Origin of the sequence: Pseudomonas sp. UV AK001 (assembly GCF_046097675.1) — a bacterium.
GTDB lineage: Bacteria > Pseudomonadota > Gammaproteobacteria > Pseudomonadales > Pseudomonadaceae > Aquipseudomonas > Aquipseudomonas kribbensis.
Genome location: NZ_JBJUVZ010000001.1, coordinates 563775 through 790140, shown reverse-complemented (window position 1 = coordinate 790140; position 226366 = coordinate 563775). Strand labels below are relative to the sequence as shown.

At 59.8% G+C, this 226366-nt stretch carries 214 protein-coding genes and 2 pseudogenes (1 of these 216 running past the window's edge); 104 read left to right on the top strand and 112 right to left on the bottom strand.

What is annotated here, in order from left to right:
• The 5 genes in view from gspD to gspG are tightly spaced (at most 8 nt apart) and all read right to left on the bottom strand, a layout consistent with a single transcriptional unit that may run on beyond the window.
• Positions 1 to 123: the beginning of a type II secretion system secretin GspD gene (gspD, locus tag ACKLNA_RS03730; protein ID WP_408984897.1), read on the bottom strand. The gene continues 2250 nt to the left of window position 1, outside the view; the window shows 123 of its 2373 coding nt (coding positions 1-123); its start codon is at positions 121 to 123; the stop codon falls past the left edge of the window.
• Positions 120 to 665 carry a type II secretion system protein GspM gene (gene gspM / locus ACKLNA_RS03725; RefSeq protein WP_408984896.1) on the bottom strand — a complete coding sequence of 182 codons (546 nt, stop codon included), beginning with the start codon at positions 663 to 665 and terminating at the stop codon, positions 120 to 122. Before gspM ends, gspD begins: the two co-directional genes overlap by 4 nt.
• Complete coding sequence (gspL, locus tag ACKLNA_RS03720) at positions 658 to 1803, bottom strand: type II secretion system protein GspL (RefSeq protein ID WP_408984895.1); 1146 nt, start codon at positions 1801 to 1803, stop codon at positions 658 to 660. Before gspL ends, gspM begins: the two co-directional genes overlap by 8 nt.
• Positions 1800 to 2753 carry a type II secretion system minor pseudopilin GspK gene (gene gspK / locus ACKLNA_RS03715; RefSeq protein ID WP_408984894.1) on the bottom strand — a complete coding sequence of 318 codons (954 nt, stop codon included), beginning with the start codon at positions 2751 to 2753 and terminating at the stop codon, positions 1800 to 1802. Before gspK ends, gspL begins: the two co-directional genes overlap by 4 nt.
• A gap of 8 nt (positions 2754 to 2761) precedes the next feature.
• Complete coding sequence (gene gspG / locus ACKLNA_RS03710; RefSeq protein ID WP_408984893.1) at positions 2762 to 3220, bottom strand: type II secretion system major pseudopilin GspG; 459 nt, start codon at positions 3218 to 3220, stop codon at positions 2762 to 2764.
• A gap of 146 nt (positions 3221 to 3366) precedes the next feature.
• On the opposite strand from gspG, the gene gspI reads away from it, so the two are divergent.
• From gspI to ACKLNA_RS03675, 7 genes are all read left to right on the top strand, one after another.
• Positions 3367 to 3747, top strand: coding sequence for a type II secretion system minor pseudopilin GspI (gspI, locus tag ACKLNA_RS03705; RefSeq protein WP_408984892.1), 381 nt, complete (start codon positions 3367 to 3369; stop codon positions 3745 to 3747).
• A gap of 577 nt (positions 3748 to 4324) precedes the next feature.
• Entirely contained in the window at positions 4325 to 4687 is a 363-nt protein-coding gene (locus ACKLNA_RS03700) for a DUF6124 family protein (RefSeq protein WP_408984891.1), read from the top strand.
• A 377-nt stretch (positions 4688 to 5064) separates the two neighbouring features.
• Positions 5065 to 5562, top strand: a complete 498-nt coding sequence (locus ACKLNA_RS03695; RefSeq protein WP_260519765.1) for a PAAR domain-containing protein — start codon at positions 5065 to 5067, stop codon at positions 5560 to 5562.
• A 36-nt stretch (positions 5563 to 5598) separates the two neighbouring features.
• The gene (locus ACKLNA_RS03690) at positions 5599 to 6222 is read left to right on the top strand and encodes a glycoside hydrolase family 104 protein (protein WP_166223016.1); all 624 of its coding nucleotides are present in this window, start codon (positions 5599 to 5601) and stop codon (positions 6220 to 6222) included.
• Complete coding sequence (locus ACKLNA_RS03685) at positions 6219 to 6560, top strand: hypothetical protein (protein ID WP_408984890.1); 342 nt, start codon at positions 6219 to 6221, stop codon at positions 6558 to 6560. Before ACKLNA_RS03690 ends, ACKLNA_RS03685 begins: the two co-directional genes overlap by 4 nt.
• Before the next feature lie 51 nt (positions 6561 to 6611).
• Complete coding sequence (locus ACKLNA_RS03680; protein WP_408984889.1) at positions 6612 to 7025, top strand: hypothetical protein; 414 nt, start codon at positions 6612 to 6614, stop codon at positions 7023 to 7025.
• 184 nt (positions 7026 to 7209) lie between these two features.
• Complete coding sequence (locus ACKLNA_RS03675) at positions 7210 to 7875, top strand: hypothetical protein (RefSeq protein WP_408984888.1); 666 nt, start codon at positions 7210 to 7212, stop codon at positions 7873 to 7875.
• A 219-nt stretch (positions 7876 to 8094) separates the two neighbouring features.
• Here ACKLNA_RS03675 and ACKLNA_RS03670 read toward each other — a convergent pair whose 3' ends face one another.
• From ACKLNA_RS03670 to ACKLNA_RS03650, 5 genes are all read right to left on the bottom strand, one after another.
• Entirely contained in the window at positions 8095 to 8967 is an 873-nt protein-coding gene (locus tag ACKLNA_RS03670; RefSeq protein ID WP_408984887.1) for a hypothetical protein, read from the bottom strand.
• Positions 8968 to 9168: 201 nt separating this feature from the next.
• Positions 9169 to 9582 carry a hypothetical protein gene (locus ACKLNA_RS03665; RefSeq protein WP_408984886.1) on the bottom strand — a complete coding sequence of 138 codons (414 nt, stop codon included), beginning with the start codon at positions 9580 to 9582 and terminating at the stop codon, positions 9169 to 9171.
• A gap of 227 nt (positions 9583 to 9809) precedes the next feature.
• Positions 9810 to 10643, bottom strand: a complete 834-nt coding sequence (locus ACKLNA_RS03660) for a TIR domain-containing protein (protein ID WP_408984885.1) — start codon at positions 10641 to 10643, stop codon at positions 9810 to 9812.
• Between the two features lie 123 nt (positions 10644 to 10766).
• On the bottom strand, positions 10767 to 11759 hold the full coding sequence (locus tag ACKLNA_RS03655) for an SIR2 family protein (protein WP_408984884.1): 993 nt from the start codon (positions 11757 to 11759) through the stop codon (positions 10767 to 10769).
• Positions 11760 to 11959: 200 nt separating this feature from the next.
• Positions 11960 to 12391: a type II secretion system protein N gene (locus tag ACKLNA_RS03650; RefSeq protein ID WP_408984883.1), complete on the bottom strand. Its 432-nt coding sequence runs from the start codon at positions 12389 to 12391 to the stop codon at positions 11960 to 11962.
• Positions 12392 to 12524: 133 nt separating this feature from the next.
• Here ACKLNA_RS03650 and gspH point away from each other — a divergent pair, with 133 nt between their 5' ends.
• Together gspH and ACKLNA_RS03640 are read left to right on the top strand one after the other, a co-directional pair.
• Positions 12525 to 12977: a type II secretion system minor pseudopilin GspH gene (gspH, locus tag ACKLNA_RS03645; RefSeq protein WP_011334577.1), complete on the top strand. Its 453-nt coding sequence runs from the start codon at positions 12525 to 12527 to the stop codon at positions 12975 to 12977.
• Positions 12974 to 13582 (top strand): prepilin-type N-terminal cleavage/methylation domain-containing protein, encoded by a 609-nt coding sequence (locus tag ACKLNA_RS03640; RefSeq protein WP_248740685.1) that lies wholly within the window; start codon positions 12974 to 12976, stop codon positions 13580 to 13582. The genes gspH and ACKLNA_RS03640 overlap by 4 nt, the downstream gene beginning before the upstream one ends.
• Here the strand turns inward: ACKLNA_RS03640 and ACKLNA_RS03635 are convergent, their stop codons facing one another.
• From ACKLNA_RS03635 to ACKLNA_RS03625, 3 genes are read right to left on the bottom strand one after another with little or no spacing between them, the layout of a single operon-like run.
• Positions 13583 to 14521 (bottom strand): FecR family protein, encoded by a 939-nt coding sequence (locus tag ACKLNA_RS03635; RefSeq protein ID WP_408985548.1) that lies wholly within the window; start codon positions 14519 to 14521, stop codon positions 13583 to 13585.
• A gap of 45 nt (positions 14522 to 14566) precedes the next feature.
• Positions 14567 to 15118, bottom strand: a complete 552-nt coding sequence (locus ACKLNA_RS03630; RefSeq protein WP_011334580.1) for an RNA polymerase sigma factor — start codon at positions 15116 to 15118, stop codon at positions 14567 to 14569.
• Complete coding sequence (locus tag ACKLNA_RS03625; RefSeq protein ID WP_408984882.1) at positions 15115 to 15789, bottom strand: STN domain-containing protein; 675 nt, start codon at positions 15787 to 15789, stop codon at positions 15115 to 15117. The genes ACKLNA_RS03630 and ACKLNA_RS03625 overlap by 4 nt, the downstream gene beginning before the upstream one ends.
• Before the next feature lie 195 nt (positions 15790 to 15984).
• On the opposite strand from ACKLNA_RS03625, the gene ACKLNA_RS03620 reads away from it, so the two are divergent.
• Positions 15985 to 16299, top strand: a complete 315-nt coding sequence (locus ACKLNA_RS03620) for a hypothetical protein (RefSeq protein WP_408984881.1) — start codon at positions 15985 to 15987, stop codon at positions 16297 to 16299.
• A 46-nt stretch (positions 16300 to 16345) separates the two neighbouring features.
• On the opposite strand, the gene ACKLNA_RS03615 is transcribed toward ACKLNA_RS03620, so the two are convergent.
• Positions 16346 to 16789 (bottom strand): carboxymuconolactone decarboxylase family protein, encoded by a 444-nt coding sequence (locus ACKLNA_RS03615; protein WP_248741893.1) that lies wholly within the window; start codon positions 16787 to 16789, stop codon positions 16346 to 16348.
• Between the two features lie 318 nt (positions 16790 to 17107).
• Between ACKLNA_RS03615 and ACKLNA_RS03610 the strand changes: the two genes are divergently transcribed.
• The 4 genes from ACKLNA_RS03610 to ACKLNA_RS03595 all read left to right on the top strand — a co-directional run bounded on the left by ACKLNA_RS03610 (position 17108) and on the right by ACKLNA_RS03595 (position 20500).
• Positions 17108 to 18544, top strand: a complete 1437-nt coding sequence (locus ACKLNA_RS03610; RefSeq protein WP_408984880.1) for a PLP-dependent aminotransferase family protein — start codon at positions 17108 to 17110, stop codon at positions 18542 to 18544.
• A gap of 120 nt (positions 18545 to 18664) precedes the next feature.
• Positions 18665 to 18958 (top strand): putative quinol monooxygenase, encoded by a 294-nt coding sequence (locus ACKLNA_RS03605; RefSeq protein WP_085711307.1) that lies wholly within the window; start codon positions 18665 to 18667, stop codon positions 18956 to 18958.
• Positions 18959 to 19143: 185 nt separating this feature from the next.
• The gene (locus tag ACKLNA_RS03600) at positions 19144 to 19545 is read left to right on the top strand and encodes a cupin domain-containing protein (RefSeq protein WP_408984879.1); all 402 of its coding nucleotides are present in this window, start codon (positions 19144 to 19146) and stop codon (positions 19543 to 19545) included.
• Between the two features lie 241 nt (positions 19546 to 19786).
• Positions 19787 to 20500, top strand: a complete 714-nt coding sequence (locus tag ACKLNA_RS03595; RefSeq protein ID WP_408984878.1) for an ATPase — start codon at positions 19787 to 19789, stop codon at positions 20498 to 20500.
• Between the two features lie 164 nt (positions 20501 to 20664).
• Here the strand turns inward: ACKLNA_RS03595 and ACKLNA_RS03590 are convergent, their stop codons facing one another.
• Positions 20665 to 25551, bottom strand: a complete 4887-nt coding sequence (locus ACKLNA_RS03590) for an NAD-glutamate dehydrogenase (protein WP_408984877.1) — start codon at positions 25549 to 25551, stop codon at positions 20665 to 20667.
• 504 nt (positions 25552 to 26055) lie between these two features.
• Here ACKLNA_RS03590 and ACKLNA_RS03585 point away from each other — a divergent pair.
• The 7 genes from ACKLNA_RS03585 (at position 26056) to ACKLNA_RS03555 (ending at position 33466) form a co-directional block, all read left to right on the top strand.
• Positions 26056 to 26409, top strand: a complete 354-nt coding sequence (locus tag ACKLNA_RS03585; protein ID WP_085711311.1) for a hypothetical protein — start codon at positions 26056 to 26058, stop codon at positions 26407 to 26409.
• Positions 26410 to 26620: 211 nt separating this feature from the next.
• Positions 26621 to 27580 (top strand): MoxR family ATPase, encoded by a 960-nt coding sequence (locus ACKLNA_RS03580; RefSeq protein ID WP_007913915.1) that lies wholly within the window; start codon positions 26621 to 26623, stop codon positions 27578 to 27580.
• A 5-nt stretch (positions 27581 to 27585) separates the two neighbouring features.
• A complete protein-coding gene (locus ACKLNA_RS03575) occupies positions 27586 to 28530 on the top strand; it encodes a DUF58 domain-containing protein (protein WP_085711312.1) in 945 nt (314 codons plus the stop codon).
• Positions 28527 to 29024: a DUF4381 domain-containing protein gene (locus ACKLNA_RS03570; protein WP_085711313.1), complete on the top strand. Its 498-nt coding sequence runs from the start codon at positions 28527 to 28529 to the stop codon at positions 29022 to 29024. The genes ACKLNA_RS03575 and ACKLNA_RS03570 overlap by 4 nt, the downstream gene beginning before the upstream one ends.
• The gene (locus tag ACKLNA_RS03565) at positions 29017 to 30096 is read left to right on the top strand and encodes a VWA domain-containing protein (RefSeq protein WP_114883579.1); all 1080 of its coding nucleotides are present in this window, start codon (positions 29017 to 29019) and stop codon (positions 30094 to 30096) included. The genes ACKLNA_RS03570 and ACKLNA_RS03565 overlap by 8 nt, the downstream gene beginning before the upstream one ends.
• Positions 30093 to 31829, top strand: a complete 1737-nt coding sequence (locus ACKLNA_RS03560; RefSeq protein ID WP_408984876.1) for a tetratricopeptide repeat protein — start codon at positions 30093 to 30095, stop codon at positions 31827 to 31829. Before ACKLNA_RS03565 ends, ACKLNA_RS03560 begins: the two co-directional genes overlap by 4 nt.
• A complete protein-coding gene (locus ACKLNA_RS03555) occupies positions 31826 to 33466 on the top strand; it encodes a BatD family protein (RefSeq protein ID WP_305832709.1) in 1641 nt (546 codons plus the stop codon). Before ACKLNA_RS03560 ends, ACKLNA_RS03555 begins: the two co-directional genes overlap by 4 nt.
• Before the next feature lie 114 nt (positions 33467 to 33580).
• On the opposite strand, the pseudogene ACKLNA_RS03550 reads toward ACKLNA_RS03555, so the two are convergent.
• The 6 genes and pseudogenes from ACKLNA_RS03550 to ACKLNA_RS03525 all read right to left on the bottom strand — a co-directional run.
• A pseudogene (locus ACKLNA_RS03550) lies at positions 33581 to 34350 on the bottom strand (IS3 family transposase); the annotation flags it as partial.
• A 145-nt stretch (positions 34351 to 34495) separates the two neighbouring features.
• Entirely contained in the window at positions 34496 to 34858 is a 363-nt protein-coding gene (gene cdiI, locus ACKLNA_RS03545) for a ribonuclease toxin immunity protein CdiI (RefSeq protein ID WP_408984875.1), read from the bottom strand.
• A 737-nt stretch (positions 34859 to 35595) separates the two neighbouring features.
• Positions 35596 to 36039: a hypothetical protein gene (locus tag ACKLNA_RS03540; protein WP_408984874.1), complete on the bottom strand. Its 444-nt coding sequence runs from the start codon at positions 36037 to 36039 to the stop codon at positions 35596 to 35598.
• A gap of 46 nt (positions 36040 to 36085) precedes the next feature.
• Positions 36086 to 36442, bottom strand: coding sequence for a hypothetical protein (locus ACKLNA_RS03535; RefSeq protein ID WP_408984873.1), 357 nt, complete (start codon positions 36440 to 36442; stop codon positions 36086 to 36088).
• 130 nt (positions 36443 to 36572) lie between these two features.
• Positions 36573 to 36917: a hypothetical protein gene (locus tag ACKLNA_RS03530; protein ID WP_408984872.1), complete on the bottom strand. Its 345-nt coding sequence runs from the start codon at positions 36915 to 36917 to the stop codon at positions 36573 to 36575.
• Positions 36918 to 36927: 10 nt separating this feature from the next.
• Positions 36928 to 47739 carry a hemagglutinin repeat-containing protein gene (locus ACKLNA_RS03525; protein WP_408984871.1) on the bottom strand — a complete coding sequence of 3604 codons (10812 nt, stop codon included), beginning with the start codon at positions 47737 to 47739 and terminating at the stop codon, positions 36928 to 36930.
• Between the two features lie 438 nt (positions 47740 to 48177).
• Between ACKLNA_RS03525 and ACKLNA_RS03520 the strand changes: the two genes are divergently transcribed.
• From ACKLNA_RS03520 to ACKLNA_RS03510, 3 genes are read left to right on the top strand one after another with little or no spacing between them, the layout of a single operon-like run.
• Positions 48178 to 49422, top strand: a complete 1245-nt coding sequence (locus ACKLNA_RS03520; protein WP_408984870.1) for an exonuclease SbcCD subunit D C-terminal domain-containing protein — start codon at positions 48178 to 48180, stop codon at positions 49420 to 49422.
• The gene (locus tag ACKLNA_RS03515) at positions 49419 to 53060 is read left to right on the top strand and encodes an AAA family ATPase (protein ID WP_408984869.1); all 3642 of its coding nucleotides are present in this window, start codon (positions 49419 to 49421) and stop codon (positions 53058 to 53060) included. The genes ACKLNA_RS03520 and ACKLNA_RS03515 overlap by 4 nt, the downstream gene beginning before the upstream one ends.
• A complete protein-coding gene (locus ACKLNA_RS03510; protein WP_408984868.1) occupies positions 53057 to 53641 on the top strand; it encodes a glutathione S-transferase in 585 nt (194 codons plus the stop codon). Before ACKLNA_RS03515 ends, ACKLNA_RS03510 begins: the two co-directional genes overlap by 4 nt.
• Positions 53642 to 53646: 5 nt before the next feature.
• On the opposite strand, the gene ACKLNA_RS03505 is transcribed toward ACKLNA_RS03510, so the two are convergent.
• The 8 genes from ACKLNA_RS03505 to ACKLNA_RS03470 form a co-directional block, all read right to left on the bottom strand.
• Positions 53647 to 53904 carry a hypothetical protein gene (locus ACKLNA_RS03505; protein ID WP_085731879.1) on the bottom strand — a complete coding sequence of 86 codons (258 nt, stop codon included), beginning with the start codon at positions 53902 to 53904 and terminating at the stop codon, positions 53647 to 53649.
• Positions 53901 to 54113 (bottom strand): hypothetical protein, encoded by a 213-nt coding sequence (locus ACKLNA_RS03500; protein WP_248740700.1) that lies wholly within the window; start codon positions 54111 to 54113, stop codon positions 53901 to 53903. The genes ACKLNA_RS03505 and ACKLNA_RS03500 overlap by 4 nt, the downstream gene beginning before the upstream one ends.
• 254 nt (positions 54114 to 54367) lie before the next feature.
• Positions 54368 to 54547 carry a hypothetical protein gene (locus tag ACKLNA_RS03495; RefSeq protein ID WP_007941320.1) on the bottom strand — a complete coding sequence of 60 codons (180 nt, stop codon included), beginning with the start codon at positions 54545 to 54547 and terminating at the stop codon, positions 54368 to 54370.
• A 156-nt stretch (positions 54548 to 54703) separates the two neighbouring features.
• The gene (locus ACKLNA_RS03490) at positions 54704 to 55879 is read right to left on the bottom strand and encodes a lactonase family protein (RefSeq protein WP_408984867.1); all 1176 of its coding nucleotides are present in this window, start codon (positions 55877 to 55879) and stop codon (positions 54704 to 54706) included.
• Positions 55876 to 56184, bottom strand: coding sequence for a DUF5629 family protein (locus ACKLNA_RS03485; RefSeq protein ID WP_119426295.1), 309 nt, complete (start codon positions 56182 to 56184; stop codon positions 55876 to 55878). The genes ACKLNA_RS03490 and ACKLNA_RS03485 overlap by 4 nt, the downstream gene beginning before the upstream one ends.
• A 96-nt stretch (positions 56185 to 56280) precedes the next feature.
• Entirely contained in the window at positions 56281 to 57861 is a 1581-nt protein-coding gene (locus ACKLNA_RS03480; RefSeq protein WP_408984866.1) for an aldehyde dehydrogenase (NADP(+)), read from the bottom strand.
• 9 nt (positions 57862 to 57870) lie between these two features.
• Positions 57871 to 58863: an AraD1 family protein gene (gene araD1, locus ACKLNA_RS03475; protein ID WP_408984865.1), complete on the bottom strand. Its 993-nt coding sequence runs from the start codon at positions 58861 to 58863 to the stop codon at positions 57871 to 57873.
• 22 nt (positions 58864 to 58885) lie between these two features.
• Positions 58886 to 60208 carry an MFS transporter gene (locus tag ACKLNA_RS03470; protein WP_408984864.1) on the bottom strand — a complete coding sequence of 441 codons (1323 nt, stop codon included), beginning with the start codon at positions 60206 to 60208 and terminating at the stop codon, positions 58886 to 58888.
• Positions 60209 to 60401: 193 nt separating this feature from the next.
• Between ACKLNA_RS03470 and ACKLNA_RS03465 the strand changes: the two genes are divergently transcribed.
• Both ACKLNA_RS03465 and ACKLNA_RS03460 read left to right on the top strand, forming a co-directional pair.
• Positions 60402 to 62138: an IlvD/Edd family dehydratase gene (locus ACKLNA_RS03465; protein ID WP_408984863.1), complete on the top strand. Its 1737-nt coding sequence runs from the start codon at positions 60402 to 60404 to the stop codon at positions 62136 to 62138.
• Positions 62139 to 62325: 187 nt separating this feature from the next.
• Positions 62326 to 63045 (top strand): FadR/GntR family transcriptional regulator, encoded by a 720-nt coding sequence (locus ACKLNA_RS03460; RefSeq protein WP_085711331.1) that lies wholly within the window; start codon positions 62326 to 62328, stop codon positions 63043 to 63045.
• A 56-nt stretch (positions 63046 to 63101) separates the two neighbouring features.
• Here the strand turns inward: ACKLNA_RS03460 and ACKLNA_RS03455 are convergent, their stop codons facing one another.
• The 3 genes from ACKLNA_RS03455 to ACKLNA_RS03445 all read right to left on the bottom strand — a co-directional run bounded on the left by ACKLNA_RS03455 (position 63102) and on the right by ACKLNA_RS03445 (position 67780).
• On the bottom strand, positions 63102 to 65486 hold the full coding sequence (locus ACKLNA_RS03455; protein WP_408984862.1) for an efflux RND transporter permease subunit: 2385 nt from the start codon (positions 65484 to 65486) through the stop codon (positions 63102 to 63104).
• 28 nt (positions 65487 to 65514) lie between these two features.
• On the bottom strand, positions 65515 to 66543 hold the full coding sequence (locus tag ACKLNA_RS03450; RefSeq protein ID WP_085711333.1) for a YCF48-related protein: 1029 nt from the start codon (positions 66541 to 66543) through the stop codon (positions 65515 to 65517).
• Between the two features lie 268 nt (positions 66544 to 66811).
• A complete protein-coding gene (locus ACKLNA_RS03445; RefSeq protein ID WP_408984861.1) occupies positions 66812 to 67780 on the bottom strand; it encodes a hypothetical protein in 969 nt (322 codons plus the stop codon).
• 223 nt (positions 67781 to 68003) lie between these two features.
• Between ACKLNA_RS03445 and ACKLNA_RS03440 the strand changes: the two genes are divergently transcribed.
• The 7 genes from ACKLNA_RS03440 to ACKLNA_RS03410 are packed head-to-tail and all read left to right on the top strand — an operon-like array spanning position 68004 to position 73218.
• Complete coding sequence (locus ACKLNA_RS03440; protein WP_007957412.1) at positions 68004 to 68594, top strand: amino acid synthesis family protein; 591 nt, start codon at positions 68004 to 68006, stop codon at positions 68592 to 68594.
• Positions 68595 to 68625: 31 nt separating this feature from the next.
• On the top strand, positions 68626 to 69459 hold the full coding sequence (locus tag ACKLNA_RS03435) for an alpha/beta fold hydrolase (RefSeq protein WP_408984860.1): 834 nt from the start codon (positions 68626 to 68628) through the stop codon (positions 69457 to 69459).
• Complete coding sequence (locus ACKLNA_RS03430; protein ID WP_408984859.1) at positions 69456 to 70937, top strand: aldehyde dehydrogenase; 1482 nt, start codon at positions 69456 to 69458, stop codon at positions 70935 to 70937. Before ACKLNA_RS03435 ends, ACKLNA_RS03430 begins: the two co-directional genes overlap by 4 nt.
• A gap of 12 nt (positions 70938 to 70949) precedes the next feature.
• Entirely contained in the window at positions 70950 to 71435 is a 486-nt protein-coding gene (locus ACKLNA_RS03425; RefSeq protein WP_408984858.1) for a flavin reductase family protein, read from the top strand.
• Positions 71436 to 71446: 11 nt separating this feature from the next.
• Entirely contained in the window at positions 71447 to 71842 is a 396-nt protein-coding gene (locus tag ACKLNA_RS03420) for a carboxymuconolactone decarboxylase family protein (RefSeq protein WP_408984857.1), read from the top strand.
• 58 nt (positions 71843 to 71900) lie between these two features.
• A complete protein-coding gene (locus tag ACKLNA_RS03415; RefSeq protein WP_074688591.1) occupies positions 71901 to 72653 on the top strand; it encodes a GntR family transcriptional regulator in 753 nt (250 codons plus the stop codon).
• Between the two features lies 1 nt (position 72654).
• Positions 72655 to 73218 (top strand): NUDIX hydrolase, encoded by a 564-nt coding sequence (locus tag ACKLNA_RS03410; protein ID WP_408984856.1) that lies wholly within the window; start codon positions 72655 to 72657, stop codon positions 73216 to 73218.
• 57 nt (positions 73219 to 73275) lie between these two features.
• Here ACKLNA_RS03410 and ACKLNA_RS03405 read toward each other — a convergent pair whose 3' ends face one another.
• Both ACKLNA_RS03405 and ACKLNA_RS03400 read right to left on the bottom strand, forming a co-directional pair.
• Positions 73276 to 73758, bottom strand: coding sequence for a hypothetical protein (locus ACKLNA_RS03405; protein WP_408984855.1), 483 nt, complete (start codon positions 73756 to 73758; stop codon positions 73276 to 73278).
• A gap of 139 nt (positions 73759 to 73897) precedes the next feature.
• Positions 73898 to 74191 (bottom strand): DUF1330 domain-containing protein, encoded by a 294-nt coding sequence (locus ACKLNA_RS03400; protein WP_408984854.1) that lies wholly within the window; start codon positions 74189 to 74191, stop codon positions 73898 to 73900.
• A gap of 65 nt (positions 74192 to 74256) precedes the next feature.
• Here ACKLNA_RS03400 and ribBA point away from each other — a divergent pair, with 65 nt between their 5' ends.
• The 5 genes from ribBA (at position 74257) to ACKLNA_RS03375 (ending at position 79489) form a co-directional block, all read left to right on the top strand.
• Positions 74257 to 75366, top strand: a complete 1110-nt coding sequence (gene ribBA, locus ACKLNA_RS03395) for a bifunctional 3,4-dihydroxy-2-butanone-4-phosphate synthase/GTP cyclohydrolase II (RefSeq protein WP_064380429.1) — start codon at positions 74257 to 74259, stop codon at positions 75364 to 75366.
• Positions 75367 to 75532: 166 nt separating this feature from the next.
• Positions 75533 to 76558, top strand: a complete 1026-nt coding sequence (locus ACKLNA_RS03390) for an ABC transporter substrate-binding protein (protein ID WP_119426278.1) — start codon at positions 75533 to 75535, stop codon at positions 76556 to 76558.
• Complete coding sequence (locus ACKLNA_RS03385) at positions 76555 to 77502, top strand: ABC transporter permease (RefSeq protein WP_408985547.1); 948 nt, start codon at positions 76555 to 76557, stop codon at positions 77500 to 77502. Before ACKLNA_RS03390 ends, ACKLNA_RS03385 begins: the two co-directional genes overlap by 4 nt.
• Positions 77503 to 77508: 6 nt before the next feature.
• Positions 77509 to 78318: an ABC transporter permease gene (locus ACKLNA_RS03380; RefSeq protein WP_085711341.1), complete on the top strand. Its 810-nt coding sequence runs from the start codon at positions 77509 to 77511 to the stop codon at positions 78316 to 78318.
• A gap of 16 nt (positions 78319 to 78334) precedes the next feature.
• The gene (locus ACKLNA_RS03375) at positions 78335 to 79489 is read left to right on the top strand and encodes an ABC transporter ATP-binding protein (protein ID WP_408984853.1); all 1155 of its coding nucleotides are present in this window, start codon (positions 78335 to 78337) and stop codon (positions 79487 to 79489) included.
• A gap of 62 nt (positions 79490 to 79551) precedes the next feature.
• Here ACKLNA_RS03375 and map read toward each other — a convergent pair whose 3' ends face one another.
• On the bottom strand, positions 79552 to 80343 hold the full coding sequence (gene map / locus ACKLNA_RS03370) for a type I methionyl aminopeptidase (RefSeq protein ID WP_408984852.1): 792 nt from the start codon (positions 80341 to 80343) through the stop codon (positions 79552 to 79554).
• Entirely contained in the window at positions 80340 to 80600 is a 261-nt protein-coding gene (locus tag ACKLNA_RS03365) for a ParD-like family protein (RefSeq protein WP_085711344.1), read from the bottom strand. Before ACKLNA_RS03365 ends, map begins: the two co-directional genes overlap by 4 nt.
• A gap of 296 nt (positions 80601 to 80896) precedes the next feature.
• On the opposite strand from ACKLNA_RS03365, the gene ACKLNA_RS03360 reads away from it, so the two are divergent.
• The 3 genes from ACKLNA_RS03360 (at position 80897) to ACKLNA_RS03350 (ending at position 84643) form a co-directional block, all read left to right on the top strand.
• A complete protein-coding gene (locus tag ACKLNA_RS03360) occupies positions 80897 to 81832 on the top strand; it encodes a Ppx/GppA family phosphatase (protein ID WP_408984851.1) in 936 nt (311 codons plus the stop codon).
• A 259-nt stretch (positions 81833 to 82091) separates the two neighbouring features.
• On the top strand, positions 82092 to 83468 hold the full coding sequence (locus ACKLNA_RS03355) for a pyridoxal-phosphate dependent enzyme (protein WP_085711346.1): 1377 nt from the start codon (positions 82092 to 82094) through the stop codon (positions 83466 to 83468).
• Complete coding sequence (locus tag ACKLNA_RS03350) at positions 83465 to 84643, top strand: cystathionine gamma-synthase (protein WP_085711347.1); 1179 nt, start codon at positions 83465 to 83467, stop codon at positions 84641 to 84643. The genes ACKLNA_RS03355 and ACKLNA_RS03350 overlap by 4 nt, the downstream gene beginning before the upstream one ends.
• A 562-nt stretch (positions 84644 to 85205) precedes the next feature.
• Here the strand turns inward: ACKLNA_RS03350 and ACKLNA_RS03345 are convergent.
• Entirely contained in the window at positions 85206 to 85652 is a 447-nt protein-coding gene (locus ACKLNA_RS03345) for a hypothetical protein (protein WP_408984850.1), read from the bottom strand.
• Positions 85653 to 85979: 327 nt separating this feature from the next.
• On the opposite strand from ACKLNA_RS03345, the gene ACKLNA_RS03340 reads away from it, so the two are divergent.
• Both ACKLNA_RS03340 and yecR read left to right on the top strand, forming a co-directional pair.
• On the top strand, positions 85980 to 86294 hold the full coding sequence (locus ACKLNA_RS03340; RefSeq protein WP_085711348.1) for a hypothetical protein: 315 nt from the start codon (positions 85980 to 85982) through the stop codon (positions 86292 to 86294).
• Between the two features lie 44 nt (positions 86295 to 86338).
• Positions 86339 to 86647, top strand: a complete 309-nt coding sequence (yecR, locus tag ACKLNA_RS03335; RefSeq protein ID WP_007950440.1) for a YecR family lipoprotein — start codon at positions 86339 to 86341, stop codon at positions 86645 to 86647.
• On the opposite strand, the gene ACKLNA_RS03330 is transcribed toward yecR, so the two are convergent.
• On the bottom strand, positions 86619 to 88256 hold the full coding sequence (locus tag ACKLNA_RS03330) for a hybrid sensor histidine kinase/response regulator (RefSeq protein ID WP_408984849.1): 1638 nt from the start codon (positions 88254 to 88256) through the stop codon (positions 86619 to 86621). The two genes, yecR and ACKLNA_RS03330, sit on opposite strands and share 29 nt — an antisense overlap.
• Positions 88257 to 88369: 113 nt before the next feature.
• Here ACKLNA_RS03330 and ACKLNA_RS03325 point away from each other — a divergent pair, with 113 nt between their 5' ends.
• Positions 88370 to 88975: a LuxR C-terminal-related transcriptional regulator gene (locus ACKLNA_RS03325; protein WP_408984848.1), complete on the top strand. Its 606-nt coding sequence runs from the start codon at positions 88370 to 88372 to the stop codon at positions 88973 to 88975.
• Positions 88976 to 88990: 15 nt separating this feature from the next.
• On the opposite strand, the gene ACKLNA_RS03320 is transcribed toward ACKLNA_RS03325, so the two are convergent.
• Positions 88991 to 89989 carry a bile acid:sodium symporter family protein gene (locus tag ACKLNA_RS03320; protein ID WP_114883627.1) on the bottom strand — a complete coding sequence of 333 codons (999 nt, stop codon included), beginning with the start codon at positions 89987 to 89989 and terminating at the stop codon, positions 88991 to 88993.
• 84 nt (positions 89990 to 90073) lie between these two features.
• Here ACKLNA_RS03320 and ACKLNA_RS03315 point away from each other — a divergent pair, with 84 nt between their 5' ends.
• Both ACKLNA_RS03315 and ACKLNA_RS03310 read left to right on the top strand, forming a co-directional pair.
• Complete coding sequence (locus tag ACKLNA_RS03315) at positions 90074 to 90862, top strand: helix-turn-helix domain-containing protein (RefSeq protein WP_085711354.1); 789 nt, start codon at positions 90074 to 90076, stop codon at positions 90860 to 90862.
• 138 nt (positions 90863 to 91000) lie between these two features.
• The gene (locus ACKLNA_RS03310) at positions 91001 to 92713 is read left to right on the top strand and encodes an amidase (RefSeq protein WP_408984847.1); all 1713 of its coding nucleotides are present in this window, start codon (positions 91001 to 91003) and stop codon (positions 92711 to 92713) included.
• 38 nt (positions 92714 to 92751) lie between these two features.
• Here ACKLNA_RS03310 and ACKLNA_RS03305 read toward each other — a convergent pair whose 3' ends face one another.
• On the bottom strand, positions 92752 to 93705 hold the full coding sequence (locus ACKLNA_RS03305) for a Dyp-type peroxidase (protein WP_408984846.1): 954 nt from the start codon (positions 93703 to 93705) through the stop codon (positions 92752 to 92754).
• 188 nt (positions 93706 to 93893) lie between these two features.
• Between ACKLNA_RS03305 and ACKLNA_RS03300 the strand changes: the two genes are divergently transcribed.
• Positions 93894 to 94871 carry a TerC family protein gene (locus tag ACKLNA_RS03300; protein WP_408984845.1) on the top strand — a complete coding sequence of 326 codons (978 nt, stop codon included), beginning with the start codon at positions 93894 to 93896 and terminating at the stop codon, positions 94869 to 94871.
• A gap of 42 nt (positions 94872 to 94913) precedes the next feature.
• Here ACKLNA_RS03300 and ACKLNA_RS03295 read toward each other — a convergent pair whose 3' ends face one another.
• Positions 94914 to 96014 carry a polyamine ABC transporter substrate-binding protein gene (locus ACKLNA_RS03295; RefSeq protein ID WP_248741933.1) on the bottom strand — a complete coding sequence of 367 codons (1101 nt, stop codon included), beginning with the start codon at positions 96012 to 96014 and terminating at the stop codon, positions 94914 to 94916.
• A 253-nt stretch (positions 96015 to 96267) separates the two neighbouring features.
• Positions 96268 to 97674 carry a purine-cytosine permease family protein gene (locus ACKLNA_RS03290; protein WP_408984844.1) on the bottom strand — a complete coding sequence of 469 codons (1407 nt, stop codon included), beginning with the start codon at positions 97672 to 97674 and terminating at the stop codon, positions 96268 to 96270.
• Positions 97675 to 97996: 322 nt separating this feature from the next.
• Here ACKLNA_RS03290 and ACKLNA_RS03285 point away from each other — a divergent pair, with 322 nt between their 5' ends.
• Positions 97997 to 98482 carry a flavin reductase family protein gene (locus tag ACKLNA_RS03285; RefSeq protein WP_408984843.1) on the top strand — a complete coding sequence of 162 codons (486 nt, stop codon included), beginning with the start codon at positions 97997 to 97999 and terminating at the stop codon, positions 98480 to 98482.
• A gap of 67 nt (positions 98483 to 98549) precedes the next feature.
• Positions 98550 to 99593 carry an LLM class flavin-dependent oxidoreductase gene (locus tag ACKLNA_RS03280; RefSeq protein WP_408984842.1) on the top strand — a complete coding sequence of 348 codons (1044 nt, stop codon included), beginning with the start codon at positions 98550 to 98552 and terminating at the stop codon, positions 99591 to 99593.
• Positions 99594 to 99661: 68 nt separating this feature from the next.
• On the opposite strand, the gene ACKLNA_RS03275 is transcribed toward ACKLNA_RS03280, so the two are convergent.
• From ACKLNA_RS03275 to ACKLNA_RS03230, 10 genes are all read right to left on the bottom strand, one after another.
• Positions 99662 to 99970 carry a hypothetical protein gene (locus tag ACKLNA_RS03275; protein ID WP_408984841.1) on the bottom strand — a complete coding sequence of 103 codons (309 nt, stop codon included), beginning with the start codon at positions 99968 to 99970 and terminating at the stop codon, positions 99662 to 99664.
• Between the two features lie 369 nt (positions 99971 to 100339).
• Positions 100340 to 100630 (bottom strand): hypothetical protein, encoded by a 291-nt coding sequence (locus ACKLNA_RS03270; RefSeq protein ID WP_408984840.1) that lies wholly within the window; start codon positions 100628 to 100630, stop codon positions 100340 to 100342.
• A 402-nt stretch (positions 100631 to 101032) separates the two neighbouring features.
• A complete protein-coding gene (locus ACKLNA_RS03265) occupies positions 101033 to 101323 on the bottom strand; it encodes a hypothetical protein (RefSeq protein ID WP_408984839.1) in 291 nt (96 codons plus the stop codon).
• A gap of 133 nt (positions 101324 to 101456) precedes the next feature.
• Positions 101457 to 101852, bottom strand: a complete 396-nt coding sequence (locus ACKLNA_RS03260; RefSeq protein WP_408984838.1) for a DUF6911 family protein — start codon at positions 101850 to 101852, stop codon at positions 101457 to 101459.
• 39 nt (positions 101853 to 101891) lie between these two features.
• Positions 101892 to 102161: a hypothetical protein gene (locus ACKLNA_RS03255; protein ID WP_408984837.1), complete on the bottom strand. Its 270-nt coding sequence runs from the start codon at positions 102159 to 102161 to the stop codon at positions 101892 to 101894.
• Between the two features lie 230 nt (positions 102162 to 102391).
• Complete coding sequence (locus ACKLNA_RS03250) at positions 102392 to 102646, bottom strand: hypothetical protein (RefSeq protein ID WP_408984836.1); 255 nt, start codon at positions 102644 to 102646, stop codon at positions 102392 to 102394.
• A 345-nt stretch (positions 102647 to 102991) separates the two neighbouring features.
• On the bottom strand, positions 102992 to 103639 hold the full coding sequence (locus tag ACKLNA_RS03245; protein WP_408984835.1) for a hypothetical protein: 648 nt from the start codon (positions 103637 to 103639) through the stop codon (positions 102992 to 102994).
• A complete protein-coding gene (locus tag ACKLNA_RS03240; protein WP_408984834.1) occupies positions 103629 to 111845 on the bottom strand; it encodes a DUF637 domain-containing protein in 8217 nt (2738 codons plus the stop codon). The genes ACKLNA_RS03245 and ACKLNA_RS03240 overlap by 11 nt, the downstream gene beginning before the upstream one ends.
• A gap of 24 nt (positions 111846 to 111869) precedes the next feature.
• The gene (locus ACKLNA_RS03235) at positions 111870 to 113576 is read right to left on the bottom strand and encodes a ShlB/FhaC/HecB family hemolysin secretion/activation protein (RefSeq protein WP_408984833.1); all 1707 of its coding nucleotides are present in this window, start codon (positions 113574 to 113576) and stop codon (positions 111870 to 111872) included.
• Positions 113577 to 113813: 237 nt separating this feature from the next.
• Positions 113814 to 114263 (bottom strand): helix-turn-helix domain-containing protein, encoded by a 450-nt coding sequence (locus ACKLNA_RS03230; protein ID WP_085711606.1) that lies wholly within the window; start codon positions 114261 to 114263, stop codon positions 113814 to 113816.
• A gap of 181 nt (positions 114264 to 114444) precedes the next feature.
• Here ACKLNA_RS03230 and ACKLNA_RS03225 point away from each other — a divergent pair, with 181 nt between their 5' ends.
• From ACKLNA_RS03225 to ACKLNA_RS03200, 6 genes are all read left to right on the top strand, one after another.
• A complete protein-coding gene (locus ACKLNA_RS03225; protein WP_408984832.1) occupies positions 114445 to 115263 on the top strand; it encodes an alpha/beta fold hydrolase in 819 nt (272 codons plus the stop codon).
• A gap of 260 nt (positions 115264 to 115523) precedes the next feature.
• Positions 115524 to 116831, top strand: a complete 1308-nt coding sequence (locus tag ACKLNA_RS03220; RefSeq protein ID WP_408984831.1) for a flavin-containing monooxygenase — start codon at positions 115524 to 115526, stop codon at positions 116829 to 116831.
• A gap of 58 nt (positions 116832 to 116889) precedes the next feature.
• Positions 116890 to 117306: a RidA family protein gene (locus tag ACKLNA_RS03215; RefSeq protein WP_007950460.1), complete on the top strand. Its 417-nt coding sequence runs from the start codon at positions 116890 to 116892 to the stop codon at positions 117304 to 117306.
• Between the two features lie 27 nt (positions 117307 to 117333).
• Positions 117334 to 118011, top strand: coding sequence for a DUF1028 domain-containing protein (locus tag ACKLNA_RS03210; protein WP_085711368.1), 678 nt, complete (start codon positions 117334 to 117336; stop codon positions 118009 to 118011).
• The gene (gene argE, locus ACKLNA_RS03205) at positions 118008 to 119156 is read left to right on the top strand and encodes an acetylornithine deacetylase (RefSeq protein ID WP_408984830.1); all 1149 of its coding nucleotides are present in this window, start codon (positions 118008 to 118010) and stop codon (positions 119154 to 119156) included. The genes ACKLNA_RS03210 and argE overlap by 4 nt, the downstream gene beginning before the upstream one ends.
• A gap of 289 nt (positions 119157 to 119445) precedes the next feature.
• Positions 119446 to 120861, top strand: coding sequence for a cytosine permease (locus tag ACKLNA_RS03200; protein WP_085711370.1), 1416 nt, complete (start codon positions 119446 to 119448; stop codon positions 120859 to 120861).
• 66 nt (positions 120862 to 120927) lie between these two features.
• Here the strand turns inward: ACKLNA_RS03200 and ACKLNA_RS03195 are convergent, their stop codons facing one another.
• The 3 genes from ACKLNA_RS03195 to ptrR all read right to left on the bottom strand — a co-directional run bounded on the left by ACKLNA_RS03195 (position 120928) and on the right by ptrR (position 123120).
• Positions 120928 to 121356, bottom strand: a complete 429-nt coding sequence (locus ACKLNA_RS03195; RefSeq protein ID WP_007950468.1) for a molybdopterin-binding protein — start codon at positions 121354 to 121356, stop codon at positions 120928 to 120930.
• A gap of 131 nt (positions 121357 to 121487) precedes the next feature.
• Positions 121488 to 122150, bottom strand: coding sequence for a M24 family metallopeptidase (locus tag ACKLNA_RS03190; RefSeq protein WP_408984829.1), 663 nt, complete (start codon positions 122148 to 122150; stop codon positions 121488 to 121490).
• 88 nt (positions 122151 to 122238) lie between these two features.
• The gene (ptrR, locus tag ACKLNA_RS03185; RefSeq protein ID WP_085711607.1) at positions 122239 to 123120 is read right to left on the bottom strand and encodes a putrescine utilization regulator PtrR; all 882 of its coding nucleotides are present in this window, start codon (positions 123118 to 123120) and stop codon (positions 122239 to 122241) included.
• Positions 123121 to 123223: 103 nt separating this feature from the next.
• Here ptrR and ACKLNA_RS03180 point away from each other — a divergent pair, with 103 nt between their 5' ends.
• Positions 123224 to 124615 carry an aldehyde dehydrogenase family protein gene (locus ACKLNA_RS03180; protein ID WP_408984828.1) on the top strand — a complete coding sequence of 464 codons (1392 nt, stop codon included), beginning with the start codon at positions 123224 to 123226 and terminating at the stop codon, positions 124613 to 124615.
• 50 nt (positions 124616 to 124665) lie between these two features.
• Here the strand turns inward: ACKLNA_RS03180 and ACKLNA_RS03175 are convergent, their stop codons facing one another.
• Both ACKLNA_RS03175 and ACKLNA_RS03170 read right to left on the bottom strand, forming a co-directional pair.
• A complete protein-coding gene (locus ACKLNA_RS03175; protein ID WP_408984827.1) occupies positions 124666 to 126198 on the bottom strand; it encodes an MFS transporter in 1533 nt (510 codons plus the stop codon).
• A gap of 73 nt (positions 126199 to 126271) precedes the next feature.
• On the bottom strand, positions 126272 to 127102 hold the full coding sequence (locus ACKLNA_RS03170; RefSeq protein WP_408984826.1) for an oxidoreductase: 831 nt from the start codon (positions 127100 to 127102) through the stop codon (positions 126272 to 126274).
• A gap of 130 nt (positions 127103 to 127232) precedes the next feature.
• On the opposite strand from ACKLNA_RS03170, the gene ACKLNA_RS03165 reads away from it, so the two are divergent.
• Positions 127233 to 128138, top strand: a complete 906-nt coding sequence (locus ACKLNA_RS03165; protein ID WP_408984825.1) for a LysR family transcriptional regulator — start codon at positions 127233 to 127235, stop codon at positions 128136 to 128138.
• Here ACKLNA_RS03165 and ACKLNA_RS03160 read toward each other — a convergent pair whose 3' ends face one another.
• On the bottom strand, positions 128139 to 129308 hold the full coding sequence (locus ACKLNA_RS03160; protein ID WP_408984824.1) for a DUF1624 domain-containing protein: 1170 nt from the start codon (positions 129306 to 129308) through the stop codon (positions 128139 to 128141).
• 105 nt (positions 129309 to 129413) lie between these two features.
• On the bottom strand, positions 129414 to 132443 hold the full coding sequence (locus ACKLNA_RS03155) for an FAD-binding and (Fe-S)-binding domain-containing protein (RefSeq protein WP_408985546.1): 3030 nt from the start codon (positions 132441 to 132443) through the stop codon (positions 129414 to 129416).
• A gap of 159 nt (positions 132444 to 132602) precedes the next feature.
• Between ACKLNA_RS03155 and ACKLNA_RS03150 the strand changes: the two genes are divergently transcribed.
• On the top strand, positions 132603 to 133487 hold the full coding sequence (locus ACKLNA_RS03150; RefSeq protein WP_408984823.1) for a LysR substrate-binding domain-containing protein: 885 nt from the start codon (positions 132603 to 132605) through the stop codon (positions 133485 to 133487).
• A 188-nt stretch (positions 133488 to 133675) separates the two neighbouring features.
• Here the strand turns inward: ACKLNA_RS03150 and ACKLNA_RS03145 are convergent, their stop codons facing one another.
• The 6 genes from ACKLNA_RS03145 to ACKLNA_RS03120 all read right to left on the bottom strand — a co-directional run bounded on the left by ACKLNA_RS03145 (position 133676) and on the right by ACKLNA_RS03120 (position 141163).
• Entirely contained in the window at positions 133676 to 134281 is a 606-nt protein-coding gene (locus tag ACKLNA_RS03145; RefSeq protein WP_408984822.1) for a DUF6338 family protein, read from the bottom strand.
• A 123-nt stretch (positions 134282 to 134404) separates the two neighbouring features.
• Positions 134405 to 136018 carry a GMC family oxidoreductase gene (locus tag ACKLNA_RS03140; protein ID WP_408984821.1) on the bottom strand — a complete coding sequence of 538 codons (1614 nt, stop codon included), beginning with the start codon at positions 136016 to 136018 and terminating at the stop codon, positions 134405 to 134407.
• Positions 136019 to 136077: 59 nt separating this feature from the next.
• On the bottom strand, positions 136078 to 137295 hold the full coding sequence (locus tag ACKLNA_RS03135) for a mandelate racemase/muconate lactonizing enzyme family protein (protein WP_085731929.1): 1218 nt from the start codon (positions 137293 to 137295) through the stop codon (positions 136078 to 136080).
• A 1-nt stretch (position 137296) separates the two neighbouring features.
• A complete protein-coding gene (locus ACKLNA_RS03130) occupies positions 137297 to 138616 on the bottom strand; it encodes an MFS transporter (protein WP_408984820.1) in 1320 nt (439 codons plus the stop codon).
• A gap of 82 nt (positions 138617 to 138698) precedes the next feature.
• Entirely contained in the window at positions 138699 to 140123 is a 1425-nt protein-coding gene (aldA, locus tag ACKLNA_RS03125; protein ID WP_408985545.1) for an aldehyde dehydrogenase, read from the bottom strand.
• 107 nt (positions 140124 to 140230) lie between these two features.
• Positions 140231 to 141163, bottom strand: a complete 933-nt coding sequence (locus ACKLNA_RS03120; protein WP_096820112.1) for a LysR substrate-binding domain-containing protein — start codon at positions 141161 to 141163, stop codon at positions 140231 to 140233.
• 185 nt (positions 141164 to 141348) lie between these two features.
• On the opposite strand from ACKLNA_RS03120, the gene ACKLNA_RS03115 reads away from it, so the two are divergent.
• Together ACKLNA_RS03115 and ACKLNA_RS03110 are read left to right on the top strand one after the other, a co-directional pair.
• A complete protein-coding gene (locus ACKLNA_RS03115) occupies positions 141349 to 142527 on the top strand; it encodes a hypothetical protein (RefSeq protein ID WP_408984819.1) in 1179 nt (392 codons plus the stop codon).
• Between the two features lie 140 nt (positions 142528 to 142667).
• Positions 142668 to 143543, top strand: coding sequence for a LysR substrate-binding domain-containing protein (locus ACKLNA_RS03110; RefSeq protein ID WP_114883683.1), 876 nt, complete (start codon positions 142668 to 142670; stop codon positions 143541 to 143543).
• A 10-nt stretch (positions 143544 to 143553) separates the two neighbouring features.
• Here the strand turns inward: ACKLNA_RS03110 and ACKLNA_RS03105 are convergent, their stop codons facing one another.
• From ACKLNA_RS03105 to ACKLNA_RS03085, 5 genes are all read right to left on the bottom strand, one after another.
• On the bottom strand, positions 143554 to 144918 hold the full coding sequence (locus ACKLNA_RS03105) for an MFS transporter (RefSeq protein WP_408984818.1): 1365 nt from the start codon (positions 144916 to 144918) through the stop codon (positions 143554 to 143556).
• 88 nt (positions 144919 to 145006) lie between these two features.
• A complete protein-coding gene (locus ACKLNA_RS03100) occupies positions 145007 to 146440 on the bottom strand; it encodes an NAD-dependent succinate-semialdehyde dehydrogenase (protein WP_408984817.1) in 1434 nt (477 codons plus the stop codon).
• The gene (locus ACKLNA_RS03095; RefSeq protein WP_085602959.1) at positions 146437 to 147471 is read right to left on the bottom strand and encodes an aldo/keto reductase; all 1035 of its coding nucleotides are present in this window, start codon (positions 147469 to 147471) and stop codon (positions 146437 to 146439) included. The genes ACKLNA_RS03100 and ACKLNA_RS03095 overlap by 4 nt, the downstream gene beginning before the upstream one ends.
• A 10-nt stretch (positions 147472 to 147481) precedes the next feature.
• Positions 147482 to 147994, bottom strand: a complete 513-nt coding sequence (gene fae, locus ACKLNA_RS03090; protein WP_007950493.1) for a formaldehyde-activating enzyme — start codon at positions 147992 to 147994, stop codon at positions 147482 to 147484.
• 306 nt (positions 147995 to 148300) lie between these two features.
• A complete protein-coding gene (locus ACKLNA_RS03085; protein ID WP_408984816.1) occupies positions 148301 to 149506 on the bottom strand; it encodes an NAD(P)/FAD-dependent oxidoreductase in 1206 nt (401 codons plus the stop codon).
• A 337-nt stretch (positions 149507 to 149843) separates the two neighbouring features.
• On the opposite strand from ACKLNA_RS03085, the gene ACKLNA_RS03080 reads away from it, so the two are divergent.
• Positions 149844 to 150392, top strand: a complete 549-nt coding sequence (locus ACKLNA_RS03080; protein ID WP_114883691.1) for an Rrf2 family transcriptional regulator — start codon at positions 149844 to 149846, stop codon at positions 150390 to 150392.
• A 62-nt stretch (positions 150393 to 150454) separates the two neighbouring features.
• On the opposite strand, the gene ACKLNA_RS03075 is transcribed toward ACKLNA_RS03080, so the two are convergent.
• Positions 150455 to 150790, bottom strand: a complete 336-nt coding sequence (locus ACKLNA_RS03075) for a hypothetical protein (protein WP_065259781.1) — start codon at positions 150788 to 150790, stop codon at positions 150455 to 150457.
• A gap of 228 nt (positions 150791 to 151018) precedes the next feature.
• Between ACKLNA_RS03075 and ACKLNA_RS03070 the strand changes: the two genes are divergently transcribed.
• Positions 151019 to 151258: a hypothetical protein gene (locus ACKLNA_RS03070; RefSeq protein ID WP_085711391.1), complete on the top strand. Its 240-nt coding sequence runs from the start codon at positions 151019 to 151021 to the stop codon at positions 151256 to 151258.
• 56 nt (positions 151259 to 151314) lie between these two features.
• Here ACKLNA_RS03070 and ACKLNA_RS03065 read toward each other — a convergent pair whose 3' ends face one another.
• Complete coding sequence (locus tag ACKLNA_RS03065; protein ID WP_114883693.1) at positions 151315 to 151503, bottom strand: DUF2188 domain-containing protein; 189 nt, start codon at positions 151501 to 151503, stop codon at positions 151315 to 151317.
• Positions 151504 to 151719: 216 nt separating this feature from the next.
• On the opposite strand from ACKLNA_RS03065, the gene ACKLNA_RS03060 reads away from it, so the two are divergent.
• Positions 151720 to 152082 (top strand): NUDIX hydrolase, encoded by a 363-nt coding sequence (locus tag ACKLNA_RS03060; protein WP_085711393.1) that lies wholly within the window; start codon positions 151720 to 151722, stop codon positions 152080 to 152082.
• Between the two features lies 1 nt (position 152083).
• Here ACKLNA_RS03060 and ACKLNA_RS03055 read toward each other — a convergent pair whose 3' ends face one another.
• The 3 genes from ACKLNA_RS03055 to ACKLNA_RS03045 form a co-directional block, all read right to left on the bottom strand.
• On the bottom strand, positions 152084 to 152326 hold the full coding sequence (locus ACKLNA_RS03055) for a DUF1652 domain-containing protein (RefSeq protein WP_085731940.1): 243 nt from the start codon (positions 152324 to 152326) through the stop codon (positions 152084 to 152086).
• A gap of 122 nt (positions 152327 to 152448) precedes the next feature.
• Positions 152449 to 153348 (bottom strand): polysaccharide deacetylase family protein, encoded by a 900-nt coding sequence (locus ACKLNA_RS03050; RefSeq protein WP_408984815.1) that lies wholly within the window; start codon positions 153346 to 153348, stop codon positions 152449 to 152451.
• A 133-nt stretch (positions 153349 to 153481) separates the two neighbouring features.
• Positions 153482 to 154429 (bottom strand): ABC transporter substrate-binding protein, encoded by a 948-nt coding sequence (locus ACKLNA_RS03045; RefSeq protein WP_408984814.1) that lies wholly within the window; start codon positions 154427 to 154429, stop codon positions 153482 to 153484.
• 294 nt (positions 154430 to 154723) lie between these two features.
• Here ACKLNA_RS03045 and ACKLNA_RS03040 point away from each other — a divergent pair, with 294 nt between their 5' ends.
• The 4 genes from ACKLNA_RS03040 to ACKLNA_RS03025 all read left to right on the top strand — a co-directional run bounded on the left by ACKLNA_RS03040 (position 154724) and on the right by ACKLNA_RS03025 (position 157903).
• Positions 154724 to 155707, top strand: coding sequence for an aliphatic sulfonate ABC transporter substrate-binding protein (locus tag ACKLNA_RS03040; RefSeq protein ID WP_408984813.1), 984 nt, complete (start codon positions 154724 to 154726; stop codon positions 155705 to 155707).
• 61 nt (positions 155708 to 155768) lie between these two features.
• On the top strand, positions 155769 to 156608 hold the full coding sequence (locus tag ACKLNA_RS03035) for an ABC transporter permease (protein WP_408984812.1): 840 nt from the start codon (positions 155769 to 155771) through the stop codon (positions 156606 to 156608).
• A gap of 51 nt (positions 156609 to 156659) precedes the next feature.
• Entirely contained in the window at positions 156660 to 157340 is a 681-nt protein-coding gene (locus ACKLNA_RS03030; RefSeq protein WP_408984811.1) for an SOS response-associated peptidase family protein, read from the top strand.
• A 290-nt stretch (positions 157341 to 157630) separates the two neighbouring features.
• The gene (locus tag ACKLNA_RS03025; protein WP_085711400.1) at positions 157631 to 157903 is read left to right on the top strand and encodes a hypothetical protein; all 273 of its coding nucleotides are present in this window, start codon (positions 157631 to 157633) and stop codon (positions 157901 to 157903) included.
• Positions 157904 to 157949: 46 nt separating this feature from the next.
• Here ACKLNA_RS03025 and ACKLNA_RS03020 read toward each other — a convergent pair whose 3' ends face one another.
• The 3 genes from ACKLNA_RS03020 to ACKLNA_RS03010 are packed head-to-tail and all read right to left on the bottom strand — an operon-like array spanning position 157950 to position 159170.
• A complete protein-coding gene (locus tag ACKLNA_RS03020; RefSeq protein WP_167748741.1) occupies positions 157950 to 158120 on the bottom strand; it encodes a hypothetical protein in 171 nt (56 codons plus the stop codon).
• Between the two features lie 40 nt (positions 158121 to 158160).
• Positions 158161 to 158472, bottom strand: a complete 312-nt coding sequence (locus tag ACKLNA_RS03015) for an AzlD domain-containing protein (protein WP_167443797.1) — start codon at positions 158470 to 158472, stop codon at positions 158161 to 158163.
• A complete protein-coding gene (locus tag ACKLNA_RS03010) occupies positions 158472 to 159170 on the bottom strand; it encodes an AzlC family ABC transporter permease (RefSeq protein WP_085711402.1) in 699 nt (232 codons plus the stop codon). The genes ACKLNA_RS03015 and ACKLNA_RS03010 overlap by 1 nt, the downstream gene beginning before the upstream one ends.
• Positions 159171 to 159324: 154 nt before the next feature.
• On the opposite strand from ACKLNA_RS03010, the gene ACKLNA_RS03005 reads away from it, so the two are divergent.
• Positions 159325 to 159711: a DUF2784 domain-containing protein gene (locus ACKLNA_RS03005; protein ID WP_408984810.1), complete on the top strand. Its 387-nt coding sequence runs from the start codon at positions 159325 to 159327 to the stop codon at positions 159709 to 159711.
• Here ACKLNA_RS03005 and ACKLNA_RS03000 read toward each other — a convergent pair.
• Positions 159708 to 160229 (bottom strand): DUF3087 domain-containing protein, encoded by a 522-nt coding sequence (locus ACKLNA_RS03000; RefSeq protein ID WP_408984809.1) that lies wholly within the window; start codon positions 160227 to 160229, stop codon positions 159708 to 159710. The two genes, ACKLNA_RS03005 and ACKLNA_RS03000, sit on opposite strands and share 4 nt — an antisense overlap.
• 212 nt (positions 160230 to 160441) lie before the next feature.
• On the opposite strand from ACKLNA_RS03000, the gene ppnN reads away from it, so the two are divergent.
• The 3 genes from ppnN (at position 160442) to ACKLNA_RS02985 (ending at position 163031) form a co-directional block, all read left to right on the top strand.
• Positions 160442 to 161815: a nucleotide 5'-monophosphate nucleosidase PpnN gene (gene ppnN, locus ACKLNA_RS02995; RefSeq protein WP_085711405.1), complete on the top strand. Its 1374-nt coding sequence runs from the start codon at positions 160442 to 160444 to the stop codon at positions 161813 to 161815.
• 163 nt (positions 161816 to 161978) lie between these two features.
• Positions 161979 to 162713, top strand: a complete 735-nt coding sequence (locus tag ACKLNA_RS02990; protein ID WP_192551922.1) for an ABC transporter substrate-binding protein — start codon at positions 161979 to 161981, stop codon at positions 162711 to 162713.
• A gap of 108 nt (positions 162714 to 162821) precedes the next feature.
• Positions 162822 to 163031, top strand: coding sequence for a hypothetical protein (locus ACKLNA_RS02985; protein WP_408984808.1), 210 nt, complete (start codon positions 162822 to 162824; stop codon positions 163029 to 163031).
• Here ACKLNA_RS02985 and ACKLNA_RS02980 read toward each other — a convergent pair.
• The 4 genes from ACKLNA_RS02980 to ACKLNA_RS02965 all read right to left on the bottom strand — a co-directional run bounded on the left by ACKLNA_RS02980 (position 163025) and on the right by ACKLNA_RS02965 (position 167330).
• Entirely contained in the window at positions 163025 to 164455 is a 1431-nt protein-coding gene (locus tag ACKLNA_RS02980; RefSeq protein ID WP_408984807.1) for an FAD/NAD(P)-binding protein, read from the bottom strand. The genes ACKLNA_RS02985 and ACKLNA_RS02980 overlap by 7 nt on opposite strands.
• A 184-nt stretch (positions 164456 to 164639) precedes the next feature.
• Positions 164640 to 165011 (bottom strand): hypothetical protein, encoded by a 372-nt coding sequence (locus ACKLNA_RS02975; RefSeq protein WP_408984806.1) that lies wholly within the window; start codon positions 165009 to 165011, stop codon positions 164640 to 164642.
• A gap of 136 nt (positions 165012 to 165147) precedes the next feature.
• Positions 165148 to 166551, bottom strand: coding sequence for an LLM class flavin-dependent oxidoreductase (locus ACKLNA_RS02970; protein WP_408984805.1), 1404 nt, complete (start codon positions 166549 to 166551; stop codon positions 165148 to 165150).
• Positions 166552 to 166766: 215 nt separating this feature from the next.
• Positions 166767 to 167330 carry a helix-turn-helix domain-containing protein gene (locus ACKLNA_RS02965; RefSeq protein ID WP_408984804.1) on the bottom strand — a complete coding sequence of 188 codons (564 nt, stop codon included), beginning with the start codon at positions 167328 to 167330 and terminating at the stop codon, positions 166767 to 166769.
• Positions 167331 to 167415: 85 nt separating this feature from the next.
• Here ACKLNA_RS02965 and ACKLNA_RS02960 point away from each other — a divergent pair, with 85 nt between their 5' ends.
• The 7 genes from ACKLNA_RS02960 (at position 167416) to ACKLNA_RS02930 (ending at position 174500) form a co-directional block, all read left to right on the top strand.
• Complete coding sequence (locus ACKLNA_RS02960) at positions 167416 to 168354, top strand: DMT family transporter (RefSeq protein ID WP_408984803.1); 939 nt, start codon at positions 167416 to 167418, stop codon at positions 168352 to 168354.
• Between the two features lie 106 nt (positions 168355 to 168460).
• On the top strand, positions 168461 to 171361 hold the full coding sequence (locus tag ACKLNA_RS02955; protein ID WP_248740875.1) for a monovalent cation/H+ antiporter subunit A: 2901 nt from the start codon (positions 168461 to 168463) through the stop codon (positions 171359 to 171361).
• Positions 171361 to 171705 (top strand): Na+/H+ antiporter subunit C, encoded by a 345-nt coding sequence (locus ACKLNA_RS02950; protein WP_003192163.1) that lies wholly within the window; start codon positions 171361 to 171363, stop codon positions 171703 to 171705. The genes ACKLNA_RS02955 and ACKLNA_RS02950 overlap by 1 nt, the downstream gene beginning before the upstream one ends.
• Positions 171702 to 173381 (top strand): monovalent cation/H+ antiporter subunit D, encoded by a 1680-nt coding sequence (locus ACKLNA_RS02945; protein WP_085731959.1) that lies wholly within the window; start codon positions 171702 to 171704, stop codon positions 173379 to 173381. The genes ACKLNA_RS02950 and ACKLNA_RS02945 overlap by 4 nt, the downstream gene beginning before the upstream one ends.
• Positions 173378 to 173866, top strand: a complete 489-nt coding sequence (locus ACKLNA_RS02940; RefSeq protein WP_408984802.1) for a Na+/H+ antiporter subunit E — start codon at positions 173378 to 173380, stop codon at positions 173864 to 173866. The genes ACKLNA_RS02945 and ACKLNA_RS02940 overlap by 4 nt, the downstream gene beginning before the upstream one ends.
• Positions 173863 to 174141, top strand: a complete 279-nt coding sequence (locus ACKLNA_RS02935; protein WP_408984801.1) for a K+/H+ antiporter subunit F — start codon at positions 173863 to 173865, stop codon at positions 174139 to 174141. Before ACKLNA_RS02940 ends, ACKLNA_RS02935 begins: the two co-directional genes overlap by 4 nt.
• The gene (locus ACKLNA_RS02930; protein WP_085711416.1) at positions 174138 to 174500 is read left to right on the top strand and encodes a Na+/H+ antiporter subunit G; all 363 of its coding nucleotides are present in this window, start codon (positions 174138 to 174140) and stop codon (positions 174498 to 174500) included. The genes ACKLNA_RS02935 and ACKLNA_RS02930 overlap by 4 nt, the downstream gene beginning before the upstream one ends.
• On the opposite strand, the gene ACKLNA_RS02925 is transcribed toward ACKLNA_RS02930, so the two are convergent.
• Complete coding sequence (locus ACKLNA_RS02925) at positions 174497 to 174937, bottom strand: DUF3995 domain-containing protein (protein WP_408984800.1); 441 nt, start codon at positions 174935 to 174937, stop codon at positions 174497 to 174499. The two genes, ACKLNA_RS02930 and ACKLNA_RS02925, sit on opposite strands and share 4 nt — an antisense overlap.
• A gap of 94 nt (positions 174938 to 175031) precedes the next feature.
• On the opposite strand from ACKLNA_RS02925, the gene ACKLNA_RS02920 reads away from it, so the two are divergent.
• Entirely contained in the window at positions 175032 to 175418 is a 387-nt protein-coding gene (locus tag ACKLNA_RS02920; protein ID WP_096820149.1) for a DUF2946 domain-containing protein, read from the top strand.
• A gap of 93 nt (positions 175419 to 175511) precedes the next feature.
• Positions 175512 to 177644, top strand: coding sequence for a TonB-dependent receptor (locus ACKLNA_RS02915; protein ID WP_408984799.1), 2133 nt, complete (start codon positions 175512 to 175514; stop codon positions 177642 to 177644).
• A gap of 37 nt (positions 177645 to 177681) precedes the next feature.
• Here ACKLNA_RS02915 and ACKLNA_RS02910 read toward each other — a convergent pair whose 3' ends face one another.
• The 3 genes from ACKLNA_RS02910 to ACKLNA_RS02900 all read right to left on the bottom strand — a co-directional run bounded on the left by ACKLNA_RS02910 (position 177682) and on the right by ACKLNA_RS02900 (position 179496).
• The gene (locus ACKLNA_RS02910; RefSeq protein WP_408984798.1) at positions 177682 to 178695 is read right to left on the bottom strand and encodes an ABC transporter substrate-binding protein; all 1014 of its coding nucleotides are present in this window, start codon (positions 178693 to 178695) and stop codon (positions 177682 to 177684) included.
• A 127-nt stretch (positions 178696 to 178822) separates the two neighbouring features.
• Positions 178823 to 179020: a hypothetical protein gene (locus ACKLNA_RS02905; RefSeq protein ID WP_119427404.1), complete on the bottom strand. Its 198-nt coding sequence runs from the start codon at positions 179018 to 179020 to the stop codon at positions 178823 to 178825.
• A gap of 5 nt (positions 179021 to 179025) precedes the next feature.
• Entirely contained in the window at positions 179026 to 179496 is a 471-nt protein-coding gene (locus ACKLNA_RS02900; protein ID WP_085711422.1) for a hypothetical protein, read from the bottom strand.
• Positions 179497 to 179902: 406 nt separating this feature from the next.
• Here ACKLNA_RS02900 and ACKLNA_RS02895 point away from each other — a divergent pair, with 406 nt between their 5' ends.
• Positions 179903 to 180151, top strand: coding sequence for a hypothetical protein (locus ACKLNA_RS02895; RefSeq protein ID WP_408984797.1), 249 nt, complete (start codon positions 179903 to 179905; stop codon positions 180149 to 180151).
• Positions 180152 to 180157: 6 nt separating this feature from the next.
• On the opposite strand, the gene ACKLNA_RS02890 is transcribed toward ACKLNA_RS02895, so the two are convergent.
• The 4 genes from ACKLNA_RS02890 to ACKLNA_RS02875 form a co-directional block, all read right to left on the bottom strand.
• Complete coding sequence (locus tag ACKLNA_RS02890; protein WP_085711424.1) at positions 180158 to 180361, bottom strand: hypothetical protein; 204 nt, start codon at positions 180359 to 180361, stop codon at positions 180158 to 180160.
• Positions 180362 to 180474: 113 nt separating this feature from the next.
• Positions 180475 to 182079, bottom strand: coding sequence for a methyl-accepting chemotaxis protein (locus ACKLNA_RS02885; RefSeq protein WP_408984796.1), 1605 nt, complete (start codon positions 182077 to 182079; stop codon positions 180475 to 180477).
• A 228-nt stretch (positions 182080 to 182307) separates the two neighbouring features.
• A complete protein-coding gene (locus ACKLNA_RS02880) occupies positions 182308 to 182712 on the bottom strand; it encodes a TraR/DksA C4-type zinc finger protein (protein WP_007935965.1) in 405 nt (134 codons plus the stop codon).
• A gap of 554 nt (positions 182713 to 183266) precedes the next feature.
• Entirely contained in the window at positions 183267 to 184373 is a 1107-nt protein-coding gene (locus ACKLNA_RS02875) for a hypothetical protein (RefSeq protein WP_408984795.1), read from the bottom strand.
• A gap of 165 nt (positions 184374 to 184538) precedes the next feature.
• Here ACKLNA_RS02875 and ACKLNA_RS02870 point away from each other — a divergent pair, with 165 nt between their 5' ends.
• Together ACKLNA_RS02870 and ACKLNA_RS02865 are read left to right on the top strand one after the other, a co-directional pair.
• Positions 184539 to 185144, top strand: a complete 606-nt coding sequence (locus tag ACKLNA_RS02870; RefSeq protein WP_408984794.1) for a glutathione S-transferase — start codon at positions 184539 to 184541, stop codon at positions 185142 to 185144.
• A 2-nt stretch (positions 185145 to 185146) separates the two neighbouring features.
• On the top strand, positions 185147 to 186253 hold the full coding sequence (locus ACKLNA_RS02865; protein ID WP_408984793.1) for a DNA alkylation repair protein: 1107 nt from the start codon (positions 185147 to 185149) through the stop codon (positions 186251 to 186253).
• Positions 186254 to 186385: 132 nt separating this feature from the next.
• On the opposite strand, the gene ACKLNA_RS02860 is transcribed toward ACKLNA_RS02865, so the two are convergent.
• Positions 186386 to 186655, bottom strand: a complete 270-nt coding sequence (locus ACKLNA_RS02860; protein ID WP_085610622.1) for a hypothetical protein — start codon at positions 186653 to 186655, stop codon at positions 186386 to 186388.
• A gap of 289 nt (positions 186656 to 186944) precedes the next feature.
• Between ACKLNA_RS02860 and ACKLNA_RS02855 the strand changes: the two genes are divergently transcribed.
• Positions 186945 to 187304 carry a hypothetical protein gene (locus ACKLNA_RS02855; protein WP_408984792.1) on the top strand — a complete coding sequence of 120 codons (360 nt, stop codon included), beginning with the start codon at positions 186945 to 186947 and terminating at the stop codon, positions 187302 to 187304.
• 66 nt (positions 187305 to 187370) lie between these two features.
• Here the strand turns inward: ACKLNA_RS02855 and ACKLNA_RS02850 are convergent.
• A pseudogene (locus ACKLNA_RS02850) lies at positions 187371 to 187520 on the bottom strand (DUF6124 family protein); the annotation flags it as partial.
• Positions 187521 to 187608: 88 nt separating this feature from the next.
• Between ACKLNA_RS02850 and ACKLNA_RS02845 the strand changes: the two are divergent.
• Complete coding sequence (locus ACKLNA_RS02845; RefSeq protein ID WP_134826368.1) at positions 187609 to 188187, top strand: DUF4337 domain-containing protein; 579 nt, start codon at positions 187609 to 187611, stop codon at positions 188185 to 188187.
• Between the two features lie 66 nt (positions 188188 to 188253).
• Here the strand turns inward: ACKLNA_RS02845 and ACKLNA_RS02840 are convergent, their stop codons facing one another.
• The 6 genes from ACKLNA_RS02840 to ACKLNA_RS02815 form a co-directional block, all read right to left on the bottom strand.
• Complete coding sequence (locus ACKLNA_RS02840; protein ID WP_408984791.1) at positions 188254 to 189492, bottom strand: DUF2599 domain-containing protein; 1239 nt, start codon at positions 189490 to 189492, stop codon at positions 188254 to 188256.
• A 50-nt stretch (positions 189493 to 189542) separates the two neighbouring features.
• Positions 189543 to 191231, bottom strand: a complete 1689-nt coding sequence (locus ACKLNA_RS02835; protein ID WP_408984790.1) for a DUF2599 domain-containing protein — start codon at positions 191229 to 191231, stop codon at positions 189543 to 189545.
• An 85-nt stretch (positions 191232 to 191316) separates the two neighbouring features.
• Positions 191317 to 191802 carry a GNAT family N-acetyltransferase gene (locus ACKLNA_RS02830; RefSeq protein WP_408984789.1) on the bottom strand — a complete coding sequence of 162 codons (486 nt, stop codon included), beginning with the start codon at positions 191800 to 191802 and terminating at the stop codon, positions 191317 to 191319.
• 13 nt (positions 191803 to 191815) lie between these two features.
• Positions 191816 to 192031 carry a DUF4287 domain-containing protein gene (locus ACKLNA_RS02825; protein WP_408984788.1) on the bottom strand — a complete coding sequence of 72 codons (216 nt, stop codon included), beginning with the start codon at positions 192029 to 192031 and terminating at the stop codon, positions 191816 to 191818.
• A gap of 85 nt (positions 192032 to 192116) precedes the next feature.
• Complete coding sequence (locus tag ACKLNA_RS02820; protein WP_408984787.1) at positions 192117 to 193379, bottom strand: MFS transporter; 1263 nt, start codon at positions 193377 to 193379, stop codon at positions 192117 to 192119.
• Positions 193380 to 193478: 99 nt separating this feature from the next.
• Positions 193479 to 194366: a LysR family transcriptional regulator gene (locus tag ACKLNA_RS02815; RefSeq protein WP_408984786.1), complete on the bottom strand. Its 888-nt coding sequence runs from the start codon at positions 194364 to 194366 to the stop codon at positions 193479 to 193481.
• 133 nt (positions 194367 to 194499) lie between these two features.
• Between ACKLNA_RS02815 and ACKLNA_RS02810 the strand changes: the two genes are divergently transcribed.
• The 4 genes from ACKLNA_RS02810 to ACKLNA_RS02795 all read left to right on the top strand — a co-directional run bounded on the left by ACKLNA_RS02810 (position 194500) and on the right by ACKLNA_RS02795 (position 199470).
• Positions 194500 to 196146, top strand: a complete 1647-nt coding sequence (locus ACKLNA_RS02810; protein ID WP_408984785.1) for a GMC family oxidoreductase — start codon at positions 194500 to 194502, stop codon at positions 196144 to 196146.
• Between the two features lie 70 nt (positions 196147 to 196216).
• Complete coding sequence (locus ACKLNA_RS02805) at positions 196217 to 197839, top strand: MFS transporter (protein ID WP_114883765.1); 1623 nt, start codon at positions 196217 to 196219, stop codon at positions 197837 to 197839.
• A 121-nt stretch (positions 197840 to 197960) separates the two neighbouring features.
• A complete protein-coding gene (locus tag ACKLNA_RS02800; protein ID WP_408984784.1) occupies positions 197961 to 198809 on the top strand; it encodes a hypothetical protein in 849 nt (282 codons plus the stop codon).
• A 34-nt stretch (positions 198810 to 198843) separates the two neighbouring features.
• A complete protein-coding gene (locus ACKLNA_RS02795; protein ID WP_408984783.1) occupies positions 198844 to 199470 on the top strand; it encodes a hypothetical protein in 627 nt (208 codons plus the stop codon).
• Positions 199471 to 199533: 63 nt separating this feature from the next.
• Here the strand turns inward: ACKLNA_RS02795 and ACKLNA_RS02790 are convergent, their stop codons facing one another.
• Together ACKLNA_RS02790 and ACKLNA_RS02785 are read right to left on the bottom strand one after the other, a co-directional pair.
• Positions 199534 to 199902 carry a DUF427 domain-containing protein gene (locus ACKLNA_RS02790; RefSeq protein ID WP_408984782.1) on the bottom strand — a complete coding sequence of 123 codons (369 nt, stop codon included), beginning with the start codon at positions 199900 to 199902 and terminating at the stop codon, positions 199534 to 199536.
• A gap of 137 nt (positions 199903 to 200039) precedes the next feature.
• Positions 200040 to 201446 carry a serralysin family metalloprotease gene (locus ACKLNA_RS02785; protein WP_408984781.1) on the bottom strand — a complete coding sequence of 469 codons (1407 nt, stop codon included), beginning with the start codon at positions 201444 to 201446 and terminating at the stop codon, positions 200040 to 200042.
• A gap of 279 nt (positions 201447 to 201725) precedes the next feature.
• Here ACKLNA_RS02785 and ACKLNA_RS02780 point away from each other — a divergent pair, with 279 nt between their 5' ends.
• Positions 201726 to 203669: a DNA topoisomerase III gene (locus ACKLNA_RS02780; RefSeq protein WP_408984780.1), complete on the top strand. Its 1944-nt coding sequence runs from the start codon at positions 201726 to 201728 to the stop codon at positions 203667 to 203669.
• 47 nt (positions 203670 to 203716) lie between these two features.
• Complete coding sequence (locus ACKLNA_RS02775; RefSeq protein WP_114883773.1) at positions 203717 to 204220, top strand: GNAT family N-acetyltransferase; 504 nt, start codon at positions 203717 to 203719, stop codon at positions 204218 to 204220.
• An 11-nt stretch (positions 204221 to 204231) separates the two neighbouring features.
• Here the strand turns inward: ACKLNA_RS02775 and ACKLNA_RS02770 are convergent, their stop codons facing one another.
• Positions 204232 to 204603 carry a hypothetical protein gene (locus ACKLNA_RS02770; RefSeq protein WP_085654241.1) on the bottom strand — a complete coding sequence of 124 codons (372 nt, stop codon included), beginning with the start codon at positions 204601 to 204603 and terminating at the stop codon, positions 204232 to 204234.
• Positions 204604 to 204730: 127 nt separating this feature from the next.
• Between ACKLNA_RS02770 and ACKLNA_RS02765 the strand changes: the two genes are divergently transcribed.
• The gene (locus ACKLNA_RS02765; RefSeq protein WP_047293552.1) at positions 204731 to 205060 is read left to right on the top strand and encodes a hypothetical protein; all 330 of its coding nucleotides are present in this window, start codon (positions 204731 to 204733) and stop codon (positions 205058 to 205060) included.
• A gap of 74 nt (positions 205061 to 205134) precedes the next feature.
• Here ACKLNA_RS02765 and cynR read toward each other — a convergent pair whose 3' ends face one another.
• On the bottom strand, positions 205135 to 206013 hold the full coding sequence (gene cynR, locus ACKLNA_RS02760; protein ID WP_408984779.1) for a transcriptional regulator CynR: 879 nt from the start codon (positions 206011 to 206013) through the stop codon (positions 205135 to 205137).
• A 120-nt stretch (positions 206014 to 206133) separates the two neighbouring features.
• Here cynR and cynS point away from each other — a divergent pair, with 120 nt between their 5' ends.
• From cynS to ACKLNA_RS02740, 4 genes are all read left to right on the top strand, one after another.
• Positions 206134 to 206598 carry a cyanase gene (gene cynS, locus ACKLNA_RS02755; protein ID WP_248740851.1) on the top strand — a complete coding sequence of 155 codons (465 nt, stop codon included), beginning with the start codon at positions 206134 to 206136 and terminating at the stop codon, positions 206596 to 206598.
• Between the two features lie 83 nt (positions 206599 to 206681).
• On the top strand, positions 206682 to 206918 hold the full coding sequence (locus ACKLNA_RS02750) for a DUF2790 domain-containing protein (protein ID WP_408984778.1): 237 nt from the start codon (positions 206682 to 206684) through the stop codon (positions 206916 to 206918).
• 12 nt (positions 206919 to 206930) lie between these two features.
• Entirely contained in the window at positions 206931 to 207590 is a 660-nt protein-coding gene (locus ACKLNA_RS02745; protein WP_119427328.1) for a carbonic anhydrase, read from the top strand.
• A gap of 171 nt (positions 207591 to 207761) precedes the next feature.
• Positions 207762 to 208535, top strand: coding sequence for an alpha/beta fold hydrolase (locus ACKLNA_RS02740; RefSeq protein WP_408984777.1), 774 nt, complete (start codon positions 207762 to 207764; stop codon positions 208533 to 208535).
• 47 nt (positions 208536 to 208582) lie between these two features.
• On the opposite strand, the gene ACKLNA_RS02735 is transcribed toward ACKLNA_RS02740, so the two are convergent.
• Both ACKLNA_RS02735 and glsB read right to left on the bottom strand, forming a co-directional pair.
• The gene (locus ACKLNA_RS02735; protein WP_408984776.1) at positions 208583 to 210085 is read right to left on the bottom strand and encodes an aldehyde dehydrogenase family protein; all 1503 of its coding nucleotides are present in this window, start codon (positions 210083 to 210085) and stop codon (positions 208583 to 208585) included.
• A gap of 69 nt (positions 210086 to 210154) precedes the next feature.
• Positions 210155 to 211063 carry a glutaminase B gene (glsB, locus tag ACKLNA_RS02730; protein WP_085711458.1) on the bottom strand — a complete coding sequence of 303 codons (909 nt, stop codon included), beginning with the start codon at positions 211061 to 211063 and terminating at the stop codon, positions 210155 to 210157.
• A 241-nt stretch (positions 211064 to 211304) separates the two neighbouring features.
• Here glsB and ACKLNA_RS02725 point away from each other — a divergent pair, with 241 nt between their 5' ends.
• Positions 211305 to 211508 carry a hypothetical protein gene (locus ACKLNA_RS02725; protein ID WP_408984775.1) on the top strand — a complete coding sequence of 68 codons (204 nt, stop codon included), beginning with the start codon at positions 211305 to 211307 and terminating at the stop codon, positions 211506 to 211508.
• Between the two features lie 58 nt (positions 211509 to 211566).
• Positions 211567 to 212082, top strand: coding sequence for a DoxX family protein (locus ACKLNA_RS02720; RefSeq protein ID WP_408984774.1), 516 nt, complete (start codon positions 211567 to 211569; stop codon positions 212080 to 212082).
• A gap of 3 nt (positions 212083 to 212085) precedes the next feature.
• Here the strand turns inward: ACKLNA_RS02720 and ACKLNA_RS02715 are convergent, their stop codons facing one another.
• The gene (locus ACKLNA_RS02715; RefSeq protein WP_408984773.1) at positions 212086 to 213690 is read right to left on the bottom strand and encodes a murein L,D-transpeptidase; all 1605 of its coding nucleotides are present in this window, start codon (positions 213688 to 213690) and stop codon (positions 212086 to 212088) included.
• Positions 213691 to 213842: 152 nt separating this feature from the next.
• Between ACKLNA_RS02715 and ACKLNA_RS02710 the strand changes: the two genes are divergently transcribed.
• The 4 genes from ACKLNA_RS02710 to ACKLNA_RS02695 all read left to right on the top strand — a co-directional run bounded on the left by ACKLNA_RS02710 (position 213843) and on the right by ACKLNA_RS02695 (position 217078).
• Positions 213843 to 214556 (top strand): murein L,D-transpeptidase catalytic domain family protein, encoded by a 714-nt coding sequence (locus ACKLNA_RS02710; protein ID WP_085711462.1) that lies wholly within the window; start codon positions 213843 to 213845, stop codon positions 214554 to 214556.
• Positions 214557 to 214723: 167 nt separating this feature from the next.
• Positions 214724 to 214975, top strand: coding sequence for a DUF2790 domain-containing protein (locus ACKLNA_RS02705; RefSeq protein WP_085711463.1), 252 nt, complete (start codon positions 214724 to 214726; stop codon positions 214973 to 214975).
• 19 nt (positions 214976 to 214994) lie between these two features.
• Positions 214995 to 215666 (top strand): heavy metal response regulator transcription factor, encoded by a 672-nt coding sequence (locus ACKLNA_RS02700; protein ID WP_119427321.1) that lies wholly within the window; start codon positions 214995 to 214997, stop codon positions 215664 to 215666.
• A complete protein-coding gene (locus ACKLNA_RS02695; protein WP_408984772.1) occupies positions 215663 to 217078 on the top strand; it encodes a heavy metal sensor histidine kinase in 1416 nt (471 codons plus the stop codon). Before ACKLNA_RS02700 ends, ACKLNA_RS02695 begins: the two co-directional genes overlap by 4 nt.
• Here ACKLNA_RS02695 and ACKLNA_RS02690 read toward each other — a convergent pair.
• On the bottom strand, positions 217023 to 218423 hold the full coding sequence (locus tag ACKLNA_RS02690) for an MFS transporter (RefSeq protein WP_408984771.1): 1401 nt from the start codon (positions 218421 to 218423) through the stop codon (positions 217023 to 217025). The two genes, ACKLNA_RS02695 and ACKLNA_RS02690, sit on opposite strands and share 56 nt — an antisense overlap.
• A 103-nt stretch (positions 218424 to 218526) precedes the next feature.
• Between ACKLNA_RS02690 and ACKLNA_RS02685 the strand changes: the two genes are divergently transcribed.
• Entirely contained in the window at positions 218527 to 219414 is an 888-nt protein-coding gene (locus ACKLNA_RS02685) for a LysR family transcriptional regulator (RefSeq protein WP_114883793.1), read from the top strand.
• Here ACKLNA_RS02685 and ACKLNA_RS02680 read toward each other — a convergent pair.
• Positions 219411 to 220031 (bottom strand): cell wall hydrolase, encoded by a 621-nt coding sequence (locus ACKLNA_RS02680; RefSeq protein ID WP_265814081.1) that lies wholly within the window; start codon positions 220029 to 220031, stop codon positions 219411 to 219413. The two genes, ACKLNA_RS02685 and ACKLNA_RS02680, sit on opposite strands and share 4 nt — an antisense overlap.
• A 201-nt stretch (positions 220032 to 220232) precedes the next feature.
• Here ACKLNA_RS02680 and ACKLNA_RS02675 point away from each other — a divergent pair, with 201 nt between their 5' ends.
• Positions 220233 to 221084 (top strand): CAP domain-containing protein, encoded by an 852-nt coding sequence (locus ACKLNA_RS02675; RefSeq protein WP_119427316.1) that lies wholly within the window; start codon positions 220233 to 220235, stop codon positions 221082 to 221084.
• 117 nt (positions 221085 to 221201) lie between these two features.
• Here the strand turns inward: ACKLNA_RS02675 and ACKLNA_RS02670 are convergent, their stop codons facing one another.
• From ACKLNA_RS02670 to ACKLNA_RS02655, 4 genes are all read right to left on the bottom strand, one after another.
• A complete protein-coding gene (locus ACKLNA_RS02670; protein WP_074688757.1) occupies positions 221202 to 221354 on the bottom strand; it encodes a DUF2474 domain-containing protein in 153 nt (50 codons plus the stop codon).
• Positions 221341 to 222357: a cytochrome d ubiquinol oxidase subunit II gene (gene cydB, locus ACKLNA_RS02665; RefSeq protein WP_408984770.1), complete on the bottom strand. Its 1017-nt coding sequence runs from the start codon at positions 222355 to 222357 to the stop codon at positions 221341 to 221343. The genes ACKLNA_RS02670 and cydB overlap by 14 nt, the downstream gene beginning before the upstream one ends.
• Before the next feature lie 17 nt (positions 222358 to 222374).
• Positions 222375 to 223790: a cytochrome ubiquinol oxidase subunit I gene (locus ACKLNA_RS02660; RefSeq protein ID WP_408984769.1), complete on the bottom strand. Its 1416-nt coding sequence runs from the start codon at positions 223788 to 223790 to the stop codon at positions 222375 to 222377.
• A 109-nt stretch (positions 223791 to 223899) separates the two neighbouring features.
• Complete coding sequence (locus tag ACKLNA_RS02655; RefSeq protein ID WP_408984768.1) at positions 223900 to 226224, bottom strand: FdhF/YdeP family oxidoreductase; 2325 nt, start codon at positions 226222 to 226224, stop codon at positions 223900 to 223902.
• Positions 226225 to 226366: the final 142 nt, after the last annotated feature.

Sequence of the window (226366 nt, the reverse complement as noted above, 5' to 3'; positions counted from 1 at the left end):
CGGCCGGCCGAGTTCGCTGTCCACCAGCAGCGGCGGTTGATTCGGTGGTGTGGTGTTGCTGCACGCGCTCAATGCCATCAACAACATCGGCAACGCCATGCGTTTGGACCCTGACCCCTTCATGAAGCTTCCTTAGCGCCCAGCGCCTGATCCATGCGTACGGTGCCCGACAGAGTGCCGGCCGTGTCATCGGTCGCGGCGTCGTCTGCGCGTTGCAGACGGGCCTCGACCACTTGCAGTGAAAAATTCCGGGGTTGGCTCAGCAGCCAGTCGAGCACGGCGTCGGCGGGTGCGGCGTCGAAGGTCAACTGCCAGCCGGCGGACGCGGCCGCCAATTGGTAATGGCCACCCAGTCCGCTGGCCTGCAAGGTTTGCTGCATCGACTGCTCCAGGTTCTGCCCGTCCGGGCGCACGCTGACGTCGCGCAACAGCACTTCCAGCGCTTCGGCCTGGGCGCGCAGTTTCGGGGTTTCGACTTGCGAGGCGGCGATCTTCTTCAGCGGCGGTTGAACCAACGCCACCCACACAAACAGCCCCAACAGCAGCGCCGCCATACCGCCGACCATGCGTTTTTCCCGCACGGCCAACGGCTGCCAACGGGCCTGCAACTGAGCATTGAAGCGCTGCCAGCCGGCGCGGTATTTCGCAAGCGATGGGCTATTCATCTTCGGCTCCGCTGCTGTCGTCGTTGTCGGTGGCGGCGGTCGCCTCGCCGGCCGGGCGCAGGACCCAGCCGTCGTCATTCGGGCTGATGCTGATGCCGGCCTGGGCCAGCGTGCCTTGCCAGTCCTTGTCGTTGCCCGAACGCCGGGCCTCGGGCAGCAGACTCAGTTGCAACGCACCGTCGACAAACTCCAGACGCTGCACCGTGCCCGCCATGGACGGCATGCCGCTGCCGGCCTGCAACACCAGCCGCGTGAAGTCCTGCCCCGGCGCATCCACCGCGCCTTGCTGGCGCGCCGCGATTTGCTGACGGGCCTGTTGCAGCGGATTGAGGATCACCGGCAACTCGGGAAACGCCTGCTTCACCCGCTGCGCCATCTGCGCCTTGAGCTGCTGGCCCTGCCCGGCCTCGCGGGCGGCGTACAGGTTCAAACCGATCACCCACACCGCCAGTGCCAGCGCACAGCAACCGAGCGCCCTGCCCCAACCGCGATGTTCGGTGCCCGGTTGCTGAAGGCCGCCGTGCAGGCCCCAATTCGGCAACGGGCCGGCGCAACGTTGCGTGTCGGCCAATGTCGATTGCACCGCTTCTGGCGCGCCGTCACCGATCCAGTGCGCCGGCAGACCGGTTTCGAGCAGCCATGCTTCGTCGATCATCGGCTGCACCTGCGCCGCATTCGGGCCGTGGCGCAGCAACAGATGATCGTCTTGCAGGCAGCCGACGCCGCCCGCCATCACCGGTAAGCTATAAGCCGCCGGGTACAGGCCTTTGAGGTTCAGGCCGAATTGCCCGAGGAGCTGCAAATCCTTGCGTGAAACCCAGGCAATCTGCACCTGGCCGCTTTCATTGCGAGTGCTGTGGGCGATGTGCATCTCGGCACTGTCACCGAGCATCAAGGCCTGCGCCGCACATTGCACCGCCGCAGCAGTTTTGTTCGCGGGCAGCGGCGGCAAATCGATGCTCGCCAGCAGGCTGTCCGACGGGTGCAGAAAGCACACCAGCGGTTGCTTCGGCAGCGCGCCAAGTCGCACGCGTTCCTGGCGGGTGACCTGCCCCTGACGATCCAGCCACGCACAATCCACTTCACTGTCGAGACTAAGCTCCGCCAGCGGCGGCAAACTCACGCGCAACTGGCTCATACGCCCACCCGCGACCAGATCACTTGTGGCAAACGATCCTGGCTGCGATGCAGCAACGCATCGAGGCTCACCCGCCGCTGATCGCGCCGCGCCTGCCCGCGCAGTCGGAACCAGTCGCTGGTGATGCCGACCTTGACGCTGGTGATCTCCAGTTGCGGCAGTCGCAGGCGATTGACGAAATCCCCGCGATTGATAAACCAGCGCCCGGCGTCACGCTCATTGATCAACGCCTGCGCCCGCTCCAGCGACAGCCCCGGCACATACGCCGCCAGCACCGGCGCCGTGGCCGTGTTGCCATTGAGCCAGGTGGTCGCCGGAATCACCGTCAGGTACGGCGCCAGTTTCGCCAACAGCGCATCGTTGACCCCGTCGACACTGCGCAAATCGTCAAGCGTGCGCAGCATCGGCAGAGTCGGCGATTGCGGTTTGCGCGAAGCGGACGGCGACGTGGCGCGCCCGCTGTCGAAAGTGTTTTTCGCCACAGGCTTGTCCACCACTTGGGCATTCAACAGGTGCGGATAAGAGCCGATCACCCGCTGACTGATGCGCCGGCTCAAACCGCTGCTGACACCAATCAACTCGCACAAACGCTCGAAAGCCTGCACCTGCGCATCATCGATTCGCTCGTTGGCCACCAGATTGCGCAGGTTGAACTTGCCCTGCTCGTCCTCCAGCCGCCCCTCGAAACCCTCGGTGTTCAACCGCTGCGCCCATGGCTGATCGAGCCGAGTCAGCGGATCGCGCTGCCGCGCATCCCACAACAATTGCCGGCTGATCTCCAACCCGCCGTGCAACACCCAACGGCCCTGCACGCGCAGTTGCTCGGCTTCCAGCGCCCGGGTCGAAACGCTCTGGCGGGTCAGCATGCCGGCAGCGATCACCGCGACCACCGCCGCAATCAGCAGCGCACTGATGATCGCCATCCCCTGCTGGTTCGATTGGCTGTTCATGACCGGCCTTACAACTGCCAGGAACCGATGTCGGCATTCACGCCTTCGCCGTCAGGCTGGCCGTCGGCGCCGAGGGAAAAGATGTCGATCTCGCCGTTGGCACCGGGATTGAGGTACTGATAAGGACGACCCCACGGGTCATTCGGCAGGCGCTCCAGGTACGAGCGCCAGTTGGTGTTCTTCGCATCGGCCGGCCGCTCCACCAGCACCTTCAGGCCCTGGCTCTGACTCGGGTAAGTGCCGTGATCGAGGCGATACAGCTTCAGCGCCTGCATCAACCCGCCAATGTCCTGCTTCGCCGCCGTGGCCCGCGCCTGATCCGGCCGGTCGAGCACCTTGGGCACCACCATCGCCGCCAGAATCCCGAGAATCACCACCACCACCATGATCTCGATCAGCGTGAAACCCTGCTGCCCACGGGGCATCCGGCTCGGTCGACTGGGCTGTTTGAACTGCGCGATATCCATCTCGTCATTCCCTGGCTTGATTCGATTCGACGCGCAGTGTTGCAAGAAGATATGTCAGGGATGTTGAAAATCCTCGGGTGTTTTCGTCGTCAAGCCGTCAAGCACGGGCGTTAGCGTCAAGGGCTGCCCGACTGCCCGAGCCCCCGATGCGCACCCCCTCCCCTCAAGCCGGATTCACCCTGATTGAAGTCCTCGTCGCACTGGCGATCATCGCCGTCGCCATGTCCGCCGCCGTGCGCGTGGCGGGGTTGATGACGCAGAGCAGCGGGGTTTTGCGGGATCGGTCAATTGCGATGATTGCGGCGCAGAGTCGGATGGCGGAATTGAGGTTGGAAGGCAAGTTGCCGATGGGGGTCAAGGCGATGGAGTGTGATCAAGGGAGGTTGTTGTTGCGGTGTGAGCAGGTGATTGGGGGGGCGGAGAATGGGCGGTTGCTCAAGGTTGGGGTGCAGGTTTTTGATCGCAGCCAGGAGCGGCCCCCGCTGGCTAAGATTGAAACGTTGCTTAGCCGCCCCGAGAATCCCTAGCCCGAGCCCGCCTTAAATGTCGGCCCCCTCGATGGCAAATGAATCAGCGTGGGACATTTCCGACACCCACCTAAAGATCTAAACCAACCTGCACATACCGCGTTGAATCCATAATCAACTCGGTCTCTCAGGTCGATGTAAAGCGCAAGACACCTCGGTCGGCCCCCTCTCCCTCCGGGAGAGGGCTGGGGTGAGGGCCGCTCTTCAACCCACTTGTTTACTCCCTCCCAAAACCCCGTTTAAAAGACACCAACCGTAACGTCCCCAAGGCTACACAACCTTGCGTCATTACCTACGACTACGCCAGAATCCGCCGGCTTGTGCGTCTAATACGCGGGTCTTATCGTTCCATGGTCACTGAAAACCAGTGATCGGGTTTGGTAGCCCGCAGCGCTGACGCATTGCGTCACCTCATGCAGTTGCATTCATGCGACTGGATTTATGGTGGCCATGCTCAGGGCTTCTTCGGAAGCGCCGGTTCCAGTGCTCCGGTCTACCAACCTGCGTATGGTCGCCACCCCCTCGTTTGGTAGCGAGAGTGGTCGACTCCAATTTAATCAGTACTGGAGTTACATCAATGATCAAACCAACACCCAACCCACCAGAAACCGATCCGGTTTCACCCTACAAATTCCCCGACTCCCGAACCCTCAACGAAGCCGCCGAACGCGCCCTCGACCACTACCTCACCCCACAACAACGCATCATGGGCAGCCACACCAAACACGACCCCATGTTCCTGGCCAACCCCGCCTACAACAGCGAATCCCTCCTGGCCAACGCCAGCGAATCCCTCGATTCCGCCAGCGAAATGCTCAGCAACTTCGCCGCCATTTTGGAACCCAGCCACCGAAAAACGGCGCTGGGCATCGCGCAAGTGGTGATGGTCGCGGGGCTGGCAGTGAATCAGGCGTTGGATCATGTTGAGGTGAAGACGTAAGCAGCTGAGCGCTGTAGATCAATAGCCGGAAAGAAAATGGCCGAGGTTGTCAGGTGTGAGACTGACAACCTCGGCCAAATGCGTTTTTCTCTGTATCAAAAGCTTCAACCGACCCGAACGCGAAGGTGTTACGGGCTGCTTGCTTTAAGGTCATTCACAAGCCGTCAACCAAAGAATTGTAAGAAATGTTGAGCGCAACATTTGCCTCAGGCATCCTGTGCGGCGCAAACGTACATGGGTGGCGGAAGTTTGATGCTTTCCTCCACCAGAGCACTCTTCCTGCTCTGCCGAACGTTTGATGTAAGCGCTATCTCAGTGGCCGGAATTTCTAATTCAATCAGGCCAAGGACATCTGAATCTTTGAAAAGGAACTTCCCGTGAGCGGCAAACCTGCAGCCCGAGTCACAGATCCCACCAGTTGCCCGCTCCCGGGGCACGGCACAAATCCAATTGTCAGCGGCTCTCCCAATGTCAATTTCGACGGCCTTCCTGCCGCTCGGATGACCGATAAATCCGCGTGCGGTAGCCCGATCACCGGAGCGGTCAGCTCGACGGTTTTTATCAATGGACTGAATGCCGCGACTCAAGGCAGTACCGGTGGCCACGGCAACGTGGTTGTGGGTGGCTCCGGCACGGTCATTATTGGCGACACCGTTGTATCAGCCCCCTTCAGCGGCCTGACGTCGATGCCAGTGCATTTCAGCGACAAGTTCAGGCTTATTGACGACGAGTCAGGGGAGCCCCTGGCTAATCTTGATTACGCCATTCAGCGAGCTGACGGCAGCATTGAGCACGGAGTCAGCGATTCAATGGGGTATACGCACGTAGTCAGCTCGCACCTCGCCGAAACGATCCAACTGTTTTTGGAGGATTGAACATGGATGTCAAAGCAAATAACGGAAGTTTTCCTCATGGCTGAAGTCATTAGCAAAAACGGCCGAAAAATGTCACCTGTAGCCACCAGAACGGTGACACCTGTCAAAGACTCCAGCCCTAAAGCTGTATCCGTAGACGCCAAGCAACAAAAGAGGCGTGCCGAGAATGCGGAGTTCTTAAAGAATCAAAATGTGAAGGCCTTTCTGGATACGTTGGCAAAAGTCGAGGGTGGCGATTATCACGCGAAATTCGGGTATGGCTGGGCAGCCGGCTGGAAATCCGGGAAGTGGACATTCAGTGATGAGTCTACTCACCCAGGACCAGGTCATGGCGGTTCAACCACAGCTTCTGGCAGGTATCAGATCACGAAAGCCACATGGTCGGAACTCTCCATCAAAGCAATGGGGCTAACTGACTTCAGCCCCGGAACCCAGGATCTGATTGCCGTTGAGCTCCTGCGCAACGTGAGTGCCATCGAACCGCTGATCGGCGGCGACTTAAAAACGGCAGTTGGAAAAGCATCAAAAAAATGGGAAGCGTTGCCTATGGGACCGGGGTTGGCAAACCGACCGATCAACGGAAAGCCTTCCGGCCAACCTTATACCGAGTACGACGAAGTAGAAAAAATATATAAAGGCTTTGGCGGTACCGTTAAATGAAACTAAAAATATTAGCCATCAGCCTTTTAGGTTGCGTCAGTTTATTTTCCAGCGCAGCAGACCTTCCTATCAAAGAGGGAATGTCATTTTCGAAAGCCCGCAAAGCTTTGATCAAAAATGGCTGGAAGCCGAATCCGACCTACTCCGGTGAGTTCGGGGTTGAAAGCGTCATCCAAAGAAAAGGCTTCAGTGAAATCGAGTCTTGCACCGAAGGCGTCCGTTACTGCAGCTTCAACTACATCAAGGGCGGAGATTGTTTAGGTGTAGGAACTGTCGGCGAAGAAGTCAAAGACATGAAGATTTATTCCTGGAACTTCAAATGCCCTGAAAAGGATTGAAGCCAGAAATCAAAAGGGACAGGAGTCTGTTCCTTTTTGTGGAACGATCAAATGAAGACCCCGACTATCCTGCTCCTCGCAATGTATTGCACGGGTATAAGCTTTGCGTTTGCCGGCGGCTCGCAAGCGACAAACGTCAAGCACGGCCCAGCAGGCATCGCCGTCGATGAGCCCTTGGTGTCGGCCAGATCCAAGTTGATCGAACAAGGATGGAAGCCAACCCGGATGCACACCCGCGATGGCTATGAATACAGTGGTGTCGAGCGCAAGCTGGCTGCACGCAATTTCCTGGAACTCGATACCTGCTCTTTTGATAGCTCGCGCTGCATCCTGTTCTATTCAAAGAAAGGCGCCTGCTTGCGCGTCGATACCATAGGTGAGCAGCTTAAAGACATGACGGTTACGGAATGGACCGATGAATGTCCGAACGCATCTCCAGAACCAAATAAGGAGGACGCGAGTTAGGCAAACAAAGAGGCTGACTTATTGCCGCCCCCTCCTTCGAAGACTTTTATGAGATCCGAGCAAATGAAAAGACCAGAAATTTAACCATGCCCAATACAACTGAGCGCAAACATTAAATAACACTTGCACTCTCTCGACGAAGGCGCTTGCGATTGTGCATTCAACTTAGGCAAAAGGGGGCAAATTGGAAAACCTTGAAAAATACATGGAGCAGTTTGATTCGAACTATCCAAAATATTCAGACGCACGCTATTCAGAAATTCTAGCATTGGTAGCCAGATATGATTTAAATACGGCATCCAAGGTATTAACCAGTGACTCATTCAAGCAAGCTCTGGAAATAATCTCACCTTTAATTGCAATTAAAAATTACAAATCTCAAATTCCGTTTCCAGAAGATGTAATTTCCGCGATAGAGGCTATCCTTAACATCAAAAAGGTCTCTATAGACGCATCTGATCGATTCAAGAATTTAGAACCATTTTTCAATACTCTCGTAGCTACTCAAGGCCTTCAGTTACCGACAATTTCAGCAGTATTTCATTTTTGCCACCCAGATCACTTTCCGATTGTAGATAGAAACATCCAAGCAGCTTGCAAAGCGCTGATCGATCAAAGTCCAGCGTTATCTGGATATGAATATCCAGAGCTTCCTGCACCGGGAACCTCCGCAGCAAACAAATTAAAAAAATATAGGCAATTCATTAAGGTAATTGACAGGCTACTGGAATCGAACCTAGAAAAGCAGAAAATTAATGACTATAGAAGCTTGGATAAAGCACTCATGATTTTGGGGGCTATAGAACTGAAGAACGAAACAAAGAGGACGAAAACAGAACAAAGGGACTGATCTATTTTCTGGAAAATAAATCAGTCCCATTTTTCTTTTGCATTTTTCTTTTGGCCCCCTTTTTCTTTTGAAAATAAATCAGCCCCCTTTTTCTTTTTTTTGGTACTTTCCTTCAATAGAAAAGAACACGTAAAACAAGGGGACTGATCTATTTTCTGAAAAATAAATCAGTCCCCTTTTTCTTTTTTCGCAAATACAAAGACTTCACTTACGAAGATATCAGCAAGCTGTGGGACTGGTAACTTGAACCCAAAATGGTCTGTTTTTACTGGCTAACTCTATTCGGGTTTCATCCCAATCAAGGAATACTGGTGTTGAGAGGAAGAGCCCACCCTCGACCTCTTTAAACAGTGCCAATCCGATAGCGCTTCTACCATCAGGCTGAGCATTCAAATACTCATCAATAGCACACTCAAATGTATCCCGCCCCCGATTTACAGAATCTCTCAATGTGTGACGGACACCTGCATGCAGGCTGCTAAGAGACTCCATAAACTGCCGGAAGGCGACTTTGAGATCAACTTGATCTCCTATTTCGTCAAGGACTTCTTTTTTGAAGTCTTTATCTTGCGCGAGAATCTCTTTTTTACAGAAAAACTCACCTTGATCAATCCAAGGCTTTCGCAGATCCGTGCCCGTAATGAGGTGAATAGGAGGGGCGGCATGTTGAACGTGATTCCGTATACTGGAAATGAACCTGTAAGCAATGCATTCACTGAATGTTTTTCGTGTCGCCTTAGTAAAAACATCTTTGAAATCAATTGACAAGTGCTTAAAACTTCTGGGCGACTGATCCAAGTAGGACTTAAACGTTGTGAGTAGATTCATCACAAGCCGATTTGCTTCCATAAAAATCGCTGAAGCACTGTGGTAAGAATATACTGTATGAATACGACTCGTGAGAGCGTAATCAGCGAAAAATCTTTCGAGAGCCACATAGTTTCCTATGATCATTTCATATCGCTCTTCAAAATTCTTGGCATCAATCAACGTTTGGCGCGCACAGAGTATATCTTCATGTCTTGCGGCATCAATTTCGACGACCACCTGAGGCCCCATAGTTTGGCTGCGCAGAAGAAATTTTACTGACATACTAGAACTCAAAATAATTACTTATTAAACCATGCAGCCAAACCATCCATAGATGAAGACGTACAGGTCATTCAAAATTGAAAAAAGGGGGACTGATCTATTTTCTGAAAAAATCAGTCCCCTTTTTAGCTCGATCTCATAACCTAATCTTGGACATGAGAAGCGACTCGCTTGCTGGACAACCAGTTTTCGATGGAAGGGTCAGGAGTACTTCGCCGCCGTCTTCAGAAACTTGCCAAACGCAAAGAGAGCCTTGTCAACTTTCCTCTTCTCACCACCACCAAAGGATTTGAAGAAAGGGATGTACTCTTTTTGGTATACCTCATACTTTTTCTTGTTTGTTCCTGGAATTTCTTCAATTTTTCCGGTCTTCATATAGCGCATGGCTCTGAAGACATGCTGATCGAAAATTGGCCACTCGCGTGGCGATAAGCAATGGAGGTAGAAAATATTCCAGATCGCGCTGCCGCTCTGCTTGTGATCAAGGTAGCGCGTCGCCAGATCGTCTTTGAACGAGGTGGTGTAGTTCTCTGCAATGCTTTGAGCTTTCGGTCCGGCGATTTTTTCGATCCCGTTTTTCCATTCGAAAAGTTGCCGCAGTGATTTCTCGGTCAATGGATTTCCAATGTTGTCCGTGTACTTTTCTTCGTTCTTAAATTTGTACTTTGACGACCAGTGATCCAAGAAGCGAGGTAGGTCTTGAAACTTGATCTGAAAGGAAAGATGCACTTCTGTCACCTAAACAACGCCTAACGATTAATCTGACAGACAGACAAAAAAATAAATCCGTCCCATTTTTTCGTTACTCCAGGAGCAGCAATAGCGAATTTTAGCTTTAAAAACTAGAACGGAATATCTTTATCAAAACCATCTACATCTACCTTTTTATTCGCCTTGTGAAGTAAATCCTCATTTTCTAGCAGATAATCTATTCCATCGGCGGTTATTGAGAACGCATAATATTCAGAACCATTATAATCGTGATCTATAGCGATACTCTTATCTAGAAATCCAACCCTTTCTAGCTTAATTGCCGCCAAACTAAGTATTCCTTGCTCAACCCCTTTCAGATCGTTGAATGTACTCCATACAGATACACCATTTGGTGAGCTCGCGTAGCCTTCAAGAACCTTTGCCAATAGACGATGCTCTACGTCGCCAAGTTTGTAGTTATACCCAGCCTTTCTGCGTGGCTTTGTCTGAATATTAAGATCTTGTGAAAGCAAGCCTAAATTTGCCACTTCCTTCTTGATTAGCACACATGGGTGATTTACAGCGGCCTCTAAATTCCCATCAGACCTTCCACCATTGTAGTCTGCAGGTGTAAGACCCAAAAGATCAGTTGGAAAATGCAACTCGGTGTCTCGGGGTTTAACGATGAAGCATCGCTCTTTACCCAAAGTACCGACAAACAGGCCAAGTTCAAAAAGCACATTATCTCGAACAATGTGCTTTTGTTGGTCTCTGATTTCTGCAATATCATCTGGTGTAAAAACAAAAATGGCGAAATCGACGGATTCGGCCATTTTCACCAGAGAGTCAATCGTGTTCTGAGAGAGGTTAAATCCATGCTTCCAAACCGTTACCTCAGCCTGATGATCTAGATTTACGTTGAATGCATCAGCCACATCCAAGCTCTCTACCGCTGAAGCTATAAATATTCTAGGTTTTCTCATATGACTTCCTTAAAAACTCGAATCAGTCTGACCGCAAACCTGAACCTAACCAGCGGACAAAGATAACAAAGGGACTAATTTATTTATAGAAATAAATCTGGAAATAAACCAGTCCCTTTTTTTTCAATAATTACGACTCCAATCTTGAAAATCCAAAATATTCGACAAGTAGAAGTGATGAAAATTTCTAGTCTTTAATTTACTTGACCAGTAGTCCAATCTCTGCCCCTGAGTTTGACCAATACCGGCCCACTCTACAACCACAATGTGTTTTGACTGCGCATGAGCCGCAATAACATCATTTAGGTGATTGTCATCTCCAGAGTACCCAAAAACTATAATCTCTTGCGATTCGCCCAAACTAATATTCAAATAGTTCCAATAGGTCGATAGAACCATTGAAGCCCCAATCGCAGAGCGTTTATGCCGCACATGCGTCAAGACGATGTGATCCGACCCTTCGGGAGAAAATGAGTTTAGTTCATGTCTATCGCGCTTTCGAGCGACCCCATGATGATCAAAAAAAAGTGGGGAACCATGCAAATGCAAATAATACCCGAAATTATTATTATACAATCTGACTAATGCTTCAGAACTGAACCCAGAACCCACCATCCCATCTACCAATGTAGTATTGGAGTAACTTCCCATTAGTCCCGCATCCAAAAAAGCCCCATACAACAACTTGTCATAATTCAGCGTTGCTATATGCGACTTAGTTCCGCGAACAAATCGAATGAGTGGTTCTAGAAAGCTTTGCGGTAATCCTCCACCATACAAATGTAGCCTAGTCGCTACTTTATGTATGTAATTTGCAACCGCCACAGGAAACTGCTGTCCTTCTTGCGAAAGCCAGTGCACATTCATTCTTTGTGACATATTTATGCTATTAAGTGTCTTGCATGCGGATATTACCAAATGCAGAGGATCAAGTTGATCCTCACGTTGAGGTATTGCGCCGTTGCCACCGATGCACTGACTGATTAGATCCTTATGTACATCGGACACTGCGATTGGATCATTCCAAACGTCGGCCATTGCATTTGTCAGTGAAAAATGCCGAGGATCAAGTGCCATCCCTAGCCCATTACCAAAAATTAAAGTTTTTCTTGGCATCCATGCTCTCCTGATCTATAGAACATATCGAAGTAAAGGCATAGTGCCAGCCTGAAAGTCCGTTGTGAAGTGTGCTTGTGGTTGCATCGGGCCAGCACCCACCTCTCAAAAATAGTCTGATTGACCGAAAGCGGGCATGCCTGACATGCCTACTCTGGCTAGTCAAAAGCAATCATTGTAGTGGTCTACTCCCCCGCAACTCACGGCCTAACCAACCTAGGCATCTCCACCCCCTCCCCCAACCTCTCCACCTCCAACCTCACCCTCTCCCCCCCCTGCTCAATCACCACCCCATCCCCCTCCACCGCCACCAATTTCACCCCTGGACTCACCCTCTCCCCCTGCAAAAAACTCCTCGGCGGCCCGTCGTTCAAACTCAAAATCGCCACCGCCCCGCGACTCCCCGCCATCACGCCGCTGACCTTGATCTCCACCGGCGCCGTGCGGTTGGAGAACCACTGCAACGCGGGGTTATCGCTACGCGCCGCGAGCAGTTGCGGGGTGGCCGCCGGGGTGTGGGATTCGGCGGTGGTCAGGAGCAGGGATGACCAGGTGGCGATGCCGACCAGGGCGGCCAGCAGTGCGGCGGCCTGGATGATTTGGGGGGGTGAAAAGCGTGCGGTGTATCTCATGGGCTGAATCTCCTTTTAGTCCCGGTAACCAGACTACGCGGCAATTCTCACGGTTTTATTTCACACGCCTTACATGTTGGCCGTGCAGGATGGTTTTTTGGGACGGGGCTGGACGCAAGGGAGTGCGCATTCGATGAATCGGTGCAGGCAGCAGGGTTTTACGCTGATCGAGTTGATGGTGGTGCTGGTGATCATCGGCATCGCCAGTGCGGCGATCAGTCTGAGTATCAAGCCCGATCCGTTGCAGTTGCTGCGCAAGGATGCCGAGCGCGTGGCGCAGTTGCTGCAGATTGCCCAGGCCGAGGCCCGCGCCGATGGCCGGCCGATTGCTTGGTTGAGCGATGGCAAGGGGTTTCGGTTCAGTCGGCGCAGTGACAGTGGCAAGGGCTTTGATCATTTCGATCGGGACCCGCAGTTGCGGCCGCGTCCCTGGCAGAGTCCGAAGCTGGAGGTGCGGGTGGAGCCGAAGCAGAAAGTGGTGCTCAACGCGGAGTGGATCAATCCGCCGCTGCAGTTGACGCTGTCTGACGGGCTCAATCGGTTGAGTGTGCTGCGCGATGCTTCGGGCCGGATTAGCGTGCAATGAACAGACAACAAGGTTTTACGCTGATCGAGGTGATGGTCGCGATTCTGTTGATGGCGGTGGTCAGTCTGATTGCCTGGAAGGGGCTGGACAGTGTCACCCGCGCCGACAGCCATTTGCAGGCCAGCGGTGAGCAGAGTGACAGCCTGTTGCGGGCGTTGAATCAGATGCAGCGGGATGTGGAAATGCGCGCCGGGATCGAGTTGACGGAGCCGAAGAAGGTCGGCACCGAGGATGAACCGGCGACCGCGCCGCCTGCCGTTACGGTGCGCAGCAGTGACAGCAAGGGGTTTCGGCTGGACATCATTCGTAGCGCGGCGGATCAGCCGGGGGCTTTGCAGCGGGTGCGGTGGTGGCTCAAGGGGGACACGTTGTATCGCGCGGTGGCGCCGGCGCGTAGTCGGTATCCGTTGCCGGCGCCTACGGCTGGGGTGGCGGTGTTGGGTGAGGTGAGTGATCTGCAGGTGCGGGTTTGGGAGATGGATAAGGGGTGGCGGCAGTTGAGCGGGAATCGGCGGGAGGATCCGTTGGGGTTGGAGGTGCGGTTGACCCGGCAAACACCGCAAGGGCCGGAGAAGTACCGGCAGGTTATGGGACCCTTGCAGTGATCAGCTGAGGACGACTACGCCGCCCGGCAACTCGGTGCATTTGACGCCGTAGGCATCGCGGATCAGTGCGCCTACGCCGGCCAGTTGATCGAGGCTGAAACGCGCCTGCACCCGGCGCTGGCCGAGTTCGCGGTTGAGCAGCAGCAACATGCCCGGACGATAGCGGTTGATCTCATCAATCATCTGGCTCAGCGTCGCACCGTTGAACACCAGCACCTGCTGACGCCAGTTCATCACCGCCGCCGTGTCGACGCTTTGCACAGTGCCAACCTGTTGCGCGTCGTAGGTCAGTTGCTGGCCTGGTTCCAGGCGCAGGCTGCGGCCTTCGACTTCCACGTCCACCGCGCCATCGAGGCACGTCACGCACACCTGTTGATCGAGGTTACGCAGGTTGAACCGCGCCCTGCTCGCCCGCAACCAACCACCACCGGCCTGCATCGCCATCGGCAACCGCGCGGTCTGCACTTCGACTTCGCCGCTGACCAGTTCAAAGCCTTGCACGCCCTCATCCACCGAACGCTGGTTGATGCGGGTCTGGGTGTTCAACTCAAGGCTCAGGCCGTCGGCCGGTTCGACCCGGCGTTGCTGGCCGACTTCGGTGATGTAATCGGCGCCAAGCCCGGAGAACCCGCCCGGGATCGTGCCACGCACTAACAGGAACGCCGCCGACGCGGCAATCGCGCCGCCGAGAAAGGCCCGGCGTCCAAACCGTCGTGGAGCCCGCAACTCTTCCGCCGCCGGTTGCAGCAGATGCCACAGCGCCTTGCACTCTTCAAATGCGCGGGCGTGTTCGGGGCTTTGGGCGCACCACTGGCGCAGCGCTCGGGCGTCGGCGACCGTGGCGCGGCCGGAGGTCAGCAGGATCAGCCAGTCGCGGGCTTCGCTTTGCAGACGCTCGGCAGGCGTGGGCTCGGCAGGTGTCAGACGGAAGATGTTCAAACGCACAGGTACTCGACGGGTTGATCGGGACACTAAATCGGAGCTTCATTCACTAGACGGTTTTCCGGCCCCGCGACCGAACCGCTGAAACACTTTTCTTTCCAGTTTGGCCGCGCAGTGTCCGAGGGCAGCCTTGATTTCCTTTTCGACCATGCGCGTGGAGATGCCGAAACGCTGGGAGATTTCCAGGTGCGGCGCTTCTTCCAGCCGTGCGGCGATGAAGATCCGGCGGCGCCGGGCCGGCAGTTCGTAGAGGGCGCTGAGCAGGGACTGGATTTCCTTCTGGCCGCCGACCACGCGCATCGGGTCCAGCGCTTCGTCGCTGACTTGCAGCAGTTCTTCGACTTCGCTGCCGGTAAGCAATCGCGCATCGGCCTGGCGGCGGTCGGCGGCGATGTTCAGGGCCATGCGATAGAGGTAGGCGTTGGGCCGCAGCAGGTTCGGCGGCGCTTCCATGCGGTCGACCCGCAGGTAGGTTTCGTGCAGCACGTCGTTGGCCAGGTCCTCCGAGCCGAGACGGCGTCGCAGGCGCACCCGAAAGTCCTCGTAGGACGTCAGGAACAGCTGGACCATCGAACTTTGTCCGGCGTCTTTCATCCCCCGGAAACTCCTTCCCATTGTGTGCATTCCATGCGCTTTCCTGACGATTCGGGTAACAACAGCAACGTGACTGGCTGGCGCAATGCGCCGGGTGTGGGCCGGTCGATCTTGAGCGTGTGAAAACTGTCTACCAGCGCTGCATCGCGCCGAACATCGCCGGTGGTGGTGACCAACCGGTTGTGCTGCACCACGCCGTCGCGGCCGATCCACAGCTGCAACACCGCGCGAAAACTGCCGGGCCGGGTCAGCGGCGAACGGCACAGGTTGCGCTCGATGGCCGCCTGCACCGCCGTGGCGTAACTGCGGTTGACCGCGACGCTGGCGGGGGTCGGTTTCTCCGCCGGCAACGGCACGTCCTCGACTTGCGCGACCTGCAAGGTGAACGCGTCGTCGCGGCTGTACTTGGCCATCAACCCGCTGCCGCCGAGCATCCGGCGCAACGCTTCGGCGGCGGTGAATTCACCGTCCACCGCCAACGAGCGTCGGCCACGACTCAACTGACTGTCGACCAGCACCGCCATGCCGGTGGCGCGGCTGAACTGATCGAGGGCGCGGGCCAGTTCCTGGGCCGGGATGTGCAAGGTCAAGCGCATCGTCGCCGGCACCGGGTCGGCGCTGGCGCGGCTCAGAAACAAGCCAAGCAGCAGCCCCAGACAGAGCTGGCGCATGAGCGCTGAGCGCGCAAATTCGTCCCTGGCACGGCCTCGCTGCACGGCTGATGCACCCCTGAAAACCGTCATCCTGAGGGCTGTTTATGAATCTGGTGTGACGGCCACTGCAAAAAAACCATCACGGGATCGGCGCGCCCGTTGCACTAGACTCTTGAACTAGAGCGGCCCCTTCGGGCCGGCCAGGAGGCCAGCATGAAATCACTGTGGACATTGGCGCTGAGCGGGTTGGTTTTGACGCTGTCGGGCGGCGTACAGGCCGAGCAGGCAGTGGGTTGCGTCGAGGTGACTGTGGGCGGTTACAAGGCACCGAATTACGACTGCCTGAGCCAGCAGATGGGCAATAACCCCGACGGCGCGGCGGCTGCGCAGAAGAATCAGGAAGCGATGAATGTGCCGGTCAACAAGCGCCCGCCGAATCAGGTGGGGCTGGCGACGCCGGCGGCGACCAGTACGCGGATGGGCAATACGTTTGGCACGTCGGTGAAACCGCAGCGGCCGCCGAACTAGTTTTTACCTGTTCCTTCCCACGCTCCCGCGTGGGAACGATCATCAACTAGTGATCGCTGGGGACCTGGCGAAAACTCACCGCCAGGCGATTCCAGCTGCTGATGGTGCTGACAGCCATGGTCAGGTCCACCAGTTCGCCTTCGTTGAACTGTGTCCGCGCCTGCTCATAGACGTCATCCGGCACATGACTTTCCGCCAACAGCGTCACCGCGTCGGTCCAGGCCAGTGCGGCCCGCTCGCGCAGGTTGAAGAAGCCGCTGTCACGCCAGACCGCGATGGCGTACAGCCGCCGGTCCGTCTCCCCTGCCCGCCGCGCTTCCACCGAATGCATGTCAGTGCAGAATGCGCAGCCGTTGAGTTGCGAGGCGCGGATCTTGATCAGGTGCAGCAACGGCGCCTCGATGCTCAGGCTGCTGGTCAGCGCTTCCAGGGCAATCATTGCTTTCATGGCTTTGGGTGAAGCGCTGTAGTAATCCAGACGCGGGGACATGGGCGGGTCTCGGGCAGCAGAAGAGTGATTTCACGGTAAGCGCTGACAGGCCAGGGTTACAGCCCCAATTGCACGGAAAACCGGCAGACCACTGATCCCAGCCAAACACAGTACTTGTGGGAGCTGGCTTGCCAGCGATGGCGGTACATCTGCTGGCATCTATGTTGAATGTGATGCCCCCATCGCTGGCAAGCCAGCTCCCACAGGGTTCTGCGCCAATTTTCGGTATTTGCACTACGCAACTTCTGCCCCGCGTGCATTCGGGAGTAATCTGGCGGGCGCACAATCCGCCTCATTCGCCCCAGGAGCCCCGTCGGTATGGAACTTCATGTCGTGATCAACGGCCGCAAGGATCTGGCCGGTCAGTTGTATCAGCAACTGCGCGGCGCCATTGAATCCGGGCGTCTGGCCGCCGGCACACAACTGCCGCCGAGCCGCTTGCTCGCCGAGCAACTGGGGATTTCGCGCAAGACCATTTCCGACACCTACGCGCAGCTGACTTACGAAAACTTCCTCACCGGCGTCATCGGCAAAGGCACGTACGTCAACGCCCGCTCGACGCCGGTGCAGCGCAAGCAAAGTCATTCCGAACTGGCCAGTTCCGAGGTGATCGAGAGCTGGTGCAACCTGCCGGTATTTCTGCGCCATCCGACGCTGGAAGGCTCGCTGCGTTACGACTTCATCGGCGGCGCCACCAGCAAGGGGCAATTCCCCCACGATGACTGGCGCCGCTGCGTCTCCCACGCCATGCGGCAAATGGCGGGTTCCAAAGGCTTTTACAGCGTGGCGGAGGGCTTGCCGGCGCTGCGCAATGCGATTGCCCGGCACATTGCGTTCTCCCGTGGCGTGAACTGTCAGGACGAAGACATCGTGGTGTGCAACGGCGCGCAGCAGGCGCTGGACCTGATCGCCCGAGTGCTGCTGCGCCCCGGCAGTCTGGTGGCGATGGAAGATCCGGGTTATCCGCCGGCGCGGCTGCTGTTCGGCACTCATGGCGCCACCGTGATCGGAGTGCCGGTGGATGCGGAAGGAATTCAGGTAGAGCACATTCCCGACGGCACCCGGTTGATCTACGTGACGCCGTCGCACCAGTTCCCGCTGGGGATGCCGATGAGCCATGCGCGGCGCGAGGCGTTGCTGGCCCGGGCTTACGAGCTGGGCGCGATCATCATCGAGGACGACTATGACAGCGAATTCCGCTACGAGGGCCGGCCGACGGATTCACTGCACAATCTCGATCAGCGCGGCATCGTCGCCTACGTCGGCACCTTCTCGAAAACCCTGCTGCCGGAGCTGAGATTGGGTTACGCGATCCTGCCGCCGGCGATTCTCGAAGCGGTGATCCGCGCCAAGCAGCTCACCGATTTGCACGCCTCCACCCTGCCGCAATGGGCGCTGGCCAAGTTCATCGCCGAGGGCTGCCTGCTCAAGCACATACGCCGCTGCCACACCGTTTACGCCCAGCGCCGCGAGCGAATCCTGGCGCGCATGGCCACCGACCTCGCGCCGTGGCTGGAGGCCGTGCCGGCGAGCGCGGGCTTTCATATGGCGGTGTTCTGCCGGGTGCCGATCGACTTGCCGCTGGTGATCGAACTGGCGAAAAAGGTCGAAGTCGGGCTGTACGCCATCGACGGCTTCTATTACCAGCAGCCGGCCAGAAGCGGGATGTACTTCGGTTTTGGCGCCATCGAGACGCTGGATATCGATATCGCGCTGAATCGCCTGCGCGACATTCTGCAACAGGTCGCCGGGTAGATTGGTCTAACGGATTACCCGCCGATTGGTTATTGGTGATCCGGGGGTGCAGGCCTATTCTGCACAGGCGTTATCCCTCAATGAGCAGGATTCGTCCGACCTGATTCAGGAGTGTGAGCAATGTCCAACGAAGTGATCAACACCGTACAGGTGCAGGCTGCGGCCGGCCGCTCCGAGGAGCTGGGCAGGCAGTTGCAGAAGATCGTCGAAACCCTTCGCGAAACGCCGGGCTGTGATTCCTATCTGGTCGACCGTTGCCCTGACGACAGCCACCGCTGGACGGTCAGCGCTCGCTGGCAGTCGGAGGCGGCGATGCAGGCGCACTTCAACCGGCCTGAGGCGCAGGGGTTTATTGATTTGATCGACAGTCGGCTGGCCAATAGCGTGGATTTCAACTCGTTTCCTATCGTTTGAAACTCAAGAAAATTGCAGCCTTCGGCAGCCTCGGGGAAACCTGTTTGGCTGTCGAAGGCTGTGGTTTTTCTGGTTAACGGGTAATCCGGATTGGTCACCCGATCTTCCCGAATATTGGCCGTTTGAATGCATCACTTCGCGGACTACTGTGAAAGCCGACTCCCCCACTTCACAGGTGACCCGCCATGAAACTCCTGCACATTTTCGCCGCCGCTCTCGCCCTGTCTGTTTCTGCCGCCGCCATGGCCCACGATGCCTCCGAGAAGGTATCGGTCCTGCAGGACCAGATGCTGAAAAACGTCCCCGGCAAAAAAGCCATGATGATTGAAGTCGACTACAAACCCGGCCAGTCCTCCATCGCCCACAAACACGACGGCACGGCCATGGCTTATGTGCTCGAGGGCGAAGTGACTTCCCAGGTCAAGGGTGAACAAGCGATCACCTACAAGAAAGGGCAGTTCTGGTACGAACCCGCCGGTTCCGAACATCTGGTGTCGAAAAACGCAAGCCAAACCAAACCTGCCAAGTTGCTGGTGTTCATGGTGCTGTCGCCGGACGAGCAAGTGTTGATCCCATTGAAAAACTGATGGTTGTTTAACCAGCCATAAATAAAAGGCGCAAATTGTTGATTTGCGCCTTTTTTATTTCTCGCGGCAATTAGTCAAAAACGCTTACAGCCAATAAAACTATTGCATGACAGTCATTCAGCAAATTGTCAGGTTGTTTTCAGTTTGGCGGGAGTAGTCTGAGGCAACTGTCGCCGATTCTATTTAATGAACCCCGACATTCCTGACTTTCCGACTGAAGTTGCTTCACGGGAGACTCACCATGAAACTTGCCTTTGCCAGTACCTTGGCGATATCGGTTTTAGCGTTGTCCGCCTGTTCAGTTCCTACCGCCCCCAAAGCGGTTTCCTCTCTCGACACACTGTTCACCCAACCCGTCGGGCGCAGCAGTGCCGCTCAGGTAAAAAGCGGTCCCGGTGTCTCATTGGGCGTCGTCTACAGCCCGAGTACCCAGACCAACCGCGAATACCTGCGCGAGTATCAGGCCAACGCCGGCACCGGTTTCGGCCAGAGTTTGCTGGTGCAGCCGATCCATGACGCCTACGTCGCCACTTCGAAACCGGACATGGCCGTGGACTGGGTGAAAGCCTCGCTGCAACGCCAGTTCGGCTCGGTGACGGTATACCCGGACATGCAGAGCTTGCGTGCGGCGAATCCGGATGTGGTGGCGATCGTCGACACTCACAGCCAGTTGATTACTTCGCGCAGTTCCGACATCAAGGCCGATGTGAGTGCGGACTTCTATGACGGCAAATTCAACTATATCGGAACGGCCAAAGGGTCCGAGGCGAAAGAGTTGACGCCGGTGTGGGCGGACTTCAAGCGTTCGGAGGAGATTGTTGCGGATATTAATCAGCAGCAGGAAGTTCAGGTTCGGGCACTGCAGAAGTTTGACCAGTCGCTCAGTAATTTGTTGACCAGACCGGCAGATAAAGTGTCGATGCTTGATAACAAACAAGGACATAACTTGCAGTAACTGTAATACCGCTATCGCGAGCAGGCTCGCTCCCACACTTGGAACGCATTTCCCTGTGGGAGCGAGCCTGCTCGCGAAAGGGCCGGAACAAACAACACGAATCCAACAGCCATAAAAAAGCCCCCACATCTCACAATGCAGGGGCTTTTTCATTCAGCAGCTACTCAAGCAAGCTCAAGCTCCGCAGTCGCCGCAGCAGGCACGACCGCCTGACCGCTCAACGCCACGTCGTTCAGCTCACGGTTGGCCACCGCGTACATGGCGTAGTCGGTGCCGCTGGCGGCACGGATTTCCACCAGCATGGCGCGCCAGCGCTGGATCATCGCGTCGTGTTGCGCCATCCACAGCCCCAGACGCTCTTCCACGTCCAGGTTGCCGCCGCCCGCTTGCAGAACGGCGATGGTGATCGCGCGTTGCTGCCAGTCAACGTCGTCGCGGAACGCTTCACGGGCCAGGGCCTGCCAGTTGTTTTCAACCGGCAAGGCGCTGATCTGCGAGATGTACCAGGTGATGTCCAGCGCGCTGCCCACGGCGAAGTACGCCTTGGCCACTTCGGCCGGATCCTGGCCAGTCACGTCGGCCGCTTCGATGATCGGCAACAGCGTGTAGAGGTGGGTCGTACCCGCCACCATACGCGCCAGCAATTCCGGTACACCGGCCGCCACGTAAGCCTGATAACGCTCCTGCCAGTTTTCACGGATTTCGCCGCTCAGCAGCTCGTCCAGTTTCAGGCCCAGCTCCTTCAGGTGCGGACCGAAATGCGCGACGTCACGGGCAGCGTTCTGCTCGTTGCGACGGGCACGCAGGAACCAGCGCGTGGCGCGACGGCCCAGACGCATCAGCTCGTCCATCAGCTCCAGTTGCACGTCAGCGGAGACCTGGTAGTCCAGCGCTTCAATCTGACGGAACCAGTGCGGGAGGTGGAAGATGTCACGCACGATCACGTAGGCGCCCGCCACGTTCGCCGGGGTCATGCCGGTGGACTCTTTGAGTCGCTGAACGAAGGTGATGCCCATGTGGTTGACCAGATCGTTGGCGATCTGGGTGCTGACGATCTCGCGCTTCAGACGGTGACGACGCATGGCATCGGCGAACTTGCTGACCAGGCTCGACGGGAACGCGGTTTCCATGTCGCGGGTCAGGTAGTCGTCGTCCGGCACCAGCGAGTCCAGCAGCTGCTGCTTGAGGTCGATCTTGCTGTACGAGATCAGCACCGACAGTTCCGGACGCGTCAGGCCCTTGCCGATCGCGGCGCGCTCGGTGAGCTGCTCCTCGGTCGGCAGGTACTCGATGGCGCGGTCCAGCTTGCCACGACCTTCCAGGTCGCTCATCAGGCGTTTGTACTCGGCGGCACGCTCGTAGGCACGGCGGGCAGCCAGGGACAGGGCCTGAGTCTGCTTGTAGTTGTTGCCCAGCACCAGACCACCGACTTCGTCGGTCATGCTCGCCAGCAACTGATCGCGTTGCTTGCCCGTCATGTCGCCGGCCTGAACCACTTCGTTCAGCAGGATCTTGATGTTCACTTCGTGGTCGGAGCAGTCCACGCCACCGGCGTTGTCGATGAAGTCGGTGTTGGAACCGCCGCCATTGAGACCGAACTCCACACGACCCAGTTGGGTCATGCCGAGGTTACCGCCCTCGCCCACCACTTTGCAGCGCAGCTCGTTGCCGTTCACGCGCAGCGCATCGTTGGCCTTGTCGCCCACGTCGGCGTGACTTTCGCTGCTGGCCTTGACGTAAGTACCGATACCGCCGTTCCACAGCAGATCCACCGGCGCCTTGAGCAAGGCGTTCAGCAGCTCGGTCGGGGTCAGCTTGTCGGCCTGGATGTCGAAGCGCTCTTTCATCTGTGGCGAGATGGCAATGCTCTTCGCGCTGCGCGAGAAGATACCGCCGCCTTCGGACATGATGCTGGTGTCGTAGTCGGACCATGCCGAACGCGGCAGGTCGAACATGCGCTGACGCTCGACGAAGCTGGTGGCCGGGTTCGGGTTCGGGTCGATGAAGATGTGCATGTGGTTGAACGCGGCAACCAGTTGCAGCTTGTCGGACATCAACAGGCCGTTACCGAATACGTCGCCGGCCATGTCGCCGATGCCGACCACGGTCACGCTGTCTTCCTGGACATTGATGCCGCGCTCGCGGAAGTGACGCTGTACGCCGACCCACGCGCCCTTGGCGGTGATGCCCATTTTCTTGTGGTCGTAACCGGCCGAACCACCGGACGCGAACGCGTCACCCAGCCAGAAGCCGTAGTCGATGGCGATGCCGTTGGCGATGTCGGAGAAGGTTGCAGTGCCCTTGTCCGCCGCGACCACCAGGTACGGGTCATCATCGTCATGACGCACGACGTTGACCGGCGGTACCAGTTTGCCGTCCTTCAGGTTGTCGGTGATGTCCAGCAGGCCCGAGATGAAGATGCGGTAGCAGGCGATGCCCTCGGCCGCGATCTCGTCACGGCTGCCGCCCAGTGGCAGGCGACGCGGCAGGAAGCCGCCCTTCGCACCCACCGGCACGATGACCGAGTTCTTCACTTGCTGGGCTTTTACCAGGCCCAGGACTTCGGTACGGAAGTCTTCTTCACGGTCGGACCAGCGCAGACCACCACGAGCAACGTTGCCGAAGCGCAGGTGCACGCCTTCGACGCGTGGCGAGTAAACGAAGATTTCGAACTTCGGAACCGGTTTCGGCAGCTCAGGGATCAAGTGCGGGTTGAACTTGAAGCTGAAGTACGACTTGTTCTGGCCGTTGGCGTCGGTCTGGTAGAAGTTGGTACGCAGGGTCGCTTTGATCAGGTCCAGGTAACGACGCAGGATGCGGTCTTCGTTGAGGACTTGAACGTCATCCAGCGCGGTCAGGATTGCCTGTTCCAGACGCAGTTGCTTGTCGTCCAGATCATCGCTGCCCAGCTTGCGTGCCAGGTAGAAGCGGGTCTTGAACAACCGGGTCAGCTCGCGAGCGATGTCGGTGTGGTTGTTCAGGGTGCTGGCGATGTAGCCGAGGTCGAAGCCCAGACGGATCTGCTTCAGGTAGCGAGCGTAGGCACGCAGCAGCGCGACGTCGCGCCATGGCAGGCCGGCGGTCAGCACCAGACGGTTGAACGCATCGTTTTCGGCGTCGCCGCGCACGATGTGGACGAACGCGTCCTGCAGGGTGTCATTGAGCTGCTGGATGTCCAGGTCCATGCCTTCGGCGGCAGTGAACGCGAAGTCGTGGATCCAGAACTCGCGACCGTTGTTGTGACGCAGGCGATACGGGAACTCGCCCAGCACGCGCAGGCCGAGGTTTTCCAGGATCGGCAGCACGTCGGACAGGGCCAGCGGGGTATCGGCGTGATACAGCTTGCAGTGCAGCTCGCGCGGGCCGGAAGCCAGCGGCTGGTAGAAGCTCATGGCCAGCGGCTTCTTCTCGCTCAGGTTGAGCAGATGCTGCATGTCGACCACGGCCGAGTGCGCAGCGAAACGCTCGCGGTAACCGGCCGGGAAGCCTTTAGGGAAGTCGGCCAGCACGTTGGTGCCGTTGGCTTCGCCGAAGGTTTCGACGGTCAGTGCGGCGTAGTCGTCCTGCCAACTGCGGCAGGCCTGGATGACTTCGTTTTCCAGTTGCAGCGGATCGATGTCGATGCGGTTTTTCGGGTCGACGCGCAGGATCAGTTGCACGCGGGCCAGCACGGACTCGGAGAAGAAGGTCCAGAACTCGCAGTCGGTCGCCTTCAGGCGCTCCATCAGCACTTGCTGGATCTTCTGGCGGACTTCGGTGGAGTAGATGTCGCGCGGCACGTAGGCCAGGCAGTAGCAGAAACGACCGTACGGGTCTTTGCGCAGGAACACGCGGATCTTGTTGCGCTCCTGGATCTGCACGATCGACATCACGGTGCTGAACAGTTCGTCGACCGGGGTCTGGAACAGGTCGTCACGCGGCAGCACTTCCAGAACCTGGGCCAGTTCCTTGCCCAGGTGAGCCTTGGCCTGGAAGCCGGAGCGACGCTCGATTTCCTCGACCTTGCGGCGGATGAACGGGATGACACGCACGCTTTCGCCATACACCGACGAGGTGTACAGACCCATGAAGCGGTGTTCCTTGATGACCTTGCCGTCGGCGTCGATTTCACGGATCGACACGTAATCCGGGTAGGCCGGACGATGGACGCGGCTCGGGTGTGCAGCCTTGGCGAACGACAGCAGCGTCGGTTCGCGCAGGTAGTTCACGGCGTAGTCTTCGATGTGGCGGTCTTCGTTGGTCAGACCGGTGCGCAGCATCTTGGTCAGGCCGAGGAACGAATTCTGGTCGTATTCGATGTGGCCGCCGTCGGCCTGATCGACCACGGTGAATTCTTCGTAGCCGAGGAAGGTGAAGTGGTTGCCCACCAGCCATTCCAGGAAGCTCTTGATTTCGTTCTTCTCGCCGGCATCGACGGCGAATGCGCTGTTGTCGAGCTTGGTGAGGATTTCCTGCACCTTGGCCTTCATCGGCTCGAAATCGGCGACCGCGACGCGGACTTCACCCAGAACCTGTTCCAGTTCCTTGCTCAGCACATTCAGTTCGGCCGCGTTGGCGCAGCGGTCGATTTCCAGGTACATCAGCGACTCGTGCAGGATGCCTTCGCCGGTGGTGCCCTTCGGCAGGATTTCCAGCAGTTCGCCCTTGCTGCCACGACGCACGCTGAGCACGGTGGTCTGCAGGGTGTGGATGCTGTAGCCGCGGCGGTTCAGCTCGGTACGCACCGAGTCCACCAGGAATGGCAGGTCGTGGTGCAGCACTTCGACCGCGGTGTGGGTCGACTGCCAGCCGTGACGTTCGTAATCGGGGTTGTAGACGCGCACTTGCGGTTGCGCGTGATCGAAGCGCTCAAGCAGGCGCCACGCAGAGAGAGTACAGCCAGCGAGGTCGGAGAGGCGACGTTGGGTCAGCTCGTCCAGGGAAATGATGCCGAAGAATTGTTCAGCGAACAGCGCCACTTGTGGCAGTGCCTGTTCACTGATGTGCTGCGCCAGTGCCGCTTGCAGTTGGTGCTGGAAGTCGGCTTTGCTGGCTGCGGTGAAGAACGCCATCTGTGGTACTCCGCTTGGGCTTGTTATTGATGGAAAGCGTCGCGTACAAAACCCCTTTCGGGGCGTTCCGTCGCCCTGTTCCTGAATCTCGGGCAGAGGAAACAGGGTGACAGGTGGGTGAAGCTGGACGAGACACTCAGGTCACATTCACCTTCCATGAATGGGCATCTGCAAAAACGACTGTCCGGCATGCCGACAATGCCTTTACGGGTGCTCATCCGTTGCGCAGCTTAATGGGTGCGACAATGTGTCTGCTTGCGGTGCTGCGACATATTCGGTCATTGGCACGTAAACCCGGGCAGGCGCATCGGTAAACACTAGCATTCATGGGGCGCAACGCCGGTCTGAATCCCCGGTTTTACGGTACAGGCGTGCCAGAAATGACCATTGACCGGTGTCGCGTTCACGACACATCCTCTGACACTCTCACATGCAGAAATTCCCGGGGGCTGGCAGAATCGCGCCCAATTGCGACCAACAAGCCCGCCGAGGCAGGAATTCCCCATGCAAATGACCACCGCCCTTTTGATCGTCAACCCGTGCGACGACGAAGAAGACAACATGGCCATGCTCTGCTGCCACAGCGACAAGGGCGAAATGTTTCTGATGAGCCGCTATCCGGACGAGGATGAGCTGGAGATCACCCTGGATGGCGAACCGTCCACTCTCGACGGCGTGAAAGTCACCTTGACCAAGACCCTGCTGAAAATCGAAATCGCGGCGGCGGATGCAGATGCGCTGAATGGCGATGATGTGCTGGAAATCACCTACAACCCGGACATGGTGGATCTGGCCGAGGTTGAAGAAACCCTGAAGAACATTCTTGATGGTACTGGCACCTTTATCAGCCAGATTTGAGGGTCTCTGGGCCGGCCCTTTCGCGTACGAAAGGGCCCGAAAGAACACCGCACCTCCCCCGCCCTACAAATTTCCAACAATTGCCCCGGTCATTTCCCGCACTTTGCGCAAAATGCCGTTAGTCGCCACCCCCTGCGATGGATTAAAGTAACGCCCCCAGCCCCGGCGTTATCCGAACGCCTGTGGCCACCCTTTCCAGGAACAGTCATCGATGGAACATCGTGAAGCGCTGCTGGCGCTGCGAACCTTTCTTTCAACGCAGATTCTCGGCCAGGAAAAACTCATCGAGCGCTTGCTCATCGCCCTGCTCGCCGACGGCCACATGCTGGTCGAGGGCGCCCCGGGTCTGGCCAAGACCAAAGCGATCAAAGAACTCGCCGAGGGCATCGAAGCCCAGTTCCATCGCATCCAGTTCACCCCGGACCTGCTGCCTGCCGACATCACCGGCACCGAGATCTATCGCCCGGAAACCGGCAGTTTCGTGTTCCAGCAAGGCCCGATCTTCCACAACCTGGTGCTGGCGGACGAAATCAACCGTGCCCCGGCCAAAGTGCAATCGGCCTTGCTTGAAGCGATGGCCGAGCGTCAGGTCAGTGTCGGGCGCAGCACTTACGAGCTGTCGCCGCTGTTTCTGGTGATGGCCACGCAGAACCCGATCGAGCAGGAAGGCACCTATCCGCTGCCCGAAGCGCAGCTCGACCGCTTCCTGATGCACGTGAAAATCGGTTTCCCGGACGCCGCTGTCGAACGCCGGATCCTGCAACAGGCCCGGGGCGAAGCCCTGAATGGCGAAACCAAACCCGAACGGCGGGTCAGCCAGCAAGCGATTTTCGCCGCACGCAAGGAAATCCTCGGTCTGTACATGGCGGACGCCGTGGAGGAATACCTGGTGCAATTGGTCATGGCCACGCGCAACCCGGCCAAGTTCGACCCGGAAATGGCCGAGTGGATTGCCTACGGCGCCAGCCCCCGCGGCTCCATCGCCCTCGACCGCTGCGCCCGCGCCCACGCCTGGCTGGCCGGTCGCGACTTCGTCAGCCCGGAAGACATCCAGGCTGTGCTGTTCGACGTATTGCGTCACCGCATCATTCTGTCGTTCGAGGCCGAGGCCGCCGGCATCGATCAGGATCGGGTGGTGCAACGGATTCTCGACGTCGTAGCCGTCGCTTGACCCCCATGAACGCCTCCCTGCCGTCCGAACCCGGTATCCGCATCTCCCTCGCCGAATTGATCGAGATGCGCCACCGCGTGCGCGAAGTGCAGCTGTTTTCCACGCCGAGCCAGCGCAGCCCGCTGATTGGCCTGCATCACTCGAAATTCCGTGGCCGTGGCGTCGACTTCGATCAGGTGCGGGTCTATCAGGCCGGCGACGACGTGCGCACCATCGACTGGCGTGTGACCGCACGTACTCAGGAGCCACACACCAAGCTCTTCCATGAAGAACGCGAGCGGCCGATTTTCATCATGGTCGAGCAAAGCACGCGGCTGTTCTTCGGTTCCGGGCTGATGTTCAAATCGGTGCTCGCGGCGCAAGCGGCGGCGCTGATCGGTTGGGCCGCGCTGGGCCACAACGACCGGGTCGGCGGACTGGTGTTCGGCGACAACGAGCATTACGAGATCAAGCCGCGCCGCAGCAAGCAAAGCCTGCTGCAACTGCTCAACCGCTTGGTGAAGGTCAATCAATCGCTGCACAGCGAGCGGGAACCGGATCGCGATGCGTTTGGTGTTGCATTGCGCCGGGCCCGCGAAGTATTGCGTCCGGGCAGTCTGGTGATTGTGATCTGTGACGAACGCGCCCTGAGCGACAGCGCCGAGCAGCAACTGAGCCTGCTGTCACGCCATTGCGATCTGCTGATGCTGCCGCTGTCCGACCCGCTGGACCACGCCCTGCCCGCCGCCGGTCTGCTGCGATTCGCCGAGCGCGGTGCGCAACTGGAACTCGACACTCTGAATTTCGACCTGCGCCAGACCTATCGCGCCCAGGCCGAAGCACGCATCGCTCGCTGGGAATTGCTCGCGCAGAAACTGCGGGTGTTGCTGATGCCATTGAGCACCCAAAGCGAAATGGTCGAGCAGATGCGCGAGTTCCTCAACCCGCAGCGCCCGGGGAACGTTCGATGAACGGCCTCGAACAACTGCAACCGCTGATTTCCCCGCCACCGATTGCCTTCTGGCCGCCGGCGCCGGGCTGGTGGTTGCTGCTTTTGCTGCTGCCGCTGATCGGCTACGCGTTGTGGCGTCTGCGCCGTTTCATTCCGATCAAGAAGAAACCCGTCGTGCGCGCCGAGATTCCACTCGATCCGGTGCGCGTTGCCGCGCTGGCCGAACTGGCACAAATGGTCAAACCCTACGACGGCGCACCGGCGGGCGCCTGGCTGCAGCAGCTCAACGGCCTGCTCAAACGTCTGTGCCGCAACCATTACCCCTACAGCCAGAGCCACACCCTCAACGGGCGCAAGTGGCTGGCGTTCCTCGACAACCGTTGCCCTGCCGCCGGCCTGACTCGCTGGATGGTGCTGGTGGAAGGCGCCTACAAGCCCGAATGCAAACTCGACGACAAGGCCATCGCCGGCCTGACGCAAGCCGTCGATACGTGGATCCGCAAGCATGTTTGAGTTCGCCTGGCCGTGGATCTTTGTGCTGTTGCCGCTACCGTGGCTGATGCGCCTCGTGCTGCCGGTGGCCGACAGTGGCGAGCCGGCGTTGAAAGTGAGCTTCCTCGGTGACCTGGAAGGCCTCGCCCGCCGCCGCGCCCGGGCCAATCTGCCGGCATGGCGTCAGCAGGCGCCGTTCATGCTGCTGTGGTTGTTGCTGCTGATCGCTGCCGCCCGCCCGCAATGGCTCGGTGAGCCGTTGCCGATTGCTGCGAGCGGTCGCGATCTGCTGGTGGCGGTGGACGTGTCCGGCTCGATGGACTTCCCCGACATGCAATGGAACGACGAAGACGTCAGTCGCCTGTCGCTGGTCCAGCATCTGCTCGGCGATTTTCTCGAAAGCCGCGATGGCGACCGGGTCGGCCTGATCCTGTTCGGCAGCCAGGCCTACCTGCAAGCACCCCTGACGTTTGATCGGCGCACCGTTCGGGTCTGGCTTGATGAAGCGCGGATCGGCATCGCTGGCAAGAACACCGCCATCGGCGACGCGATCGGTCTGGCCCTGAAGCGCCTGCGCATGCGCCCGGCGCAGAGCCGCGTGCTGATTCTGGTCACCGACGGCGCCAACAACGGCGGGGAGATCGAGCCGCTGACCGCCGCAAAACTGGCGGCCAACGAAGGTGTGAAAATCTATCCGATCGGCATCGGTGCCGACCCCGAAGAAAGCGGCGCCACCGCACTGCTCGGCGGCAATCCGACCCTCGACCTCGACGAGCCGGCACTCAAGGCAATTGCCGACGCTACCGGTGGCCGTTATTTCCGTGCCCGCGACGGCAAGGAACTGCAAGCGATCAAGGACACCCTCGACCAACTGGAGCCGGTGGCCCAGCAACCGACTCAGGCGCGCCCGGCCCAAGCGCTATATCAATGGCCGCTGGCATTGGCGTTGCTGTTGAGCATGTTGCTGGTCGCCCGCGAACTGTGGCCGGACAACCCGCTGCAACGCCTGTTCACCAAGGAGCTGTATCTGCAAAGCCCCCTGCCTGACTGGCGCGAGCGCCTCAAGCGCCTGCGTCTGCGGAGGCGCCGATGATCGCGCTCTGGCCGCACTGGTTCCGTCCGTGGTGGTTGCTGCTGTTGCCGCTGCTCGGCTGGCTGATCTGGCAGCTCTGGCACCGGCAGAAACGCGCCGGACGCTGGCAGATGATTCTGCCACCGGCGTTCCATGCCGCATTGCTCAGTGGCGGCAGCGGTCGCGACAGCAAGTTGCCGTGGGTTGCGCTGGGCGTCGCGTGGTTGCTGACCATTCTGGCGCTGCTCGGGCCGAGCTGGGAGCGGGTTGAACAGACCAGCCAGAAACCGGCGGATCCGCTGGTGGTGGTGCTGGAACTGACCCCGGAAATGCTCGCCACCGACTCGCCGCCAACCCGTCTGGAGCAAGCCCGACGCAAACTGTTCGATCTGCTCAAAGCACGCAGCGACGCACAGACCGCCATCGTCGTTTACGCGGGGAGCGCCCACACGCTGGTGCCGCTGTCGGATGATCTGGCGACCAGTCGCAATCTGCTCGATGCCCTCAAGCCGTCGCTGATGCCGGAGAGCGGCCATCGCGCCGATCTTGCAGTGAGCAAGGCGCTGACCTTGCTGGAACAAGGGGCGCTGGGTCAGGGACGCATTCTGCTGATCGGCTCTTCGCTTTCGGAAGAAGAACGACAGGGCATTCGCCGCGCACTGAGCGGGCAATCGGCGCAGTTGCTGATGCTCGGCATCGGTACCGCGGAGGGCGCGCCGATTGCTCAGGAGGACGGCAGTTTCCTCAAGGACGCACAGGGTGCGATCCGCGTGCCGCAACTCGACAGTCCCGGCCTCGGTGCCTTCCTCAATTCGGTGGGCGGCGAGTACCACAGCGCACGGCTGGATGAATCGGATCTGCGCAGCCTCGGCCTGCTCGATGGTCCGCGCAGCCTGCGCAACGACGGCCAGACCCTGCGCCTCGATACCTGGGCCGATCAGGGTTACTGGCTGCTGTTGCCGCTGTTGCTGCTCGCCGCCTGTGCCGGGCGCCGTGGCTGGTTGTTCTGTCTGCCGTTGCTGTTTTGCCTGCCGCAACCGAGCTACGCTTTCAGTTTCGAAGACCTGTGGCTGCGCCCCGACCAACAGGGTTTGCATCTGTTGAAACAGAAGCGTCCGGCCGAGGCCGCGCAACACTTCGAAGACCACCAATGGCAAGGGCTGGCGTTGTACGAGGCCGGCGATTACAGTGGCGCCGCCGAGCGTTTCGCCGAGGGCAGCGATGCCCGCGCCCACTACAATCGTGGCAACGCACTGGCGAAAAGCGGTGAGCTGGAAGCAGCGATCGACGCCTATGAACAGGCCCTGGAATTGCAGCCTGACTTGCGTCCGGCACTGACCAACAAGGCGCTGGTGGAAAACCTGCTCAAGCAGAAAAACACCCCGCCGCCCGCCGAGCCCGAGAAGCAACCGACGCAGCAAAACGTGCCGGGCGACGAACCACCGCCCGCCACCGCGCCGCCACCGGCGATCAAGAATGACACGCAAAGTGAGGCCCAGCCTGCGGAGTCGGCCAACGAACCGCCGCCGACCACGCCGCCACAGCCAGGCCCCAACGAATTGCCGGACAGCGCACCGGACGCGGAACAGAATACGGCCCCGACGCTAAGCCCCGGAGAGGACGACCTCAAAGGCGAGCAACGTCAGGCACTGGAACAATGGCTGGGCAAGATCCCGGACGATCCGGGCGAACTGCTGCGACGCAAATTCTGGTACGAACAGCAACAACATCAGGATCAGGAAAACACTCGATGACCCGTTTCACCGCACTCTTGCTACCCCTGCTGATCTGCACGGCCACCGCTCAGGCGGCCGAGCTGACGGCCAGTGTGGATCGCAGTCGCCTGAACTCCGGCGAAACGGTGGAACTCACCCTCGAATCCAACGACGTCACTCAGTTCGGCAAGCCGGATCTGACCCCGCTGGAACCACTGTTCGAAGTGCGCGGCACGCGTCAGGTCAACCAGTTGAACACCCTCAACAACGAGAACCGCGCCACCACCCGCTGGATCATCACCCTGTTGCCGAAACAGAACGGCAGCGTGGAAATTCCGTCATTGAAACTGGGCGAAACCCAGAGCCAGCCGATCACCGTGCAGGTGGTGGAAAGCGACGTAACCGAAGAAAAGAATGTGCTCGACCCGGTGTTCATCGAGTCCAGTCTCGACCAGAGCAGCGTCTATGTGCAGGCCCAGGCCGTCCTGACCCTGCGCATCTACCATTCGGTGTCGCTGTACGACGACAGCAGCGTCACGCCGTTGCAGATCACCGATGCACGGGTTGAACAGCTGGGCGATACACGCACCTACGAAAAAGACATCAACGGCGTGCGGCATGGCGTGATCGAAATGCGCTATGCGATCTTCCCGCAACACAGCGGTTTGCTGACCATCACCCCGCAAACCTTCAGCGCCACACGGGTGGACACCCAGCCTGCCAAGGATGCCAACGCACAGGGTCCGAAACCGGGCAAAGTGTTGCGAGTGACCTCTACGGAAATCCCGCTGACGGTCAAACCCAAACCCATCACTTATCCGGCCGATGCGCCGTGGCTGCCGGCCCGCAGCCTGAGCCTCAGCGAAAGCTGGAACCCGGAACCGGATCACACCCAGGTCGGTGACTCCCTGACCCGCAGCCTGACCCTCAAGGTCGAAGGCCTGGCCAGTTCGCAACTGCCCGCCCTGCCGGCCACCGAGGCCAACGGCCTGCGTCGCTACCCGGATCAACCGGTGCTCAACAACCAGAGCAGCGAGCGTGGCCTGATCGGCAGCCGTGAAGAACGCGAAGCCCTGGTGCCGAGCCGCAGCGGTTCAATCGAACTGCCGACCGTGGACGTGGTGTGGTGGAACACCTTCGAAGATCACCTGGAACACACCAGCCTGCCGGCCCGCACCCTGCAAGTGGTGAACAACCCGAGCCTGCAGGTCGACACCCCGGCCGGCAGCGCGCAATCCTTCAACACCGCCGACAGCGAAGCGCTGTGGTGGTGGAAACTCAGCACACTGATCCTCGCCTGCACCACCCTCCTCGGCTTCGGCCTCTGGTGGCGCGCCCGCTGGCAACCGGCAATCCTGCGCGCCGCACAAACCGGCCCGAGCCCGCGCACCCTGCTCGACGACATCAAACGCGCCAGCCAGGCCAACGACCCGCAAGCCACCCGCCAGGCCCTCGACGCCTGGGCCCGTCAACAGCCGGAGACGCTGGCAGACATGGCGGCGCGTTTTGTGCCGCTGTCGGATGCGCTTGATGGCCTGAACGGCGCGCTGTACAGCGAGACCGGGCAGCATTGGCAGGGTGAGGATTTGTGGCGAGCGATTCGCACGATTCCGACGGCGGAGCGGGTGCAGGATCCGGTGGGCGATAGCGGGTTGCCACCGCTTTATCCGAAGTAGGGTCGTCCCCGGCATCGCTCAGTCGACGCCGGTCAAGTCCATATAAACAGGCTTGGCGATGGCGTCCTCCTGAAAATAGATCAGAAGGTGTAAACCTTATTCAGGACAGCACACAGCCACCCAGACTTGCTCTGGGCCGCTTGGAACAACTTGGTCTGGGCCAGCCTTGAGTAAGTTTGGATGACGATGAAAGCGATGATGGCTGTCAGTCGTCTTGTGGTAGGCGCGTTTTCGGGCCACCAGCAAACGCCTTTCGCGCAGAATTGAAAACAGCCGATCTCGACCCACTTGCAGCTCAAGTCGAGGCTGGCAATGCAGCAAGTAATGCAGCTTTCGGGTTCCCAGGCGTGGTTGTCGCTGACGCTTTTGCTGAACGAAATCGGCAACTTGCTGATCCAGAACGAACCGAGCAGCATCGGCACGATTGCGCTTGTAGTAAGCCTGTCGGCTTATCCCCATGAACTGGCAAGCCCTGCTGATGCTCAGGTTTTTGATTCGTTTTTGCGCGAGGACTTGCCGGGACGCTTTTTTATGACAGAGAGACCGTAGTCATTTTTCAGCACGTCCACGACAGCCTCGAAAAACTGGGCTTTCTGATTGGACAGAGCCAACTGCTCTTCAAGCTCTTTGATACGTTGCTCTGGCGTCAGTGGTCGGTTTTTGTCGGGCATAGACCCCATCCTCGGCGAGCCAATGTATGCGCCCGGGCTCCAATCCTGCCGACCATGCTTGCGTAACCACGTCAGAACGGTCGTTTTGCCTTGAATCCCGTAGCGCTCCTGAGCCTCTTTATAACTCAGCTCGCCTCTTTCGACCTGATCCACGACCGACAATTTAAAAGTCAGCGTGTAGTCTCGCTGACTACGCCTTTTAGCCGTTTCCATTACGCCCTCCTGAAAATAGATCAGAAGGTGTAAACCTTATTCAGGACGGGACATCATAATTAAATAAATCTGTCCCCTTTTTCGTCTGTCCCCTTTTTCGTCTCTTTTTCGTCACAAACAAATCTGCCCCCTTTCTTTCTTCAATTCAAAAAGAGATAACCCGCAAGAGCTCTTCTATTTTCGCCTTATCTTCAGGATGACGCTGAAGGTACTTCTCACAAGCTAGCCGAAGATACTCAGTACAAACCGATTCGCTGACGACGATGGTGTCCTCATCACTCGGGGGATAGCCATAGGAAAATTCCACCCCTTCGAAGTGTTCTTCGTCGAGCGGGCTGCTTTCATCAGGAAAGTTACAGTATGCCCCATCCACACTGAACCCCCATCTTTTCACAAGATAGCCAACCGCCTCGATAAAACGGCCGTCATCATACATCCTGTCAAAATACCCTTTAACAATCCAATTAGGGTCTGACTGGCTATATGGCTGACCGAACAACTCTCTCATATGCACCTCACATTTTTAGTTCGGGTGGAGATTATTCACCCTACCTGTGACCTTATCTAAATACACCCTTTTTGGAAATAATCGAACATCCATACGGAGATATTGGAAACCCTACCATTCAAAAAACCAACCACAAGTGCCCTAGTCTCGGATAACACTTTGCCTGAACCAGGAAACTGCAAACTGTAAACTGTAAACTCCAGCCCGTAAGACTCAAATCAAAAATATCAAACCAAAAAATACCTTACCTGAATTTCCTGTAACATCCATAACCAACAATGGAGTATCAGAAAACTTATACACCCTCGCTTTCGATTCTACACAACATTCAAGGAGCATGGACTCAAACTCCTCACATGTTGCCCCCAACTCAATACCAGCAAGTTCTACACCCGACGAGGGCAAACCAGTTCACTTTAATCATTTCAAGACCCGAATGTCATTCTTATAATCCAACTCTTGACCAGATAAATTATAAAACGCTGTCTTTTTTTCAAGAACCGCCTGCCCCCTCAGAGTTGAGTTTATATTTAACCTTATAGATAGCATGATCAACAACCTTAACCTTGGCCTCATCCACTAAAGCAAACTTATAGTAATGACCACCATGTATCGACTCAGAACTAACAGGACTTAACCACACTTCCTTTATTAACAAAAAATTGGACAAACTTATTAAATTAAGAAATGGGGGCAGATTTATTAAATCAATTACCCCCCCGTTTTCTTGATTTTTATTAAGACAGTTCAAACGCCGAACGAACATATTCAGTGAGCGCAACCAAATCTTCGTACGCTGCTGGACCTAGTGACGGTTCGTGAATGGACAGATAGGCAGCAGCAGTCATATTTGACTTCAACGCGCGCTCACTTACCTCCCATAGCCTGGAGGGGGCTATCATCCAATTAGTTCCGGGAAGACCTTCGCGCTGCCTTCCCACCATCAACCATGGCAATGCACCCTTATAATTTTCAACAACACGTTTTAGCTTTTCAACATCGATTTCTCTAATATTCTTGAACCTGAAAGCGATGAATGGGAGAAGTGCAGAACGATCTTGACGCTGCATCTTTTTCCCGACCATGACCTCAGGAAAACGTTGCTGATACTTTCGCCACTCCAAGACACCGATCTCGGCAATAACATTCAAAAGACGACCTTCGTCATTTTCAATTTTCATGACTTAAAGACCTTTCAATTCATCAGAAATCCTAACACCGTCTGGGTTAAGCCCCTTGATGTGTTGTTCCCAATCGTGTTTTGGAATCGGACTCGCGCGAACAAAAGGGGACAGATTTATTAAATAAAATAAATCCACCCCCTTTTTTAATCAAATAAATCTGTCCCCTTTTTCTTGGCGGCGTTGCCTCAGTTTTCGGAGGCTCAGGATCCGGTTTCGGTGACGCATCTGGTTTCGGTGGGACATCCGGCTTCGGTGGCACCACCGGCTTCTGCGGATCCAACACCGGCACATCCGTATCCGGCAGCTTCTCCGAAAACTTCGTGATCTGCGTCTTGAGATTGTCAATCTTGACCGTTGATCCGACCTCTTTGATGGTCTTGACCGAGACGTCGATCCCCATACACAAAAAACTGGGACAGACTCATTTAAATTCAGAAATGGGGGGTAGATTTATTAAATTAAATAAATCTGTCCCATTTTCAAAATTAAGTAAATCTGTCCCATTTTCACATTTTTTCTATTTTTTAGTCCTAAGTTAACGCTCTAAATCGAGAGTCATGCCGCATCAAGTTCAAAACTTCGCCCCAATTCCAGAGAATGCCTTCCACGTGATCACTTGGAATTTCTTGAGCAGCATCGCTATGTGGAAATTCCAACATCGCTTTTTCGCAACAAAAGTAAAATTTATTAAAGCACTCTTCCTCGACATCCCTGAGCACTATAAAACTTTGAGCTTGCTCATCCAACGGTTCATATATCCTTCCAAGACAAGCCTTATCTACGCTTTCAAGATAAATTCTCGTCCCCTCAACGATACAATCAAAAACACCTCTGGAGGTGGCCCAGCCAACCCCATCAGCAATAGCGATATACATACCCACAATATCACCTCAAGATCAGGATTTTATCTTTCGACGCAGCCGGCAAATTATCGATCCAGGTTTTCACAAGGCTCTGGTTCTCCACAGTTAAGTTCCTGAAATCAAGCGGAACAATATCTGCCTTGTCGATGTGCTTTATAAGCTGTTCATAGTTCGCTTTCGAATTATTCACAAAAAACTTATTAAGCGGCCCAGTCCGACTTGTGTCTGTCCACATAAAATCTACTGTTTTCCCTGCGTAAGGCCCATCTATGAATACAAAATCTGGATTCGGTTTTCCGAGTGTCGGCTTTACGCGCTCCAGCGTACTGCCAAACGTATTTTCAAGCTGCACAGCTGCTTGCCCTTCGTGCAAGGAAACCTGTTTTGTATCAAGATCCTTGGCGAGTTCCTCAATCCTTCGAGTGTTAGTAGACACGTTAGGGTTGATCGCATTCAAACCCGTTTCGGGATCTCTGTAAACGGGGGTCATCCCGCCATTCGAAGGTATCGGGAATTGCGCATCCTTATCAAAAGCGGGCTCTACCTTTGGAGCGGTAGTTGGCTCGTGAGCATCAGGATTCGGCATATCCGGCTTTGGCGGTTCAGTCTTCGGTAGATCCGGCTTTTGCAGATCATGCTTCGGCACCACCGGCTTCTGCGGATCCAACACCGGCACATCCGTATCCGGCAGCTTCTCCGAAAACTTCGTGATCTGCGTCTTGAGATGGTCAATCTTGACCGTTGATCCGACCTCTTTGATGGTCTTGACCGAGACGTCGATCCCCATACGCGACAGCTGCAGCGACGCATTTGCGGAGCTGGTGCCGCCACCCGCCATGAGCTGGACGATAAGCGCTACGGCCTGCCCCATTTGCCGGCCAACGTTCTCCGCATTCTCGTCGCCACCCACGGTGGCAGCTTCAAGGATTTGCGAAAGTTGCGATTTAAAAGCATCCGCAACGCTTTTACCGAGGATGTTCACCGCCTCATCAGAGGCAAGGAACTCGTTCATGGCGTGGAAACTTTCCACCGGATCACGCAACAGATTCACAGCACTGTCCAGTGCGCCCAGGCCCGCACCCGCCATGCCGTCGGTGAAGCCTTTCATGACTCCGGAAGCTGTCAGCAGGTCCTGCCGGGCCGAGATGTACCCCCACTTCGCGATGATCGCCAGCTTTTTGGCCAGATTGGGCTCTGCATCAATTTCCTTCATGGCCTGGACGTACTGCTGTGTCGCAAGCCAGTTGTTATCGACGTTCGCGGTGGCCGCGTTGTTTGCGGTCGCCGCGCCGTTCGGATTGCTCATGGCCGCAATCCCGGTCACGAGGCTGGTGATGATGTTACGTTTGGCTTCGCGTTCTATCGCGGTTTCATTCGGGTCGGAATCTGCAAACAGGCCGGCCAGTACACTGGCGGCCGAACCACCCAAGGCTCCCGCCGAACAGCTTTGGTTACTGGCGGCAGCGCCTGCGCAACCAAGAATCGCATGCAGGGCCGCGTGTTCCGGACTGCCCTCTTTCAGGCCTTTTTTCACCAGTTCGCCGATATATGACGAGCCTTGCTGCTGAACGTAGTTGACGACCATGTTTTGCGCGAATTGCGCGCTGCTGCCCGTCACGCCACCGCTGATGCCGGCAACCAGAGCTGTTGCGATTTGTCGGTATGTCCCGCCTGCACCCCAGTTATCGCCAACCTCTTTTATCTGCTGTTGAAGTTGCAGATAGTTTTCGTGGTGTGCCAGCCGATCCTTTTCAGACAGGTTTGGATTACTCGCTGCCGCGTACTCAAGATCAGCCTGTTTCTTCTTGTCATCAATTTCACGCGCGCGGCTCTCGATGAACTGCGAAACGTTCTGCACGAATTTGCCGACAATCTCGAAATCAACACCAATTTCCTTGGCATCGAAAATCGGTTTTAGCTTGTTGCTGCCGTCTCGGTCGCTGGAAACATCGGTGTTGATCGCAGCGATGGCCTGTTCGGCCGTTTGCCCGGTCAGCTCCTGTTGCTTAGTGCTGTTAGTGATGGTGACGGCGGCGCCGCTGATACCACTGTAAGTAGTGCTGCTGGAGTTGCCGCTGGCAAAAAGGGCAATCGGAGTCGTTGCGCTGACGCCATCCTTGCTCGCGACGACGGGCCCGCCTCTGTTGGCCGTCGCACTGGCATTGCCATTGGCGTCACGCCCCATGTCGCTGCCATATCCACCGCTGAGGTTAATGCTGCTGGCATCGTACTCAGCCTTGTTCTTGACGTCCGACGTGGTCAGCGTGCCGGTGCTCAGAGTGTTTTTGCCATCAGCCACCGCTTTGTCGGTACTGCCAATGATCGCCCCGACGAGGTCCGTGTTGCCCTTGACCTCGACCTGGAAGCCGCCATTGCCCGCCTTGATGCCCGACTGCTCGGAGACGCTGGCGTACTCGCTATGCATGTGTTGCTGGGAAACGCCGCCGCTGACGCTGCTGTTGCCGACACAGAACGGAGGCACGCAGACACTCAGGCCGACGTTGGCGCTTGACTGCTTGGAGGTGTAGGTACTGGTGTCTTGCAGGCTCTCGATATTGAGATCGCCGCCCACGTTGACCTTGACCGTTTCGCCGCTGGCGGTGGCGCCCTTGATGTTGGTGTCGCCACCACTTTTCAGGTTCAGCGTGCCGCCGGACTTGACTGAGGTGTTGGTGTGCGTGACGTCGTCACCATCACTGCTGCCACGGCCCTTGTTGGCGGCCAGTTCAAAGGTAATGCCGTTTTGCTCGCCGAAGCCGAAACCGATACCGGCGCTCCAGCCGCTGTTGCTGTTGGTGCTTTCCTGATGAGCAGTGTTCTGTGCGGACAAAAGATTGATCGCACCATCGGCGTTCAGCGAAACATCGCCACCGCCCTCGATGCGACTACCGACCACATTGATGTTGCTGTCGGCACCGGCACCCTTGGCGACGATGTTGATGTTGCCACCCGCAATCACGCCGCTGCCGACGACATTGCTGCCGCTCTGGCTGCTGTTCATCTTGCTTTGGCTATTGCTCAGGTTGACGCTGACCTTCACTCCGACCCGAGGGTCTTCCTTCAACGCCTTGGCCGCGTCTACCGCTTGATCGGCACTCATGGCCGCATTCACGGCAGCGAGTGCAAGCATTCGTCCGTCGGTGGTTTTCCCGGCGGCTTCGCCCATTTGCTGAATGCCACGCAGCGCATCAACCAGCGGAATGCTCACCGTACCACCGACGGCGGTGCGATTGGTGCTGGCGGTTTTGGTGGAGCTCAGTGTGTCGTAGCCCTCACCGATATCCACGTGCTTGGCCGTGATCCCGATGTCACCCACCGGCGCGACCAGTTGACTGGCCGTCTGGGTGTAATGATCCCCGGCAGTCAGCAGGATGTTGCCGCCAAGCGAAGCAATCTGGCTGCCCGACTGGCGAGTCGTGGTGCTCTGATCCGACTCTTTGGTCTTGACGATCCCGGTCGCGCCTTGCCACCAGGAACCGATCTCGCCCACCTTCTTGCTGCCTGAAGAGGAACTGGCGGTCGTGGTGTTTTCAGCGCTGATGACTTCCAGGTTGCGCCCGGCGTTGATACCGATGTTCTTGTCGGCCACCAGCGTGCTGCCTTCAACCACCGTGTCCCGGCCGCTCTTGATCTGCAGGCTGCCAGCGCTGATATCGCTGCCGATGCTTTCGGTGGACGACTGTTGCCCCTGTTGCGACTTCTGCGTGTTGGACAGCAGCCCGGTAATCGTCGCCCCTGTCTTGCTGGAGCTCTGCGACTGGCTGGAGGTTTGTGTTTCCTGAGCGGCGCCGATGAACACATCATTGGCGGCTGTCAGCGTGATGTCATCCGTTGCACGCAACGAAGCAGCTTTCAACGCAATGTCATTGTCGGCCTTGAGCTCCATGCTCTTGGCAACCCACTCGGTGCTGTTCAAGCGGGTTTGAGTGGCCTCGCCACTATTGGATTTGCTGGATTTCCAGTTCTTCTTCGAAGAGGCACTGGCCTGGCTGGCATAGTCTTCGGCCGCGTCGAGGTTGATGTCATGGCCGGCAGTCGCCAGCAACGATCCATCGAATTTGACTTTTGCCCCTTGTGCATTGATGTCCTGACCTGCCGACATCACCAGCTTGCTTCCCGACTCGATACTCGAGCTGACCGACGCGATACGTTCGCTTTCGGTCATCACGGATTTTTTCTTGCCGAAGCTGCCCTTCGTTGTCTTGGTGTAAAACGAGTGATCGAGGTTATCAGCGGTCAGCAGGTTCAGGTCGCCGCCGGCATAGACAAAGGCCTCGCCACCCGACTTGACATGACTGGCGATCAGGTTGAGATCCTTGTCGGCATTGAGCGTCAGGCTTCCACCAGCCTTGATCACGCTCGATTGCTGGGCGACGTGATCCTCCTCCGCACGGAACTTCTTGTTCCAGCCGGTGGCATGGGATTCGTCAGCCGCAGAGCTGATCGTCAGGTCACCTTTGGCATTGATGTCAACGTTGCCTTTGGCCTCGACATTACTCGCCACTACGCTGACGTCACGCTGAGCCGTAACCTTGAGCGTGCCGCCGACGTTGACGTCCGAGCCATGTTGCTTGACCGTCGAATACTGATAGTTGGTATTGCTGCGGTCAGTCGTCTGTTCGGTCGAGTCGATGTGCACATCGCGCCCGGCCGTCAGCGTGGTATCGCCACCGCTTTTCAGCACGCTGCCGCTGTTGTTGATATCGCGACCGGCGCCGATAACCAGTGCATTCGCCGCTTCGATACGAGCCGCGTTGTCGACGAAGTCGGTGTCTTCGCTGAGGCGGCCGTCACTGCTGCGATGGGTGGTCACGGTACGCTCGTTGATCACGTCGCCGTGTTCGGCGGTGAGCGTGACGTCGCGACCGGAAATGATCCCGCCTGCCTTGTTCGTCAGGTTGTCGGTCGCCGTCAACTTCAGGAGATTGCCGGCCTCGACCAGTCCGCTGCTCACCAGATCCTTCTTGGCTGTTGCATCGAGATTTTGACTGGCGCGCAACGTGCCGGAGTTCTCCAGGTTTTCGCCGGCTATCAGCGTGACGTCCTTGCCCTGAATCAACGCGCCCGTGGACGCGAGGCGGTTGTTGGCATTGGCCAGGTACAGCACCGGCACCAAGACCTTTTCGCCGTTCACTTCACGTTCTTCGAGCCAGACGATGTCGTGGGTCAGCGCCGCGACCTGCTGTGCACTGAGGGTGACGCCTACACTCAGATTCAACGCGTTCTTGCTGGCGATGGCGTTGTCCATCAGATACTTGTAGACCGCCTCGTCGGAGGTCTGCCCATCGATGAAACGCTGCCCCGTGCGAGCCACGACGGCCTGCTGAACCAGTTTCTGTTCGAACAGACCGTCGCCCAGCCGCTTGGCGCTCTGGTCGGCGTCGTAGCCCAGCCCTTTGAGCAAATAATCCGAGCTCATGAACTGCTTGAGGTCGGTGAGTACCGGGTTGGTTTCGATCAGGTATTTGTGTGGCTGGGACTTGCCGGCGTTGCTCGGCAGGCCTTGTACCCGGTTGATGGTTATCGGGGTTGCCGATGGATCAGCGGTGACTTTGCCACCGCTTAGCGTCCAGCTTTGCGGGCCAGTGGCGGTCGGATTGCTGCTGCCTTCGGAGCTCAGGCGGAACAGGCCGTTCTGGCCCGTCGGCAAGCTGAAACCTGGCAGGTCGATCGGGCTGACCTGCTGCTGGGCCAGATCCGGCGGCAGTTGCGGGTTGATTTTGACCACCGTGGAGTAGCCACTGCCGACGCCCGTATCGGTGTTGGTTTTGCCCGCCGCGACGTAACTGTAGTAAGGCCGCACGACGCTGTTGTCGATGGTCTGGGTCGCGTTCAGTTCGATGTTGCCACCGGCCTGGATCACGGCGTCATAGGAATTGCTGGAACCCGCGACAGTGGTCGTGCTTTCCGTGAGCTTGCCACCACCCAACATGCTGATGAAGCTGCTCAAGTCCGATTCGACGGTCGCGGATGGCGCCGGACTGTTTTTCTTGTTGAAAGCAGCTGCTGCCGGCTCTGTCGCAAAGATCTGGTCGACGTAGTTCCAGTAGGTACGCTTGGTGATGATTTCCTGTTCTTGCACGCCCTTGTTGGTGATGGTGCCGGCGTGGACAGCGATATCACCGGTGGCGGCAATGGTACTGCTGCTGTTGATCAAGGCCTGGACGTTGAGCGACATGTCGCCGCCGCTCGTCAGGCTTGCGGCTGCGCTGCTGTTGCCGACTTTCAGGCGATCGGTCTCGGCGATCTCCCAATGTCCGTTGCGTCGACCGCCACTACGAAAATCACATCCGGCAATCGGAATCAGGTTGCAGTCCAGTTGCGTGATCACTACCGAGCTTTTTTCATGCGCGGTGTATTCAAGAATGTCCCTGACGTTATTCACCGTCAGCGCATTGATGGTCAGGTCCTGTGCGCTGTAGATCTCGCCGGAACGGTTGTCCAGCAAATCAGCCTTGCCGCTGTCACGATCCCGGCCGATGTGTACGTTGTTCAGCCCATACACATTGCCGTAGGCGTTGGTGAAACTGGCCAACAACAGGCGCATGTCGCCGCCGCTGGTAATCAGGCCCCTGTCATTGAGGAGTGCACCGGTGGTCAAGGTCAGGTCTTTGCCGGAGCCGAGGGTGCCGTAGTTGTTGACGTTGGCGGCTGTGAGGGTCATGTCGCCGCTGGAGGTCAGTCGCCCTTGATTGGTCAACAGACCATTTACATTGATGGTGGTGTTGCCGCCGCCGGCAATGCTGGTTGCAGCGTTGAGGGTCAGTTGATTGGCCTTGAGCGTCAAATCGCCAAGACTGCTGGTACGACCGTTGCCGGAATAATCGCCCCACAAAGTCATGTCGAGCGAGCCGTCGCTGGCGATCAGCCCGTCGTTGTTCCAGTTGCCACCGTTACCGATCAGTTTGCTGGCGGCCAGCAACTGCCCGCTCGCCGTCTGGTTGAGGTTGTTGATATTGACGGTCAGGCGGTCCGCCTGGATCAGGCTACTGTTGGTCCAGCCATCCGCAGTCAGCGTCAGTCCACCGCGTGTGACGAAGCTACCGCCGGCGCTGCCGAGCTGTCCGGTGGCGATGTCGAAAATCCCGGTGCCGACGTGCAACACATTACCGCCACCGTTCAACAATCCACCTGCGCCGAGGCTGAGGTCATTGTTGGCGCTTTCCACTGTGCCGTTGCGGTTATCGAACAGGCCTGCGAGGCTGAATGTGGTCTTTCCGGAGCTGCCAAGTGCGCGCAACTGGCCGGTCTGGTTGTCGATGCTGGCAGCACCAATGCTCAAAATGCTGGCGCTTTCGATAATGCCTTTGCGGTTGTTCAGGGCGCCGCGCAGGCTTAGGTCGATTTGTTGCCCGGCGATCTGCCCGCCGCTGTCGCCGGCGTTGTCAAAATCCTTGCCGGTGACACTGACGCGTTGCTTGGCAACCAGTGCGCCGTTGCGGTTACTGAAATTGCCGCTGCCGCCCAGATCGATGATCGCATCACCGCTTTGCGCCGTGATCCGGCCACCCTCGTTCTCTAGACCTGCCAAGGCCTTGAGTGTCAGATACTGCGCCTGAATCACGCCGCCCTGGCCATTGCGCAACACGCCCGTAACCTGAGCAGTGAACGCACTTTTGAGGCTGGAGAGCACACCGCCACGGCTGTCGAGGCTGGCAGCGGTGATGTTGAGAACGCCGGTTTTGGCAACGAAACGACCGCTTTGGTTATCGATGGCGCCGCCGACGTTGGCGGTGAGCGCGCCTTCGCTTTGCAGGGTTCCCTTGACGTTATCGAGGCTGGCAGCGGCCAGTTGCAGATCAGCGGTGTCGCTGTAGATCAGGCCGCCACTGTTTTGCACTACGCCGCTGGCGGCGATCGTCAGGGTGTCGTTGGCAGCGACGGTGCCGCCATTGCGGTTGTCGAGGCCGCCGGTCGACAGGCTGAGCAATTTCTGGCTGACCAGTTTGCCACCCTGGTTATTGATTTGCGTGGCCCGGGCAATCACTAGCGGGCCAACACCGACCAATTGGCCCTTGGTATTGGTCAGCGTACCGAGCAGGTCCAGATTGAAAGCCGCTTCACTGGCCAGAACCCCCTCAGTGTTATCCAGGTCTGTGCCGGTGAAACGGATGTCCTGCTTGGCGTTGATGGTTGCATGGGTGTTGTCGAGACGTTTGGCGGTGATATCCAGAACCGCGCCACTGTCGATCTGGCCACCCTGTCCGTTGTTCAACGTACCGGTGACGGTCAGGGTCTGCGCGCCCTCACTCGAGAGCGCACCTTTGTCCGAGTTATCGATGTTGGCCGCAGTGATCTTCAAGATGCCTTTGCTGGCCAGCGCGCCGGTATTGCTGTTGCGGATATCACCAGTGAGATCGACCAATAGATCGCCATCACGACTGGACAACGTACCGTGATTGCGATTGTCGAGACTGCCACCGAGCAGGCTCAGGTTTTGCCAGCCGGAAATCAGGCCATTCAGATTGCGCGTGTTGTCAGCACTCAGATCCAGCCGCTGACGACTGAAAAGCTTGCCGACACTGTTGTCCAGATTTCGCGCGACAAGGGTGTAACTCAGGTCGCTGGAGAGTTCACCGCCCTGGTTGTCCAGATCCCGCAGATGATTGATGCTCAACTGGCCCTTGGTTGTAATCAGGCCTTTGCTGTTATTGAGGTCGCCCATCGAACCGCTGAAATCAATGGCAATAGCGCTGCCGAGCAGCGAACCGCCATTCTGATTGTTGATGTTGGCAGCGCTGATGGCGAGAGTTTGTGTGGCGTTGATCAGTCCTTTGTCCTGATTCTCGAGCTGACCGTCAACGCGCAGATCCAGGCCGGTACGACTGGTGAGGGTAGCGCCATTGTTGTTCAGGCTACCTGCATGGGCATCGATGCTGGCTGCAGCGATAAGTCCCTTGATATTGGTCAATGCCTGCTGCACGCGCAGGGTCAGGGTTTGATTGCTCAGCAGTTTGCCATTGCTGTTATCCAGGCTGTTGGCAGCAAACGTAAACGCCTGGGCGCTGGAGATTTCACCGCTACGGTTATCGACCTGTTGCAGGTTTTTCAGCACCAATAACGGTGCGTTGATCAGCCCCTTCTGATTGTTCAAGGCGCCATTGTTGAGATCCAGTGTCAACGACGTATCGCTGGTGAGTTGTCCGCCGTCGTGTTGATCCAGGCTTGCAGCATTGATCGACAAGGCTCCGTTGCCGGCGATCCGGCCCTTGTCGCTGTTGTCGATGTGGCCAGCCTTGATTGTGAGGCTCTCGAGCGTGGTCAGTTTGCCGTTCTGGTTATTGATCGACCCGGTGGTGGTGATGCTCAAGGCTTTGCCGGCATTCACCAGGCCCGCCACGTTGTCCAGCGTTGCCATGCGCAGTGTCACATCCTGCAGGCTCGACAGTTCGCCGCCGCGGTTTTTCAACTGGCCGATGCTGGCATCGAGATGCCCGACACCATTGATCAGACCGTTGGTGTTGAGTACCTGACTCGCATCGAGACTGAGGGAGTCCGTGCTCAGCACACGCCCTTTGCTCTGGTTATCAAGGGTGTTGGCCGTGACCCGCGTGTTCTGCGAACTCAACGTGCCGCCCTGGTTGCTCACGGTCTGTGTTGCGTTGACCGTCAGGTTGCGACTGGCAATCACGCTTTTGCCGGTGTTGTCGATGTTGTGCGCACGGATAGCGACGTTGCCTGCCGCATTGCGGCTGTTGTCCGCGTTGACCCCGGCTTCGATGATGCCGCTGTTGGTCAACTGGCCGCCGGCGGTCAGGCTGATGTTGTCCCGCGCGGCGAGGGTCTGGCGGTTGGTCAGGTTGCCCTGGGTCTGCACATTGACGTTCACACCGGCATACACCGGCCCTTGAGCGTCGAGGCTGGCCGCCGTGATGTTCACGTTGTTCGCGGCGGAGGTCTGCGCCAGGGTCAGTTGGCCGTTGGCATCGATCTGGATATCACCACCGCTGGCCGCCACATTACCCGCCAGTTTCACCCCGACACCGGCCTCGGTCCCGACCAGCTTGATCGCCCCGGCGTACATCCCGCCGAGCGCCGAACTATCGATCGCCAGTTGCGGCTTGGCGCTGCCGTCATCGGCCCGGGCCGTGGCATTCAGGGTTTGCGCGTTGACGTCATTGCGACCGGCAACGATGGTCAGGTTCTGCGCCTGGATCTCGGCGTTGATTTTGGCGCTACGGGTGATGATCTCGAAACGGTCGACGTTGTTGGCATTCAGCCCCGCGCCTTCGATCGCGACGCTACCCTGATCGACCTGAAAACGATCCAGTCGGCCCGCGCCATCCAGCACCGGTTTACCGGTGGTCAAGGTCACACGCGGCGAGTTGATGAAACCGCACCCGTTGCAGGTGATGCCGTACGGGTTGGCGACGATCACTCGCGCCGACTGCCCCGCCACCTCGGTGTAGCCACGTAGCTGGCTCGGGTTGCCGCTGATGACTTCATTGAGGATCGCCTGGGCTGCGGCCCGGTTGCTCAGGTTGGGGTTGCCGACGATGATCCCGCCCAGTTGCGTCTGCCCGGTCTGCGCCGCCACGTTGTTGAGGATGACGCCCTGCGCTCCGACGTTGTAATCGTGGAACTGGTTGTGCGACAGCCCCGCGCCGTTGGGCGTGGCGATATTGATGACCGGCACGCCGTTGCCCGCCTGGCCCAGGCTCGTGCCCGGATTTGCCACCACAATGCCGTCCGCCTGCGCCCACATCGGCTGCCAGAACATGACGTTGGCCAGTAGGAACGCCAGACCGCGTTTGGGCATGCCCAAAAAGGTTTCGCGATTTTTTACGGCCGCAGAAGGCTGGCCAGCCATGAAGGTCAGGAGGCGAATATCCATTTCAGAATCTCGGGAGCAGGCATGAACCGGAAGTACATTCCGGGCGTCAACAGGACCAGGTATTGCACCGGGTAAACACACCCGATCACTCGACCAGAAAAGTGACATCAAAATAGTGGCGCGATATTAGATAGCCATCATTTTGGCGTCAATTAATGGTTTCACCGAAACAGTGTTATCGATCAACGGCATCCGGGAAATCGTCCGACTCCGGCAGACGCGCAGGATATTTCGCAGATCAAGTAGCGAAATCCGAAAAACACGCCGTCGACGCTTCCGAAAGAGAAATGACTGACAGGTAACTGCGCAGGAACTTTCAGCCAACAGGAATCCGCCCCATCCGCATAAGCCCGCCTGTCCCAATAATCTGTAAACTCCCCCTCTTTCGCCGCCCTCTTATCCACGCGGCCATCACCTTTTTATATTGCGGAGTCAGCCTTGCGTCTGTTTCACACCTCCGACTGGCACCTTGGGCAAAACCTGCACGGCCAGGAGCGCGATTTCGAGCACAGCTGTTTTCTCGAATGGCTGTTGCGCCAATTGAAGCTGGCGCAGCCGGACGTGCTGCTGATCGCCGGCGACATCTTCGACACGGTGAATCCGCCGGTCAAAGCCCAGGAACGCCTTTACGATTTCATCGTCAGCGCCCACGAGCAGCAGCCGTTGCTGACTATCGTGATGATTGCCGGCAACCACGATTCCGGCTCGCGGATCGAACTGCCCGCACCGTTGATGCGGCGTTTGCGTACCCATGCGTTGGGCCGGGTGTTGTGGCTGGACGATGGCCAGCTCGATTCGGAACGCCTGTTGTTGCCGTTGCCGAATGCGTCCGGCGAGATCGCCGCATGGTGCCTGGCGCTGCCGTTCCTGCGGCCTGCCGAGGTGACCGGCGCACATCTGGGCGACAACTATTTGCGCGGCATCGGTCAGGTGCATGAGTGGCTGATCGAAGCGGCCAACGCCAGGCGTCAGCCGGGCCAGGCGCTGATCGCCATCAGCCATGCGCACATGGCCGGCGGGTCGGTGTCGGAGGACTCCGAACGCAGCCTGATCATCGGCAACGCCGAAGCCCTGCCCGCCAGCCTGTTCGGGCCGAGCATCAGCTATGTCGCCCTTGGCCATTTGCACAAACCGCAGAAGGTCAATGGCGAAGAGCGGATTCGCTACAGCGGCTCGCCGATTCCGTTGTCGTTTTCGGAAATCAGTTATCAGCATCAGATTCTCGACGTTGTGCTCGACGGCGAAACCCTGGTCAGCGTCGAGCCAATGTTGATCCCCCGTTCCGTCAACCTGCAACGCCTCGGCCCTGCGCCGCTGGCGGAAATCCTGCTGCAACTGGCCGATCTGCCGAACATTGATCTGCTGGCCGAAACCCAGCGCCAGCCGTGGCTGGAAGTGCGCGTGACCCTCGACGAACCGCAACCGGATCTGCGCCATCAGGTCGAAAGTGCCCTGCAAGGCAAGGCTGTGCGACTGGTGCGAATCGCCGCCGAATACGCCGGCAACCGTGGTGCTGACGGTTCCGAAGACGGCAGCGCGCTGATCGAACTGGACCAGCTCACACCGCAGGAATTGTTCAGCCGCGCCTGGCTCGACAATTACGGCAACGAGGTCGATGAGCAAACTCTCAAGGACTTCGCCACGCTGCTGCAGGACGTTCAAATGGAGGGCGAGCAGCCATGAAGATTCTCGCCATTCGTTTGAAGAACCTTGCTTCGCTGGCCGGACCGTTCGAGATCGACTTCACCGCCGAACCGCTGGCCAGCGCCGGTCTGTTCGCCATCACCGGCCCCACCGGCGCCGGCAAAAGCACCCTGCTCGATGCCTTGTGCCTGGCGTTGTTCGGCGCCGTGCCGCGTTTGAACAACACCGGGCGTGACGCCAAAGTGCCGGACGCCGACGGCGAAATTGCCACCGGCGACCCGCGTACCCTGCTGCGTCGCGGTACGGGCGAAGGGTTTGCCGAAGTGGATTTTGTCGGCGTCGACGGCCGTCGCTATCGCGCGCGCTGGGAAGCCAACCGCGCCCGGGAAAAGGCCGGCGGCAAGTTGCAGGCCAGCCGTCAGAGCCTGCGCGACATCGATCAGGATCAACTGCTCGCCAGCCAGAAAGGCGAGTACAAGGTTCAGCTCGAAGCCGCGCTGGGCCTGAACTTCGAACAGTTCACCCGCGCCGTGCTGCTGGCCCAGAGCGAGTTCAGTGCGTTCCTCAAGGCTGACGATAACGACCGCAGCGAACTGCTGGAAAAACTCACCGATACGGCGCTGTACACCCGCCTCGGCCGACGCGCGTTCGACAAGACCAAAGAAGCCCGCGAAGCCCACAAGCAGTTGCAGGATCAAGCCACCGGCGTGACCCCGCTGCCGCCCGAGGCCCGCGCCGAACTCGACGAACGCTTCAACGCTGCCCAGCAGCAATTGAAGTTGCAGCAGGCGCGGCTCAAACAGCTTGAGCAACAACACACCTGGCTCAAGGATCTGCACCTGTTGCAGGACGCGCAGCAAGCAGCTGCCGAGCAATTGCAGAGCGCCGAACATGAGCGCGAAACGCTGGCCGGCGAACGCTTGCGCCTGACGCGCCTTGAACAGCTCGCCCCGCAACGGCACCAGTTCGCCCGCAAGGCTGAAATCGATGCACAGCTGACGCCACTGGCGGCGCAAATCAGCGCGCACACCCAACAACAAGGTGAGCTGACTGAACGTCAGACTCAACTTGAACAAGACCTGAGTACAGCACAAATCGCCCTGACCGAAGCGCAGAAGCAACAGAGCGACAGTGCGCCGCTGTTGCGTCAGGCCTTCGATGAGCAAAGCACCCTCGCCCGCCTGGCCAGGGATGTTGCTTCCGGCACCGAGGCAAAGCAGGCCGCCGAACAGGCCTGCACTCAGGGCCAGAGCGCAATCCAGACTCTGCTCGATCAGCAAAAACAGGTTGCCGAGCGCCTGCAACACATCGCCACCGATCTTGAGCAAAGCGCTCATCTGGCACCGCTGAGCGAAGCCTGGAATGCTTACCGCGACCGTTTGCAGCAACTGATGCTGATCGGCAACCGCTTGAACAAGGGCGAAAGCGAACTGGCGAGTCTCGAACAGACCGCCACCCGCGCCACCGAAGAACTGGCCACGCAAAAGCAGCAGCTTGAAGTGCTGTTCAAGGAGGCCGGGGCCGAACCGGATGCCGTCGCCGAACAGATCGGCATTCTCGGCACCCTGCTGCAGGACAACCGCAAACAACTGCGCGCCGTCGAAGACCTGACGCGCCTGTGGGCCAGTCAGCAAGAACTGGACAAACGCAGTGCCGAGCTGCAACAGCGCCAGCTCGATGCGCAACAGGAGCGCGAGCGCCTGACCCAGGACGGGGTGAAAACCAAATCCGAGTTGACCGTCGCCGAACAGACCCTCAACGTCACTCGTGAACTGCTCGAACGCCAGCGTCTGGCCCGCAGCGCCAGTGTCGAAGAACTGCGTGCGCAATTGCAGGATCACCAGCCGTGCCCGGTCTGCGGTAGCAACGAGCATCCGTATCACCAGCCGGAAGCCCTGCTGCAAAGCCTCGGTCGTCACGATGAAAGCGAGCAGGCCAGCGCGCAGCACGCGGTCGATCAGTTGAAGGAAAAACTCACCGAGCTGCGTGCCAGCGTCGGGGGCGTGATTGCTCAACAGAAAGAGTTGCTGCAACAGCAGGAACAACTGGCGGTACAACAGCAGGCGCTGACGCCGAGCATCGAGTCTCACCCGCTGGCCGCGCAATTATTGAATCAGGACAGCGACAAACGCGCTGCCTGGCTGACCCGCCAGAACGATCAACTGAGCCAGAGCATCACCCAGGACGAACAGCGCCAGACCGCCCTGCTCACCTTGCAACAGGATGCGGCGCGGCTGACCCAGCAATTGCGTCACGCCGAAACCGCACACCAGCAAGCGGCCCAGCATCTGAGCAATCAGCAGCGCGAATTGAGCGCAGACCGCCAGCGTCTGGACGAAGAACTGGCAGCCTTCGCCACATTACTGCCCTCCGAAACTCACGAAGCCCTGCGCGCCGAACCCGCCGCGACCTTCATGCAGCTTGACCGGCAGATTGCCGAGCGCCTGGCGCAAGTCGATCAGCAGAAGGAAGAACTGGCCGAACAGCAACAACGCCAGCAGACGCTCGAGAAGGAACAGGATCGCCAGCAGAGCCGTGTCCAGCAGCTGCAAACCGCTGAGCAACAGCTCAACGCGCTGACCGCTCAACAACAGGCCAGCCAGGAGAAACTGGCGCAATTGCTGGGCGATCACAATTGTGCCGAGCACTGGCAGCAGCAGCTTGAACTCGCGGTAGAACAGGCGCGCAACGCTGAATCCACCACGACTCAGGCCCTGCAAGGCGTGCGCACGCAACTCGTGCAAATCGCCGCCGAACTCAAGGCGCAGCAAGAGCGTTTGCAGGCGCTGGAAACCGAAGACCGCGATCTGGCCGGCAAGATTGCCGACTGGCGAGCCCGCCACCCGGAACTGGATGATGGCGGTCTCGAAGATTTGTTGCGGGTCGATGACGCGCAGGTTGGCGAGCTGCGCGAGCGCTTGCAGCGCAACGAAAAAGCCCTGGAACACGCCAAAGTGCTGTTGCAGGAGCGGGATCGCCAGTTGCTCGAACATCAGGCGCAGCACAACGGCCACCTCGAAGCCGAGCAACTTGTCACTGCCCTCGCCGACTTGCAGAACCAGTGCGGCGTCAGTGAACAGCTCTGCGCCGAACTGCGCGCCGAGCAAGTCGAAGATCAGCGCCGGCAGAACGCCAACTCCGCACTGGCGCAGCAGATCGCCGACGCCTATGCCGAGTATCAGCGCTGGGCGCGCCTCAATGCCCTGATCGGTTCGGCCACCGGTGACACCTTCCGCAAGATCGCCCAGGCCTACAACCTCGACTTGCTGGTACATCACGCCAACGCGCAACTGCGGCAACTGGTCAAACGCTATCGCCTCAAACGCGGCGGCAGCATGCTGGGTCTGCTGGTGATGGACACCGAAATGGGCGACGAACTGCGCTCGGTGCATTCGCTGTCCGGCGGCGAAACCTTCCTGGTGTCGCTGGCCCTCGCGCTGGGTCTGGCTTCGATGGCATCGAGCACGCTGAAGATTGAATCGCTGTTCATCGACGAAGGCTTCGGCAGCCTCGATCCGGAATCCCTGCAACTGGCCATGGACGCCCTCGACGGTTTGCAGGCTCAGGGCCGCAAGGTCGCAGTGATTTCCCACGTGCAGGAAATGCACGAGCGGATTCCGGTGCAGATTCAGGTGCAGCGCCAGGGCAATGGTTTGAGCACACTGGAGGTGAAATGAACACGCTGTATTCGTTCCGCCGCTGCCCGTACGCGATGCGGGCGCGGATGGCCCTGCGTTATTCGGGTGTGCCGGTGGACATCATCGAAGTCAGCCTCAAGGCCAAACCGGCCGAGATGCTGGCGATCTCGCCCAAGGGCACGGTGCCGGTGCTGGATGCCGGTGGTCAGGTGATCGATGAAAGCCTGGAGATCATGCGCTGGGCCTTGGCGCAGAATGATCCGGATAACTGGTTGCTGGGTGGCGATTCAAGGATTGCCGAGTTGATCGAAGCCAACGATCAAGTGTTCAAGGTGCACCTGAATCGCTACAAGTACGCCGAGCGTTATCCGGAACAACCGATGGAGGTTTATCGCGCGGAAGGTGCGCTGTTCTTGCAGCAGCTGGATGGGTTGCTCGAAGGCCGCGACTACTTGCTGACCGATCATCCCTGCCTGGCCGATATCGCACTGCTGCCCTTCGTCCGCCAGTTCGCCCATGTTGATCGCGAGTGGTTTGCGACGACGCCCTATCAGCGCTTGCAAGCGTGGTTACAACGCTTTCTTGAGTCGGATCTGTTTACCGCCATCATGAAAAAGTAAGCGCCTTACGCCAGTACCTGGCACATGCCGATGGCCGAGCAATCCACTTGGAACGGTCCGAAAAAACTCGCTTCGGTTTTCACCGGTGGATTGCCGGCCAAGAGCCCCAGCGCATTGGCGCGCTCGATGTTGTGGGCGATGGTGTGGTTGGCCTCTATGGCCCGGGCCAGCCCGCCGACCGAGCCCTGACCGAATCCCAACAGGGACGCGCCATTGGTCATGATCGCCAGACCGGCGATGACCCAGAATCTGTAGCCTTTCATGCTCCGACGGCTCCCGCGAGTTCCACTGAGTCCACCGCTGCGTTTTGCGAGCGAAGTTCGAACTGGACGCCGGGATGCGCGACCTGGATCGGCGCATCGAAGCTGTGTTGCGACTGGGACGCGAGGCTAACGAACAGCACCATGACCAGGTACAGACCGATGGCCAGGTAGGCGCCGCGTTTGGCGGAAGTGATGATTGAACTGGCCATGATGTGTGCTCCGTGGACAATGTTTCGATGCCCACAGAATCAATCAAAAAAGCCGAGGTAACCACTCAGCGTTTGCCATAGTAACCATCAGCTTCGTTGATTATTTAGCCGGTCTATCTCGCCGTTTGAAAATACCTATCGCTTGATACCGCGCACGTAAAAAACTGCCCAAGGCTGCGATCTTTTGATTTTGCTTTTGATAAACAAGATCAAAGGATCGCAGCCTTGGGCAGTTCCAGGGCGTGACGGAAATTTCAGTGTTGGGCTTTGTGATCCAGCGCGGCGTAGAAGTTGGCGCTCTGTTGCAGGTATTTCTGGGTGTAGCTCTGGGTGTGGGATTTTTTGTCGCTGATTTCAACGTTGGCGCTGGCTGGCAGAGCAACGGTGGCAGAGATGGCAGAAGCGGCGATAACGGAGAAGAGATTGAAGTTCATGGCGGTAACCCTCGTGTTCGGTTGGCTTGCTTGCCCGGTTGGGCCGTGAAGCAAACTTAACGCTCGAGGGTTACTCGCTTGAAATGCTTTGCACCATTACCTGTTATCAGCAGGATTAATACAAAGCGTCAGGCCCCGTAGACCGGGGCCTGCGGCTTATTGACGCACGAGAAACTTGAGGTCGCTCGGGGCGTCCATCGGCAGTTTTTGCACGGTTTTGCCGAGCAGACCGGTCTTGCCGTCGCGTTCGACCACGACAATCTGGTTGCTCTTCTGGTTGGCGATCAGCAGGAATTTGCCGCTCGGATCGAGGCTGAACTCACGCGGGTGATCGCCTTCCACCGAACGTCGCTGCAGTTCCTTGAGCTGGCCGCTGGCCGGGTCGATGGCGAACACCAGCAGCTGATTGGCGGTGCCACGGTTGCTGACGTAGAGGAATTTGCCATCGGCGGACGCGTGCAGCGCCGCAGCGGCTTTGTCCGAAGTCGGCTGGCCGGCTGCCAGATCAACCATTTGCGTCTGGGTCAGCACGCCGTCCTTGTAGTCGAACACGGCAACCTGGGCGCTCATTTCCATGGTCAGCCAGGCATGTTTGCCGTCAGCGCTGAACAGCAGATGACGCGGCCCGCTGCCTGGAGGCAGTTGCACCGAAGCGGTTTTTGCCGGAGTCAACGGCAAGTCCGGGTTGGCTTTCGGGTCGAATTGATAGATGAAGACTTTGTCTGCGCCCAGGTCGTTGGAAAACACATAACGGCCGTCCGGCGAGGAAATCGTCGAGTGCACGTGGTTCGAGGCCTGACGCTCGGGATTTACCCGGCTCGCCGGGTGCGCGCTCATCTGCACCACCGGTTTGAGCTTGCCGTCGCTGCCCACCGGCAACACCGCGAGGGTGCCGCCCGGATCTTCGACCACGGAATAGTTGCTGACGAACAGATGGCTGGCGTCGCCGCTGAGGCTCGAATGGGTCGGCTCGTTGCCCAGGCTCTGCACCTGATTGATCAGGGTCAGGGCGTGGGTCTTGGGGTCGATCGAAAAACTGCTGACGCGACCGACCGGGTCTTTCTGGCCAGGGCCGTTTTCATTGACCACGAACACCCGGTGCTGATCCTTGGACAGGGTCAGCCACGACGGGTTTTCGCTCTTGATCACCTGCAGCGGCTTGGCGTCGATCTGGCCGGTGGCGCTGTCGAAGTTCATCCGGTAGATGCCCTGGCTGGTGCCGGCGGTGTAGGAGCCGACCAGCAACTGGAAGCTTTCGGCCGAGGCACTGGACAGGCCCATTGCACCGACGCTGCCGGCCATCAGCAACGGCCAGAATTTACGCATGTTCATTCGGTTTCATCCTCGTCGTCGGCGCTGCTGAGTACATCACCGAGGCAGACCAGACGGTGTTCGCCGACGGTTTTGGTGTCGCTGGCAAAACCGATGATCAACCAGCTCTGCAGGTCCTGGTCGAACGTCGCCGCTTCAACCTGGGCCGGTGTGAACTCCCAATGCCTGGCCGTTCGGCCATCGATGCACTCGATATGCAGGTTGTCGTCCTCATCGAGGGCGAATTCGAAGGCGTGCAGGCCGTCGATTTCGACCATACCGCAGTGTTCGAGGGCGTTGAGAAGGGTGTCTGGTACGGCAGTCATGTCGATCATGTCATTCAGGGGGAAAGTGGCAATGATAGCTCAATGTGGCCGCCGGGCCTTATGGGAGCTTGCCCCCACAAGGCCCGGCGATTCGGCTTAGAGCGCTTCGCGTGAAGGCTTGCCGTCGACCAGCCGCTGAATCCGCAGCGGGTTGGCATTTTTCAACGGTTCCGGCAGCAGGCTGTCGGGGTAGTTCTGGAAGCACACCGGGCGCAGGAAGCGATCGATGGCCAGGGTGCCGACCGACGTGCCGCGAGCATCGGATGTTGCCGGATACGGCCCGCCGTGAACCATCGAATCGCACACCTCAACGCCGGTCGGATAACCGTTGAGCAGGATCCGTCCGACCTTCTGTTCCAGCAACGGCGTCAGTTCCGGGAACTGCACGAAGTCTGCCGGTTCACCGATGAGGGTCGCCGTGAGCTGACCATGCAGCCCCAGCAGCGCCGCACTCAGTTGCGCCTGATCGGCCATTTCGACGATCACCGTGGTCGGGCCGAACACTTCTTCCTGCAACACTTCATCGCCATTGATCAACAAACCGACATCGGCCTTGAAAAGTTGTGGCTGCGCCTGATTGCCCTGCTGCGGGTTGCCGGCCAGATGCTCGATGCCGGCGTGCGCCAAGAGTTTTTCCAGACCTTTGCCATAGCTGCCAAGGGTCCCGGCATTGAGCATGGTTTGCGCCGGTTGATCGCCGATCAGCGCGGCGACTTGCTCAACGAACGCCGTGAACTGCGGCGAGCGAATGCCGATCACCAGGCCAGGGTTGGTGCAGAACTGACCACAGCCCTGCACCACCGAAGCGGTCAGATCACGGGCGACGGTTTCCGAACGCACGGCCAGGGCCTGGGGCAACACGATCACCGGGTTGATGCTCGACATCTCGGCGAACACCGGGATCGGCTGTGGACGCGCGGCGGCCATGTCGCACAACGCCCGTCCGCCCTTCAGCGAACCGGTAAAGCCGACGGCTTGAATGGCGGGATGCTTGACCAGCCACTCGCCGACACCACCGCCGTAGATCATGTTGAACACACCGGCCGGCATCGCGGTTTTTTCCGCCGCCCGAATCACTGCGTCAGCCACGAGTTCGGCCGTGGCCATATGGCCGCTGTGGGCCTTGAACACCACCGGGCACCCGGCGGCCAGCGCCGACGCGGTATCGCCGCCAGCGGTGGAGAATGCCAGTGGAAAATTGCTCGCGCCGAACACCGCCACCGGGCCGAGGCCGATGCGGTATTGGCGCAGATCCGGACGCGGCAGCGGCTGGCGATCCGGCAGCGGAAGGTCGATGCGCGCGCCATAGAAATCACCGCGCCGAAGAACTTTGGCGAACAGCCGCATCTGGCCACTGGTGCGGCCACGTTCACCCTGAATCCGTGCGCCAGGGAGCGCGGTTTCACGGCAAACCACCGCGACGAAATCATCGCCCAGCGCATCCAGCTCATCGGCGATGGCATCGAGAAACTGCGCGCGGCGTTCGGCGCTCAAGCTGCGATAGGCCGGGTAAGCAGAAGCGGCCGCTTTGGCGGCGGCGTCCACTTCCTCCTGCGTCGCCTGAATGAAATCGTGAGGGAGCGCCTCGCCCGTCGTGGCGTCGATACTCTGCAGTTTGACGCTGCCCGCCGCGCTGCGACGGCCGCCGATGTAGTTGTGACCGAGAATCTGAGTCATGGGATCTCCTTAAAGGGTGCCGATGCTGTCCGGTAGGAAAACCGCTTCAACCGGGGCGATGCCGTTGACCAGTGGCGCACCGAATTCGGCCTGGCTGATCTCGAACACGTCGCCGGGTTGTGTGCGGATGCCATCGGCGAACGACAGGGTCGCGGTGCCGAAGAAATGAATGTGCACGTCGCCCGGACGCAGGAACTGGCTGTACTTGAAGTGGTGGTATTCGAGGTTCGCCAGGCTGTGGCACATGTTGGCCTCGCCGCTGAGGAACTCGTTCTGCCACAGCACTTCACCGTCGCGCAGGATGCGGCTGGTGCCGGCCAGGTGTTGCGGCAGTTCACCGACGCGCAGTTCCGGGCCGTAGCTGCAACTGCGCAGTTTGGAGTGGGCCAGATACAGGTAGTTCTTGCGCTCCATGACGTGATCGGAGAATTCGTTGCCCACCGCGAAACCGAGACGATACGGCTTGCCGTCGTGGCCGATGATGTAGAGGCCGGCCATCTCCGGCTCTTCGCCGGCGTCTTCGGCAAACGGCGGCAGCGGGAACGGCTGACCGGGGCGCACGACAATGCTGCCATCGCCCTTGTAGAACCATTCCGGTTGCACCCCGGCCTGCCCCGCCGCCGGTTTGCCGCCCTCCACGCCCCACTTGAAGATGCGCATGGTGTCGGTCATCGCCGCTTCGTCACCGGCCTGCTGGTGCATCTTGTCCCGGGCCGAGGCGCTGCCGAGGTGCGTGAGGCCGGTGCCGCTGACCAGCAGGTGCGCCGGGTCCGGGTGGTCCAGCGGCGGCAGGATGCGCAGGTCTTTGAGCAACTGCGCGTAATCGTGGCTGATACCGAGGCCGAGGGATTGCACTTGCTGCGCCAATGTACTCCCGGCCTCGATCGCCGCCAGTGCCAGATCACGAACCGTGCGCGCATCCTGCACTTCACGCACCAGACCGCCCTCGACCACCCCGACACGGCGCTCGCCGTTACTCAATTCGAATTGAACCAGATGCATGATGTTCTCCTGTTGAAACAAATCAGGTGCGCGTCGCGCCGCGTGCACTTGCCGCAAACTGCTCGACCGGCAGCACATGTTTGCGCTCCAGCAAGCGATAGACGACGCCCGTCAGAATCAGCCCGAACACCATCACCCCGGACAGGAAATACAGGCCCGAAGCGAGGTTGCCGGTGTATTCCTTCAGCGCGCCGATCACGAACGGACCGATGTAGCCCCCGAGGTTGCCGACCGAGTTGATCAGGGCAATGCCCGCCGCCGCACTGGCGCCGGCAAAGAACCGCCCCGGCAACGTCCAGAACACCGCCGTGCAGGAAAACAGCGCGAACGCCACCAGACACAACGCCGCCAGTTGCGCCACCGGCAACGACAGCCAGGCGCTGAGGAACAGGCCGAGGGCGCCCAGCACATAGAGCACCGCCAGATGCCCGTAGCGATCATTCATGCGGTCGGAACTGCGCGGCACGATCAGCAGCCCGACGATGCCGAAGATGTAAGGCACCGACGAGACGAAACCGGTCACCAGATCGCTGCCGCCGAACTGTTTGATCAGAGTCGGCAGCCACAGGCCAAGACCATAGATGCTCAGGGTCACCGGCAGATAGAACAGCGCCAGCAGCAACACACGTTTGTCTTTCAGCGCATGCAACGGATTGCCGTGGCGGGTCTGGCCGTATTCCTGCAGATCTTTTTTCAGTTCGCCGGTCAGCCAGTCTTTCTCGGCCTGGTCCATCCATGACACTTGCTGCGGGCCGTCCGGCAGCCAGCGCAATACCGGCCAGGTCAGCAGGATCGCCGGGGTGCCAATGACGATGAACAGCCACTGCCAGCCGTGCAGACCGAGGATGCCGTCCATGCCCAGCAGGCCGCCGGACACAGGGCCGGTGATCATCATCGCGATGGGTTGGGACAGGATGAACAGCCCGAGGATCTTGCCGCGGTGGCGCACCGGGAACCATTGGGTGATGTAGTACAGAACGCCGGGAAAGAATCCCGCCTCCGCCGCGCCGAGCAGAAAGCGCATCACGTAGAAGCTGTGCGGGCCCTGGACGAAGGCCATGCCGATGGTGATCGCGCCCCAGGTAATCATGATCCGCGCGAACCAGCGCCGCGCACCGAAGCGTTCGAGCATCAGGTTGCTGGGGATTTCCAGCAGAAAATAGCCAATGAAAAACAGTCCGGCACCGAGGCCGTAGGCAGCATCGCCGATGCCGATGTCGGCGCCCATGTGCAGCTTGGCGAAGCCGACGGCGGAGCGATCCACATAGGCGATCAGGTACAGCAGGATCAGGAAGGGAATCAGTTTCAGCGTGATGCGCCGGACAAGCCGCAGTTCCTGGCTCATGGGATCGGTCTCCGATTGTTGTTTTTATGGAACCTGCGGGGACGCCTCTCGCGGAAAATCGCCAGGGCCATCCCTCAATCGAAAACGACTATATAGTAATACTAATTACCCAACAACACTTCCAAAGCGTCGATTTTGCGCTTATGTTTAGCCGAAGCTCGCAAACAATAGTCTTACAATAAGAGAATCGATCATGTCTGATAAGCAACCCACCCTGCGCTCCGCCCAATGGTTCGGCACGGCCGACAAGAACGGCTTCATGTACCGCAGCTGGATGAAAAATCAGGGCATCGCCGACCATCAGTTCCATGGCAAGCCGATCATCGGCATCTGCAACACCTGGTCGGAGCTGACGCCGTGCAACGCGCACTTCCGCCAGATTGCGGAGCACGTCAAACGCGGGGTGATCGAGGCTGGTGGTTTTCCGGTGGAATTTCCGGTGTTCTCCAACGGCGAATCGAACCTGCGCCCGACCGCCATGCTCACCCGCAACCTGGCGAGCATGGATGTCGAGGAAGCGATTCGCGGCAACCCGATTGACGGCGTGGTGTTGCTGACCGGTTGCGACAAGACCACCCCGGCGCTGCTGATGGGCGCGGCCAGTTGCGACGTACCGGCGATCGTCGTCACCGGTGGGCCAATGCTCAACGGCAAGCACAAGGGCAAGGACATTGGTTCCGGCACCGTGGTCTGGCAGCTCAGCGAGCAGGTCAAGGCCGGCACCATCACTATCGACGATTTCCTCGCGGCCGAGGGCGGCATGTCCCGCTCGGCCGGCACCTGCAACACCATGGGCACGGCATCGACCATGGCCTGCATGGCCGAAGCACTGGGCACTTCGCTGCCGCACAACGCGGCGATCCCGGCGGTGGATGCGCGGCGTTATGTGCTGGCGCACATGTCCGGCATGCGTGCGGTGGAAATGGTTCGTGAGGATCTGAAACTGTCGAAAATCCTCACCAAGGAAGCCTTTGAAAACGCGATCCGGGTCAACGCAGCGATTGGCGGTTCGACCAACGCGGTGATTCACCTCAAAGCCATCGCCGGGCGCATCGGTGTCGAGCTGGATCTGGACGACTGGACCCGCATCGGCCGCGGCATGCCGACCATTGTCGACCTGCAACCGTCCGGGCGCTTCCTGATGGAAGAGTTCTATTACGCGGGCGGCTTGCCTGCGGTACTGCGCCGCCTCGGCGAGGCCAATCTGATTCCGAATCCGGACGCGCTGACCGTCAACGGCAAATCCATCGGCGAGAACACCAAGGACGCACCGATCTACGGTGAAGACGAAGTAATCCGCACTCTCGACAATCCGATCCGCGCCGACGGCGGCATCTGCGTGTTGCGCGGTAACCTGGCGCCGCTCGGTGCGGTGCTCAAACCGTCCGCCGCCACGCCGGAACTGATGCAACACCGTGGCCGCGCCGTGGTGTTCGAGAACTTCGATATGTACAAGGCGCGGATCAACGCCCCGGAACTGGACGTCGATGCGAACTCGATTCTGGTGATGAAAAACTGCGGGCCGAAGGGTTATCCGGGCATGGCCGAAGTCGGCAACATGGGCCTGCCGGCCAAGCTGCTGGCCCAGGGCGTGACCGACATGGTGCGCATCTCCGACGCGCGGATGAGCGGCACGGCGTACGGCACCGTCGTGTTGCACGTCGCCCCCGAAGCGGCGGCCGGCGGGCCGTTGGCGGTGGTGAAGGAAGGCGACTGGATCGAGCTGGACTGCGCCAGCGGGCGTCTGCACCTGGATATTCCGGACGCCGAACTGGCGGCGCGCATGGCGGATCTGCAACCGCCACAGCAATTGCTGGTGGGTGGGTATCGTCAGTTGTATATCGACCATGTGCTGCAGGCGGATCAGGGGTGTGATTTTGATTTCCTGGTCGGTTGCCGAGGTGCTGAAGTACCCCGCCACTCCCACTAAAACCGCAGTCCCCTGTGGGAGCGAGCTTGCTCGCGATTGCGATTTATCATTCAACATCCAGGTTGGCTGACACTCCGCTATCGCGAGCAAGCTCGCTCCCACATTTGCTTTGTGTATCCCCCTCAAGAATGAGCCACGCCTGCTATGATGCGCGGCATCTCCATCGCTCAGGATCGTGCCGTTCCCCATGGATTACCGCAAACCTTCCGACCGTAAAAGCATGCACTCGCGCATCGTCCAGGAACTGGGCATGCAGATCGTCTCCGGCCGTTTTCTGCCTGACGACAAACTGCCCGCCGAAGCCTTGCTCTGCGAGGAATACGCGGTCAGTCGGCCAGTGTTGCGCGAAGCCACGCGAGTGTTGGTGGCCAAGGGGCTGGTGTACTCGAAACCGCGGGTCGGCACCGTGGTCAAGCCGCGCCGCGAATGGCACATGCTCGACCCGGACGTGCTGCACTGGCTGATGCAAAGCAGTCCGCAGAATGAATTCTTCAATGTGCTGACCAGCGTGCGCAGCATCATCGAACCGGCCGCCGCCGCCCTCGCCGCCCAGCACGCCACGGATGCCGACATTGCCGCCATCGGCGAAGCCTATCAACGTATGGAAGCCGCGCCGACGCCTGAAGCCCTGCTGCAACCGGATCTGGATTTCCACAGCCGCATTGCCGACGCAACCCACAACGATTTGCTGGCGAACCTGTGCAACATGCTGTCGGTGGCGATTGCCGAGGCGTTGAAGCATTCGAATCAGCGGCCGAATCTGCATGAACTGGCGCTGCCTCGGCACAAGGCGATTCTGACCGCCATCGAAAACCGGGATGCGTTGGGGGCCCGGCATGCGACGCTGGTGCAGCTGGATGATGCGCGGAGTGCTTTGAGTGTTGTGCTCGGCACCGAACTGTCCTGAAGACATAAAAAAGCCGCAACCTTTGGGTTGCGGCTTTTTCGTTTCAGGCTCGCCGATCAGTGGGCAAACAACGAATTCCCCTTCTGCCCCGCCAGTTTCTCGGGCTTGATCAGGAACTTGGCCAGTGCCGGCAACAGCCACAGCGCACCGAACATGTTCCACAGCAGCATGAAGGTCAGCATCAGGCCCATGTCGGCCTGGAACTTGATCGCCGAGAAGATCCAGGTGCACACGCCGATGGCCAGGCACAGACCGGTGAACAGCACCGCTTTACCGGTGGATTTCAGGGTCTGGTAATAGGCTTCCTGCAACGGCAGGCCGGCACGCAGGAAACTTTCCAGGCGGCTGTAGATGTAGATGCCATAGTCCACGCCGATCCCCACGCCCAGCGCCACCACCGGCAACGTCGCAACCTTCACGCCGATGCCCATGAACGCCATCAGCGCGTTGCCCAGTACCGAGGTCAGTACCAGCGGCAGCACAATGCACAAGGTCGCCGCCCAGGAACGGAAGGTGATCATGCACATAACCGCCACGCAGATGTACACCAGAATCAGGATGGTCAGCTCGGCCTGTTTGATGACTTCGTTGGTGGCCGCTTCGATCCCGGCGTTACCGGCCGCGAGGATGAATTCCAGACCGTCCTTGTTGTTGTCCCTGGCGAATTCCTGCACGGCTTTCACCGCACGGTCCAGGGTTTCAGCCTTGTGGTCGTTGAGGAACACCAGCACCGGCGCCAGCGAGCAACTGTTGTTGTACAGGCCATCGGCACGGGCGATGGAGTTGTTCAGCACGTCCGGGTTGCGCGACAGGGTTTCCCATTTCAGGTTGCCCTCGTTCATGCCCTTGATCATCTGCTTGGACACGGTCACCAGCGAGATCGCCGACTGCACGCCCTCGGTGTTCTGCATCTTCCACATCAGCTCGTCGATCGGCGCCATGGCTTCATAGCGCGAGCAACCTTCGGACTTGGTCTTGACCATCACCACCAGTACGTCGGAGCTGGTGGAATAGTTGTTGATGATGAAGTTGTTGTCCTTGTTGTAGCGCGAATCCGGACGCAGTTCCGGCGCGCCCTGGTCGAGGTCGCCGATCTTCAGGTTCTGGCTGTACCAGAGGCCGCCACCAAAGGCGATCAGCGCCAGCGCGATGGACACCGGTGCGACCTTCGGGCTGGCGAAATTCGACAGCAGGCGCCAGAACGGGTGTTCGCGGTTCGCGTCCTTCTTGCTCTTGGCGATGGCGCGCTTGCTGATGCCGACATAGGAAATCGCCACCGGCAGCAGGATCAGGTTGGTAAACACGATCACCGCCACGCCGATGGACGCGCCGATGGCCAGTTCACGGATCACGCCGATGTCGATGATCAGCAGTGTGATGAAGCCCACCGCATCCGCGAGAATCGCGATCATCCCCGGCAGGAACAGTTGCCGGAACGTGCGCCGTGCGGCGGTCAGAGCGTTGTCCGCCTCGCTCGATTGCAGGGCGATACCGTTGATCTTCTGCACGCCGTGGGAAATCCCGATGGCAAAGATCAGGAACGGCACCAGCATCGAATACGGGTCGAGGCCGAAACCGAAGAAGTGCATCAACCCCAGTTGCCAGACCACCGCCACCAGCGTGGTGCTCAACACCGCCACCGTGCTGCGCAGGCAATTGGTGAACCACAGCAGCAGGATCAGGGTGATGACGAACGCGATGCCGAAGAACATCACCACCATTACCAGACCATCGATCAGGTCACCGACCTTCTTGGCGAAACCGACGATGTGGATCTTGACGTTGGGGTTCTGCGCTTCGAACTTGTTGCGGATCTTGTCTTCCAGTTCATGGGAGAACTGGCGGTAGTCCAGCGCCAGCAACTTGCCCTGGTCCTGCGGGTCCGGGTAGGACTCCAGCAGCGGGATGTCGACGATGCTCGACTTGAAGTCGTTGGCCACCAGACGCCCGACCTGACCCGACTTGAGCACGTTGTTACGCAGCATGTCGAGGCTGTCCTGGGAGCCGTCGTAGCTCTGCGGAATCACTTCACCGCCGGCGAAACCTTCCTCGGTCACTTCGGTCCAGCGTACGCTCGGGCTCCACAGCGACTTCAGGCCGGAACGGTCGACGCCGGAGATGTAGAACACCTCGTCGTTGATCTGGCGCAGGGTCTCCATGTACTCCCTGGAGAAGATGTCACCGTCCTTGGCCTCCACCGAAATGCGCACGGTGTTGCCCAGGTTCGTCAGATCGTTGCGGTGCTCCATCATCTTCTCGATGAACGGATGCTTGAGCGGGATCATTTTTTCGAAGCTGGTGGACGGCCGGATCAGCGTCGCCTGCCAGAACAGGAAAATGCTGACCAGCAGGCAGATCACGATCACTGCCGGGCGGTTGTTGAAGATCAGGCGTTCGAGGAACGTCGCCTTGTCCTGATGATGAGTGCTCAAGGAAGTCATAGCCCCGCCTTCTTATTATTGATTCGGCTCATTTGCCCAGCTCGGTGCCGTTGGGCGTGGTGGTGTGGACGCCACCCTGCCCGCTCAGGATCAGATTGCCGTTGCCGGCGGCGGTGACCGACGACAGCGAGATGCGATCCGGGCGGTTGAACACGCTGAAGGTTTCACCGTTGTCGCTGCTGCTGATCACCGTGCCGCCGTTGCCGACGATGATGATCGAGCCGTCGTCGAGCCGCGTCGCTCCGGAGAGGCCGAACTCCAGCGCACCGCGTGCAGCCTTGAGTTCGACTTGCTGCCAGGTGCTGCCGAAATCGGTGGAGCGGTAGAGGTTGCCGCGCAGCCCGTAGGCCAGCAGCGTGGAAGGCTGGGCGGTGCCGATCACACCGAACAGCGAGCCTTGATACGGGCCTTCGATTTTTTCCCAGGTCTGGCCCCAGTCGGCGGAGCGGAACATCGCACCCTGCTCGCCCACGATGAACAGCCCGGCGTCCTTGACGGCGGCGATGGCGTTGAGGTGGAACTGGTCCTGGTTGTCGAGGCGGTCGCTGACGTCTTGCCAGTTTTTGCCACCGTCGGTGGTTTCCAGCAAGGCGCCGTAGGCACCCACGGCCAGGCCGTTGTTGAGGTCCTTGAACCAGAGGTCGAGCAGCGGCGATTCGCGCTTGAGGTCTTCGAACTGTTTGGTCCAGGTCTGGCCGCCGTCTTCGCTGGCGAGGATCTGCGCGTCGTGGCCGACGGCCCAGCCGTGCTTGTCGTCGACGAAATACACGGCCGTCAGCAACTGGCGGCTCGGCACCTTGGCCTGGGTCCAGGACTTGCCCTGGTCGTCGGAGTAGAGAATGTGCCCGCGATCACCGACCGCCACCAGGCGGGATCCGGCGTGAACGACATCGAGCATCAGGCTTTTCGGGGCCTTGGCCGATTCGATGGCGTAGACCACGTCGGCGGGCGCTTCGGCAGCCAGGACAGGCGCCGACAAGGTGGCAAAGCCCAGCAGAGAGAGTGCTGTGGCCAGCAACGCGGTGTTGCGTAACGCCGGCGGGCGGCAACGACTCATAGACCTTCCCCTATTTATTATTGTTAGGCCATTCGGCCTTCAAGGGCGCCGCAAGTGTGCTCCGGCGACGGCTGGTCAGAAGCATAGTCCTGAAACCCGCAATCCAGAGCCACTTCGGAAGCTGGCTCATCCTATCGGGCATTCGAAACGTCTGACAATCGGCGCAACGTTATCTTTTGTTAACCGCGCGGACCCAGTGTCGTGGGTGAATGAATGACCATTCGCCAGCCTGATGACGATCCGCAAGTGAACGACGTGACAGTCCTCGTCAAAGGTAATCGTCCTGTTTCAACCGTTTGGCAGCCTCATCTTTTAACGCCCGAGCCGACAGGACTTCACAAGGCATGGTCTCGAAGGCGTAGCCCTTGGCCTCGGGAATGGCGACGACTGCGCGCTTTTCACTGATTAATGCGGCTTTGGCGCCTGGCGGCATTCCGGGGATGCCACAGTCCCGCGGATGAAGGTGAAACGATGCAAAGACCAGAGTTTCCTGAACGCCCTCTTCTGCATGTGTAAGAACAAACTCCCAAACGGACCATGAGCTGCTGACGCTGAAAAGAGAAACACCCAGGACTATCCATCGCATGGTCGTGCGCCTGACATTGCTTCGGCCTGGCTTGTATTTTTTCCATAGCGGTGCAGACAACGGATCGCGCTTCACCGACTCGCGAAATGTTGGCTTCACTTCATTCTTGAATGAATACACATAAATGACGACAAGACTGATCAGCATTGTCGCGAGATACAACCAGATGAGTGTAAGTATCACCAACGCCAACGTTTTCTGCGCGACAGGAAACTGGGTGGCCTCAATGCGCGTGTAGTGAACGATAAAGAAGTCAGCCCATGCACTCGAGAACTGTCCAAACCCCAGTGTCATCAATGCCGCAATCAAGGCCAACCACCAAAAGTGTTCCCTGACCTTTGCGACCAGTTTGAAGTATCTGATCGAGAGAACGGAGGAAGACAGACAAAGCGTGACCCATACAGACAAGACCACGCTCAAGTCCGCCGGGCTACCCAGTTTTGTCCATAACGCGAGAAACGACAGCAGCGCCAGCGAGACAAGGGTCAGCGCCGCCAGATACTCGTCGAATCCCCACCATCGGATGCTGTAGTTAAGCTTCCAGGGCCAGTGTTTCGAGCCCGTTCTGATAAACATCGGGCCATCCATGCAGCGTCTGGCCACTTCCAGTACGAAAGCGAAAATCAAATAGGTAGCAATGTAGGGAAGCATTGATCGCGAGCGTCCTTTCTCTCAGGTCAGACAATGTTATCCCAAGCCTCCCGCTTATCCGATCAGCACCTCTAAACATTTGAACTGCTGCCCCTTGAATGGCATGGCGCTGGCGCATGCCGTCCATCTGATCCCGTACAAATTCGAATGTGAGGCTTGCACGATCGGTATTATGGTATACCATCAGACGCACAGACACTCTTTATCCCCTACGGAGCAGCTCATGAGTTTCGAAATTCGCAAGATCGTCAGCTATGTCGAAGAGACCTTCATTGAAGGCGGCAAGGCGTCCGACACCCCGGTGACCATGGTGGGCCTGGCCGTCGTGATGAAAAACCCGTGGGTCGGCAACGGCTTTGTCGAAGACCTCAAGCCGCAGATCCGCGCCAATTGCTCCGACCTCGGCGCGATGATGGTCGAGCGTCTGGTGGGCATCATCGGCGGTGCCGAGAAGATCGAGGCTTACGGCAAAGCGGCGGTGGTCGGCGCCGATGGCGAGATCGAACACGCCTCGGCGGTGATCCACACCCTGCGCTTCGGCAACCACTACCGCGAAGCGGTCAAGGCCAAGAGCTACCTGAGCTTCACCAACAAGCGCGGCGGTCCGGGCACTTCGATTCAGATCCCGATGATGCACAAGGACGACGAAGGCCTGCGCTCGCACTACATCACCCTGGAAATGCAGATCGAAGACGCTCCGCGCGCCGACGAAATCGTCGTGGTGCTCGGTTGCGCCGACGGTGGCCGCCTGCACCCGCGCATCGGTAACCGTTACATCGATCTGGAAGAACTGGCCGCCGAAAAAGCCCAGTAATCACAATAAAAAGGCATTGCAGGAGCGCTCCATGATTCGGCATACCGCTGAACTCACCCCGGCCGGCACCAGTTATCTGGCGACCGGCCAGGGTCACCCCGTGGTGTTGATCCACGGCGTGGGCCTGAACAAAGAAATGTGGGGCGGCCAGATCGTTGGCCTGGCCACGCAATACCGGGTGATCGCCTACGACATGCTCGGCCATGGCGCCAGCCCGCGTCCGGCCAGCGGCACCGCCCTGCTCGGTTATGCCGATCAGTTGCTGGAGCTGCTCGACCACCTGCAATTGCCGCTGGCATCGGTGATCGGCTTTTCCATGGGCGGTCTGGTGGCGCGGGCGTTTGCCCTGCATTACCCGGAACGCCTGAAAAGCCTGGTGGTGCTCAACAGTGTGTTCAACCGCAGCGAAGAGCAGCGCGCCGGGGTTATCGCCCGCACCGCGCAAGCCGCCGAGCACGGGCCGGACGCGAATGCCGAAGCGGCACTGTCGCGCTGGTTCAGCCGTGAATATCAGGCGGCCAACCCGGCGCAGATCGCCGCGATCCGCCAGACCCTGGCCGGCAATGACCCGCAGGGTTACCTGACCACCTACGAATTGTTCGCCACACAAGACATGTACCGCGCCGACGACCTGGGCAGCATCCAGGCGCCGACGCTGATCGCCACCGGCGAACTGGACCCCGGATCGACCCCGGAAATGGCCGAGCAACTGGCCGCGCGCATTCCCGGCGCGAAGGTTGCCGTGCTGCCCGAGCAACGGCATATGATGCCGGTAGAGTCGCCTCGGCTGGTGAACCAGACGCTGCTGGAATTTCTCGAAACCGCACACGCCCGACAAAACCATATAAAGGGGATCGTTGCATGACACTCGCACGCTTCCAGATGTGCATCGGCGGAGAATGGGTCGACGCCCTCTCCGGCAAGACTTTCGAAAGCCTCAACCCGGCGCTGGCCGAGCCTTGGGCCGAACTGCCTGACGCCGATGAGGCCGATGTCGAACGCGCCGTGCAAGCCGCGCAAAACGCATTCGACAGCCCGGCATGGCGCGGCCTGACCGCCACCGCGCGCGGCAAACTGCTGCGTCGCCTCGGTGACCTGATCGCCGAAAACAAGGAACAACTGGCGCAGCTGGAAAGCCGCGACAACGGCAAACTGATCCGCGAAACCCGGGGTCAGGTCGGTTATCTGCCGGAGTTTTTCCACTACACCGCAGGCCTTGCCGACAAGCTTGAAGGCGGCACCCTGCCGCTGGACAAGCCCGACCTGTTTGCCTACACCGTGCACGAAGCCATGGGCGTGGTTGCCGCGATCATTCCGTGGAACAGCCCGCTTTATCTGACCGCGATCAAACTGGCGCCGGCGCTGGCGGCGGGCAACACCATCGTGATCAAGCCATCCGAACACGCTTCGGCGACTATTCTCGAACTGGCGCGCCTGGCCCTCGAAGCCGGAATTCCACCAGGGGTGGTCAACGTCGTCACCGGCTACGGCCCGAGCACGGGCGCCGCCCTCACCCGCCATCCGCTGATCCGCAAGATCGCCTTCACCGGCGGCGCGGCCACGGCCCGGCATGTGGTGCGTAGCAGCGCGGAGAACTTCGCCAAGCTGTCGCTGGAACTGGGCGGCAAGTCGCCGAACATCATCTTCGCCGACGCCGATCTCGACAGCGCAATCAATGGCGCAATTGCCGGGATTTACGCGGCGTCTGGCCAGAGTTGTGTATCCGGTTCGCGGCTGCTGGTGCAGGACGAAATCTACGACGAATTCGTCAGCCGGCTGGTGGAGCGCGCCCAGCGCATCCGCATCGGCAACCCGCAGGACGACAGCAGCGAAATGGGCCCGATGGCCACCGCGCAGCAACTGGCCGTGGTCGAAGGTCTGGTGGCCGATGCCATCGCCGAAGGTGCGCGCCTGCGTCTGGGCGGCAAGCGGCCGAGTGGCGTCGGTGACGGCTGGTTCTATGAGCCGACACTGTTCGAGTGCGACCGCAATTCGATGAAGATCATGCAGGAAGAAGTCTTTGGTCCGGTGGCCTCGGTCATCCGCTTCAAAGATGAAGCCGAAGCGCTGGCGATTGCCAACGACTCGCAGTTCGGCCTTGCCGCCGGCATCTGGACCCGTGATCTGGGCCGCGCCCATCGTCTGGCCCGGGACGTGCGCTCGGGGATCATCTGGGTCAACACCTACCGCGCGGTGTCGGCGATGGCACCGATCGGCGGCTTCAAGAACAGTGGCTATGGACGCGAAAGCGGCATCGATTCGGTGCTGGCCTACACCGAACTGAAAACGGTGTGGATCAACCTCTCTCAGGCACCGATGCCTGATCCGTTTGTGATGCGCTAGGAGTCCTGCGACATGATCGAACCCGGCATTTACAAAGACGTCATGAGCTCGTTTCCGTCCGGGGTCACGGTGGTCACCACCCTCGACCCGGACGGCGGCATCGTCGGGATCACCGCCAGCGCCTTCAGTGCGCTGTCGATTGATCCGGCGCTGGTACTGTTCTGTCCCAACTACGCCTCCGACACCTACCCGGTGCTGCGCGACAGCAAGCGTTTCGCGATCCATTTGCTGTCCGCCGACCAGACCGCCGAGGCCTACGCTTTCGCCGGCAAAGGCAAGGACAAGGCCAAGGGCATCGAGTGGCATTTGAGCGAGCTGGGTAACCCGATCCTCGCCAAGGCCACGGCGATCATCGAGTGCGAGTTGTGGCGCGAGTACGACGGTGGCGATCACGCGATCATCGTCGGCGCGGTGAAGAACCTGATCCTGCCAGCGCAGCCGGTGACGCCGATGATCTATCACAAGGGCAAGCTTGGCGCGTTGCCGACACTGGGCTGAGCGGAGGACACATGAGCAACGAAAAGTATGAGCAAGGCCTGAAGATCCGCACCCAGGTGCTCGGCGAAGCCTACGTGCAGCGCTCCATCGAGAACGCCGACGACTTCACCCGCCCGCTGCAGGAAATGGTCACCGAATACTGCTGGGGCCATGTCTGGGGGCGCGAGGGTCTGTCGCTCAAGGAGCGCAGCATGATCAACCTGGCGATGATCTCTGCGCTGAACCGCCCGCACGAACTCAAGCTGCATGTGCGCGGCGCCTTGCGTAACGGCCTGAGTCGTGAGCAAATACGCGAAATTCTGCTTCAGGTCGGTATTTATTGCGGCGTCCCGGCAGCCGTGGACAGTTTCCGGCTTGCCCGTGAAGCCTTCGCCGAAGCCGACGCCGAGGCCGAGGCCTCCAGTTAACCCCTCGGCTGTTTGAATGCCCGTCTGGCATGGACAGCCAACTTAAAGAGCGGACCCCATGAAACGCCTGCCACTCGACGACAGCTTCAAGGTCAATCGCAACCCCGTCACCCTGCGCGAAATCGTGCTGGATAAACTGCGAAGCGCCATCATGAACTTCCAGCTGCTGCCGGGCGATCGCCTGGTAGAGCGCGATCTGTGCGATCGCCTGGGCGTGAGCCGTACGTCGGTGCGCGAAGCCTTGCGTCACCTGGAATCCGAAGGACTGGTGGAGTTCGCCGACGCCAAAGGCCCGCGCGTGGCAATCATCACCCTCGCCGATGCCGTCGACATCTATGAGCTGCGCTGCGTGCTCGAAGGCCTGATCGTCCAGCTGTTCACCCTGCGCGCCAAGGCCAAGGACATCAAGGCGCTGGAAAAAGCCCTCGACGAGAACCGCAAGGCGCTCAAGGACGGCGAGCTGCAACAGGTGATCGACTCGGTGCAGGGTTTCTACGACGTACTACTCGAAGGCTCGGGCAACCATGTCGCGGCCACCCAGTTGCGTCAGTTGCAGGCGCGTATCAGCTACCTGCGGGCGACGTCGGTATCCCAGGAAAACCGTCGCGGCGCGAGCAACCAGGAAATGGAAAAAATGGTCGAGGCGATCAAGAGCGGCGACGCACTCGCGGCGCATCAGGCCTGCGTCGATCACGTCCGCGCTGCGGCTGCCGTGGCCCTCGATTATCTGAAGCGCAAACAGGAAGAAACCGGCGCCACACCGGCCATCACCCTGCCCATCGCGCTGAAAGAACCACGCATAGGTCATTGACATGTTCAGCCCGAGCTTTTGCCCGAAATGCGGTGGCGCCGATCTCGGTCAGCAAGTGCCGCCGGGCGATACGCACGAGCGCCTGATGTGCCGCGACTGCGGCTACATCCACTATGTGAACCCGAAGATCATCGCCGGCTGCATCATCGAGCAGGACGGCAAATACCTCTTGTGCCAACGGGCGATTCCCCCGCGCCCGGGCACCTGGACCCTGCCCGCCGGTTTCATGGAAAGCGGCGAAACCACCGAACAGGCCGCCCTGCGCGAAGTCTGGGAAGAAAGCGGCGTGCGCGCGGAAATCGTCTCGCCGTATTCGATCTTCAGCGTGCCGAAGATCAGCGAGGTCTACATCATCTTCCGCGCCCTCGCACTGGAAATCACCGGCCAGTACGGCCCGGAAACCCGGGACTGCAAATTCTTCGCCCCCGAAGACATCCCGTGGGAGCAGATCTACTACCCGGCGATCCGGCAGATCCTCGAACGCTACATCGAGGAACGCCAGGCCGGGGTCTATGGCATGTACATGGGCAATGACGACAGCGGCAAGATTCATTTCATGCGCTGATCAACCGTCACTTGCAGGAAATACAGAGCCCGGCCCGATTCATCGGTAGATAGGTGCTCAATCCGGCATCGCACGAATGATATCCGCCAGATCATCTTTGGTGATTTCATTGGCTTTGAGAGCAGCGGAGATGTCTCTTTTGGAGAGCGGGAAACGCTTGAAAATGTCTTTCAAGGTATCGGCATCAATATTGGCCAGCCAAAGAGGATCGATAAAAGAACCGCCATATTCGGGCTTCATCGGGACTTCTTCGTGGGCAATGGCACCTTTGTGATTCAGATACACCACATAACGATCGTGCCCTTCTGGAAAGCTTTTATCGTGATATAGCGTTGTTCCCATCGGCAGGACATAGTAATTGTCATCGCCGCCTTGCCCTTCGATCAGCAGTGGCTCTTTGGTTTTAATCATCTCCAGATCACGTCCCTTCGCACTGTTCCCGAAAATCAGAAAAGCCAGAAAGACTCCATTTACAAATAGCGCAACCACCAGCCAGAGGCCTACTCGCCCACCTGCAAACATTCCTTTTGTCATGCGCATCAATATTCCCTTAGAGCACACCGTGCAAAACCGCAGGCTTTAAATTCCGTCCGGCGGACGACCTCCTGATCCAGAAAAAATATCAAAAGATCGCGGCCGCGTTCGATTCTGTAGTTCCTGCGGGTTTACAGGCAAGACGTTACGGCGCCATCCCTTCCACAATAATGATCTCCGCCCTCGCCCACTCCTCGCGGTAGCTTCTCGCCTCCTGATACGCCGCCGAGCGGTAGCACGCCACCGCCTGCTCATAACTGTCGAACTCGATCACCACGCTGCGCTGTGGTGTCGTTCGGCCTTCCATCGCTTCGCTGCGCCCGCCTCTGGCCAAGAACTTCGCGCCGAACTCGGCGAACGCTTTCGGCGCGCGCTGGGTGTATTGGCTGTAGTGATCGGGATCGGTGATGTCCACGTGAGCAATCCAGTACGCCTTCATAGTGACCTCTTGGTTGAATCTGTATTATGGTATACCACGAATTTCATCCCTATCGAGAGTCCAGCATGGCCTTCAACAGCATCGAAGAAATCATCGAAGATTATCGCCTCGGCAAAATGGTGTTGCTGGTCGATGACGAAGACCGGGAAAACGAAGGCGACCTGCTGCTGGCCGCCGACCGTTGCACGCCCGAGGCAATCAGTTTCATGGCCCGTGAGGCTCGGGGGCTGATTTGCCTGACGTTGACCGACGATCATTGCCAACGCCTGGGGCTGGAGCAAATGGTGCCGAGCAATGGCAGCGTATTCAGTACCGCGTTCACGGTTTCCATTGAAGCGGCGGTCGGTGTGACTACGGGCATTTCCGCTGCCGACCGGGCTTGCACGGTTGCCGCTGCGGTGGCGCCAAATGCTCGCGCTGAAGATCTGGTGCAGCCTGGTCATATCTTCCCGCTGCGCGCCAAGGAAGGTGGCGTGCTGACCCGCGCCGGCCACACCGAGGCCGGTTGCGATCTGGCGCGGCTGGCGGGGTTCACGCCCGCCTCGGTGATCGTCGAGGTGATGAACGATGACGGCACCATGGCCCGCCGTCCGGATCTGGAAGTCTTCGCCCGCAAGCACGGGATCAAGATCGGCACCATCGCCGACCTGATCCACTATCGCCTGAGCACCGAACACACCATCGAGCGCATTGGCGAGCGGGAGTTGCCGACGGTGCATGGCACCTTCCGTTTGATCACCTTCGAAGACCGCATCGAGGGTGGCGTGCACATGGCGATGGTCATGGGTGAATTGCGCCGTGAGGAACCGACGCTGGTGCGTGTGCATGTGATCGATCCGCTGCGTGATCTGGTCGGCGCCGAGTACAGTGGGCCGACGAACTGGACGCTGTGGGCGGCGCTGCAACGGGTCGCGGCGGAGGGCCATGGCGTGGTCGTGGTGCTGGCCAATCATGAGTCTTCCCAAGCGCTGCTGGAGCGCATTCCGCAACTGACTCAGCCGCCACGGCAGTTCAGCCGCTCGCAATCGCGGATCTATTCGGAGGTCGGCACCGGGGCGCAGATTCTGCAGAACCTGGGCGTCGGCAAGCTGCGTCACCTGGGGCCGCCGCTGAAATATGCCGGTTTGACCGGCTACGATCTGGAAGTGGTCGAGAGCATTCCGTTCACCGAATAACCCCGTTTGCCAGATAGCCGGTAAGGCAAAGTGCTTGCACAAAGTTTGGAATACCATAATATGATATTCCATAGACCGGACGATCTGAAAAACCGTCCAGCTACTGCTCCCGACAGGCGGGCAACAACGCAAGCCCGCTCAAAAACACAACAATGAGGGCGTAAAAATGGTGTTGAACAAAGCTGCAACCGCGATCTTTCTTGCGGGACTGCTGAGCGTGACCGGTCAGGCCGCGATGGCCGCCGAGAGTGTGAACTTTGTCAGCTGGGGCGGTAGCACCCAGGATGCGCAGAAACAGGCCTGGGCCGATCCGTTCAGCAAGGCCAGCGGCATCACCGTCGTGCAGGACGGCCCGACCGACTACGGCAAACTCAAGGCCATGGTCGAAAGCGGCAATGTGCAATGGGACGTGGTCGACGTCGAAGCCGACTTCGCCCTGCGCGCCGCCTCCGAAGGCTTGCTCGAACCCCTCGATTTCAAACAGATCCAGCGCGACAAGATCGACCCGCGTTTCGTCAGCGACTACGGCGTCGGTTCGTTCTTCTTCTCCTTCGTCCTCGGCTACAACGAGGGCAAACTCGGCGCCAGCAAGCCGCAGGACTGGAGCGCGCTGTTCGACACCAAGACCTACCCCGGCAAACGCGCCCTGTACAAATGGCCGAGTCCCGGCGTGCTCGAACTGGCCCTGCTCGCCGACGGCGTTCCGGCCGACAAGCTCTACCCGCTGGACCTGGATCGCGCCTTCAAGAAACTCGACACCATCAAAAAAGACATCGTCTGGTGGGGCGGCGGCGCGCAGTCGCAGCAACTGCTGGCCTCCGGTGAAGCGAGCATGGGCCAGTTCTGGAATGGCCGGATCCATGCCCTGCAAGAAGACGGCGCACCGGTGGGCGTGAGCTGGAAACAGAACCTCGTAATGGCCGACATCCTGGTCGTGCCAAAGGGTTCGAAAAACAAGGACGCGGCGATGAAGTTCCTGGCCAGCGCCAGCAGCGCGAAGGGCCAGGCCGACTTCTCCAACCTGACCGCTTACGCCCCGGTCAACGTCGACAGTGTGCAGCGTCTGGACTCGACGCTGGCCCCGAACCTGCCGACTGCCTACGCTAAGGATCAGATCACTCTTGATTTCGCGTACTGGGCCAAGAACGGCCAGGCCATCGCGACACGGTGGAACGAATGGCTGGTCAAATGAAAATGGCGGCCACCGCGTCCCGTCCCTCCACTGCCACCGGGAGCGCCGCCAGCGCTGCCGGGTCGGCCGCCGGAAATAAGGCGAGTGCAATGGCGCAAGCCCCGTCCCTCAAGCAACGCTGGCGCGGCGCCGGCAACCTCGCGCCGGCACTGCTGTTCCTCGGCCTGTTCTTTCTCGCGCCGTTGATTGGCCTGCTGTTGCGCGGCGTGCTGGAACCGGTGCCGGGCCTTGGCAACTATGAACAACTGTTTGCCAACTCGGCCTATGCGCGAGTGCTGTTCAACACCTTTTCGGTGGCGGGACTGGTGACGGTGTTCAGCCTGTTGCTGGGCTTCCCGCTGGCCTGGGCGATCACTCTGGTGCCGCGCGGCTGGGGTCGCTGGATCCTCAACATCGTGTTGCTGTCGATGTGGACCAGCCTCCTCGCCCGTACCTATTCGTGGCTGGTGCTGTTGCAGGCTTCGGGCGTCATCAACAAGGCGCTGATGGCTCTGGGCATCATCGATCAGCCGCTGGAAATGGTGCACAACCTGACCGGCGTGGTGATCGGCATGAGCTACATCATGATCCCGTTCATTGTGCTGCCGTTGCAGGCGACCATGCAGGCCATCGACCCGATGATCCTGCAGGCCGGTTCGATCTGCGGCGCCAGTCCATGGACCAACTTCTTCCGGGTGTTCCTGCCGCTGTGCCGGCCGGGCCTGGCGTCCGGCGGGTTGATGGTGTTCGTGATGTCGCTCGGTTACTACGTCACCCCGGCGCTGCTGGGCGGAGCGCAGAACATGATGCTGCCGGAGTTCATCATTCAGCAGGTGCAGTCGTTCCTCAACTGGGGCCTGGCCAGCGCCGGCGCCGCGTTGCTGATCGTCATCACCCTGGTGCTGTTCTACTTCTACCTGAAGCTTCAGCCGGAATCCCCGGTTGGCGCCAGTAACGCGAGGTAAGCCGACATGCTCCTGACTCCCAATGCCATGAGCCGCCGGATGCGCTTCGGCCTGTACGCCACCACCGGGCTGATCGCACTGTTTCTGCTGCTGCCGATCGTATTCATCGTGCTACTGTCGTTCGGTTCGTCCCAGTGGCTGGTGTTCCCGCCACCGGGCTGGACGCTGAAATGGTACGGCCAGTTCTTCTCCAACGCCGACTGGATGAACGCCGCAGCGGCCAGCCTCAAGGTCGCGGTGCTGACGACGATCTGCGCCGTGGCTCTCGGTTTGCCGACTGCCTTTGCGCTGGTGCGCGGGCGCTTTCCCGGCCGGGAAATGCTCTACGGCCTGTTCACCCTGCCGATGATCGTGCCGCTGGTGATCATCGCCGTGGCGGTGTACGCGCTGTTCCTCAAGCTCGGTTACACCGGGACGATGTTCGCCTTTGTCGTCAGCCATGTGATCGTTGCGCTGCCGTTCACCATCATCTCGATCATCAACTCGCTGAAGCTGTTCGATCAGTCGATTGAAGACGCGGCGGTGATCTGCGGGGCGTCACGCCTGCAAGCGGTGTTCAAGGTGACCTTTCCGGCGATTCGTCCGGGGATGGTGGCCGGCGCCCTCTTCGCCTTCCTGGTTTCGTGGGACGAAGTGGTGCTCAGCGTGATGATGGCCAGCCCGACCCTGCAAACCCTTCCCGTGAAAATGTGGACCACCCTGCGCCAGGACCTGACGCCCGTGATCGCCGTCGCTTCGACGCTGCTGATCGGCCTGTCGGTGTTGGTCATGGTGATCGCCGCCGCCCTGCGCCGGCGCAACGAAATCAGCGCCTGAGCGCCAGGAGTACGACATGAGTGCCGTGATCAAAGACGCATCCCAGCAGAACGACAAACCCCTGGTCAGCCTGCGCAACCTGAACAAGCACTACGGCGATTTCGCCGCCGTGGACAACATCTCGCTGGACATCAAGGACGGCGAATTCCTGACCTTCCTCGGCTCCAGCGGCTCGGGCAAAAGCACCACGCTGTCGATGCTCGCCGGCTTCGAAACCCCGAGCAGTGGCGAGATCCTGGTCAACGGCCAGTCGCTGGTCAACGTGCCGCCGCACAAGCGCGACATCGGCATGGTGTTCCAGCGTTACTCGCTGTTCCCGCATCTGTCGGTGCGCGACAACATCGCGTTCCCGCTGGCGATCCGCAAACTCGCGGCGGCCGAGCGTGACAAACGTGTCGATGCGATGCTGAAACTGGTGCAACTGGAGCAGTTCGCTCATCGCCGTCCTTCGCAACTGTCCGGCGGCCAGCAGCAACGGGTCGCCATCGCACGGGCGCTGGTCTACGAGCCGCGCATTCTGCTGATGGACGAACCCCTCGGCGCACTCGACAAGAAACTGCGCGAAGACTTGCAGGACGAGTTGCGCCAACTGCACCGCCGCCTCGGCATCACCATCGTCTACGTGACCCACGATCAGGAAGAAGCCATGCGCCTGTCCCAGCGCATCGCGATTTTCAGTCACGGCAAGATTGTCGGGCTCGGCAGCGGTTATGACCTGTACCAGAATCCGCCGAATGCGTTTGTGGCGTCGTTCCTCGGCAATTCGAACTTTCTCAAGCTCAAGGCACAGGGTAATGGGGCGGCGAGTTTTGAAGGTCAGTCGCTGTCGATTCGCCTGACTGCCGGATTGCAGACCGGGCAGGATGTTTTGCTGATGGTGCGCCCGGAAAAGGCTTTGGCGTTGAGTGTGCAGCAGGCGGCGAGTGAATCGTTGGCAGCGGGCTGGAACGAGGTTTCGGCGAAGGTGGTCGAGGTGCTGTTTCTGGGCGAGAGCCAGACGTGCAGTGTGGTCACGTCCGGCGGGACTTCGATGACGGTTAAGGCATTGTCGGCGGCGGGGATGCCGTTGAAGGCTGGCGATCCGGTACGGGTGCGCTGGGCGACGTCTGATGCCTGCGTCTACACCGAGTGGGCTGAAAGCGATCTGAACAAGGCCGCGGGTGCTCACTGACCTGCGGACGTTTCGCGTGTTACTTGCGGCCACCGCAACGTCGGGTTGCGGTGGCCTTTTTTTCAAGCGATAGCCGTAAAACCTTCGATCTGATCAGGCCAAGCCGTCAACACCTCAAACCCGTCCTCCGTCACCGCCACCATGTGCTCCCACTGCGCCGATAGCGAGCCATCCTTGGTCAGCACGGTCCAGCCATCCGGCATGTTCTTCACATGGCGCTTGCCGGCGTTGAGCATCGGTTCGATGGTAAAGATCATCCCCGCCTTCAGCTTCAGGCCCTGATTCGGGTAACCGTAGTGCAGCACTTGCGGCTCATCGTGATAGACCTTGCCGATCCCGTGCCCGCAATACTCGCGCACCACGCTGAAACCTTCGCGCTCCGCCAGGCTCTGGATCGCATGGCCGATGTCACCCAGGGTGGCGCCTGGACGTACGACGCGGATGCCGGCACACATGGCCTCGTAGGTGGTCTTGATCAGATGCTGCGCTTCGGGCGAGGCCTGGCCGACAACGTACATGCGGCTGGTGTCGCCGAACCAGCCGTCCTTGATCACGGCGATGTCGAGGTTGAGGATGTCGCCATCCTTCAACGGCGTGCCCGACGGGATGCCGTGACAGACTACGTCGTTGACCGACGCGCAGACGGTTTTCGGGAAGCCGTGATAACCGACGTTGGCCGGAATGGCTTTCTGCACATTGACGATGTAGTCGTTGCACAACTGGTCGAGCTGATCCGTTGTAACCCCGGCCTTGACGTGCGGCACCAGCATCGCCAGCACCTCGGCGGCCAATTGCGCAGCCACGCGGGATTGGGCGATCTCAGCCCGGGTGTTGATCTTGATCGGATTTCTCATGCCTTGGCTGCCTCTTGAACCGGGATGTTCTGCGCGGCATCGGCCAGGGCACAGATTTGTTGCAGATCCAGACCACCCGCTTGCTCGGCGCGAATCAGCAAGCGGCAAATGGCGTGGTGATCGAGGTCGGGATACAGCTCGGCGAGCATGCCGATGCGCATCCAGTGCTCGGCCTGCGCGTTGATCGAGCGGCTCAGTGCGTTACTGGAAATGCGCAGATTCTCGTGCATGTCCTCTGAAATCTTTACGATGCCCATGGCAAGATCCGATATGAAATATATATGGAACGTATATTAATCGGGCATTCCTTCGAATTGCAAATTTCGCTGACGAGTCAAATCGCAGGCAAAAAAAAGCTGCCAAAGTTGGCAGCCAAAATCATGAAAAGCACGCGATGTATTGAGGGCAAGTATGGGCACCCGATAATGACAGTGTCATGACAGCACTAAATTCATTGAACCGCCCTCACCGCGTCATCAGGTTGTCATCGAAGCCATTGCAGAATCCTCGCAAACCGCCCGGGCCTGGGGCGGTGGATTTTGCAAGGACTCCCATGAAAGAAGACGCCTCGCTGTTTGCTGCCATCGATCTCGGTTCGAATGCGTTTCGCATGATGATCGGCCAGTCGGTCCGCAGCAGAAAGGGCTTCATGATTCAGGAAGTGAAAACCTTGCGTGAACCAGTGCGGCTGGCGGAAGGATTCGATGGCCGGGCGCTCGACGAAATGGCGCTGGATCGCGGCTGGCAGGCCCTGGCGCGGTTCGGCAAAAAGCTGCGCGGTTTCGAGCCGGGTCGTGTGCGGGCGGTGGCCACCAGCGCCGTGCGCGAGGCCGACAATGCCCAGTTGTTTCTCGGCAGTGCGGAGCGGCATCTGGGCTTTCGCATCGATGTGATTTCCGGACACGAAGAAGCGCGTCTGGTCTACGCCGGTGTGGCGCACACCTTGCCGGTCGCCGATGACCTGCGTCTGGTGGTCGACATTGGCGGCGGCTCCACCGAACTGATCCTCGGCCAGGGCTCCCAACCGTTGCTGACCGAAAGTATCGCCATCGGCAGCGGCACCCTGAGCGCACGCTACTTTCGCAACGGCGAGATTTCCCCCGGCGCCCTGCAAGAGGCCGAGCGGGTGGCCATCCTGCAATTCGAAAAGGTCGCCCGCCGCTATCGCGCCCAGGGCTGGCAGCAGACCATCGGCTCCTCAGGCACTGCGCGGATGCTCGCCAAGGTGCTCAAGGCCAATCGCCTGAACGACTTTGGTCAGGGCGGCATCACCTACGGCGGCCTGCTGCGGCTGTCGCTTCGCCTGCTGGAAGTCAGCAATGTGCGGCAACTGAAACTCGCCGGCCTGCAATCCCATCGCCAGAGCATCTTGCCCGGCGGCCTCGTCGTCATGCTCGCAGCCTTCAAGGTGTTCGGCATCGCGCAAATGGAGCCATCGGAACCCGGTTTGCGGCTGGGTGTTCTGCACGGTCTGATGAGCAACCACTGATCGGTTTTCGCTGCCGGATATTCATCGTCAGATTAAGCCGTTCATGACGCTGAAGACGCCCTTTGAATACTCGATGACGCCTCTGTGTAAACCTCGGTAAATCGCTTCCTTCCCTTCTCTGATTTCGTTCTATGGTTAGATCGAAATGGCTGAATTGCACGCTGACTAATGGTTGCGACAGTTGGTGTCTGCGCCTATGTTGCACGCGAGCTTTTCCCCCGCGAATGGAACGCGATCAACACCACAAAGAGGTGAAGAAATGTCAAAGGAATCACGCCCTGCCGTACTTGGGCTGATCGGCAATACTCCGCTGGTACAAGTCACTCGCTTCGATACCGGTCTGTGCACCCTGTTTCTCAAGCTCGAATCCCAGAACCCCGGCGGCTCGATCAAGGATCGTATCGGCCTGGCGATGATTGACGCCGCCGAGCGCGACGGTCGCCTGCAACCCGGCGGCACCATCGTTGAAGCGACTGCCGGCAACACCGGCCTGGGCCTGGCGCTGGTGGGTCGCGCCAAGGGCTACCGCGTCGTGCTGGTGGTGCCGGACAAGATGTCCACGGAAAAAGTCCTGCACCTCAAGGCCATGGGCGCCGAGGTTCACATCACCCGCTCCGATGTCGGCAAGGGTCACCCCGAGTATTACCAGGACGTCGCCGCCCGTCTGGCGAAAGACATTCCCGGCGCGTTCTTCGCCGACCAGTTCAACAACCCCGCCAACCCGCTGGCCCACGAATGCAGCACCGCGCCGGAAATCTGGGCACAGACCGAGCATGATCTGGATGCCATCGTGGTCGGCGTCGGTTCCGCCGGTACGCTGACCGGCCTGACCCGTTTCTTCAAACGCGTACAACCGGACCTCGAGATGGTCCTGGCCGACCCGGTCGGTTCGGTCATGGCTGAATACAGCCGCAGCAAGCACCTCGGCACTGCCGGTTCGTGGGCGGTGGAAGGCATCGGCGAAGACTTCATTCCGTCGATCACCGACCTGTCGAGCGTGCGCAGCGCCTACTCGATCAGTGACGAAGAAAGCTTCGATCACGCCCGCCAGTTGCTGCGCTCGGAAGGCATTCTCGGTGGTTCGTCCACCGGCACCCTGCTCGCCGCCGCGCTGCGTTACTGCCGTGAGCAGACCGTGCCGAAACGCGTGGTCAGCTTCGTCTGCGACACCGGTACCCGCTATCTGTCGAAGGTCTACAACGACCAATGGATGACCGATCAGGGCCTGTTGCAGCGCAAACGCTACGGCGATCTGCGCGACCTGATTGCCCGCCGCTTCGAAGACGGCAAAGTAGTCAGCGTCGGCCCGGACGACACCCTGATGACCGCGTTCCAGCGCATGCGCCTGGCGGATGTTTCGCAACTGCCGGTGCTGGTGGAAGGCAAACAACTGGTCGGCGTGATCGACGAATCGGACATCCTGGTACGCGTACACGAAGATGCCACGCTCTTCAGCAAACCCGTCGCCAGCGCGATGACGGACAAACTGCAAACCCTCGCCCCCGCCGCGACCCTGGCTGAACTGGAAGCCGTGCTCAGCAGCGGCCTGGTGGCGATCATTGCCGACGCCTCGGGCTTCCACGGCCTGATCACCCGCGTCGACATGCTCAACCAACTACGGAGATCCCTTGCATGAGTCAGCACGACAAGAACGCCCGCCCGCAGGGTTTCGCCACCCGCGTGATCCACGCCGGACAAACCCCGGACCCGACCACCGGCGCGCTGATGCCGCCGATCTACGCCAACTCCACGTACCTGCAAGACAGCCCCGGCGTGCACAAGGGCTTCGACTACGGCCGCTCGCACAACCCGACGCGTTTTGCCCTCGAGCGCTGCGTGGCGGATCTGGAGGGCGGCACCCAGGCGTTCGCCTTCGCTTCCGGGCTGGCGACGATTTCCACCGTGCTCGAATTGATCGACGCCGGCTCGCACATCGTGTCCGGCAATGACCTGTACGGCGGCACCTTCCGTTTGTTCGACAAGGTGCGCCAGCGCAGCGCCGGGCATCGTTTCAGCTACGTCGATCTGGCCGACCTGTCGGCGTTCGAAGCCTCGCTGCAGGACGACACGCGGATGGTCATGGTGGAAACCCCGACCAACCCGCTGCTGAGCCTGTCCGACCTCGCCGCCATAGCGCGCATCTGCAAGGCGCGGGGGATCATCTGCGTGGCCGACAACACCTTCGCCAGCCCATGGATCCAGCGGCCGCTGGAACTGGGTTTCGACATCGTGCTGCACTCGACCACCAAGTACCTGAACGGTCACTCCGACGTGATCGGCGGCATCGCGGTGGTTGGCGACAATCCAGCACTGGCCGAGCGTCTGGGCTTCCTGCAGAACGCTGTCGGTGCCATCTCCGGCCCGTTCGACGCCTTCCTCACCCTGCGCGGTGTGAAGACCCTGGCGCTGCGCATGGAGCGTCATTGCAGCAACGCGCTGGAGCTGGCGCGCTGGCTGGAGCAGCAGCCGCAGGTGAAACGCGTCTACTATCCGGGTCTGGAATCCCATCCGCAGCATGAACTGGCCAAGCGTCAGATGCGCGGTTTCGGCGGGATGATTTCCCTGGATCTGAACAGCGATCTGGCAGGCGCCCGGCGCTTTCTGGAAAACGTGCAGATCTTCGCCCTGGCCGAAAGCCTCGGTGGTGTGGAAAGCCTGATCGAGCACCCGGCGATCATGACTCACGCGACCATCCCGGCCGAAACCCGCGCCAAGCTCGGCATCGGTGACAGCCTGGTGCGCCTGTCGGTGGGCGTCGAGGATATCGAGGATCTGCGTGCGGATCTGGCGCAGGCCCTGGCCAGCATCTGACCCGCAGAAACGTCAAAGCCCGCACGAAGCGGGCTTTGGTGTTCGAGTAGGCGGCCAGTGCTGGTCTCTGGCTTACGAGGTTTCTCAGGACTCCCACAGTACAGGCAATGTGCTCTGCTGCTTCACACGGCATAAGGGCTGGAACCCAGCGCGGGGTTCTTTCTAACCGTGTACCCTTCGGAACGCGCCCAACGCTTCCTCGCTATCCGCTTGCGCATCAGTCTGCGTCTTCGCCTACATTCTTGAGCCTAGCAAACAAGCCGCTTTGCGCTACGCGGCTTTTAGATTGATTTTCTTCTAGCGCTTGCCTGCAAGGAAGTTAACCGACTATCGCCTTCGTGCTCCCCGGACCTGCCACCCGGTCGGGGCGAACTATACTTTTTCAGTTCGCTGTTCAGGTTTCATGCAAAACGTCGACACCCGTGCGCCTCCGGGCGCGCCCGTGCCAATCGCCAATCTGGTTAACCCCGGGGCCAACGAGCCACACCGTCAACCGACGGGGAATGCTCGGATGCTGGGTGGCTGATGGGTCGTGGAGAAAATCATGAAACACAAGCTTTGGTCAGGCATGGTCCTGGCGGTCGCGGCAACAGTGGTGGTGATACCCGAAGTCTGGGCGGCGCAGGCGCAGGCTGTGGCGTCTGACGGGGCGGATCATGTCGGCGCAGGTTCGGTTGCCTCGGATGGTTCGGATCACGTTGGCGCCAAGGCCGTCGCCTCTGACGGTGCCGATCATGTGGGCGCTGGCGCAGTCGCTTCCGATGGGGCCGATCACGTGGGCGCTGGTGCAGTAGCCTCTGATGGGGCCGATCACGTGGGCGCTGGCGCAGTCGCTTCCGATGGCGCAGATCACGTAGGCGCTGGCGCAGTCGCTTCCGATGGCGCCGATCACGTGGGCGCTGGCGCAGTCGCTTCCGACGGCGCAGATCATGTGGGGGCTGGCGCAGTTGCTTCCGATGGCGCCGATCACGTGGGCGCCGGCGCAGTCGCTTCCGATGGTGCCGATCACGTGGGTGCCGGGGCAGTCGCTTCCGATGGGGCCGACAAGGTGGACGCCAGAAGGCTCGCCTACTCTCGCCGTGGCGTGGGCTCCGATCAGGTCGCGTCTGCCCTCATGACCGGCAGTTATTCAGACCAGTTCAACAGTCCTCAGTAATGCTGTTCGGCGCGACCGGCAGCCTGCCGGTTGCGCCGCACTAGCACATTTGTGCTAATCGACCACCCCGTTCCCTGGCGTTATATTCCCTCGCAACCCCCGACACTCCCCAACATTGCCGCTGCGCAGTGCGAGGGATCGTTGTGCCTGGAAAAACAACAACACCAAGGAAGCAACACCATGAACCTGTACCTCAACGTCGCCAGAATCACGGTGCTCGGTGCCCTGCTTATCGGCGCCACCGGTTGCCAGACCGCCAAGCCCACCGAAGACAGCATGCGCGAACGGGCCCAGACCGTCATCGGCAAGCCCGTCTCCAAAATCGGCAACATCCGCAACGACAGCACCCTGACCTACTACACCGCCTACACCGCCGCCGGCGAATACAACTGCGAACTGCCCAGTGGCGCGATCATCGCGGTCGCCAGCATGGGCATCATGACGCCTCCGCTGTCCTGCCTGCCCAAAGGCGCGTCGCCGATTCCGGTCCAGTAAACCGTTACACCGCCTTCTCATCCGGTAAAGGATTCCGTTCGATCATGAAAACACTCATCGCCACCCTCAGCCTCGCCGCCGTCGTGCTCACCGGCTGCGCCACACCGAAACAATGGGAAGCCACCGGCGGCAGCAAGACCGACGGCGTCGTCCAGGTTTCCTATGAACTGGGCCAGTTCGAAAGCGGGCAAACCTCTGCCGCCCAGGGACTGGCCACGGCCGAAGGACGCTGCAAGGTCTGGGGCTACAAGAGCGCCGAAGTGTCCGGCTCGGAGAAAAACATCTGCCGCACCATGGGCCAGTACAACTGCCTGCAAACCACCATTACGCAGGACTATCTGTGTAAGCGCTGACCGCTTCGGTCTGCCGGTCGCGCAGCGCACGCAAGGTCGCGCGCAGCTCGGCCGGGCGCACCGGTTTGGACAGAATGGCTATCTGGCGGTCATGCAGGGCCGCCTGGATTTTTTCGATGTCGTGCCCGGTGATGATCATGGCCGGCACCGCAAACCCCCGCTGTCGACGAACTTCATCGATGCACTCGATACCGGTGCTGTGCGAGCCGAGGTCATAGTCGGCGACGATGATGTCGCAGTCGGTGACCAGCCCCTGCCCCGTCAACTCGGCCTGCACGACGCAGCCCCAACGTTCGAGCAACGCCGACGTCGCCAGCAGAACGTTATGGTCATCCTCCACCAGACACACCTTCAACCCCGTCAGCAATCCGACCTGACGAGCCTCCTCCCGGTTGACCGGCAACTGCGGCGCCACCCGTGACAAGCCCTGCAGCGTCACAGCCGTGCCGTGCCCCAGCCGCGAGCGAATCAGCACATCGACACCGATCATCTGCCCCAGCCGCTTGACGATCGACAGGCCCAGCCCCACGCCTTCAACGTCCTTGTCACGCAATTGACGGACCCGATAAAACTCCTCGAAAACCCTGGACAGATGCTCCTCGGCAATGCCGCTGCCACGGTCATACACCACGATGGCCAGCCCCGTCCCTTTTCTGCGCACCCCCACCAGCACCGGCCGCTGCGCGCCGTATTTGAAGCAGTTGGACAGCACGTTCTGCACCATGGTCGCCAGCAGGGCCGGATCCGTGTACACCCAATGCTCGCAACGGTGCAGACGCAATTCCACACCCGCCCAACGTGCAGCCTCGGCATTCTGGCGAATCAGTTCCGTCAGCCACTGCCCCAGTTCCAGCGTTTGCATCCTGGGTTGAACCCGGCCGTTATCGAGGGTGTACAGATCGAGGATCGAGCGGAAAAGCTGCGACACGTTAAGCAGCGAACGGTCGATGTTGTCCACCAGCCGCCGCTCATCCTCGCCCAGCCGCGACTCGCGCAGGCACGCGGTAAACAGGCCGATGGAGTGGATCGGCTGGCGCAGGTCATGGCTGGCCTGGGCCAGGAATCGCGATTTCTCCAGATTCGCCGCGACGGCTTCTTCAGATGCCTTGCGCGTGCGCTCCAGCAACAGGTGCGCATACACCGGAATTACCGTGCTGGTGATCATCAGCATCAGCACCATGAACGGTTGCGCCTGCCAGTACGGCGTCAACCGATACACCGCCAGCAGCGCCAGCAACGCCAACACCGTGGCGATCGCCAGATAGCGCGAGCCGTAGCGCATGCCGTTACCGAGGTTGACCCAGACCATCACGGCATAAATGGGCAGCGCGGCCTCGCCACCGACCACCAGCCCGAAACTGGTGCCGGTGTAATCGTGGACCATGCCGAATATCCGCCGCGCCGGATAATGCCCCGGCCAACGCACGATGGCCTGACGCAGCCCGACGGAGGCCAGCAGAAACAGGGCAATGTAAGTGACCACCGGCAGATAGGTATCGAAGCGCTGGCCCGGCAGGAAACCAAGCACGGCCATGTACACCAGCGCGATACTGGCGATGATGATGCGCAGATTGGCCTGGTCGAGCTCGGTGTTCTTTTCGAACTTCATGGGGAACGTCCTTGTGCGGCAATCGTCAGAATCAGCACGAACCGACAGGCAACGCCTTCGCCCGGTGCTAAGGTGCACGCCGTGAGAAATGTCGACCCAGGGAGGGTTGTGCCATGACATGCCGAATCATCATAGCCGACGATCATCCGCTGTTTCGCGAAGCGATGGTGCGCACGGTCCGGCGCCTGTTGCCTGAAGCGCAGATCGAAGAAGCCGGCGATCTGGAGGCGGTGCTCGCCCTGCTGCCATCCGGCGATGAGCCGGACACCTTGATCCTCGATCTGCGCTTCCCCGGCCTGACTTGCGTCAGTCAGCTCGGCGAACTGCGCCGGCGTCTGCCGCGCACCACGCTGATCGTGGTATCGATGGTGGATGACGAGGCACTGATCGGCGAAGTCATGGCGGCGGGCATCGACGGTTTCATCGGCAAGAACATCGCCCCCGACGAGATCGGCGAGGCCATCCTGGCGATCCGCGAAGGCGAAGTGCTGGTGAAGTTCGCCCCGTCCGGCCTGCTGCCGCTGGAAACCGGCGCCGCCCTCACCCCGCGTCAGCAGGATGTCCTGCGGCTGATTGCCCAAGGCAAGACCAACAAGGAAATCGCCCGTGAACTGGATATTTCCCCGTTCACGGTGCGGATTCATGTGTCGTCGTTGTTGCGGGTGCTCAACGTGCCGTCGCGGGCAGCGGCGGCAGTCAAGTATTCCGGTGCGGGTTAGCGTCCGCAGCCGTGATCAAGGATCAACCTGCGCCATCAGTTCCTGCACCGACTCCTGTCGTTTAGCATAACGCTGCGCCAGCACCGCGCAGACCATCAACTGGATCTGGTGAAACAACATCAGCGGCAGAATCAGCACACCGATGGTGCTGCCGGCAAACAACACCTGGGCCATTGGCACACCGGTGGCCAGGCTCTTTTTCGATCCGCAGAACAGGATGGTGATGCGGTCTTCCAGGTTGAAACCAAACAACTTGCCCAGCAGGGTCGACGCCAGCAACACCAGCCCCAGCAGGATGCAGCAGGCCACCACGAGACCGAGCAGGTCGATGACCGGGATCTGATGCCAGATGCCTTCGTTGACGGCTTCACTGAACGCGCCGTAGACCACCAGCAGAATCGAACCCTGATCGACGAACTTCAGCCAGTTCTTGTTGCGGCCGACCCAGGCGCCGATCCAGCGGCGGGCGATCTGACCGGCGATGAACGGCAGCAGCAGTTGCACGCTGATCTTCAGGATCGCGTCGACGGTCGAGCCGCCGTCGCCATGCACGTTCAGCAACAACGTCACCAGCAACGGCGTCAGAAAGATCCCGAACAGGCTGGACGCCGCCGCACTGCAAATCGCCGCCGGAATATTGCCCCGGGCCAGCGAGGTGAAGGCAATGGCCGACTGCACCGTGGCCGGCAATGCGCAGAGGTAAAGCATGCCCATGTACAGGTTGTCACCGATCATCGGCGACAGCAGCGGTTTGAGCGCCAGCCCCAGCAGCGGGAACAGGACAAAGGTCAGGCCGAACACCAGCAGATGCAGGCGCCAATGGCCGGCGCCAGCAATGATCGATTCGCGGGAAAGCTTGGCGCCGTGCAGGAAAAACAGCAGCGCAATCGCAATGTTGGTCAGCCAGCCGAAGCCGACCGCGACCTGGCCGCTGGCGGGCAGGAAGCTGGCGAGCAGCACCACGGCGACGAGGGTCAGGGTGAAGTTGTCGGGCAGGAATCTTGGGCGCGTCATGGTTTGTTCATCCGGGGGTTGCCAGTACGTGGAAGCGACTCTAACGTGACTGGAAATTACCGACTAACGCCGAAGAGCCGCAAGATGCCGCCAAAAGGACACGACAAGAGCGTCAGACGTAGCATCCCCGGGCTGCCCAGCCTGCCGCGCCCGTTGTACGGGCGCACCGAATCGCTGCCCAATCGCGCCCTGACCCGTCGCCACAGCCATCCGTGGGTGCAATTGTCTTACGCGATCCAGGGCGTGCTCGAAGTGCAGACCGCCGCCGGTCGTTTCGTCGCCCCGCCAGAGCGCGCCGTGTGGATTCCGGCGGGGGTACCCCATCGGGTATTCAGTTCGCCGCACACGGAAATGCGCAGCCTGTATATCGATTGCAGCGTGGCGGGTTGGGCGCTGGAGCGTTGTCATGTGCTCGGCGTCAGCGATCTTTTGCGTGAGTTGATCCGGGCCTTCAGTCAGATTCCTGTCGAGTATGACCAGAGCGGCCCTCACGGACGCCTGGCACAGGTGATCCTCGATCAATTGGCCGAGGCCCCGCAAATCGACCTGATGCTGCCACTGCCTCAGGACATCCGTTTGAGGCAGATCTATCAAAGTCTCGAGCAACATCCGGAACAGCAGACCACACTCAGTCACTGGAGCGAAAAGTTCGGCGTGACCGAGAAAACCCTGAGCCGGCTGTTCCTGCGCGATACCGGCCTGACCTTCCGTGCATGGCGCCAGCGCTTGCGTTTGCTGGGCGCGCTGACGCCGCTGGAGCGTGGCGAACGGGTCACCGAAGTGGCTCTGGCCTGCGGTTATGATTCGACTTCGGCGTTCATCGCAGCCTTTCGCCAGCAGTTTGGTGAGACGCCCGGAGAATTTTTTCGCTGACTTTTGTCGATATTTATCGAATTAGGACATGCCAATCGACAAACTTCAGGGTAGAGTTTCGCCCATCAAGAATGATTGACACGTTTCGACGATAACAATGATCAACCACCCTTTAGCGAACCTGTCGGCGGTAACAGCATGATCGAAGTCACTGAAGTCTCCATTGCTCAACTGCGCTCGGCGCTCGAATCCGGCCAGACCACCGCGGTTGAACTGGTTCAGGCCTATCTGGCGCGTATCGATGCCTATGACGGCCCGCAAACCGCCACCGCCCTGAACGCGGTGATCGTGCGCAACCCCGAGGCCTTGAACGAAGCCGAGGCGTCCGATGCCCGCCGCGCCAAGGGCGAAACCCTCGGTCCGCTGGACGGCATCCCCTACACCGCCAAGGACAGCTATCTGGTCAAAGGCCTGACCGCTGCGTCCGGCAGCCCGGCGTTCGCCGATCTGGTGGCCCAGCGTGATGCGTTCACCATCGAGCGCCTGCGTGCGGGCGGCGCGATCTGCCTGGGCAAGACCAACATGCCGCCGATGGCCAATGGCGGGATGCAGCGTGGCGTCTACGGCCGCGCTGAAAGCCCGTACAACGCGGATTACCTGACTGCGCCGTTTGCTTCCGGCTCGTCGAACGGCGCCGGCACCGCCACCGCCGCGAGCTTCTCGGCATTCGGTCTGGCGGAAGAGACTTGGTCGAGCGGTCGCGGCCCGGCGTCGAACAACGGTCTGTGCGCCTACACGCCGTCGCGCGGGGTGATTTCGGTGCGCGGCAACTGGCCGCTGACGCCGACCATGGACGTGGTGGTGCCCTACGCCCGCACCATGGCCGATCTGCTGGAAGTCCTCGACGTAGTGGTCGCCGAAGACACCGACACCCGTGGCGACCTGTGGCGCCTGCAGCCCTGGGTGCCGATCCCGAGCGTCGCCTCGGTGCGCCCTGCTTCCTACCTTGAACTCGCAGTGAAAAGTGACGCCCTGGCGGGCAAACGCCTGGGCGTGCCGCGCATGTACATCAACGCCGACCCTGAGGCCGGCACCAGCGACGAGCCGGGCATCGGCGGCCCGACCGGGCAGCGCATCAACACCCGCGCCTCGGTGATCGACCTGTGGAAACAGGCCCGCCAGGCCCTCGAAGCCGCCGGTGCCGAAGTCATCGAAGTGGACTTCCCGCTGGTCTCCAATTGCGAAGGCGATCGTCCGGGCGCGCCGACCGTGTTCAATCGCGGCATCGTCTCCAAAGAGTTCATGCATCACGAACTGTGGGACCTGTCGGCCTGGGCCTTCGATGATTTCCTGCGCGCCAACGGTGATCCGAAACTCAATCGACTGGCAGATGTCGACGGGCCGAAAATCTTCCCGCACGACCCGGGCACCCTGCCCAACCGTGAGGGCGACCTCGCCGCCGGGATGGACGAATACGTGCGCATGGCAGAACGCGGCATCACGCCGTGGGATCAGATCCCGACGCTGCCGGACGGCCTGCGCGGTCTGGAAAAGACCCGCAAGCTCGACCTCGAAGACTGGATGGATCGCCTCGGCCTCGACGCCGTGCTGTTCCCGACCAACGCCGACGTGGGCCCGGCCGACGCCGACGTCAACCCGGCCTCGGCGGACATCGCCTGGAGCAACGGCATCTGGGTCGCCAACGGCAACCTCGCGATCCGCCACCTCGGCGTCCCAACCGTCACCGTGCCGATGGGCGTGATGGCCGACATCGGTATGCCGGTTGGGCTGACGTTTGCCGGTCGCGCCTATGACGATTCGACGTTGCTGCGTCTGGCAGCGGCGTTCGAGGCGACCGGGTCGAAACGACTGGTGCCGCCTCGTACGCCGACCCTGGCAGCAGGCAAGTAAATAAAAAACGGCGGGATCGAATGATCCCGCCGTTTTTTTTATCGCTCCGCCAGTTCTTCCAGCAAATCCGCCGAAGGCACAAAGAACAGACTGCCGGTGACCGCCGTGCTGAAGTCCAGCAATCGATCGTAATTGCCGGGCGGTTTGCCGACGAACATGTTTTCCAGCATCTGCTCCAGCGGTTCCGGTGAACGCGCGTAACCGATGAAGTAAGTGCCGAATTCACCTGCGCCGGGCCGGCCGAACGGCATGTTGTCGCGCAGGATTTTCACTTCCTCGCCGTCCTTGGTGATGGTCGTCAACGCACTGTGGGAGTTGCTCGGTTTGACCGAATCATCCAGCTCGATATCGGACAGCTTGGTGCGCCCGATCACCCGTTCCTGCGCTTCGACCGGCAATTCGTTCCACGCCTTCATGTTGTGCAGATACTTCTGCACCAACACATAACTGCCACCACTGAACGTCTGATCTTCATCACCTACGAGGGTGAAATGCTCGGCTTTGCGGCCGACCGGATTCTCCGTGCCGTCGACAAAACCGATGATGCTGCGCATGTCGAAATAACGGAAACCCTGCACTTCGTCGGTCACCGTCACGGCGCCGTCCAGTGCCGACATCAATTGCGTGGCCAACTCGAAACACAGGTCCATCTGATCGGCACGAATGTGCAATAGCAAATCGCCCGGCGTAGAAATGGCGCGCCGCCCTTCTATACCGAATTCGCGAAACTCATGCAGGGACGCCGGTCGTGGACTGCCAAACAGACGATCCCAGGCGCTGGAGGAAAACCCACAGACGCAGGACAGGTTGCCCGAGGGAACGCGCTTGCCGACCGAGCGTGTCAGGCCTGCGATATCGGCGCACCAGTCGCGGACCTTCTCGGCCGCCTCGGCTTCGGCGTTGAGGGTTGCCACGATGAAGATCGCAGCGCTGGTGATCGGGCTGCAGACGGCTTGAGGATCTGGCGTGTCGATGATCGTCGCTCCTGGCATGGTGGGCTGGCTCGACAGCGAGGTTAGCAAAGAAGTGTTGAATGAAGTATTACCCGCATCTGCCCATCTCACCTGACACTTCGTTATTCACGAACAATACCCACGAAATAAACGATTTTTCTTCCTCGGAATTCTCCTACTAGCATGGCCCCGTCTACCCCGAAAAACATAAAGACAGGGAGAACGACATGCACCCCATCAACATCGGCGAACCCTGGATGTGGGCCGCCTTCATCGTTTTTGTTCTCGCCATGCTGGCCGTTGACCTGTTTGTCTTCGGCGGGCGCAAGGCGCATCGGGTCTCGGTGCGCGAAGCCTCATCCTGGGTGATTGCGTGGTGCGTGCTCGCGCTGGCCTTCGCCGGGCTGCTCTGGTGTTATCTGAACGGCGAGTTCGGCCCCGAAATCGCCCAGCGCAAGACCCTGGAATTCCTCACCGGTTATCTGATCGAGCAGTCGCTGTCGATCGACAACATGTTCGTGTTCGTGATGATTTTCGGCTACTTCGCCGTGCCGCCGGAGTTGCAGCGTCGAGTGCTGCTGTACGGCGTGCTCGGGGCGATCGTGATGCGCGCGGCGATGATCTTTGCCGGGGTGTGGCTGGTGTCGCAGTTCACCTGGCTGCTGTATGTGTTCGGCGTGTTCCTGATCATCACCGGGATCAAAATGCTGGTGTTCGCCGAACAGCAACCGGACCTCGATAACAATCCGCTTCTGCGCTGGGTGCGCGGGCATCTGCGGATCACCAACGGCTTTCATGGCGAGCGCTTTTTCGTGCTGCAGAATGGCGTGCGCTGGGCCACGCCGATGTTTCTGGTGCTGGTGCTGATCGAGGCCAGCGACCTGATGTTTGCGGTCGACAGCATCCCGGCGATTTTCGCGGTGACGACCGATCCGTTCATCATTTTCACCTCGAACATCTTCGCGATCATGGGCCTGCGGGCGCTGTACTTTCTGCTGGCGGACATGGCCGACCGCTTTCACCTGCTCAAATACGGACTGGCGCTGGTGCTGGTGTTCATCGGCGGGAAGATGACGGCGATGCCGTGGTTTCACATGCCGGTGGAGTGGTCGCTGGCGATTGTCGGCGGGCTGATACTGGCGTCGGTGTTGCTCAGTCTGGTACTGACGAAGGACAAGTCGCCCGAAGAAAGTCAGGCGAAATAACGGCCGAGGGAGCGAGCGGGATTCGCTCCCTCGGCTTTGAACTTACTTATCGGACTTGATGCTGGTCCAGACCCGCGTCCGCACCCGCTCCAGTTTCTGCGGCAATGGCTGCACCACGTACAACGTCTTCAACGCCTCGCTGGTCGGCGTCAGGTTCGGGTTGCCGGTGATTTCCTTGTTGATCAGCGGCAGCGAATCCTTGTTGGCATTCGGGTAGCCGAGGAAGTCGCTGATCGAGGCGATGACCTTCGGATCCAGCAGGTTGTTGAGGAACTCGTGGGCCTCTTCAACGTTCTTCGCGCTCTTCGGAATGGCGAAGGTGTCGAACCAGATCGGCGCGCCTTCCTTCGGCAGACGCCAATCGACCACCACGCCGTTCTTCGCCTCTTTGGCGCGGTTGCCGAATTGGTAGAAGCTGCCGGAATAACCGATGGCCACGCAGATGTCGCCGTTGGCGATGTCGGTCATGTACTTGGCCGAGTTGAAGTAGGTGACATAGGGGCGAACCTTGAGCATCAGGTCCTTGGCTTTCTCATAGTCGGCCGGATTTTGGCTGTTTGGATCGAGACCGAGATAATGCAAGGCCAGCGGCAGGATTTCCGACGGCGAATCGAGCATCGCCACGCCGCAGGATTTCAGCTTTTCCATGTTCTCCGGTTTGAACACCAGATCCCAGCTGTCCACCGGCGCATTCTCGCCCAGCGCAGCCTTGACCTTGGCCGGGTTGAAACCGATCAGCACCGTGCCGACCATGTACGGCACACCGTACTGATTGCCGGGGTCGTTGGAATCGAGCAACTTGAGCAGCGCCGGGTCCTGGTGACTCCAGTTCGGCAACTTGGACTTGTCGAGTTTCTGGAACACCCCGGCCTTGATCTGGGTATCGAGGAACTGGTTCGACGGCACCACCAGGTCGTAGCCGGAGTTGCCGGTCAGCAGTTTGGCTTCGAGGGACTCGTTGGTGTCGAAGGTGTCCCAGGTCACTTTGATGTTGCTTTTGGCGGCGAAGTCCTTGGGCACCGACGGCAGGATGTAATCCGCCCAGTTGTATACCCGCAGTTCGCGCTGTTCGGCCTGGACGGCGCTGGCCAGCAGCGTCAGCCCGAAAACAGTAGCGCCCAGAATGCGTTTCATCGTGACCATATTGTGATTCCCCGAATGCAGCGTGAGTCGATGGTTTTTATGTTCTGTACACGGCAGCGGCTGTCAGGTCAGCCAAGGGCAAGGAAGGTGCAGCGTCTTGTTGTGGCTTCGATTCTTGCCGACAAGCGCACAAGACGCACAGTAGCCGATTGGCCAAAAGGGGATCGATATGGCCAATTTGAGTGACCGTCAGAATACTGAAACGACAATGCCCGGCGAGTGGCCGGGCATTGTTTGAACAGACGGCGAACAGTCAGTCAGTAAAACCCAATTTTGCCGCCCTACTCTGCTGCGTCTGCCCGCGCGTCGCCAGGCAGTAATACAACGGGCAGGTCACGATCAGGCCGACCAGCCACGACAGGTCCGCACCGTCCACCAGGTTGGCGTAGGGGCCGACATACAACGAGGTGTTGGCGAACGGCAACTGCACGATGATGCCGATGAAATAGGCAATGATTGCGTGCAGATTGAAGCGCCCGTAGATCCCGCCATCGGCGCGGAAGATCGAGGCGATGTCGTAGCTGCCGCGCTTGATCAGGTAGAAGTCGATCAGGTTGATCGACGCCCACGGCACCAGCACCAGCAGCAGCGCCAGAATCAGGCCGATGAACTCGGAGATGAAGTCTGCCGATGCCCCCAGCGCCACCACGCAGCAGCCCGCCAGCACGACGCTCGACAAAATCACCCGCACCTTGATGCTCGGCGTCCACTGGCTGGCGAAGGTCTGGATCGAGGTGATGATCGACAGCACCGCGCCATACAGATTCAGCGCGTTGTGGCTGATGATGTTGAGCAGGAACAGCACCATCAGAATCGACCCCAGCCAACCGGTGGACTGCTTGACCGCCGCCATCGCCTCGGTGCCCTCGGGTGTCGCCAGCACCGCCACCGCACCGAAGGTGAACGACAGAATCGTGCCCAGCGTGGCGCCCAGGTAAGTCGCGATAAATGGCTTGCTGATACCGATGTCCGCCGGCAGGTAGCGGGAATAGTCCGAGACGTACGGCGAGAAACTGATCTGCCAGATGATCCCCAGCGACACCGTCGCGAGCCACCCGGACAGATTGAAGCTGCCACGGGTGAAGAAGTCCGCCGGCAACTCATGGGCAAAGATGTAGATGAACCCGGCCAGCAACGCGCTGCCCATCACCCAGGTGCCGATGCGATTGAGCGTATGTATGAAGTTGTAGCCGATCACACCGATGGCCGTGGCGCTGAGGGCACCGATCAGAATGCTCAGCGGTGCAGGCACCGACGGCGCGATGCCGACAATGGACTTGCCGGCCAGCACGATGTTGGAAATGAAGAAACCGATGTAGATGATTGCGGCGAAAAACACGATCAACAGCGCACCGTAGCGCCCGAACTGGCCACGACTCTGCACCATCTGCGGAATGCCCATGCGCGGGCCTTGCGCCGACGCCAGGGCGATCACCACCCCGCCGATCATGTGCCCCAGCGCAATCGCCAGCAGCCCCCAGAACAGGTCGAGATGAAACACCTGAACCACCATGGCGCCGGTAACGATGGGCAGTGGCGCAATGTTGGTGCTGAACCAAAGGGTGAAAAGGTCGCGGGCCTTCCCGTGGCGTTCCGCGAGTGGGACGTAGTCGACCGTGTGATTCTCGATCAACGGATCTTGCCGGGACATCTGGGACATATATGAACTCGATTGGGTCTGTTCTTATCGTTGTATGAAGCCAAACCGGGGACGATCCTGGCCGCCCCTCAGATGAACACCATATTATGGTATTCCAACATTTTCACAAGACTGATCCGCTGTTTACGGCGGCAACTGATCCGGCATCCTCCCCGATAGCCAGGCTTTACGGATAGATGAAAGGCCCGTAAATGTTGAGTTTCCGACGAATGCACCACGTTTATCGTTTCACCAAAAAAGCGCTTGCAATCTATGTATTACGGTATACCATCAGACCCACAAACGAATAAAAACACGCTTCACCGCACTCGAGGATTGACCAATGATCGATGCTGCCGTCTACAAACAAGTCATGGGCTCGTTCCCGTCCGGCGTCACCGTCATCACCACGCTGGATGACGACGGCCAGATCGTCGGCCTGACCGCCAGCGCATTCAGCTCGCTGTCGATGGACCCGGCCCTGGTGCTGTTCTGCCCCAACTACAGCTCCGACTCCTATCCCGTCCTGATCAGGAACAAACGCTTTGCCATTCACGTGTTGTCCGGCGGACAGCAGAGCGAAGCCTACGCGTTCGCCCGCAAAGGCAAGGACAAGGCCCAGGGCATCGAATGGACACTGAGCGAACTGGGCAACCCGATCCTGGCCAACGCGACAGCTATCATCGAATGTGAGCTGTGGCGTGAATACGAAGGCGGCGACCACGCGATCATGGTCGGCGCGGTGAAAAACCTCATCGTGCCCCAACAGGACGCCGGCCCCCTGGTGTATTGCCACGGCAAGATGGGCGCCCTGCCCGCTTTCGCCTGATCCGCACAATTGCACTTAAACAGGCCGGCAAGCGACCGGCCGACCACAAGAGATTCGAGGTAGCGTCATGAAATTTTCCCTGTTCGTACACATGGAACGCTGGGACGAAAGCGTCAGCCACCGTCAACTGTTCGAAGACCTGACCGAACTGACGTTGATGGCCGAGGCCGGCGGTTTCAGCACCGTGTGGATCGGCGAACACCACGCCATGGAATACACCATCTCGCCGAGTCCGATGCCGCTGCTGGCCTACCTCGCCGCCAAGACCACCACCATTCACCTCGGCGCCGGCACCATCATCGCGCCGTTCTGGCACCCATTGCGGGTCGCCGGTGAATGCGCCCTGCTCGACGTGATCAGCAACGGCCGGATGGAAGTCGGCCTGGCCCGTGGCGCCTATCAGGTGGAATTCGACCGCATGGCCGGCGGCATGCCTGCTTCCAGCGGAGGTCAGGCGCTGCGGGAAATGGTCCCGGTGGTCCGCGCGCTGTGGCAAGGCGACTACGCCCACAATGGCGACATCTGGAAATTCCCCACGTCGACCAGCGTGCCGAAACCGATCCAGAAACCCAACCCGCCAATGTGGATCGCCGCCCGCGACCCGGACTCACACAACTTCGCCGTAGCCAACGGCTGCAACGTGATGGTCACGCCGCTGATGAAGGGCGATGAAGAAGTCCTCGACCTGAAAAACAAATTCCAGACCGCGCTGGACAACAATCCCGAAGTGCCGCGTCCGCAATTGATGGTGCTGCGTCATACCCACGTGCATTCAGTGGATGACCCGGAAGGCTGGAAGGTCGGCGCTAAAGCCATCTCACGTTTCTACCGCACATTCGATGCGTGGTTCGGCAACAAGGAAGTACCGGTGAACGGCTTCCTCGCTCCGAGCCCGGAAGAGAAGTTTGCCGGCCGTCCGGAGTTTGAGCTGGAGAGCCTGCACAAGACGGCGATGATCGGTACACCGGAAGAGATTATTCCGCGGATCAAGTACTACCAGGAACTGGGGGTGGATGAGTTCAGTTTCTGGTGCGACAACAGCTTGCCGCATGCGGAGAAGAAGAAGTCGTTGGAGTTGTTTATCAAGCATGTGGTGCCGGCGTTTAGATAAGTCTGCTGCCTGGCAAATGAAAACGCCCCGATAAATTCGGGGCGTTTTCGAATGGATTTGTCCCAGTATCAATACTGATAATCCAGAAAGAAAAATACAGCGTATAAAACAAAGGCGAAGACTGCCAGCGCAGCACGCCATTCGGGATCAGCATCTCTTCCCAACCCACCCGGGGCAATTGAAATGCTCGCACCGCAAAAGTAGCAGTAGACCCCCTGCGCAAACCACAGTTGAACCGCGAGCACAGTGAAAAAACGTCCCCAACTGCCATTGAACTGAAAATAACCGTTTATGAGTGCCGCCACCAACAAGGCCACACCTACACCGTGGCGATATTTGAAAAGCGCTGCAAACATTGAGCTTTCGGGATTACACATCAACCGCTCCATTAGCAGGATCGTGCCTGAGCTTTCGTTCCCGTTATTGTGAAGGAACAGAACCGCCCTTTTTCATCTTTCCTTTCAAACCCTATAGCCTGCGGACCTCATCAGAGCAAGCACGGTCTCATCGAATTGCTCGTCCGACATACCTCTAATTGATCTGACACTTTTCCAGTGCCATATCGCAGGCAGAACTTTACTGTCCAAGCGATCAAACCTCGCCAAGAAAACATTAGCCAATTCATATTTATCCATACTAGGCTCAGCCTTCCAGAACCCTATTAAATATCTTACTTGGTAGTTTTCCTTCAAGAATTTCCATTAATAAATTTACATTCTCCGAAAGCAATACATACAACTCCTTTTTTAAATTTGAATTGAAATCACATACCCCAAACCAAGTTCATTTTGCAAAGCCTCAGCCAAAAGCTTACCTTCCTCCCTAAACTTAAACTCCAAGACCTCACTCTTAAAACCTGAATTTGGTGGATAGTCCCTATCTAGAGTTTCATCGTACTTGGCAGCCCAAGCTTTCAAGCGCAAGTTAAGCGCATCAGAAATTGGAAGATCCAGAGGATCGATATCGCCATACTCATCGGGAGAAATATTCCATAAAGGATGACATTCGTAATCAGGCATCAATTTTATAAATTTCACTTAATTCTCCATCCTGGATTCGCGCCAACTATAAACCAATCACCGAATCAAATAAATCCATTTCCTTTTCTTAAAAGCATCAAAAACCCAATCAAGATAAAAACTAAAGAGGATCATTATTACGCCGACAGCGTCAGCGCATTAGATTCTGCGCGACTTGACCACTATCAAAGAACTGTTTGAATATCTCAACAACCCTCTCGAAATCCGAACTAATTTAATAAATCCGTCCCCTTTTACTAAGCGATCAAATCTCGCCAAGAAAACATCAGCCAATTCATATTTATCCATACTAGGCTCAGCCTTCCAGAACCCTATTAAATATCTTACTTGGTAGTTTTCCTTCAAGAATTTCCATTAATAAATTTACATTCTCCGAAAGCAATACATACAACTCCTTTTTTAAATTTGAATTGAAATCACATACCCCAAACCAAGTTCATTTTGCAAAGCCTCAGCCAAAAGCTTACCTTCCTCCCTAAACTTAAACTCCAAGACCTCACTCTTAAAACCTGAATTTGGTGGATAGTCCCTATCTAGAGTTTCATCGTACTTGGTAGCCCAAGCTTTCAAGCGCGACTTAAGCGCATCAGAAACTGGAAGACCCAGAGGATCGACATCGCCATACTCATCGGGAGAAATATTCCATAAAGGATGACATTCGTAATCAGGCATCAATTTTATAAATTTCACTTAATTCTCCATCCTGGATTCGCGTCAACTATAAACCAATCACCGAATCAAATAAATCCATTTCCTTTTCTTAAAAGCATCAAAAACCCAATCAAGACAAGAACTAAAGAGGATCATTATTACGCCGACAGCGTCAGCGCATTAGATTCCGCGCGACTTGACCACTATCAAAGAGCTGTTTGAATATCTCAACAACCCTCTCGAAATCCGAACAGACCATCGAACTTTCTACAAGCTCACCTTGTATGCAAATCTTCTTGCCGCTGCTCCCATCTCCGGAAAACATCCTAACATCGTAATCACTACCATCGTCCTCCCCAAGAGTAAGGACATATTTTCCTGCGTCTGCAACCACCTGTAGTGTCAAGAGTTCAAATCCGGCCAACTCATCAACATCCATCGTTATGCTTCCCGCGCCATGACAGGACTTCTTCAGTTGTGTTAAAACATCACTCCAGGAAGGGTCTCTTAACATGCCACCTTCGCATGATCGGCCAGAACCTACCACCCAAGATAAAGACCGTCGCATATTTTTACCTCGCCAGCTCAAAAGGGAACAGACTATTAATCAAACAACCCCATCTCCATGTATACCGAATTCTATAGAATCAATAATCCTTTGTAGTTTAACCGGATCTGCAGCCCCGCCAAAAAAGTACTCATTCCCTCCCAGATCCTTTAGATCGTCCGGAACGCCTTTCCAATAAAGTACAAAAAACCTCTCATCCAATACTTCTTCTAAAGCTCCGCCATCTTGAAATGTCGAAACTCTAATGTACGGTCCATAAATCTCGTCGACGCAAACTAATATCCGCTCACCGGTTTTCGAGTCAATCATCTCTTAAGTCCCACTTAAAACTGTGCCCCCTCCAAAAAAGGGGACGGATTTATTAAATCAAATAAATCCGTCCCCTTTCCTCGTCCCCTTTCCTCTCACGCTAAGCATGTTAAGTAAGTGCCATTCAAATCTGTCCCCTTTGACTCCAAGTTAAATAACTTTTTTCTTGTGAAAAACTGGACAAATTTATTGAATCATATAAATCCGTCCGGCTTTGCTGTTATTACAGCCTAGATAAAATCCTTCTCAACCAAAACAACTTCCCCTTCAAAATCAGAAACACCACTTACAAATGACAGACAACCATTATTTTCAACAACACTAAATCCACAAACACCACAGTCGAAATATACACCTACACATCCCTCATCCAAACCTTCGATTCGATATTCAAATATTCTGTGTATTTTCTTCCCAACAAAATCATTAAGCACAGGCATCCGCATCACAGGATAATCAACGTCACCACCCAAGCTTAAATTCAATTCAACCTCGGGCTCAGGCTCGTCGCTAGTAAATATCGCGACTCCCTCCCCAATATTTAGCGAACACCACTGAGACTTCTCAAGCTTGAAAAAAAGTACCAAAACCTCGCAGACCGGGATCCCATTCAAATAAAACGATCTGGCTCGAAACTCATTAAATTCCTCATTTAAGAACATAAATAACCCAATCAGAATTTACGACAAAAATGGGACAAGAACAAAAGGAACAAAAGGAACAAAAGGAACAAAAGGAACAAAAGGAACAAAAGGAACAAAAGGAACAAAAGGAACAAAAGGGGCAGATTTATTAAATCAAATAAATCTGTCCCCTTTTTTGTTTCTCACTTACTCTTTGACCCCACTCAAAAGTTCCTGCACTAAGATTGGCGACCCAATTGATACAACCCCCCTCTCAGGATCATCAAACTCACCCACCATTTTAAACAGCAGACCTTTCCCTTCACAGATCAAGCAGTAAAATTCCAAATCCTCACTTGCAATTCCAGACCAAGGCATAGATAAAGCAATATCGCCCCCTGCATCGCTAGGCAGCGCAACCATATAACAACGGTATCCAGCCAAAACCGTATCAACGACAGTTCGAACTGGCAACTCTGACAATCGTAGAGCACCGTAGAACTTTAATTTCCCATCTGCTTCTACCGTAACATCTTTCAAATCAGTCGCTTTAGGTATTTCAACCCCCTGCAACTTCAGTGCCCCCCACAACCCTCGATAGCGGATAATTCTCGTGTCTGACTGCCATGCGGAGCTACCAACCAGTAGCCAAAGCTCATACGCCGGCAACGACTTTTCAATAACATTAGCAATAAACTCTAATACAAAAACAATAGACTCACTCGATGTGCTTTCAACCAAAAAACTCGCAGCAGATAGCACATCTTTGACCTTCCCACTTTCTGATCGAATATTAATCACTTCGTTATCAACAGAGATATCTGGTGTACTAAAAATTTTAACTTCAGTAGTCATAGTGATTTCCGGACTCGTCATTAAAATGAGGACCTCGATTTTGAGGGTCTCCAGCGCCGTAGTCATGCCCCCCCGCGTCATCACGAATTCTTACTGTCCGCGTACCACCACCCGATTGAGGAACCTCAAATTCATACATAGTCCCTGGCTGAGGATTACCCCGTTTATCGAAATTCTGTGTTATCCGGGAAGGTTGCTGGCTTGTCGGAATGCCTGATTGACGTTTGGCTTCATTAAATGCACCACCTCTTCCCGCCCCGACAGGCGTCCAATTCTCTGGGGGAGTACCTTTTTCAGGTGCTCCTTTTGTATCAGTCGAACCTTTCCCAGATCCAAAACCTGGAATTGCACCAGCACCAACCTTGACTATTTCCGCGCCAATTTTGGTGAAGAAACCTCCGCCTTCTGAGTTTACGACTGCGGCCATAGAGTTGGTAGAGCGTAAATTTCCTTCTTGAACCTCTCCGACCCAAGCAGCAACCGACTTACCCTCATGCCTTAACTGCGCAATCAACGCAGACAATTTTTCGTCATCACCCACCAAGTCACGTGAAATGGTCTGGCAGGTTTCGACGGATTGCTTACACAGTTCATCTCGCTCAAGCTCTCGCAAAGCATTGAGGTCATCGTATTTCTGGCGAACGGCCTGCTTTTCTTCATCCGTGGTTTTGCTGTCCATTTCCGCCAGCATCTCTTTCACCTCACGGTGATAGAGATAGTTGTAGGTCGTAGCATTGCTGGCGATGTTGGACCCGAGCTGAACGTTCCCTCCTACCGCCGCAGCCCCGATGAGACCGGTTAGCTGCGAAAGCATCACGTGTAGATCGTCGTTTCCATTTGCAAAGCCAACCAGTGCATTCATTGCCACTTCGTTCAGACCAGCAGCCGCCGCCCCGGTGGCAAAATCCCCTCCCAGCGCTTGGGAAATCGCTCCCCCCATCAGCGCATGCGCTACGACTTTTACAACACCCCCTTCCGGAAACTTGATGGTGTTGTCACCGACCCAATTGAACCCGGTCGCCATCCCGACGGTGCCCGCCTCACCCACGAGCGCAGAGCCGAAGTTGCTCCCGAAGCTGCCGCCACCAGCAACAGTGGAAATGCCACTCGTTATGACCGCCCGCCCCGTTGTCCGAATCGCAACATCGGTAAAGTTGGAGCTGGTGAGAATGTTCGCGTTCTTGACGCCTCCCGCGGCTGCGTCGAACCAGTGCTTGTCCCCGTAATCGAGCACGCCCGCCGTAATACCGGCAATAGCGGCGTTCTTTAGGCTGTCTGCACTGAAAGTTTCCTTGAACGCAGCACCCAGGTTGCCCTTGTTGCTGATGGTGCTGGTCACAGCCGTGGTCGCCAGACTGGTGGCAATTGCACCAGTGGCGCCTCCGCTCACCAACGCCAACCCTCCTGGCCCCATGACAAACGACATCATGATCGCAATGGCGATTTGTGCTGCCGGCCCGACCCCCGAGTTGTCATATTTGAACGACTCGTGAATCTCCTTCACCAACCGCCAATCAACATCCCCCCGCGCTTCAGCATCCTTCAACCACGCCAACTGCGGATCCGCCTTGACCATGGTGTCGATGGTCTGGCTCACCGACTCCTGGTTCACATCCTTGATATCAATCTTCAGCCCATCAACCGCCTTCAACGCGATGTTGCCCTTGGCAATCATCTGGGTCTGGCGCAGGGTTTCGTCGGTGTTGCCGCGGCCCTTGGCCGATACCCACGCGGCGTTGTTGTTGGTTTTGGTGTGGCTCTCGTCGTGCAGATCCTTCACCCCTTCAAAGGTGATGGCACCGCCGCTGTCCAGGATGATGTCCTTGCCGCTATCGAGCTTGGCTACCTGGTAGTGCTGATCGCCTTTGCTGACCAGCGAGAGGTTGCCGCCGGTCTTGATCTCGGTGCCGACGTGGGTGATCTGGGTGACTTCGTCGCGCTGCAGTTTCAGGTTGCCGAAACCGCCCTTCTCCTTCATGTCGTAGAGGGTGTAGTCCTTGTTCTGCGCAGCCAGCAGGTTCAGGTCGTTGCCGGCGTAGACGTAGGCTTCATTGCCCGCGCTGATCTTGCTCGCCACCAGCGTCGTGTCGCGACCGGAGCTGGTTTTGACATCGCCACCAGCAATGAACTCGGCAGCCTTCTGGACGGTGTGGTTGTCTTCTTCGTGAACGCGTTTCTTGCCGTCCTTGCTGTGGGTTTCGACGTTGTGTTCGTCACCCGCCGAGGACAGGTAGATGTCGCGCTTGGCGTCGGCGGTCAGGTTGCCCTTGGCCTCGACGGTGCTGGCAAGGACGTTGAGATCCCGGCCGGCGTCGAGCTTCAGGTTGCCGCCGCTTTTCACACTGGAGCCGAGGTTTTCCACGGTGGTGGTGATGACTGAACGATGGCCGCCCTCGAACGATTCGTGCAGTTCGCTTTCGTTACGCGTCGCCAACAGGTTGATGTCGCGGGTGGCGCTCAGGGTGGCGTCGCCGCCGCTGCTGATGGACGAGGAGTTGACGAGATCGTTGCCCGACTTGATGGTCAGCGTGTCGCGTGCGCTGATGTTGCCACCTTCGTCCACCAGAGTGCGCATGCCGGCGCCGTCACGTACGGCGATGGCGGTGCGATCGTTGACGATGTCGCCCTTGAGGCTGGTAAGGCTGACCTGATTGCCGCGAATTTCACCGGCCAGCGCGTTGCGGATGCTGTCGGTGGCCATGAGCGTGATGCGCTCGTTGGCTTCGACCAGACCGCCCTGGTAGAGGCTGCCTTTGACGTCGACGGACAGATCCTTGGTCGCCTGCAACGTGCCGACGTTGACCAGATCATTGCCCGCGATCAGCTCCAGGTCGCGCCCTTGAATCAGACTGCCGCCGCGCACGTTGCGTGATTCGGCCTGGGCCAGATAGAGCACCGGCACCAGCACTTTCTGGCCGTCGACGATGCGCTCTTCCATCCACACGATGTCGTGGGTCAGCGCCGCCACTTGCTCGGACGTCAGGCTCACGCCCACGGACAGGTTCAGCTCGTTCTTGCTGGCGAGCGCGTTATCCATCAGATAACGGAACTGTTCGTAGTCGTTTTTCAAGCCACCGGCAAGGAAGCGCTGGCCGGTCTGGGCCATCACTGCATCGCTGATCAGTCGCGTCTCGTAGCGGCCATCGCCGAGGCGGCGAGCCGTTTCATCGGCGCTGAAACTGAGTTTAGCCAGCAGGTAATCGGAACTCATGAACGGCGCGGACTGGGTCAGCTCCGGGTTGGTTTCGATCAGGTAATGGCTCTGCGGATTCGAGCTCTGCACGAACAGGCCGTAGGGGCCTTTTGGCAGACGGAACGTCGAGGAAGCTGTCGGATCGACTGCGGCAAACGGCACGCCCTTGAAATCGACCGGAACGAAGCTGATCTGCTTCACCCCATCTGCGTCGACGCGTTCGATTCGGGTGACGTCTTTCGGCGCCTGGGCGCTGGCGTCGGTGCTGTGTTTGCCCAGGTTGATGTTGATGCCGCCGACCGAGGTCGTCTGATCGCTGGACAGCTTGCCGGTCAGTTGATCGTAGGTGTTGTCGTAGAGGGTGCCGTTCTGGATGCTGTGAGCGACGTCCAGTTTGACCTTGCCACCGGCCTGAAGCACCGACGAGTAGACCTTGTTGCCGTTTTCATCCCAAGTGGTGACATCGCTGGTCTGCAAGAAACGATCGTCACTGGAACGACTGACCAACTCGTTGAAGCGTTCCTCGTCGAAGTTGCCCGCTGCTGTCGCGGCGTTGAAAGCCGGGATGTCGACGAACTCCATCTTGTCCCAGAGGCTGTTGTCGATGTGCCCCGGTGTACCGATCTTCACCACCCGATGGCCCGAGCGCGACACGGCGCCCTGGTTCAGCAGGCTGTCGGCCGTCACGGTCAGATCGCCGTTCGCCGCCAGCAGGCTGTAGCGGTTTTCGACGTTATTGGCATGAAGAGTGAGGTTCTTGCCGGCGACAAACCGCGCCGCACGCGAGTCCTTCAAGACCTTGTCGTTGAACTCGGTGTTGATGGTGATGTAACCGCGTTTCCAGCCGTCACCGCCACCGCAGTGCTGAGCACAGACCCAGCTCAGGCTGCCGGACGACTGCCCCGAGGTGATTTCGAATTCGGCCTTGGCGTTTTCAAACGAAACGGCGTTGATGTCGATATCACCTTCGCCTTCGACGGTGCCCGACAGGTTACTGAACGACGCCGCCCGACCTCCGCCCACGGCGTCGAACGTCAACTTGCCGCGGCTGTAGATATCGCCATAGAAGTTGCTCAGGCTGTTGCCGTGCAACTCCATGGTGCCGCCGCTGAACAGCAGCGTATCGGGGCCGTTGCTGATGCCATTGGTGGCGTTGAACAGCAGATTGCCTTGAGCGCCCAGCGTGCCTTTGTTGTCGATCCGTGCAGCGGAGACCGTGAGGTTCTGGTTGGCAATCAGTCGGCCCAGGTTGTCGAGCGTGCCACGCAGGGTCAGCTCGGTGTCACTACCGCTGACCAGGCGACCGTCCTGCTGAATCAGGTCGTTGGCGCCGATAACGAGTTTCTGTTTGGCGGACACGCGCCCGCTGTTGATCAGGTTGCCGCCGAGAGTCAGCGTAAGGTCGCCGTCAGTGGCCAGTTCACCGGCGTTGTTCAGACTGGCGACGTTGAGCTTGAGCGCCGAAGCACTGACGATGCGATCCCCGGCGTTGAGGGTCAAATCCTGCGCACTGGTATAGGTCAGGCCACCGTTCAGTTGCCAGGTGCCCACGCCATTGACCGACGCGATATCCCAGACGCCGTTGCCCAGACCGGTGAGACTGCCTTGCGAACCGGTCAGGTTGCTGAGGTCCAGATCGAACAGCCCTTTTGCGGCGTGACGAACGCTGCCGCTGAGGTTATTGAGCTGGGCCCCGGCCAGTTCCAGATCCTCGCTGCCGATCTCGATGACGCCGTTCTGGTTGTTCAGGTTGCCGTTCAGTTTGATCTTGCTGGAGGCGCCGCCCAGTGCGCGGATCTGCCCGCCGGCGCTGTTGTTCAATTGACCGCTGATGAGTTTCAGATCGGTTGCCGATTCGATCAGCCCGCCCTGATTGAGCACCTGGCTGACCGCTTCGAACGCCAGTCGATTGCCGCTGATCTCTCCGCCCGCGTTATCCAGGCTGGAGCCATCGAAAATCACCTGATCTTTGCCGAACAGCTTGCCGGCATGGTTGGTCAGGCGTGTCACCGTCAGCTTCAAGTCACCCAGCAGGCTGGAAATCAATCCGGCCTTGCCATCGACTGCGCTGTTGTCGAGGTCGGCGCTGGTGATGTTCAGGGTGTCGGCCTGCAGCGTGCCGCCCTGGTTCTGCAGGCTGCCAGTGCCCAGTGCGAGTTCTGCGTGGCTGCCATTGGCGAGGATCGCACCCTGCTGGTTCAGCAGGGTGTTGCCGACAATTTTCAGGCCATCACTGCCGGCAATGATCTGACCCGCATTGCGGTTGTCGATGGACGTACTGGTGATGTCCAGACGTTTGCCGCGCAATGTGCCGCCGCGGTTATCGAGTTCAACCAGTTGCTCGAGCAGGAGGTGTTGCTCACCGGCGTCGACTACGCCCGTGACGTTTTTGAAGGCACCGGCGATGTTCAGCGCAATGTCACCGCCCGTGCCGACGATGCCGCCCTTGTCGCTGTTGTTCAGCTGTGTGGCGGTGACTTCGATGGTTTTGCCGAGCAGGACACCGGCGCTGTTGTCGACCGTGTCGCTTTCGATGTAGAGGTCGGCGTCGCTCTGGATCCGGCCCTTTTGATTGAGCAGTTGCGACTGGCCGGCAACAGCGTGCTTGAGAATAAACCGGGCACCGTCGACACCCGCCGCCAGCAGACCGCCCTCGCCGTTATCCAGGCTGGCGGCTTGCAGGTTGAGGCGATCGCCAATCACTCGCCCGCCACGGTTGTCGATGTGGCCATCGCGAGCGATCACCAGCAATTGTTGCGCGGCCAGCACGCCCTTGCGGTTGTCGATACTGCCGGCCTGGACGTCCGCGTCCCCCTTGCTGGCTTGCAGTCGACCCAAGGCATTGTTCAGGTGCTTGTTGACCACCAGCGTGAGCTGGCCGGTTTCGGCGCTGATCGCGCCTTTGTCGTTGCGGGTGAGATTGTCCAGCGTCGCATCGACGACACCGCCGAGCAGTTGGCCGTTGGTGTTATCCAGATCGCGGGCGGTCAGGTTCAGGGTCGTGTTGCCCTGAATCAGGCCCTGGGTGTTGTCCAGGTCTTCGCTGGCCAGCACGCTGTCATCGGATGAAATCGTGCCCTGGGTATTGTCGAGTTTGCCGCGACTGGTGACCTCAAGGGTTTTGCCGGTCAGGCTGGCATTACGGTTGTCGATGCTCCGGGCCGCGACGCTCAATCGATCGGAGGCCTGAATCTTGCCATCGTGGTTGGCGAGGTCCTGATCCAGCGTCAGGTCGATCTTGCCGTTTTCGGCACTGATGACCCCTTTGTCGCTGTTATCCAGCCGGGTGCCGGTTATCCGGATCGAATCGGCCGCCAATGTGCCGCCCTGATTGAGCAACTCGGCGCCCGATACAACGAGGTCGGTCTTTGCCTGGATCTTGCCTTTGCCATTGTTCAGACGTTCATGGGCGACGACCTTGGTTTCGCCCTGGCTGGCAGCAATCAGGCCGCCAGCGTTGTCGAGTTGTCGGGTATCGATATCCAGACGTCCGGCAATGATTTTGCCGTCGTCGTTTTGCAGCGCTCGTGCATTGAGCTTCAAACGGCCGCCGGCGATTTCGATTCGGCCCTTGCGGTTGTCCAGACTGTCGACGGAGAGCGTTGCCGCCTGGCCGTCGGCGAAGCGGATCAAACCACTGAGGTTGACGATTGCCGGGACGTTGAAGGCCAGGCTGGTCTCGCCATAAATCCGTGCGTCAGCCCCTTGGTTGACCAGGCGAGTGGCGCCCAGCGCGACGGTTTTGGCCTGGACGATACCGTTCTGGTTGTCGAGCAAACCTGCGGCACTGGCGCTCAGGGAGCGACTGGCCAACAGGCTGCCACGGTTGCTCACCGCGCCACTGTTGATGGCAACATCGCCATTGCCGTTACGGCTGTTGTCCGCGTTCACTCCGGCTTCGATCACGCCGGCGTTGGTCAGCGTGCCGCCGCTGGTGAGGCGTACGGAATCCCGTGCAGCGAGGCTTTGCTGGTTCACCAGGTCTTGTGCGGTCTGCACTGCCAGTTGCGTGCCAGCGTAAACCGCCTGTTGGGCTTCAAGACTGTTGGCCTTGATGTCGATCGCATTGCCGGCCGTGGCCTTGGCCATCGACAGTTGGCCATTGGCGTCGATCTGGATATCCCCGGCGCTGGCCGCCAGTTCGCCCGCCAGTTTCACGCCGACACCCGCCTCGGTGCCCACCAGTTTGATCGCGCCGGCATACATCCCGCCGAGTGCCGATGAGTCGATGGCCAGTTGCGGTTTGGCGCTGCCGTCGTCGGCCCGCGCAGTGGCGTTGAGCGTTTCGGCGTTTACATCGTTGCGACCGGTGGTGATGTTCAGGCGTTTGGCGTGGATCTGCGCGTTGATTTGCGCACTGCGGGTGATGATTTCAAAGCTGTCGACAGCGCTGGCGTCCAGACCTTTGCCGTCGATGGAGACGCTGCCCTGATCGACCTGGAAACGATCCAGACGTCCCGCGCCATCCAGCACCGGTTTGCCGGTGGTCAGGGTCACGCGTGGCGTATTGATGAAACCGCATCCATTACAGCTGATGCCATACGGGTTGGCGACGATCACCCGCGCCGATTGCCCTGCCACTTCGGTGTAACCGCGCAACTGGCTCGGACTGCCGCCGTTGACTTCGTTGAGGATGGTTTGCGCCGCAGCCCCACGCAGGTTCGGGTTGCCGAGAATGATCCCGCCCATTTGCGTCAGTTGGGTGCGACCGGTCGCGTTGTTGAGGATGACGCCTTGAGCGTCCACGTTGTAATCGTGGAACTGGTTGTGCGACAGCCCCGCGCCGTTGGGCGTGGCGATGTTGATGATCGGCACGCCGTTGCCGGCCCGGTCGAGCGTGGTGCCGGGCGCACTGACCACGATTCCGTCCGCTTGCGCCCACATGGGCTGCCAGAACATGACGTTGGCCAGCAGGAATGCCAGGCCACGTTTGGGCATGCCCCAGAAGTGATCGCGTTTTTTATAGGCAGCAGAAGGCTGCCTGGCCAGAAAGGCCAGGTGGCGAATGTTCATGTCAAAAACTCGGAGCAGACGGAATTAGAGGAAGAAATCCATGCGGAAATAGATCGGCGCTTCACGCTCGGTCAGCGCGGCGGGTCGTTCCAGGGAGTGGGCGAAGGTCACGCTGGCCGCCACATGCTGGCCACGAGCAAACAACTCCAGTGAGTTGCTCGACATGCGTCCGTGCTGGTCACCGTTGTAGCGATCATTGCGAATCACGCCCTGGTCGTAGCCCAGGCTGGTACCGTATTCGGCGAACACCGGGCGCAGCCATTCGGCGGTCACCGGGCGAGCCCAGCGCAGGTCGTTGCGCCAGTAGCCGCCGCTGTCGCCGGACAGCGATTGATCCTTGTAGCCACGGATCGATGACAGTCCGCCAAGGCTGGTGCGCTGCGGGCTGAACAGCACGTCTTCGCTGCGCTGGCCGGTCATCAGGCTGCTGAAGGTGAGCGACTCGCCCCACAGCTTGAACGGCTGCAGATAACTCAGGGTCGCGGTGTATTTGCGGTAGCGCGCATCCGGCTCGCCGGGGCCCGGATCGTGGCTGCCCTGGGCATCGAACGCACCGATGCCCTGCTGCATGCCGGCATCGAAGTTGACGAAGGCGCTGCCAATTCGCCGCCCGTGGTTGAAGCCGAACTGCGCTTCGCTGATGCGGTTGCTGCTCAGCCGCAGCTTGCTGTCTTCGATGAAGTTGTTGCTGCGCAGGTAAGACAGGCCAGTGCTGAGGGAAGTCTTGCTGACGGCGTCGCGGTGGATCACACGCTCGGCGCGAAACTGATGGTTCTCGCTGTCGCCGGTCTGCTTGAAGTTGTAGCCGTTGGCGGCGATCTGCGAGCGGTATTCGCTCTGGCTGTAGGTGTAGCTGAAGTTCCACCAGCCCCACGGCAGGTTGTAATTGAGCATGGCGTTGTTGGAGGTGTGCTGGTGGTCTGTCATCGCATCGTGGCCGCCGCGCAGGCTCAACTGATCGGCCAGGCCCAGCGGGCTGTCCCAGTCAAACGTGGTGCCCCACTGCTGTTCGCCGGTGCTGCGCTGGCCGTCGTTGCTGCGCGACAACCCGACACGCCAGGGCTTTTGCGGGGTGTTGTTGACCAATACATCACTGCCACCGACGTTCTTGCCCGGCGAGAGCTCCATCTTGGCCTGATTGGACGGCAGGCGATTGAGCTGATCGACCATCTGCTCGATCTCACGCAGGTTGACCAGTTCGCCGGCCTTGCCGGGAAACGCCATCGACAGCTCACGCTCGGAAAGCTTGCTGTTCTCGGCCCCCTTCAGGCTTTCGAGTTTGCCTTCGACCACCAGCACTTTCAGGTGCCCGGCGGACAAATCCTGTTGTGGCAGGTAGGCACGGCTGGTCACCAGCCCCTTCTCGATGTAGTGGTCGGTAATGACTTTGAGCAGTTCATTGAGCTGCGGTACGCCCAGGCATTGGCCGATGTAAGGCTTGAGCAGGCGCGCCTTGTCGCTCTCCGACAGGCTGTCGGCGCCTTTGAGTTCGATGTCCTTGATCGGGAAGCAACGGGTGTCGGTCGGCGCCGCCGGTTGAACTGGCCTGGCTTCCTTGCCGGGCAGATCCTTGAGTTCTTCGAGACGCCGCTGCTGCTCTTCGAGCAGGCGGTTCTGGCGGTCGCGGATCAGGTCGGTGTCACCGGGGGTGGGTGCAGCGAATACAGCATCAAGCGGAGAAAGGCACAGCAAAGCCAGGCACAACCTCGCCACGAGGGCGGGTGAGGACATGTTCGATCCCTCGAGACGGAAAGCGATATCAGAATAGTGGCGCCACGTTAAAGTGCCACTATTCTGACGTCAATTTAAGGATTCACCGAAATAGTGTTGCCGATGAACGGCATCGGTGAAATCGTCCGACTCCGACAGAGATGCAGGATGTTTCTCAGATCACTTAAAGAAAACCGTCCACAGCATCAGAGAACGTTCCGAGAAGCGAAACATCCGACAGATCCGGCTCACTTCACATCAATGCTCAACAGCCCGTTTCGTCGCCACATCCTCCGGCGCCAGTACCCGGCCATCGGCTGACAGCAACTCCAGCTTCCTGATCGGCTTCCCCTTCTGCGCATCGACCATCACCGAACCCGACTCACCGGGCTCGAACATGAACTCCCCGCCCCACTGTGACAGCGCGACAATCACGGTTTGCAGGGCCCGGCCCTTTTCCGTCAGGACGTACTCCTTGTAGGCGCTGCCATCGGACGCCGGCACCAGGCGCAGGATGTCGCGCTCCACCAGGCCTTTGAGGCGAACACTCAAGATGTTCTTGGCGATTTCCAGACTTCTCTCGAAATCGCCGAAACGGCGGATGCCCTCCAGCGCATCACGGACGATCAGCAACGACCACCAGTCGCCGATCAGGTCCAGCGTCCGGGCGACCGGGCAGGCATTGCCGGCAAGGCTTTTGCGCTTCATTTCGTATATCTCCGGCAAACGAAAGATGGGATGCGGTTGCATCTTACAACTCATGTCGCAGAAGCGATAACACCGGCCACCACGAACTTAGCACCTGCGTACAAGTGGCAGAGCTGCTTTGCCGCGATAGTGATTGCTGCCACCACGGCAACCACATAGAGCCAACCTCCAAGGAGTTTCCATGAGCACGTTCACCACCCAAGACGGCACCGAGATCTATTTCAAGGACTGGGGCAGCGGCAAGCCCGTGCTGTTCAGCCACGGTTGGCCGCTGGACGCCGACATGTGGGAATACCAGATGGAATACCTGAGCAGTCGCGGCTACCGCACCATTGCCTTCGACCGTCGCGGTTTCGGACGCTCCGAGCAGCCGTGGACCGGCTACGACTACGACACCTTCGCCGATGACATCGCGCAGTTGATCGAACACCTCGACCTGCGTGATGTGACCCTGGTCGGCTTCTCCATGGGCGGCGGTGATGTCAGCCGCTACATTGCACGCCACGGCAGCGAGCGCGTTGCCGGTCTGGTCCTGCTGGGCGCGGTGACGCCGCTGTTCGGCAAGAAACCGGACTTTGCCGAAGGCGTCGACAAGTCGGTGTTCGACGGAATCAAGGCCGGCCTGCTGAAGGATCGCGCGCAGTTCATCGCCGATTTCGCAGCGCCGTTCTACGGCACCAACCAGGGCCAGAAAGTCTCTGAGGGCGTGCTGACGCAAACCCTGAATATTGCGCTGCTCGCCTCGCTGAAGGGCACCGTGGATTGCGTCACTGCATTCTCGGAAACCGACTTCCGCCCGGACATGGTGAAAATCGATGTGCCGACGTTGGTGATTCATGGCGATGGCGACCAGATCGTGCCGTTCGAAACCACCGGCAAACGCGCTGCGGCGCAGATCAAGGGTGCCGAATTGAAGGTGTATGCCGGGGCGCCCCACGGCTTCGCCGTGACCCATGCGCAGCAATTGAATGAAGACCTGCTGGCGTTTCTCGATCGCTGAGTCCGTGTGATCCGAGCACGCCTTGCGAAGGGCCGCCGACAACCCAGTCGGCGGCCCTTTTTTTTCGTTGTCCCGGATTCCGGTGTCATGGCGAAGCCCAGCATTTACGGGGCTTTTAAGCCTCTGCATCACGTTTTTATCTTCACATGCCAGCTTAATAATATTTTACCGATAACCACCCCCTCCCTAGTCTGATCCCAAGCACAGAGAACAGGTCGACAGCGGCCTGAATCCAACGGCCTCGTGAGAAGGGATCAGAGATGACCACTGAAATAATAAAAACAGACACGCTTGTTGTCGGCGCCGGTCAAGCGGGTGTGGCCATGAGTGAACACCTGAGCAAACTCGGGGTGCCGCACCTGGTGCTGGAGCGCAATCGGGTTGCCGAACGCTGGCGCACCGGGCGCTGGGATTCGCTGGTGGCCAACGGCCCGGCGTGGCACGACCGCTTTCCGGGGATGGAATTCGACGATGTCGATCCGGATGGTTTTGCCCACAAGGAACGTGTCGCCGATTACTTCGAAGCCTATGCGAAGAAATTCAATGCGCCGATCCGCACCGGCGTGGACGTGAAGAGCGTGGTGCGCAATGTCGGTCGTCCGGGCTTCACCGTCGAGACTTCCGAAGGCGTGATCGAAGCCGCGCGCGTCGTTGCTGCGACAGGTCCGTTCCAGCGTCCGGTGATCCCGGCCATCGCGCCGAAGGATGAACGCCTGCTGCAGATTCACTCGGCCGACTATCGCAACCCGCAACAACTGCCGGCCGGCGCAGTGCTGGTGGTTGGTGCCGGTTCGTCGGGCGTGCAGATCGCTGATGAGTTGCAGCGCTCAGGCAAGCAGGTCTACCTCTCGGTCGGCGCCCATGACCGCCCTCCTCGCGCTTATCGCAACCGTGATTTCTGCTGGTGGCTTGGCGTGCTCGGCGAATGGGATCAGGCCGCAATGAAACCCGGCCGCGAACACGTGACCATCGCCGTCAGCGGCGCCCACGGTGGCCGCACCATCGATTTCCGTGGCCTGGCCCATCGCGGCATGACTCTGGTCGGTGTAACCGAGTCGTTCAGCAACGGCGTGGTGACCTTCAAGCAAGACCTGCGCGACAACCTCAAGCGCGGCGACGAGAACTACCTCGCGCTGCTGGATGCCGCCGATGCCTACATCGAACGCAACGGCCTCGATCTGCCGCTGGAACCGGAAGCCCGGGAAACCTATCCGGACCCTGAATGCGTGAAAAACCCGCTGGCCGACCTCGATCTGGCCGCCGCCGGCATCACCTCGATCATCTGGGCCACCGGGTTTGCCGTGGACTATTCCTGGCTGAAAGTCGCCGCTTTCGACGACAACGGCAAACCACAACACCAGCGCGGCGTGTCCAGCGAAGCGGGTGTGTATTTCCTCGGTCTGCCGTGGCAGTCGCGACGCGGTTCGTCGTTCATCTGGGGCGTGTGGCACGACGCCAAGCACGTGGCCGATCACATCGCCACCCAGCGCAAATACCTGGCCTATCGCGATGCCGAGCAACGCGAAGCCGCACTGCACAACAAAGCCGCCGACACCGTCGACGCTTGATTTCCCTCTTCAATCCCGGCGCCTGTCGCGCCGGGTCCGATTTCGTCAGGAGCCTTACATGAGTCAGCCAACCCACACACGCATCCGCATGTTCAACACCAAGGACACTTACCCGAACCAGACCCTGGACAACGATTTGTGCCAAGCCGTGCGCGCCGGCAACACCGTGTATGTCCGTGGTCAGGTCGGCACCAATTTCGATGGCGAACTTGTCGGCCTCGGCGATCCGCGCGCACAAACCGAACAGGCGATGCGCAACGTCAAGCAACTGCTCGAAGAGGCCGGCAGCGACCTGAGCCACATCGTCAAGACCACCACTTACCTGATCGACCCGCGCTACCGCGAACCGGTGTATCAGGAAGTCGGCAAGTGGCTGAAGGGCGTGTTCCCGATCTCCACCGGGCTGGTGGTGTCGGCCCTGGGTCAGCCGCAGTGGCTGATGGAAATTGATGTGGTTGCGGTGATTCCCGAGTAATTCGACCCTAGCGAAAGGAGGCCACACATGACATTTTCCATTGCCGCCCGCTGCCCCGAAACCGGTCAGTTCGGCATCGCCATCAGTTCCTCCAGCATCGCCGTCGGCGCCCGCTGCCCGTGGCTGCTGCCCGGTGTCGGCGCGGTGTCGAGCCAGAACATCACCCTGCCGTCCCTCGGCCCGGAAGTGCTCGCCCTGATGGAGCAAGGCCTGACGCCCGAGGCGGCGCTGGACAAGGTGCTGACCCGCAACGGCTACAGTCAGTACCGGCAAATCACCGCGATCAACCACCTCGGCCAGACCGCGCATTTCAGCGGCGCACAAACCCTTGGCGTACACAACGCGGTGTCGGGCGAACAATGCGTGGCGGCGGGCAACATGCTCGCCGGGCGTTCGGTGATCGAAGCCATGGTCAGCGCCTTCGAGGATGGCGAAGGCCAATTGGCCGACCGCCTGCTCAAGGCCTTGCACGCCGCCCAGGCCTTGGGCGGTGAAGCAGGCCCGGTGCATTCGGCAGCCGTGGTCGTGGTCGGCGAGCTGACCTGGCCCATCGTCAACCTGCGGGTGGACTGGGCCGATGAAGACCCGATCGGCCAGTTGCAGAAACTCTGGGACGCCTATCGCCCGCAGTTGCAGGACTACATCGACCGCGCTCTCGATCCGGCCAAGGCGCCGGGCTACGGGGTTGCCGGAGACGACCGATGAGCGACAGCGTCGCATTGCTCAAGACGCTGGTTGGGTTCGACACCACCAGCCGCGAGTCCAACCTGCAATTGATCGACTTCGTTCGCAGCTACCTCGAACGGTTCGATGTGCCGTGCGAGCTGATCTACAACGATGAGCGCAGCAAGGCCAACCTGTTCGCCACGATTGGCCCGGCCGATCAGCCGGGCATCGTGTTGTCGGGGCACACCGACGTGGTGCCTGCCGATGGTCAGCCATGGACCGTGCCGCCGTTCGAGCTCAGCGAGCGTGACGGCAAGCTCTACGGTCGCGGCACGGCGGACATGAAGGGCTACATCGCCTGTGTACTGGCGTTGGTGCCTTCGTTGATCAAAGCACCGTTGCGTATGCCGGTACACATTGCCTTGTCCTATGACGAAGAGGTCGGTTGCCTCGGCGTGCGTTCGTTGCTCAAGGTGCTGGAGCAGCGTCCGGTCAAACCGCTGCTGTGCATCATCGGCGAGCCGACCGAACTCAAACCGGTGCTCGGGCACAAGGGCAAACTGGCGATGCGCTGCGATGTCCGGGGTCACGCCTGTCACTCGGCCTACGCGCCGCTCGGGGTCAATGCCATCGAATGCGCCGCCGAACTGATCGGCGAGCTGGGGCGCATCGGCAGGCAGCTCAAGGATGAACATCTCGACCCGCGTTTCGACCCGCCGTATTCAACGGTCCAAACCGGTGTGATCGGCGGTGGCAAGGCGTTGAATATCGTCCCCGCCGATTGCCGTTTCGACTTCGAAATCCGCGCCCTGCCCTCGCAGGATCCGGCAGTCGTCGCGCAGCAACTCAAGACCTACGCCGAGCAGCAAATGCTGCCGCGCATGCGGGCCGTCAGCGGGCAGAGCGATATCCGCTTCAGCGAATTGTCGGCGTATCCGGGGCTGGCGACGGATAGCCGGAGCCAGGCTGCCGAATTGATCGCCACGTTCTGTGGCTCGGACGATTTCGGCACGGTGGCGTTTGGCACTGAAGGCGGATTGTTCGACGCAGTGGGGATTCCCACGGTGGTGTGCGGTCCCGGCAGCATGGATCAGGGCCACAAGCCGGACGAGTTCGTCAGCCGCGATCAGCTCAAGGCCTGCGATGAGATGCTGCAACGGATGCTGGCTTCGATTCGCCTTTGAAAAAACGGTCTGGCTGCTGGATAAAAGTCCGCAGCCAAGCCGCAAAAACACCGACAGACAGCTGCTCCAATGGAGGTCAGCTGCGTTGCCGTTCATGGCGCTGAAACGCCCGAAACAGAGCGCTTTCAGCTGACCGGAGAGCCTCGTATTTTTAACGTCTGAAGCAACAAAACTACTAATTTATCTCTCCCCTTTCCTTGCCCATGATCAACCCCAACAAGAAATGCGCCGTCCGTGCCGGCGCTTACTGAAGTACGTCCACGTACTCGTCCTTGCCTTGGAGTTCGTCATGGCCACCTCTGCAACAACGTCCGCACCGCTCATTGAGAAACACACGATCGGCTATGTGCCGCCTGAAGATCGCCACGGAAAGGTTCGGGATCTGTTCACCCTCTGGTTCGGCGGCAACATCGCGCCGTTGCCCATCGTCACCGGCGCCCTCGGCGTGCAACTGTTTCATCTGAATCTGGTGTGGGGCATCGTCGCCATTCTGGTGGGCCATCTGGTCGGCGGTGTACTGATGGCGCTGCACTCGGCGCAAGGCCCGCAGATGGGCATCCCGCAGATGATCCAGAGTCGCGCACAATTCGGCTCCCTCGGCGCACTGCTGGTGGTGTTGATTGCCGGCGTCATGTACATCGGCTTCTTCGCCTCCAACATCGTGCTCGCCGGCAAGTCGCTGCATGGCGTGGTCGACAGCGTTCCGGTGCCGGTCGGCATCGTCATCGGCGCGCTGGGTTCGGGGATCATCGGGATCATCGGTTACCGCTTCATCCATGTGCTCAACCGCATCGGCACCTGGGTGCTCGGGATCGGCATCGTGGTCGGCTTCGGCTACATCCTGACTCACGTGCAGACCGCCGACTTCCTCACCCGTGGCAGTTTCAACCTCTCGGGCTGGCTCGCCACCGTGTCGCTGGCGGCGTTGTGGCAGATTGCATTTGCGCCTTACGTCTCGGACTACTCGCGTTACCTGCCAGCCAATGTGCCGGTAGCCGCGACGTTCTGGACCACTTACCTCGGCTCCGCACTGGGCTCCAGCCTGTCGTTCATCTTCGGTGCCGTCGCCGTGCTGGCAACCCCGGTGGGCATGGACACCATGGATGCGGTGAAACTCGCCACCGGCTCGATCGGCCCGCTGATGCTGGTGCTGTTCCTGCTCAGCGTGATCAGCCACAACGCCCTCAACCTGTACGGCGCAGTGCTGTCGCTGATCACCCTGGTGCAGACTTTTGCCTACCGCTGGATTCCGACCGCCAAGAGCCGCGCGGTGATTTCGCTGATCGTGCTGCTGGCCTGCTGCTTCGCCGCTGTGGGTGCGTCGTCGGACTTCATCGGCCACTTCGTCGACATGGTGCTGGTGCTGCTGGTGGTGTTGGTGCCGTGGACGGCGATCAACCTTATCGACTTCTACGCCATCCACAAAGGTCAGTACGACATCGCCTCGATCTTCCAGGTCGACGGCGGCATCTACGGCCGCTACAACCCGCAGGCCTTGCTGGCGTATGCGATCGGCATCGTGGTGCAGATTCCGTTCATGAACACGCCGCTGTATGTCGGCCCGGTGTCGGCGCACATCAACGGCGCGGACTTGTCGTGGCTGGTGGGGTTGCTGGTGACGTCGCCGCTGTATTTCTGGCTGGCCAGTCGGGACAGTGCTTATCGCCGGCGGCTGATGACCGGGAAACTGGCGGGCAGTCTCTGAGATAGATAAAAAATGCCCGGTTCGGCAAACACCGAACCGGGCATTTTTATCGAGTCACGCGTTTGATCAGGCCGGCACACCCAGGATGATGTGCGAAGCCTTGATCACCGCCGTGGCACTGACGCCTGCCGCCAGGCCCAGTTCGTTCACCGCGTCGCGGGTCACGATCGAGTAGACCTTCGAACCGCCGGCCAGCTCGATCACCACCTCGGCGTTGACGGCGCCATCGGTCACGCTCAGCACCTTGCCTTGCAGGCAGTTGCGGGCCGACAGGCGAATGTCGCTGGATTCGGTCATCAGCATCACCCAAGGCGCCTTGACCAGGGCGACGGCTTCTTTGCCCACCGCAATGCCCAGGCTCTTGAGGCTGGCCAGGGTCACGACCGCCACCAGCTTCTCGCCGCCCGGCAGGGTCAGGACGACTTCCGCATTGACCGAGCCTTCCTGAACCTGGCTGACCTGACCTTTGAACACGTTGCGGGCACTGACTTTCATGATGGACGTCCTTTTGTTGACTTTGGAGTTAGGAAACGGCCTGCATCATCGTGACAAGCGCTATGTAGTTACAACTACAGCGCTGCACCTCTTTGAACATCGATTCCTGACTCTAGCACCGTCAATGTGAATCAGATCAACAGGTCTTCATAGAAAGCGCCATAAGGAAGCTCAGGGTGTTCGATCTGGATTTCCAGAATCCACACACCGGCATTCGGCGCCTGATCGAAGTCACCAAGATTGCCGCCACGGTAAATCGCGTGAGGAAAATCGCTGACCCGGTGGCCCTTGATGTCCAGGTTCAACTTCCAGCCCATGGCCTCCGCCTGATCGGTGGCGTAGCGGTACAGTTCGACACCGGTTACGCCTTGGCGCCAGAAGGCTTCGACCTTGTCGAAGAGGTCTTTGGAGGCGGCCGCACAGGCGATCATTTGCGGATCGGACCCAGTGACGAACGTCGCCCCGGCATCGCCTTCGTGACCTTCCCAGACCACGCCCATGTCGATGAAGAAAATGTCGCTCTCGCCCAGGACCGGATCGCCGTCGGAGCGTTCCTTGAAAGTCTTCAGCGTATTGGCGCCGAAGCGGATCAGTAGCGGATGCCAGATCCGGTCCATGCCCAGCTCGACGAGGATTTCCTTGCCTCGCGCATGGGCTTCGGATTCGCGCATGCCGGGTTTGATCACCTTGGCGATCTCGTCCACGGCCTTCCAGGTCAACTGCTGGGCGTGGCGCATGGTCTCCAGCACAAAACGCTCACCTACTGCTTCTTTACCGCTCAGGGCTGTGGTCATCGCTGATTCCTTCTGGCTAATCGCTTGCGCTGTATAGTTTTTTATATTGCGAAACTGAACGCCTAAGATACAACCATGACACAAAGTGTCAATTCTCTTCTGCACGCACCACGCCTCGCTCCTCAAGCAAGCGTACAAACATGCTCAGACTGCGCGACACCGTACCCCGCCGCCACACCAGCCACGTGGTCAGATAACGAAAATCCGCCGCCAGCGGCCAGACGCTTACCGTCGCGCAACCCGGCATGCTCTGCAGCATGCTGCGCGGCATCAGGGCCAGACCCGCCCCCGCGCTGACGCAGGCGAGCATGCCGTGATAGGACTCCATTTCGAAGATCTTGCCGGGCACCGCCGCGTCGGTGCTGAACCATTTTTCGAAGTGATGGCGATAGGAGCAGTTCGAGCGGAACGCATAGATGTTCTCGCCATTCACGTCCGCAGCACGTTTGATCGGCCCGTGATGCAGCGGCGAGATGATGACCATTTCCTCCTCGAATGCCGGAATGCCTTCCAGTGCCGGGTGCAAGACCGGGCCGTCGACGAACGCCGCCGCCAGGCGCCCGGAAAGCACTCCGTCGATCATCGTCCCGGAGGGGCCGGTCGAGAGGTCCAGATCGACCTTCGGATGCTGCTGGTTATAGGTCGCCAGCAAACCGGGAATCCTCACCGCTGCCGTGCTTTCCAGCGAGCCCAGCGGGAATGCACCTTGCGGTTCCTCGCCGGCCACTGTGGCTCGGGCCTCTTGCACCAGATCGAGAATCCGCCGCGCGTACTCCAGAAAACTCCAGCCGGCGGGCGACAGACGCAATCGGCTTTTCTCGCGGATGAACAGGTCGACGCCCAGATCTTCCTCCAACTGCTTGATACGGGTCGTCAGGTTCGACGGCACGCGATGGATCTGCGCCGCCGCGGCGCTGATGCTGCCGTGCTCGGCAACGGCCTTGAAGATTTCCAGTTGCACCAGATCCACAGTCATTCTCCAATCGTGAAAGAAACGCTCTTTATTATTCAGTTTCCAGAAATCAAACGCCACCCTACTCTGAGCGCATCCACTGACCTCGCAGGACGATGCCATGAGCCCGATTTCCAGCCAGACCCACGCCATCTCGATCAACCCCGCCACCGGCGAGCAGATCGGTCATTACGCCTTCGAATCCGCCGAGGCCCTCGATGCCGCGCTGACCCGCGCCGCGTTCGGTTTCGGCAAATGGAAACGCAAGCCTTTGCAGGACCGCTCCCGCGCCCTGACCGCGCTGGCCAGCGCCCTGCGTGACAGCAGCGAAGCCATGGCGACCATGATCACTCAGGAAATGGGCAAGCCGATCGCCCAGGCCCGAGGCGAAATCGAGAAATGCGCCAAGCTCTGCGAGTGGTACGCCGAACACGGCCCGGCCATGCTCAACGCCGAGGCGACCCTGGTCGAAGGCGGCAAGGCACGCATCGAATACCGTCCGTTGGGGCCGATCCTCGCCGTGATGCCGTGGAACTTCCCGATCTGGCAGGTGCTGCGCGGTGCCGTCCCGGCGCTGATCGCCGGCAACACCTACGTGCTCAAGCATGCACCGAACGTGATGGGCTGCGCCTATCTGCTGCGCGATGCTTTCAAGCGCGCCGGTTTTGCCGATGGCGTGTTTGAAGTGATCAATGTCACCCCGGAAGGCGTGTCCAGCGCCATCGCCGACCCGCGCATTGCTGCCGTAACCCTGACCGGCAGCGTCCGCGCCGGCATGGCCATCGGCGCACAGGCCGGGGCCGCGCTGAAAAAATGCGTGCTGGAACTGGGCGGTTCCGATCCGTTCATCGTGCTCAACGACGCCGATATCGATGAAGCCGTACAAGCGGCAGTGATCGGTCGTTACCAGAACTCCGGCCAGGTCTGCGCCGCCGCCAAACGTCTGATCATCGAAGAAGGCGTGGTTGAAGAGTTCACCCGCAAATTCGTCGAGGCTACCCGCCAGTTGAAGATGGGCGATCCGTTGTCCGCCGACAACTACATCGGCCCGATGGCTCGTTTCGATCTGCGTGACGAACTGGATCAACAAGTGCGCGACACCCTCGAAGATGGCGCCACCCTGCTGCTCGGCGGTGGCAAGGTCGAGGGCGCAGGCAACTACTATGAGCCGACCGTGCTGGCCGACGTCACCGACCGCATGACCTCGTTCAAACAGGAACTGTTCGGCCCGGTGGCCTCGATCATCACCGCTCGCGACTGCGCTCACGCCGTGGCCCTGGCCAACGACAGTGAGTTCGGTCTGACCGCCACGATCTACACCGCCAACGTCGCCCTGGCCCAGCAGTTGACCAGCGAATTGGAAACTGGTGGCGTGTTCATCAACGGCTACTCCGCCAGCGACCCGCGCGTGACCTTCGGTGGCGTGAAGAAAAGCGGTTTCGGCCGCGAGCTGTCGCACTTCGGCGTGCGCGAGTTCTGCAATGCGCAGACCGTGTGGCTGGATCGCCGTTGATCCAATGAAAAAGAAGCCCGGAAGCGTTTTGCGCTTCCGGGCTTTTTCATTTAGGCCGCAGCCTGTTGTGGCTCCGATACCGTCCGATCCTTGCTCAACAGCCCCAGCACCACGGCTGCCGACGCCAGGGTGATGAGCGTCAGGATGTGCAGCAGGTACTGGAACGCCGAAGCGTAGCCTTGCACCAGACGTTCATTGGCCAATCCTGGAATCGTGTTGATTGCGTGAGCCATGTCGCCCGTCGTCACCCGGTGCGCGGTCTCGGCAATCAATGCAACGTCGGCACTGCCGGCCACCGATTGCAGATCGGTATGCAGCAGCGAGGCAAGAACCGCCGCCACGCTGGCCAGTGCAATCCCCTCACCCGCCACCCGCACCGTGTTGAAGATCCCGGCCGCCATGCCGGCGCGCTCTTTCGGCACCACGCTGACCGACAGTCCATCCATCAATCCCCACGGCAAACCAGCGCCGATCCCGATCAACACCATCGGCATCACCAACGCGAATTTCGATTCGCCGACGTTGTACAGACTCAGCCAGTGCAGGCCCACGGCGGCAATCAGGAAACCCACGCCCGACAAAATGCCGGCCGAAACAAAACGGGTCATCGAAGCCGCGAGCATCGGCACCACCAGCATCGGCGCCGACAGCGCCAGCAACAGCAGGCCGGCGTCGATTTCACTCAAGCCTTCGACGCCGATAAACCGCAGCGGCAGCATGACCACGAGCACGATGTAGCAATAGCAGGTGCCGATCGGCAGCATCTGCACCCCGATGAAGCGCGGAAAACGGAACAGCGTCAGATCGAGCATCGGACGTTTGACGCGCATCTCGATGAGGACGAACAGCGCCAGCAACAACGCCGAAGCGCCCAACAGACCGATCACCAACGGACTGCCCCAACCGCTTTCGAGGGCCTGGATAACTCCGAACGTGAACAGCGCGAGCATCGAACTGAAGGTCACGGTGCCTGGCCAGTCGAGACCGCTGGCGTCGGGATCACGGGTTTCACGCATGCGCGGCAGGCCGAAGACCATCGCGATCACACCGATCAGCGCCGTGAAGACAAAGATCGCGCGCCAGTTGAACGCCTCGATCAGCGCCCCGGCCACCAACGGCCCGAACGCCAGGCCGATGCCAAACGTCGTACCGAGCATGCTGTAGGCACGGGTACGCGCATGGCCTTCGAATTCCTGCGCCAGCGCTGCCGAACCACTGGCCAGCGCCGCCGCCCCGGCCACGCCCTGAATCGCCCGAAGCACATCCAGCCAGAACACCGAAGGCGCCAGGCTCTGGGCAATCGAAGCTCCGGTGAACAGCAGCATGCCGCCCATAAACAAGCGTTTACGCCCATAAACGTCAGCCAACGCCCCCGCCGCCATCAGCAGACTGCCGAACGACAACATGAACGCATTGGTGATCCAGGTCAGCGCCACCGGGCTGCCGCCCAGGTCACGACCAATGGCCGGCGTCGCCACTGCGCCACCGGTAAAACTTAACGGAAGGACCAGTGCCGACAGGCAAATGGCCGCGAGGATCAGCAGTTTGTCGCGGGCGCGATGGTATTGGGAGACGGTTGTCATGATTTCATCCAATGAAAAAAATAAGGCTGCGATCAACAGAGCGCAGCCTGCGATGGCTTCAACGGGGGCTGTGTCAGTCCTTGAAATCCGTGGACAGCGCCAGCGCATTCCACTGCGCCAACTCTTGTGCCACCAGGCGATTCTTCGCCTCGATTCGCGCAATGGTGTCGCTGCCCAGCGCCAACCGTTGCGGCGGGTTCGGCGCATTGACCAGCGCCAGCATGGCTTCGGCAAACTTCACTGGATCGCCCGGCTGCGCATGGTTCGCGGCTTCGGCGAAGGTGCGCATCTTGCCTACGGTTTCGTCGTAGTCAGGCAGCGCCAGCGCGGTCTTGACCAGCGATTGTTCGTCGAGGAAATCGGTGCGGAAGAAACCCGGTTCGACCACCGTGACCTGAATGCCCAGCGGCGCCAGTTCCTGATGCAGCGCTTCGCTGATGCCCTCCACCGCGAACTTGGTCGAGCCGTAGACACCCCAACCCATGTAGGCCTGATAACCGCCGATGGACGAGATGTTGATCACCCGTCCGCTACGCCGGGCGCGCATGTGTGGCAGTACGGCGCGAGTGACGTTGAGCAGGCCGAAGACGTTGGTGGCGAACAGTCGTTCGGTTTCGCTGGCGCTGGTTTCTTCCACCGCGCCCAGCACGCCGAAGCCGGCATTGTTGATCAGCACATCGATGCGGCCGAAACGCTTGACGCCCTCTGCCACCGCCTGGTGGGCCTCGTCTTCACGGGTGACGTCCAGACGCAGCGCCAGCAGGTTCGGGTGCTCGCCGAGACGATCCGTGATGTCCTGCGGTTTGCGCGCGGTGGCAATCACCGCATCGCCGGCACGCAGGGCGTGTTCTGCGATGAGGGTGCCAAAACCACGGGAAGCTCCGGTAATCAGCCAGGTACGCATAGCAACTCCTCCTGTCAGTGACCCTGGCGTCATTGCCGGGCCTTCTCGATGAGTTGATGCGACTTTAAAGCCGTGCTACTGATGTGATAATCCCAACAAAATTACATGGCTTTGTGAAAGGTGCTCATCAATGAAAAGTCCGTCCACGGCGGATCTGTCGATCTTTCTGAGCATCGCCCAGCATCTGAACTTCAGTCGTGCGGCGGTGGATCTGGGCCTGACACCGTCGGCGCTGAGTCACTCGTTGCGCGCTCTGGAAAACCGCCTCGGCGTGCGTCTGTTCAATCGCACCACCCGCAGCGTGGCCCTGACCGAGGCCGGCGAACGGCTCTACGCCCGCTTGAAACCGGCGTTTCGCGATATCGAAGATGCACTTGAAGACCTCAACCATTTCCGCGACAAACCCTCCGGCAACCTGCGCATCACCTCCGGGCGCCAGGCGTGCGAACTGGTGCTGCTGCCGATTGCCAGCGAGTTCCTGCAGGCCTACCCGGACATTCGTCTGGAAGTGGTCGAAAGCGATGCGCTGCTGGATATCGTCGCTGCCGGATTCGATGCCGGCGTACGTTTCGGCAATCGGCTGGAGGCGGACATGGTATCGCTGCCCATCGGGCCGAACCTGCGTTCAGTGGTGGTCGGTTCGCCAGCGTTTTTCCAGCGCCATCCCGCACCACAGAAACCGGAAGATCTGCATGCCCTGCCCTGCATCCGCCATCGATTCCCGAGCGGTTCGATGTACCGCTGGGAATTCGAGCGCGGTGGCATTGAACAGGAAATCGAAGTCAACGGCCCGCTGACACTGGGTGATGTGAGCCTGATGGTAGGCCCGGCGCTGCAAGGCCTGGGACTGGTCTATGTGTTTGAAGACATGGTCAGCGAACACCTCGCGGCCGGGCGTCTGGTGCAGGTGTTGGCGGACTGGTGCCCGTACTATCCCGGGCTGCACCTGTATTACCCGAGCCGACGCCATGTACCGGCGCCGCTCAAGGCTTTCATCGACTTTGCCCGCAATGTTCGCGACGGCAAAACGGGGTAGTTACAGGTACTTCAACCAGGCGATGTCGCGGTGTCGGGCCTTGAGTGCGGAGAACCATCTCACTGCCGGGAACAACGCAATCGCCAGCACCATCGCCGCCAGCCACACCGCCGCCACCGACGAGAAACCGAAATAGCTGCCCTGATTGAGCCCGACCAACGCCACGCCGATCAGGTACAGCACCTTCAGTGCATACAGGTGCAGCAGATAGAAAAACATCGGTGCCGAACCGAACACCGTCAGCCAGCGAATCCAGCGTCGCTCCTGCGAGCGCTCGAACACCAGCAACAGCAGCAGACCGATGCTCACCGTCAGCGTGATGAACAACAGCGACGGCGGGTATTTGGTGATGTTGAAAAAACTCATCAGGGTTTGCAGGCTGCTGTCATTGATCGACCACGGTTTCTCGCCGTAACCGTTGACCAGCCGCAGCGCCGCGAAACCCAGCAGCCCGGCGCTGCCGACGATCAGCAAACGCCGCTGGCGCAAAGTCGCATCAGCCACTCGGGCAAACCATGGCCCCAGCGAATAACCAAGAGCAATCACGCCGATCCACGGCAGCAACGGGTACGACGTACGCAAGCGCAAACTCTCGCTGACTTCGATCCAGCCGCGGTCATGCAGGATCGCCCACGGCACATGCAGCGCCGATTCCGTTCCGAAATGCACACCATCGAGCAGGTTATGCCCGGCGATGATCGCCAGGCTCAACGTCAACAGCAGCCAGCGTGGCAGCCAGACCAGCAGCGACAGCGCGATCATGCTCAGGCCGATGGCCCAGATCACTTGCAGGTAGATCACGCTCGGCGGCAGCTGGAACGTCCAGGCGAAATTCACCAGGGTGAATTCGAGTACCACCAGAAACAGACCACGCTTGAACAGAAAGGCACTGACGTCAGCCTTGCCGTCGTACTTTTCCCCGAACAGCCACGCCGACAACCCGGTCAGCAACACGAACACCGGCGCACACAGATGCGCCAAGGTACGGCTGAAGAACAGCGCTGGCTCGGTGCTGGCGATGTCCATCGGATCGGACACCTGACGATGCAACAGAAAGGTTTCGCGCACGTGATCCAGCAACATGAACAGAATCACCAGGCCACGCAGCGCATCAATGGACAACAACCGGCCAGTCGCCGGCGGGACGTTTCGGGGAACAGCAAGGGTCATGAAGGTTTCGCAATCGAGTGAGGAATTCGATCGGGCCGCATGAAAACGGCCCTAACATTTGCGTTACCTTATAACACGAAAAATCGTTTCAATTGCCAACGGTTCTCAAGCAGAACGCAGCCTTTCAAGCAGCACCTGCAACGGATGACGCACCGTCCGGTCGGCCTGGCGCTTGACCTGGCTGCGGCACGAATAACCGGTCGCCAGCGCTTCGCCCCGCTCTGCCGGTGCCTCGATCTGCTTCGCCCAGGACTGCTCGTAAATCACTGCCGAGGTTTCGCGATTGCGCGCTTCGTGGCCGTAGGTGCCGGACATCCCGCAGCAACCGGTGGCTTGGGTCGTCAGTTTCAAGCCGACACGTTCGAACACTTGCTCCCATTGCCGGGTCGCGGCCGGGGCGTTGGTTTTTTCGGTGCAGTGCGCGAGCAGACGGAAGGTTTCCTCGCGGCGCTGATCGGCTTGCTCCGGCATGACCTTGAGCAGCCACTCCTGCACCAGCGCCACCTCCGGGCATTTTTCCATCCCCGGCACTTTCAGATATTCCTGGCGATAAACCAGCGTCATCGCCGGATCGAGCCCCACCAGCGGCACACCGATCTCGGCCAGCGCGCGCAGTTGCCCGGCATTGCGCAACGCTGCGCGATTGAACGCCGACAGGAAGCCCTGCACATGCAGCGGCTTGCCGTTGGCGCTGAACGGTGCCAGATAAACCTGATAGCCCAGTCGCGAAATCAACTCGATCAGATCCGCCAGCAATGGCGCTTCGAAATACCGGGTAAACGCGTCCTGCACCAGCACCACGCTGCGCTCGCGTTGTACTTGAGTCAGTGTCGAAAGCAGCTCGACCGACGCCGGCTGAACCTGCCAACGGCGCATCGCCGCGTGGAAATCGAACCGGCTGAGCAACGGGACATCGACCATGCCGCCGAGACGCTCGATCAAGCGGCGGCTGAACGTGGCGCCCATCAAGCCGTTGTAGAGCAACGGAATCCGCGCCATGTACGGAATCGTGTACTCCAGCGAGGCAATCAGATAATCCCGCGCCGGCCGCAGATAACGCGTGTGGTACAGCTCGAGGAACCGCGAACGAAAGTCCGGCACGTTGACCTTTACCGGGCACTGCCCCGCACAGGACTTGCACGCCAGGCATCCGGCCATGGCGTCGTACACCTCATGGGAGAAGTCTTTTTCCTGGGTACGGCTGTTGCGCCAGCGCTGCAGCAATGTGCTGAAAAACGGCGGACGGCGACTGGCATCGGACAACACATCGACACCCGCCTCGCCCTGCAAACGCAACCATTCGCGAATCAGCGAGGCGCGGCCTTTTGGCGACTGCGCACGCTGGCGAGTGGCTTTCCACGACGGGCACATCGCATCGTCGGGATCGAAGTTGTAGCAGGCGCCGTTGCCGTTGCAGTGCATGGCCGCGCCGTAGTCTTGCCAGACTTTTTCGTCGATCTGCCGATCGAGTTCGCCGCGCAGGGTCACTTCGTCGATTTTCAGCAATGCAGCGCCGGGGATATCCGGCGTGGCAATCTTGCCGGGGTTGAACTGGTTGAACGGATCGAACGCCGCCTTCAAGGCTTGCAGTGCCGGGTACAACGCGCCGAAGAAGGCCGGTGCGTATTCCGAGCGCAGGCCTTTGCCGTGCTCGCCCCACAACAGGCCACCGTAGCGCTGGGTCAACGCGGCGACGCCGTCCGACACCGGTCGTACCAACGCCGCTTGTTGCGGGTCTTTCATGTCGAGAATCGGCCGCACGTGCAGCACGCCGGCATCGACGTGGCCGAACATGCCGTATTGCAGCTTATGGCTGTCGAGCAGGTCGCGCAGTTCGGCGATGTACTCGGCCAGATGCTGCGGCGGCACAGCGGTGTCTTCGACAAACGGCTGCGGCCGCGCTTCACCGGCAACGTTTCCGAGCAAACCCACCGCACGCTTGCGCATGCCATAAACGCGGTTCACCGCCGCATGACCGACGGCCAGCGTATGGCCCAGTCGCTCGACGGTGGCATCGTTGCCCAAGTGCCGGACGAAAGCCTCGACCCGGCCTTGCAGTTCCTCGGGATCGTCGCCGCAGAACTCCACCAGATTGATCCCCAGCGTCGGCCGGTCGGCGCTTTCCGGGAAGTATTCGGCGACACCGTGCCAGACGATGTCCTGCATCGCCAGCAACAGCACTTTGGAGTCCACGGTTTCAATCGACAGCGGCTTGAGCGCCATCAACGCCCGGGCATCGCGCAACGCGTCCATGAAGCCGGCGTAGCGAATGTTCACCAGCATGGTGTGCTTGGGGATCGGCAACACGTTGAGCTTGGCCTCGACCACAAACCCCAGCGAACCTTCAGCGCCGCACAGCACGCTGTTGAGGTTGAAACGGTTGTCGGCCTCGCGCAGGTGCGCCAGGTCGTAGCCGGTCAGGCAGCGGTTGAGATCGGGGAAGGTTTCCCGGATCAACTCGCCCTGTTCATCAATGATCTGCCGCGCGCAGCGATACACCTCGCCGGCCCGGCCCTCGCGGGCGCATTCCGCTGCCAGCTCGCTTTCTTCCAGCGGGCGGCCGTGCAAGCGCTCGCCACCGCGCAGGACCATGTGCAGTTCCAGCACGTGATCGCGGGTCTTGCCGTAGGTGCAACTGCCCTGGCCGCTGGCATCGGTGTTGATCATGCCGCCAACGGTGGCGCGGTTCGACGTGGACAGTTCCGGGGCGAAAAACAGCCCGGCGGATTTCAGGGCCGCGTTCAGTTGATCCTTCACCACGCCGGCCTGCACCCGCACCCAACGCTGTTCAACGTTGATTTCAAGGATGCGGTTCATGTGCCGCGACAGGTCGACGACGATGCCGTCGGTCAACGACTGACCGTTGGTGCCGGTACCACCGCCGCGAGGTGTGATCACGACTTTCTGGTGAGCCGGTTCGGCGATCAGGCGTGCCAGTAGCGCCACGTCGTCGGCGTCGCGCGGGAATACCGCCGCTTGCGGCAAGCGTTGATAGATCGAGTTGTCGGTGGCCAGCACCACGCGGCTGGCGTAGTCGGCACTGATTTCGCCGCGAAAGCCACCGGTTTCAAGGGCTTTGAGAAACTGTTGGTAATCGGTGTTCTGCGTGGTGGAAGGCGACAGCTGGGCAATCATCGGGCGTGCAATCTCGGTCAAAAACGGGCCGTGTGGCGGTGAACAGTTGTGCGCAATGAATGATTGCGTCACGCTCCCGCCATCTCATAGGCCTTATATTCATTGCAGAGCGATGCCGGGACAACCGTAAAATCGACCCGCAATCCATGACTAAAACGAATGAATCCGCGAACTCTTACTCCCTCGATGTCGTTGCTGCTGGCGTTTGAAGCCGCCGCACGCCATGAAAGCTATACCCGCGCCGCCCACGAACTGTCGCTGACCCAGAGCGCGGTCAGTCGTCAGGTGCAGATTCTGGAAAAGATGCTCGGCATGCGCCTGTTCAGTCGCGAAGGCCGGCGGGTGATCCTTACCGACGTCGGGCGCATGTACCAGCGCGAACTGTCCGAAGCCCTTGGGCAGATCCGCAGCGCAACGCTGCACGCCATGGCGTTTGGCTCGGGAATTCACAGCCTGCGCCTGGCGACTCTGCCGACCTTCGGCTCGAAATGGCTGCTGCCCCGCCTGAAGGACTTCTACACCGCGCACCCTGGCATGACCGTGCACCTGCATTCACGGATCGAAGCCATCGACTTCGACACCAGTGAAATCGACGCGGCGATTTGTGTTGGCGGCGGTGACTGGCCGGGGCTGACCGCCCACCGCCTGCACACCGAAGAACTGGTGGTAATCGCCAGCGCGCAACTGTCCGATGCCGAACGTCTCGCCGCCAATCAGCACATCGCCGGGCAGCTGTTGCTCAACGTCAGCAGCAATTCCCAGGCGTGGAGTGAATGGTTCAGCCATCACGCCCTGCCCCATCGCAGCATGCGCATCGGGCCGAGTTTCGAGATGACCTCGCACCTGATCCAGGCCGTGCGCGCCAATATCGGTATCGGACTGGTGCCGAGGATTCTGGTGGAGGATGAGCTGCACAGCGGTGAGCTGGTGCAACTGGGGGAACCGATCAGCAGCCGGCGCAGCTATTACCTGGTGTACCCGGCGCGCAATGAATCGCTGGCGTCATTGAAAGCGTTTCGGGATTGGCTGGTGCAGACGCTTTGAGTTGATTTACCGATGTTCGGGTGGGCGGAGGCAACCCGGGGGCGAATAATCGCCCCCCTGTATTGGCTAACGCTTCAGCGGTGGTGGCGCCTTTGGCCCCTTGATCAGTGGTTTTTCCAACTGTTTCCCATCTGGCCCGTAGAACAGGCGCGCGATGTGCGGCGGCATTGGCTGTGGCGCTCTGGCGGTCATGATGAACCCTCTGAAATCGGATTGAATTCAACCCATTTAACCTTCGCGGAATCTATCAACAAAAATTCAGCACCAAAAGGTACATCTGTTCCATCGCTGTTGAGCCAACACGGAGATTGCAACAGAAACTGCCCACTTGAAGATTCGGGCGGCCACTCCACCGGCCAGCCTAGAACGCGCCTTTCATCATCCAGATGCAGGGTGATGACGCGATCATATTTCGCAAATGCGCTGAACCATTGGCTAGGGTAGGAAGATTGTTTCGTTACGTTTCTGCTATGCAACCAAGCATGTAAGTTGCCACTGGCGGACAGACAACAGGCCAGCAACCCAAACACCAGCGAAGCAAAAAACGCCCATGCTGTTTCAGCCTTGGAATCCCACGTTCCTACAGAAAAACCCGACCTCCCCACCCACAAACAGACCTCACCAACGCCCAGAACGGCCCCGTGAATCACAAACGTAAAAATCAACGCCTGCACAATCTGCCCGAACGTATCCGGCCGCTTGAATGCCGTCAGGGTGTAGAAAATCCAGGTCGAGACAAACCCCGGGATCAGGTACTGCAACAGCGGAATCACCTCTTTCACCAGATCATCCATGATCGGTCGCTCCTTGAATCAAAAAAACAACCCTCCCAAAACAACAATGCCGGCCCGTAATGGGCCGGCATTCAAAGCCTAGTGCACGCGGGAAAAACGCCCGCGATCATCTGTCACCGCGCATTACGCATCCTGCAGAATCAGATCCGCGCCCTTCTCCGCCACCATCAGCACCGCTGCGTGGGTGTTGCCTGACGTCACATTGGGGAAGATCGACGCATCGACGATCCGCAACCCCTCAAGTCCATGCACCTTGAGGCGCTTGTCGACCACCGAACTCTGCTCGTCCGCGCCCATCGCGCAGGAGCCGCACAGGTGATAGATCGAGCCGCAGTTGTCACGGAAGTACTGGAGCATCTGCTCGTCGGTTTCCACCGCCGGCCCCGGCAAGACTTCATCGACCGTGATGCCCTTCAGTGCCGGAGCCCCCATGATCTTGCGCATCAGGCGACTGCCCTGGATCACCTCGTCGATGTCCTTTTGCGTGCTCAGGTAGTTCGGATCGATCAACGCCGCATCGCGGGGATTCTTCGAGGCAATCGTGATGTGCCCGCGACTGGTCGGGCGGCACGGGTTGAAGCACAGCAGGAAACCTGAATACGGCTCGGGCTTGAGGCTGGCCTTGTTGTTTTTCGGAATCTGGTACGACAGCGGGTTGAAATACAGCTGCAGGTTCGGATGGGTCTGCTCCGAGTTGCCACGAAAGAATCCGCCCGCCTGATTGACGCTCATCGCCAGTGCGCCCTTGCGGGTCAGCAGGTATTTCACGCCGAGTTTGAACTGGCCGAACAGCGAGCTGAGTTCATCGTTCAGGGTCGGGATATTGGCCTTGTAGTAGTAGCTGACGCACAGGTGATCCTGCAGGTTCTGCCCTACCGCCGGCAGGTGTTTGACAACCGGGATCTGATGCTTGGCCAGCAAGGCACGATCCGCCACGCCCGACAGCTGCAGGATCTTCGGCGTGTCGACGGCGCCAGCGCACAGGATCACTTCCTTGCGCGCCGTGAAAGTTCGCGTCACGCCATGCTGGGTGATGGAAATACCGGTGGCACGCTGCTGGCTTTCATCGAACAGGACACGGTCGACCAGCGCGTAGTGCTCGACCGTCAGGTTCGGCCGGCTCAATGCCGGATGCAAATGGGCGAAGCTGCTGGAGCTGCGCTGACCGTTGCGGGTGTTGACGTCATAGATGCCCGCACCTTCGAATTTCGGACCGTTGAAATCGTCGCTGCGCGGGTAGCCGAGTTCGTCGCAGCCCTTGAGGAACACGTCGCAGATCGGGTGGGTCTGGCCGGCCATCGGGGTGATGCTGATCGGGCCGCTGCCGCCGTGGTATTCGCTGTCGCCCAGCGGATGGTTTTCCAGTTTGCGGAAGTACGGCAGCACATCCTTGAAGCCCCAGCCGTCGTTGCCGTTGGCCGCCCAGTCGTTGAAATCATGGGCCTGACCACGCACGTAGATCATCGCGTTAATCGAGCCCGAACCGCCCTGGACCTTGCCGCGCGGGGCGTAGATTTCGCGATTGCCCAACTGCTTCTGCGGCTGGCTGTAGTACATCCAGTTGAAGGTCGGGTTGTAATACATTTTGGCGAAGCCGACCGGGATCTTGAACCACAGGGAACTGTCCTTGCCGCCCGCCTCCAGCAGGAGCACCGTGTGTTGGCCCGAGGCCGAGAGCCGGTTGGCCAGGACGCAGCCAGCGGCGCCTGCGCCAGCGATGATGTAGTCGTATGTCATGCACGGTTACCGCGTAAGTCTTTTTATCGAACCCGCCCGTTGCCGGGCGGGGAAATCCGTCAGCCCTTGGCCGGCGATGTGTCTTTGACGTCGGCCGGGGTCGGGGCCATTTGCAGGTGCAGGCGCTCACCGGTGTACGGCGAATGCTTGCGCACCACGTCCATGTTCAGCTCCACACCCAGGCCCGGCTCGGTGGACGGGATGATGTAGCCGTCCTCCCACTGCAACGGCTTTTTCAGGACCTCGGCGTGGAAGCCGCCCCAGGTCTCGATGCTTTCCTGGATCAGGAAGTTCGGCGTGCAGGCCGCGAGCTGGAAACTCGCCGCTGCGCCAATCGGCCCGTTGTACAAATGCGGGGCGATTTGCGCGTAATAGGCTTCGGCCATGCTGGCGATCTTCTTGCCTTCGAGCAGGCCGCCGCAGCGCGCCACGTTCATCTGCAGAATCGACGCACCGCCGGCCTGCAGCAGCTTGAAGAACTCGTACTTGGTGGTCAGACGCTCACCGGTGGCAATCGGAATGCTGGTCTTGGCCGCGACTTGCGCCATGGCCTCTTCCTGGCCCGGCGGCACCGGTTCTTCGAACCACAGCGGGTCGTATTTCTCCAGGCGTTTGGCCAGGCGAATCGCCGAGGACGGCACCATTTGCCCGTGAGTGCCGAACAGCAAATCGCACTTGTTGCCCACCGCTTCGCGGATCTTGCGGCAGAAGGTTTCGCAGCGTTCCAGCACTTCCAGCGAGATCTGGTGCCCGGAGTACGCGGTGTACGGCCCGGCCGGGTCGAACTTCACGGCGGTGAAGCCTTTGTTCATGTTGTCGATGGCGCATTCGGCGGCCAGGTCCGGGTCGTCGTAGTCGTACTCGCCACGGCTGTTGACCGGGTACAGGTAGGTGTAGGAACGCAGACGTTCGTGAACCTTGCCGCCAAGCAGTTCGTAGACCGGTTTGTTCGCGGCCTTGCCGATGATGTCCCAGCAGGCCATTTCCAGGCCGCTGACCACGCCCATCATGGTCAGGTCGGGACGCTGGGTGAAACCGCTCGAATAGGCCTGACGGAAGAAGCGTTCGATGTGGTGCGGATCCTGATTCAGCAAGTAGCGTTCGAACACGTCTTCGATGATCGGCAGCATGGCTTTGGGGCCGAAGGTCGCGGCGTAGATTTCGCCGACGCCTTCGATGCCGCAGTCGGTCTTGAGCTTGACGAACAGCCAGTACATGCCGCCGATGTGCGGTGGCGGTACGGCGACGATATGGGTTTCAAGGGCGACGATTTTCATCTCAGGCACCTGTTTTGTTCGAAGTTTTTTTGTTGATCCGGGCACGCAGGGTCACGGCAGCCAGAGTGCCGATCAGACCGATAGTGGCGATGTAGCCGAAATAGAGCTTGTAGCCGAGGGCGCCGGGGAAATGCTCAGTGAGGTAGCCGTTGATCAACGGGATGAACGCATCCGGCATGTAACCGACCACCGAGACGATGCCGATGGCCAGTCCGGTGATGCGCAGCGGAATGTTGCAGCTGTCGAGGATCGCCCAGTACAGACCGCGAATCGCGTAGGTCATCAGGCCGATGAAAATCACTGTCGCGATCAGCAGCCCCATGCTGTTGAGCGCCGGGAACACGATCAGCCCGACAATCGCCAGACTCGCCAGCAACAGCGCGACGATCAGCACCGAGATGTTCGAGAACTTGTCCCCCAGCCAGCCGCCGCCGATGCCGCCGATCGGGCGCATCCACAGCTTGATGGTGGTGATGGTGCCGGCCATGACGGCTGTGAGGCCGCTGCCTTGCAGGTAGTCCGAGAAGCTGTAGGTGGCCCAGAAGATGTGATAACCGCAGAACACGATCGCGGTGACCAGCCACAGTTCAGGAATCTTCACCAACGTTGCCAGATCAGTGAGCAGGTTGAACTTGCCCTTCTCTACCGGCGGCGTGTCTTCCATCGACTTCGGATCCTTGATCAGCACCAGCACACAGCCGATGGCGATACAGGTGAAGGCGTAGAGGTAAACCACGTGCTTGAAACCTTCGGCGGTGGACTCGCCACGGGTTTCGGTGGCGAAGGCGAACAACGCCAGCGCAACCGTCGCCAGCAGCGCTTCGACCAGCCCGCGACCGCCATCGAGAATGCCGAAGAACCGACCCTGCTCGGTGTGATGGGCAATCATCTTCACCCGCTTGAGCACCGAGGCCCAGAACGTCAGGCCGGTGGTCAGACCCCAGCAACCGAAGATGATCATCAACCCGGTCATCGACGGCGCGGTCGAATACCACAGGCCCAGCGCGCCGGTTGCCACCAGCGAAAAGAAGATCAGAAAACGCGGCGCGATACGGTCGGCCAGCCAGCCGCTCGGCAAGTAGCTGAGCAGGAAAATCGTCCCCAGCATCGAGTACAGATAACCCAGCTCGCTGTGGCTGATCTGGAACACCTCGAGCATGGTGGTCTGGTAGACCTGGCGCAGGTACAGAATCGGGTAGATCGCACCGGCGGCCAGCACCAGCAACATCAGTTGGAAATAGCGACTTCCCTTGTCGCTCTGGCTTTTCGAAGCCGAATTGGAACCCTGAACAGCGGCAGCAGAGGATGCATGCTTGGACATTGAAGTGACCTCGGGCGACCCGTGCTCCGGGCGCCCCTGATAATTGTTTTTATAGGTGTAGCGTGAGGCGTGAGGCGGTGGATCAGTACTTCATGACCACAAGACGGGTCTGGGTGAATTCGAGCATGCCGTGCTTGCCGTCATCGCCGCCCAGGCCCGAACGTTTCCAGCCAGCGTGGTAGCCCTGGTACGGATCGGCCGGGGTGCGATTGACGTACAACTCGCCGGCCTCGATGGCGTTGGCGACTTTCTGCGCGGTGCGGTAGTTCTCGGTGTACAGCACCGACGACAGACCGAACTGATGGTCGTTGGCCATGGCCAGCGCTTCGTCGATGTCGCGGTACTTGAGCACCGGCAGCACCGGGCCGAAGATTTCTTCCTGGACGATTTCCATGTCCTGACGGCAGCCGCTGAGCAGCGTTGGCGGGTAGAAATGCCCCGGACCTTCGGGCAGCACACCGCCGCTTTCGAGGACGGCACCGTCAGCAATCGCGCGCTCGACCATGGCGTGGATGTTCTTCTGCGAACTGGCGTTGACCAGCGGGCCCATCAGGCTCGCGTCCGTGGCGCGGTCGCCGAACTTCACGGCCGCGATTTTCGCTTTGAGCAGCGCGAGGAAACGGTCGTGAACGCTTTCCTGCACGTAGACCCGTTCCACCGCCGTGCACAACTGGCCGCAATGGGTGGTCTTGGAGGCAATGATCGCAGTCGCGGCAGCTTCAAGATCGGCGTCGGCCTCGATGATTGCCGGGGTCTTGCCGCCCAGCTCCAGCGAAGGCTTGGCGATGTTGGCCTTGCAGTAATCAAGGACGATGCGTCCGGCGTTGACGCTGCCGGTCAGGGTGATCAGGCCCACGGCTTTATGGGTGCAAACCGCTGCGGCGGTGGCGTGATCCATGGTCAGGATGTTGACCACACCGGCCGGCATGCCCGATTGCTCCACCGCTTTGGCGATTTCGAACGCCGACGTCGGGGTGTTGTTGCTCGGGCGCACCACCACGGTGTTGCCGGCAATCAGCGCCGGAGCGATTTTGCGCAACAGGGTGTAGACCGGGTAGTTGAACGGAATCAGGCACGCGACGACGCCAATCGGCTCGCGGTGCAGAAACAGGTTTTCGTCGGGGCTGTCGCTGGGAATGATCTCGCCTTCGATGCGGCGCGCCCACTCAGCGTGGTAACGGGTGATCTGCGCGGCATAACGGGCTTCGTTGCTGGCATCGCTCAGGCTTTTTCCGGATTCGGCGGCCAGAGCGGCGCCGATGGCTTCGGCGCGATCTTCAAGGGCAGCCGCAAACGCTCGCAGGTGCTCGGCGCGTTCGATGCTGGTGAGTTTGCCCCAGGTCTTTTGCGCCTTGGCGGCGGCGTCGACTGCCGCCGTGGCTTCTTCGGCGGTGGCAGCCGAAACATGACCCACCAACGCTTCGGTGGCCGGGTTGTAGACCGCGATCAGCGCCGCGCTGGCCGGCTCGATGAAGTGGCCGTTAACAAAATTTCGCTCGACTCGCATGTGCATCGCCCATCGTTTGTTTTTATCGATGGCGCCAGTCTTGTCATCGACAGCGGGTTCAACAAACGATTTATCCGGCGATCAAACATTCGAAAAAGGCACGTTACTCAGAAAATCGCCTTCGAAGGCTCAAGTTGGCGCTGCGCCAGCCAGATCTCTTCCTGCAGCCACTGACTGAACGCCTGCAATTGTGGCATCTGCGTCTGTTCCGGGCGGGTCACCAGCCAGTAGGACTGGTGCCCTTCCACATGCACGTTGTGCACCTGGGTCAACTGTCCGCTGGCCAGTTCCGAGGCGACCATGTGCCAGTCGGCAATGGTGATCCCCAGACCATCGACGGCCGCCTGAATCGCCAGATCCAGCAGGTCGAATTCATAGCCGCCCTGGGTATCGACGCCCGTGATCCGCGCCGCGTCGAGCCAGTGTTTCCAGGTCAGGTAGCGCTGATCCTCCCTTGCCAGCACATGCAACAGGGTCAGGCGATTGAGATCGATGCCCTGATCACCGCCCTCCCGCGCATACAGGGTCGGCGCGCACACGGCGATATGCCGCTCCTGAATCAGCAGCGAACTGTCGAGCCCGTCCCATTCGCCGTCGCCAAAACGGATCGCGCAATCGAGGGTGCTGGTTTCCGCCAGGCTGTCCTGCAAGCGGGTGGTGATGCTCAGTTCCAGTTCCGGATGCTGCTCGCGCAGGCGTCCCAGGCGCGGCATCAACCAGCGGCTGGTGAAGGTGGGCGGCGCATTGATGTGCAAGCGGTTGGCGTGGGTTTTCTGCTGGATGCTGCGCACGGTCAGTTCGATCTTGTCGAACGACTGATGCAGCGCCCGCAGCAGAATCTTGCCGGCGCCGGTCAGTTCGAGATGGTGATGGCGGCGCTCCAGCAGACTTTCGCCAAGCTGTTCTTCCAGTTGCCGCACCTGACGGCTGACCGCGCTCTGGGTGACGTTGAGCAACTCGGCGGCGCGGGTGAAGCTGCCGGTGCTGCCGGCCACTTCGAATGCTTTGAGTGCATTCAGGCCGGGCATTTTGCGTTTCATACAAGGCACTCGAAAACCACAGACAAGGCGCAAAGCATCCCACGACATTGGCGAATTGTCCTACAGGATTTTCCGAGTAACATGCATTCGATGCAGGTTTCCCTGACGTTTTTATCGTTTGTTCTGCAGCGGGCGGATGGCAAAACTGCGCGGCATCTCTAATAAAAACAATCGAGAGCCGCTCCATGCCCTTCCCTGCATCTTTGCGCCTGCGCACCACCTCCATCGCTCTGTTCTGCAGCATTGCCGCCCCGGCCATGGCGGTCCAGGTCACCGACAATCTCGACCTTGGCGGCGCTATTCGTGCCCGTTGGGACGTGGACCCGGATCGCGACATCCAGAAGTTCGGCCTCGACACGGTGTTCCTCAGCGCCAAGTACAACTCCGACTCGTGGATCGGCGAAGCGCAATATCGCTTTTACGGCCGCTCCTACCCGTACCAGTACACCAAAAACTACGGCGATATCCGCTTCGCCAAGTTCGCGTGGGTCGGCTACAAGTTCAATCCCGACCAGCAAGTACAAGTGGGCCTCAACACCGTGCCGTTCGGCTTGCAGCCGTACTTCGGCAGCACGTTCTACGAAACCCTGGGCAACGTCATCGGCCTGGAAGACGTGCAACAGATCGGCACCAAGTACATCCAGCAAAGCGGCGACTGGAACCTCCAGGCCGGTTACTACCTGCGCCCGGCCTGGCAAGGGAAAGGCACCAGCAAAGGCGTGACGTATTCGAGCGTGGTGTCCGAGGCCGACAGCTATGTGGCCGACGGCAGCAACAACCAGGAACGCAACACCGTGGTACTGCGGGTCGCCAAGGCAATGGATCTGGGGCCGTGGAAGTCCGAGGTCGGGATCTCCGGCCTGACTTCAAGCCTCGAGAACAAAGACACCAACAACGACGGTCGGCGCAACGCCGTGGCCGTGCACTACATGGGCAAGAACGGCCCATGGGGCGTGCAGTTGCAGGCGGCGCGGCAGCAGATGTCGCCACGCAATGCCGGCACCGATGAACTGGTGACCCTCGGCGGCTACGACGGCACCTACAACGTGGCCAGTCGCGGCAATCTGTACGTGGCCGACCTGAGTTACGACGTCGGTGGCAAATACCTGTTCGACCAGATCAGCGGGATCAAGCTGTACGCCAACTACAGCGCATTCGACAAGTCCGCCAGCGGCTTCAAGACATCCGAACGGATGATCCTCGGCACTTCGTTTTCCGTGAGTAAGTTGTGGGTGGCCACGGAATGGCTGTTCGGCAAAAACGATCCGTACATCGGTGGCAGCAGCTACACCCAGAGCCTTGGCGCGGGGGGACTGGATCAGTGGGAAAACCAGTTATATGTGAACGTCGGGTATTACTTCTGACGCTCGAAAAAATCGCAGCCAGGGCTGCGATTTTTTTTGCCTGCCCGTTGCGAATTCACCTTGCATCCGCACCGCCCCGATAGTCAGATAGCCCTCATCCGAAAACAACAATAAACCGCCCGGTCCGGAGTTCCGCCTCCATGCGTCAACTACCCTCGCTCAACACCCTGCGCGTGTTCGAAGAAGTCGCCCGTCATCGCAGTTTCAGTCAGGCCGCCATCGGGTTGAACGTCACCCAGGGCGCGGTCAGTCGTCAGATCAAACAGCTTGAAGACTACCTCGGCGTGGCGCTGTTCGTGCGCACGCCTCAAGGGCTGTCACTGACCGAAGCCGGCAGCAATCTTTCCCCGCATCTGGCCGAGGCCTTTGACCACATCGAACGTGCCCTGCAAGCAGTGCGCGTGCCGAATCTGCGCCAGCGTTTGAAAGTGCTCGCACCGCCGACCTGGGCCACGCGCTGGCTGTCGCCGCACCTGCGCGCGTTCTGTCAGCGCTACCCGGACATCAACCTCAGCGTCACCAACCAGATCGGCCACGACAGCCTCACGGAAGTCGATTGCCACATCCGCTTCGGCCTCGCGGCAGCGCCTCACTGTGTCAGCCAATTGCTGGTGATGGAACGGCACATCGCGGTGGCCAGCCCGGAACTGTTCAACGGCGATCAGCCGCCGGATTTGCGGCAGTTTCCACTGCTGCACATCTTGCACGACGGCAAGCGTTTGAAGGTCTGGGAGAACTGGCTGGCGGCCATGGGCCGGGATGACATCGACGCTGGGCAAGGACTGGAATTCAGCACCCTGGATCAGGTGATCCACACTGCGCTGGCCGGCGGCGGCCTGGCAGTGATCGACCGGCAGATGATCGAAAAGGAACTGGCGAACGGCAGCCTGCTGCCGATCACCCCGATTGAGGTGATCGGCCCTTATGGGTATTGGCTGGATGTGGCGAATGACAAGCAAGGGCTGTCGAAGGTGAAGCTGTTTACCGAGTGGCTAGGGGTTGTCAGCAACCCCTGACCTGCACTCATCAGACGGGCGTGGCGACTTTCCCGACCACCCCTGTCCCGACTTCCACCGGACTCTGCGCCTTGCACGCCTGACTCAACGTCAACGACTTGGTCTCCGGCGCCCACGCCCAGGACAACAACGCGCCAATCCCCAGGATCGCCGCAAGAATGCCCATGGTCGGGCTCAACCCGATTCCCGCCACACTCACCGGCAACAGGAACGTACTGACCGCCGAACCCAGACGGCTGACCGCCGTCGCCAGGCCAATCCCGCTGGCCCGTACTTCCGTCGGGAAGCTCTCCGCCGGGAACACGCCCACCAGGTTGCTCACCGCCGACAGCACCAGGGTGAACACACCGAACACCAGCACCATCAGCCACGCCGCACTGCCCGGCAACACCGCCAGCAGAAACAACGCCACCGCCAGAATGATGAACGAGTTGATCAGGAACCCGCGCCGGGTGAATTTGATCGTGCACCAGATGCCGATCAACGCGCCAAGGATCAGCAGCATGTTGAGCATCAGCTCGGTGCCGAAACCCTCGGCCAGGCCCATTTTCTGCAGGATCGATGGCAGGAAGGTGTAGATGGCGAAGTACGGCATGACGATGCAGACAAAGAACAGGCAGTTGAACGCCGTGCGCTTGCGGTATTCGCGACTGAACAGCACCGCGTAGCCCGAGCGGGTTTCCGTGGATTGGGTCTCGTCCAGCTCGACATTGTCGCCCAGATGCCTTTTGACGATGGCACGGGCTTCGGCCACCCGCCCCTGATTGACCAACCAGCGCGGTGATTCCGGCGTACCGATTCGCGCGATCAGAATCAACGCGGCCGGAATCGCCGACGACGCCAGCATCCAGCGCCAGGCATCATCACCGAGGCTTAGCATGGCAGTGCCAACGAAAGTCGCCGCTACGTAGCCGAAAGTCCAGATCACGCTGAACGAACCCAGCAACACGCCGCGATGTTTCTTCGGTGCGAACTCGGCGAGCATCGCGTGACCGACACTGAAATCCCCGCCCAGACCGATGCCGATCAGCACCCGGCAAAGGAACAGGCTCATGGCAGTTTCGACGTAGAACTGCATCACCGAAGCGATAGTGATCAGCACGAAACTGACCAGGAAGATTTTCTGCCGGCCGACCTTGTCCGAGATCCAGCCGAAAAACAGACTGCCGAGAAACAGGCCGATCAACGCCGACGCGCCGATCAGGCCCTGCCAGAACGCATCGAGCTGCATCTGCGGGCTGAGCAAGGTGAACGCGATGCCGATCAGGCCAAGGATGTAGCCGTCGGTGAAGTGCGCGCCGAAGGTCAGGCCGGCGATCTTGATATGGAAGCGCCCGATGGGCAGGTCATCGATCTTTACGGGTTGAGCGGACATGTTCGTCTCCAATTGTTGTTATTGACGGAGAAACGGAAAGCTCTGGGAGAAGCCTGCGGGAGCGAACTCCCACAGGATTCGGGGAGGTCTAGAGACCACCCATCAACAGGTATTTGATCTCCAGATAGTCATCCAGACCGTACTTCGAACCTTCACGCCCAAGGCCCGATTCCTTGATGCCACCGAAAGGCGCCACCTCCGTGGAGATGATTCCTTCGTTGATGCCGACCATCCCGGCCTCCAGCCCTTCGGCCATGCGCCAGACCCGGCCGATGTCGCGGCTGTAGAAGTACGCCGACAGACCGAACGGTGTGTCATTGGCCCGCGCCAGCACTTCGGCTTCGTCCTTGAAGCGGAAGCATGCGGCCACCGGCCCGAAGGTTTCGTCCTGGGCGATGAGCATGTCGCCGTTGGCTTCGGTGAGAATGGTCGGCTCGTAGAACGTGCCGCCCAACGCATGCCGACGACCGCCGCACAACAACGTGGCGCCCTTCTCCAGCGCATCGCTGACGTGGGCTTCGACCTTGGCCAGTGCGGCGGCGTTGATCAGCGGACCTTGCTCGGTGTCACCGTCCAGCGCACTGCCCACGCGCATCGCCGCCACGGCTTCGGCGAGTTTGCCGGTGAAGGCTTCGTAGACGCCGTCCTGAATGAAGAAGCGGTTGACGCACACGCAGGTCTGCCCGGTGTTGCGGAATTTCGAGGCCATCGCGCCTTTGACGGCCGCATCGATGTCGGCATCGTCGAAGACAATGAACGGCGCGTTGCCACCCAGTTCCAGCGAGACCTTTTTCAGCGTGTCGGCAGCCTGGCGCATCAGCAGTTTGCCGGTGCGGGTGGAGCCGGTGAACGACAGCTTGCGCACCACGCTGGACGCTTGCAGCGCACCACCGATGGCCACCGCGTCGCCGGAAACGATGTTGAACACACCCGCCGGAATCCCGGCCTGCTCGGCCAACACCGCCAGAGCGAACGCCGACAGCGGGGTTTCTTCCGACGGTTTGAGAATCATCGTGCAACCCGCCGCCAGCGCCGGGCCGACCTTGCGGGTGACCATCGCCAGCGGGAAGTTCCACGGGGTGATTGCCGCGACCACGCCGATGGCTTCCTTGGTCACGATGATCCGCGCATCGGACTTGTGGCTCGGGATCACATCGCCGTAGGCACGCTTGGCTTCCTCACCGAACCACTCGAGAAAGCTCGCGGCGTAGACCACTTCGCCCTTCGCTTCGACCAGCGGTTTACCCTGCTCGCGGCTGAGCAAGGTCGCCAGTTCCTGCTGGTTGGCGAGCATCAGATCGCTCCAGCGTTTCAGGCGCTGGCTACGTTCCTTGGCAGTGAGTTTGCGCCAGGCCGGCAAGGCACGATTGGCGGCTTCGATGGCGAGATTGGTTTCCTCGGCACCGGCCTTTTGCACCTCGGTGATCAACTCGCCATTGGCCGGGTTGCGCACCGGATAAGTCGCGCCGCCGCAGCCCCACTGGCCGTCGATGAAGTTGCCGTGACGAATCAACCCGCTCATGCCACCGCCCCCTGCAACGTGAAGCGTTCCTGCCCCGGACGGGCCGTGCGCAGGATGCGTTTGCCGGCGGTGTAATCGTTGATCACGTCACACGGGGTGTAGTTGCGCTCCAGCTCGTGCAGTTCTTCGGCATCGAGTTTGGTTTCCAATGCCGCCAGTGCGCTGTCGAACTGCGCGGTGGTGTCGGCGCCGACCAGCATGCAATCCACGCCCGGATGGTTGGCGACCCAGGCCTGGGCGATCTGTGCGTTGGACACGCCACGGGCACGGGCCACGCGCTGCACCGAATGGGCGATCTCGAACGAGGCCTCGTCGCTGTACATCTGCTGGGTGAAGAAGTCGGTCTGGTTGCGGGTCGATTGCACGTCACCGGTCAGCAGGCCACGGGCCAGCGGGCTGAACACCGAGACGCCGATGCCCTGATCGCGGCAGAACGGAATCATCTCGCGCTCTTCTTCGCGATAGGCGCAGTTCAGTTGCAGCTGCATGTTGATCGGCTTGACCCAACCGTTGCGCTCGCAGGCCATGAGGATTTTCGCCAGTTGACCAGTGAGCATGGTCGAGACGCCGATGTAACGCGCCTTGCCGGAACGCACGATGTCGTTCAGTGCGCCCATGGTTTCCTCGACCGGGGTATTCACGTCGAAGTAATGCAGCATGAACACGTCGACATAATCCATGTCCAGACGCTTCAGCGAGGCATCGATGCTGTCCATGATGTGCTTGCGCGAATGGCCGCTGGCGTTGATCGCGTTGCGGGTGCCGTAGCCGACCTTGGTGGTGATCACCAGGTCTTCGCGACGGGCCAGACGTTTGACGATGCGCCCGACCACTTCCTCGCCGACACCGGCGGAATAGAAGTCCGCCAGGTCGATGAAGTTCACACCATTGTTGAGGGCGTGAGCGACGATCGGCTCGCTTTGTTTTTCATTGAAGATCCACGGTTTCCAGTCCGGGGTGCCCATGTTCATGGTGCCCAGGCACAGGCGGGAAACTTGCAGGCCGGAGTTGCCCAAACGGATGTATTGCATGGCGCGGACCTCAGGCTTTTGGCGTGTAGAAAGGGTTGCTGATGTGGTTGACCACATCCTTGAGCTGCGCGGTTTCCGGCTTGCCCGTCAGGGCGGCGCGGATCGCGGTGCGGCAGGCGTTGTAGTTGTTCAGATACACCGCATCGAGGTCATCGCAGGCCGGGTTGACCCAGTTGGCGGTGACGATGGCCCACTCGTCTTCGGCTTCCGGCGGCAGCGTGCCGTCGAGCAGTGCTTCGAGCACAGCCTTGGCGATACCGGCCTGGGAAGCGCCCCAGGTTGCGTTGCCGTGCAGGTCGCTGCTGATCGCAGCCTTGTTGACGTACAAGGTCATCGGCTTGACCGGAATGTTCGGCTGGGCGATCACCATGAACGGGCAGTGCCCCTGGCTCGGCGACGCCAGACTGTTGGCGAACGCCTGACCCGCCGGGCCGTTGCGCGGGCCGATCAGGATATTGATGTGCGCGGCGTTCACGCCCGGGCCTTCGAAACCTTCACCGATGTACAGGTCGAGTTCTTTCATCAGTCATTACTCTTTGCGATGCAGAGGGATTTTTTTGGGGTGATCGACAGCTCACGCGGGCCGGATGGTCAACGGGGTCAATAACGGACGTGGGGAGACGCGAAGGGAGAATCGGGACATGGCTGCAAACGCTCTCTGGTTGTTATTGATGAGCTGTGTTTGCGATTTTTTAACACCGGGTATCAGGCCACCCGTAACCATTAAAAATCATGGGGCAATGACTTTTAGTCATAGCCTTGATGCAGGTAAAAAAGGGCTGGCGAAAAAAATCCCGCTCGAAAGCGGGACTTTTCGGACTGCGCTTGGTTACGCGACGACGGGGATCATCGGATCAGCAGCCGCCAGCGCAATGGCACGGTCAGCGGCCGGCGGGTAGATCCATTGGGTGTTGATCTGGGTCTTGAGCGACTTGCCCTCCTCCTTCACCAGTTTCACCTGACGATCCCAGCCCTCGGTGTACACCGCGCCCCAGGCGCCGAGGTCGAGGCAGGTCACGTATTTCGGCTGGCTGTACGGCGTCGGATCGACACCGAGAATCTGCGCCGCCACGTTGTTACCGGCATGCCGGCCGAGGGAGATCGCGTGCTGGCAGGTCATCAGGGCGAAGTTGCCGATGTCGTCGGTGGCCGCATAAGCCACGTCGCCGGTGGCGAAGATATCGTCCTGGCCGATGACTTTCAGGTGTGCATCGACATGCAGACGACCCTGACGATCACGTTCGGCAGGAATCTGCTCAGTCAGGGAGCTGGCGCGCACGCCGGTGGTCCAGACCACGGTTTTTGCCTCGATGCGCTGGCCGTCCGACAGGGTCACGCCGTTCTCATCGACCGAGAGCACCGACACACCCAGTCGCCATTCGACGCCGAGTGCTTCGCTCGCTTCGGCAATCGAGACGCTGATGGCTTCGCCCATGGCCGCACCGACTTTCTGCCCACGGTCGACGATGATCACTTGTACGTCAGCCTGATCGCCCAGCACTTCCCGCAGACGCGCCGGCATTTCGGTCGCGGTTTCGATGCCGGTGAAGCCGCCGCCAGCCACCACCACGGTGTTGCGCGCCTGGCTCGCAGGCTGATCGGCCAGGGATTTCAGGTGGTTTTCCAGGCGAATTGCCGCTTCGATCCGGTCAACGTCAAAGGCGTATTCTGCGACGCCCGGGGTATCCGGCAGCGCCAGACCACTGCCGGAAGCCAGTACCAGCTTGTCGTAATGGAAAACCTGAGCGGCGCCGTTGGCGTCGGTGTAGCCCACGGTTTTGGCGTTCACGTCGATAGTGTTCGCGGCGCCCTTGATGAAGTTGACACCTACCGCATCGAACAGATCGCCCAGCGGCGCGGCCAGCGTGTGGGCATTCGGCTCGTAGAAACGCGGACGTACACGCAGTTCCGCCTGCGGCGCCAGCACGGTGACGTCGATGTTGTCGCGGTTGTGAATGTCGACCAGACGGGTCGCACTCAACGCCGTCCACATGCCACCAAAACCTGCGCCGACTACCAGAATGTGCTGTTTCATTGTTGTCTCCAGGCCCGAAGCCAAGTCTTAGAAAGAGGTTCAAGAATTCACGTTTATCGGGAGTCGGCACGCTTGGGGGTTCTGAAAGCGTAGAACACTGCTCACCGGATAACGGCGACTGTATTGGTCGCCGTTATATCCAACAAGTCAGATTATTCGATCATTCGAATCGAAATTATCGATAGCTGACACGACCCCTTCCGAGGATGCTCAAACCATATAAATCGCAGCACGCCGAGAACAAACGGGCTTCAAGGCAAAGATTCAGGCGCTTATCAGATTTGTCCGCCATGAATTACCCTGCTAACATCTGCGACAATTACAGTCGGAGATAGCTATGTCGCTTTACAGTGCGGGCGTCGAGTACGGCATCCATTGCCTGGCGTTTCTGGTGGGCAGCGGTGGTGACAGTCGCGAAGCGAGCGTGCGCGACCTGGCTGACCTGCAGGGGGTGCCGCTGGATTACCTGGCGAAGATCTTCACCAAACTGGCCAAGGGCAAACTGGTGGTGGCCACCGGCGGCGTGCGCGGTGGCTTTACCCTGGCGCGCCCGGCGGACGAGATCACCCTGCTCGATATCGTCAATGCCATCGACGGCCCGAAAAACATTTTCGAATGCCGGGACATCCGCGGGCGTTGTGCGCTATTTGACGGCTCGCCCCCGGATTGGGCAGTGGACGGGACCTGTTCGATTCACGGGGCGATGATGGTTGCGCAGAAGCGCATGGAAGAAGCCCTGGCCCAGCAGACCATTCTCGATATCGCCAGAAAGGTCGGGCGCAAGGCGCCGGCGGAATTCAACAGCCAGGTGGAAAACTGGATTCAGGATCGTCGCGACAAGAAGACCGCCGGCTCGGGCATCCCGCTCACCGACATCACCGACTGACAGGCAAAAAAAAGCAGAAACCGATCACACGGTTTCTGCTTTTTCATTTCGGCCGTTCTGCCTCAGAGGCAATCGCGTACCGATTTGCGCAGCGAGCCGGACTTGGCCCACGGTGGCCCCTGGTACAGCGACACGCGGCTGCCATCCTTGTACTTGACGATATCGAGAATCTCGTCGGCCGTGACGATGCTTGGCGCCGTGATCCGGTAACCGTTGGAAATCGCGACCTGCGAAGTCTTGGGAATATCCTGCTGCCACAACGGCAACACGCATGCGGCGTAGTCCTTGGGAGCCTTGCCACTGACCTTGCTGAGATTCGGCTCGCCCGGGACCAGCGATGCCGGAAGTGAACACCCGGCCAACGCGGCCATCAGCAGGCCCCCGATCAACATCCGCATATTGAATCCTTCATCTTAAAAAGCGCGAATTTACCCTGTTACTGGTTGAACATCCATCGTGGCGCAATGCTTTGCCCCCGAAAACCGGGCTCTCCGGCGCCACGGCAAACAATTGCTCCGACCAACGGCAGCCTGTTCACGGCCGTTCAGCTCATTGACCAGAACCTCTTGCCCTGCTCCCGGAAAATGCGGCTACTATTTTCTACCGAGAATGTTCCGGAGGTGATCATGCGGCTCAATGAATACGAACACGAACTTCAACGTGACCTGCAAAGCGTGGCATCGGACCTGAGATGGTCGGCGGTCGACCTCAAGCGTATTGCCGAGCAGTTGCGCAAGTCCGGCAACGAGGCGGATGCGCAAAGCGTGCTCAGGTCCTGCGAGGTGCTGCAAAGCGATGAAGAACGTTTGCAACTCTATGCCAGGGAAGTGAAAGCCCGCGCCATCAGCCGAACCAAAATCCACTGATGCCATCCCCAAAACAAAAAGCCCCGGACAATCCGGGGCTTTTTCATTGCAGGCCTTCAGCCTGTCTTGCGGCCGTGGGTGCGGCTTTTGTAACCCGGAAGTGCAGCGGCGTACGCCAGTGCTTCCTCCCGGCTGGCGAATGACGCCAATCGATCACCTTGCGTGCAGACCCGCCACGGGCCGTTGTTCACGCTGAGTACGTCGTAGCCATTCATGTGCATTTTGTTCAGCATCGCCATGCTCATAGGAACCTCCTGTCGACTATCGATCAACTGCACTTTTGCACCTTACACCGGGTACGACAGGGTGTGCCGACCAGACGTCGCCCCACAGCGGCGTCAAGCGTCTGGCACTTTTGCGCTTTTCGACCACTCTGACATCACAAGCGCCTCTAAACCGAGGCACGGCTTGAATATTGCATTTTCATGACCGATTCATGACAACCGGCAATCGGGTAACAAATGAAAGTACGTGCAACCATCATCTGCGAACAGGATCGACACATTCTCCTGGTGCGCAAACCCCGATGCCGCTGGAACTTGCCGGGCGGCAAGGTCGAGCCCGGCGAGACCAGGGCCGACGCCGCGACGCGTGAACTTGAGGAAGAAACCGGCCTGCTCGCCGATGGCATGCTGTATCTGATGGAGCTGGAGGCTGGCGGCACGCGCCACCATGTCTACGAGGCGTCGGTACTGAATATTGATGAAGTACGGCCACAGAACGAGATCATCGATTGCATCTGGCATCCGCTGAATGCGGTGCAGAACCTGAGTGTCAGTGAAGCAACCCTGCAAATCGTCCGCGCCTTTCAGCGCCGACTCTGAGTCAACCGGCGAACGCCCGACGCCCGGCACTCATTTCAGTGCGCAACTCACCGATGAAGTTGGAGATGTCACGAATGGTGACCAGATGCTCCGGTGACACACCGTTGAGCAGCAGATCGACCCGCCCGCTGTCCGGCTCGTAAACCTTGATCTGCAACAGCCCCTGCCCCGTTTGCGTGCAGTCACAGTAAAGGGGCGAAAAGCCGGACTCGACGATGCGGCAAATGTCGGCAATGGCAAGCATGGGCGGACGCCTCGCGGGCGAAGGATCGGTTGATCGATTGAGCATAGATGAGCTTTTTCGACCTTGCGCAAGCGCTCGATCGCAGAAAATGCCAACCGCTTCACATCCTTGCGCAACACCGATCAGTTGGCGTCGCGCCCCCAGATCCAGTTCCAGATCCCCGGCAATTGCACCGGATCCGAGCTCTTCTGCACCGTCCGCGCCAGTGCCGCTTTTTCCAGCAGTGCGTGATCGTCGTAGAACGGTTTATCGGCCAGGCGCACGCCTGTGGCAGCAGCGCTGTCGAGCAGGATCTGCAGATATTCGCGGGCATGTCGCGCGGTATAACGGTTGAGGTCATGGAAGGTCACCACCACCGGAATCACCCCGTCCACCGTCGGCAATTCACCGAGGGCGATCCGCTCACGTACTTCCGAGAGCTGACGCAACATATTGGCCCGGCGTCTGGGGCTGCCGTTGAAGCCCCAGATCTTGCCGTCGTTGGCGCTCAGGTCCGTGAGCAATACATGCAGACCATGTCGCTGATAGGCCGCGAACGTACGTTTGTCGTAGTTCCAGAAGGGCGGGCGTAGCAAAATCGGTGGCGTGCCGGTGATCGCTGCGATGTCCGCCGTGCCATTGGTCAATGAGGTTTCGAGCTCCTGCGGATCGAGCGAACGGTGATTGGTGTGCCAGTGCGTGGCGGTGTGAAAACCAAGAATGTGCCCTTCATCGTGCTCGCGGTGCATGATCCGCCGGCCGATTTCGCTGTTGCCGGCCCTCGGTGCACGGGTCTGGACGAAAAACACCGCTTTGATGTTTGGTTGCAGCGGGTTGTCTTTCAGGCTGTCGAGCACGGTTTCAGTGGGGTTGTAGAAACTCGAAGCACTGGGGCCGTCATCGAAGGTCAGCAGAAACTTCACCGGCGCCTGCGCATCCAGGCGCGAGCGGGTTTGCGCGGTCAGCTCGATGGGAGCGGCAATGCAACCGGCCAGCGCGGTGATGATGGACGCAGCGCAGAAAAGCTTGAACCAGAGTTTCATGTTTTGCCTTGAGCCCGACCGTTGCGGTCACGTTGTCGATTGGCAAAACTCCCTCGCCGCTGCTGCCTCCCTGCGGCCCACCGAAATGGGCCGAGGTTGGATAAAGATAACAGGGTTTTGTTCCGGTGCTCACTCAGTGCGCCAATGCCTGCTGGAACGAGGTGTCGATAATCCCCGCCGTGGTCAGCGGCGCCGGCAACGCCTTGACCTTGAACAGGAAGTCCGCGGTGCCTTGCAGGTCGGCAGCGGCTTGCTGATCTACCGGGCTGACCGTCATGTGCGCCTGGCGCAACCAGTGCCGTGAGACTTCTTGATCGAGATTGGCTTTCTTCGCCCACAGATCCGCGTATTCGTCGGTGTGACTGTCGACCCAGGCCCGGGCCTGCTTCAGGCGCCCGAGAAAATCGGCAATCGCCTCACGCTTGCTGTCGATGGACGGCGCGGAAGCGGCGATGGCGCTCAAACCCGGCATCAGGTTTTTTGCGGTCAGAATCGGTCGTGCACCGGAGAACACGATCTGCTGGGAAATGTACGGTTCCCACACCGGGAAGGCATCGATGCTGCCCTGAGGTAATGCCGCTGCCGCGTCAATCGGCATCAGTTTGACGAAGTCGACGTAATTCTCCGGCAACCCATTCTGCTCCAGAGCGCGCAAGGTCAACTGCTGGCTCCAGGCGCCCGGCCAGAAAGCGACTTTCTTGCCCTTCAGGTCCTCGATGGTTTTCACCGGCGAATCCTTGGGCACCAACAAAGCGATGGTGTCCGGGTTTTGCCGCGACACGCCGATCAGTTTCACCGGTGCCTGTTTCGCGGCGAGGAACAGAAAACCCGAATCGCCGAGAAAGCCCAGATCCAGCGAACCGGTCTGCAACGCTTCGGCCAACGGCGCGGCGGCCTGGAAGTGTTTCCAGTCGACCGTGTATGGCGCGTCCTTCAATACCCCGGAAGCTTCTACCGAGGCGCGGATGTTGTAGTAATTCTGGTCACCGACGTGCAGGACCACAGGTTCTGCAGCGTAAGTCAGAGGCGAGGCAATCAAGGCGCTGGTCAACGCAGCGCGTAGGAAACGGGAGAGCTTCATGGCGAGTCCTGCAAAGGAGATTTTTTATAGACCATAACGCTCTTGTAAATCGCATTTGAAATTCGATTAAAGAATAAGCTCAGTACCACCGACAACCGCTGTTGGCCTGGCAACAGTGGCACGGCACAGTGTTTTCCCGGCAACAGTTCAAAGCGCGTAAATCGCATCAAAACCCCGTAAACACGGCACTCGGAGCATATGGCACAGAGCCTGCAATATTCCATTCATGCAGGAAGCATTTGATAAAAATATCTTTCTGGACATAAGAAACTGTTGCCTTGCCGGAGCGTGCCCATGAAATCCCGCTTACCGTTTTCCCGAGTCAAAACTCTGCTCGCGGCCTGCGCTGTAGCCCTGAGCCTGCAACCTCTCGCCCACGCAGCGGAAACGCCGCCCGCTGAAGTGCATCTGGACTATGCCTATTACTCCCCCGTCAGCCTGGCGCTGAAACATCTGGGTTATCTGGAAAAGGCCTTGCCTCAGAGCAAGGTCAGCTGGGTGCTGAGCCAGGGCAGCAACCGATCGCTGGAATACCTCAACAGCGGCGGCGTGGATTTCGCCTCGTCGGCCAGTCTCGCGGCGGTGCTGAGCCGCGCCAACGGCAGCCCGATCAAATCGGTGTACGTTTACAGCCGCGCCGAGTGGACCGCGCTGGTGGTGCGCAAGGACTCGCCGATCCAGACCGTCGCCGACCTCAAGGGCAAAAAAATCGCCGCCACCAAAGGCACCGACCCGTACCTGTTCACCCTGCGCAGCCTGCAACAGGCCGGGCTGAAAAAGGACAACGTCGAACTGGTGCACCTGCAACACCCGGACGGCCGCACCGCGCTGGAAAAAGGCGACGTCGACGCTTGGGCCGGCCTCGATCCGCACATGGCCGCCAGCCAGGTACAGGCGGGTTCGCGCCTGCTGTACCGCAATCGCGACTTCAACAGCTACGGCGTGGTCAGCGTCACCGAGCAATACGCCAAGGAACACCCACAAACCATCGACACCGTGATCAAGGCCTATGAACAGGCTCGCGAGTGGTCGGTAAAGAACCCGGACGAACTGGCCAAGTTGCTCGCCAGCGAATCCGGCCTGCCGCTGGATGTGGCCAGGCTGCAACTGTCGCGCACCGACCTGAGCAGCCCGCAACTCACCGCCAAGGACGTGCTCGCCTCGAAAGCTGCCGCGCCGATTCTGGTCTCCGAAGAGCTGGTGCGCCGTGGGGTGAATGTCGATCAGGTCATCGATCAATTGATCGACACCGGTTTCCAGCAAGTCGCCGCCCAGTAACCGATCAGGCTCACAACGAATCCGCGTCCGTCGCGGATTTGTCGTGAGCGGAGAACCCTCCATGAGCAATGACCTGCCCGCCCGCCTCACCGTGCCGCTGGCGCGCCAACGAAATCGGCCGCTGAATCCGCTGTGGCGGCGACGGTTTAAAGGACTGACCCTGCCGCTATTGATCGTGATCGCCCTGGAGATCATCGTGCGCGTCGGCTGGCTGCCGTCCTATCAGATGCCCGCGCCGAGCGAGGTCGCCCTGACCCTCACCGATCTGGCCGAAGGCGCACTGTGGAAACACATCGGTGCCAGCATGATCCGGGTGCTGATCGGGTTTGGCATCGGCGCGAGTCTGGCATTGGTGTTTGCCGCGTGGGTCGGCCTGAGCCGTGAGGCCGAGGCATATCTGGAACCAACCTTCGCCGCGCTGCGCTCGATTCCCAGTCTGGCCTGGGTGCCGCTGTTGCTGCTGTGGCTGGGCATCGACGAGACCTCGAAAATCGTCCTGATTGCCATCGGCGCGTTCTTCCCGGTGTACGTCAACGTGGTCGCGGCGATCCGCAACATCGACCGCAAACTGGTGGAGGTCGGCCACATCTATGGCTTCAGTCGCCTGCAACTGGTACGGCGGATTCTGCTGCCCGCCGCCCTGCCCGGCCTGTTCACCGGGCTGCGCAGCGGCATGAGTCTGGCGTGGATGTTTCTGGTGGCGGCCGAACTGATCGCGGCGACCAAAGGCCTGGGCTATCTGCTGAGTGACGGGCGCGAAACCTCGCGGCCGGACATCGTGCTGGCGGCGATCATCGTTCTGGCGCTGCTGGGCAAACTCAGCGACGGCCTGCTCGCCACACTCGAACGTCGCTGTCTGGCCTGGCGCGACACCTTCACCGGCCAGGGCAGCAAGGACTGATACGCACAACTAAGCTGAAGCTTCAGGCAGTGTTCGCCGGAGGTTCGGCCGATGTGCGGAAGACTCTCGCAGTACCGGGGCATCCACGATTTCGTCGCGGTGCTGAGCATTCCCGATGCGCTGATCAATCACGTCGGCGATGCGCCACTGGCACGCTACAACGCGGCGCCCACCACCGCGCTGGCCATTCTGCATCAACACGAACACCGCTTGTACGCCGACAACCTGCGCTGGGGGTGGCGCCCGCACTGGGCCAGGGATCGCGCGGCACCGATCAATGCGCGGGTCGAAAAGGTCGTTCACAGCCCGTTCTTTCGGGCGATCTGGCGCCATCGCCTGATCGTGCCGGTCGACAACTGGTTCGAGTGGGTCGACGGGCCGGACAAGAGCCGCCAACCCTGGCTGATCCATCGACTCGACCATCAACCGGTTTTCTGCGCCGCCATCGGCCAATTTCCGACACCCGGATCAGAACCACGGGAAGACGACGGCTTTGTGATCATCACCGCCGACAGCGCTGGCGGCCTGCTCGATCTGCATGATCGCCGCCCCATCGTATTGTCCGCCGAGGGCGCTCGGGAATGGCTCGACCCGGCCACGCCCGTGGAGCGTGCCGAGCAAATGTTGCTGTTCGAAGGGTTGGGCAGCGAAGCGTTCGAATGGCACAAAGTCGGCAAAGCTGTCGGCAACTCACGCAATCAGGGAGCGGAGTTGATTGAAGTAGTCGCTTAAATATTTTGTGGGCCGGCACGTCTATCGAATAGTCGGAAGACGTGAGTCAAATTGATATCACGCAGCAAGTGAGAACCGTTCGTTACAGTCAGTGTTTCAAACTCGAAACAATCATTGAATCAGTCGTTTGATTAAAACCAACCGCCTGTCTGACATTTCAATCGTCATACATACATTTAGTAACACTACAGATAGCATGCGCGCCGCATTTCCTATTGGCATACCAGTTGACCAAAGAGTCAACAAACCGGGAATACCCTACAAACTTACAAGCCTTGCAGAGAACTAAGTTGCGCGACGATTTTGCAATCAAACAGGCCAACGGCCTGGAGTGTATTTATCTGTCCATGACAGAACGCTTTCAACTCGACTGTTTTATCGCCCACTACATAAAGACTCGAAACCTGCGTGACGTACCCGAGATCGACCGCCTCCTGCGCACCACTCTCCAAAACTATCCCTGCCACCCGCCGGTGATGGTCAACGAGCTGAATGCCTGGATCGACAAGACCTTGGGTTATCGGGCTTCGCACCCCGATTTCACACAGCTGGACGATCTTTGATGAAACGAAAAAGCCCCGCAGTCGCGGGGCTTTTTCGTTGTGGCGTTCAGGGTTTCAGCGGGCGTTCCTGGTCGCGATCGGACAACTCGCGGCTGTCGTCATGTTTCCAGGTCTGCTCCTTGTGTTTCTCCCGCTCGATCTCTTCTTCGCTCGGTTCTTCATCTTCTTCGGGACGTTGCTGCTCCGTTGCCATGTTCACCTCGCCGTCATAAGTCATCAGTCATCCTTACAGCGTAGAACAGATTCAGACAGGCAACTTACAACCACCAGCGCAACAGAAAGAAGAACGCCATGCTCAATAGCATGCTAAGCAACGTATTACGCGTGTAGATCACCAGGCCGATTGCCACTAGTGAACTCAGCAGATAAGGGTTATCCCACTGCAAATTCAGTTGTTTGTCCGGCATGAATACAATCGGCCCACAAATCGCGGTCAACATGCCCGGCACGGCAAAACCGAGAAATTGCCGCGCGTTGCTGCTCAAACGCACCGGCAAGCGCGGCTCAAGGAATACATAGCGATTCAGGAACACCAGAATTCCCATGCCGAAAATCACTGCCCAGATCATCATGTGCGCTCCCGATACAGCTTGTTGCAGATAAACCCGGCCATCATTCCCGCCAGCCCCGACAGCACCAGCGCCGAACCCCACTGCCAGTAACTGAACAGCACCGAGCAGAACAACGACACCGCCACGCAAACCACCGTCGGCACATTGCGCACCACCGGGGTGATCAGGGCGATGAAGGTCGCGGCAATCGAGAAGTCCAGCCCCAGGTGCTCAAGCCCCGGAATGCTGCTGCCGAGCACGATGCCGGCCAGGGTGAAGAGGTTCCAGGCGATATAGAACGTTAGGCCGACGCCAAGGGCATACCAGCGATTGAATTGCTGACGGTCGTGCTGGCTGGTCAGGGCGAACAGTTCGTCGGTGAGCAAAAAACCCAGGCCAATGCGCCAGCGCCCCGGCAACGGCGAAATCACGTGGCGCATGCTCATGCCGTAGAGCAAATGCTGCGACGTCAGCAGCAGCGTGGTCAGCAGAATCGAGAATATCCCGGCACCGCCCTTGAGCATGCCGATCGCCACCAGTTGCGCAGCACCGGCAAACACGATGGTGGACAAGCCCTGCCCCTGCAGTGGCGTGAGGTTGGCTTCGATCGCCATGGAGCCGGCCAGCAGCCCCCACGGCGCGGTCGCCAGGGATAACGGCATGATCGCCGCGGCTCCGCGAAGAAAGGCACTGCGCGGCATTAATGAGTCAGACATAACGCTCTTCAACCGTGAGACAAGACCCCGGACTCTGCCAGCAAATGCCTTTTGCTGGCTTGAACAATCTTGCGCAGTTGCCGGAAATCGCCCAGCTGCAAACCGATTAGCGGCGTACCATGACAGCCATTCACATCTGCGTCAGGGAGACGACATGCTGTATCGAATTGCCGCCGACGGGCTGGTGCTGTTTCACCTTTCCTTCATTCTGTTCGTGCTGTTCGGCGGGCTATTGGTGCTCAAGTGGCACCGAGTGGCCTGGCTGCATTTGCCGGCCGCCACCTGGGGCGTGATGGTCGAGGTGTTGCACCTGACCTGCCCGCTGACCTACTGGGAAAACCTGATGCGCCACGCCGCCGGCCAGACCGAATACGCCGGCGGTTTCATCGAACATTACGTCTGGCCGATCATCTACCCGGCGGGGCTGACCCCGCAGATTCAGCTGGCACTGGGGAGCGTAGTGCTGGTGATCAACCTGCTGGTGTACGGGCGTCTGATCCGTAAATGGAAACTGCGTCGCGCCGCCCGCATTTCGTTTTAAAGCGACTTCAAGGTTTCCAGCCAGGCCGGATCGAGGCGCGTCTGATCGGTGTCCAGACCGAGCGTTTCCATCCGAGCCTTGTGTGCTTCGACTTCCCGGTGAAATTGCCCATGATCGCTGGAGTTGCCGTCCAGTTCGTGCATCTGCATCAGGCCCAGGTGATAGAAACGCAGCACTTTCATCGCCGTCGGATCGCCCTTCTCGACCGCCGCCGTCACCTGATGCATGACGTTGGTGACGCTCATCAGGCTGCGCTTGAGCCGCCAGCCGTACACCGCCGGGGCCATCCAGGTCTGGTTCCAGAAACGCCCGCGCAACAACGCTGCCGTCAACAGAAATGCGCCGAACACCCCGCCGACATTGAACCGCAGGTTATCCCCGCCCGGCTCGCCGAACAGCGCCACCGCCACGGTCGAAAACGCCATCGCCAGCACCAGGAACAGCACCGCGATAATCAGCGTGCTGCGCCGGGTCTGCTGGCGATAGGTGATGGCATCGATCGGTTGAATCTCGAACATCGCGACAGGCTTCCATGGCTTGAAATAAAAAGAGGCCGGCGCATTATCGCCTCTGAGACGGATTTAGCTATGCTGGAGCTCCTTTTCATCTTTTCATCGTCCAACGGGGGACATGGCGATACCACGCAGATCGTGCCATCTTCATTCATGGATACACACTATTCGGATGCCATTGGCCAGGCCGGCAATGACATCGTTTTAAGGATCACTGCATGACCCAACGACACGTAATCAATGCCTCGGTCAGCCCAAAAGGCAGCCTGGAAACCCTTTCCCAACGTGAAGTTCAGCAACTGAGCCAGGCCGGAACCGGCAGCACCTACACCCTCTTTCGCCAGTGCGCCCTGGCCATCCTCAACACCGGCGCCCATGTCGACAACGCGAAAACCATTCTGGAAGCCTACAAAGACTTCGAAATCCGCATCCACCAGCAGGATCGCGGCGTGCGTCTGGAACTGCTGAACGCCCCGGCCGACGCCTTCGTCGACGGCGAAATGATCGCCAGCACCCGGGAGATGCTGTTCAGCGCCCTGCGTGACATCGTCTACACCGAAAACGAACTCGACGCCCTGAGCATCGACCTCAGCACCTCCCAGGGCATCAGCGACTACGTCTTCCATCTGTTGCGCAACGCGCGCACCCTGCGCCCGGGCGTCGAGCCGAAAATCGTCGTGTGCTGGGGCGGCCACTCGATCAACACCGAAGAATACAAATACACCAAGAAAGTCGGCCACGAACTGGGCCTGCGCAGCCTCGACATCTGCACCGGCTGCGGCCCGGGCGTGATGAAAGGCCCGATGAAAGGCGCGACCATCGCCCACGCCAAGCAACGCATTCACGGCGGCCGCTACCTGGGCCTGACCGAGCCGGGCATCATCGCCGCCGAAGCGCCGAACCCGATCGTCAATGAGCTGGTGATCCTGCCTGACATCGAAAAACGCCTGGAGGCCTTCGTCCGCGTCGGCCACGGCATCATCATCTTCCCGGGCGGCGCCGGCACCGCCGAAGAGTTCCTGTACCTGCTGGGCATCCTGATGCACCCGGACAACGCCGGCCTGCCGTTCCCGGTGATCCTGACCGGGCCGAAACATGCCGCGCCATACCTGGAACAACTGGACGCCTTCGTCACCGCCACCCTCGGCGAGGCAGCCAAGCAGCATTACGAAATCATCATCGACGACCCGGCCGAAGTGGCACGGCAGATGACTGCCGGCCTCAAAGCGGTGAAGCAGTTCCGCCGCGAGCGCAACGACGCGTTCCACTTCAACTGGCTGCTGAAGATCGACGAAGGCTTCCAGCGCCCGTTCGACCCGACCCACGAAAACATGGCCAACCTCAAGCTGCACCGCGATCAGCCGGCCCATGAACTGGCGGCCAATCTGCGCCGGGCGTTCTCCGGGATCGTTGCCGGCAACGTCAAGGACAAGGGCATTCGCCTGATCGAAGAACACGGCCCGTACCAGATCCGTGGCGACGCCGCGATCATGCAACCGCTCGATCTGCTGCTCAAAGCCTTCGTCGCCCAGCACCGGATGAAACTGCCGGGCGGCGCGGCGTATGTGCCGTGCTATCGCGTGGTGTCCTGACCCTTCGTGATGGATGCAGCCTTGTGGGAGCACACGCGTTCCTACAAGGCGCATCGCCACTACCAAACCGCCCTGCTCTCTGACACAAAAGCCCCGCTGATTCCCCACGACAGCCACCGCGCGTGCATACTAAGCTGGGCGATTGAATTTTCAGGGACGATCCATGAAACGTTTTGCCGCCTGCCTGTTGTCTCTTCTGGCCCTGACAGCCAATGCGGCAGATCTGCAACTGCTCACCGACAACCATCCTCCACTGCATTTCCTTCAGGGCGATCAACTGGTGGGCTTCGGCGTGGATGTGGTGCAGGCCCTGGCGGCGCAGACCGGCGATCGCATTCACCTGCAGCAAGTGCCATTGCTGCGTGCCCTGCGCATGGCCAGCGAGACGCCGGACACCGGGGTATTTACCGTGCTGCGCACCGACGCACGGGATGACCGCTATCAATGGGTCGGGCCGCTGATCGAAGTGGAAACCGCGCTGTATGCCCATGACAACTTCCAGCCACCGGTCCGCAGCCTGCGCGAGGCCGATCATCTGGGGCGGATCACCGTGCCGCGCAAATGGCTGGTCTACAGCTATTTGCAGGAACAGGACCTGAGCAACCTCTATGGTGTGGAAACCCCAGAGCAGATGATGCGTCTGTTCAGTCTCGGGCGAACGGACTTCGTGGTGTCCGACACGCTGTCCAGCGCGTCCCTCGCCCGCGAACAAGGCATGGAGCCGGGCCGCCTGCAATATCAGATACCGCTGATGAAGCGCGACACCTATATCGCGTTCTCCCGCCAGACCGATCCCAGGCAGGTCGCACGCTGGCAACAGGCGCTGGACACGCTGCGCGCCGACGGTCGTCTGGAGAAAATGCGCCAGCGCTGGCTGAGCAATACCCTGCCGCGCTGATCACGCATCAACGTCTTTGATAACAACTATCTGAAAAGGTGTTTTTTCTTCTGGCGCCCGTAGCCCTAAAGTGGCAGTCATCTTCCTCCCACTTTCTGGTACAGACCCATGAAAGACTTCATTGCCCTTGGGTTTATCGTCGCCCTGATCGGTGCAACTTCCGCTGCAATCGCCAGCGCACATGGCCACGGGCCGGCGGTCGCCATGACCGGTACCTTGGATGTCGAAACCGTTGGCATTGACCGTGAGGCCAGGGGCAGTGTGGAGCAGAATCTTTACGTCGCGCAAAACGACTCCGGATTCGCCTACGACTATTGAGCCACCAGCCGCGCGGCCAACGCCTTGGCCTGCGACGCAACATCGGTCACCGCCGTACTTTCCCACCACATCCCTCTCAGTGGCGGGCCCATCGCGAACAGTCGTTGTGACACATTTCCCTGCGCATCCAGCACCGCACCGTCTACCGCCGCCGCAATCCCCAACGCCAACGGCCCCGGCTGCACCAGCCCACGGGACAGCAACTGCTGGGGTAAAGGCCGGTCTACCCGGCGCCAGTCGTATTCGATACCGCTGGAATTGATCAGCGCCGCGCCTTGCACCACGCGCGTTTCACTCTCGCCCCGACTGCGGATGCGAATGCCGACACCACCGCCCGAGACCGGCTCAAGGCCTTTATAGGACCCGGCGTGAATCCGCAGACGCCCTTCGCGATGCAGACGTTCGACCAGCTCTGCACTCAGCGGCGGCGAACGATGGTGATGGCTTTCCCACCACGGCCGCACATGCCGCACGAATTGCCGGCGCTGCACGTCGCTCGCCTGGCTCCACAGCCGACCAATATGCGCGCGCACCGTATCCAGCGGTGCCTGCCAGTCGATACCTTGCTCGATTGCTTCCCGACAATGCCGGCGCAACTCACGCACTAGCTGACGTGGCGTGCGGATGCTGTGATCCTCGGCGAGGAAGTCCACCCACGTCGGCGGCTGTCGTCGCACATGGGGCAACAGCCCGTGCCGTGAAAACACCTCGATCGGCCCGCGATGCCCGGCCTGCTCCAGCGACACCACGGCATCGACCATGGTCAGGCCGGAGCCGATGATCAGTACCGTCGATTGCGGATCGAGCTGGCGCATGGCGCTTACATCCCACGGATCGAGCCCGGCGGCGTTGAGACCGCTGGATTGCTTTTGCGGCGTACGGGCGGCGGGGAACATCCCGGTGGCGAGCACCGCGAAAACGCCTTGCAGTCTCTGGCCGTCGCCCAAGGTGAGCTGCACCGAATCCGCCGAAGTCTGCACATCAACCACTTCGGCGCGAACATGTTCGACCGTCGAACCAGTCCGCGCGCCCACCTGCTGCGCTTCGGCCAGTCGCTGCTGCACGTAGACACCAAACAGCCCCCGTGGCGGAAACAGTTCACTGACCGGCACATGTTGCTCATCCGACTCCGGCCAGCCGCCAGCGGCAATGTGAGCGGTCAGCCATTGAGTCAGGTCGTCGGCGTTGTCCGGATCGACGCTCATTCGCGCCGCGTTACCGTTGAGCGTGTGGCCCAGCTCAACCGCGCTGTACGCTTCGCCCCGGCCCAGTTCGACCCGGGGCTCGATCACCAGAATCTGACGCTGGCCCGGCAGGCGCAGCAGCTGCACCGCGAGCATTGCGCCGCTGAGGCCACCGCCGACAATCAGGATGTCGGCGTGACGGACGGACGTGGTCAAATGCTCACCTGAAACCTCATTCATGCGGTTTTCACCGTTCGCAATAATCGTGAATGAGGGTAATACCATCGTTGATAGCTCGCAGGAAGCTATTGGCCGCAAATGTCCGCGACTTGATTAATCAAACCGATTATCGGGGGCACAGAACGTGCCCGGTTAGAATCAACCGAACCGGGCATGTCTAGGTCGGACATCAATTGACTACGACTTAGTGTTCAATTACGAAATCTTTCACCTCGGAGGGTAAGTCTTTCCCCCCTCCCCCTATGTAAACGACGTATCTAAACGACGTCGGACCAGCACCTGCAAAGTCCAATAAACGCCTCTTTGATACTTCAAATTCGGTTTCACCGGAGGTTGAAAGTGTCACCGTAGCAATCAGGTCTTCATTGGCAAAAATGTCCGCTTCATCTCCTTGTTGCGGATCTGACAATGGAGCGATCACACCATTTGCATGACTGACAATTTCCGAAAGTTTAATTACGCCATTGCCATCAGCTTCTTTGAATTCCAAGACAGGTAACATAGTGATTTCCTTCCAGTTGATTTTCGTTAAAGTCGCTTCGTGCTCGACAGGCATTTACCTGCCGTGACGTGCGCTCTTACTTATTAGGGGCGGATACCCAATCAACGTCTACTGTCAGAAATTGCAGGTTCCCTGCCTTGTCCGACGGACGGTCCAATCTCATTCCACTCAACTGAGCAGCCGTTTACATCTAGACGGACGCGACCTTTTTCTCCTGCCGATGCAGCTCACCAAGGTTCCGATAGCCGCTGCCCGGATGAATCTCCGGCAGTCTCGGACCCTCGCCAAACAGCTTCTCGCGCAAGGTCCCCGGCGCGTATTCGGTCTTGTAGACACCGCGCTTTTGCAACTCCGGCACCAGCAGTTCCACGGCGTCGATAAAGGTTTCGTGGGTCAGTGCGTAGGCCAGGTTGAAGCCGTCGACGTCGGTTTCATCGATCCATTCCTGCAACAGGTCCGCCACCGTTTCCGGGCTGCCGACGAACAGCGGGCCGAAACCGCCGATCCCGACCCAGTCGGCCAGTTCGTTGGGGGTCCAGACCTTGTTCGGATCGGCCGTGGAAAATGCCTCGACCGCCGACTGAATCGCGTTGGTGTGAACGTGCTTGAGCGGTTCGTCCGGTTTAAAGCGGCTGAAGTCGATGCCGGTCCAGCCCGAAATCAGCGCCATCGCGCCCTCGTAACTCACCCAGGATTTGTACTCCTCGAACTTGGCTTTGGCCTTGGCGTCGGTTTCGCCAAGGATCACGGTTTGCAGGTTGAAGATCAGGATCTTCGACGGATCGCGTCCGGCCTCGGCGGCGCGGCGGCGGATGTCGGCCACAGTCTTCTTCAGCAGCACCTTGGACGGTGCCGCGACAAACACGCATTCGGCATGCTCGGCTGCGAACTGCTTGCCCCGGCTGGATGCGCCTGCCTGATAGAGAACCGGCGTGCGCTGCGGCGACGGTTCACAAAGGTGAATGCCCGGCACCTGGAAGTGTTTACCGTGGTGGCGAATCTCGTGGATCTTGCTCGGGTCGCTGAAGATCCGCCGTTCACGATCCCGCAAAATCGCGCCCTCTTCCCAACTGCCTTCCCAGAGCTTGTAGCAGACCTCCAGGTATTCCTCGGCGAAGTCGTAGCGCGCATCGTGCTCGGTCTGGGCTTGCTGGCCGATGTTCTTCGCGCCGCTCTCCAGATACGAGGTGACAATGTTCCAGCCGGCCCGGCCCTTGGTCAGGTGATCGAGGGTCGACAGGCGTCGGGCGAACGGATACGGATGTTCGAAGGACAACGAAGCGGTCAGGCCGAACCCCAGGTGCTCGGTCACCAGCGCCATTGGCGGGATCAATTGCAACGGATCGTTGACCGGCACCTGCGCCGCCTGCCGGATGGCCGCTTCGCCATTGCCGTTGTACACGTCGTAGATGCCCAGCACATCGGCGATGAACAAACCGTCGAACTTGCCGCGCTCGAGGATTTTCGCCAGATCGGTCCAGTACTCCAGATCCTTGTACTGCCAGGAACGGTCACGCGGATGCGCCCACAGGCCCGGCGACTGGTGGCCGACGCAATTCATGTCGAAGGCGTTGAGACGGATTTCGCGGGGCATCAGAAGGCACTCCCGACTTTCAGGAGGCGTTTAGAGGTGCGATTAGAAGCGGTCATGTGAGGCGACTCCGTGGTTCCGGATGAGGATCCAGAACCCATAGCAGAAGTCATGCCTGAATATATTTTCGTTATTTATCAATAGATTGAAATGAAAACCTAAAGCAATCTGCACACATAAAAGAACAAACTGTTCATCTGCTGTCGGCCCGGCAACAGTCAGATCACCACATTACGCACGAAGCGCGCCGCGACGTCCCCGTCATTGCGATAGGTGTGCGGCTGGTTGCTGGCGAACATGAAAAATTCCCCGGCGGCGATGTGCTGCGGCTGTTCGCCGAGCATCAGGGTCAGGCAGCCCTCGAACACGAAAATCTGCTCGCTCCAGCCTTCGGCATCCGCCTGCGAGGGATAGACCTCCCCCGGTTGCAGGCACCACTCCCATTGTTCCACTTCACGGGTCGCGGCAGCCTTCGACAACAACACCGCTTTGCTGCCGGGAATGCTGCCGGCCCAGGCCAGTTCATTGATGCGGCTCGGGTCGCGATTGTCCGGCGCCTGGATCAGATCACTGAAGGCCACTTCGAGGGCTTCGGCGACGCGGTCGAGGGTGGTCAGGCTGACGTTTTTCTCGCCGGCTTCTATCGCCACCAACATGCGCCGACTGACTCCGGACTTTTCCGCGAGGGCTGTCTGGCTCATGTCGGCGGCGTGACGCAGGCGCCGGACGTTCTGGCTGACGTGTTGCAGGACCGAAGCCCGTTGAACAGAATCTTTGTGCACTATATTGCTCACTGGCTGGGGTTGGGCAGTATACTGCGCAACATTTGGCGCATTGTGCGTCCCCTCTTCAAAAGTGCGCAAGATCATGACGTCAGCCAGCTCCCCCCAAACTCCCCTGCGGTTTTCCCGTTTCAGTAAAGCCGAGTGCGTGCTCGTGCTCATCACCATGCTGTGGGGCGGCACCTTTCTGCTGGTGCAGCACGCGATGACCGTCAGCGGCCCGATGTTTTTCGTCGGCCTGCGCTTTGCCGCAGCGGCGAGCATCGTGGCGCTGTTTTCGTGGAAGCACCTGCGTGAGCTGACCCTGTTCGAACTCAAGGCCGGCGCCTTCATCGGCGTGGCGATCCTGCTCGGTTATGGTTTGCAGACCGTTGGCTTGCAGAGCATTCCGAGCAGCCAGTCGGCGTTCATCACCGCGCTGTACGTGCCGTTTGTGCCTTTGCTGCAATGGCTGGTGCTGGGCCGGCGTCCGGGTTTGATGCCGAGCATCGGCATCATGCTGGCGTTTACCGGGTTGATGCTGTTGTCGGGGCCGTCCGGCGCTTCATTGAATTTCAGTCCCGGGGAAATCGCCACGCTGATCAGTGCCATCGCCATAGCGGCCGAGATCATCCTGATCAGTAACTATGCCGGGCAGGTCGATGTGCGCCGGGTGACGGTGGTGCAACTGGCGACGACTTCGGCATTGTCGTTTCTGATGGTGGTACCGACCGGTGAGGCGATTCCCGACTTTTCCTGGTTGCTGCTGAGCACAGCTCTGGGATTAGGCGCGATGAGTGCGGCCATTCAGGTGGCGATGAACTGGGCGCAGAAAAGTGTTTCGCCAACCCGCGCGACCTTGATCTACGCCGGTGAGCCGGTGTGGGCCGGGATCGCCGGACGGATTGCCGGCGAGCGTCTGCCTGCAATTGCATTGGTGGGTGCGGGACTGATTGTGGCGGCGGTGATTGTCAGTGAGTTGAAGACCAAGGGCAAAGCGACACAAGCGGTCACAGAAGAGTTCGAGCGCAAGACAGAAGGCTAAGCGGGGTTTTTACGACTACCTTGTAGGATTCAGAGACATCCTCGCGTTTGGCGATCCGGGAGCTGGCACGTATGATGCTTCACAAACTTCCGCAGATTAGAAGCCTATGTCCCTGATAGTTCTACTGCTTCTGCCTTTTGTGGGCAGCTGTCTGGCAGCCGTGCTGCCGCACAACGCACGTAACGCCGAATCCCTGCTGGCAGGCCTGGTCGCTTTGATCGGCACTGTCTCGGTCGCCCTGCTGTACCCGCAAATCGCCCATGGCGGCGTGATCCGCGAAGAATTCACGTGGTTGCCCAGCCTGGGGCTGAACTTCGTCCTGCGCATGGACGGCTTCGCCTGGCTGTTCTCCATGCTGGTGCTGGGTATCGGCACCCTCGTTTCCTTATATGCCCGTTATTACATGTCGCCGGATGACCCGGTGCCGCGTTTCTTCGCGTTCTTCCTGGCCTTCATGGGCGCCATGCTCGGGCTGGTGATCTCCGGCAACCTGATCCAGATCGTGTTCTTCTGGGAACTGACCAGCCTCTTCTCGTTCCTGTTGATCGGCTACTGGCACCACCGCCACGACGCCCGGCGCGGCGCCTACATGGCGTTGATGGTCACCGGCGCGGGAGGATTGTGCCTGCTGGCGGGGGTCATGATCCTCGGCCATGTGGTCGGCAGCTATGACCTGGACAAGGTCCTGGCCGCCGGCGATCTGATTCGTGCACATGCCCTCTACCCCATCCTGCTTCCTCTCATTCTCATCGGCGCCCTCAGCAAAAGCGCCCAGTTCCCCTTCCACTTCTGGCTGCCCCACGCGATGGCGGCGCCGACACCGGTTTCGGCCTATCTGCACTCGGCGACCATGGTCAAGGCCGGGGTTTTCCTGCTCGCGCGGTTGTGGCCGTCGCTGTCCGGCAGCGAAGAATGGTTCTACATCGTCAGCGGCGCCGGAGCCGCCACACTGTTGCTCGGCGCGTACTGCGCGATGTTCCAGAATGACCTCAAGGGCCTGCTGGCCTACTCGACCATCAGCCACCTCGGCCTGATCACGTTGCTGCTGGGTCTGAATAGTCCACTGGCAGCGGTCGCGGCGGTGTTCCACATTCTCAACCATGCGACCTTCAAGGCTTCGCTGTTCATGGCCGCCGGGATCATTGACCACGAAAGTGGCACCCGCGATATCCGCAAGCTCAACGGCCTGTTCAAACTGATCCCGTTCACCGCCACCCTGGCGATGGTGGCCAGTGCCTCCATGGCCGGCGTTCCGTTGCTCAACGGTTTCCTGTCGAAAGAAATGTTCTTCGCCGAAACCGTGTTCATCAACGCCACCGCGTGGGTTGAAGCGACATTGCCAATCGTCGCGACCATCGCCGGCACGTTCAGCGTTGCCTATTCGCTGCGCTTCACCGTCGACGTGTTTTTCGGCCCCACCGCCACTGACCTGCCCCACACCCCGCACGAACCGCCACGCTGGATGCGCGCCCCGGTTGAACTGCTGGTATTCACCTGCCTGCTGGTAGGGATTTTCCCGGCCCAGATCGTCGGCCCGTTGCTGGCAGCCGCTGCACTGCCGGTAGTCGGTGGCGTGCTGCCGGAGTACAGCCTGGCGATCTGGCACGGTCTCAATGCGCCAATGATCATGAGCCTGATTGCCATGTCCGGCGGCATCGTGGTCTATCTGCTATTGCGCAATCAGCTCAAGCGCGGCCGTTTCAAGTTCCCGCCGCTGGTGGGCCGCTTCAACGGCAAGCGCCTGTTCGAGCGCAGCCTCGTCGCGATGATGCGCCTGGCTCGGCGACTGGAGCGGCGGATCGGCACCAAACGCCTGCAAACCCAGCTGTTCCTGATGGTGCTGGCGGCGGTGCTCGCCGGACTGATCCCGATGCTGCACAGCAGCCTGAGCTGGGGCGACCGGCCGAAGATTCCCGGTTCCATCGTGTTCGTGACCCTGTGGCTGCTGGCAATCGCCTGCGCCCTCGGCGCCGCGTGGCAGGCCAAGTATCACCGTCTCGCCGCCCTGACCATGGTCAGCGTCTGTGGCCTGATGACCTGCGTGACCTTCGTCTGGTTCTCGGCGCCGGATCTGGCCCTGACGCAACTGGTGGTCGAAGTGGTGACCACGGTGCTGATCCTGCTCGGCCTGCGCTGGCTGCCACGGCGGATCGAAGAGGTTTCACCGTTGCCAAGCAGTCTGCGCAAGGCCCGTGTGCGTCGTCTGCGCGACCTGCTGCTGTCGATTGCCGTGGGCGGCGGCATGGCGCTGCTGTCCTACGCGATGCTGACCCGGCAGACCCCGAACGACATTTCCTCGTTCTACCTGAGCCGCGCCCTGCCTGAAGGCGGCGGCAGCAACGTGGTCAACGTGATGCTGGTGGACTTCCGTGGTTTCGACACCCTCGGCGAAATCACCGTGCTGGTGGCCGTGGCGCTGACCGTATTCGCCCTGCTGCGTCGCTTCCGCCCGCCAAAAGAAAGCCTGCAACTGCCAGCCCAGCAACGCCTGCTGGCGCCGGACGTGGTCACCGATCTGGTCAACCCGCGTTCGGCCAGCGACACCGCGCTCGGTTTCATGATGGTGCCGGCGGTGCTGGTGCGCCTGCTGCTGCCGATTGCACTGGTGGTGTCTTTCTATCTATTCATGCGTGGACATAACCAGCCAGGTGGCGGCTTCGTCGCCGGTCTGGTGATGTCGGTGGCGTTCATCCTGCAATACATGGTCGCCGGCACCCAATGGGTGGAGGCGCAAATGAGCCTGCGACCGTTGCGCTGGATGGGTACCGGACTGCTGTTCGCCACGGTCACCGGTCTCGGCGCAATGCTGGTGGGCTATCCGTTCCTCACCACGCATACCTGGCACTTCAGTCTGCCGGTGCTGGGCGATATCCATATCGCCAGTGCATTGTTCTTCGACATCGGCGTGTATGCAGTGGTGGTCGGTTCAACACTGTTGATCCTCACCGCCCTCGCCCACCAGTCGGTCCGGGGTCACAAAACCGCTGCCATCAAAGGAGCCGTCTGATGGAAGAAGTCATCGCAATCGCCATCGGCGTGCTCGCCGCGTCCGGGGTCTGGCTGATCCTTCGTCCGCGGACGTTCCAGGTGGTCATGGGCCTGTGCCTGCTGTCCTACGGCGTCAATCTGTTCATCTTCAGCATGGGCAGCCTGTTCATCGGCAAAGAACCGATCATCAAGGACGGCGTACCTCAGGACCTGCTCAACTACACCGACCCGTTGCCCCAGGCATTGGTACTGACGGCCATTGTCATCAGCTTCGCCATGACCGCGCTGTTCCTCGTGGTATTGCTCGCATCGCGGGGCCTGACCGGCACCGACCACGTTGACGGAAGGGAGCCCAAGGAATGACGGCGATGACCCACCTGATCGCCGCACCGATTCTGCTACCGCTGCTGACCGCCGCCATCATGCTGATGCTCGGCGAAAAGCACCGTCCGCTGAAGGCGAAGATCAACCTGTTCTCCACCATGCTGGGCCTTGTGGTATCCCTGCTGTTGCTGCAATGGACTCAGACCACCGGCGTACCCGGCTCCATCGGCGTCTATCTGCCGGGCAACTGGCAGGTGCCGTTCGGCATTGTGCTGGTAGTCGATCGGCTGTCGGCGTTGATGCTGGTACTGACCGGCATCATCGGCGTCAGCGCCCTGCTCTTCGCCATGGCGCGCTGGGATGGCGCAGGCTCGAGCTTCCACGCGTTGTTCCAGATTCAGTTGATGGGTCTGTACGGTGCGTTCCTGACGGCGGACCTGTTCAACCTGTTCGTGTTCTTCGAAGTGCTGCTGGCGGCGTCCTACGGCTTGCTGCTCCACGGCTCGGGGCGGGCGCGGGTGTCGTCGGGGCTGCATTACATTTCGATCAACCTGCTGGCCTCATCACTGTTCCTGATTGGCGCGGCGCTGATCTATGGCGTCACCGGCACGTTGAACATGGCCGACCTTGCGATGAAGATTCCGCTGGTGCCGGAAGCCGACCGTGGCTTGCTGCATGCCGGTGCGGCGATTCTGGCGGTGGCATTCCTGGCCAAGGCCGGGATGTGGCCGCTGAACTTCTGGCTGGTGCCGGCCTATTCCTCGGCCAGCGCGCCGGTGGCGGCGATGTTCGCGATCATGACCAAGGTCGGCGTCTACACCTTGCTGCGCCTGTGGACGCTGCTGTTCTCCGGGCAGGCCGGCGCTTCGGCCTACTTCGGCGGTGACTGGCTGATCTATGGCGGCATGGCGACCATGCTCTGCGCCGGCGTGGCGATCATCGCCGCACAACGCCTGGAGCGCATGGCCAGCCTGAGCATTCTGGTGTCGGCGGGAATTCTTCTGTCGGCCGTGGGTTTCGCCCAGCCGAACCTGATCGGCGCGGCGCTGTTCTATCTGGTCAGCTCAACCCTGGCCCTGAGCGCGCTGTTCCTGCTGGCGGAACTGATCGAACGTTCACGCACAGCCGTGGAAGTGCCGCTGGAAGACGAAAACGAGCTGCTGCCGCGTCCGCAGCAATGGCAGCCACCGGTCAAGGGCATCAACCTCGACGATGACCAGAAAGCCGTGGTCGGCCAGGTGATTCCGTGGACCATGGCCTTCCTCGGCCTGAGCTTCATTGCCTGTGCGCTGCTGATCATCGGCATGCCGCCGCTGTCGGGGTTCATCGGCAAGCTGAGCCTGATAGGCGCCCTGCTCAATCCGTTGGGGCTCGGCACTGGCGAACCGATCTCGAATGCTGCCTGGGCGTTGCTGGCACTGTTGATCCTCACCGGACTCGGCTCGCTGATGGCGTTCTCGCGCCTGGGCATCCAGCGCTTCTGGTCGCCGGAGGAACGCCCGTCGCCCGTGCTGCGCAAACTGGAATGCACGCCGATTTTCCTGCTGCTCGGCCTGAGCATCGCCCTGACCTTCAAGGCTGAACCGCTGCTGCGTTACACCCAGGCCGCCGCAGACGCGTTGAACAACCCGCAGCAATACGTGATGGCGGTGCTTGGCACGCGCGCCGTACCGAGCCCGGAAGCCAAGGCAGCGCTGCTGGAGGTGCAACCATGAAGCGCCTGTTTCCTGCTCCGTGGCTGTCGCTTGCATTGTGGTTGCTGTGGCTGGTGCTGAACCTGTCGATCAGCCCCGGCAACCTGCTGCTGGGGGCGGCGCTGGGCTTCTGCGCGCCGCTGATGATGCGCAAGTTGCGCCCGCAACAGATCCATATCCGCCGCCCCGGCACAATTCTGCGACTGTTTCTGCTGGTCGGGCGTGACGTGATCGTCTCCAACCTGCAGGTGGCCTGGGGCGTTCTCAACGCCGGTCGCCGGCCGCCCCGCTCGCGATTCGTCAAGGTGCCGCTGGACCTTCGCGATGCCAACGGTCTGGCAGCGCTGTCGATGATCTGTACGGTCGTGCCCGGCACCGTGTGGTCGGAACTGGCGCTGGATCGCAGCATTCTGTTGCTGCACGTCTGGGATCTGAATGACGAAGCGCAATTCATCGAGCACTTCAAGGTCACCTACGAGCAGCCGTTGATGGAGATTTTCGAATGAGCCTGCTGCTGTCGAATGCGATTCTGCTGACGCTGTTCCTGTTCTCGCTGGCGATGGTGCTGACGCTGATTCGCCTGTTCAAAGGGCCATCGGCACAGGATCGGGTACTGGCGCTGGACTACCTGTACATCGTCGCCATGCTGATGATGCTGACCTTGGGGATTCGCTACTCCAGCGACACCTATTTCGAAGCGGCGCTGCTGATCGCGCTGTTCGGTTTCGTCGGCTCGTTTGCCCTGGCGAAATTCCTCCTGCGTGGCGAGGTGATCGAATGAACGCTGAATTGTCTCTGTGGGTGGAAATCCCGGTGGCGATCCTGCTGGTGCTCAGCGGTGTGTTTGCCCTGATCGGCGCGACCGGCCTGTTGCGGATGAAGGACTATTTCCAGCGCATGCATCCGCCGGCGCTGGCCTCGACCCTGGGCGCGTGGTGCGTGGCGCTGGCGTCGATCATCTGTTTTTCCGCGCTCAAGTCCGGGCCGGTGCTGCACGCGTGGCTGATCCCGATCCTGCTGGCGATCACCGTGCCGGTAACCACCCTGCTGCTGGCGCGGGCGGCGTTGTTCCGCAAGCGCATGGCCGGCGACGATGTGCCGGCTGAAGTGAGCAGTCGACGCACCGAAAGCGGCAGCTAGATCCAGGCGACGGCCAACAGCCCGGCTCCCAATATCAGACACAGTGGCGAATAAACCCAAGTGTCGAGCCGGGCAAAGCTTGATCCCTTCACTTCCTTGAAGAAACCCACCAGTTCCGAATCGCCGATCGCCCTCGCGAACATCAGCAGCGCAATCGCGCTGATCACCCATTGCAACGCCCAGTGATGCACCGGCGAAAACCACCAGCCCACCCTCATACACACCAGTGCGGCAATCAGTAGCAGGGCTGCTGCTACCACCAGCGTGATCCAGCCTGACGCTTTGAACGCCGGCCTGAGGGTCTGCCCGCCGTTATCCGCCGGAACCTGCGGTATCACCGCCACGGTCGCCCACTGCCCACCCATCGCCCAATAAACATGCATCAGGCTGATCGCCGCAAATATCGTCACCAGCCATTGAGCCAACACAAAGGTCATGGTCGAGAATCCTTTCAAGGGATTTGAACAAAACATCCTAGTCGGCATTTTTCCATGTGCACGACCGGTCGGCGGTGCGGTAAAGTGCCGCCCCATGAAATTCACCCGTTCCGATCGCTCACTGCTGGCCTGGATGCTCTATTGCTGCGTCCTGTTCAACGTGTTCGCCTGCAGCATCGGTCACGGACAAATGGTCGGGATGCAGCTCAACGGTATCGGCGGTCAATTCTGCGCCGTCGACCCGAGCACCCAGGCGCCACTCGCGTCCAATCCTTCCGAAGAAAAACTGCCAACCCTGGCCAAGGCTTTCGGTTGCCCGCTGTGCTCCACCGGCGGCATGGGCCCGGCGTTCAACTCCAGCCTGACCCTGGCGATCCTGCCGGAACAACACAGCCCTCCGCTGCCGGTCATTGTCAGCGCCGACCTCCCTGCCCGCTTCACCTGGCCTTCGGCCAATCCTCGCGCCCCGCCGCTCGCCTGAGTGTCTTTGCCTTTTTGATTTGTCAGCCCATTGCGCCAACGCGTGGCGTTCGCCTGTGCGCTGACTCCTAGACAAGCATTCAGGATTCAAACGATGAAACAACTTACCTTGCTGGCGAGCCTGTGCGGCTGCCTGTCCGTCAACGCCTGGGCCCAATCCACCGTGGATCTGGCGCCGATCACCATCGACGGCGAATCCGCCGCCGAACCTGGCCTGAGCCTCGACCAGTCCAGCGGCATGGCTTCACGTCTCGGTTTGAGCGTGCGCGACACTCCAGCCTCGGTGGCCATCGCCAATCGCAACGACATCGAGCGTCATGGGTCGCAAAACTTCCAGGACGCGGCCAACACTCTGCCGGGCGTGAACGCCAGTGCGCCGCCTGGTTTTGGCGGATTCGTGTCCTATCGCGGCTTCACCAGCAGCCAGATCACCCAGATGTTCAACGGCATCAATGTCTCTGGCGGACTGGCACGGCCGGTAGATTCGTGGATCTATGACCGGGTGGAACTGGTCGGCGGTCCGTCGTCGCTGATCAACGGCGCAGGCTCGGTCGGCGGTTCGCTGAACTACGTGACCAAACTGGCGACGCGCGACGAGCAAGCCGCCGAAGGCCGGGTCAGCTACGGCACCTACGACACCACCGAAACCGCATTCGGCCTCAACCACGCCCTGAGCCAGCCCGGCGCCGACGTGCAGCATTACGCGCGCCTCGACGTCAGCCACAACACCAGCAACGGCTACATCGACCGTCAGGAACGCGATGCCTGGAGCATGGCGTTCTCATTGCTCAGCGACCTGACGCCGAACCTGTCGCATACCTTGGCCCTGGAATATCAGGACGAACACGAAGACAGCCCGTACTGGGGCACGCCGGTACTCAACCCTAAGGCTGGCGAGTTAAAGATCGACAAACACAACCGCTTCAACAACTACAACGTCGAGGATGGCAGATACGAGCAACGGACGATCTGGGTACGCTCGATCATCGATTACCGGATCAACGACAGCACCACCCTGCGCAACACGCTCTATCACCTCGACAGCCAGCGCGATTACCGCAACCTCGAAACCTATCAATACAACGCCGACAACAGCGCCGTGAACCGCTCCACGGCCTATCAGGTCCGGCATCAGGGTGAACAGGACGGCAATCAGTTCGAGTTGCGCCACGACAACACCCTGTTCGGCCTCGCCACCACCTGGTCCGGCGGCTTCGAATACAAGGTCAACCAGACCACCAACTCGCCGCTGAACGTGAAAGGCGCGAGCACCGTGGACCCGAACAATTATCGTCCGGGGCACTTCTATGACATTCCGGGCACGAAGCCCGGTTTTGTCAGCGACAAGACCAACGAGGTCACCACCAAAGCCTTGTTCGTCGAGAACCGCCTGGCGCTGACCGACAAGCTTTCGTTGCTCACCGGCCTGCGCTACGACGACATCGACCTGGACGTGACCAACCATCGCACGGTGACGGCGAGCAACCCGCGCCATCTCAAGCGCAGTTGGGAGCCTGTCACCGGGCGCGTCGGCCTGACGTATCAGTTCATTCCGTCAGCCAATGTCTATGCGCAATACAGCACCGCCGCCGAGCAACCCGGTGGTACTCAGGACTTCGATGTTTCAACGGGTAAGCAATGGGAAATCGGCAGCAAGTTCGACTACCTGAACGGGCGTGGGTCGGCGACGGTGGCCGCCTACACCATCGAGCGCAAGGACTTCGCGGTGACGGACCCACTGGACCCGACCAACAGCATTCCCGTCGGCCAGCAGACGTCCAAAGGCATCGAGATTGCCAGCTCCCTGCGGATCACCGACAAGCTGCTGGCCGAGGGCAATTTCGCCTGGGTTGATGCGCAATACGATGAGTTCAACGAAAAGAACGCCGCCGGCGTGGTGGTTTCACGCAAGGGCAACACGCCGACCAATGTGCCGGACCGGGTCGGTAATCTGTGGCTGACCTATGACTTTTCCCCACAGTGGCAAGGTGGCGTTGATGCGCGGTATGTGGCGTCGGTGTATGCGGACAATGCCAACACCACGACCGTACCGTCATACACCCTGTTCGGGAGTTTCCTCAGCTACAAGGTCGATTCGCACACCACCGTCACCGGCCGGGTGCGCAACCTGACCAACGAGGTGTATGCCGAGTTCGCCCATGTGTCCCCGGCGTATTACCTGGGCACGCCGCGCACCTTTGAGCTGGCGGTACAGACCCGCTTCTGACAAACAGCGGCGAGGGAGAAACTCCCTCGCCACACGGCTACAAACCTGCCTGAACCTTCTCCGCCACATCCTTCGGCAACCACGCCTGCCACACATCCGGATGGGTTTTCATGAACGCCTCCGCCGCTTCCCGTGGCGGAGTGTGTTTCTCGCTCATATCAGCCAGCGCCTTGTTCAAATCATCGATCGGAAAATCGACCTTGCTGAAGAACGCCGCGATCTGCGGGTATTGCTTCTGAAACGGCGCAGACACCCCGATCGACAGTTTCGAGGCCAATGAACGGGTCGGTTTCGGATTGGGATTATCGGCGTCGGTGAGGGTCTTCCAGGCCTCGGCGTCGAACGGCGGCTCTTCCAGTTGCACCAGCTTGAACTTGCCGAGCAACGGCGTCGGCGACCAGTAATAGAACAGCACCGGTTTGCCCCGACGAATCGATGAACTGATTTCGGCATCCAGTGCCGCACCGGAGCCGCTACGGAAATTGGTGAAGTCATCCTGCAGCCCGTACGCCGTGAGCTTCTGCTTGTTCACCACTTCCGAGGTCCAGCCGATCGGGCTGTTGAGGAACCGCCCCTTGCTCGGGGTTTCCGGATCCTTGAACACGTCCTTGTACTTCTTCAGATCACTGACGCTGCGCAAGTCCGGCGCCAGCGGCTTGATGCCTTTGGCGGCATCGCCTTTGATCACGTATTCCGGCACCCACCAGCCTTCGGTAGCTCCCTTGACTGTATCGCCCAGACTGGCGACCTTGCCTTCCGCCTCGGCCTTGACCCACACCGGACTGCGCCCGGCCCACTCCTCGCCTATGACCTGAATGTCATTGTTAGCGAGCGCGGTTTCCAGAGTGATGGTGGTGCCCGGCAACGTATCCGTTGGCAGGCCATAACCCTTCTCGACGATGATTCGCAGAACATCGGTGATCAGGCTGCCGCTTTCCCAGTTCAGGTCGGCGAAGTGAATCGGGGTCTGTGCCGCATTGACCGCTGGCATCGCAGCCATCAAGCCCATTGTGACCAGCCCAGCGGCCAGCCACCGTCGAAATCCGTTCATGCTTTGCACCTCGTGCTGTTCACAGCAATAGCAGGATGGCCTGACAGAAGACCACAAGCCTCTGAATACTCAGTCAACTGACTGTAGACGAGGTTCCTGCTTTTTCAGAGGCACGCCACGGACGAGGCTACTTTTCAGACATTTCCTGCAAGCGTTGAAGCTCGCGTCTGACCATGCTGGCGTATTCCGCAGGCTGCAAAGCGTAGATCTGCGAGGCGACCCAGCCGAGCCAGGCGCCCTTCAATTCAGCCTTCGCATCGAACAGGCGCCGGGCTTCATCGCGGGCGCTGTCGAGGTTCTGCAAATGGAAATCGGCGCGACTCACAGCTGTTACTCGCTGGCCTTGAAGGTCACCAGCTCGCCCTTGCGCCATTTGGCGGCTTTGGCGGTGACGGCTTTCAGGGTCTTGGTCAGGCCTTCCTGCAATTGTTCATTGGCGGCGAACACGGTGACTGCGCTGTGGCCTTCCTTGAACACGATGGCATGGCCGTCGGCCGTGCTGACAAAGGCATAGTCGCCCAGTCCGTACACGGTCATCTTGATCTCGCGAAAACGGATGTCCATCTTGCCGCCTTCACGGCTGGGCAATACGGAAGCGCTGAAGTGATCGCCGACCTTGAGCTTGAGCCCGGGCTTGTCATCGACCACCAATGCGCTTTCGGTGTCGATTTCGGCAACGTAAATGCCTTCAGCGTTTTGCTCGGTGATGTAAACAAAACGTGACTGAAACTGCTTGACCAGCTTTGCCCGCAAATCACCCAGCACGAACAAAGCATGCATATCGAGGTTACTGACTGCCAAAGAAACATCCCCACACTTGAAAGAGTGCCACGCGCGAAAAACGCGCACGACGTTAAAAACGGCCAGGCCGATGGTGTTGCGCAATGACTCGAATAAAAGCCTGAACGGGCAAAGTGCTTGTTCAGCGCGAGGTTCACAAGACTACTGGAATGGCGCTCGCGAAACCTGCAAAGACGTTCTCCAAATGTTGAAGGAAAAAGCTTCACGGTCGGCCAGAGAAAACTGACTACAAACTTTAGGGAAAATACTCACCAAGAAAAGCACTTTTCCGACATATCGCACGCAAAAAATTGCTTTAGATAACGCCATGCCGTCAACAGGTGTTGGCGATTCTAGAGCAGCGACGCTGCTTGCGACTACCCGCAACCGTCTGTAAATGCGGGTCAATCCATGAAAAGGACTTCATATGTGCACTTTGACGCATTTTGCCGTGGCTTACGAACAACCCTTTGTCTTGAATGCCCCAGACCTTGGCACTGACGCCACACCGGAGTCATGTGGTCGGGAACCGAGGTTTCAAGTGATTCCGGCCGGTAACGCCTTTTTCCATATCAGGGAAAAGTCGACCGGCCGCGTAAGAGGTTTCCGTGAGGATCACAATGCCGCCTGTGCGCTTGCCCGCTCGCTGGAATCACGGGTGGCCTACGATCATTAAACGCAATCAGTGCAGGCTGCTACCGGGCTCGTCTTTCAATTGCGCGAGCCACGCAGCCCTGCACTCTTCGGCCTCGTCACGACTGGCGAACGCCGTGCCCCGGCGCTCACCGTTGAGCAACACTACCCAGCAGACACTTTGCCCCATCGCACGCAGCCCGGCCGGAACACCGCTGCCGATCATCACCGCGACATCGACTCTGCATTGCATCCTGACCTCCCAACTTCATTAGCTACCTAACTATGCAGGCATGTTAATGATTTGGATCAAGCGGAAACAGCAACGCGCGTGCACAGCTTCATTGCAATACCGGCAACAATACCTCAGCGCGGGCTCTCGGGTTTGTAGCCCAGGCGCAGCCCGCCCCAGTGCCGCCCCTTGACCATGATCGGCACTGACAAGTCGTGCATCAGCTCGCCGGTATCGCGGGTGTAGGTCTGCAACAGCACCGGTTGCTGATGGCTGCCACAGCGAATGCCGGTGCGATCGGCAAACTTGCGCTTGGTGCGGTTGTGCACGGTATCGGTCTGCACATCGCCGGTCAGCGGCTGGCTGAATGCCTGATTGTGGGTCGGCACATACCCCTGCTGCGTGCAGGCAATGGCGAACACCAGCCCCTCGTGACGCGGCAGCAAGGGCTCCTGAATTGCCGGCAGCACCTGATCGGTATAGCGGTCGAAACGGGTCTGGAACTTGGCAGGCTGAGTGTTCGGGATCGGCTGATACTGGCGATCGAACAAGTCCTCAAGACTGATCCGCCCTTGCTCGACATCGGCCTCGAAACGCGCAGCAATCTGACTCGCACCTTCGCGAGCCAGGTCGTAGATGCGCTGGTGATAGTCATCCAGACCGACTTCGGCCAGGCGCTCGCTGATGGTTTCCGCCTGCCCTTCCATCTGCACTGCCGCTTCGGCCAGACGCCGGGTCTGTTGGTCGCTGATCGCCAGATCGCTGCGCATTTGCTCGATGGCGGTGAAAAGACTGTCGAGCTGTTCGCGATTGGTTTCGGCGCCCCGGGCGATTTCGCCGACCTGGTTTTCAACTCCCGCCGCCAGTCGCGCGATGTTTTCCAGGTGCTGACCGGTGTGTTCGACCTGCTCGACACCGGTGTGCAAATCGTCGGAGAGCTGGCGAATCTGCTCCACCACCTGCGCGGTGCGCTGCTGAATGTCGGCAACCATCTCGCCCACCTCACCGGTGGCCGTCGCCGTACGAGCGGCGAGACCACGCACCTCATCTGCCACCACCGCAAAACCGCGACCGTGCTCCCCGGCCCGGGCCGCTTCGATGGCAGCGTTCAGTGCCAGAAGATTGGTCTGGCTGGCAATCGACTGAATCACCAGGGTCACGCGCTGAATGTCATCGCTGCGCTCGCTCAAGGCTTCGATCAGTTCGCGGCTGGCATTGGCGCGCTGGCTGAGTTGATGCATGCGCGAAATAGAGTCGACCAGTTCGGTGCGCCCCGCTGCGCTGCTGTGATGGGCTTCGCTCGCGGCGCCCAGCGCTTCGCGGCTGAGTTGGGAAGTGGCTTGTTCAGTGGCAATCATCACTTCGGCGTTATTGACGATCTGTGCGGCAGCATCGAGTTGCGACTGCAGTTTGCCGGCCAGTTCCTTGACGGAAAACGCCACGCCGGCGGCTGACAGCGCGTTATGACTGGTGGTGTAGGAAAGGTCGCGCGTCAGCTCGGACATCGCGTTGCTGCTATCGACCGGTTGCGCATCGGGGACAGCACGGGAGCGCAGGCGCGGCAGCCAGACAATCAGCACCGCCAGCGGCATGCCCACGTATAACGGCCATTCGCCGAAGGTCATCCCGGCCAGCAACAGCATCAGGGCGATGCTTTGCAGGGTCGGCGACAGCCAGCGATTCTTCGGCAAAACAACTGGTGCAGGCAGAGCCGCAACCAGAGATCCATCTCTCGTCATTTTGTTACCCCACGCTTGTTCTCATTGTTGTGACTGCATTAAACGCCACTACAAGGCCATTATCCATGGTCCGTTAGTCGTGGGTCTGTGGCAGGTCAATGGAACGGCGCGGGGATTTCCAGCAGACGAGAAAAAGCAAAGATCGCAGCCTTCTGCCGCTTTGAACAAAAGCTGCAGAAGGCTGCGATCTTTTCGCGACGACCCGCATTGAAGGGGTCGCCTCAGGAATCAGGCCTGACGCTGGTGCTTGTCGATCTGCTCGTGACGCTCTTGAGCTTCGATGCAGTACTTGGTGGTCGGGCTGATCAGCAGGCGTTTCAGGCCGATAGGCTCGCCGCTGTCGTCGCACCAGCCAAAGCTGTCTTCCTTGATACGCTCAAGGGCTTGTTCCAGTTGAGGCAGCATGCGCTGGTCGCGATCGATCGCGTTTACCAGCCAGGTGCGCTCTTCTTCCACCGAGGCGGCGTCCGCCGGGTCAGCCGGAGTGTCCAGGCTCTCGATGGCAATACGGTTTTGCTCAATGCGCTCGTGGGTTTCGACTTTCATGTTCTGCAACAGCTCGCTGAAGAAAGCGTGTTGCTCGGCATTCATGTAGTCATCTGCCGGCATGGCCAGCAACTTGTCCTTTGTCATTGATATCTCTATAAAAAAACGTGCATTAAGGCGAATTAGGGAGCGTTCCGGCGAACCGCCTGCGGTCATCGGAAAGGCATCGTTTATTGCAAACGCCACCCGGCACTCAATTTACGAAGGGGCGGCAGTCTAAGGCCCGTTTGAGGCCTCAGCAACTCTAAATAGCGGGAATTTGTCCGACAAAGCCCGGAAACGGCTCTGACGCAGGCTTCACGGCGCTCATCGGAGTGCGTTTATAGCAAGAAATTCAGTCGAGCGGCTGTATATAGAAGACAAACGGCGGATGAGCGGCGCTTTGTCGCATTTCTTTCCAGCCATGTAGCCCTTCATTGCATCGTTTCAGCCCCATTCACGCCGCGGCCCTGTTCCCGTCAAGGAAGTGAATTTGCGTTTCACTCCCTTTGCGCAATGCTGTGGGTATGTAGAGCACTGCCTCTCAAGATGGCGTCTCGAGCGGGATTGAAAACCCAGGAGATTCACGAATGGGCGGATGTCGTGGGCCGACTCCAGAAAGGCGACTTGCCCAAACGCGCAAAGGCACCTGTGCATCGTGATCAGAACGGGCCACGATCCGCTTCGGTCATGGCACTTTCCGGACGGAAAAGACAAATAAAATAAGGTTCGACCTCTTCCCATTTCATGTGCTTATCCTTCATGTCCCTGAGCGCCTTTCCCACATCGATAAGATTCGGTGTAGGCGTATAGGTCATTTGCCGAGTGACCTCCTTCATTTCATCCTTCAGCCCATGTTTCTTCGAGTCCTGGCCGACATAGGTATAAAACTTCACGGCCTGACCGGGACTGTCGTACCGCGTTTTTTCGCAGCCATGGCCATCGGGGTCATGCCGAGCCATATGGGCCTCGGAATAACTGTCCTGAACCATATGCAGCAGGGTCCCAAAGGCAAATTCTCGGTAATCCTTGTTGTAACCGGCCTCGCCTTTGAAAAAAATGCTTTGAACCGTTTCCCTCAAACCGAAAAAGTCCATTAGCCTTGGTATTTTGACAGAAGCTTCGGAAATGCTGGTGCCTCGACCGTATTCACTGGAGGTAACTCGCCAGACAAATTGAGCCCACATCATAACGTTATCGTAGGTTTCACCCGCGCGCTCTCCGGGACGGGACGCCATCGCGTGCAAAAACTGCAAGTCGCCGAAATGCGACCTGAGAAGCATAGAGTACTGCTCTGATTTATCGGGTTGATACTTGTAAAGCACTGAGCCTTTTTCGGCTGTCGCCTTCTTTTTGCCGTCGCTGAAGACCGAAGCCCAGCAACTCCCTTCCATGGGGAGCTGTACGTAAACATTCTTGCAGCCTGACAACGATGTATCAGTCAACCGAAATGGCGGATTATCATTCCAACGCACACCCGCCAGAACGGCCATCGGGGCCGCAGGCTGCATGAAACTGTTGCCGACGGTGATTGCACAGGCCTTGTCAGTCTCACAGCCGTAGATACGGTTGGTGATGGTTTCATGGACAGGATGGGTGAATTGCTCAATCCCCCAGAAACCGACCGCGTTCATTTTTCTGCGCCAGACAACATCATCGGAAATGTCGATCAGATTTTCTCCGTTTTTAACCTCCGGACGCAGTTGAAATGCAGAAGCAGGAACAGCTACCGTCAGCGCAATTGAAAGACCCAGCATTATCCATTTCATTATGTGCTCCATCGGCAAAGTGCCACCACTAGGCTTAGCCGAAGCAAAACGGTACTGCAAACATAAAACGGCTTTTCTTTTCACCTTAAAGATTGATGGACAACATCATTGATTGGATGCGCGATCCTCGTCTGTCTCAACGACATCAAATGCATGGAGCCATAAATGAAACTGATCGGCATGCTGGACTCCCCTTATGTACGCCGCGTGGCGATCTCCGCCAGGTGCCTGGGGATCGAACTGGAACATGACCCGGTGTCGGTGTTTCGCCACTTCGAGCGCTTCCAGCAGATCAACCCGGTGGTCAAGGCGCCGACCCTGGTCCTCGACAATGGCGAAGTACTGATCGACTCGACGCTGATCCTCGACTACTTCGAAGCGCTGTCCGGCAAAACCCTGCTGCCCACCGACCTGCCGCAACGGGTACAAGCCCTGCGCCTGATCGGCCTCGGCCTCGCCGCCTGCGAAAAAGCCGTGCAGCTCTACTACGAACGCAACCTGCGCCCGGCCGACATTCAATATCAGCCGTGGGTCGAACGCGTCGAAGGCCAACTCGCCGCCGCTTTCACCGCCCTCGAACATGAACTGCAAAAACATCCACTGCCCACCGATGGCACCCTCCAACAGGACGGCATCACCCTCGCCATCGCCTGGAGCTTCACCGGCCTCGTTGTCCCCGATCAGATCGACGCCCAACGCTTCCCGCGCATCGCCCAGTACACCGAGTACGCCGAAGGCCTCCAAGCGTTCATCAGCACCCCGATGAACTGACCATGAGCACGACCGAAACCGCCGCCCCGGCCCTGAAAGAAATCTTCAACGCCGAACGCCTGCAACACATCGCCCGCGAAATGAGCGCCGTGTACCCGGCGTTCAAGGCCAAGGCCTTTCTCAAGCATGCCAACGACGGCCTCGCCGACCTTTCGGTCATGCAGCGAATGGCCCGCGTCAGCGAAAGCCTGCACGCCGTGCTGCCACTGGACTACACAGACTCCCTCACCGTACTGCGCGAACTCGCCCCACGTCTGAACAGCGGCTTCGTCAGCATGAGCCTGCCGCACTACGTCGCGAGCTACGGCGCGCACGCATTCGACACCTCGATGGAAGCCCTGAAGTACTTCACCACCTTCGGCTCCTCCGAATTCGCCATCCGCCACTTCCTGCGCAGCGACCTGGAACGCTCGCTGGAACTGATGCACGACTGGGCCCGAGACGAAAACCACCACGTCCGAAGACTCGCCAGCGAAGGCAGCCGCCCTCGTCTGCCGTGGTCGTTTCGCCTGGAACCGGTACAGGCTGATCCGCGCTTGGCCGCCGGGATTCTTGAGCGGTTGAAGGCCGATGAGAGTTTGTACGTACGCAAGTCCGTGGCGAATCATTTGAATGACGTGACCAAGGAACACCCGGAATGGGTGCTGGATACGGTTGAGGGATGGGCGCTGGAAAACAAACACACCGCGTGGATTGCCAAACATGCGCTGCGGAGTTTGATCAAACAGGGGGATTTGCGGGCGCTCACTGTTATCGGTGCGGGGGCGAAGGCTGAGGTCGAGTTGCTGGATGTGAAGGTGGAACCGGCGGTTGTGCGGCTTGGGGAGACGATCACTTTGTCATTCACCGTGCGGTCATTGGTGCCGGTAGAACAGCGGTTGGTGATTGATTATGCGATTGACTATGTGAAGGCGAATGGCGGGACTTCGGCCAAGGTTTTCAAGTTGAAGACGTTGGTGTTGGCGGGGTTTGGGAGTGAGGTTGTGGCGCGTAGGCAGGTGATCAAGGACTTCACCACGCGCAAGCATTATGCGGGGGAGCATGCGGTGCATGTGGTGGTTAATGGAGAGCGGTTGGGGAGTTCTGCCGTTAACATCCTCACTTCATAGTTATAAAAGACAGTTTGGCCCTTTTGGCTCGGAATCGAGTTTATGCGTTGAGTTCCTGATCCAGCACCTGACTCACAACCAGCGCTGGTGCGCACTCACCACACAAGTCACGCACCAGGCCCATTTGAGCAGTTACCACTGGCCGCTTGCGAGACAGCCGACGATTTCCCAACCGCTGTATTCCCACCAGGAATATCGATCATCGGAGCAACTTCTGGCCAGACTGGCCATGTGGATTTCACCCGCTGTTTGTTGGGTACCGAAAGGCGTGCCAATAGAAGCTGTTACTTGATTGACAGTTTGAGGAGCCTTGAGGGTGGTCGGATGTACGGAAGCATTCGCGACGGTGGCGGTGAAAGCAAGCGTTGCGGATACGGCCAGAGCAGTGATGGACTTTTTCATTTTCGAATCCTTTCAGTTATCTGACATGCGGCTTGTGCATTGGCCTGACCTGCCTTAATCAATAATCTGAACAGATCGGGCGCTCGTAAAAAGCCTACCACCGCGCTGCCGGCTGCACAGTCGCTCAACTGTGCTATTGACAAGCTGATGGAGTGAGAGGAGAGATCTTTTCGAACGCTCAAGACTCGGGCAACGCGCCGGGTTCTTTTCCTGTCTATCACCCTGCGTGCAATGGTGACGCCAAGCCCCGAATGATAAGGTTCAGCCTCAAAATCACGGACGACACCTCGTGCACAAACGATCTCTTGCTGCAGCCGCGATAACCTTCACCATCAGTCTTTCCGCTCTTGCCTCTCCTGTTCCGCAGGAAGAGCTCGAAGAGTGCCAGCGAATAGAAAACTCGGCCAAACAGGTCATGAAAAGCAGGCAGCAAGGCGCGCCCATGGATTCGGTGTGGGAACTGGCCGAAGCGGCAGGCAAGCAGAGCGAGTATGTGGGTGAGTTGTTCAAGACGCTGATTCGCGAGGCGTACGCGATTCCTCAGTACTCAAGCGAGAGCTTGCAGCAGAAAGCGATCAGCGATTTCCATTCCAATTTCTACAAGGCTTGCATCGTGACGGCGGAAAAGCGAGCAGGCGCCAACGGCTGAGCGCATGGAACAAAAAGGGAGCAGATTCAGGTAATGGATCTGCTCCCTTTTACTTGAGCGCAGCCTCTACGCTTTCAGCTCAACCTTATCCAGCGCCTGATTCACGGCCAGCCCTGCGACCATGACCACTTGTGCGATGCCCAGTGCGGTTTTGCGGTGGGCGGGTTCGAGGATGGCGGCGAAGTTGCTGAGCATTTCGCTGACGGAATCGAGGGATTATCTGACCACCAGTCCCCTGTGTCTAAAAAACCGGCCACCCTGCATAATCCGCGCAAACTCCCTCATCAACCCAAGTCCGACCGTCATGCCTGAAGAGTTCGAAGTCCCCAGTCCTCACGAACAACACGTTGAACACACCACCCATCATGCCCACGCAAAAGGCGATCGCTTTGCAAGCAAGATCGCGGTCATGACGGCGATCATGGCGACGGTCGGCGCCTTGATGAGCTATCAGGCCGGTTCGACGGAGAGCGAGGCGGCCATGGACAAAAACAACGCGGCCATCCAGAAGACCGAAGCCGCCAACGAGTGGAACTACTATCAGGCCAAGTCCAGTCGGCAGAACCTGTCGGAGCTGGCCAGCCATCTTCCGGGGCTGGACTCCGCTCATTACGTTGCCGAGGCGCGGCGCTATGCGGAGCAGAAAGAGGAAGCCCGCAAAAAGGCAGAAACACTTGAGCTGCAGGCGAAAGAGTGGGACGAGAAGTCGGAACAGGTCCTGCACCAGCATCACCGCTGGGCCCAGGCCATGACCGCGATTCAAATCGCCATTTCACTGGCGGCCATCACCCTGCTGACGCGCAAGGAATGGCTCAGGCGCGTCTCGTTTGGCGCGGCGGGTTTGGGGGTCATGTTGGGCTCACTGGCCTGGCTGCATATTTGAGTCTTGAAAATCCTGCCTGCCGATACCTGAAGCATCGGCAGACCGGATTCCCACCCTTCAATAACCTCAGAAAGGATTACACCGCTGCGCCACCGCCGTCGCCTGATCCACATACGGCCGCGCAGGCTCAAGGTTCCACTCCGGCTTGTTCCTCACAGGCTTGCCATCAAACGTCGCCGCCAGGTGACAAACCATCTGCCGGCGCATCGAGCCGCCGTTGACGCTGTACATCCGCCATTGCTCATCGTCCTTATGTTTGTTGTACAACTCGGCAAACATCCGGTCGGTCTGGTCATCCTTGATCGCACGGCCACACGCGGTGGGTACGACTTGCAGTGACCAGGTTTTCGGCCCGAGTTTCGGGTCATCGCGCTGGGCCCAGGTGCTGGACTCGATGTATTTGTCGCAGAACTGCTGGGCCGGTGGCGCTGCGGTCTGGATGCAGGAGAACGTGGCTTTGCCGTTGGGGGTTTTCGGGAAGTCGATCTTGACGATGTTGCGGTCCTTGCCGGTCCTGGCTTTGTAGTCGCGCTGGTTGGCCAGGGCGTCGTTCAAGCCTCGTTGGTCGCTGTAGAAAAAGGCCAGGATCGGCAGCTCATCGGTCTTCGGATTGCCCAGACGCAGTTCGGTCTGGGTCTGGAACTCACGTGTGTTGATGACGCGCCGGGCGCCCATGAAGTTCTGGAACGCGTTGACCCGATCCTGGCTGCTCATCGGGTTGCGCATGTTGAAGCCGCATTGCAACTGGTCTTGCTGACGGTTGTTGTTGAACTTGGTGAAGTGTGCGACCCAGGCGTTGACGTTGGTGATTGGCGGGGCCATGGACTGGCAGACCGCTTCGGTCTGGCTGGTGTTCTTGTTGTTGCCGCAGCCACGATCGTCGCGGAAGTCGGTCCAGGCATCGTTGGGAAACGCGCAGTAGACGTGCACCGGGGTTTCCGGGTCGCGCACCATGTCGACCGGGGTGATGATGTAGCCGTTCTGGGTGCTCATGCCGGGATCTTCGTAGCTGATGCCATCGGCCCGCATGTAGGACGCGGCGAACGTGCCCAGTTCTACCGCTTTGGGGCTGGGGTTCCAGACATCCCACTTCTGCCCTTTTGCCGGATCGGCGCGATGAGTGCCGCGAATCAGCAATCCCGAACAGTCCGATGCCGGGTCCTTGCCGCAACTGGCGGTGGTGTTGTTGTACAAGGTTTCAACGCGTTTGAGCGTGTCTGCGCACGATTCGGCACTGGCCGAAGTCGCCTGCAGGAACAACGGCAACGCAAGCAGCGGGACGATCCTGTTCAAGCGTTCTTTCATGACGTGCTTCTCCCGGATTGTTCTTCTCGACTTCCCTGTTTGAAACCGAGTTAACGCGCCACCGGATTGCACCCCGCCGCCCGGGTCTCGGCGTCCGAAAGCGCAGGCCGGAAGGGTTCAAGATTCCATGGCGTCTTGGCGCGGTAATTCACCAGTACGCAGTTCAATTGCTGGCGCATGCTGCCGGCAGATTTCTCGTTGTCGCGCCAGTTGCCATCGGCGCCCCTGAGGGCGAACAACTGCTGGTACAAGGTATCGATCTGTTCGTTCGGCAAGGCGCGCCCGGCGGCTGTCGGCACGACGCTCAAGGTCCACTCGTCCTGACGGGTGCCCGGGTCGTAGCGTTTGACCCAGTCGGCAGAGGCGATGTATTGCGGCGCCTTGGCCGGCAACGGATTGCATCCGGCCTTGGCGGCTTCTTGTGGGCTGACGACGGGGCGGAACGGTTCCAGGTTCCACTCGGTTTTGCCCGGGTAGTTCTGCACCAGACAACTGAGTTGCTGACGCATGCTGCCGGGGGATTTTTCGTTGTCGCGCCACTGGCTGTCGGCACCGCGCAAAGCGAACAGTTCCTTGTACAACGCTTCCTGATCGCTGGCCTGAATCGCCTTGCCCTGAGCGGTGGGCGTGACGTTGAGCGTCCATTCGTTCTTGCCGGTACCGGGATCGTGGCGTTCGACCCAATTGGCCGACGCAATGTAGCGAGACGTCACCGGTGCAGGCTGGCCATTGCCCGCAGTTGTCAGATCAATCGCCTGATCCGCCGCCACATAACTAAAGCGCTGCTCCGGCGGTTTGGTGAAATCCAGCCGCAGGATCGGCACGCTGTAACCCTGGGCCTGGAGTTTCTTCTGGAAATTGCGCGCACTGTTCAGGCCGTTTTCCGGTTTGGGCGGCGCCTGATCGCCACGGGTGGCGAAGTTTTGTGTGCTGTTGACGTTGTAGATGAAGGCATCGATGTACTTCATGTTTTCGCTGCCATCGTTGGTGGCCGAGGCGTTCTTCAACATGAATTCGTTGACCTGCGCACTGAAGGCGAAGGGGTCTTTGTTGGTGGTATTCACCCGCGATTCGTGGACGCGGATCATCGCGTTCCAGTCGCTGGGTTTCTCCGCGTTCCAGGAACACTGGCTGTACTGGATCGGCCCTTTCATCAGCCCGGTGTACTTGCTGGTCCACTGTTCGGCGGTGCTCACGCCCGCCTCCGCGCAGGTGCCGTAGGCCAGCGCGGCGTTCCTGTTGTTCATCGGTGGCTGGGCGGCGCGCGGCGGTTCGCGACTGTCGAAAAAGCCGCAGCCATACCACTTGCGCTCGGGCCCGGTGCCGCCATCGAAGGCGTAGATGCAAGTGAAGCCCTGCTCCTTGACCGGCAGCTTCAACGCCGCCGCATCGGTAGGTGTGCGAAGGATCAACCCGGCCGGGTGAATGAGGATCCGCGTGCTCAGATCCTTGCGAATCCACGAGTAGGACGTCGCACCGATCTTGATCGCGTAAGGGCTGTAGTCCCACGGGTTGAACGGCCCGTCGTTGACCATGCGCAGGGTCACACCGCTGCAGTAGTAATGCCCGCGAGCGGCGCCGGTATCGGGCTCCTGGCATGCGTCCTTGAGGGTGTTGTAGTTGCGGTTGATGCGGTTCAGGGTTTCCAGCGGATCAAGCGGTGGCTGGGCCGCCACGGCGCTGAATGCCAGGGGCAGAAACAGGCTCAGGATAAAAGGCGAACGAACGGCTGCACGCATAACCGACACTCCTTGTCGTGCGAGATGACACTTCCATGAACAGCAGCGTAGTAAGCACAACCCTGACGGTCAAACCGATAGTGGATCAGGCCGGACTTCTGTTGCGCCTCATATGAATCAACGCCGTCCGCCCTCCACCCGGCGAAGCACGCTCCTCGATATCAAACGGCACAAACCCCAGCGTCGGATACAGCAGCAACCCGGCCGTGTTTTCATTGAAACAGGACAACTGCACTTCCTTCGCCTCCCAACGTTCGAAGGCCAGCTCAGCCATGGTCTCGACAATAAATCGCGCCACACCTTTACCCCGGGCACTCGGCGCGACAATCACATTGCCGATGCAGCAGATGCCGTGACGCTCGGCGCGATAGAAGTTGGCGAAGCCGACAATCTCGCCATCGGCCTCAACCACCGTGGAGTCGAAGCGCTGACTGATCGCGACGCTCATCTGCGCTTCCGTCAACGGAAATTCCGCCTTCGGGAACATGAAATACAACTCCTGAACGCCCTGCGGAAAACCGCAGATGGTTTTGACGTCATCGGCCTTCACTGGCCTGTGTTTCAAGTTCATGGCTGCCCTGCCCTCACTTTTTAACGCTGGCCAGATGATGGGCGACCAGTGCGTTCGCATGCCCGTGACCCATGCCGTGTTCGGTCTTGAGCCAGGCGACCAGTTCCATGTGTTTTTTGTCGGTGATGCTGGTCAGCAGCTTCAACCAATGGTCAATCGGTTGGCCGTACTTCTTTTCAATCGAAGGAAAGTAGGACGCCGGGCCTTTTACTTGGGTGTCGTCGGTCATGCTGCAAGCTCCCTGTTTGCGACGGAGTTTTATGAACTCACAGATTGAAGGCCAGGTTGGTCACGTCGTCCAGTGCAAGCATGCGTCAGGGTGCAACGATCGGCGGCACAGGTCCTGGCAACCCGTCAGGTTCAGCACCGGACCGCGATCCCGTCTCCGGCACTGCCACCCAAAGCAGCACCAGCGCCACCATAGCCACCGCCGCCAACGTCAGAAACGCAGCGCTGTACCCCGCCTCCTGAACCACAACCCCCGCCAGGCTGTTGCTCAACGCCGCGCCCAGGCCAAACACCGTCGAAATCGCCCCGAGGCTGACGTTGAAATGCCCGGTCCCCAGCGTCAGGTCTTTCACCACCACCGGAAACAGCGCACCGAAAATCCCCGCGCCGATGCCATCGAGCAGTTGCACCGAAACCAGCCACCACGGATCGTTGGACAGCACATACAACACACCGCGCAATGGCAGGATCAGGAATCCCGCCAGCAGCAACGGCTTGCGCCCCCACACATCGGCCTTCGCGCTCACCAGCAACGCGACCGGCACCATCACCATTTGCGCCGCGACGATGCAGGCGGACGTGAGCGGCGTGGCCATCTGCAGATTGGCCTGCGCCAGTTTCTGACTCACCAGCGGCAGCATCGCCGCGTTCGCCAGATGGAACAGCGCACAGCAAATCGCGAACATCAGCAGCGGCCGGTTGGTGAGCAACACTGACAGCCCCGAAGGCTGCTTGCCCTGCCCCGCTTCGCTGGGTGAAAGACCTCGGGCGAGATCGTGATCAATGGCGTCGGCCGATACGAACGAGACGGCAATCACACTGGCCAGCGCCATGACCGCCATCAAATAAAACACCGCGACGGGGCCGAACAGATACGCGAACAAACCGGCCAACAGTGCCGCACAGGCATTGCCGGCGTGGTTGAAGGTTTCGTTGCGCCCGGTTCTTCGCGTAAAGGCGCGAGGCCCGGTGATCCCGAGGGTGATCGCGCAGATGGCCGGGGCGAAGATCGAAGCGGCAGCGGCACTGATGGCTTGCGTCACGGCCACGAGGCTGAATGAGGTCACGAACGGCAGCAGCAGACAACTTCCCGTGACCACCAGCGCAGCAATCGCGATCAGTGCCCGTTTGGAACAAGTGCTGTCGACCAACGCACCCGCCGGGGTTTGGGTGATGAGCGCGGCGATTCCGGCAATCGTCATGACCAGACCGATGCTCGCCGGCTCCCAGTGGTGAACCGCCAACAGATAAATCGCCAGATAAGGACCGAGCCCGTCACGCACGTCGGCGAGGAAGAAATTCAGGCTGTCGAGGGACAGGTTATTGCGGCGATCGAGGTGAGTAGCCACGGCATGCGTCTTCGTTGTCGAGGTTCTGCGAGATGACTCAACCTCTGCAAATCGAATGACCTTTTGCCGGGCGTTTTAGTTGCATGAAACAGCCGTCCTTTACTGGCCCATCAACAGTTCGCGCTCGCCTTCACACAACCCCACCACATAATCCCAAACCACCCGCAACCGCACCGACTTGTGCAACTCCCGCCGCGTGCTGATCCAGTAACTGCGCTCGATGCTCTCGTCCGGCAACAGCGCCACCAGATCCGGATCCGACGCCGCCATGTAGCAAGGCAACACCGCAATTCCCAACCCCGAGCGCGCCGCCTGCTGCTGGGCGATCACGCTGGTGCTGTGAAACACCACACGCGGATTGCGGCAGAAACTGTTGAGAAACATCAGCTCCTGACTGAACAGCAGATCATCGACATAGCCGATCCACGCATGCCGGCCAAGATCCTCACGACTGCGCAGCGGCGGCGCATTGTCGAGGTAAGTGCGGCTGGCATAGAGCGCGAGCCGGTAATCGGTGAGTTTGCGGGTGACCAGCATGTCCGCCGCCGGCCGTTCCAGGTGAATACTGATTTCCGCCTCGCGGTTGAGGATGCTGACGAAGCGCGGCACGGCAACCAGTTCCACTTCCAGTCCCGGATAGCGCTCGAACAACCCGATCATGCGGCTGGCCAAAAACATGATGCCCAGCCCTTCCGTCACGCCAACGCGGATCTTGCCCAGCGGCGCCGTGGACTGGGTGATTTCTTCCTGAGCCAACAACGCGACGTTTTCCATGGCCTCGGCATGCTTGAGCAGCGCCTCCCCCGCCGGGGTCATTTCGTAGCCTTGGGCGTGCTGGACGAACAGCGCGGTGCCGAGGCTTTTTTCGATGGCTTCGATATGCCGGGCGACCGTGGCGTGGGTGGTGTTCAGGCGGCGGGCGGCGGTAAGCAACCGGCCGCTGCGTTGCAACTCAAGAAAGAACCGCAGGTCGTTCCAGTCGAACATGGCTTGTCCTTGTCGGCTATCGTCATTAAGCGCTGTTTGAAAACGCACAGCGGCTGCGCAAAAACTAACATTCTTTTGACGAAAGCTAACAACTAGGATGACTGACAACAAAAACAATAAGCGAGGTCAGGGAATGCAGACTTCCCTCGATGAATTCGACTACATCGTGGTCGGCGCCGGGCCGGCCGGGTGTTTGCTGGCCAATCGGCTGTCGGCGGATCCGCAGCGGCGTGTGCTGTTGCTGGAGGCCGGCGGGCGCGACAACTATCCGTGGATTCACATCCCTGTGGGTTACCTGTTCTGCATCGGCAACCCGCGCACCGACTGGTGCTTCAAGACCGAAGAACAAGCGGGCCTTAACGGCCGCGCGCTGAGTTATCCGCGCGGCAAGGTGCTGGGCGGCTGTTCGTCGATCAACGGCATGATCTACATGCGCGGCCAGGCCAACGACTACGACCGCTGGGCCGCCGAGGGCAACCCGGGCTGGGCCTGGAACGACGTGCTGCCGCTGTTCAAACAGAGCGAAAACCACTTCGCCGGCGCGGCGGACTTTCATGGCGACAAGGGTGAATGGCGGGTCGAACGCCAGCGCCTGTCGTGGCCGATTCTCGACGCCTTCCGCAGCGCTGCCGAGCAAAGCGGCATCGCCAGCATCGCTGACTTCAACCAGGGCGATAACGAAGGTTGCGGTTACTTTCAGGTGAACCAGAAGGCCGGGGTGCGCTGGAATGCGGCGAAGGCGTTTCTGAAGCCGATTCGCGATCGGGCCAATCTCACGGTGCTGACTGAAGTTGAGGTGGACCGCGTGTTGTTCGAGGACGGTCGCGCCTCGAAGGTCAGCGCTCGTTGGCAGGGTCAACAAAAGAACTTCAAGGCGCGCAAGGAGATCGTGTTGTGCGCCGGCTCCGTGGGCTCGCCGAGCATTCTGCAGCGCTCCGGAATCGGGCCGCGTCCGCTGCTGGAAAAGCTCGGAATCGGCGTCGTGCATGAACTGCCTGGCGTCGGCGGCAACCTGCAGGATCACCTGCAACTGCGGCTGATCTACAAACTGGAAAACGCCCGCACCCTCAACCAGATCGCCGGCAGCGTGTGGGGCAAGATGGGCATGGGCCTGCGCTATCTGTATGACCGCAGCGGGCCGTTGTCGATGGCGCCGAGTCAGTTGGGCGCGTTTGCCCGCTCGGGGCCGGAGCAGACTTCGGCCAATCTCGAATACCACGTGCAGCCGCTGTCGCTGGAGCGTTTTGGCGAGCCGTTGCACAGCTTCCCCGCGTTCACCGCGTCGGTGTGTGATTTGCGCCCACAGAGCCGTGGCCGCATCGAGATCCGTTCCGCCGATCCGCAAGCAGCGCCGCTGATTCAACCCAATTACCTGAGCCATCCCGAAGACTTGCGTGTGGCCGCCGACGCGATCCGCCTGACCCGCCGCATCGTCAGCGCCCCGGCCCTGCAAGCCTTCAACCCGGTGGAGTACCTGCCCGGCGCCAGCCTGCAAACCGAAGAACAATTGCACGAAGCGGCGGCGAAGATCGGCACGACGATTTTCCACCCGGTCGGCACTTGCCGCATGGGCAATGACGCGGACGCCGTGGTCGATGCGCAGTTGCGGGTGCATGGCGTGCCCGGTCTGCGGATTGCCGATGCGTCGATCATGCCGCGCATTACCTCCGGCAATACCTGTTCGCCTACGCTGATGATTGCCGAGAAAGCGGCACAGCTGATGCTCAACCCCGAGACCAGGAACATCACACCGAAAACAGAAATGGCCCACACCCTGTAGACATCGCGCATCACCCGGACACGCAACACCAGTGGAAACAACAAAAACAATCACTGTGAGGGATACCGATATGTCAGAACACGCTCAGCCGCTGGATGCCGTGCGCAGCACGGACGCCAGCCCCGATACCCGAAAGGTCATCTTCGCCTCGTCCCTGGGGACGGTGTTCGAGTGGTATGACTTCTTTCTCTACGGCGCCCTGGCGGCGGTGATCAGCAAGCAGTTCTTCGCCGGGGTCAACGACACCACGGCGTTCATCTTCGCGCTGATGGCGTTTGCCGCAGGCTTCATCGTGCGGCCGTTCGGGGCGCTGGTGTTCGGTCGGTTGGGGGACATGATCGGGCGCAAATACACCTTTCTCGCGACCATCATCCTGATGGGCGTGGCGACCTTCGCCGTGGGTCTGCTGCCGACCTACGCCAGCATCGGCATTGCTGCGCCGATCATTCTGGTGGTGCTGCGCATGCTTCAGGGCCTGGCCCTCGGCGGCGAGTACGGTGGCGCCGCGACATACGTGGCGGAGCACGCGCCGATCGGCAAACGGGGTTTCCATACGAGCTGGATTCAATCCACCGCAACCCTCGGCCTGCTGCTGTCGCTGCTGGTGGTGCTCGGTTGCCGTTACTTCACCGGTGATCAGTTCGAAGTCTGGGGCTGGCGCATTCCGTTCCTGCTGTCGATCGTGCTGCTGGGCATTTCCACCTGGATTCGCCTGAGCCTGCACGAGTCTCCGGCCTATCTGAAGATGAAAGAGGAAGGCAAGGCCAGCAAGGCGCCGATCCGCGAATCCTTCGGCAAATGGGAAAACCTCAAAGTCGTGCTGATCGCCCTGTTCAGCATCAACGCCGGGCAAGCAGTGACCTTCTACGCTGCGCAGTTCTACGTGCTGTTCTTCCTCACCCAGTTTCTGAAAATGGACCCGGCGGTGGCCAACAGTCTGCTGATCATCAGCGTGGTGATCGGCGCACCGTTCTTCATCATTTTCGGCTGGCTGTCGGACAAGGTCGGGCGCAAACCGGTGTTGATGCTCGGCCTGCTGCTGGCCACCGCGCTGTACTTCCCGATCTTCAAATCCCTGGCCCACTACGCCAACCCGGCCATCGACCACGCCAGCCAACAGGCGCCGATCACCGTGGTGGCCGACCCGGCCACCTGCACCTTCCAGTTCGACCCGGTGGGCAAGGCCAAATTCGACAGCCCGTGCGACAAGGTCAAGACTTTCCTGGTCAAGCAGGGTCTGCCCTACTCCAGCGTCGCAGCGCCTGCCGGCAGCGCGGTGCAGGTGAGCGTCGGCGATGTGAAGCTCGACGGCTTCGACGAAGCTGCCCTGCGCGGCGCAATCACCCTCGCCGGCTACCCGCAACAGGCCGATATGCAGCAGATCAACAAGCCGATGATCGTGGCCCTGATCGTCGCGCTGATCATCATCTCCGCCATGTGCTACGGCCCGCTCGCGGCGCTGATGGTCGAACTGTTCCCGACCCGCATCCGCTACACCTCGATGTCCCTGCCGTACCACATCGGCAACGGCTGGTTCGGCGGTTTCCTGCCGACCGTGTCGTTTGCGCTGGTGGTGTACACCGGGGATATTTTCTACGGGCTGTGGTACCCGGTGCTGATTACCGGGGTGAGCCTGGTGGTGGGGATGATTTGTCTGCGGGAGACGAAGAATATCGATCTGGACAAGAACTGATTACGCCAACAAGTCCGCTTCAGGTTCGCCCTGAAGCGGCTTTTTTGCCTGATGTTTGTCACTGATAAAGCAATGGCGTATCAATATCAGCCCTGACTACATTCATCCTAAGGAACAGGATATGGCTGATGAGCCGATGCCCTCTGATGCGACTTCCAGCAACTATGCCCAAGGCAACAGAACTCAAAACCAGGATTCGCGCTGGAACAAAATACTCGTCTGGTTCAGCCAGTTGGTTGTCCCGTTACTGCTGGGATCATTCCTCTTCAGCGGTATCCTTGAAGGCTACAAAAGCTCACTCGGCGACAAAAAGGACATCATCGACAGCTACTACCGGCCTACAAGGGCACTGCATGCCTCTTGCTCGACAAAAAACCTGGAGCTGGCAGATCAGTACGGAAAATTGGCCGGCTCGTATCAGTTGCTTTTTAATGAATTTAAGCACGCCGTGACTCATCCCGAACTGGCAGCAAAGCCAGGCTATGAAGTCATTCTCAAAACGCTGGCAAAAAACACTGAAGAGCTGGCCAATGCAACGAAAGAACGGGCAAACACTGTTCACCAATGCCGGATAGACCTGTACATCAAATATGAAGAACTGGCACTGGTGACAGGCACCTACAAACAATTCAAAAGATTTGCCAGTGTGCGGGACAAGTCGCTCGAAAAAACCGAGAAACAAATGAAGCTCAAAATGGAGCCTTACATGGCGACGATCAACAGTGAGGACATGATGGAACTCCTGCGAAAAATCGTCCCTGTTGAATCTGACATCCCCCAGAGCCCACAGAAGTATCTCGACGAAATCGCCGTTTATGCCAATCCGATTGTCACGCTCCATCAGCTATTCCAGACCACAGAACTGGAAAAGTTCAACACGGAACAAGCCTTCTTCAAATCGGCCAGCAATCTTTTCGCGCGTGAGATCAGCGCTCGACAATCCAAAGGTTTTTTCAGCTACCTCTTCTAACCAACGTTGTCAAATGACAAGGATCATCGTCTCGATGAACGATCAATATTTACACATTGCTTGCCCGACCTTACAGCCACTCGCCCCCGTGCTGAACAGTTGGATCACTTGCACCGAGCGCTACATCGATGTGTGGGACGGCGATGATCTCCCCTACTGGTACAACGAACAGGCCAATGTAAGCATCCTCGCCGGTGCAGCCTGGAAAGCCGACTGGACTGCCATCGAGGAATATCAGATCAGCAAGATCGCCACGGAGGCGAACGAAAAGACCTCATCGATCGGCCGTAACGACCTATACATTGCCGACGACAGCAATGGTTTTTGCATTGAGGCCAAAGTCGCTTACGTGCCGATCGATAATCTGGCGTACGCCCGCGACTGGATCTTGAGTAAATGCAAATTGGCGACTGTCGATGCCGCCAGGCTCGACTACCACGAGCCTAAATTGGGCGCCGTATTTATTGCACCCTATTCGCTAGGCCGTCTGGCTAGTGCTGATCAGATTGAAGCCTTCCAGACAATGCTTCGGGCACTGACAAGTGATGCGCTCGCCTGGGTCTGTCCTGCCAAAGCTCAAAAAACCCCGAGTCACGACAACAAGCGCTACCCGATGGTCGCGCTGCTGTTTTTGAATGCCGAAGCGGGTAAGCAATCCTGACTGAATGCTGATGGCGACTGCCAACACAACTGACTGCCGGCCAAGTGCATGAAGTCGGCAGTCTCAAACCTCCGCCCCCAGCAATTCAAACTTCACCTGATCGGGATAGAACGCAACGTAATCCTTGATCTGGCTGACCGAAATCTTCGGATGTTCGTACGTCCACACCGCGTTCGCCCCCTCGTGCCCGGGCACTTGCAGACTGAAATAATTGGCGTCGCCCTTGTACGGGCAATAACTCGTGTGGTCGGTGCGGGCGAAGTATTTTTCGTCGATGTCTTCGCGGGGGATGTAGTAGACCGGTGGGTAATTGGCTTCGAGCAGTACCAGTGCGCGGGCCGAGGCGGCGACCTGGATGCCATGGAACTTCACCAACACACAACCTGGCTGCTCGGCGATGGTGATGACGGGGCTGGGACCGGAGGTTTTCATCGGTTTCTCCTGACTGCGGCGAAGAGAGCTTCAGGTATAACCCATGCGGCCGGATCACGTCGGATTCGCAGCCGAACGGTTTTTCCCGCTCATTAAAAAACCGCAGCCGGCGAAGGCTGCGGTTTTCCGTTATCAGATCACGCGACGATATCGGTCGCCACGGCCTGTCCCACCACGCCCACGGCGAAATCAACAGCACCCTGACCGGTCAGGTCGATCATCAGGCTGGTCTGGTTGGTCTCTGCGAAGTAAGTGAGGATCGCGTCGCCCGCGTGGCCGGTGAAGCCGCTGACGAAGTTCAACGTCGCCGCGCCGGTGGCAAACCCGGCGATGCCCGACAGGTCGATCTTGTCCAGGCCGCTGGTGAAATCCATGATCCAGTCCGGCGCGGTCATGGTCGAGTCGCTGGCTGCGCCGAACACGAAGGTGTCCGCGCCTTCACCGCCCCACAGCGTGTCACCGCCGCCACCGCCGTAGATGATGTCGTTGCCGGCACCGCCGATCAGTTCGTTGGCCGCACTGTTGCCGATCAACAGATCATTACCCGAACCGCCGATGGCGTTTTCCACGGTCACGCCATAAGCGATGGACACGTTGCCCACCAGACCGCCGACGTCGGAGAACGAACCTTCGTTGAGGTTGATCTTCTGGTTCTGGCTGAAGCCGGAGAAGTCCAGGGTGTCGTTGCCGCCACCGTCCCACACCGAGAACACCACTTTGGAGGTGTTCGAAGTAGCGCTGTAGTAGTCGCGGTCGGCGTTGGAGTTGAAGCCGTACACGGTGTCATCGGCGCGGGTTTCGAGGTTGGCCCCGTAGAGTTTCTGCACCGCGACGATATCGTCCAGCAATGGAGCCGACGCGTAGGCGCCGCTGCCGTCCTTGCTGAAGTTCTGGTCGGTGTTGGCTTCGCTCCAGTAGCTCATCAGGCTGTAGCCACGGGTGTCTTCGGCGTATTTGGCGTCGTTGTAGGTCGGGTTGCCGTTGCCGGCGTTGTAGGCACCCGGGTGCGACAGGCCGAGGGTGTGGCCGATTTCGTGGGTCAGGGTCTGACGCCCGTAGTTATTGGTGTCGGGGGTCTTGTTGACCTGGTATTGGTCGTTGATCAGGTACCACGACTGGCCGTCATAGCTGCTGCCCTGTGGCAGGTAGGCAAACGCCGCGCCGCCGGTGCTGACGTCGTAGTTGCCGAAGGTCATGTGACCGTCGCCGCCCTTGCCTTCGGTGAAGGTGACTTTGGCCACGTCCGACCACGATTGCATCGACAGCACAGCCTGGGCTTTCTGCTGGGCGCTGAACTCGCTGAAGTTGCCGAGTTTCGGGTTGTAGTTCGACGGTTTGTCGGTCAGGAAGGTGTAAGTCAGATCAATCTTGCCGTCGGCATTCTTGTCCTGCCACGACATGCCCTTGCGCAGGATCTCGTCAGCGGCCTGGTCGGCGGTGAACGACGGTTTGCCGTTGACGGTCCCGGTGCCACGGTCATACAGGTGGCTGAAGGTGTCGACCGCGGTGAAGGCGCTGCTGGCCTGGGAGGAAGGTTGAGACATGGTGTACGTCCTTGTTGCTGAAGAGTCAGTGTCAGACAGTAAAACGGCGATCTTCTGGCGAGATCGTCCTGTCACTCGCCCTGTTGAGGCGACTCGAACCTGACACAGTGCCGGTCGTGAGCGCCATTCAATTTCTCGATAACGTCCCCGATTGCCCCGACGCGGGCTGTCATGACCGGCAATCCTTTTATCTGTATATCCATACAGATAAAAGTTGCCCCGACGCCCGACTCAGGCCATTCTGTGCGCCTCTTCGGGCAATGATCGACGACGGTGGTTATGCGGCTGTACCTCTGTGAAAAACCTTCCCAGGCCAAGGATATTGCGGCCGTGCTGGGCGCCAGGCGCCGAGGCGACGGCTGCTGGCTGGGAACGGACGTCACGGTGACCTGGTGCATCGGCCACCTGCTGGAAACCGCTCCGCCGGACGCCTACGACGCCCGTTACAAACGCTGGGTGCTGGCGGATCTGCCGATCATCCCGGACAAATGGAAAATGACCGTCAAGCCGCGTACCGCCAGCCAGTACAAAGCGGTCAAGCGCCTGCTCGGCGAGGCCAGCGAACTGATCATCGCCACCGACGCCGACCGTGAAGGCGAGATGATCGCCCGGGAACTGGTGGAACATTGCCGCTATCGCGGGCCGATCCGCCGCTTGTGGCTGTCGGCGCTGGACGAGGCGTCGATTCGCAAGGCGTTGGCAGCGCTCAAACCGGGCGCCGAAACCTTCAGCCTGTATCACTCGGCATTGGGGCGTTCCCGGGCGGACTGGCTGATCGGGATGAACATGAGTCGCCTGTTCACCCTGCTCGGCCGGCAATCGGGTTATCAAGGCGTGCTGCCGGTGGGCCGGGTGCAGACGCCGACCCTGCGGCTGGTGGTGGATCGCGACCGCAGCATTGCCGATTTCATACCCGTCGCGTACTGGGCCATCGATGTGCAACTGCTGCATGACGGCACGGCGTTTACGGCGCAATGGCGTGCGCCGAGCGATGCCTGTGACGATCAGGATCGCTGCCTCAATCAGGCGCTCGCCCAGCAAGCGGCCGCCGCAATCAGCAGCGCTGCCAGCGCCCAGGTGGTCAAGCTGCGCACCGAGCGCATACGCGAAGTAGCGCCCCTGCCCTTCGATCTCGGCACCTTGCAGGAAGTCTGTTCGAAGAAGCTCGGCCTCGGCGCCCAGGAAACCCTCGACATCGCCCAGGCCCTCTACGAAACCTACAAAGTCATCACCTACCCGCGCAGCGATTGCGGCTACCTGCCCTTGAGCCAGCACAACGAGGCGCCGGGGATTCTCGCGGCGCTGCGTCAGGCCGACCCGGGCCTCGAAGCGTTGCGCGATCATCTGGAGCCGCAGCGCCGCTCCCGCGCCTGGAACGACGCCAAGGTCAGCGCCCACCACGGCATCATCCCCACCGCTGCCGCCAAGAATCTCGAACGCCTGACCGGCAAGCACCGCGCGGTCTACACGCTGATTCGCGCGCGGTATCTGGCGCAATTCCTGCCCAATCATGAATACGACCGCACCCAGGCCGATTTCGATTGCGCCGGTGAAGCCCTGCGCGCCGTCGGCAAGCAGATCATCGAATCGGGCTGGAAACGTGCGCTGCCGGAAGCACTGGCCCCGGCCAAGGGCCGCGAAGCTCCTGCTCCACAAACCCTGCCGACGCTGACCCAGGGTGCCGAGTGCGCTATCGCTGATGTAAAGCTCAAGGACCTGTGGACGCAGCCGCCCAAGCCCTACACCGAGGGCGATCTGATCAAGGCGATGAAGAACGTCGCCAGACTGGTGGAAGACCCGCTGCTCAAACAGAAGCTCAAGGACACCACCGGGATCGGCACCGAAGCCACCCGCGCCTCGATCATCCAGGGCCTGCTGGATCGTGGTTATCTGGTGAAGAACGGCAAGGCATTGTCCGCCACACCCGCCGCGTTCAGCCTGATCGATGCGGTGCCTCGGGCGATTGCCGACCCGGGTACAACGGCAATCTGGGAACAGGCGCTGGACATGGTGCAGAGCGGAGAAATGAGTCTGGAAGAGTTCGTCACCAAGCAGGCCGCGTGGATGAGCAAGCAAGTGACCCGTTGTGCCGGCCTGAGCCTGGCCATCAGCGGCCCGCCGCCTGCCGGCAAAGCTGCAGCGCCGTGGAAGAACAAGCGCAAGACCACCCGGCGCAAAACTGCCGGAACCAGCAAACGCGTGGCGAAACCGGCTGCCAAATAACCCGCTGCGGGCTACTGTTTCTGCAGTGATTTTCAGGAGGCAGTGGCATGTCTGTCATCGAACTGCGCGTCGCCCGGCGCGACGAACTGGACACCATCGAAAACCTGATGCAGTTCTATACCTACGACTTCAGCGAATGGCTGCCGCTGAAGCTGGGCGGGCATGGTTTCTTCCCGATCCAGTTGAAGGACGATTACTGGCGCCAACCGGCAACCCGGCCGTTCCTGATCCACGTCGACGGCGAGCTGGCGGGGTTCGTGACCGTGGATGACCACCTCCTCATCGAAGGCGCCGACTACAACATCGGCTATTTCTTTGTCAGCCGACGCTGGCGTGGCCAAGGCGTCGCGCAGTTTGTCGCCTCTGCCCTCTTGAGCCACTTGCCCGGTCAATGGCAGATTTTCCATGTCGACGCCAACCTGCCTGCACAGCGGTTCTGGGCCAGGGTCATCCCTGAGGTGAGCGGCGGCGACTTCACTCGCCAGCAGAAGACCGTGGACGGTTACCCCTGCACCTTCTACTGCCTGCGCAGCCCTTCTCACGCTGCCTAACGGCCCTTTTCTCATTCCAGAATGACTTTGTCCGACAATATGTAGTGAGCAAAAATAATCACTACAAAACCGTTGACGGCGTCGTTTGGCTTTTGCATGATGCAGACGTCTCCCCGATCGGGAGCACTGGCAACACGCTTGAGCAAGCTCGTCTGACCGCCGAGCTGTTTTTTCCGGATACACGCTGCCCACAAGGCAGATTGAAGAAGCTGACCTGGCCTGAACGTCCAGTACAAGGACGAGAAGCGCTGGCGAAAATTCTCAAGACGCTTGTGGTCGACCCTGAAAACGTCGTCAAGGAGCCTCCCGGTTTTCGCTGCTTCTCCTCGTTGTGACGCTATTGCGTAGCAGTTATTCAACACGACTACATGCAACAGACGCATGACCCCGTACTTCACACGGGCGACCGCTGACGTCCTGGTTTCGGTGCCAGGGATCAACTAACCGATGGGCTACCTGTATTAGCGAATCAACTTTGAAAGATCACCAGACTGGTCAAGGGGCAATATCATGAATCTGAACAATCAACCTACTATCGAAGAACTGGCTCGTATGTTCGCTGCGCAAAAAGACAGCCACGACAGCCATATTCTGTGGATCAGCAAGTCGGGTCAGGTCCATATCGACTGCCTGTCGCCCCATGCTGGTGAAGAAGAGTTCGACCGGAACAACCAGAACCTGCTGGCCCGCCTGAAGATGTACCGCCGCGGCCACGGCTATGTCGGCAAGAAAGCCGCAGCCGACAAGGACTTCATCGGTAATGTTCTGCAAACGCTGAAACAGGCGTGGGACTCGATGCAGAACAAGAACGAAGTCCGGGTGATTGATCGGTTCTGCTAAGTTGAATCTTCAATAAACAAAAGGGCCTGCTTCCGATAAGGAGCAGGCCCTTTTTTATTGATAACAAACAGTGCTCATGAACGGCTTTCCAACACCATCTCCATGAACGCCACCGCCGCCGCACTGTGATAATTGTTCTTGCGCCGCAACAACGCTGCCCCTCGCTGTGGCGCCTCACTCTCCACGCGTAACCGGCGCAACGCCCGATCCTCGGTGGCGATCGCTTCCGGCAACATCGTCGCTAACGGCGCATGCCGGATCACTTCGAGCAAGGTACTCACCGAATTCACCTCGATCTGCACCTTGGGCGTGATGCCGTGTTGGCGAAAGTACTCATCGACGGACACCCGGGTGATGTAACCCGGCGCCAACAGTGCGAAATCAAGTTGCGCGATGTCATTGGGGCTCAGAACCAATGAGCTGTCATACAACGGATGCTCCCGCCCGACCATCACCCCCAGCGTCTCGACAAACGCCGGAATGCATTCAATGTCCGGATTGCGCACCGGGGTGAAGGCAATCGCGATATCCAGCGAGTCATCCGCCAGCCCGGCCTCGATGTCATCCATCGACAACTCGAAAATCTCCAGGTGAATCCCCGGATACCGCGCCACGAAGTCACGCACCAACGGCCCCACCAGATACGCCATGAATGTCGGTGTCATGGCCAGCCGCAGCGAGCCTCGGGACAGATCCTTCACGTCATGCAGCGCGCGCTTGCCCGCCTCCAGTTCCACCAACACCCGCCGCGCGCATTCGATGTAAGCCTGCCCGGCATCAGTGGGTTTGACCGAACGCGAAGTGCGATCGAACAGATCCACACCGAGGCTCTCCTCCAGTTGGCGGATCTGTTGCGACAGGGTCGGCTGCGACACGTGCAGCGCCTCGGCCGCCCGGGTGAAACCACCGTGATCGGCCACGGCCAGCAGGTATCGCAAATGTCGCAGCAGCATGGGGCTCTCCATCTATAGGCAGTGCTTATGCTTTGCATTGTATATCGGTCTTGGACGCTATGGATCAATCGGCAGAAGATGAATCCCACACAGCAAGCCAACCCCGAAAGGAGAAGCACCATGCAATCCCAAGCCTACAACGACAGCCGCATCGCCCTGACCACCCGCGCCCTGGATGCCAAGGCACAGAAAAACCTGTCGTGGCAGGATCTGGCCGACGGCACCGGCCTGAGCCTGGCCTACGTCACCGCCGCCCTCCTCGGCCAGCACCCGCTGCCAAAAGCCGCCGCCGAAGTGGTCGGCGACAAGCTTGAGCTGAGCACCGAAGACGTCGCCGCCCTGCAAATCATCCCGCTGCGCGGCAGCCTCGACGGTGTGCCGACCGACCCGACCATCTACCGCTTCCACGAGATGATCCAGATCTACGGCACCACCCTGAAGGCGCTGGTCCACGAGCAGTTCGGCGACGGCATCATCAGCGCGATCAACTTCAAGCTCGACATCAAGAAAGTCGAAGACCCTGAAGGCGGTTCCCGCGCCGTGGTCACCCTCGACGGCAAGTTCCTCCCGCTGCGTCCGTTCTGATCCCTCCGGGCCCGCACCCCGCGTGCGGGCCCGCCCAAACCTGAATTGCCAAGTCGTCACCACATTCGTCTGGAGGCTGCCCCATGCAAAAAATTCTGTTGTCTCTGGCCCTGCTCGCCGGCCTCGCCGCCCAGGCCCAGGCTGATGAAGAGGCCGTCGCCTATCGCTACGGCATGCAACTGGACATCGCGCAAGTCGTGAGCTTCACCCCGGTGGCCGACATCTGCGGCGTAGTGCCGGTCGAGATGACCTACCTCGACAGTCACGGCGCAAAACACATTCTTCAATACAGCGAATTCGGTACTGGCTGTTCGAACTGAGAGGACAACACCATGAAAAACCTGATCGAAGGCTTCCTGAAGTTCCAGAGCGAAGCGTTTCCGCAACGCACCGAGCTGTTCAAATACCTCGCCACGACCCAAACCCCGGGCACCTTGTTCATCACCTGCTCCGACAGCCGTGTAGTGCCCGAGCTGCTGACCCAACAGGAACCCGGCGAACTGTTCGTGATCCGCAACGCCGGCAATATCGTGCCGTCCTACAGCCCGCACCCGGGCGGGGTTTCGGCGACGGTGGAATACGCGGTGGCCGTGCTCGGCGTGACCGACATCGTGATCTGCGGCCACTCCGATTGCGGCGCCATGACCGCCATCGCCCAGTGCAAATGCATGGATCACCTGCCCGCCGTCAGCGGCTGGCTGCAACATGCCGAGTCGGCGAAAGTGGTCAACGAATCACGGCCACACGCCAATGACGCCGCCAAGCTCAGCTCGATGGTGCGCGAGAACGTGATCGCCCAGCTGGCGAACATTCAGACTCATCCGAGCGTGCGTCTGGCCCAGGAAAAAGGCCTGCTGAACCTGCACGGCTGGGTCTACGACATCGAGACCGGCTCCATCGATGCCCTCACCGCCGACCGTCGCACCTTCGTCTCGCTGGCCGAGCAACCGTCGACCTGCGCAGTGCATGGCCAAACGGTCAATGCCGCCTGAACCGAGCGCCCCGCACCAGCCGGGGCGTTTGCTTTGTATCAGCGTGTAGCCAGCGCCCTGCCAGACACAGTTCCATGCACCCGCGCCGGGAGGCGGACACATCCCCGATACAGCTGACGCTTTGAATAAGCCCGAACGCTGCATCCCTCCTCCCGACACAAGGAACACCCGATGAACAAATTGTTTGCAGGTTTGGCCCTCGCCGCCGCCATGGCCGGCGCCACTTCGGCGATGGCTGCCGAGAAACCCACCGTGGTGCTGGTGCACGGTGCCTTCGCCGATTCCAGCAGCTGGAACGGTGTGGTGAAGATTCTGGAAAAGGACGGTTATCCGGTAATCGCCGCCGCCAACCCGCTGCGTACGCTCAAGGGTGATGCGCAATCGGTCGCCGACGTTCTGGCCGGGATCAAGTCGCCGGTGGTGCTGGTCGGCCATTCCTATGGCGGGCCGGTGATCAGCGAAGCCGCGTACGGCAACGCCAACGTCAAGGCACTGGTGTATGTGGCGGCGCTTGCGCCCGAAGCGGGTGAAACCGTGGCCGGGCTGGCCGGCAAATTCCCCGGCAGCACCCTCGGCCCGACCCTCGCGCCGCCCGTTTCCCTGAAGGACGGCGGCAAGGATCTGTATATCCAGCAGGACAAGTTTCACGACCAGTTCGCCGCCGATGTACCGAACGCGGATGCGAAACTGATGGCCGCCACACAGCGCCCGGTTACCGAAGCCGCTCTGAACGAGGCCGCCAGCGAGCCGGCGTGGAAATCGATTCCGTCGTGGTTCGTGTACGGCGACAAGGACAAGAACATCCCGCCGCAAGCCATGGCGTTCATGGCCGAACGGGCGCACGCCAAAAAGACCGTGGTGGTCAAGGGCGCGTCCCATGTGGTGATGGTGTCGAATCCGAAAGCCGTGGCCAGCCTGATCGAATCCGCCGCCAGCGCCAAGTGATACAAAAACGCCGCGCCTGTCATTGCGACAGGCGCGGCGTTCTGGTTTTAGCGTTTTACGCCCAGATCGATTTGCGTCATGCGGCTGCGCACAGTGAAGACACCGTCCCCCGAAAGAATCGCGCTGCGGGCGAACAGGCGACCGCTCTCCCAGTTCGAAAGCCCCAGCTCCGGCTTGTTCAGCGCGTACTGGCCATCGACCCAACGGGTAATGCCGTTGCCCACAAACGGCGCGTTGACCGCGCTGTAGAAACGCTCCTGAACGGCAGCGTCTTCGCTGATCAGCGACACGGTGAACTGCGGACTGTAGCGGTTGAACAACGCAATGGCCTGATCCAGATCGTCGACGATCATCAGGCTGGTTTCCGGGGTTTCTTCCCATTCCCACTCGCGGCCCAGTTGCGCCTCCGGAAGCGGCTCGGCCAGGGCTTCGGTCTGATAACCCTCGGCGCGATAGACCTCGACCGTCGCGTTCTGCCAGTCGCCCGGCAGGTAGCTTTCGCTGCCTTCAACGATGTGCAATTTGCAGCCCTGACCGCGCGCGGTGCCGGCCTGCTGCAAGGCATCGAGGAACAACGGCACCAGTTCGGCGGCACGGTCGCGCTGGATCAGGCAGACGTTGAGGGTGTTGCAGACCTTGCGATCCAGCGAATTACGCACCACGGCGGAGAAGCGTTTGGCGTCGGCATCACGGTCGGCGATCAACCACGCGCCACCGGTGCCGTGCAGGCTGACGGCGGTGCCGGCCTGCTGGGCGATGCTGCCCAACTGGCTGACTGCACGGCCCGAACCACGGGCCACCGCCAGCGACAGACGCCGGTCGGCGAACATCGCCCAACCGGCCGCGTGGTTGACGCTCTCCACCAGCGACACCGCACCCGCCGGCAGGCCGGCATCGGCCAGTGCCGGGTTCAGGGCGTGGGTGACGATGGCCTGCGCGGTGCCCAATGCATCGCTGCCTATGCGCAGCACGGCGGTGTTGCCGGTGCGCAGTACGCCAGCGGCGTCGGCGAAGACGTTCGGCCGGCCTTCGAACACGAATGCGACGATGCCCAGCGGCGACACCACCTGCTCGACCTTCCAGCCGTCGTGCTCGACGCTGCTGATGACTTTGCCGCGAGTGGCCGGCGCATCACGCCAGGCGCGCAGGCCGGCGATCATGTCGCGGCGCATGCGCTCGTCAGCGAGCAACCGGGTGGTGGACCGACCGCGTGCCTTGGCCCGTTCGATGTCGGCGAGGTTGGCGGTTTCGATCAGTGCCCAGGCGTCCGGGTTTTCCAGGCGTTGAGCGAACAGATCGAAGAAGCGGCTGATCGCTTCATCCGACACCGCGGACAACGCGGTAAACGCCGACGCTGCACGTTCGATCGCCACCGAAGCGGCCTGCTGATCCACCACCGGAATCAGCAACAGCTCACCGCTCACCTGCTCCACCAACAGGTGGTCGCCGGGTCGGAAACGCTCGGCCAGTTCGGGGCTGACCACGGTGACGCGGTTACCGGCGAAAGGGATGGGCGTGCCAGCGACGAGACGTTCGAGCGCGAGAGACATGGAGCGGAATCACCATATTGAGGGCGGCCGGAAAATGTATAGCTTGCCCACCCTCAAAGCAACACAGGCTCAGAACACCGACCAGCCGATCCGCGAGCTGAGCATTTCCAGCGCCGCCATCCCCGCCAGCGAGTTACCCGCCGCGTTGAGTTCCGGCGACCACACGCACACCGTGAACTGCCCCGGCACTACGGCAACGATGCCGCCACCGACACCGCTCTTGCCCGGCAGACCGACGCGGTAGGCGAAATTGCCGGCTTCGTCGTACAGCCCGCTGGTGGCCATGATCGAGTTAACTTGCTGGGTCTGGCGGCGGGTCAGGATCTGTTCGCCGCTGTGCTTGCAATAGCCGTCGTTGGCCAGGAAGCAGAACGCCCGGGCCAGGTCGATGCAGCTCATGCGCAGTGCGCAGTGGCTGAAATAGCTGCGCAGCACCGCTTCGACGTCGTTGTGGAAGTTGCCGAAGGATTGCATCAGGTAGGCCATCGCCGCGTTGCGTGCGCGGTGCTGGTATTCGGAATCGGCGACCTTGCCGTCGACCATCACCTGGGGATTGCCCGACAGCCGTCGCACGAAATCGCGCATCGACAAGGCCGGCGCCGCGAAGCGCGACTGGTTGATGTCGCAGATCACCAGCGCCCCGGCATTGATGAACGGATTGCGCGGGCGGCCGCGTTCGAATTCCAGCTGCACCAGCGAGTTGAACGGCTGGCCCGACGGCTCGTGACCCAGGCGTTCCCAGATCGCCTCGCCGGAATGTTCGATGGCCTGCACCAGGCTGAACACCTTGGAAATACTCTGCACCGAGAACAGTGTCTCGGCATCGCCGGCGCAATACATTTCGCCGTCGTTGCCGTACACGGCGATGCCCAGTTGATCGGGCGGCACGGTGCCGAGGGCGGGAATGTAGTCAGCCACCTTGCCCTGCCCGATCAGGGGCCGGACAGCGTCAAGGATCTCGTTCAACAGCGCTTGCATGCCGGGTCTCGAAGTCTCGCCCCATGGGATTGCGGGGACACGGTGGCTAGACGCTGCGCCCGCCGGCCGAATCACACCGCATTCGTGTATCGCACTGTATACGGCGCAGGCCCGGACACACCACGAGCACAAATCCCCCCGCTGACGACACATCTCCGATACAGCCCGACGTTCAAATGAACCTGTCGATCGGCAACCCCGATCAAGCCTTTGAACTCACTTTTCTTATCGGAGATTCACCATGACCAAGCTCTCGAAAACCTCTTTGACGCTCGGCCTGCTGCTGGCCGGTGGCCTGGCCCTGTCCAACGCCTCTTCGGCTTCCGAGGCGTTCAGCGTCAAGCAACTGGATCACGGCTACAGCCAGACTCAAGCCCAGGCCGACACCCCGGAAAAAACCTCGGAAGGCAAATGCGGCGAAGGCAAGTGCGGCGCTGGCGAATAACCCTCTGCACGGGGCACGCCGGTGCCCCGTTTTCCACTGAATTGAATGGAGTCGCACCATGACCACTGCTCTTTCGACGGCCGTCAAAGGCTTGCACCTGAATCTCGACCGCGCCGGCCAGTGGCTGGCACCGCTGACCCTGCGCCTGTTCATCGCCTGGGAGTTTTTTGAATCAGGTCTGGAAAAATTCAACGGCCAGAACTGGTTCGAAGACATTCAGGACCGCTTCCCGTTTCCCTTCGATCGCTTGCCGGCGACGTTGAACTGGGAGTTGTCGATGTGGGCTGAGCTGATCTGCGCCCTGGCAATCCTGATCGGACTCGGCACGCGGATCTCGGCGATTTCGTTGATTGTCGTGACTGTGGTCGCGACGGCCGCCGTGCACTGGCCGGCAGACTGGTCGTCGTTGAGCGAACTGGCCCAGGGTTATGCGATCACCAATAAAGGCTTCGGCAACTTCAAGCTGCCGGCGATTTACCTGGCCGCGCTGGTGCCGCTGGTGTTCGCCGGGGCCGGCAAGTTGAGCGTGGATGCGTGGCTGGCGCGGTTTTTCTGGAAACGCGCCAGCCGTTAAGGATCAATGCGCCCGATCAAGACCCGCGAGCAACGCGCTGTCGCGGCTGTAGATATCCGGCGCGTAGAGCACGCGGCCCTGCCCGTCGACCTGTGCCGTCCAGTACGTCATGAGGATCGGCACCGGGTTGCTCAGGCGGAATTCATGGGTGGTACCGGTGGCAAGCAAGGTGTCGGTGCGCGCTCGTTCCGCCGGGCTTAGCAGGAAGTCGCGCAGTTTCATCGGGTGTTCAACCCGCACACAACCGGAACTGAACGCCCGTGGCCCCTTGTCGAACAGCGCCTTGCTCGGTGTGTCATGCAGGTACACCGAGAACGGGTTGGGGAAACGGATGACCATCTGCCCCAGCGGGTTACGTGGCCCGGCGTCCTGACGCAGGAGGATGTTGCCGGGGTTGTCCCAGTCGATATCGGCAGCGGCCAGTGGCTGGCCGTTGGCGTCGAGTACTTGCAGGTTCTGGCGGCTGAGGAAGGTCTGGTCCTTGCGGATTTCCGGCAGTTTGTCTTCTTTCCAGATAGTCGGCGGCACGGTCCAGGTCGGGTTCAGCGTCAGGCGCGTGACCCGGGATTTGAGCAACGGCGTCTGGCGTTCGGCGCGACCGACCTGGGTGCGGGTCTGCCACACCGGCAGGCCGCCCTGATACAGGGTCAGTTCGGCGGCAGCGACGTTGACCAGCAACCCATCGGGTTCCATGTCCTGGGCCAGCCAGCGGAAACGCTCAAGGTTGACCCGCAGCTGTTCACGACGGGTCAGCGGGCTGATGTTCATTTCGGCAATCGTCCCCGGCCCGACCACACCGTCGGCCTGCAACGAATGGTTGGCCTGAAAGCTTTTCACGGCTTCGACCAAAACACCGTGATAAGCGTTGTCCGGCGTGCCGACCACACTGCTCAGATAACCTTCGCTGTACAGCCGCCGCGCCAGCTCCGGCACACGTTTGTCTTCCATATCCGGGCGCAGCAGCGGCCCGTTGCCCACCGATTGCCAGTGCGGCAAGGCCTGCAGGCGTTGTGCGGCGTAGAGATGGCGCAGGTTCTGGTATTGCGCCAGGCGCGGGCGGGCCAGATCGAAGGCGGCGGCAACGTCATGCATGCCCGGCACGGCAATGGCGAGCAGCTCCGCCTGACGGTCGCGGGGCGTATCGTCGGAATGCCACAACGGCTCGAAGTGAGACTGCAGCAGGCGACCGTAGTGCAGGTCCTGCAGGGCCTGCAGGTAATTGCGGCTGATGTCGATGTCCGCGCACAGTTCGCCATCCTGCGGAGCCGTGTCGGCGACCGGATAGCGTTTCGGATTGAGACCATCGTCGGCCAGCAGCTGCAATTGCGCATGCAAGGCCGGCAATTGCCCGGCCGCTGCCCACACCGGCATCCAGTCCTGCTGCCGGTAGAAGGCCTGCAACTGCTCCAGGGCCGGGCCACTGAGACGGGCGGCAATTGCCGGGCAAGCCTGCGGCAGTCCGATCATCACGGCCTGCAACGGACTTTGCGGCTCCACGGGCACCTCCGCCGGCAGTGTCGGGAGCGCCGGCAACGGCTCTTCGGCACAAACGACAAACGGCGCAGCGAGCAGACAAATGCTCAAGTAGCATGCGTACTTTTTGAACAACTGCTTTACTCCAATCCATGGCCGTCATGATTGACGGCCAACCTTACATCAGGTGCGGTGATACAGTCAGGTCCGATTCGCGGGCCTGCCCGGGACGACTGGACGTCAGGAGCCAAAGTGCCAACCATGTAGCCAGTGAGGATTCACTTTAAATGTTGACGTTTTTGCGCCGACTTCTGCTGACTGCCGCTGCCCTGGGGCTGGGGACCAGTCAGGTTTTTGCCGCCGGCACCGCTTCGCCGGTTCTGTACAACAGCCTCGCCCACGCCGCTCCGGAACTCAATCCCCAGGCGCTGAAAGGTGCCCTGAACGCCATGCAATGCGCGATCAACAACGGCGCGAAGCAGTCCCGTCACCTGGCGATCATCGATTATTCGCAACCGTCCACCGAGCGACGCCTGTGGATCTTCGACCTGACACAGAAAAAACTCATCCTGCGCGACCTGGTCGCCCACGGCTCGAAATCCGGGGACAACTTCGCCACCCGGTTCTCCAACCGTGAAGGCAGTTTTCAATCCAGCCTCGGCCTGTTCCGCACCCAGGAAAGTTACGAAGGCACCCACGGTTATTCGTTGCGCATGGACGGCCTGGAGCCGGGCGTCAACGATATGGCCCGCGACCGCGCCATCGTGATCCACGCCGCCGACTACGTGAATCTGTTCTGGAGCAAACGTACAGGCCGGCTGGGCCGCAGTCAGGGTTGCCCGGCGGTGCGTCCGCAAGTTGCCAGACGGGTGATCGACAGCCTGAAGGACGGCCAGTACATGTTTTCCTGGTACCCGGACCAGCACTGGCTGAAGTCCTCGCCCTACCTCAACTGCCAGCCGCAGCAGATTGCGAGCATTCTCAGTACGCACGGCAGTTGAAAACAGCCGCGGTCAAAACAATCCCCTGTTCTCACAGGGGATTTGTGTTTTCAGGGTTTCATTACAACTTTGTCATTGAGTTGTCGGTTTGCCGAGCGGATCGCTCGGTAGCCTGAAGTTGTTCCGGCACACCTGCCGATCCACTTCACCGACACGAGTGACTCATCATGAAAACCCTGATCCTGGCCTTCACCGCCCTCCTCGCCACCGGCACTGTGTTCGCCGCCGAAATGCCGGACAACACGGTCATTCACGACACCAACGGTTTCTACGTGCACCTGGATGTCGACAAAGTCCTCTCCAGCACCGATATTTCCCAGGCCTGCGGCGTCATTCCCGCACGACTCAACTACCTCGACCACCAGGGCCGCGAACATGTGCTGGACTACCAAGTGCAAGGCAGCGGTTGCACCAACTGACCAGTGAGGCGCAGTGCCCATGAATATCCTTGTCGTCGAAGACGAACCCAAGGCCGGCAATTACCTGCTCAACGGCTTGCAGGAACTGGGTTACAACGTGAGCCTGGCCCGGGACGGCGCCGACGGTCTGCACCTGGCGCTGGAGCACGGCTTCGACGTGATCGTGCTGGACGTGATGATGCCGAAAATGGATGGCTGGGAGGTCCTGCGCCGGCTGCGCAAGGAAGCCGACACGCCGGTGCTGTTCCTGACTGCCCGCGACGACATCGCCGACCGGGTCAAGGGCCTGGAACTGGGCGCCGACGATTACCTGATCAAGCCGTTTTCCTTCGCCGAACTGGTGGCGCGCCTGCGCACCCTGACCCGACGCGGACCGATCCATGAAGAAGAGCAATTGCAGGTGGCCGATCTGCAAATCGATGTGCTCAAGCGCCGGGTCACCCGCGCCGGCAGCCGGATCACCCTGACCAACAAGGAGTTCGCCCTGCTGCAATTGTTCGCCACGCACGAAGGGCAAGTGCTGTCGCGCTCGCTGATCGCCTCCCGGGTGTGGGACATGAATTTCGACAGCGACACCAATGTGGTCGATGTCGCCGTGCGCCGCCTGCGGGCGAAGATCGACGACCCGTTCCCGCTCAAGCTGATCCACAGCGTGCGCGGCATCGGCTACCGCTTCGATACCCAGCCATGAAAGTCGCCGGTTCGTACTCCCTGACGCTGCGCCTGGCGCTGGTGTTCGCGGTGCTCGCCTTCGCGTCCCTGGCGGGCCTCGGCGCGGCGCTGTACAACGCGCTGGATGAACAACTGACCCGCCGCGATGACATCCAGCTGGTCAGCCGCATCGATCAGTTGCGCACCATCCTCAACGACAGCAACACCCTGGAGCTGATCCAGAACAAACCGGCGCTGTTCCAGAACATGCTCGGCAACCGCGAAGCGCTGTTGACCATCGGCGCGCCGGGCCAGCCTCCCTTGTTCGTGGTCAACCCCAGTAACCTGACCTTGCCGACCGTACCCGCCGTGCCGATCAACCATGTGATGGCCCTCAACGATGTGCAGCATCTGCCGAGCATCAATGGCGTACCGTTCTCGGCGGTGGCGGCCAGTATCGACTCCGGCGATCAGGGCAATCTGCAAGTGCTGATCGGCAAGGTGATGAGCGAACGCACGGCGATGCTCGCCAGTTACCGGCTCAGCGTGTATGGCCTGGCGTCGCTGGCGGCAATAGTCCTCGCACTGGTTGGCTGCCTGCTGGTGTATCGCGGTCTGCTGCCGTTGCGGCGGCTTGCCCGACATGCCCACGGGATCGGCATCGCCAACCTCGGTGAACGCCTCGACCGTCACGGCACACCGCGGGAATTGCAGCCGATGATCGAAGCCTTCAACGCGATGCTGGACCGGCTCGACCGAGGGGTTACCCAACTGAGCCAGGTCTCCACCGACATGGCCCACGAACTGCGCACGCCGATCAACAACCTGCTCGGTGAAACCCAGGTCGCCCTGCAACAGAACCGCAGCGTCGAGGCCTATCAGCAGTTGCTTGCCTCCAACGTCGAAGAACTCGAACGGCTGGCGCGGATGCTCGACAACATGCTGTTTCTCGCCCGCACCGACCCGGCCAGTGCCTTGAGCCAGCGTCAGGAGCTGGACGCCTGCGATGAAATGCAGCGCATCGCCGATTACTTCGAAGGCCTGGCCGCCGATGTCGGCGTCACCATCGAGGCCCGTGGCAGCGGCGTGATCTGGGCCGAGCCGATGCTGTTGCGCCGGGCGCTGGCCAACCTGTGCGCCAATGCGATCAAGTACGGCGCGGCGGATTCGACGATGCAGGTTGAAGCCTTGGCCGAACCGGATGGCAGTTACCTGCGGGTGCGCAATCAGGGGGCGACGATTCCCCCGGAGCATCTGTCGCGGCTGTTCGAACGCTTCTACCGCGCCGATCCGTCCCGCGAGCGTTCGGCCCAATCCAATGGTCTGGGCCTGTCGATCGTGGCGACGATCATGCAATTGCATCAGGGCCGCTACAGCGTCAGCAGCGTTGACGGCATCACCTGCTTTGAGCTGTTCTTTCCTGCGCGGGAGACGCGAGACGCAGGTGTGTGAAGGCGCCAAGCGCAAGCGCCGCAAGCATCAATGCCGTGGCAACGCCGAAGGTCATGTGCAAACCGCTTGCGATGACCGCAGCCGTTGCCCGGGTCGGATCGTCCGTGGTCAGGGCAAACACCGCACCCATGGCCGCCGCCCCGGTGATCAACCCCAGATTGCGTGACAACCCGAGCATGGCCGAGACCACCCCGCGCTGATCCTGCCCGACGCCCGCCATCAGCCCGGTATTGTTGGCGGCCTGGAACAGCGCATAACTCAATGCCACCACCGTTATCGGCAACACATAGGCAAGCAGTCCGAGACTCACCGGCAACAGCGCCAGCAAAGCGCAACCGCAGGCCAGTCCGAGCAACGCACCCGGAACCATTCGCCGCGCCCCGAAACGATCCACCAGACGCCCGGCCGGCACTCCGCTGAACGCCGCCAACAGCGGCCCGACCGACAACACCAGTCCGACCTGAGTGCTGGAAAGATTCAGTCCTCGACTCAGATAAAACGGCCCGACCACCAGCGTGGTCATCATCACCGTGGTCACCAGCAAGGTCAGCGCCAGACTGCTGCTGATGCGTGAATCGGTGAACAACGACAAATGAATCAGCGGCGCCTTGCTCTTCTTCTCGATCAGGATGAACAGCCCCACGCCCGACAGACTGATCAGCAACAGCGTCCGGGTGAATCCCTCAACCGTCATCGCCAGTGCATAGGCCGCCAGCGTCAGCATCAGCACCGCAGTGCCGGGAAAATCAAACGCAACTGGCTTGCGGGCGATTCGGTCCTTGGGCAGATGGCGATATACCAGCCATGCGTTGAGCAAGCCCAGCGGCACGTTGATCACAAAGATCGACTCCCAGCCGACATGCGCCATCAACAGCCCACCGAGCGACGGCCCGAGGGTGGTGCCGGTGGCCGACATCGTGGCCAGCAATCCCATCGCACTGCCGGCCCGGGCCTTGGGCACCGCATCGGCCACCAGCGCCACGGTCAACGCGAACATGATCGCCGCGCCCACGCCTTGCACCGCCCGGGCGCCGATCAGCCAGGCCAGGCTCGGCGCCAGTGCGCAGGCAAGGGACGCGGCGGTAAAGATGCCGATGCCGATCAACAGCAAGCGCCGCCGCCCAAAACCGTCACCCAATCGCCCGACGCTGACAATCAAGGTGGTGACCGCCAGCAGATAGGCCAGCACGATCCACTGCACTTCCTGAAACGTCGCATCGAAGGCCGCCGCCAGGGTCGGCAGTCCGGCGTTGGCGATGCTGGTGTCCAGCGACGGCATCAACATCGACAGCGCCAGACTGGTCAGCGCCCAGCGGGCTGAAGGGCTCAGGGGTTCTCGGTGCATGGGGGGCTCACAGGGCAGAAGTCATGTGACATAGCCTGAGCCTCGACAATACAAGGCGCAAGACGCATGCTTTGCACTTGATACCTGCATAGAGCGCCATGTCATGAATGCACCGGATCTGAACCTGTTGATCACCCTCGACGTGCTGCTGAGCGAAGGCAGCGTGGCCCGGGCCGCCACGCGCTTGGGTCTGAGTCCGTCCGCCATGAGCCGGGCGCTGGCTCGTCTGCGCGAAACCACCGGGGATCCGCTGCTGGTACGCGCCGGTCGCGGGCTGGTGCCGACCCCGCGTGCGCTGGAGTTGCGCGACCGGGTCAGCTATCTGGTGCAGGAAGCCGAAGCGGTTCTGCGCCCGGCAGAAGTGCTCGATCCCGGCCAGTTGCGGCGCACTTTCACCCTGCGCAACACCGACGGTTTCGTCGAAACCTTCGCCGCCGCCCTGCTCGCCCGCATCGCCGAAGAAGCGCCCGACGTGCGCCTGCGTTTTGTGCAGAAGGCCGACAAGGACAGCACCCTGCTGCGCGAAGGCCGGGTGGATCTGGAAACCGGCGTGGTCGACGACAGCACCGATCCGACGCTGCACAGTCGCATTCTGTTCCGCGATCAGTGGATCGGTGTGGTGCGTGAGGGGCATCCGTTGAGCAGCGGCAAGGTCAGCGCCAAACGCTTCGCTTCGGGCCAGCACATTCTGGTGTCACGCCGTGGTCGCAGCAGCGGCCCGGTGGACGAAGCGCTGCTCGCCTTCGGCCTGACGCGGGACATCGTCACTTCGTTCGGCGGGTTTTCCGCGGCGCTGACACTGGTCCGAGAATCCGACCTGATCGCCACCGTCCCGGAACGCCACACCAGCAAACTGCGAACGGGTCTGTTCAGTTTCGCCCTGCCGTTGCGCATGCCGGACATCAGCGTGTCGATGCTCTGGCACCCGCGCATGGACGCCGACCCGGCGCATCGCTGGTTGCGCAACTGCGTGCGGGAAGTCTGCGCCTAGCGCGCCTCACCGTCCTTGGGTTTGTAAAACAGGAATTTCCCGGTCTCGGCGGTCTTGGTGTACTTCTTCGCCCAGCTCGGGTCGACGTTGTGGTCATGAAAATACAGCGCGCCATGAGTGCGATCAGGGAGCTGACGGTTCAGGGCCTTGCCGGCAATATCCTTGGCCAACGCATATTCGGCGTCCTCCTTGACCTGATCGGACTTGCCGTCGCACCACCAGGAAAACTGGCAACTCTTGGTTTCCGAGCCTTGCTTGACCACTTCGCACACGGTGCCGGGGAAGCCGTCGTGGCCGAGGCGATTCATCACCACGTTGGCCACCGCTTCCATTTCCGCCGTGTCCTTGCCCTTGGCTTCCCAATAGATGCTGCGTGCCAGGCAGGTGATCGGGTCGTCCAGCGGCGCGGTGCCGGCTGGATCGACGGCTTGCACCTCTTTCGGGGTGATGGCTTCGGACTTCGGCGCCGGAGGCGCGTTGGGCTTGTCGGCAGCCTTTTCCTCCAGTACCTCGGCTTTCGCTTCGGCCTTTTCCTTGATCGGTGCCTGATCGGTGGCCAGCACCGCGCCGCTCAGCAGGGTCAACACAAGACAACAGATCAGCCCGTGCAATTTCATGATCGATTCTTCCGGCAGCGCCCGTTGCGGGCAAAGTGTTACGTGGCTGAGACGCCCGGTTTCCGGGCACTTCGCAGAGTGTAGACGGCGGAATCCGGCGCAACGTTCCGTGCTGAAAACCACACCATGAAGAAAAAAGACATTGCACGACCCCGGGGCGTTTCGCGCATCATGGGCGCACTCAGCCCAAGGGAGATTTCCATGCGCTTCATGCCATCCGTTCTGCGATTCGCCGCGTTGTCCACGGGCCTGGCGCTGGCCGCTTCGGCCATGGCCAGTGACGAGTCGCAATTGATCGAGTCGATCAACAGCTACCGCAGCCAGCCACAGCGCTGCGGTACCCAGGCATCCAGTGAATTGCCGCCGCTGTCGGCCGACCCGCGCCTGCATCTGCCGGCCAGTGGTGTCGTCGATCTGCAACAGGCCATGGCCAGCGCCAGCTATCCGATGGTCAACGTGCAGGCGATCACCCTCAACGGCCCTCGGGATGCGGCGGCGGCGATGAAGGCGATTCAGGAGAGCTTCTGTCAGGTGGTGCTGGATCCGCAGTTCGTCGATATCGGCGTCAGCCGCGCCGACCGTGACTGGCGCATCACCCTGGCGCGACCGCTGCTGTCGGCGCGCCTGGGCGACGGACAAGCCGAAGGTCAGAAACTGCTGACGCAACTCAACGCCGCCCGCAGCCAGCCGCGCCAGTGCGGTGGCCAGTCGTTCTCCGCGGCGGCACCACTGGCGTGGAACGCAGTGCTCGGCGGTGTCGCTCAGGATCACAGCCGCGAGATGGCCAACAACAACTATTTCGACCACAAGGACCGCAACGGCGGCACCCCCGGCGACCGCGCCGAACTGGCCGGTTACAGCGGCCAGCAAGTCGGCGAGAACATCGCCGCCGGGCAGGACACGGTGCAGAAAGTCGTCGCCGGCTGGCTCGCCAGCCCCGGCCATTGCGCCAACCTGATGAACCCGCAGTACCGCGAACTGGGTGCAGCCTACGCAGTCGATCCGAAGAGCAGCGCCGGCATTTACTGGACCGCGATGTTTGGTGGCGAGTAAGTATTAAAACCACCACTGAACACTGTGGGAGCAAGCTCGCTCCCACAGGGTTAGCCTATGAACTCGGAATTCTGGAAAAAAACCGGAGCCCATATAAGGCTCCGGTTTTTTTATGGGTCAGTGAGTCCTCATCCCCGCCGCATACATCGCCAGTTTCAGCAGACTCGCCACCACCGCCAGCGACACCACGCTGCCGGACCAAATCAGCAGCAGCCAGCCCAGACGTTTGTACCAGCGGCTCTTCACTTCACGCATTTCAATGGTAGCCATCGCCGATCCTCACTTTGCCGCGGAACACGTAGTAGTTCCAGAAGGTGTACATCAGGATCACCGGCAGGATGAACAGCGCGCCGATCAGGGCGAACAACTGGCTGGTGGCCGGTGATGCCGCCGCCCACAGGCTGACCGACGGCGGAATGATGTTCGGCCAGATGCTCAGCGCCAGCCCGATGTAACCGAGGAACATCAGCACCAGGGTGAACACGAACGGCCAGTGGGTGTGTCGCCGACGCAGCGAACGCAACAACCCGAACAGCGACAATGCCGCCAGCACCACCAGCCCGGCGAACACGGTCAGGTGCGCATGGTTGAACCAGCGACTGGCCAGTTCCGGATGCAGTTGCAGCGTCCACGCGCCGATCACCACCACCATCGCCAGCAACAGCCACGCCAGCGGACGGCTGTAGTGACGCATCCGCGACTCGAGCATGCCTTCGGTTTTCACCAGCAGCCAGGAGCTGCCCAGCAAGGCGTAAGCGACCACCAGACCGACGCCGCAGACCAGCGGGAACGGCGCCAGCCAGTCGAGACCGCCACCGGCAAACTGCCGATCCACCACGGGGATCCCGGCCACATACGCGCCGATCACCACGCCCTGGGAGAACGTCGCCAGCAGCGAACCGCCAATGAACGCCCAGTCCCACAGATGACGTTTTTCCGCCGGCGCCTTGAAGCGAAACTCGAACGCCACCCCACGGAAAATCAAACCCGAGAGCATGAAGATCAGCGGCAGATACAGCGCCTCCAGAATCACCCCGTAAGCCAGCGGAAACGCGCCGTACAACGCCGCACCGCCGAGCACCAGCCAGGTTTCGTTGCCGTCCCAGACCGGTGCGACGGTGTTCATCATCACGTCGCGTTCCTGCTCGTCGCTGATCATCGGGAACAGGATCCCGAGGCCCAGATCGAAGCCGTCCATGATCACGTACATCATCACCCCGAAGGCAATGATCACACCCCAGATCAACGAGAGATCGATACCTTGAATACCCATGACTCAATGCTCCTTTATCAGTGGACCCGGGTCGCGGATTCGAGGTTGTCGGTAACCGCCGAGAGTGGGCGGCGCGGGGTCTGCAACGGGGTGCCTTCGGGCGGGTGTTCGTGGTGCGGCTGCGGGCCTTTGCTCACCAGTTTCATCATGTAGCCGATGCCTACGGTGAACACCGAGCAGTAGATGACGACGAACAGCGCCAGCGAGGTGCTCATCTGCGCCACCGAGTGATGGGACGCAGCGTCATGGGTGCGCATCAGTCCGTACACCACCCACGGCTGACGCCCGACTTCAGTAGTGATCCAACCCGCCAGCAGCGCGATCAGACCGCTTGGCCCCATCAGCAACACCAGTCGCTGGAAGCCGCGATGACGGTAGACCTTGCCGTTGCGCCGCAACGCCAGCCCCAGCACACCGACCAGGATCATCAACATGCCGAGCCCGGCCATCACGCGGAAACTCCAGAAGATAACGGTCGAGTTCGGCCGGTCTTCTTTCGGGAAGCTTTTGAGCGCCGGAATCTGCTTGTCGAGGCTGTGGGTGAGGATCAGGCTGCCGAGGTACGGAATCTCGATCGCATACTTGGTCTTCTCCGCCTTCATGTCCGGGATGCCGAACAGCACCAGCGGGGTTGGTCCGTTGTCGGCATTTTCCCAGTGGCCTTCGATGGCGGCGATTTTTGCCGGTTGATGTTCCAGGGTATTCAGGCCATGGGCGTCACCGACCACCGCTTGAATCGGCGCGACGATCAGCGCCATCCACAGCGCCATGGAAAACATCTTGCGCACTGGTTGGGTGTCGTTGCCGCGCAGCAAATGCCAGGCTGCCGAAGCGCCGACAAAGAACGCCGTGGCAACAAATGCGGCAATCGCCATGTGCGCCAGACGGAACGGGAACGACGGGTTGAACACGATCGCCAGCCAGTCCAGCGGCATCACCCGGCCGTCGACGATTTCGAAACCCTGCGGGGTCTGCATCCAGCTGTTGGACGCGAGAATCCAGAAAGTCGAGATCAGCGTGCCGATGGCGACCATCACCGTGGCGAAGAAGTGCAAGCCACGGCCCACGCGGTTCCAGCCAAACAGCATCACCCCGAGGAACCCCGCCTCAAGGAAGAACGCGGTCAGCACTTCATAGGTCAGCAACGGCCCGGTGATGCTGCCGGCGAAGTCGGAAAATCCGCTCCAGTTGGTGCCGAACTGGTACGCCATGACCAGGCCCGACACAACCCCCATGCCGAAGTTGACGGCGAAGATCTTCGACCAGAAATGGTAGAGATCGCGGTAAGTGTCGTTACGGGTTTTCAGCCACAGGCCTTCGAGCACCGCCAGGAAACTCGCGAGACCAATGGTGATCGCCGGGAAAATGATGTGGAACGAAACCGTGAACGCGAATTGAATTCGCGCCAGGTCCAGTGCCTCCAGGTTGAACATGATGATGTCCTCATCAAGGCTGAAAAGCGGCAGCACACGGCCGGGCCACCGCCAGGCGCGAACGCCTGCAGCCAGTCAAATTGCAGAAGGGTTGGATCGCGTGGGTCGGTTACGCCACCGACGACGGGATCAGGTTGCTCGCCTCGGCTGCTTCGAGGCGGATCGCCACGAACTTGGAGGTCGGCGTGTAGGTGCGATCACCGTAACTTTCCAGCGGCACCAGCGGATTGGTCTCCGGGTAGTACGCGGCAGCCTGCCCCGCTGGAATGTCGTAGGCGATCAGGGTGAAACCGCTGACCCGACGCTCGCGCTCGTCGCCCCACAGCGCTACCAGATCGACCTTCTGCCCCGGTTCGAAACCGAGCCGGCGGATGTCCTGTTCGTTGGCGAACACCACGTCGCGCATGCCGTAGACCCCGCGATAACGGTCGTCGAGGCCGTACAGCGTAGTGTTGTACTGATCGTGGGAGCGCATGGTCTGCAGGATCAGATGCGGCTTGACCGGCAGGTTGCGTACACCTTCGCTGATCAAATGCTCGGGCAGCACGCACGGGGTGAACTGAGCCTTGCCGGATTCGGTGTTCCAGACACGGTCGGAGGCGTCGTTACCGAGGTGGAACCCGCCGGGGATCAGCAGCTTCTCGTTGAAATTCTCGAAGCCCGGAATCACGTCGGCGATCAGGTTGCGGATGCGCCCGTAGTCGCCCACCGCCCATTCCCAGTCGATCGGGTGCTTGCCCAGGGTTGCAGCGGCGATCCCGGCAATGATCGCCGGCTCGGATTTCAGGTGCGCCGATTTCGGCTTCAGCTGGCCGAACGACAAGTGCACCATGCTGAAGGTGTCTTCCACCGTCACGCCTTGCGGGCCTTCGGCCTGCACGTCGATGTCGGTACGACCGAGGCACGGCAGGATCAACGCGTCACGCCCGGTCACCAGATGGCTGCGGTTGAGCTTGGTCGAGATGTGCACGCTCAGGTCGAGTTTGCGCATCGCCGCGTGGGTGCGCGGGGTGTCCGGCGTGGCTTGAGCGAAGTTGCCACCCAGACCGATAAACACCTTGGCTTCTCCACGTTCCATGGCCCCAATCGCCATCACCGTGTTGTGGCCATGCATGCGCGGGACCTTGAAGTTGAAGCGTTTTTCCAGGGCGTCCATCAGCGCTTTCGGCGCCAGTTCGTTGATGCCCATGGTGCGGTCACCCTGCACGTTACTGTGACCGCGCACCGGCGACAGCCCGGCCCCCGGACGGCCAACGTTGCCGCGCAGCAATTGCAGGTTGATGACTTCCTGTAGGGTCGGCACCGAGTGCACGTGTTGGGTCAGGCCCATGGCCCAGCACATGATCACGCTCTTGGCGCGGGCATACATGCGCGCGGCCAGTTCGATGTCATGCAGCGGCACGCCGGACTGTTCGACAATGTGCTCCCAGCTCGTGGCATCGACCTCGGCGAGGTAGCTGTCGAGACCCGAGGTGTGCTCGGCAATGAAGGCGTGATCGAACACCGGCTCGCCGCCGGTGGCCTGGGCTTCACGCTCCCACTCCAGCAGGAATTTGGCCATGCCGCGAATCATCGCCATATCACCGCCCAAGGCTGGGCGGAAGTACGCAGTGTTGGTCGCTTCCCAGCCGTTGCTGAGCATCTCGATCGGGTTTTGCGGGTTCTGGAAACGCTCCAGCCCACGTTCCTTCAGCGGGTTGATGCACACCACCTGCGCGCCGCGCTTCACCGCTTCGCGCAGCGGTTCGAGCATGCGCGGATGGTTGGTGCCGGGGTTCTGGCCGATGACGAAAATCGCGTCGGCGTGGTGCAGGTCTTCATAGACCACCGTGCCTTTGCCAACACCGAGGCTTTCACCCATGCTCACCGCACTGGCTTCGTGGCACATGTTCGAGCAGTCCGGGAAGTTGTTGGTGCCGTAGGCGCGGACGAACAACTGATAGAGAAACGCCGCTTCGTTGCTGGCACGGCCCGAGGTGTAGAACTCGGCCTCGTGGGGCGATTTCAGACCTTTGAGGTGCTTGGCGATCAGTGCGAAGGCTTCGTCCCAAGTGGTTTCGACATAACGGTCGACCCGCGCGTCGTAGCGCATCGGATGGGTGATCCGGCCCTGATATTCGAGCCAGTAATCGCTTTGCTCGGCCAGCGTCGACACCGTGTACTTGTTGAAGAATGCCGGGTCGACCAGGCGGCCGGTGGCTTCCCAGTTCACCGCTTTGGCGCCGTTCTCGCAGAACTTCAGCATGCTTGCGCCAGGTGCTTCACCCCAGGCACAACCGGGGCAGTCGAAGCCGCCGTTCTGGTTGGTCTTGAGCATGGCGCGGATGTTTTTCAGGGCGTTTTCACTGCCCAGCCAGTTTTTGGTGAGGCTGATCACAGCGCCCCAACCCGCAGCGGCGCCCTTGTAGGGTTTGTAACGGTCGACTTGTGACATGGGACTTCTCCATGACGATGCACACAGGCAAAAACCTGATCGGGTTTAAACAGCGACGACTGACTTTCAAGTTCAAAAGCGGTCGTTTCGTTTGACGGGGCCAAGGATATGAACCGCTGCAAAAACTTGTCTAATCGCTATT

Coding starts and splice junctions, on each gene's coding strand:
- gspI (WP_408984892.1), top strand. CDS start 3,367: ATGCGCACCCCCTCCCCTCAAGCCGGATTCACCCTGATTGAAGTCCTC.
- ACKLNA_RS03230 (WP_085711606.1), bottom strand. CDS start 114,263: ATGAAGCGCAAAAGCCTTGCCGGCAATGCCTGCCCGGTCGCCCGGACG.
- ACKLNA_RS02785 (WP_408984781.1), bottom strand. CDS start 201,446: ATGTCTCAACCTTCCTCCCAGGCCAGCAGCGCCTTCACCGCGGTCGAC.
- ACKLNA_RS03410 (WP_408984856.1), top strand. CDS start 72,655: ATGTTCAGCCCGAGCTTTTGCCCGAAATGCGGTGGCGCCGATCTCGGT.
- ACKLNA_RS03275 (WP_408984841.1), bottom strand. CDS start 99,970: ATGTGTAATCCCGAAAGCTCAATGTTTGCAGCGCTTTTCAAATATCGC.
- ACKLNA_RS03165 (WP_408984825.1), top strand. CDS start 127,233: ATGAAAAGTCCGTCCACGGCGGATCTGTCGATCTTTCTGAGCATCGCC.
- ACKLNA_RS03180 (WP_408984828.1), top strand. CDS start 123,224: ATGAGCCCGATTTCCAGCCAGACCCACGCCATCTCGATCAACCCCGCC.
- ACKLNA_RS03170 (WP_408984826.1), bottom strand. CDS start 127,102: ATGCGTACCTGGCTGATTACCGGAGCTTCCCGTGGTTTTGGCACCCTC.
- ACKLNA_RS03100 (WP_408984817.1), bottom strand. CDS start 146,440: ATGAGCGGGTTGATTCGTCACGGCAACTTCATCGACGGCCAGTGGGGC.
- gspG (WP_408984893.1), bottom strand. CDS start 3,220: ATGGATATCGCGCAGTTCAAACAGCCCAGTCGACCGAGCCGGATGCCC.
- ACKLNA_RS03580 (WP_007913915.1), top strand. CDS start 26,621: ATGGAACATCGTGAAGCGCTGCTGGCGCTGCGAACCTTTCTTTCAACG.
- ACKLNA_RS03460 (WP_085711331.1), top strand. CDS start 62,326: ATGGATTACCGCAAACCTTCCGACCGTAAAAGCATGCACTCGCGCATC.
- ACKLNA_RS03280 (WP_408984842.1), top strand. CDS start 98,550: ATGAAATTTTCCCTGTTCGTACACATGGAACGCTGGGACGAAAGCGTC.
- ppnN (WP_085711405.1), top strand. CDS start 160,442: ATGACCCAACGACACGTAATCAATGCCTCGGTCAGCCCAAAAGGCAGC.
- ACKLNA_RS02770 (WP_085654241.1), bottom strand. CDS start 204,603: ATGCGTCTGTTGCATGTAGTCGTGTTGAATAACTGCTACGCAATAGCG.
- gspH (WP_011334577.1), top strand. CDS start 12,525: ATGAATCGGTGCAGGCAGCAGGGTTTTACGCTGATCGAGTTGATGGTG.
- ACKLNA_RS02670 (WP_074688757.1), bottom strand. CDS start 221,354: ATGGCTACCATTGAAATGCGTGAAGTGAAGAGCCGCTGGTACAAACGT.
- ACKLNA_RS02765 (WP_047293552.1), top strand. CDS start 204,731: ATGAATCTGAACAATCAACCTACTATCGAAGAACTGGCTCGTATGTTC.
- ACKLNA_RS03215 (WP_007950460.1), top strand. CDS start 116,890: ATGAGTCAGCCAACCCACACACGCATCCGCATGTTCAACACCAAGGAC.
- ACKLNA_RS03120 (WP_096820112.1), bottom strand. CDS start 141,163: ATGAAACGCAAAATGCCCGGCCTGAATGCACTCAAAGCATTCGAAGTG.
- ACKLNA_RS02735 (WP_408984776.1), bottom strand. CDS start 210,085: ATGTCTCTCGCGCTCGAACGTCTCGTCGCTGGCACGCCCATCCCTTTC.
- cynS (WP_248740851.1), top strand. CDS start 206,134: ATGCAATCCCAAGCCTACAACGACAGCCGCATCGCCCTGACCACCCGC.
- ACKLNA_RS03070 (WP_085711391.1), top strand. CDS start 151,019: ATGCGGCTCAATGAATACGAACACGAACTTCAACGTGACCTGCAAAGC.
- ACKLNA_RS02925 (WP_408984800.1), bottom strand. CDS start 174,937: ATGACCTTTGTGTTGGCTCAATGGCTGGTGACGATATTTGCGGCGATC.
- ACKLNA_RS02975 (WP_408984806.1), bottom strand. CDS start 165,011: ATGCCTGTCGAGCACGAAGCGACTTTAACGAAAATCAACTGGAAGGAA.
- ACKLNA_RS03560 (WP_408984876.1), top strand. CDS start 30,093: ATGATCGCGCTCTGGCCGCACTGGTTCCGTCCGTGGTGGTTGCTGCTG.
- ACKLNA_RS03605 (WP_085711307.1), top strand. CDS start 18,665: ATGTCCAACGAAGTGATCAACACCGTACAGGTGCAGGCTGCGGCCGGC.
- ACKLNA_RS03285 (WP_408984843.1), top strand. CDS start 97,997: ATGATCGATGCTGCCGTCTACAAACAAGTCATGGGCTCGTTCCCGTCC.
- ACKLNA_RS03350 (WP_085711347.1), top strand. CDS start 83,465: ATGAGTCAGCACGACAAGAACGCCCGCCCGCAGGGTTTCGCCACCCGC.
- ACKLNA_RS03530 (WP_408984872.1), bottom strand. CDS start 36,917: ATGTATATCGCTATTGCTGATGGGGTTGGCTGGGCCACCTCCAGAGGT.
- ACKLNA_RS03210 (WP_085711368.1), top strand. CDS start 117,334: ATGACATTTTCCATTGCCGCCCGCTGCCCCGAAACCGGTCAGTTCGGC.
- ACKLNA_RS03450 (WP_085711333.1), bottom strand. CDS start 66,543: ATGAGTCGTTGCCGCCCGCCGGCGTTACGCAACACCGCGTTGCTGGCC.
- ACKLNA_RS02930 (WP_085711416.1), top strand. CDS start 174,138: ATGAACGCTGAATTGTCTCTGTGGGTGGAAATCCCGGTGGCGATCCTG.
- cdiI (WP_408984875.1), bottom strand. CDS start 34,858: ATGAGAGAGTTGTTCGGTCAGCCATATAGCCAGTCAGACCCTAATTGG.
- ACKLNA_RS03330 (WP_408984849.1), bottom strand. CDS start 88,256: ATGAAGTTCGAAAAGAACACCGAGCTCGACCAGGCCAATCTGCGCATC.
- ACKLNA_RS03615 (WP_248741893.1), bottom strand. CDS start 16,789: ATGTCCCCGCGTCTGGATTACTACAGCGCTTCACCCAAAGCCATGAAA.
- ACKLNA_RS02690 (WP_408984771.1), bottom strand. CDS start 218,423: ATGCACCGAGAACCCCTGAGCCCTTCAGCCCGCTGGGCGCTGACCAGT.
- ACKLNA_RS03190 (WP_408984829.1), bottom strand. CDS start 122,150: ATGACCACAGCCCTGAGCGGTAAAGAAGCAGTAGGTGAGCGTTTTGTG.
- ACKLNA_RS03555 (WP_305832709.1), top strand. CDS start 31,826: ATGACCCGTTTCACCGCACTCTTGCTACCCCTGCTGATCTGCACGGCC.
- ACKLNA_RS03435 (WP_408984860.1), top strand. CDS start 68,626: ATGATTCGGCATACCGCTGAACTCACCCCGGCCGGCACCAGTTATCTG.
- ACKLNA_RS03340 (WP_085711348.1), top strand. CDS start 85,980: ATGAACCTGTACCTCAACGTCGCCAGAATCACGGTGCTCGGTGCCCTG.
- map (WP_408984852.1), bottom strand. CDS start 80,343: ATGAGAAATCCGATCAAGATCAACACCCGGGCTGAGATCGCCCAATCC.
- ACKLNA_RS03305 (WP_408984846.1), bottom strand. CDS start 93,705: ATGCCAGGAGCGACGATCATCGACACGCCAGATCCTCAAGCCGTCTGC.
- ACKLNA_RS03175 (WP_408984827.1), bottom strand. CDS start 126,198: ATGACAACCGTCTCCCAATACCATCGCGCCCGCGACAAACTGCTGATC.
- gspM (WP_408984896.1), bottom strand. CDS start 665: ATGAATAGCCCATCGCTTGCGAAATACCGCGCCGGCTGGCAGCGCTTC.
- ACKLNA_RS02935 (WP_408984801.1), top strand. CDS start 173,863: ATGAGCCTGCTGCTGTCGAATGCGATTCTGCTGACGCTGTTCCTGTTC.
- ACKLNA_RS03325 (WP_408984848.1), top strand. CDS start 88,370: ATGACATGCCGAATCATCATAGCCGACGATCATCCGCTGTTTCGCGAA.
- araD1 (WP_408984865.1), bottom strand. CDS start 58,863: ATGCATCTGGTTCAATTCGAATTGAGTAACGGCGAGCGCCGTGTCGGG.
- ACKLNA_RS03200 (WP_085711370.1), top strand. CDS start 119,446: ATGGCCACCTCTGCAACAACGTCCGCACCGCTCATTGAGAAACACACG.
- ACKLNA_RS03010 (WP_085711402.1), bottom strand. CDS start 159,170: ATGTCTGACTCATTAATGCCGCGCAGTGCCTTTCTTCGCGGAGCCGCG.
- ACKLNA_RS03320 (WP_114883627.1), bottom strand. CDS start 89,989: ATGACGCGCCCAAGATTCCTGCCCGACAACTTCACCCTGACCCTCGTC.
- ACKLNA_RS03470 (WP_408984864.1), bottom strand. CDS start 60,208: ATGAGCCAGGAACTGCGGCTTGTCCGGCGCATCACGCTGAAACTGATT.
- ACKLNA_RS03465 (WP_408984863.1), top strand. CDS start 60,402: ATGTCTGATAAGCAACCCACCCTGCGCTCCGCCCAATGGTTCGGCACG.
- ACKLNA_RS03290 (WP_408984844.1), bottom strand. CDS start 97,674: ATGTCCCAGATGTCCCGGCAAGATCCGTTGATCGAGAATCACACGGTC.
- ACKLNA_RS03455 (WP_408984862.1), bottom strand. CDS start 65,486: ATGACTTCCTTGAGCACTCATCATCAGGACAAGGCGACGTTCCTCGAA.
- ACKLNA_RS02830 (WP_408984789.1), bottom strand. CDS start 191,802: ATGAACTTGAAACACAGGCCAGTGAAGGCCGATGACGTCAAAACCATC.
- cynR (WP_408984779.1), bottom strand. CDS start 206,013: ATGCTGCTGCGACATTTGCGATACCTGCTGGCCGTGGCCGATCACGGT.
- ACKLNA_RS03310 (WP_408984847.1), top strand. CDS start 91,001: ATGATCGAAGTCACTGAAGTCTCCATTGCTCAACTGCGCTCGGCGCTC.
- ACKLNA_RS03415 (WP_074688591.1), top strand. CDS start 71,901: ATGAAACGCCTGCCACTCGACGACAGCTTCAAGGTCAATCGCAACCCC.
- ACKLNA_RS03255 (WP_408984837.1), bottom strand. CDS start 102,161: ATGATTGACTCGAAAACCGGTGAGCGGATATTAGTTTGCGTCGACGAG.
- ACKLNA_RS02800 (WP_408984784.1), top strand. CDS start 197,961: ATGGCTGATGAGCCGATGCCCTCTGATGCGACTTCCAGCAACTATGCC.
- ACKLNA_RS02815 (WP_408984786.1), bottom strand. CDS start 194,366: ATGTTCGACTGGAACGACCTGCGGTTCTTTCTTGAGTTGCAACGCAGC.
- ACKLNA_RS03425 (WP_408984858.1), top strand. CDS start 70,950: ATGATCGAACCCGGCATTTACAAAGACGTCATGAGCTCGTTTCCGTCC.
- ACKLNA_RS03300 (WP_408984845.1), top strand. CDS start 93,894: ATGCACCCCATCAACATCGGCGAACCCTGGATGTGGGCCGCCTTCATC.
- ACKLNA_RS03225 (WP_408984832.1), top strand. CDS start 114,445: ATGAGCACGTTCACCACCCAAGACGGCACCGAGATCTATTTCAAGGAC.
- ACKLNA_RS03130 (WP_408984820.1), bottom strand. CDS start 138,616: ATGTCCAAGCATGCATCCTCTGCTGCCGCTGTTCAGGGTTCCAATTCG.
- ACKLNA_RS03680 (WP_408984889.1), top strand. CDS start 6,612: ATGAAGACCCCGACTATCCTGCTCCTCGCAATGTATTGCACGGGTATA.
- ACKLNA_RS03260 (WP_408984838.1), bottom strand. CDS start 101,852: ATGCGACGGTCTTTATCTTGGGTGGTAGGTTCTGGCCGATCATGCGAA.
- ACKLNA_RS03625 (WP_408984882.1), bottom strand. CDS start 15,789: ATGCGCCAGCTCTGTCTGGGGCTGCTGCTTGGCTTGTTTCTGAGCCGC.
- gspL (WP_408984895.1), bottom strand. CDS start 1,803: ATGAGCCAGTTGCGCGTGAGTTTGCCGCCGCTGGCGGAGCTTAGTCTC.
- ACKLNA_RS03430 (WP_408984859.1), top strand. CDS start 69,456: ATGACACTCGCACGCTTCCAGATGTGCATCGGCGGAGAATGGGTCGAC.
- ACKLNA_RS03095 (WP_085602959.1), bottom strand. CDS start 147,471: ATGCAATACATCCGTTTGGGCAACTCCGGCCTGCAAGTTTCCCGCCTG.
- ACKLNA_RS03495 (WP_007941320.1), bottom strand. CDS start 54,547: ATGAACTTCAATCTCTTCTCCGTTATCGCCGCTTCTGCCATCTCTGCC.
- ACKLNA_RS03060 (WP_085711393.1), top strand. CDS start 151,720: ATGAAAGTACGTGCAACCATCATCTGCGAACAGGATCGACACATTCTC.
- ACKLNA_RS03000 (WP_408984809.1), bottom strand. CDS start 160,229: ATGTTCGAGATTCAACCGATCGATGCCATCACCTATCGCCAGCAGACC.
- ACKLNA_RS03525 (WP_408984871.1), bottom strand. CDS start 47,739: ATGGATATTCGCCTCCTGACCTTCATGGCTGGCCAGCCTTCTGCGGCC.
- ACKLNA_RS03065 (WP_114883693.1), bottom strand. CDS start 151,503: ATGAGCATGGCGATGCTGAACAAAATGCACATGAATGGCTACGACGTA.
- ACKLNA_RS03085 (WP_408984816.1), bottom strand. CDS start 149,506: ATGAAACAGCACATTCTGGTAGTCGGCGCAGGTTTTGGTGGCATGTGG.
- ACKLNA_RS03145 (WP_408984822.1), bottom strand. CDS start 134,281: ATGGATGATCTGGTGAAAGAGGTGATTCCGCTGTTGCAGTACCTGATC.
- ACKLNA_RS03490 (WP_408984867.1), bottom strand. CDS start 55,879: ATGAACATGCGTAAATTCTGGCCGTTGCTGATGGCCGGCAGCGTCGGT.
- ACKLNA_RS03575 (WP_085711312.1), top strand. CDS start 27,586: ATGAACGCCTCCCTGCCGTCCGAACCCGGTATCCGCATCTCCCTCGCC.
- ACKLNA_RS03480 (WP_408984866.1), bottom strand. CDS start 57,861: ATGACTCAGATTCTCGGTCACAACTACATCGGCGGCCGTCGCAGCGCG.
- ACKLNA_RS03700 (WP_408984891.1), top strand. CDS start 4,325: ATGATCAAACCAACACCCAACCCACCAGAAACCGATCCGGTTTCACCC.
- ACKLNA_RS02890 (WP_085711424.1), bottom strand. CDS start 180,361: ATGCAATGCAGAGTCGATGTCGCGGTGATGATCGGCAGCGGTGTTCCG.
- ACKLNA_RS02695 (WP_408984772.1), top strand. CDS start 215,663: ATGAAAGTCGCCGGTTCGTACTCCCTGACGCTGCGCCTGGCGCTGGTG.
- ACKLNA_RS02710 (WP_085711462.1), top strand. CDS start 213,843: ATGTTGACGTTTTTGCGCCGACTTCTGCTGACTGCCGCTGCCCTGGGG.
- ACKLNA_RS03565 (WP_114883579.1), top strand. CDS start 29,017: ATGTTTGAGTTCGCCTGGCCGTGGATCTTTGTGCTGTTGCCGCTACCG.
- ACKLNA_RS02745 (WP_119427328.1), top strand. CDS start 206,931: ATGAAAAACCTGATCGAAGGCTTCCTGAAGTTCCAGAGCGAAGCGTTT.
- ACKLNA_RS02685 (WP_114883793.1), top strand. CDS start 218,527: ATGAATGCACCGGATCTGAACCTGTTGATCACCCTCGACGTGCTGCTG.
- ACKLNA_RS03610 (WP_408984880.1), top strand. CDS start 17,108: ATGGAACTTCATGTCGTGATCAACGGCCGCAAGGATCTGGCCGGTCAG.
- gspK (WP_408984894.1), bottom strand. CDS start 2,753: ATGAACAGCCAATCGAACCAGCAGGGGATGGCGATCATCAGTGCGCTG.
- ACKLNA_RS02675 (WP_119427316.1), top strand. CDS start 220,233: ATGCGCTTCATGCCATCCGTTCTGCGATTCGCCGCGTTGTCCACGGGC.
- ACKLNA_RS02895 (WP_408984797.1), top strand. CDS start 179,903: ATGTGCACTTTGACGCATTTTGCCGTGGCTTACGAACAACCCTTTGTC.
- ACKLNA_RS03360 (WP_408984851.1), top strand. CDS start 80,897: ATGAAAGAAGACGCCTCGCTGTTTGCTGCCATCGATCTCGGTTCGAAT.
- ACKLNA_RS03595 (WP_408984878.1), top strand. CDS start 19,787: ATGAAACTTGCCTTTGCCAGTACCTTGGCGATATCGGTTTTAGCGTTG.
- ACKLNA_RS02910 (WP_408984798.1), bottom strand. CDS start 178,695: ATGAACGGATTTCGACGGTGGCTGGCCGCTGGGCTGGTCACAATGGGC.
- ACKLNA_RS03640 (WP_248740685.1), top strand. CDS start 12,974: ATGAACAGACAACAAGGTTTTACGCTGATCGAGGTGATGGTCGCGATT.
- ACKLNA_RS03385 (WP_408985547.1), top strand. CDS start 76,555: ATGAAAATGGCGGCCACCGCGTCCCGTCCCTCCACTGCCACCGGGAGC.
- ACKLNA_RS03655 (WP_408984884.1), bottom strand. CDS start 11,759: ATGCCAAGAAAAACTTTAATTTTTGGTAATGGGCTAGGGATGGCACTT.
- ACKLNA_RS02915 (WP_408984799.1), top strand. CDS start 175,512: ATGAAACAACTTACCTTGCTGGCGAGCCTGTGCGGCTGCCTGTCCGTC.
- ACKLNA_RS03035 (WP_408984812.1), top strand. CDS start 155,769: ATGAGCAATGACCTGCCCGCCCGCCTCACCGTGCCGCTGGCGCGCCAA.
- ACKLNA_RS02740 (WP_408984777.1), top strand. CDS start 207,762: ATGAACAAATTGTTTGCAGGTTTGGCCCTCGCCGCCGCCATGGCCGGC.
- ACKLNA_RS03080 (WP_114883691.1), top strand. CDS start 149,844: ATGTCGCTTTACAGTGCGGGCGTCGAGTACGGCATCCATTGCCTGGCG.
- ACKLNA_RS02845 (WP_134826368.1), top strand. CDS start 187,609: ATGCCTGAAGAGTTCGAAGTCCCCAGTCCTCACGAACAACACGTTGAA.
- ACKLNA_RS03160 (WP_408984824.1), bottom strand. CDS start 129,308: ATGACCCTTGCTGTTCCCCGAAACGTCCCGCCGGCGACTGGCCGGTTG.
- ACKLNA_RS03570 (WP_085711313.1), top strand. CDS start 28,527: ATGAACGGCCTCGAACAACTGCAACCGCTGATTTCCCCGCCACCGATT.
- ACKLNA_RS03055 (WP_085731940.1), bottom strand. CDS start 152,326: ATGCTTGCCATTGCCGACATTTGCCGCATCGTCGAGTCCGGCTTTTCG.
- ACKLNA_RS03105 (WP_408984818.1), bottom strand. CDS start 144,918: ATGTCCGCTCAACCCGTAAAGATCGATGACCTGCCCATCGGGCGCTTC.
- ACKLNA_RS02790 (WP_408984782.1), bottom strand. CDS start 199,902: ATGAAAACCTCCGGTCCCAGCCCCGTCATCACCATCGCCGAGCAGCCA.
- ACKLNA_RS02680 (WP_265814081.1), bottom strand. CDS start 220,031: ATGAAATTGCACGGGCTGATCTGTTGTCTTGTGTTGACCCTGCTGAGC.
- ACKLNA_RS02880 (WP_007935965.1), bottom strand. CDS start 182,712: ATGACAAAGGACAAGTTGCTGGCCATGCCGGCAGATGACTACATGAAT.
- ACKLNA_RS02970 (WP_408984805.1), bottom strand. CDS start 166,551: ATGCCCCGCGAAATCCGTCTCAACGCCTTCGACATGAATTGCGTCGGC.
- ACKLNA_RS03670 (WP_408984887.1), bottom strand. CDS start 8,967: ATGTCAGTAAAATTTCTTCTGCGCAGCCAAACTATGGGGCCTCAGGTG.
- ACKLNA_RS03235 (WP_408984833.1), bottom strand. CDS start 113,576: ATGTCCTCACCCGCCCTCGTGGCGAGGTTGTGCCTGGCTTTGCTGTGC.
- ACKLNA_RS02705 (WP_085711463.1), top strand. CDS start 214,724: ATGAAAACCCTGATCCTGGCCTTCACCGCCCTCCTCGCCACCGGCACT.
- ACKLNA_RS03585 (WP_085711311.1), top strand. CDS start 26,056: ATGCAAATGACCACCGCCCTTTTGATCGTCAACCCGTGCGACGACGAA.
- ACKLNA_RS02870 (WP_408984794.1), top strand. CDS start 184,539: ATGAAACTGATCGGCATGCTGGACTCCCCTTATGTACGCCGCGTGGCG.
- ACKLNA_RS03135 (WP_085731929.1), bottom strand. CDS start 137,295: ATGAAAATCGTCGCCCTTGAAACCCATATCGTCGCCGTACCGCCACCG.
- ACKLNA_RS03075 (WP_065259781.1), bottom strand. CDS start 150,790: ATGCGGATGTTGATCGGGGGCCTGCTGATGGCCGCGTTGGCCGGGTGT.
- ACKLNA_RS02940 (WP_408984802.1), top strand. CDS start 173,378: ATGAAGCGCCTGTTTCCTGCTCCGTGGCTGTCGCTTGCATTGTGGTTG.
- ACKLNA_RS02750 (WP_408984778.1), top strand. CDS start 206,682: ATGCAAAAAATTCTGTTGTCTCTGGCCCTGCTCGCCGGCCTCGCCGCC.
- ACKLNA_RS03510 (WP_408984868.1), top strand. CDS start 53,057: ATGAACACGCTGTATTCGTTCCGCCGCTGCCCGTACGCGATGCGGGCG.
- ACKLNA_RS02795 (WP_408984783.1), top strand. CDS start 198,844: ATGAACGATCAATATTTACACATTGCTTGCCCGACCTTACAGCCACTC.
- ACKLNA_RS03155 (WP_408985546.1), bottom strand. CDS start 132,443: ATGATTGCCCAGCTGTCGCCTTCCACCACGCAGAACACCGATTACCAA.
- ACKLNA_RS02780 (WP_408984780.1), top strand. CDS start 201,726: ATGCGGCTGTACCTCTGTGAAAAACCTTCCCAGGCCAAGGATATTGCG.
- ACKLNA_RS02810 (WP_408984785.1), top strand. CDS start 194,500: ATGCAGACTTCCCTCGATGAATTCGACTACATCGTGGTCGGCGCCGGG.
- ACKLNA_RS03115 (WP_408984819.1), top strand. CDS start 141,349: ATGCCCTTCCCTGCATCTTTGCGCCTGCGCACCACCTCCATCGCTCTG.
- ACKLNA_RS03620 (WP_408984881.1), top strand. CDS start 15,985: ATGAAATCACTGTGGACATTGGCGCTGAGCGGGTTGGTTTTGACGCTG.
- ACKLNA_RS02955 (WP_248740875.1), top strand. CDS start 168,461: ATGTCCCTGATAGTTCTACTGCTTCTGCCTTTTGTGGGCAGCTGTCTG.
- ACKLNA_RS03245 (WP_408984835.1), bottom strand. CDS start 103,639: ATGACTACTGAAGTTAAAATTTTTAGTACACCAGATATCTCTGTTGAT.
- ACKLNA_RS02720 (WP_408984774.1), top strand. CDS start 211,567: ATGACCACTGCTCTTTCGACGGCCGTCAAAGGCTTGCACCTGAATCTC.
- ACKLNA_RS03030 (WP_408984811.1), top strand. CDS start 156,660: ATGTGCGGAAGACTCTCGCAGTACCGGGGCATCCACGATTTCGTCGCG.
- ACKLNA_RS03150 (WP_408984823.1), top strand. CDS start 132,603: ATGAATCCGCGAACTCTTACTCCCTCGATGTCGTTGCTGCTGGCGTTT.
- ACKLNA_RS02920 (WP_096820149.1), top strand. CDS start 175,032: ATGAAATTCACCCGTTCCGATCGCTCACTGCTGGCCTGGATGCTCTAT.
- aldA (WP_408985545.1), bottom strand. CDS start 140,123: ATGCGAGTCGAGCGAAATTTTGTTAACGGCCACTTCATCGAGCCGGCC.
- ACKLNA_RS03015 (WP_167443797.1), bottom strand. CDS start 158,472: ATGATCTGGGCAGTGATTTTCGGCATGGGAATTCTGGTGTTCCTGAAT.
- ACKLNA_RS02805 (WP_114883765.1), top strand. CDS start 196,217: ATGTCAGAACACGCTCAGCCGCTGGATGCCGTGCGCAGCACGGACGCC.
- ACKLNA_RS02960 (WP_408984803.1), top strand. CDS start 167,416: ATGACGTCAGCCAGCTCCCCCCAAACTCCCCTGCGGTTTTCCCGTTTC.
- ACKLNA_RS03445 (WP_408984861.1), bottom strand. CDS start 67,780: ATGCTTCCCTACATTGCTACCTATTTGATTTTCGCTTTCGTACTGGAA.
- ACKLNA_RS03420 (WP_408984857.1), top strand. CDS start 71,447: ATGAGCAACGAAAAGTATGAGCAAGGCCTGAAGATCCGCACCCAGGTG.
- ACKLNA_RS02700 (WP_119427321.1), top strand. CDS start 214,995: ATGAATATCCTTGTCGTCGAAGACGAACCCAAGGCCGGCAATTACCTG.
- ACKLNA_RS03650 (WP_408984883.1), bottom strand. CDS start 12,391: ATGAGATACACCGCACGCTTTTCACCCCCCCAAATCATCCAGGCCGCC.
- ACKLNA_RS03045 (WP_408984814.1), bottom strand. CDS start 154,429: ATGAAGCTCTCCCGTTTCCTACGCGCTGCGTTGACCAGCGCCTTGATT.
- ACKLNA_RS03440 (WP_007957412.1), top strand. CDS start 68,004: ATGAGTTTCGAAATTCGCAAGATCGTCAGCTATGTCGAAGAGACCTTC.
- ACKLNA_RS03240 (WP_408984834.1), bottom strand. CDS start 111,845: ATGAACATTCGCCACCTGGCCTTTCTGGCCAGGCAGCCTTCTGCTGCC.
- ACKLNA_RS02655 (WP_408984768.1), bottom strand. CDS start 226,224: ATGTCACAAGTCGACCGTTACAAACCCTACAAGGGCGCCGCTGCGGGT.
- ACKLNA_RS02945 (WP_085731959.1), top strand. CDS start 171,702: ATGACGGCGATGACCCACCTGATCGCCGCACCGATTCTGCTACCGCTG.
- ACKLNA_RS02660 (WP_408984769.1), bottom strand. CDS start 223,790: ATGTTCAACCTGGAGGCACTGGACCTGGCGCGAATTCAATTCGCGTTC.
- ACKLNA_RS03505 (WP_085731879.1), bottom strand. CDS start 53,904: ATGAAAGGCTACAGATTCTGGGTCATCGCCGGTCTGGCGATCATGACC.
- ACKLNA_RS03315 (WP_085711354.1), top strand. CDS start 90,074: ATGCCGCCAAAAGGACACGACAAGAGCGTCAGACGTAGCATCCCCGGG.
- glsB (WP_085711458.1), bottom strand. CDS start 211,063: ATGCAAGCGCTGTTGAACGAGATCCTTGACGCTGTCCGGCCCCTGATC.
- argE (WP_408984830.1), top strand. CDS start 118,008: ATGAGCGACAGCGTCGCATTGCTCAAGACGCTGGTTGGGTTCGACACC.
- ACKLNA_RS02875 (WP_408984795.1), bottom strand. CDS start 184,373: ATGAAATGGATAATGCTGGGTCTTTCAATTGCGCTGACGGTAGCTGTT.
- ACKLNA_RS02865 (WP_408984793.1), top strand. CDS start 185,147: ATGAGCACGACCGAAACCGCCGCCCCGGCCCTGAAAGAAATCTTCAAC.
- ACKLNA_RS03020 (WP_167748741.1), bottom strand. CDS start 158,120: ATGACTTATGACGGCGAGGTGAACATGGCAACGGAGCAGCAACGTCCC.
- cydB (WP_408984770.1), bottom strand. CDS start 222,357: ATGGGTATTCAAGGTATCGATCTCTCGTTGATCTGGGGTGTGATCATT.
- ACKLNA_RS03375 (WP_408984853.1), top strand. CDS start 78,335: ATGAGTGCCGTGATCAAAGACGCATCCCAGCAGAACGACAAACCCCTG.
- yecR (WP_007950440.1), top strand. CDS start 86,339: ATGAAAACACTCATCGCCACCCTCAGCCTCGCCGCCGTCGTGCTCACC.
- ACKLNA_RS03535 (WP_408984873.1), bottom strand. CDS start 36,442: ATGGGGATCGACGTCTCGGTCAAGACCATCAAAGAGGTCGGATCAACG.
- fae (WP_007950493.1), bottom strand. CDS start 147,994: ATGAAAGAACTCGACCTGTACATCGGTGAAGGTTTCGAAGGCCCGGGC.
- ACKLNA_RS03405 (WP_408984855.1), bottom strand. CDS start 73,758: ATGCGCATGACAAAAGGAATGTTTGCAGGTGGGCGAGTAGGCCTCTGG.
- ACKLNA_RS02980 (WP_408984807.1), bottom strand. CDS start 164,455: ATGAATGAGGTTTCAGGTGAGCATTTGACCACGTCCGTCCGTCACGCC.
- ACKLNA_RS03540 (WP_408984874.1), bottom strand. CDS start 36,039: ATGAAAATTGAAAATGACGAAGGTCGTCTTTTGAATGTTATTGCCGAG.
- ACKLNA_RS02885 (WP_408984796.1), bottom strand. CDS start 182,079: ATGACGAGAGATGGATCTCTGGTTGCGGCTCTGCCTGCACCAGTTGTT.
- ACKLNA_RS03355 (WP_085711346.1), top strand. CDS start 82,092: ATGTCAAAGGAATCACGCCCTGCCGTACTTGGGCTGATCGGCAATACT.
- ACKLNA_RS03630 (WP_011334580.1), bottom strand. CDS start 15,118: ATGAAAGACGCCGGACAAAGTTCGATGGTCCAGCTGTTCCTGACGTCC.
- ACKLNA_RS03660 (WP_408984885.1), bottom strand. CDS start 10,643: ATGAGAAAACCTAGAATATTTATAGCTTCAGCGGTAGAGAGCTTGGAT.
- ACKLNA_RS02950 (WP_003192163.1), top strand. CDS start 171,361: ATGGAAGAAGTCATCGCAATCGCCATCGGCGTGCTCGCCGCGTCCGGG.
- ACKLNA_RS02825 (WP_408984788.1), bottom strand. CDS start 192,031: ATGACCGACGACACCCAAGTAAAAGGCCCGGCGTCCTACTTTCCTTCG.
- ACKLNA_RS03365 (WP_085711344.1), bottom strand. CDS start 80,600: ATGGGCATCGTAAAGATTTCAGAGGACATGCACGAGAATCTGCGCATT.
- ACKLNA_RS02860 (WP_085610622.1), bottom strand. CDS start 186,655: ATGAAAAAGTCCATCACTGCTCTGGCCGTATCCGCAACGCTTGCTTTC.
- ACKLNA_RS02725 (WP_408984775.1), top strand. CDS start 211,305: ATGACCAAGCTCTCGAAAACCTCTTTGACGCTCGGCCTGCTGCTGGCC.
- ACKLNA_RS02990 (WP_192551922.1), top strand. CDS start 161,979: ATGAAACGTTTTGCCGCCTGCCTGTTGTCTCTTCTGGCCCTGACAGCC.
- ACKLNA_RS03110 (WP_114883683.1), top strand. CDS start 142,668: ATGCGTCAACTACCCTCGCTCAACACCCTGCGCGTGTTCGAAGAAGTC.
- ACKLNA_RS02775 (WP_114883773.1), top strand. CDS start 203,717: ATGTCTGTCATCGAACTGCGCGTCGCCCGGCGCGACGAACTGGACACC.
- ACKLNA_RS03005 (WP_408984810.1), top strand. CDS start 159,325: ATGCTGTATCGAATTGCCGCCGACGGGCTGGTGCTGTTTCACCTTTCC.
- ACKLNA_RS03140 (WP_408984821.1), bottom strand. CDS start 136,018: ATGACATACGACTACATCATCGCTGGCGCAGGCGCCGCTGGCTGCGTC.
- ACKLNA_RS03380 (WP_085711341.1), top strand. CDS start 77,509: ATGCTCCTGACTCCCAATGCCATGAGCCGCCGGATGCGCTTCGGCCTG.
- ACKLNA_RS03390 (WP_119426278.1), top strand. CDS start 75,533: ATGGTGTTGAACAAAGCTGCAACCGCGATCTTTCTTGCGGGACTGCTG.
- ACKLNA_RS03685 (WP_408984890.1), top strand. CDS start 6,219: ATGAAACTAAAAATATTAGCCATCAGCCTTTTAGGTTGCGTCAGTTTA.
- ACKLNA_RS02840 (WP_408984791.1), bottom strand. CDS start 189,492: ATGAAAGAACGCTTGAACAGGATCGTCCCGCTGCTTGCGTTGCCGTTG.
- ACKLNA_RS03590 (WP_408984877.1), bottom strand. CDS start 25,551: ATGGCGTTCTTCACCGCAGCCAGCAAAGCCGACTTCCAGCACCAACTG.
- ACKLNA_RS02985 (WP_408984808.1), top strand. CDS start 162,822: ATGAAAGACTTCATTGCCCTTGGGTTTATCGTCGCCCTGATCGGTGCA.
- ribBA (WP_064380429.1), top strand. CDS start 74,257: ATGGCCTTCAACAGCATCGAAGAAATCATCGAAGATTATCGCCTCGGC.
- ACKLNA_RS03040 (WP_408984813.1), top strand. CDS start 154,724: ATGAAATCCCGCTTACCGTTTTCCCGAGTCAAAACTCTGCTCGCGGCC.
- ACKLNA_RS03050 (WP_408984815.1), bottom strand. CDS start 153,348: ATGAAACTCTGGTTCAAGCTTTTCTGCGCTGCGTCCATCATCACCGCG.
- ACKLNA_RS03195 (WP_007950468.1), bottom strand. CDS start 121,356: ATGAAAGTCAGTGCCCGCAACGTGTTCAAAGGTCAGGTCAGCCAGGTT.
- ACKLNA_RS03400 (WP_408984854.1), bottom strand. CDS start 74,191: ATGAAGGCGTACTGGATTGCTCACGTGGACATCACCGATCCCGATCAC.
- ACKLNA_RS03220 (WP_408984831.1), top strand. CDS start 115,524: ATGACCACTGAAATAATAAAAACAGACACGCTTGTTGTCGGCGCCGGT.
- ACKLNA_RS03295 (WP_248741933.1), bottom strand. CDS start 96,014: ATGGTCACGATGAAACGCATTCTGGGCGCTACTGTTTTCGGGCTGACG.
- ACKLNA_RS02835 (WP_408984790.1), bottom strand. CDS start 191,231: ATGCGTGCAGCCGTTCGTTCGCCTTTTATCCTGAGCCTGTTTCTGCCC.
- ACKLNA_RS03500 (WP_248740700.1), bottom strand. CDS start 54,113: ATGGCCAGTTCAATCATCACTTCCGCCAAACGCGGCGCCTACCTGGCC.
- ACKLNA_RS03485 (WP_119426295.1), bottom strand. CDS start 56,184: ATGACTGCCGTACCAGACACCCTTCTCAACGCCCTCGAACACTGCGGT.
- ACKLNA_RS03600 (WP_408984879.1), top strand. CDS start 19,144: ATGAAACTCCTGCACATTTTCGCCGCCGCTCTCGCCCTGTCTGTTTCT.
- ACKLNA_RS03690 (WP_166223016.1), top strand. CDS start 5,599: ATGGCTGAAGTCATTAGCAAAAACGGCCGAAAAATGTCACCTGTAGCC.
- ACKLNA_RS03515 (WP_408984869.1), top strand. CDS start 49,419: ATGAAGATTCTCGCCATTCGTTTGAAGAACCTTGCTTCGCTGGCCGGA.